This is a genomic window from Labrenzia sp. VG12, assembly GCF_002237595.1.
Taxonomy (GTDB): domain Bacteria; phylum Pseudomonadota; class Alphaproteobacteria; order Rhizobiales; family Stappiaceae; genus Roseibium.
This window is the reverse complement of sequence record NZ_CP022529.1, coordinates 344,063-574,748: the sequence shown is the minus strand read 5'-3', so window position 1 is coordinate 574,748 and position 230,686 is coordinate 344,063. Positions and strand designations below refer to the sequence as shown.

The 230,686-nt window shown below is 59.3% G+C and carries 216 protein-coding genes and 1 tRNA gene (2 of these 217 cut by a window edge); 103 read left to right on the top strand and 114 right to left on the bottom strand.

Features of this window, described 5'->3' with window-relative positions; translation table 11 throughout:
* Together CHH27_RS02680 and CHH27_RS27915 are read right to left on the bottom strand one after the other, a co-directional pair.
* Positions 1-263, bottom strand: partial view of a hypothetical protein gene (locus tag CHH27_RS02680; RefSeq protein ID WP_157738653.1) — the 5' portion only. The gene continues 58 nt to the left of window position 1, outside the view; 263 of the gene's 321 nt are visible here — the first part of the coding sequence; it begins with the start codon at positions 261-263; its stop codon lies off the left edge, out of view.
* A 318-nt stretch (positions 264-581) separates the two neighbouring features.
* Complete coding sequence (locus CHH27_RS27915) at positions 582-860, bottom strand: hypothetical protein (protein WP_198338510.1); 279 nt, start codon at positions 858-860, stop codon at positions 582-584.
* Here CHH27_RS27915 and CHH27_RS02675 point away from each other — a divergent pair.
* The gene (locus CHH27_RS02675) at positions 808-1,842 is read left to right on the top strand and encodes a GlxA family transcriptional regulator (RefSeq protein ID WP_094070208.1); all 1,035 of its coding nucleotides are present in this window, start codon (positions 808-810) and stop codon (positions 1,840-1,842) included. The two genes, CHH27_RS27915 and CHH27_RS02675, sit on opposite strands and share 53 nt — an antisense overlap.
* A 95-nt stretch (positions 1,843-1,937) precedes the next feature.
* On the opposite strand, the gene CHH27_RS02670 is transcribed toward CHH27_RS02675, so the two are convergent.
* On the bottom strand, positions 1,938-2,708 hold the full coding sequence (locus CHH27_RS02670; RefSeq protein ID WP_094070207.1) for a sulfite exporter TauE/SafE family protein: 771 nt from the start codon (positions 2,706-2,708) through the stop codon (positions 1,938-1,940).
* 32 nt (positions 2,709-2,740) lie between these two features.
* The gene (locus CHH27_RS02665; protein WP_157738652.1) at positions 2,741-3,439 is read right to left on the bottom strand and encodes an ABC transporter substrate-binding protein; all 699 of its coding nucleotides are present in this window, start codon (positions 3,437-3,439) and stop codon (positions 2,741-2,743) included.
* A gap of 308 nt (positions 3,440-3,747) precedes the next feature.
* Here CHH27_RS02665 and CHH27_RS02660 point away from each other — a divergent pair, with 308 nt between their 5' ends.
* Positions 3,748-4,962 (top strand): winged helix-turn-helix domain-containing protein, encoded by a 1,215-nt coding sequence (locus CHH27_RS02660; protein WP_094070205.1) that lies wholly within the window; start codon positions 3,748-3,750, stop codon positions 4,960-4,962.
* 33 nt (positions 4,963-4,995) lie between these two features.
* Here CHH27_RS02660 and CHH27_RS02655 read toward each other — a convergent pair whose 3' ends face one another.
* The 9 genes from CHH27_RS02655 to CHH27_RS02615 form a co-directional block, all read right to left on the bottom strand.
* The gene (locus tag CHH27_RS02655) at positions 4,996-6,399 is read right to left on the bottom strand and encodes a nicotinate phosphoribosyltransferase (RefSeq protein WP_094070204.1); all 1,404 of its coding nucleotides are present in this window, start codon (positions 6,397-6,399) and stop codon (positions 4,996-4,998) included.
* Positions 6,400-6,456: 57 nt separating this feature from the next.
* Positions 6,457-7,521: an NUDIX domain-containing protein gene (locus tag CHH27_RS02650; protein ID WP_094070203.1), complete on the bottom strand. Its 1,065-nt coding sequence runs from the start codon at positions 7,519-7,521 to the stop codon at positions 6,457-6,459.
* A 175-nt stretch (positions 7,522-7,696) separates the two neighbouring features.
* Positions 7,697-8,449 carry a hypothetical protein gene (locus tag CHH27_RS02645; RefSeq protein ID WP_094070202.1) on the bottom strand — a complete coding sequence of 251 codons (753 nt, stop codon included), beginning with the start codon at positions 8,447-8,449 and terminating at the stop codon, positions 7,697-7,699.
* A gap of 108 nt (positions 8,450-8,557) precedes the next feature.
* A complete protein-coding gene (locus CHH27_RS02640) occupies positions 8,558-9,559 on the bottom strand; it encodes an AraC family transcriptional regulator (protein ID WP_094070201.1) in 1,002 nt (333 codons plus the stop codon).
* On the bottom strand, positions 9,556-10,419 hold the full coding sequence (locus tag CHH27_RS02635; RefSeq protein WP_094070200.1) for an oxidoreductase: 864 nt from the start codon (positions 10,417-10,419) through the stop codon (positions 9,556-9,558). The genes CHH27_RS02640 and CHH27_RS02635 overlap by 4 nt, the downstream gene beginning before the upstream one ends.
* A gap of 134 nt (positions 10,420-10,553) precedes the next feature.
* A complete protein-coding gene (tdh, locus tag CHH27_RS02630) occupies positions 10,554-11,594 on the bottom strand; it encodes an L-threonine 3-dehydrogenase (protein ID WP_094070199.1) in 1,041 nt (346 codons plus the stop codon).
* Positions 11,591-12,778, bottom strand: coding sequence for a glycine C-acetyltransferase (locus CHH27_RS02625; protein ID WP_094070198.1), 1,188 nt, complete (start codon positions 12,776-12,778; stop codon positions 11,591-11,593). The genes tdh and CHH27_RS02625 overlap by 4 nt, the downstream gene beginning before the upstream one ends.
* 124 nt (positions 12,779-12,902) lie before the next feature.
* Positions 12,903-13,529, bottom strand: coding sequence for a LysE family translocator (locus CHH27_RS02620; RefSeq protein WP_094070197.1), 627 nt, complete (start codon positions 13,527-13,529; stop codon positions 12,903-12,905).
* A 36-nt stretch (positions 13,530-13,565) separates the two neighbouring features.
* On the bottom strand, positions 13,566-13,952 hold the full coding sequence (locus CHH27_RS02615) for a RidA family protein (RefSeq protein ID WP_094074474.1): 387 nt from the start codon (positions 13,950-13,952) through the stop codon (positions 13,566-13,568).
* A gap of 80 nt (positions 13,953-14,032) precedes the next feature.
* Between CHH27_RS02615 and CHH27_RS02610 the strand changes: the two genes are divergently transcribed.
* Positions 14,033-14,563 (top strand): Lrp/AsnC family transcriptional regulator, encoded by a 531-nt coding sequence (locus tag CHH27_RS02610; protein WP_094070196.1) that lies wholly within the window; start codon positions 14,033-14,035, stop codon positions 14,561-14,563.
* 48 nt (positions 14,564-14,611) lie between these two features.
* Here CHH27_RS02610 and CHH27_RS02605 read toward each other — a convergent pair whose 3' ends face one another.
* Positions 14,612-15,172, bottom strand: a complete 561-nt coding sequence (locus CHH27_RS02605; RefSeq protein ID WP_094070195.1) for a helix-turn-helix domain-containing protein — start codon at positions 15,170-15,172, stop codon at positions 14,612-14,614.
* A 128-nt stretch (positions 15,173-15,300) separates the two neighbouring features.
* On the opposite strand from CHH27_RS02605, the gene CHH27_RS02600 reads away from it, so the two are divergent.
* The 8 genes from CHH27_RS02600 (at position 15,301) to CHH27_RS02565 (ending at position 23,650) form a co-directional block, all read left to right on the top strand.
* Positions 15,301-15,669, top strand: a complete 369-nt coding sequence (locus CHH27_RS02600) for a hypothetical protein (protein ID WP_094074473.1) — start codon at positions 15,301-15,303, stop codon at positions 15,667-15,669.
* Positions 15,670-15,815: 146 nt separating this feature from the next.
* Entirely contained in the window at positions 15,816-17,486 is a 1,671-nt protein-coding gene (locus tag CHH27_RS02595; RefSeq protein WP_094070194.1) for a formate--tetrahydrofolate ligase, read from the top strand.
* Between the two features lie 281 nt (positions 17,487-17,767).
* Positions 17,768-18,472, top strand: a complete 705-nt coding sequence (locus CHH27_RS02590) for a B12-binding domain-containing protein (RefSeq protein ID WP_094070193.1) — start codon at positions 17,768-17,770, stop codon at positions 18,470-18,472.
* A 27-nt stretch (positions 18,473-18,499) separates the two neighbouring features.
* Complete coding sequence (locus CHH27_RS02585) at positions 18,500-19,147, top strand: DUF1638 domain-containing protein (protein WP_198338334.1); 648 nt, start codon at positions 18,500-18,502, stop codon at positions 19,145-19,147.
* 113 nt (positions 19,148-19,260) lie between these two features.
* Positions 19,261-19,563 carry a virulence factor gene (locus tag CHH27_RS02580; protein ID WP_094074472.1) on the top strand — a complete coding sequence of 101 codons (303 nt, stop codon included), beginning with the start codon at positions 19,261-19,263 and terminating at the stop codon, positions 19,561-19,563.
* Positions 19,556-20,449 (top strand): 5,10-methylenetetrahydrofolate reductase, encoded by an 894-nt coding sequence (locus tag CHH27_RS02575; protein ID WP_094070191.1) that lies wholly within the window; start codon positions 19,556-19,558, stop codon positions 20,447-20,449. The genes CHH27_RS02580 and CHH27_RS02575 overlap by 8 nt, the downstream gene beginning before the upstream one ends.
* Positions 20,450-21,403, top strand: coding sequence for a methyltetrahydrofolate cobalamin methyltransferase (locus tag CHH27_RS02570; RefSeq protein WP_094070190.1), 954 nt, complete (start codon positions 20,450-20,452; stop codon positions 21,401-21,403).
* A gap of 213 nt (positions 21,404-21,616) precedes the next feature.
* A complete protein-coding gene (locus CHH27_RS02565; protein WP_094070189.1) occupies positions 21,617-23,650 on the top strand; it encodes an ASKHA domain-containing protein in 2,034 nt (677 codons plus the stop codon).
* Positions 23,651-23,747: 97 nt separating this feature from the next.
* On the opposite strand, the gene CHH27_RS02560 is transcribed toward CHH27_RS02565, so the two are convergent.
* Complete coding sequence (locus CHH27_RS02560) at positions 23,748-24,983, bottom strand: APC family permease (RefSeq protein WP_094070188.1); 1,236 nt, start codon at positions 24,981-24,983, stop codon at positions 23,748-23,750.
* 72 nt (positions 24,984-25,055) lie between these two features.
* Positions 25,056-25,883, bottom strand: coding sequence for a DUF1194 domain-containing protein (locus CHH27_RS02555; RefSeq protein ID WP_094070187.1), 828 nt, complete (start codon positions 25,881-25,883; stop codon positions 25,056-25,058).
* A 162-nt stretch (positions 25,884-26,045) separates the two neighbouring features.
* On the opposite strand from CHH27_RS02555, the gene CHH27_RS02550 reads away from it, so the two are divergent.
* Positions 26,046-26,867, top strand: a complete 822-nt coding sequence (locus CHH27_RS02550) for an enoyl-CoA hydratase (RefSeq protein ID WP_094074471.1) — start codon at positions 26,046-26,048, stop codon at positions 26,865-26,867.
* 54 nt (positions 26,868-26,921) lie between these two features.
* Positions 26,922-27,365: a DUF3052 family protein gene (locus tag CHH27_RS02545; protein ID WP_094070186.1), complete on the top strand. Its 444-nt coding sequence runs from the start codon at positions 26,922-26,924 to the stop codon at positions 27,363-27,365.
* Positions 27,366-27,581: 216 nt separating this feature from the next.
* On the opposite strand, the gene CHH27_RS02540 is transcribed toward CHH27_RS02545, so the two are convergent.
* On the bottom strand, positions 27,582-28,454 hold the full coding sequence (locus tag CHH27_RS02540; RefSeq protein ID WP_094070185.1) for a GyrI-like domain-containing protein: 873 nt from the start codon (positions 28,452-28,454) through the stop codon (positions 27,582-27,584).
* A gap of 170 nt (positions 28,455-28,624) precedes the next feature.
* On the opposite strand from CHH27_RS02540, the gene CHH27_RS02535 reads away from it, so the two are divergent.
* From CHH27_RS02535 to CHH27_RS02525, 4 genes are all read left to right on the top strand, one after another.
* On the top strand, positions 28,625-29,155 hold the full coding sequence (locus CHH27_RS02535) for a CoA-binding protein (RefSeq protein ID WP_094070184.1): 531 nt from the start codon (positions 28,625-28,627) through the stop codon (positions 29,153-29,155).
* Between the two features lie 102 nt (positions 29,156-29,257).
* Complete coding sequence (locus tag CHH27_RS02530; RefSeq protein WP_157738650.1) at positions 29,258-29,479, top strand: hypothetical protein; 222 nt, start codon at positions 29,258-29,260, stop codon at positions 29,477-29,479.
* A 131-nt stretch (positions 29,480-29,610) separates the two neighbouring features.
* Positions 29,611-29,736, top strand: coding sequence for a hypothetical protein (locus CHH27_RS28460; protein ID WP_256386420.1), 126 nt, complete (start codon positions 29,611-29,613; stop codon positions 29,734-29,736).
* A 128-nt stretch (positions 29,737-29,864) separates the two neighbouring features.
* Positions 29,865-31,145, top strand: a complete 1,281-nt coding sequence (locus CHH27_RS02525; RefSeq protein ID WP_094070182.1) for an O-acetylhomoserine aminocarboxypropyltransferase — start codon at positions 29,865-29,867, stop codon at positions 31,143-31,145.
* A gap of 61 nt (positions 31,146-31,206) precedes the next feature.
* On the opposite strand, the gene CHH27_RS02520 is transcribed toward CHH27_RS02525, so the two are convergent.
* A complete protein-coding gene (locus tag CHH27_RS02520; RefSeq protein WP_094070181.1) occupies positions 31,207-31,740 on the bottom strand; it encodes a dihydrofolate reductase family protein in 534 nt (177 codons plus the stop codon).
* A gap of 172 nt (positions 31,741-31,912) precedes the next feature.
* Entirely contained in the window at positions 31,913-33,013 is a 1,101-nt protein-coding gene (locus tag CHH27_RS02515; RefSeq protein ID WP_094074470.1) for a COX15/CtaA family protein, read from the bottom strand.
* A 61-nt stretch (positions 33,014-33,074) separates the two neighbouring features.
* On the opposite strand from CHH27_RS02515, the gene CHH27_RS28610 reads away from it, so the two are divergent.
* Positions 33,075-33,380: a DUF2842 domain-containing protein gene (locus CHH27_RS28610; protein WP_371681870.1), complete on the top strand. Its 306-nt coding sequence runs from the start codon at positions 33,075-33,077 to the stop codon at positions 33,378-33,380.
* Here CHH27_RS28610 and CHH27_RS02505 read toward each other — a convergent pair.
* Complete coding sequence (locus CHH27_RS02505; RefSeq protein ID WP_208988447.1) at positions 33,340-34,335, bottom strand: polysaccharide deacetylase family protein; 996 nt, start codon at positions 34,333-34,335, stop codon at positions 33,340-33,342. The two genes, CHH27_RS28610 and CHH27_RS02505, sit on opposite strands and share 41 nt — an antisense overlap.
* 298 nt (positions 34,336-34,633) lie before the next feature.
* Between CHH27_RS02505 and CHH27_RS02500 the strand changes: the two genes are divergently transcribed.
* Positions 34,634-35,806 (top strand): GNAT family N-acetyltransferase, encoded by a 1,173-nt coding sequence (locus CHH27_RS02500; protein WP_094070178.1) that lies wholly within the window; start codon positions 34,634-34,636, stop codon positions 35,804-35,806.
* Positions 35,807-35,809: 3 nt separating this feature from the next.
* Here the strand turns inward: CHH27_RS02500 and CHH27_RS02495 are convergent, their stop codons facing one another.
* Positions 35,810-38,200 (bottom strand): exopolysaccharide transport family protein, encoded by a 2,391-nt coding sequence (locus tag CHH27_RS02495; RefSeq protein ID WP_094070177.1) that lies wholly within the window; start codon positions 38,198-38,200, stop codon positions 35,810-35,812.
* A gap of 197 nt (positions 38,201-38,397) precedes the next feature.
* On the opposite strand from CHH27_RS02495, the gene CHH27_RS02490 reads away from it, so the two are divergent.
* The 12 genes from CHH27_RS02490 (at position 38,398) to CHH27_RS02435 (ending at position 49,479) form a co-directional block, all read left to right on the top strand.
* Positions 38,398-38,955, top strand: a complete 558-nt coding sequence (locus CHH27_RS02490) for a polysaccharide biosynthesis/export family protein (protein WP_094070176.1) — start codon at positions 38,398-38,400, stop codon at positions 38,953-38,955.
* A gap of 106 nt (positions 38,956-39,061) precedes the next feature.
* Complete coding sequence (locus CHH27_RS02485; protein ID WP_247646180.1) at positions 39,062-40,291, top strand: glycosyltransferase family 4 protein; 1,230 nt, start codon at positions 39,062-39,064, stop codon at positions 40,289-40,291.
* Positions 40,291-41,895, top strand: a complete 1,605-nt coding sequence (locus CHH27_RS02480; RefSeq protein WP_094070174.1) for an undecaprenyl-phosphate glucose phosphotransferase — start codon at positions 40,291-40,293, stop codon at positions 41,893-41,895. Before CHH27_RS02485 ends, CHH27_RS02480 begins: the two co-directional genes overlap by 1 nt.
* Positions 41,892-43,160, top strand: a complete 1,269-nt coding sequence (locus CHH27_RS02475; protein ID WP_094070173.1) for an O-antigen ligase — start codon at positions 41,892-41,894, stop codon at positions 43,158-43,160. The genes CHH27_RS02480 and CHH27_RS02475 overlap by 4 nt, the downstream gene beginning before the upstream one ends.
* A gap of 80 nt (positions 43,161-43,240) precedes the next feature.
* Positions 43,241-43,317, top strand: a tRNA-Pro gene (locus CHH27_RS02470).
* 101 nt (positions 43,318-43,418) lie between these two features.
* Positions 43,419-44,426 carry a site-specific integrase gene (locus tag CHH27_RS02465; RefSeq protein WP_094070172.1) on the top strand — a complete coding sequence of 336 codons (1,008 nt, stop codon included), beginning with the start codon at positions 43,419-43,421 and terminating at the stop codon, positions 44,424-44,426.
* Between the two features lie 26 nt (positions 44,427-44,452).
* Positions 44,453-44,725, top strand: a complete 273-nt coding sequence (locus tag CHH27_RS02460; RefSeq protein WP_094070171.1) for a hypothetical protein — start codon at positions 44,453-44,455, stop codon at positions 44,723-44,725.
* Between the two features lie 113 nt (positions 44,726-44,838).
* Positions 44,839-45,282, top strand: a complete 444-nt coding sequence (locus CHH27_RS02455; RefSeq protein WP_094070170.1) for a hypothetical protein — start codon at positions 44,839-44,841, stop codon at positions 45,280-45,282.
* 2 nt (positions 45,283-45,284) lie between these two features.
* Positions 45,285-45,791: a hypothetical protein gene (locus CHH27_RS02450; RefSeq protein ID WP_094070169.1), complete on the top strand. Its 507-nt coding sequence runs from the start codon at positions 45,285-45,287 to the stop codon at positions 45,789-45,791.
* Between the two features lie 160 nt (positions 45,792-45,951).
* A complete protein-coding gene (locus tag CHH27_RS02445; RefSeq protein ID WP_094070168.1) occupies positions 45,952-47,160 on the top strand; it encodes a helix-turn-helix domain-containing protein in 1,209 nt (402 codons plus the stop codon).
* 371 nt (positions 47,161-47,531) lie between these two features.
* Positions 47,532-48,557 (top strand): thymidylate synthase, encoded by a 1,026-nt coding sequence (locus tag CHH27_RS02440; protein ID WP_094070167.1) that lies wholly within the window; start codon positions 47,532-47,534, stop codon positions 48,555-48,557.
* On the top strand, positions 48,547-49,479 hold the full coding sequence (locus CHH27_RS02435; RefSeq protein WP_094070166.1) for a hypothetical protein: 933 nt from the start codon (positions 48,547-48,549) through the stop codon (positions 49,477-49,479). The genes CHH27_RS02440 and CHH27_RS02435 overlap by 11 nt, the downstream gene beginning before the upstream one ends.
* Here CHH27_RS02435 and CHH27_RS02430 read toward each other — a convergent pair.
* Entirely contained in the window at positions 49,476-50,567 is a 1,092-nt protein-coding gene (locus CHH27_RS02430) for an ImmA/IrrE family metallo-endopeptidase (protein WP_094070165.1), read from the bottom strand. The two genes, CHH27_RS02435 and CHH27_RS02430, sit on opposite strands and share 4 nt — an antisense overlap.
* A 1,115-nt stretch (positions 50,568-51,682) precedes the next feature.
* Here CHH27_RS02430 and CHH27_RS02420 point away from each other — a divergent pair.
* Positions 51,683-53,032 carry an N-acetylmuramoyl-L-alanine amidase gene (locus CHH27_RS02420; RefSeq protein WP_094070163.1) on the top strand — a complete coding sequence of 450 codons (1,350 nt, stop codon included), beginning with the start codon at positions 51,683-51,685 and terminating at the stop codon, positions 53,030-53,032.
* Positions 53,033-53,388: 356 nt separating this feature from the next.
* On the opposite strand, the gene CHH27_RS02415 is transcribed toward CHH27_RS02420, so the two are convergent.
* The 4 genes from CHH27_RS02415 to CHH27_RS02400 all read right to left on the bottom strand — a co-directional run bounded on the left by CHH27_RS02415 (position 53,389) and on the right by CHH27_RS02400 (position 57,564).
* On the bottom strand, positions 53,389-53,844 hold the full coding sequence (locus CHH27_RS02415) for a hypothetical protein (protein WP_094070162.1): 456 nt from the start codon (positions 53,842-53,844) through the stop codon (positions 53,389-53,391).
* Between the two features lie 120 nt (positions 53,845-53,964).
* Positions 53,965-55,059, bottom strand: a complete 1,095-nt coding sequence (locus tag CHH27_RS02410; protein WP_094070161.1) for a Xaa-Pro peptidase family protein — start codon at positions 55,057-55,059, stop codon at positions 53,965-53,967.
* Positions 55,060-55,297: 238 nt separating this feature from the next.
* Positions 55,298-56,884, bottom strand: a complete 1,587-nt coding sequence (locus CHH27_RS02405; RefSeq protein WP_094070160.1) for an ABC transporter substrate-binding protein — start codon at positions 56,882-56,884, stop codon at positions 55,298-55,300.
* Between the two features lie 17 nt (positions 56,885-56,901).
* Positions 56,902-57,564, bottom strand: a complete 663-nt coding sequence (locus CHH27_RS02400; RefSeq protein WP_094070159.1) for a helix-turn-helix domain-containing protein — start codon at positions 57,562-57,564, stop codon at positions 56,902-56,904.
* Positions 57,565-57,784: 220 nt separating this feature from the next.
* On the opposite strand from CHH27_RS02400, the gene CHH27_RS02395 reads away from it, so the two are divergent.
* The 6 genes from CHH27_RS02395 (at position 57,785) to CHH27_RS02370 (ending at position 63,832) form a co-directional block, all read left to right on the top strand.
* Entirely contained in the window at positions 57,785-58,861 is a 1,077-nt protein-coding gene (locus CHH27_RS02395) for an ABC transporter permease (RefSeq protein ID WP_094070158.1), read from the top strand.
* Positions 58,858-59,754: an ABC transporter permease gene (locus tag CHH27_RS02390; RefSeq protein WP_094070157.1), complete on the top strand. Its 897-nt coding sequence runs from the start codon at positions 58,858-58,860 to the stop codon at positions 59,752-59,754. Before CHH27_RS02395 ends, CHH27_RS02390 begins: the two co-directional genes overlap by 4 nt.
* The gene (locus CHH27_RS02385; protein ID WP_094070156.1) at positions 59,720-60,595 is read left to right on the top strand and encodes an ABC transporter ATP-binding protein; all 876 of its coding nucleotides are present in this window, start codon (positions 59,720-59,722) and stop codon (positions 60,593-60,595) included. The genes CHH27_RS02390 and CHH27_RS02385 overlap by 35 nt, the downstream gene beginning before the upstream one ends.
* On the top strand, positions 60,592-61,344 hold the full coding sequence (locus CHH27_RS02380; RefSeq protein ID WP_094070155.1) for an ABC transporter ATP-binding protein: 753 nt from the start codon (positions 60,592-60,594) through the stop codon (positions 61,342-61,344). Before CHH27_RS02385 ends, CHH27_RS02380 begins: the two co-directional genes overlap by 4 nt.
* A gap of 15 nt (positions 61,345-61,359) precedes the next feature.
* Complete coding sequence (locus tag CHH27_RS02375) at positions 61,360-61,875, top strand: GAF domain-containing protein (RefSeq protein WP_094070154.1); 516 nt, start codon at positions 61,360-61,362, stop codon at positions 61,873-61,875.
* 130 nt (positions 61,876-62,005) lie between these two features.
* The gene (locus tag CHH27_RS02370) at positions 62,006-63,832 is read left to right on the top strand and encodes an adenylate/guanylate cyclase domain-containing protein (RefSeq protein WP_094070153.1); all 1,827 of its coding nucleotides are present in this window, start codon (positions 62,006-62,008) and stop codon (positions 63,830-63,832) included.
* A 52-nt stretch (positions 63,833-63,884) separates the two neighbouring features.
* Here CHH27_RS02370 and CHH27_RS02365 read toward each other — a convergent pair whose 3' ends face one another.
* From CHH27_RS02365 to CHH27_RS02355, 3 genes are all read right to left on the bottom strand, one after another.
* On the bottom strand, positions 63,885-65,072 hold the full coding sequence (locus CHH27_RS02365) for a hypothetical protein (protein ID WP_094070152.1): 1,188 nt from the start codon (positions 65,070-65,072) through the stop codon (positions 63,885-63,887).
* Between the two features lie 136 nt (positions 65,073-65,208).
* On the bottom strand, positions 65,209-65,544 hold the full coding sequence (locus CHH27_RS02360; protein ID WP_094070151.1) for a hypothetical protein: 336 nt from the start codon (positions 65,542-65,544) through the stop codon (positions 65,209-65,211).
* A 185-nt stretch (positions 65,545-65,729) separates the two neighbouring features.
* Positions 65,730-65,933, bottom strand: coding sequence for a hypothetical protein (locus CHH27_RS02355; protein ID WP_208988445.1), 204 nt, complete (start codon positions 65,931-65,933; stop codon positions 65,730-65,732).
* A gap of 266 nt (positions 65,934-66,199) precedes the next feature.
* Here CHH27_RS02355 and CHH27_RS02350 point away from each other — a divergent pair, with 266 nt between their 5' ends.
* The 3 genes from CHH27_RS02350 to CHH27_RS02340 all read left to right on the top strand — a co-directional run bounded on the left by CHH27_RS02350 (position 66,200) and on the right by CHH27_RS02340 (position 70,126).
* On the top strand, positions 66,200-67,435 hold the full coding sequence (locus tag CHH27_RS02350) for a cytochrome P450 (protein WP_094070150.1): 1,236 nt from the start codon (positions 66,200-66,202) through the stop codon (positions 67,433-67,435).
* Positions 67,436-67,504: 69 nt separating this feature from the next.
* Complete coding sequence (locus CHH27_RS02345) at positions 67,505-68,704, top strand: glycerophosphodiester phosphodiesterase family protein (protein WP_094070149.1); 1,200 nt, start codon at positions 67,505-67,507, stop codon at positions 68,702-68,704.
* Between the two features lie 96 nt (positions 68,705-68,800).
* On the top strand, positions 68,801-70,126 hold the full coding sequence (locus tag CHH27_RS02340; RefSeq protein ID WP_094070148.1) for a hypothetical protein: 1,326 nt from the start codon (positions 68,801-68,803) through the stop codon (positions 70,124-70,126).
* A 22-nt stretch (positions 70,127-70,148) separates the two neighbouring features.
* On the opposite strand, the gene CHH27_RS02335 is transcribed toward CHH27_RS02340, so the two are convergent.
* From CHH27_RS02335 to CHH27_RS02310, 6 genes are all read right to left on the bottom strand, one after another.
* Positions 70,149-70,751, bottom strand: coding sequence for a MerR family transcriptional regulator (locus tag CHH27_RS02335; RefSeq protein WP_094070147.1), 603 nt, complete (start codon positions 70,749-70,751; stop codon positions 70,149-70,151).
* Between the two features lie 9 nt (positions 70,752-70,760).
* Positions 70,761-71,075 carry an integration host factor subunit alpha gene (locus CHH27_RS02330; protein WP_023003819.1) on the bottom strand — a complete coding sequence of 105 codons (315 nt, stop codon included), beginning with the start codon at positions 71,073-71,075 and terminating at the stop codon, positions 70,761-70,763.
* Between the two features lie 143 nt (positions 71,076-71,218).
* The gene (locus CHH27_RS02325; protein ID WP_094070146.1) at positions 71,219-72,196 is read right to left on the bottom strand and encodes a beta-ketoacyl-ACP synthase III; all 978 of its coding nucleotides are present in this window, start codon (positions 72,194-72,196) and stop codon (positions 71,219-71,221) included.
* The gene (gene plsX, locus CHH27_RS02320) at positions 72,193-73,257 is read right to left on the bottom strand and encodes a phosphate acyltransferase PlsX (RefSeq protein WP_094070145.1); all 1,065 of its coding nucleotides are present in this window, start codon (positions 73,255-73,257) and stop codon (positions 72,193-72,195) included. Before plsX ends, CHH27_RS02325 begins: the two co-directional genes overlap by 4 nt.
* 220 nt (positions 73,258-73,477) lie before the next feature.
* Positions 73,478-74,056: a DUF177 domain-containing protein gene (locus CHH27_RS02315; protein ID WP_094070144.1), complete on the bottom strand. Its 579-nt coding sequence runs from the start codon at positions 74,054-74,056 to the stop codon at positions 73,478-73,480.
* 46 nt (positions 74,057-74,102) lie between these two features.
* Complete coding sequence (locus CHH27_RS02310; RefSeq protein ID WP_094070143.1) at positions 74,103-74,651, bottom strand: ubiquinol-cytochrome C chaperone family protein; 549 nt, start codon at positions 74,649-74,651, stop codon at positions 74,103-74,105.
* A 129-nt stretch (positions 74,652-74,780) separates the two neighbouring features.
* Here CHH27_RS02310 and CHH27_RS02305 point away from each other — a divergent pair, with 129 nt between their 5' ends.
* Entirely contained in the window at positions 74,781-75,218 is a 438-nt protein-coding gene (locus tag CHH27_RS02305; protein ID WP_094070142.1) for an outer membrane protein assembly factor BamE, read from the top strand.
* 71 nt (positions 75,219-75,289) lie between these two features.
* Here the strand turns inward: CHH27_RS02305 and CHH27_RS02300 are convergent, their stop codons facing one another.
* The 10 genes from CHH27_RS02300 to glyA all read right to left on the bottom strand — a co-directional run bounded on the left by CHH27_RS02300 (position 75,290) and on the right by glyA (position 85,090).
* The gene (locus tag CHH27_RS02300) at positions 75,290-75,595 is read right to left on the bottom strand and encodes a hypothetical protein (protein ID WP_094070141.1); all 306 of its coding nucleotides are present in this window, start codon (positions 75,593-75,595) and stop codon (positions 75,290-75,292) included.
* 107 nt (positions 75,596-75,702) lie between these two features.
* Positions 75,703-77,838: a sodium-translocating pyrophosphatase gene (locus CHH27_RS02295; RefSeq protein ID WP_094074468.1), complete on the bottom strand. Its 2,136-nt coding sequence runs from the start codon at positions 77,836-77,838 to the stop codon at positions 75,703-75,705.
* 217 nt (positions 77,839-78,055) lie between these two features.
* Positions 78,056-79,279: an MFS transporter gene (locus CHH27_RS02290; RefSeq protein ID WP_094070140.1), complete on the bottom strand. Its 1,224-nt coding sequence runs from the start codon at positions 79,277-79,279 to the stop codon at positions 78,056-78,058.
* Positions 79,280-79,394: 115 nt separating this feature from the next.
* Positions 79,395-80,393, bottom strand: a complete 999-nt coding sequence (thiL, locus tag CHH27_RS02285) for a thiamine-phosphate kinase (protein ID WP_094070139.1) — start codon at positions 80,391-80,393, stop codon at positions 79,395-79,397.
* Between the two features lie 2 nt (positions 80,394-80,395).
* Entirely contained in the window at positions 80,396-80,917 is a 522-nt protein-coding gene (nusB, locus tag CHH27_RS02280) for a transcription antitermination factor NusB (protein WP_094070138.1), read from the bottom strand.
* 5 nt (positions 80,918-80,922) lie between these two features.
* Positions 80,923-81,372, bottom strand: coding sequence for a 6,7-dimethyl-8-ribityllumazine synthase (gene ribH, locus CHH27_RS02275; protein ID WP_094070137.1), 450 nt, complete (start codon positions 81,370-81,372; stop codon positions 80,923-80,925).
* Positions 81,373-81,525: 153 nt separating this feature from the next.
* Positions 81,526-82,137 carry a riboflavin synthase gene (locus CHH27_RS02270; RefSeq protein WP_094070136.1) on the bottom strand — a complete coding sequence of 204 codons (612 nt, stop codon included), beginning with the start codon at positions 82,135-82,137 and terminating at the stop codon, positions 81,526-81,528.
* A gap of 1 nt (position 82,138) precedes the next feature.
* The gene (gene ribD / locus CHH27_RS02265) at positions 82,139-83,263 is read right to left on the bottom strand and encodes a bifunctional diaminohydroxyphosphoribosylaminopyrimidine deaminase/5-amino-6-(5-phosphoribosylamino)uracil reductase RibD (RefSeq protein WP_094070135.1); all 1,125 of its coding nucleotides are present in this window, start codon (positions 83,261-83,263) and stop codon (positions 82,139-82,141) included.
* An 11-nt stretch (positions 83,264-83,274) separates the two neighbouring features.
* Positions 83,275-83,751: a transcriptional regulator NrdR gene (nrdR, locus tag CHH27_RS02260; protein WP_094070134.1), complete on the bottom strand. Its 477-nt coding sequence runs from the start codon at positions 83,749-83,751 to the stop codon at positions 83,275-83,277.
* Positions 83,752-83,779: 28 nt separating this feature from the next.
* Positions 83,780-85,090 carry a serine hydroxymethyltransferase gene (gene glyA, locus CHH27_RS02255; RefSeq protein ID WP_094070133.1) on the bottom strand — a complete coding sequence of 437 codons (1,311 nt, stop codon included), beginning with the start codon at positions 85,088-85,090 and terminating at the stop codon, positions 83,780-83,782.
* Positions 85,091-85,499: 409 nt separating this feature from the next.
* On the opposite strand from glyA, the gene CHH27_RS02250 reads away from it, so the two are divergent.
* From CHH27_RS02250 to CHH27_RS02235, 4 genes are read left to right on the top strand one after another with little or no spacing between them, the layout of a single operon-like run.
* On the top strand, positions 85,500-87,074 hold the full coding sequence (locus CHH27_RS02250) for a PP2C family protein-serine/threonine phosphatase (protein WP_157738649.1): 1,575 nt from the start codon (positions 85,500-85,502) through the stop codon (positions 87,072-87,074).
* Positions 87,075-87,083: 9 nt separating this feature from the next.
* Positions 87,084-87,635: a SiaB family protein kinase gene (locus CHH27_RS02245; protein WP_094070131.1), complete on the top strand. Its 552-nt coding sequence runs from the start codon at positions 87,084-87,086 to the stop codon at positions 87,633-87,635.
* Positions 87,636-87,652: 17 nt separating this feature from the next.
* Complete coding sequence (locus CHH27_RS02240) at positions 87,653-88,051, top strand: DUF1987 domain-containing protein (RefSeq protein ID WP_094074467.1); 399 nt, start codon at positions 87,653-87,655, stop codon at positions 88,049-88,051.
* The gene (locus CHH27_RS02235) at positions 88,048-88,884 is read left to right on the top strand and encodes a GGDEF domain-containing protein (RefSeq protein WP_094070130.1); all 837 of its coding nucleotides are present in this window, start codon (positions 88,048-88,050) and stop codon (positions 88,882-88,884) included. The genes CHH27_RS02240 and CHH27_RS02235 overlap by 4 nt, the downstream gene beginning before the upstream one ends.
* Before the next feature lie 38 nt (positions 88,885-88,922).
* On the opposite strand, the gene CHH27_RS02230 is transcribed toward CHH27_RS02235, so the two are convergent.
* The 7 genes from CHH27_RS02230 to CHH27_RS02200 form a co-directional block, all read right to left on the bottom strand.
* Positions 88,923-89,150, bottom strand: a complete 228-nt coding sequence (locus tag CHH27_RS02230) for a serine hydroxymethyltransferase (protein WP_094070129.1) — start codon at positions 89,148-89,150, stop codon at positions 88,923-88,925.
* A 106-nt stretch (positions 89,151-89,256) separates the two neighbouring features.
* Positions 89,257-90,537 (bottom strand): murein L,D-transpeptidase, encoded by a 1,281-nt coding sequence (locus CHH27_RS02225; RefSeq protein WP_208988443.1) that lies wholly within the window; start codon positions 90,535-90,537, stop codon positions 89,257-89,259.
* A gap of 345 nt (positions 90,538-90,882) precedes the next feature.
* Entirely contained in the window at positions 90,883-91,398 is a 516-nt protein-coding gene (gene ldtR / locus CHH27_RS02220; protein ID WP_094074466.1) for a transcriptional regulator LdtR, read from the bottom strand.
* Between the two features lie 153 nt (positions 91,399-91,551).
* On the bottom strand, positions 91,552-92,445 hold the full coding sequence (gene mmsB, locus CHH27_RS02215) for a 3-hydroxyisobutyrate dehydrogenase (protein WP_094070128.1): 894 nt from the start codon (positions 92,443-92,445) through the stop codon (positions 91,552-91,554).
* A 95-nt stretch (positions 92,446-92,540) separates the two neighbouring features.
* Positions 92,541-92,960 carry a DUF6163 family protein gene (locus CHH27_RS02210; protein ID WP_094070127.1) on the bottom strand — a complete coding sequence of 140 codons (420 nt, stop codon included), beginning with the start codon at positions 92,958-92,960 and terminating at the stop codon, positions 92,541-92,543.
* 24 nt (positions 92,961-92,984) lie between these two features.
* Entirely contained in the window at positions 92,985-94,022 is a 1,038-nt protein-coding gene (locus tag CHH27_RS02205; protein ID WP_094070126.1) for an enoyl-CoA hydratase/isomerase family protein, read from the bottom strand.
* 55 nt (positions 94,023-94,077) lie between these two features.
* On the bottom strand, positions 94,078-95,217 hold the full coding sequence (locus CHH27_RS02200; protein ID WP_094070125.1) for an isobutyryl-CoA dehydrogenase: 1,140 nt from the start codon (positions 95,215-95,217) through the stop codon (positions 94,078-94,080).
* Between the two features lie 273 nt (positions 95,218-95,490).
* Here CHH27_RS02200 and hemB point away from each other — a divergent pair, with 273 nt between their 5' ends.
* The 3 genes from hemB (at position 95,491) to CHH27_RS02185 (ending at position 98,436) form a co-directional block, all read left to right on the top strand.
* Positions 95,491-96,486: a porphobilinogen synthase gene (hemB, locus tag CHH27_RS02195; protein WP_198338433.1), complete on the top strand. Its 996-nt coding sequence runs from the start codon at positions 95,491-95,493 to the stop codon at positions 96,484-96,486.
* The gene (locus tag CHH27_RS02190; protein WP_094070123.1) at positions 96,483-97,733 is read left to right on the top strand and encodes a threonine ammonia-lyase; all 1,251 of its coding nucleotides are present in this window, start codon (positions 96,483-96,485) and stop codon (positions 97,731-97,733) included. Before hemB ends, CHH27_RS02190 begins: the two co-directional genes overlap by 4 nt.
* Before the next feature lie 196 nt (positions 97,734-97,929).
* Entirely contained in the window at positions 97,930-98,436 is a 507-nt protein-coding gene (locus CHH27_RS02185) for an RDD family protein (RefSeq protein ID WP_094074465.1), read from the top strand.
* Between the two features lie 26 nt (positions 98,437-98,462).
* Here CHH27_RS02185 and CHH27_RS02180 read toward each other — a convergent pair whose 3' ends face one another.
* Positions 98,463-98,948 (bottom strand): TspO/MBR family protein, encoded by a 486-nt coding sequence (locus CHH27_RS02180; protein WP_198338333.1) that lies wholly within the window; start codon positions 98,946-98,948, stop codon positions 98,463-98,465.
* A 72-nt stretch (positions 98,949-99,020) separates the two neighbouring features.
* The gene (locus CHH27_RS02175) at positions 99,021-99,482 is read right to left on the bottom strand and encodes an Lrp/AsnC family transcriptional regulator (RefSeq protein WP_198338332.1); all 462 of its coding nucleotides are present in this window, start codon (positions 99,480-99,482) and stop codon (positions 99,021-99,023) included.
* Between the two features lie 211 nt (positions 99,483-99,693).
* Between CHH27_RS02175 and CHH27_RS02170 the strand changes: the two genes are divergently transcribed.
* From CHH27_RS02170 to CHH27_RS02160, 3 genes are all read left to right on the top strand, one after another.
* Complete coding sequence (locus CHH27_RS02170; RefSeq protein ID WP_157738648.1) at positions 99,694-99,891, top strand: hypothetical protein; 198 nt, start codon at positions 99,694-99,696, stop codon at positions 99,889-99,891.
* A gap of 245 nt (positions 99,892-100,136) precedes the next feature.
* The gene (locus tag CHH27_RS02165) at positions 100,137-101,972 is read left to right on the top strand and encodes an SLC13 family permease (RefSeq protein WP_094070121.1); all 1,836 of its coding nucleotides are present in this window, start codon (positions 100,137-100,139) and stop codon (positions 101,970-101,972) included.
* A gap of 46 nt (positions 101,973-102,018) precedes the next feature.
* Entirely contained in the window at positions 102,019-102,801 is a 783-nt protein-coding gene (locus CHH27_RS02160; protein WP_094074462.1) for an arginyltransferase, read from the top strand.
* 16 nt (positions 102,802-102,817) lie between these two features.
* On the opposite strand, the gene CHH27_RS02155 is transcribed toward CHH27_RS02160, so the two are convergent.
* Complete coding sequence (locus tag CHH27_RS02155) at positions 102,818-103,477, bottom strand: uracil-DNA glycosylase (RefSeq protein WP_094070120.1); 660 nt, start codon at positions 103,475-103,477, stop codon at positions 102,818-102,820.
* 9 nt (positions 103,478-103,486) lie between these two features.
* Positions 103,487-104,080: an NYN domain-containing protein gene (locus CHH27_RS02150; RefSeq protein WP_094070119.1), complete on the bottom strand. Its 594-nt coding sequence runs from the start codon at positions 104,078-104,080 to the stop codon at positions 103,487-103,489.
* Between the two features lie 396 nt (positions 104,081-104,476).
* Here CHH27_RS02150 and rpoZ point away from each other — a divergent pair, with 396 nt between their 5' ends.
* The 16 genes from rpoZ (at position 104,477) to CHH27_RS02070 (ending at position 122,967) form a co-directional block, all read left to right on the top strand.
* Positions 104,477-104,878 (top strand): DNA-directed RNA polymerase subunit omega, encoded by a 402-nt coding sequence (gene rpoZ, locus CHH27_RS02145; protein WP_094070118.1) that lies wholly within the window; start codon positions 104,477-104,479, stop codon positions 104,876-104,878.
* Positions 104,879-104,986: 108 nt separating this feature from the next.
* Positions 104,987-107,230: a bifunctional (p)ppGpp synthetase/guanosine-3',5'-bis(diphosphate) 3'-pyrophosphohydrolase gene (locus tag CHH27_RS02140; RefSeq protein ID WP_094070117.1), complete on the top strand. Its 2,244-nt coding sequence runs from the start codon at positions 104,987-104,989 to the stop codon at positions 107,228-107,230.
* A 29-nt stretch (positions 107,231-107,259) separates the two neighbouring features.
* Positions 107,260-107,841: an orotate phosphoribosyltransferase gene (gene pyrE / locus CHH27_RS02135; protein WP_094070116.1), complete on the top strand. Its 582-nt coding sequence runs from the start codon at positions 107,260-107,262 to the stop codon at positions 107,839-107,841.
* 29 nt (positions 107,842-107,870) lie between these two features.
* A complete protein-coding gene (locus CHH27_RS02130) occupies positions 107,871-108,473 on the top strand; it encodes a DUF2062 domain-containing protein (protein ID WP_094070115.1) in 603 nt (200 codons plus the stop codon).
* 53 nt (positions 108,474-108,526) lie between these two features.
* Positions 108,527-108,967: a holo-ACP synthase gene (gene acpS, locus CHH27_RS02125; protein ID WP_094070114.1), complete on the top strand. Its 441-nt coding sequence runs from the start codon at positions 108,527-108,529 to the stop codon at positions 108,965-108,967.
* A 104-nt stretch (positions 108,968-109,071) separates the two neighbouring features.
* On the top strand, positions 109,072-109,821 hold the full coding sequence (lepB, locus tag CHH27_RS02120; protein ID WP_094070113.1) for a signal peptidase I: 750 nt from the start codon (positions 109,072-109,074) through the stop codon (positions 109,819-109,821).
* Between the two features lie 42 nt (positions 109,822-109,863).
* Positions 109,864-110,571: a ribonuclease III gene (gene rnc / locus CHH27_RS02115; protein WP_094070112.1), complete on the top strand. Its 708-nt coding sequence runs from the start codon at positions 109,864-109,866 to the stop codon at positions 110,569-110,571.
* 82 nt (positions 110,572-110,653) lie between these two features.
* Entirely contained in the window at positions 110,654-111,580 is a 927-nt protein-coding gene (era, locus tag CHH27_RS02110) for a GTPase Era (protein ID WP_094074461.1), read from the top strand.
* A gap of 57 nt (positions 111,581-111,637) precedes the next feature.
* Positions 111,638-112,393 carry a DNA repair protein RecO gene (recO, locus tag CHH27_RS02105; RefSeq protein WP_094070111.1) on the top strand — a complete coding sequence of 252 codons (756 nt, stop codon included), beginning with the start codon at positions 111,638-111,640 and terminating at the stop codon, positions 112,391-112,393.
* Positions 112,394-112,848: 455 nt separating this feature from the next.
* Positions 112,849-116,103, top strand: a complete 3,255-nt coding sequence (locus CHH27_RS02100; protein WP_094070110.1) for a DUF2169 domain-containing protein — start codon at positions 112,849-112,851, stop codon at positions 116,101-116,103.
* Between the two features lie 40 nt (positions 116,104-116,143).
* Entirely contained in the window at positions 116,144-117,286 is a 1,143-nt protein-coding gene (locus tag CHH27_RS02095; RefSeq protein ID WP_198338331.1) for a pentapeptide repeat-containing protein, read from the top strand.
* Positions 117,287-117,308: 22 nt separating this feature from the next.
* Positions 117,309-117,788, top strand: a complete 480-nt coding sequence (locus CHH27_RS02090) for a DUF4150 domain-containing protein (RefSeq protein ID WP_094070108.1) — start codon at positions 117,309-117,311, stop codon at positions 117,786-117,788.
* A gap of 112 nt (positions 117,789-117,900) precedes the next feature.
* Positions 117,901-118,965, top strand: a complete 1,065-nt coding sequence (locus CHH27_RS02085; protein ID WP_157738647.1) for a hypothetical protein — start codon at positions 117,901-117,903, stop codon at positions 118,963-118,965.
* Between the two features lie 102 nt (positions 118,966-119,067).
* Positions 119,068-119,637 (top strand): DUF3540 domain-containing protein, encoded by a 570-nt coding sequence (locus tag CHH27_RS02080; protein WP_157738646.1) that lies wholly within the window; start codon positions 119,068-119,070, stop codon positions 119,635-119,637.
* A 56-nt stretch (positions 119,638-119,693) separates the two neighbouring features.
* Positions 119,694-121,586: a tetratricopeptide repeat protein gene (locus CHH27_RS02075; RefSeq protein WP_094070105.1), complete on the top strand. Its 1,893-nt coding sequence runs from the start codon at positions 119,694-119,696 to the stop codon at positions 121,584-121,586.
* A gap of 55 nt (positions 121,587-121,641) precedes the next feature.
* Positions 121,642-122,967 (top strand): glycosyltransferase family 9 protein, encoded by a 1,326-nt coding sequence (locus tag CHH27_RS02070; protein WP_094070104.1) that lies wholly within the window; start codon positions 121,642-121,644, stop codon positions 122,965-122,967.
* Positions 122,968-122,984: 17 nt separating this feature from the next.
* On the opposite strand, the gene lepB (CHH27_RS02065) is transcribed toward CHH27_RS02070, so the two are convergent.
* Positions 122,985-123,674 carry a signal peptidase I gene (lepB, locus tag CHH27_RS02065; protein WP_157738645.1) on the bottom strand — a complete coding sequence of 230 codons (690 nt, stop codon included), beginning with the start codon at positions 123,672-123,674 and terminating at the stop codon, positions 122,985-122,987.
* Positions 123,675-123,794: 120 nt separating this feature from the next.
* Positions 123,795-125,816 (bottom strand): bifunctional diguanylate cyclase/phosphodiesterase, encoded by a 2,022-nt coding sequence (locus CHH27_RS02060; protein ID WP_094070102.1) that lies wholly within the window; start codon positions 125,814-125,816, stop codon positions 123,795-123,797.
* A gap of 279 nt (positions 125,817-126,095) precedes the next feature.
* Here CHH27_RS02060 and parC point away from each other — a divergent pair, with 279 nt between their 5' ends.
* Positions 126,096-128,348, top strand: coding sequence for a DNA topoisomerase IV subunit A (gene parC, locus CHH27_RS02055; RefSeq protein WP_094070101.1), 2,253 nt, complete (start codon positions 126,096-126,098; stop codon positions 128,346-128,348).
* A 102-nt stretch (positions 128,349-128,450) separates the two neighbouring features.
* On the opposite strand, the gene CHH27_RS02050 is transcribed toward parC, so the two are convergent.
* Positions 128,451-129,365 carry an AraC family transcriptional regulator gene (locus CHH27_RS02050; protein WP_094070100.1) on the bottom strand — a complete coding sequence of 305 codons (915 nt, stop codon included), beginning with the start codon at positions 129,363-129,365 and terminating at the stop codon, positions 128,451-128,453.
* Here CHH27_RS02050 and CHH27_RS02045 point away from each other — a divergent pair.
* From CHH27_RS02045 to CHH27_RS02035, 3 genes are all read left to right on the top strand, one after another.
* Positions 129,364-129,771, top strand: a complete 408-nt coding sequence (locus CHH27_RS02045) for a DUF2000 family protein (protein WP_094070099.1) — start codon at positions 129,364-129,366, stop codon at positions 129,769-129,771. The two genes, CHH27_RS02050 and CHH27_RS02045, sit on opposite strands and share 2 nt — an antisense overlap.
* 85 nt (positions 129,772-129,856) lie before the next feature.
* The gene (locus CHH27_RS02040; RefSeq protein WP_094070098.1) at positions 129,857-131,020 is read left to right on the top strand and encodes an iron-containing alcohol dehydrogenase; all 1,164 of its coding nucleotides are present in this window, start codon (positions 129,857-129,859) and stop codon (positions 131,018-131,020) included.
* Positions 131,017-131,478 carry a thioesterase family protein gene (locus CHH27_RS02035; protein WP_094070097.1) on the top strand — a complete coding sequence of 154 codons (462 nt, stop codon included), beginning with the start codon at positions 131,017-131,019 and terminating at the stop codon, positions 131,476-131,478. Before CHH27_RS02040 ends, CHH27_RS02035 begins: the two co-directional genes overlap by 4 nt.
* Before the next feature lie 184 nt (positions 131,479-131,662).
* On the opposite strand, the gene smpB is transcribed toward CHH27_RS02035, so the two are convergent.
* A complete protein-coding gene (gene smpB, locus CHH27_RS02030) occupies positions 131,663-132,142 on the bottom strand; it encodes an SsrA-binding protein SmpB (protein WP_094070096.1) in 480 nt (159 codons plus the stop codon).
* Positions 132,143-132,197: 55 nt separating this feature from the next.
* The gene (gene dapA / locus CHH27_RS02025; protein ID WP_094070095.1) at positions 132,198-133,076 is read right to left on the bottom strand and encodes a 4-hydroxy-tetrahydrodipicolinate synthase; all 879 of its coding nucleotides are present in this window, start codon (positions 133,074-133,076) and stop codon (positions 132,198-132,200) included.
* 275 nt (positions 133,077-133,351) lie between these two features.
* Here dapA (CHH27_RS02025) and CHH27_RS02020 point away from each other — a divergent pair, with 275 nt between their 5' ends.
* Complete coding sequence (locus CHH27_RS02020) at positions 133,352-134,272, top strand: alpha/beta fold hydrolase (protein ID WP_094070094.1); 921 nt, start codon at positions 133,352-133,354, stop codon at positions 134,270-134,272.
* Positions 134,273-134,426: 154 nt separating this feature from the next.
* Here CHH27_RS02020 and CHH27_RS02015 read toward each other — a convergent pair whose 3' ends face one another.
* The 5 genes from CHH27_RS02015 to parA all read right to left on the bottom strand — a co-directional run bounded on the left by CHH27_RS02015 (position 134,427) and on the right by parA (position 146,437).
* The gene (locus CHH27_RS02015; protein WP_094070093.1) at positions 134,427-135,578 is read right to left on the bottom strand and encodes a porin; all 1,152 of its coding nucleotides are present in this window, start codon (positions 135,576-135,578) and stop codon (positions 134,427-134,429) included.
* Between the two features lie 442 nt (positions 135,579-136,020).
* Entirely contained in the window at positions 136,021-137,145 is a 1,125-nt protein-coding gene (locus tag CHH27_RS02010) for a porin (RefSeq protein WP_094070092.1), read from the bottom strand.
* Positions 137,146-138,000: 855 nt separating this feature from the next.
* Complete coding sequence (gene pbpC, locus CHH27_RS02005; RefSeq protein WP_094070091.1) at positions 138,001-140,067, bottom strand: penicillin-binding protein 1C; 2,067 nt, start codon at positions 140,065-140,067, stop codon at positions 138,001-138,003.
* Between the two features lie 74 nt (positions 140,068-140,141).
* Entirely contained in the window at positions 140,142-145,571 is a 5,430-nt protein-coding gene (locus CHH27_RS02000; protein WP_208988439.1) for an alpha-2-macroglobulin family protein, read from the bottom strand.
* Positions 145,572-145,795: 224 nt separating this feature from the next.
* The gene (gene parA / locus CHH27_RS01995; RefSeq protein ID WP_094070089.1) at positions 145,796-146,437 is read right to left on the bottom strand and encodes a ParA family partition ATPase; all 642 of its coding nucleotides are present in this window, start codon (positions 146,435-146,437) and stop codon (positions 145,796-145,798) included.
* A 273-nt stretch (positions 146,438-146,710) separates the two neighbouring features.
* Here parA and CHH27_RS01985 point away from each other — a divergent pair, with 273 nt between their 5' ends.
* Positions 146,711-148,228 carry a diguanylate cyclase gene (locus CHH27_RS01985; protein WP_094070087.1) on the top strand — a complete coding sequence of 506 codons (1,518 nt, stop codon included), beginning with the start codon at positions 146,711-146,713 and terminating at the stop codon, positions 148,226-148,228.
* A gap of 6 nt (positions 148,229-148,234) precedes the next feature.
* Here the strand turns inward: CHH27_RS01985 and CHH27_RS01980 are convergent, their stop codons facing one another.
* The 5 genes from CHH27_RS01980 to phnC form a co-directional block, all read right to left on the bottom strand.
* A complete protein-coding gene (locus CHH27_RS01980) occupies positions 148,235-149,395 on the bottom strand; it encodes a lytic murein transglycosylase (protein WP_247646179.1) in 1,161 nt (386 codons plus the stop codon).
* A 197-nt stretch (positions 149,396-149,592) separates the two neighbouring features.
* Positions 149,593-150,930: a phosphonate ABC transporter, permease protein PhnE gene (phnE, locus tag CHH27_RS01975; protein ID WP_094070085.1), complete on the bottom strand. Its 1,338-nt coding sequence runs from the start codon at positions 150,928-150,930 to the stop codon at positions 149,593-149,595.
* Positions 150,931-150,941: 11 nt separating this feature from the next.
* Positions 150,942-151,790, bottom strand: a complete 849-nt coding sequence (gene phnE, locus CHH27_RS01970; protein ID WP_094070084.1) for a phosphonate ABC transporter, permease protein PhnE — start codon at positions 151,788-151,790, stop codon at positions 150,942-150,944.
* 73 nt (positions 151,791-151,863) lie between these two features.
* On the bottom strand, positions 151,864-152,781 hold the full coding sequence (gene phnD / locus CHH27_RS01965; RefSeq protein ID WP_094070083.1) for a phosphonate ABC transporter substrate-binding protein: 918 nt from the start codon (positions 152,779-152,781) through the stop codon (positions 151,864-151,866).
* Positions 152,782-152,838: 57 nt separating this feature from the next.
* Positions 152,839-153,672, bottom strand: coding sequence for a phosphonate ABC transporter ATP-binding protein (gene phnC, locus CHH27_RS01960; protein WP_094074460.1), 834 nt, complete (start codon positions 153,670-153,672; stop codon positions 152,839-152,841).
* A gap of 396 nt (positions 153,673-154,068) precedes the next feature.
* Between phnC and CHH27_RS01955 the strand changes: the two genes are divergently transcribed.
* The 4 genes from CHH27_RS01955 (at position 154,069) to CHH27_RS01940 (ending at position 156,511) form a co-directional block, all read left to right on the top strand.
* Positions 154,069-154,695 carry a DapH/DapD/GlmU-related protein gene (locus CHH27_RS01955; RefSeq protein ID WP_094070082.1) on the top strand — a complete coding sequence of 209 codons (627 nt, stop codon included), beginning with the start codon at positions 154,069-154,071 and terminating at the stop codon, positions 154,693-154,695.
* Positions 154,696-154,759: 64 nt separating this feature from the next.
* On the top strand, positions 154,760-155,335 hold the full coding sequence (locus tag CHH27_RS01950) for a helix-turn-helix domain-containing protein (RefSeq protein ID WP_094070081.1): 576 nt from the start codon (positions 154,760-154,762) through the stop codon (positions 155,333-155,335).
* Positions 155,336-155,406: 71 nt separating this feature from the next.
* Positions 155,407-156,027: an HD family hydrolase gene (locus CHH27_RS01945; protein WP_094070080.1), complete on the top strand. Its 621-nt coding sequence runs from the start codon at positions 155,407-155,409 to the stop codon at positions 156,025-156,027.
* 118 nt (positions 156,028-156,145) lie between these two features.
* Positions 156,146-156,511 carry an STAS/SEC14 domain-containing protein gene (locus CHH27_RS01940; protein ID WP_094070079.1) on the top strand — a complete coding sequence of 122 codons (366 nt, stop codon included), beginning with the start codon at positions 156,146-156,148 and terminating at the stop codon, positions 156,509-156,511.
* Between the two features lie 106 nt (positions 156,512-156,617).
* Here CHH27_RS01940 and CHH27_RS01935 read toward each other — a convergent pair whose 3' ends face one another.
* Entirely contained in the window at positions 156,618-157,406 is a 789-nt protein-coding gene (locus tag CHH27_RS01935) for a class II glutamine amidotransferase (RefSeq protein WP_094070078.1), read from the bottom strand.
* Between the two features lie 12 nt (positions 157,407-157,418).
* Positions 157,419-158,885, bottom strand: coding sequence for an aminotransferase class V-fold PLP-dependent enzyme (locus CHH27_RS01930; protein WP_094070077.1), 1,467 nt, complete (start codon positions 158,883-158,885; stop codon positions 157,419-157,421).
* 105 nt (positions 158,886-158,990) lie between these two features.
* On the opposite strand from CHH27_RS01930, the gene CHH27_RS01925 reads away from it, so the two are divergent.
* Positions 158,991-159,452 carry an Lrp/AsnC family transcriptional regulator gene (locus CHH27_RS01925; RefSeq protein WP_094070076.1) on the top strand — a complete coding sequence of 154 codons (462 nt, stop codon included), beginning with the start codon at positions 158,991-158,993 and terminating at the stop codon, positions 159,450-159,452.
* A 185-nt stretch (positions 159,453-159,637) separates the two neighbouring features.
* Here the strand turns inward: CHH27_RS01925 and CHH27_RS01920 are convergent, their stop codons facing one another.
* Positions 159,638-162,307, bottom strand: a complete 2,670-nt coding sequence (locus tag CHH27_RS01920; RefSeq protein WP_094070075.1) for an SH3 domain-containing protein — start codon at positions 162,305-162,307, stop codon at positions 159,638-159,640.
* Between the two features lie 217 nt (positions 162,308-162,524).
* Here CHH27_RS01920 and CHH27_RS01915 point away from each other — a divergent pair, with 217 nt between their 5' ends.
* Positions 162,525-162,956: a hypothetical protein gene (locus CHH27_RS01915; RefSeq protein ID WP_094070074.1), complete on the top strand. Its 432-nt coding sequence runs from the start codon at positions 162,525-162,527 to the stop codon at positions 162,954-162,956.
* Between the two features lie 76 nt (positions 162,957-163,032).
* Here CHH27_RS01915 and CHH27_RS01910 read toward each other — a convergent pair whose 3' ends face one another.
* Positions 163,033-164,157: a Gfo/Idh/MocA family protein gene (locus CHH27_RS01910; RefSeq protein WP_094070073.1), complete on the bottom strand. Its 1,125-nt coding sequence runs from the start codon at positions 164,155-164,157 to the stop codon at positions 163,033-163,035.
* A gap of 34 nt (positions 164,158-164,191) precedes the next feature.
* Entirely contained in the window at positions 164,192-164,902 is a 711-nt protein-coding gene (locus CHH27_RS01905) for a GntR family transcriptional regulator (protein ID WP_094070072.1), read from the bottom strand.
* 194 nt (positions 164,903-165,096) lie between these two features.
* Here CHH27_RS01905 and CHH27_RS01900 point away from each other — a divergent pair, with 194 nt between their 5' ends.
* The 6 genes from CHH27_RS01900 (at position 165,097) to dctP (ending at position 170,958) form a co-directional block, all read left to right on the top strand.
* A complete protein-coding gene (locus CHH27_RS01900) occupies positions 165,097-166,251 on the top strand; it encodes an LLM class flavin-dependent oxidoreductase (protein WP_094070071.1) in 1,155 nt (384 codons plus the stop codon).
* On the top strand, positions 166,251-167,141 hold the full coding sequence (locus CHH27_RS01895) for an aldo/keto reductase family oxidoreductase (protein WP_094070070.1): 891 nt from the start codon (positions 166,251-166,253) through the stop codon (positions 167,139-167,141). The genes CHH27_RS01900 and CHH27_RS01895 overlap by 1 nt, the downstream gene beginning before the upstream one ends.
* Complete coding sequence (locus CHH27_RS01890) at positions 167,141-167,656, top strand: flavin reductase family protein (protein ID WP_094070069.1); 516 nt, start codon at positions 167,141-167,143, stop codon at positions 167,654-167,656. The genes CHH27_RS01895 and CHH27_RS01890 overlap by 1 nt, the downstream gene beginning before the upstream one ends.
* 150 nt (positions 167,657-167,806) lie before the next feature.
* Positions 167,807-168,397, top strand: a complete 591-nt coding sequence (locus CHH27_RS01885; RefSeq protein WP_094070068.1) for a TRAP transporter small permease — start codon at positions 167,807-167,809, stop codon at positions 168,395-168,397.
* Positions 168,397-169,872 carry a TRAP transporter large permease gene (locus tag CHH27_RS01880; protein ID WP_094070067.1) on the top strand — a complete coding sequence of 492 codons (1,476 nt, stop codon included), beginning with the start codon at positions 168,397-168,399 and terminating at the stop codon, positions 169,870-169,872. The genes CHH27_RS01885 and CHH27_RS01880 overlap by 1 nt, the downstream gene beginning before the upstream one ends.
* Positions 169,873-169,899: 27 nt before the next feature.
* On the top strand, positions 169,900-170,958 hold the full coding sequence (gene dctP, locus CHH27_RS01875; RefSeq protein WP_094070066.1) for a TRAP transporter substrate-binding protein DctP: 1,059 nt from the start codon (positions 169,900-169,902) through the stop codon (positions 170,956-170,958).
* Positions 170,959-171,217: 259 nt separating this feature from the next.
* On the opposite strand, the gene CHH27_RS01870 is transcribed toward dctP, so the two are convergent.
* Positions 171,218-171,700 (bottom strand): tetratricopeptide repeat protein, encoded by a 483-nt coding sequence (locus CHH27_RS01870; RefSeq protein WP_094074458.1) that lies wholly within the window; start codon positions 171,698-171,700, stop codon positions 171,218-171,220.
* A gap of 69 nt (positions 171,701-171,769) precedes the next feature.
* Here CHH27_RS01870 and CHH27_RS01865 point away from each other — a divergent pair, with 69 nt between their 5' ends.
* The 4 genes from CHH27_RS01865 (at position 171,770) to metG (ending at position 176,027) form a co-directional block, all read left to right on the top strand.
* Positions 171,770-173,020 (top strand): cytochrome-c peroxidase, encoded by a 1,251-nt coding sequence (locus CHH27_RS01865; RefSeq protein ID WP_208988435.1) that lies wholly within the window; start codon positions 171,770-171,772, stop codon positions 173,018-173,020.
* Between the two features lie 18 nt (positions 173,021-173,038).
* Positions 173,039-174,034: a YeiH family protein gene (locus CHH27_RS01860; RefSeq protein WP_094070065.1), complete on the top strand. Its 996-nt coding sequence runs from the start codon at positions 173,039-173,041 to the stop codon at positions 174,032-174,034.
* A gap of 42 nt (positions 174,035-174,076) precedes the next feature.
* The gene (locus CHH27_RS28605) at positions 174,077-174,334 is read left to right on the top strand and encodes a barstar family protein (protein ID WP_094070064.1); all 258 of its coding nucleotides are present in this window, start codon (positions 174,077-174,079) and stop codon (positions 174,332-174,334) included.
* Positions 174,335-174,506: 172 nt separating this feature from the next.
* Positions 174,507-176,027 (top strand): methionine--tRNA ligase, encoded by a 1,521-nt coding sequence (gene metG, locus CHH27_RS01850; RefSeq protein ID WP_094070063.1) that lies wholly within the window; start codon positions 174,507-174,509, stop codon positions 176,025-176,027.
* A gap of 957 nt (positions 176,028-176,984) precedes the next feature.
* Here the strand turns inward: metG and CHH27_RS01845 are convergent.
* The 4 genes from CHH27_RS01845 to CHH27_RS01825 form a co-directional block, all read right to left on the bottom strand.
* On the bottom strand, positions 176,985-177,497 hold the full coding sequence (locus CHH27_RS01845; RefSeq protein ID WP_094070062.1) for an Hcp family type VI secretion system effector: 513 nt from the start codon (positions 177,495-177,497) through the stop codon (positions 176,985-176,987).
* Positions 177,498-178,137: 640 nt separating this feature from the next.
* A complete protein-coding gene (dapA, locus tag CHH27_RS01835; protein ID WP_094070060.1) occupies positions 178,138-179,016 on the bottom strand; it encodes a 4-hydroxy-tetrahydrodipicolinate synthase in 879 nt (292 codons plus the stop codon).
* Between the two features lie 143 nt (positions 179,017-179,159).
* A complete protein-coding gene (locus CHH27_RS01830) occupies positions 179,160-179,447 on the bottom strand; it encodes a YciI family protein (protein ID WP_094070059.1) in 288 nt (95 codons plus the stop codon).
* Positions 179,448-179,486: 39 nt separating this feature from the next.
* A complete protein-coding gene (locus CHH27_RS01825; protein ID WP_094070058.1) occupies positions 179,487-180,068 on the bottom strand; it encodes a TetR/AcrR family transcriptional regulator in 582 nt (193 codons plus the stop codon).
* 540 nt (positions 180,069-180,608) lie between these two features.
* On the opposite strand from CHH27_RS01825, the gene egtB reads away from it, so the two are divergent.
* Positions 180,609-181,874, top strand: a complete 1,266-nt coding sequence (gene egtB / locus CHH27_RS01820; RefSeq protein WP_094070057.1) for an ergothioneine biosynthesis protein EgtB — start codon at positions 180,609-180,611, stop codon at positions 181,872-181,874.
* On the top strand, positions 181,871-182,821 hold the full coding sequence (gene egtD, locus CHH27_RS01815) for an L-histidine N(alpha)-methyltransferase (protein ID WP_094070056.1): 951 nt from the start codon (positions 181,871-181,873) through the stop codon (positions 182,819-182,821). Before egtB ends, egtD begins: the two co-directional genes overlap by 4 nt.
* A gap of 126 nt (positions 182,822-182,947) precedes the next feature.
* Here the strand turns inward: egtD and CHH27_RS01810 are convergent, their stop codons facing one another.
* Positions 182,948-183,826, bottom strand: a complete 879-nt coding sequence (locus CHH27_RS01810; RefSeq protein WP_094070055.1) for an alpha/beta fold hydrolase — start codon at positions 183,824-183,826, stop codon at positions 182,948-182,950.
* A 299-nt stretch (positions 183,827-184,125) separates the two neighbouring features.
* On the opposite strand from CHH27_RS01810, the gene CHH27_RS01805 reads away from it, so the two are divergent.
* The 4 genes from CHH27_RS01805 to CHH27_RS01790 all read left to right on the top strand — a co-directional run bounded on the left by CHH27_RS01805 (position 184,126) and on the right by CHH27_RS01790 (position 189,253).
* Entirely contained in the window at positions 184,126-184,986 is an 861-nt protein-coding gene (locus CHH27_RS01805; RefSeq protein ID WP_208988433.1) for a MurR/RpiR family transcriptional regulator, read from the top strand.
* Positions 184,987-185,042: 56 nt separating this feature from the next.
* Entirely contained in the window at positions 185,043-186,011 is a 969-nt protein-coding gene (locus CHH27_RS01800) for a TAXI family TRAP transporter solute-binding subunit (protein WP_198338329.1), read from the top strand.
* Between the two features lie 177 nt (positions 186,012-186,188).
* Positions 186,189-188,825 (top strand): TRAP transporter permease, encoded by a 2,637-nt coding sequence (locus CHH27_RS01795; protein ID WP_094070053.1) that lies wholly within the window; start codon positions 186,189-186,191, stop codon positions 188,823-188,825.
* Complete coding sequence (locus CHH27_RS01790) at positions 188,822-189,253, top strand: universal stress protein (protein WP_094070052.1); 432 nt, start codon at positions 188,822-188,824, stop codon at positions 189,251-189,253. Before CHH27_RS01795 ends, CHH27_RS01790 begins: the two co-directional genes overlap by 4 nt.
* 3 nt (positions 189,254-189,256) lie before the next feature.
* Here the strand turns inward: CHH27_RS01790 and CHH27_RS01785 are convergent, their stop codons facing one another.
* A complete protein-coding gene (locus tag CHH27_RS01785) occupies positions 189,257-190,144 on the bottom strand; it encodes a LysR family transcriptional regulator (protein ID WP_094070051.1) in 888 nt (295 codons plus the stop codon).
* A gap of 93 nt (positions 190,145-190,237) precedes the next feature.
* Between CHH27_RS01785 and CHH27_RS01780 the strand changes: the two genes are divergently transcribed.
* From CHH27_RS01780 to CHH27_RS01765, 4 genes are all read left to right on the top strand, one after another.
* Entirely contained in the window at positions 190,238-191,497 is a 1,260-nt protein-coding gene (locus CHH27_RS01780) for a Xaa-Pro peptidase family protein (protein WP_094070050.1), read from the top strand.
* Positions 191,498-191,641: 144 nt separating this feature from the next.
* Complete coding sequence (yghU, locus tag CHH27_RS01775; RefSeq protein ID WP_094070049.1) at positions 191,642-192,511, top strand: glutathione-dependent disulfide-bond oxidoreductase; 870 nt, start codon at positions 191,642-191,644, stop codon at positions 192,509-192,511.
* 410 nt (positions 192,512-192,921) lie between these two features.
* The gene (locus tag CHH27_RS01770) at positions 192,922-194,493 is read left to right on the top strand and encodes a Re/Si-specific NAD(P)(+) transhydrogenase subunit alpha (protein WP_094074456.1); all 1,572 of its coding nucleotides are present in this window, start codon (positions 192,922-192,924) and stop codon (positions 194,491-194,493) included.
* A 13-nt stretch (positions 194,494-194,506) separates the two neighbouring features.
* Positions 194,507-195,940 carry an NAD(P)(+) transhydrogenase (Re/Si-specific) subunit beta gene (locus tag CHH27_RS01765; protein ID WP_094070048.1) on the top strand — a complete coding sequence of 478 codons (1,434 nt, stop codon included), beginning with the start codon at positions 194,507-194,509 and terminating at the stop codon, positions 195,938-195,940.
* Between the two features lie 276 nt (positions 195,941-196,216).
* Here CHH27_RS01765 and CHH27_RS01760 read toward each other — a convergent pair whose 3' ends face one another.
* From CHH27_RS01760 to CHH27_RS01725, 7 genes are all read right to left on the bottom strand, one after another.
* Positions 196,217-197,215, bottom strand: a complete 999-nt coding sequence (locus CHH27_RS01760; protein ID WP_094070047.1) for an ABC transporter ATP-binding protein — start codon at positions 197,213-197,215, stop codon at positions 196,217-196,219.
* Complete coding sequence (locus tag CHH27_RS01755; RefSeq protein WP_094070046.1) at positions 197,212-198,246, bottom strand: Gfo/Idh/MocA family protein; 1,035 nt, start codon at positions 198,244-198,246, stop codon at positions 197,212-197,214. The genes CHH27_RS01760 and CHH27_RS01755 overlap by 4 nt, the downstream gene beginning before the upstream one ends.
* A complete protein-coding gene (locus tag CHH27_RS01750) occupies positions 198,243-199,082 on the bottom strand; it encodes a carbohydrate ABC transporter permease (protein ID WP_094070045.1) in 840 nt (279 codons plus the stop codon). The genes CHH27_RS01755 and CHH27_RS01750 overlap by 4 nt, the downstream gene beginning before the upstream one ends.
* 15 nt (positions 199,083-199,097) lie before the next feature.
* Positions 199,098-200,012 (bottom strand): carbohydrate ABC transporter permease, encoded by a 915-nt coding sequence (locus tag CHH27_RS01745; RefSeq protein WP_094070044.1) that lies wholly within the window; start codon positions 200,010-200,012, stop codon positions 199,098-199,100.
* A 75-nt stretch (positions 200,013-200,087) separates the two neighbouring features.
* Complete coding sequence (locus CHH27_RS01740; RefSeq protein WP_094070043.1) at positions 200,088-201,341, bottom strand: ABC transporter substrate-binding protein; 1,254 nt, start codon at positions 201,339-201,341, stop codon at positions 200,088-200,090.
* 570 nt (positions 201,342-201,911) lie between these two features.
* Positions 201,912-203,453 carry a sodium:alanine symporter family protein gene (locus CHH27_RS01730; protein ID WP_094070041.1) on the bottom strand — a complete coding sequence of 514 codons (1,542 nt, stop codon included), beginning with the start codon at positions 203,451-203,453 and terminating at the stop codon, positions 201,912-201,914.
* Between the two features lie 21 nt (positions 203,454-203,474).
* Positions 203,475-203,909, bottom strand: a complete 435-nt coding sequence (locus CHH27_RS01725) for a universal stress protein (protein ID WP_094070040.1) — start codon at positions 203,907-203,909, stop codon at positions 203,475-203,477.
* A gap of 142 nt (positions 203,910-204,051) precedes the next feature.
* On the opposite strand from CHH27_RS01725, the gene CHH27_RS01720 reads away from it, so the two are divergent.
* The 3 genes from CHH27_RS01720 (at position 204,052) to CHH27_RS01710 (ending at position 206,835) form a co-directional block, all read left to right on the top strand.
* Positions 204,052-204,510, top strand: coding sequence for an Lrp/AsnC family transcriptional regulator (locus CHH27_RS01720; RefSeq protein WP_094074455.1), 459 nt, complete (start codon positions 204,052-204,054; stop codon positions 204,508-204,510).
* Positions 204,511-204,615: 105 nt separating this feature from the next.
* Positions 204,616-205,266, top strand: coding sequence for an NADPH-dependent FMN reductase (locus CHH27_RS01715; protein WP_094070039.1), 651 nt, complete (start codon positions 204,616-204,618; stop codon positions 205,264-205,266).
* 171 nt (positions 205,267-205,437) lie between these two features.
* The gene (locus CHH27_RS01710) at positions 205,438-206,835 is read left to right on the top strand and encodes a metallophosphoesterase (protein WP_094070038.1); all 1,398 of its coding nucleotides are present in this window, start codon (positions 205,438-205,440) and stop codon (positions 206,833-206,835) included.
* A 15-nt stretch (positions 206,836-206,850) separates the two neighbouring features.
* On the opposite strand, the gene CHH27_RS01705 is transcribed toward CHH27_RS01710, so the two are convergent.
* From CHH27_RS01705 to CHH27_RS01590, 24 genes are all read right to left on the bottom strand, one after another.
* Positions 206,851-207,912: an ABC transporter ATP-binding protein gene (locus CHH27_RS01705; protein WP_094070037.1), complete on the bottom strand. Its 1,062-nt coding sequence runs from the start codon at positions 207,910-207,912 to the stop codon at positions 206,851-206,853.
* Between the two features lie 9 nt (positions 207,913-207,921).
* Positions 207,922-208,764, bottom strand: coding sequence for a carbohydrate ABC transporter permease (locus CHH27_RS01700; protein WP_094070036.1), 843 nt, complete (start codon positions 208,762-208,764; stop codon positions 207,922-207,924).
* Positions 208,765-208,772: 8 nt separating this feature from the next.
* Positions 208,773-209,702, bottom strand: coding sequence for a carbohydrate ABC transporter permease (locus CHH27_RS01695; RefSeq protein WP_094070035.1), 930 nt, complete (start codon positions 209,700-209,702; stop codon positions 208,773-208,775).
* Positions 209,699-210,955, bottom strand: coding sequence for a sugar ABC transporter substrate-binding protein (locus CHH27_RS01690; RefSeq protein ID WP_094074454.1), 1,257 nt, complete (start codon positions 210,953-210,955; stop codon positions 209,699-209,701). Before CHH27_RS01690 ends, CHH27_RS01695 begins: the two co-directional genes overlap by 4 nt.
* 40 nt (positions 210,956-210,995) lie before the next feature.
* A complete protein-coding gene (locus tag CHH27_RS01685) occupies positions 210,996-212,159 on the bottom strand; it encodes an aminotransferase class I/II-fold pyridoxal phosphate-dependent enzyme (protein ID WP_094070034.1) in 1,164 nt (387 codons plus the stop codon).
* Positions 212,152-212,880 (bottom strand): FadR/GntR family transcriptional regulator, encoded by a 729-nt coding sequence (locus CHH27_RS01680; RefSeq protein WP_094070033.1) that lies wholly within the window; start codon positions 212,878-212,880, stop codon positions 212,152-212,154. Before CHH27_RS01680 ends, CHH27_RS01685 begins: the two co-directional genes overlap by 8 nt.
* 329 nt (positions 212,881-213,209) lie before the next feature.
* Complete coding sequence (locus CHH27_RS01675; protein WP_094070032.1) at positions 213,210-213,605, bottom strand: RidA family protein; 396 nt, start codon at positions 213,603-213,605, stop codon at positions 213,210-213,212.
* A 64-nt stretch (positions 213,606-213,669) separates the two neighbouring features.
* Positions 213,670-214,359 (bottom strand): ABC transporter ATP-binding protein, encoded by a 690-nt coding sequence (locus tag CHH27_RS01670; protein WP_094070031.1) that lies wholly within the window; start codon positions 214,357-214,359, stop codon positions 213,670-213,672.
* The gene (locus CHH27_RS01665) at positions 214,356-215,105 is read right to left on the bottom strand and encodes an ABC transporter ATP-binding protein (RefSeq protein WP_094070030.1); all 750 of its coding nucleotides are present in this window, start codon (positions 215,103-215,105) and stop codon (positions 214,356-214,358) included. Before CHH27_RS01665 ends, CHH27_RS01670 begins: the two co-directional genes overlap by 4 nt.
* A complete protein-coding gene (locus CHH27_RS01660; RefSeq protein WP_094070029.1) occupies positions 215,098-216,081 on the bottom strand; it encodes a branched-chain amino acid ABC transporter permease in 984 nt (327 codons plus the stop codon). Before CHH27_RS01660 ends, CHH27_RS01665 begins: the two co-directional genes overlap by 8 nt.
* Entirely contained in the window at positions 216,078-216,998 is a 921-nt protein-coding gene (locus tag CHH27_RS01655; protein WP_094070028.1) for a branched-chain amino acid ABC transporter permease, read from the bottom strand. Before CHH27_RS01655 ends, CHH27_RS01660 begins: the two co-directional genes overlap by 4 nt.
* Positions 216,999-217,354: 356 nt before the next feature.
* Positions 217,355-218,491, bottom strand: coding sequence for an ABC transporter substrate-binding protein (locus CHH27_RS01650; protein ID WP_094070027.1), 1,137 nt, complete (start codon positions 218,489-218,491; stop codon positions 217,355-217,357).
* A 131-nt stretch (positions 218,492-218,622) separates the two neighbouring features.
* On the bottom strand, positions 218,623-220,242 hold the full coding sequence (locus CHH27_RS01645; protein WP_094070026.1) for an AMP-binding protein: 1,620 nt from the start codon (positions 220,240-220,242) through the stop codon (positions 218,623-218,625).
* A gap of 3 nt (positions 220,243-220,245) precedes the next feature.
* Positions 220,246-221,400, bottom strand: coding sequence for an acyl-CoA dehydrogenase family protein (locus CHH27_RS01640; protein ID WP_094070025.1), 1,155 nt, complete (start codon positions 221,398-221,400; stop codon positions 220,246-220,248).
* The gene (locus CHH27_RS01635; protein WP_094070024.1) at positions 221,400-222,200 is read right to left on the bottom strand and encodes an enoyl-CoA hydratase family protein; all 801 of its coding nucleotides are present in this window, start codon (positions 222,198-222,200) and stop codon (positions 221,400-221,402) included. The genes CHH27_RS01640 and CHH27_RS01635 overlap by 1 nt, the downstream gene beginning before the upstream one ends.
* Positions 222,193-222,666 (bottom strand): MarR family winged helix-turn-helix transcriptional regulator, encoded by a 474-nt coding sequence (locus tag CHH27_RS01630; RefSeq protein WP_094070023.1) that lies wholly within the window; start codon positions 222,664-222,666, stop codon positions 222,193-222,195. The genes CHH27_RS01635 and CHH27_RS01630 overlap by 8 nt, the downstream gene beginning before the upstream one ends.
* Positions 222,554-223,408 (bottom strand): SDR family NAD(P)-dependent oxidoreductase, encoded by an 855-nt coding sequence (locus CHH27_RS01625; protein WP_094070022.1) that lies wholly within the window; start codon positions 223,406-223,408, stop codon positions 222,554-222,556. The genes CHH27_RS01630 and CHH27_RS01625 overlap by 113 nt, the downstream gene beginning before the upstream one ends.
* Positions 223,405-225,699 carry a bifunctional salicylyl-CoA 5-hydroxylase/oxidoreductase gene (locus CHH27_RS01620; RefSeq protein WP_094074453.1) on the bottom strand — a complete coding sequence of 765 codons (2,295 nt, stop codon included), beginning with the start codon at positions 225,697-225,699 and terminating at the stop codon, positions 223,405-223,407. The genes CHH27_RS01625 and CHH27_RS01620 overlap by 4 nt, the downstream gene beginning before the upstream one ends.
* Before the next feature lie 99 nt (positions 225,700-225,798).
* Positions 225,799-226,485: a hypothetical protein gene (locus CHH27_RS01615; protein ID WP_094070021.1), complete on the bottom strand. Its 687-nt coding sequence runs from the start codon at positions 226,483-226,485 to the stop codon at positions 225,799-225,801.
* Between the two features lie 253 nt (positions 226,486-226,738).
* Positions 226,739-227,347 (bottom strand): imm11 family protein, encoded by a 609-nt coding sequence (locus CHH27_RS01610; protein ID WP_094070020.1) that lies wholly within the window; start codon positions 227,345-227,347, stop codon positions 226,739-226,741.
* Between the two features lie 73 nt (positions 227,348-227,420).
* Positions 227,421-228,404, bottom strand: a complete 984-nt coding sequence (locus CHH27_RS01605; RefSeq protein ID WP_094070019.1) for a LacI family DNA-binding transcriptional regulator — start codon at positions 228,402-228,404, stop codon at positions 227,421-227,423.
* A gap of 74 nt (positions 228,405-228,478) precedes the next feature.
* Positions 228,479-229,405, bottom strand: coding sequence for a ribokinase (locus CHH27_RS01600; RefSeq protein WP_094070018.1), 927 nt, complete (start codon positions 229,403-229,405; stop codon positions 228,479-228,481).
* Complete coding sequence (gene rbsD, locus CHH27_RS01595) at positions 229,402-229,812, bottom strand: D-ribose pyranase (RefSeq protein WP_094070017.1); 411 nt, start codon at positions 229,810-229,812, stop codon at positions 229,402-229,404. Before rbsD ends, CHH27_RS01600 begins: the two co-directional genes overlap by 4 nt.
* Positions 229,809-230,686, bottom strand: partial view of an ABC transporter permease gene (locus tag CHH27_RS01590; RefSeq protein ID WP_094070016.1) — the 3' portion only. The gene runs 121 nt beyond the window's last position; only the last 878 of its 999 coding nucleotides appear in the window; its start codon lies off the right edge, out of view — the gene reads right to left on this strand; its stop codon occupies positions 229,809-229,811. Before CHH27_RS01590 ends, rbsD begins: the two co-directional genes overlap by 4 nt.

Below are 230,686 nucleotides of genomic sequence, written 5' to 3'. Positions count from 1 at the left end.
TTCCGGTCGATTTCTCCGCGGTCAATTCTATCGTCCGAAACGCCCTCCGGTCCGTCGGCTGCAAGGTCGCCCGCAATCGGGCGTTCCAGATCACGACTGAGAGAGTTGGCCTCCAACTCTCCCCTCAAGTCCGAGGATTCGATTGGCCTGTCTTCGATCCTTCCAAGCCGGCCTTCGGCATTGGCGATCGGTGCAAGAATACGGAAAGCACCAAGTGACAACGCCACTGAAAGCAGCCCGAAAGGCTTCCGGGAACGGCTCATTTTCCGAGCTCCTTTTTGAACTTTGGGAACGCATATCCGAGTGCCCGTCTCAAGGTCAGGCGAGCGAGGTCCCTCATGCGCCTCCAGCTCCCGTTTCATGCTCCGGTTTGGTACGAGACATGATTCAGACTGCACCCAGGTCGCTAACGCAAGGGTTGAAAGAGCAACTCTAACACAATCCTCACCGTGTTCATACGTCCGCCGCGCCCTTGACGCGACAGCCTGCAAGCCGCTGCCAGGTCTTCAAGGGTTCCCATGATCGTGTCTCTGCACACGGCGCCTTGGGGGAACGGTATCAAAGGTGATCTTCAATCGCACTCACTTTACGGAATGCAGGATTTGGCGGGCCGCCTGGAAGACGCCCACAGCCAACGAAATGTTTCGTAATTGGATGATCGGGTTTAACGCGCCTTCACCATGAATGTGACACTCCCAAGAAAGATTACCTCTTCTGATTTTTTTATTTGACAGACAAATAAAAAATGCAAAACTTACTGCAAAGCAAAGACAAGCTTCAATAATACCTTCCAATGAGGCAAAGTAAATGTCCGGACGCGCACACGATGAATCAGGCCAGTCCATAGCATTCGTGCTCATGGACCGCTTCTCCATGAACGCATTTGCAAGCGTGATCGAACCGCTGCGTATAGCAAACCGATTGCTTGGCCGCGAATATTACGCTTGGACGACTTATTCCCTTGACGGGAATTCAGTCGTCGCAAGCAACGGCTGCGAAGTTGCAGTAAAAAAGTCTATTCGTGAGCTTCACGACGCAGATATTACACTTCTGTGTACTGGTATTGATGTCGAACGGCTGCCTCTCGACCCGGATTTGGGCAACAAGTTGCGCCGTCTGAATGCCATGGGCCGCACCTTCGGCGCCATCTGCACGGGCGCTTATCTGCTGGCCCGCTACAATCTGCTTGATGGTCGCCGCTGCACTATTCACTGGGAGAACCTGCGTTCCTTGCGTGAAGAGTTTCCGGATGTGGAAGTTACCTCCGACATCTTTGCAATCGACCGGAATTGCATCACCTGTGCCGGTGGCATGGCCTCCCTCGACATGATGTTGCGCCTGATCGCGATCCAGCACGGCGCATATCTGGCTCATGAAGTCGCCGAAGTGGCCCTTTACCAGAACATGCGTTCCGGTGAATCCGCACAGCGCCATGACATCGAGGCACGCACGGGCATTTCCAACGCCAAGATCCTGGATGCCATCCGGATCATGGACCTGCATATCGAGGATCCGCTGAGCTGCCAGCAGCTCGCCATGACGGTCAGCCTCTCGCCGCGCCAGCTCGAACGGCTGTTCCGCCGCCATTTCAATTGCACGCCGGGCCAGTATTACCTGCGCCTGCGTCTGGAAACCGCCCGCGATCTCCTGCGCCGGACCAGCCGGCCTGTGCTCGATGTGGCCCTTGCCTGCGGCTTCGCCTCCACCTCGCACTTCACCAAGTGCTACCGCGAGCGTTTCCTGTGCACGCCGACCGAGGAGCGCCAGTCCTACCAGTGGGCCAACACCAAGTCGACGTCCGGTGTCGGTACCGCAACGCCGATGCGACTGGTCGCAAAGTAGGCCTGAAGACATCAAAATCTGCTTCAAACGCCGCGGCCTGCCGCGGCGTTTTCCGTTGCTGCTATGGCGCCGAAGAAAGCCCGCTCACCCTCGTCTCATGCCATCAGTCGCCAGGCGCCAAGCGGAAGCAGGTAAAGACCGAGCGCCAGGATGGCCGCCAGGACGAGGCGGCGAAAGGCAGCTTCCGACACTTTTCGGCGTATGGTCTGCCCCAGCCACACGCCGCTGAGCGCCGGAATGCAAAGCGCCAGCGATGCAATGGCCTCCCGGCCTCCGACAAGGCCGAAGCTGCCGAGCGAAGCCCCCAGGGCCAGCGTGGACAGCAGGAACAGGAGCCCCATGGCCTGAATCAGCTGGTCTCTCGGCAAACCGATGGCCTGCAAATACATGACGCCTGGCACGGTGTAGGATCCTGTGAGCCCGGCCAGAACACCGTTGACGAGCCCGGTCACAATGCCGACGGGTGTGGTGAGCCTGGCTGGCAGTACAAGAAGCGCGCCGGCGAGCAAGGGCACCGCATAGGCAATCATCAGGAGGCCCAGCAGGACGTCAGCAGCCCCTTCCGGCAGTTTGGTCAGGATCAATGTGCCCGCCCCGAGCATGAGAACCGAGCTGATCAGAAATGGCCACAGGCGAGAGAGCAGGCTACGCAGATGGCCGCCAAACAGGCCTTGCCAGAAGTTGGTGAGAAAAGCCGGCCAGAGAATCAGGACCATGGCCGCTTCAACCCCGACAAAAACCGTCATCAGGCCGAGTCCAATGGTCGGCAAGCCGAAGCCAACAAGCCCCTTGATGACACCGGCGGTCAGAAAAACAAGGGTTGCAACCAGGACAAGAGCCGGGTCGGTGAAGAGTATTTCCGACACATCTCCCCCTGATCGCGTAGACAGTATCTCAGCTAGCCGTCACCTTCCGACACTTGGTGGAGCTTGATCAAGGCCTCAAGTGCACCGCTGGCCTTCCTTGCTTCCAACACGGCGTTGAACCGCTCCAGCAATGCAATGCACGGCGTTGCCTTTGAAAACAGGAAATGCAGTGTGTTGACCGCCGCCGGCCAGGGTAGCTCCACCACATGATCACCAGCGTCAGCCTCCGAGATCATCATGGCACCGTCCTGGCGGGCGATGACCAGATAATCTGCCTTGTCTTCCATCAGCAGACGCATGTAGGTGATCGGCTCATCCACCGGCTGGCGATCGATGGTCAGCCTGTCGGCGGCAAAACTGTCAAAGTCCTCGCCAAAGCTTGCGCCAAAAGGCGCGACGCCACGCAGGCCAACTAGGTCCTCAAGCATCCTCGGCCGATCAGAAAGATCCTTGCGAATGAAAACGCCGACTTCTTCGGTCATCACCGCCTGGCTCACACCGAATTTTTCCTGCCTCGGCTTGGTGAAATAGGCGCCGGCCAGCACGTCGTAGCGGCCGCTTTCCAGGAGCGTCAACAGCCGGTTCCAGGGCATGTCCGGCCCGATTTCCACCGGCGTGTCCAGGCTTTGGAAGATGTCACCGGCAAGCTCCGGAAAGACGCCTCCCAGGACGTCCTGCGACTTCTGGCGCATGGAGACCGGATACCAGACGCCCGACCCGTTCAGTTTCACCTGCGTGCAGGTTTCCGCCTCAGCCCAGGCAGCCCCAGGAAAGGGGGCGCAGTAAAAAAGAAAGGCAAGCAGACTCGCTCGCAGCTGAAAAGCCTTGAAATATTTCATGGAAATTTTGACTAGCCCGAATTCGACACGACCCCATAGTGAAACTGAACAGGCGATCAGGTCAACGAAAAAAGAACACGCAATACGAGTACCCTGGTTGAATTTGTCCTACATTGCAGCCGGAAATGATTGTTCTGGCAAAAATGACAATAAGTCCGCCCGCATCTTTACCCTCACATCGAAAGTGCTAACGTCCCGGCATGACACCTTCTGCCCTGCCCCGATTGCCGAACGATACCGCGCGGCGCCTTTTCCTGGATAAACACGGTCTCGCCAGCGCCCCCAGGGGTAGCGGCAAGGGAGACGATCTTTTTGCCGTGATCGATCAGATCGGCTTTGTTCAGCTGGACAGCATCAACACCGTTGCCCGCGCCCATCACATGATTCTGGCCGCGCGCCGGCCAGCGTATAAGGAAAAGAACCTCAGGCTGCTGATGGAACGCGACAGGCACCTGTTCGAACACTGGACCCACGACGCCTCGGTCATACCGACCGAGTTTTTTCGTCATTGGCGGCTGCGCTTTGCGCGTGACAAGGAAAATCTGATCACGCGCTGGCGGAACTGGCACAACAACGGCTTTGAAGGCAAGATCGACGCTATTCTGAAGCAGATCAGCGACCATGGCCCCGTGACATCGGCAACAGTCGGCGAGGACGAGAAGCGCAACAGTGGCGGCTGGTGGAACTGGCACCCATCCAAGGCAGCGCTTGAATTCCTGTGGCGGAGCGGCGAGGTGTCCGTTGCCGGGCGCAGGAATTTCCAGAAGATCTATGACCTGACCGAAAGGGTCATCCCTTCCCACCATCTCGGTCATGACCATGACACGGACGAGACGGTCGACTGGGCCGCCCGATCGGCCCTGGAGCGCCTCGGGTTCGCGACATCGGGCGAAATCGCAGCTTTCTGGGACCTGATTACGCCGGATGAGGCCAAGACCTGGTGCCGGGCCGCGCTTGCCGCGGGCTCCATCATGGAAGCCGAAATCGCTTGCGTCGACGGCGCCATCCGGAAAGTGTTCATGTTCCCCGAGACACTGGACTCGCTGGACGACCTGCCGGCCCCGCCGACCCGCGTGAGGATCCTTTCCCCGTTCGACCCGGCCCTGCGGGACCGCAAGCGCGCGGAACGCCTGTTCGGGTTTTCCTACCGGATCGAGATCTTCGTGCCTGAAGCCAAACGCCAATACGGCTATTACGTCTTCCCGGTGCTGGAGGGCGACAGGCTGATCGGCCGGATCGACATGAAATCCCTGCGCGGCGAAGACCGGCTGCATGTGCGCGCCTATTGGCCGGAACAGGGCGTCAGGACGTCAAAGGGCCGCCTTGCAAAACTGCAGGCTGAACTGGAACGCATGGCGAGGTTTTCCGGCTGTGCCGAGGTCACATTCGAGACCGACTGGTTGCGGACGGCCTGAAACAGCCGCCCGCCTTGCCCCTCAAGAAAATGCTCAAGAGCTTGCGGAAAGCAGAGCATTCTGCGCCCGCTGTCTGACCTCCTCGAAGGACCAGTCCTTCACCAGCTCCCCATTCCTGTAAACGACTTGAAGCAGATCGTCGTCCGCCGGGACCTGATCACTCCTTGCAGCCGTAAGCCGGCCGCTGCGTTCAATGACGGCCTGCCGTCCGGCCTTGGACGCCTTGCCGGGGTCCGAGGCCGGGTTCTTGGCAACATCGATCCAGGTCCCGTCTGCCGTGCGCATGGCATTGGCTTTCATGGCAAAGCGCATGGTGTCGCGGTTGAGCTGCTGCAACAGGCCGCCGCCCATGCCCATGGCGATGTTGTCGACGGACCAGTTCCTGTCGACCAGCGCCTCAATCAGGTGCCGGATGCTTTCCAGCGTCATGCCGTCCCCCTGGATGACACGAATTGCGGGATTGAGAACCCGCGCGCCCTTGCCGTTCGTCGTGCCGCCATAGTGGGTCCAGAGCGTTTCCAGAACCCGGAGCGGCGTCGCAACCGGATCGCCTGAGTCCGGCCGAATCACGACGGTTGCACCAGAGCTGAGCACCTTCTCCTTCAGGCTGCCGCACCAAAGGGTCTCAACGGCATTGTCGATGTCGTAACTGTCCGAAACGACGGCCACCAGCTTGCCGGGTTCCGCGAACTGGTCCAGCATGTTGGCATAGGCCTGTTCCTCACGGTCTCGGCCCCAACTGGTCATGGTCGAGTGCTCTGCAGCCGGAATGGAGAAGCCGGCCATGTCGGCGCCGTAGAACGTCGAAGCCGCTTCAAGCGCCTCCATCGTGTCCGTACCGGCGAAATTGACCAGATGCGCCATGCCGCCGAGCGCAGCGCTTTCCGCCGAAGACACGCCGCGCGCACCGAAATCATGCAGTTTGAACGGAACCTGGGCGTCCGGATCATCCGATGTTGCCAGAAGCCCGCGATAGATGATCTCCTTGCATTTGAAGGACAGGGTTGCGACCGTCGACGGGTACCAGACGGACCGCAACAGGGCCGTCTCGATCCAGGTGGTCAGCCAGGGCATGCGTGTATCGGTATTCGTTACCTGAACCAGCGGCACACCGCTTGGAACCAGCGTGCCTTCCGGCAAGGCCCTGATCTCGAGCGGAAACAGGCCGCCATGATCCTTCAGGATCTGGTCCCAGCCCTTGAGATTGAACGGCACGCCGTGAGCCGCGCAAACCTGTTCGGCCTGTTTGATATCTGCCGCCGTGATCGGCTTCAGCAAGACCTTCTTCAGATAGGCCTGAAGTCCGAAGAACAGGACGTTCTCGGAGAACGGATTGGCCCGCGCCTCGACATAGGCGGAGATCTGCTGCGCTTCGGGCGGGTATTGTCTGTAGTGGGACTGCTTGTAGCTGTCCGTTGCCAGAAGTGGATTTGTCATTGTGAACTCCTCACCTGACTTGTTGTGCAGGCTGCAAGGCTCCCTTGCAGCGTCTGTCTAGAGCTCGGCCATCAGGCAGATGATGGACCAGTGGTCTTCGAAGAACCGTTCCGGTTCAAGGTCACCCAGCCGGTACCAGTTTGCCGATTGTGCATCGTCGCCGCCGGTCACCGAGAAGAGCTCGCGACGTTCGGGCAGGCGGAACAGGAACGCATGGGTGATGATGCGCCCCCTGAGCGAGCGATCCGGATGATCGAAGACCCGGCTCCTGGTGCCGTCGATAAAGGACGCCAGCATGGCGGGCGGGATTTCGCCCTTGTGATCGCTGATGGATGTTTCTTCCTTCAGCTCCCGGATGACGGCGTCGCGAATGCTTTCGCGCGGATCGAGAAAGCCTCCCGGCAGGGCCAGCAGGCCCTTGCCGGGCGCCTGTCCGCGTTCGACCAGCAGGATGTTGCCGGACTGAATGACAACCGCATCGACCGTCACAAACGGTCCCCGTCCCCACTCTTTCGGATAGGCTTCCAGAAACTCCGCCTCTTCCAGGAGCCCGCGAAAGGTTTCACTGAGCGCGAAGGTCTCGAGCCAGTCTGCGACCTCGTCGGAGAGCACGGACCTTGAAATCACCGGAATGCGCTGGAACAGCTGCTTGCGCACATCAGCGGAAGAGAAAGTTCCATACTGGCTGGTGAGCTGGACGTTTCCCCATTCCGGAAACAGTTTGAGGTAATAGCTGGTTCGATCCTTGCCATAACCGGCCAGGGCTATCCTGATGTCATCCAGCCCATGCAGGACCACACCGCCTCGATTGTAGTGGGCAAGCACCGTGTCGTTGACGGCCCTTTGCACCTCTGCACACCAGGCTGCGTCGGAATAGGGATGATCCGGGATTGGCTTCATAACCAGACGATCGGTTGCCAGTTCGTGTTTGAACACCTTGGCAAACATCTCGGCGCGTTCTTCGAATGTGAAAGGATTGCGCGGCGTCCGGGCCTGGGCCGAGGATCCGATCAGGACGATCAGGGTGTCGACCTCTTCCAGTGCTGCGCGCACAACGGCTTCATGGCCGATATGCAGCGGTTGAAAGCGTCCGACAAAGACGCCGTAGTGATAACGGGACATTCAGGTCTCCCCCGAATTGATGGTGTTATGAACCGAACTCCTCGGCTCGATCAGACAGTAATACTCACTCTGAGCATTTACAAGTTACATTTGCTCATGCCGAGCATTAATGAAAAACTTGGTTACCGGGGGACGGTGGATTCGCGTGGGGCGTCAAGGAAGGAGGCGGCGTGTTTCAGAGGCCGGCGACGGGCCGACGGACCTTGCCAAGCACCATCTTGCGGAAGTAGTTGGCCTTGGTCTTGTCTCGCATTGCCTCGAAGAACTGCTCGATCACCGGTTCGGACACCTTGATCGGCGACGGACCGTAATTCTCGTACTTGTCCGACAGCGCCTTGTTCACGGCGTTGGAGAAATTCACGTAGTCGAGATGTTCTTTCGGGAACTTTCTGGCTGCGCGACGCACGATTTCCTGGATGGTCTCATCATTGGCGATCGTGACCGCCGTGATGCCGTTGCCATGGGCCTTGGCCAGCTTGCGATAGGCATCGGACAGGCTGTCGACAAATTTCTCGTCGGCCGTCCGGGTGATATAGTCGCTGAAGGCGTGGAGAAACTCCATTTCCCAGGCGCTGTCACTGCGTTTGATCTGCGGCTCGAACACCTTGCGCACGATGTCAAAACACAGAAACCGCAGGACGGAAATGGCAAAAAAGCCCTTGTTGGCCCCCACGAACGGCTGACGTTTGTGGATCCTGCCACAGGCCTCGTAATTTGACCGGTAGATGTCGAAAAGGCCGGGGGATGCCGCGATAAACTCGAAAACGGCTGCGATATCTGCCTTGCTGAGCTTGCCGCCACGCAGCTCGGCGGCGCTTTGCAGGCTCTTTTGCGCAAGGTCAAGCGCTTGCTGCCCTGCGCCAACGCAAATATGCGGTCCGCTGAGTTTTGGATAGGTTACTGCGTTCTTTTTGTCTGCGGGACGCATGGTTCACCCGGGTTACAGGGAAACCACAGTGCTCTCAATTGATTAGGAAAGATTTAACCGCCAGGATTGCAATCGCCTCGGCAACGCGCTGAAACGCAACGTGCCGGCTCACGAAATCCGGGCCGCCTGACGACTCGCATCGGGTGTCGCTCCCGTCCAGCCGTGAAATGCGCGGACAAAGGAATTCGGGTCGTCATAGCCGAGCAGAAACGCGATTTCCGCGTTCGAATAGCGGGTTTTGGTCAGATAGATCCTGGCCACATCTGTCCGGACCTCGTTCAGGATCTCCTGAAAACTGGTGCCCTCCTGAGAGAGCTTGCGCTGCAAGGTGCGTGCGCTCATGGCAAGCCGGTCGGCAACATCGGCGATGCCCGACTGCCCGCCGGCGAGCATCTCCGTCAGGGCTGCCCGCACACGATCACGAAGGGCTGCGTCCTGCTCAAGTTCGGACAGCCGCTTTTTCAAGACCGGTTCAAAGACTTCGAACATCGCATTGTTGACGCTGAGAAACGGAATTTCCGTGTCTTCCTTGCGAAACACGATCCTGTTCACGTCGCCCTGGCTCACGGAGACGCCAAAGAAGGAGCGGTAGGCCGATAGGGCGTTGGGCGGCGACCGCAGGACCACCCTGGCCGGCTGGATTTCTCGACGGGTTGCCAGGCGCGCCAGATGAACCAGAAACACGTTTTCCATCAGTACGAAGGAAGTCGGCAGCTCCCAGTGGTCGGCCATGTTCAGTGTCAGGGAAACATGACCGTCTTCTTCTGCAAGCGTCATGGTCATCGGGCAGATCAGAGGCTTGTAGGTGCTCAGGCGCTCCAACGCGACCTTGAGATTGGGACTGCAAAATGCGGCAAACAGCGGCGGGCTGAATCCCTCCGGTGTCAACGCCTGTCCGATGGTCAGCGCCATCTCGGGCACATCCATCAAGTCTTCCAGGCTCGACCAGAGCCGGAAATAGGCTTCGGAATCCAGTTGCGGACTTGCCTGTGACAACAGGCCTTGCGGCAGACCGGCATGCCGAAGGAGATCCTCGGTCTTGACACCGAGTGTTTGCAGCAAACCGGCCCAACCGATATCGATGGTGAATTTCGCAGCGGGTTGTTTCATCCGGACGAGACCTGCACCTCTTTCAACATGCGCCTGATCTGGCTGGTGATCAGGCGGTCGAAGCCGCGATCCGGCAGCCAGTGACGAAAGAACAGCATCATAGAGGCCATCTTGCCGCCATGATAGCGCGTCCTTGGGCGCGCCGTCTGAATGGCCTTCATCAGCAAGGTCGAAATCACAACAGGGCGCGAGCCGACGCCATCCTTGTAGGCGGCGTCAAAAGCCTTTGCATTGGCCAGCGCCAGACTTGCATAAGCGCCCTCGCCGGACCTTTGCAGCATGGGTTGGCTCATCACCTCGCCGAACTCGGTTTCAATCAGCCCCGGCTCTATGATCACAACGTCGATGCCGAATTGTTCGACCTCGAGACGAAGGCAGTCCGACCAGCCTTCCAGTGCATGTTTGGTTGCGTGATACCAAGCCCCCAGCGGGGAGTAGATCTTGCCGCCAACCGAGCTGACATTGACTATCTTGCCGTATTTGTGGGCGCGCATGTCAGGCAGGAGCAATTGCGTCAGGCGGGCGAGACCGAAGAGGTTGACCTCGAACTGATAGCGCGCCTCTTCGATGGCGGTGTCTTCGATCGCGCCATAAACCGCAAAACCGGCATTGTTGACCAGGACTCCCACGCCACCTGCTTCGCGCCGGATCCTGTCCACTGCAGCAACAATGTCGGTATCCTTGGAGATGTCCATCTGGATGATATGCGCGCCTGCCGCTTCCAGGTCGCGCATTTTTTCCAGGCGGCGCGCGGCGGCATAAACGGCATAGCCTTCGTTGAGCAGCCGAAACGCCATGTCCTTGCCCATTCCGGAAGAGGCACCGGTCACCAGGGCTGTTTTTTGAAATTTCGCGGTCATCAGACGTTCTCCAGATCCGTGATGTCGGATCTGAAGTTATGCGCCACCGCCAACCAACTCACTCGCGGATCACGCCATTCATCAGCAAATGGCGCCAATCGTCTGCGGAAGGCGCCAGTCTGGACCTGTCTGGTCTAGCGCCAGCTCAGCACAACCTTGCCGGCTTCGCCCGATTTCATAGCAGCGAATCCCTCTTCGAAGTCATCGACGCCGAAGCGGTGCGTGATGACGTTGCGGACATCGAGACCGTTTTGCAGCATGGCAATCATCTTGTACCAGGTCTCGAAAATCTCCCGGCCGTAGACGCCCTTGATGGTGATGGCCTTGAAGACGATCCGCGACCAGTCGACCGGGGACTTGCCCGGAGGAATGCCAAGCAGCGCGATGCGGCCTCCCATCACCAGGTTCTCCACCATCTGATCGAGGGCCACCTGGTTGCCGGACATTTCCAGGCCGACATCGAAGCCCTCCTTCATGCCCAGCCGCTGCTCGATGCCCTTCAGGTCTTCTTCGGCAACATTCACCGGCACGACATCGGCGACCTTTGTAGCCAGGTCGAGGCGGGCCTGGTTGATATCGGTGATGACCACATTGCGCGCGCCAACATGCCGGGCGACGGCAGCCGCCATGATGCCGATCGGTCCGGCCCCGGTGATCAGGACGTCTTCGCCGACCAGGTCAAAACTGAGCGCGGTATGAACCGCGTTGCCGAGCGGGTCGAGAATGGCACCGATCTCGTCATCGATCTCATCGGGCAGCGGCACGACATTGAAGGCCGGCAGGCGCAGATATTCGGCAAAGGCTCCTTGTTCGTTGACGCCGATGCCACGGGTCTCGGGATCAAGATGGAATTTGCCGGCGCGGGACTGTCGGGAATGTTTGCCAATCAGGTGCCCCTCGCCCGAGCAGCGCTGACCGATTTCCAGATCGGTGACGTTCCTGCCGAGTTCAACGATCTCACCGGCAAACTCGTGGCCCGTGATCAGCGGCACCGGAACGGTCTTCGCCGCCCAGTCGTCCCAGTTCCAGATATGAATGTCGGTGCCGCAGATACCGGTCTTGTTGATGCGGATCAGGACGTCGTCCGGGCCGATTTCAGGGACCGGAGCCCGGGTCATCCAGAGGCCTTCCCGTGGCTCGGACTTGGCCAGCGCCTTCATCTGGTTGCTGCTCATGACAGAACCCCTGTCGCCTTGCCGGCTTTCTCAAAGGCATCCAGGGCCCGATCGAGATCTGCTCGGGTGAGCGCCGCATTCATCTGTGTTCGGATGCGGGCCTGTCCGCGCGGCACCACCGGGAAAAAGAAACCGGAGACGTAGACCCCTTCCTCGAACAGTTTCGCCGCCATGGCCTGGGCCAGCTTGGCTTCGCCCAGCATCACCGGAATGATCGGATGTTCGCCCGGAAGCAGCGTAAAGCCCAGACTTTCCAGTCCGGCGCGCCAGTAACCGGCATTTTCGAACAGGGTCTTGCGAAGGTTATCGCCTTCTTCCACCAGACGGATAGCTTCCAGGCCACTCATCACAACGGCCGGCGGCAGGGAGTTGGAGAAGAGATAAGGGCGTGCCCGCTGGCGCAGGAGATCGATCACGGGCTGCGGTCCGGCAATGTAGCCGCCAATGCCGCCGCCCAGCGCCTTGCCGAGGGTTCCAGTGAGGATGTCGACGTCAACTCCAAAATGCGCCGGCGTGCCCTCACCCTTCGGCCCCATGAAGCCGGTCGCATGGCAATCGTCGACCATGACAACCGCATCGTATTTCCTGGCCAGAGCCGTGACCTCGGGCAGCTTCGCCAGATAGCCGTCCATGGAGAAGACACCGTCCGTGGCAATCATGATATGGCGGGCACCGGCCTCGCGCGCTTCCTTCAACTTTGCCTCAAGATCCGTCATATCGGAATTGGCATAGCGATAGCGCTTGGCCTTGCACAGGCGAATGCCGTCAATGATGGAGGCATGATTGAGCGCGTCCGATATGATCGCGTCTTCCGGTCCGAGAAGCGGCTCGAACAGGCCGCCATTGGCGTCGAAACAGGCTGCGAACAGAATGGAGTCGTCCTTGCCGAGGAATTTGGCCAGGCGCTGTTCCAGCTCCCGGTGAATGTCCTGCGTGCCACAGATGAAGCGGACCGAAGCCATGCCGTACCCCTTGGGTTCCAGGGCCTTTCGGGCGGCTTCTTCCAGGGCCGGGTGGTCGGCGAGTCCCAGATAGTTGTTGGCGCACAGGTTGATCACCTCGCGCCCACCGACCGTGATGGTTCCGCCTTGCGGCGAGGTGATCAGCCGTTCGCGTTTATAAAGCCCTTCGGCTTCGATTTCCTTGAGGGTCTCGGAAATATGCGACAGGAAAGCATCGGACACGGGGCATTCTCCGGCAAAATGGATCTTTCATCCACTATGCCGGATTTTTATTCGCAATAAAAGATGCGAATTCCGATATGACGGAAATTTAAGACCTGAGCTCCCTGTCGGCAGGATTGGCGCCCTACCGCGTGACCGTGACACTTGCCATGCGGAACCCGGCATAAAGCAATGCGGCACCGGCGCATTTGTTGATCAGGTTCACCACCCAGTCCTTCAATCCGCCTCGTGTGAGACGGTCACCCAGAAAGGCGTAGGCACTGTAGGATGTCAGGTCGATCAGGAAGGTGGTCCCGCCCATGATCAGGATTTGCGGCAGAATGGCAGCCTCCGGGTCCAAGAACTGCGGCAGAATGGCTGCGAAATAGAGCAGCGCCTTTGGATTGGCAAATTCAACCACAAAGCCTTGTACAAACAGTACGGAAAGGCTGGAACGCCCCTTGCCTTCCCGAATGCGGATTGCTCCGCCCCGCGACAGGAGCGCCGTCAGGCCAAGCCAGACCAGATAGGCCACCCCAACCCACTTGATAACCGAAAACGCCATGTGCGAGGCCAGGATCAGCGACGCAATACCCGTTGCCGACAACGCGAAGAACACGGCATTGGCAGAAGCGATCCCGACAACACCGCAAAGGGCACGCCGGCCTCCATTCGTGGCCCCTTGCGTGGCAACGGTGACGGAGGCGGCTCCAGGTGAAAAAACGACGACAGCGGTGGTCATCAGGAAAATCAGGTAAGTGTCGAGTGGCATGAGGGGATCCTTCCGTGCCAAGGGGGGCTATCGGCCTCAGGCCGCTGCGATGATCTCGATCTCGACCAGCCAGTCTGACTGGAGCGTCTCCACCACGATCGCGGTGGTCGGCACCCGGCGCTTGCCCAGCGCTGTCAGCCGGGCCGTCTGGTTCGCTTCGGCAAACTCTCGATCGCCGAGATAACTCGTCACCCGGATGATGTTGTCTGTGCTCATGTCGGCCGCACCCAGGATCCGGCGGAGATTGTTCCAGATCAGGTCCAGTTGCCCGGACAGCGTAGCGGGTGCCCTGCCGCAGGGTTCAAGGCCCATCGTGCCGCTGACAAACAGGAACCTGTCCGGATTTCTGACTTCCAGGGCGTGCACATAGTCCGGTGTGGCCGCATAGATCCCGTCCACCGGATCGATGATCCGCTGCTGCATGGCAAATTTTCCTTGCTGAATGATGTTCTGCAGAAGACCATGAAGCTGAACAAAATTTTCAGCAACACGGAAAATGCCGAATGCCATCAAATAGAGAAATCGTTCAGCAGAACAGGGCAGCAACGCGTGCTCTTGACGCGTTTGACCGAAGAATATTAGGCGAGCTGGTGGCCAATGCACGCCAGACCTATGCGGATATCGGTAGCAAGGTCGGCCTCTCGGCCCCCGCCGTTCATGACCGTGTCAAGCGCATGACCGCAGCCGGAACCATTTCCGGTACCGCGGCAGAGATTGACCCGATGGCCGTCGGCAAGCCTTTTCTGGCTTTTGTCCATGTCGATGCCAGTGGCTGGGGCAAGAGCGAGCGCATGATGAGACTGCGCGATTTCCCCGAAGTGGAAGAACTGCATTCGGTCACCGGTGACTGCTGCGTCATTCTGAAGGTCCGCACCGCCAATGCCGACGCCATGGAAAAGTTCCTGGCTCAGGTCTATGCCCTGCCCGGCGTCCGGGCGACCCGCAGCTATGTTGTCCTGACCACCTACCTGGACCGGCCGGTCCAGGCGGAGGTGACGGAAGACTGGCCGGAGGCGCCTTTGCCGGCGGGCTAACAACGAAGTGCTGGGAAACTGTTGTCGAAGGCGGCCACATTGCCGCTGTCAGAACTTCACCACCATCAGGATGGCGCGCGCTGGGCCGTCAACGGCGGTGATGCAATGAGGGACGTCCGCGGCGTAGCGGGCGGTGTCGCCCTTGCCGATCAGGCCCTTGGCGACACCGGAGGTAACCTCCAGCCGGCCTTCCTCCGCAACCAGTTGTTCGCGGGTGCCACGCTCATGCGGCTTGCTCTCCAGCTTGCCGCCCGCAGCAAAGATCAGTTCGTAGACTTCAAAGCGCCCCGTGTCCTGAGGCGACGACAGGATGCGGATCTTGCAGCCATCGCCCGCCCGATCCAGCGCCGGGGTCTGGTGCTCATGCAGGATTTCGACACGATCTTCCGCAGCCTCCTCGCCCAGGAGGCCGGCAAAATCGACATTCAGTGCGCGGGTCAGGTTCAGAAGCGTCGCAACGGTCGGATTGGATTCGCCGCGCTCGATCTGGCTGACCATGGAACGGGAGACACCGGATAGCTTTTCCACCGCCTCCAGGGAAAGCCCCTGGGTACGGCGTGCCTTTTTCAGGCGTTCGGGCAAACGGGCGAGAATATCTGAATCTGTCATTGCGGAACTAAAATCCGTTCAGCCGGATTTTGCAATTTTTCTTTTCACCGCCCCCGCTTCGCGGCAACCGTGTTACGGTCGCGTCGGCCGACAAGAACAACAAGCGGCTAAGTTTCGGGGGAGATCGCATGCCTGCATTGCCACGACTGTTTTTCGCAACTGCTGCCATCTTTGCACTGGCCGGCATGGTCTGGGGCATTCACATGTCCGCCACGACCGACCACACGCTGGCGCCCGCACATGGACATCTCAATCTTCTGGGCTTCGTCATGCTCTCAGTCTTCGGCGCATACTATGCCCTTGTGCCCCAGGCCGCGACCACCGGCCTTGCCAGGATCCACTATGGCATGAGTGTCCTGACGGTGGTCACAATGGCGCCCGGTATTGTGCTCGCCATCAACGGTACCGACGAGATTCTGGCCAAGGCCAGTTCGGTTCTGGCCGTGTTGACCATGCTGGTTTTCCTCGTCACCATCTTAAGAAATCGCACCGGCTGATCCGCCGGTCGTTTCCGGGGCGCATCCTGTCGCATTCGGAACATCCCGACCACCGTGCCTTCCCATAGCGTTCTGACCAATGTCGGGTCGCCGGAAAGGCGTATTCCCGACACCTGAATTTTGGCAACGCTCCGGAGAGAGAACCCATGGCCAGCGATATCGAAATTGCCCGTGCAGCCAGCATGAAACCGATCCAGGAGATCGGTGAGCGGCTCAACATTCCCGAGGAATCCCTGCTGCCCTATGGCCGCACGAAGGCAAAGATCTCCGGGGACTACATCGAAAGCCTCAACGGGCGCGACAGCGGCAAGCTCATCCTGGTCACCGCGATCAACCCGACGCCGGCCGGTGAAGGCAAGACGACCACGACGGTCGGCCTCGGCGACGGTCTCAACAAGATCGGCAAGAACGCCATGATCTGCCTGCGCGAACCGTCTCTCGGCCCCTGCTTCGGCATGAAGGGTGGCGCGGCCGGTGGCGGCTATGCCCAGGTCGTTCCGATGGAAGACATCAACCTGCATTTCACCGGTGACTTCCACGCCATTACCTCCGCACATAACCTGCTGGCCGCTCTGATCGAGAACCACATCTACTGGGGCAATGAGCTGGGCATCGACCAGCGCCGCGTGACCTGGCGCCGAGTGCTCGACATGAACGACCGCGCCCTGCGCGAAATCGTCTGCTCCCTCGGCGGTGTTGCCAACGGTTTCCCGCGTGAAGGCGGCTTCGACATCACGGTGGCTTCCGAAATCATGGCGATCCTGTGCCTCGCAACAGATCTGGACGACCTGCAGAAGCGTCTTGGCGACATCATCGTTGCCTATCGCCGCGACCGCACCGCGATCACCGCGCGCGAGCTGGAAGCCGATGGCGCGATGACCGTTCTTTTGAAGGAAGCCATGCAGCCGAACCTGGTGCAGACGCTGGAAAACAACCCGGCCTTCATCCACGGCGGCCCCTTCGCCAACATCGCCCATGGCTGCAACTCCGTCGTTGCCACACAGACGGCCCTGAAACTGGCGGACTACGTGGTGACCGAAGCCGGCTTTGGTGCTGACCTGGGCGCCGAAAAGTTCTTCGACATCAAGTGCCGCAAGGCCGGCCTGTCGCCGGACGCCGTGGTGATCGTCGCCACGATCAAGGCCCTGAAGATGAATGGCGGTGTCGCCAAGGAAGACCTCGGCGCAGAAAATGTCGACGCGGTCGTGAATGGCTGCGCCAACCTCGGCCGCCATATCGAGAACGTCAAGCAGTTCGGCGTCCCGGCCGTTGTCGCCATCAACCACTTCACCGCCGACACCGAAGCCGAAGTGCAGGCCGTGAGGGACTATTGCGCCGAGCTCGGCGTCGACGCGATCCTGGCAACCCACTGGGCCAACGGCTCCGCCGGCACGGAAGAGCTTGCCAAGCGCGTGTCCGAACTTGCTGAAAGCGGCGCGGCACAGTTCGCCCCGCTTTATGACGACAGCCTGTCGCTGTTCGAAAAGATCGAGACCATCGCCAAGCGCATCTACCGCGCCGACGAGGTGCTCGCCGACAAGTCCGTGCGCGACCAGCTCAAGCGCTGGGAAGCCGACGGTTTCGGCGACCTGCCGGTCTGCATGGCCAAGACCCAGTATTCCTTCTCCACCGATCCGCAGCTGCGCGGAGCGCCCACCGGCCACAGCCTGCCGGTGCGCGAAGTGCGCCTGTCGGCCGGCGCCGGCTTCATCGTGGTGATCTGCGGGGAAATCATGACCATGCCCGGCCTGCCGCGCGTGCCCTCGGCCAACCACATCAAGCTGGACGAGCAAGGTCAGATTGAAGGGCTGTTCTGATCTCGTCCGGACCAGAACAGCTAACTCGGGCGGATCGCAAGATCCGCCCTTTTTCTTTTCGGCGATCGGGCTGCCGCTCTGCCCCCCGTAAGTTTAGACAGCTACAAATCTTTCCCGACTCGGCTCACACTTTTTCACAAAGTTGCCGGTATCGCTCCCCTGTCGCGTAAGCGACTTGCCGTGTCGCTTTGGAGATATCGGCAAAACCGGCTTGAGGCATAAGGTTTTTCCTTAATTGATGGCCCTTACGCGCTTGTGGCGCGCCCTGGTGGAGCTACCCCATGTCTGACGAAGAAGATATCGATCTCGCCTCCCTGTCCGACGACGAACTTGTCGAACAGATGCATGACGACCTCTATGACGGTCTTCAGGAAGAAATCACGGACGCGGTCAACATCCTTCTTGAGCGTGGCTGGGCTCCCTACGACATCCTGACCAAGGCGCTGGTCGAAGGCATGCGCATCGTTGGCATCGACTTCCGCGATGGCATCCTGTTCGTGCCGGAAGTGCTCCTGTCCGCCAACGCCATGAAGGCCGGCATGGGCATCCTGCGGCCGCTGCTGGCCGAAACCGGTGCCCCGAAAGTCGGCAAGATGGTCATCGGCACCGTCAAGGGCGACATTCACGACATCGGCAAGAACCTTGTGTCCATGATGATGGAAGGCGCCGGCTTCGAAGTGATCGACATCGGCATCAACAACCCGGTCGAAAACTACCTCGCCGCGCTGGAAGAGCACCAGCCGGACATTCTCGGCATGTCCGCGCTTCTGACCACGACCATGCCCTACATGAAAGTCGTCATCGACGAGATGAAGGCCAAGGGCCTGCGCGACGATTATATCGTGCTCGTTGGCGGTGCTCCTCTCAACGAGGAATTCGGCGAAGCGGTTGGTGCCGACGGATATTGCCGTGACGCCGCCGTCGCCGTGGAAATGGCGAAGGACCTCATCGCCCGCCGCCACAACCAGCTTGCAAACAGAGGCTGACGAACGGTGTTTCGGGAGGCTGCCGACATGCGGGCGGGCGAGCCTCTCTTTCCGATCGAGACCGAAGGGGACGCGAACGACAAGATCGGCCGCGTCCTCGTTATTGCCTGCGGCGCACTGGCCCGCGAAATCATCGCGATCCGCAAGGCCAATCAGCTCGACCATGTCGACCTGACCTGCCTGCCGGCCCAGCTGCACAACACCCCTGACAAGATCCCCGACGAAGTCCGCCGCGTCATCTCAATGAACCGCGATGTCTATTCCGACATTCTGGTCGCCTATGGCGATTGCGGCACAGGCGGATTGCTGGACGTTGTACTGGAAGAAACCGGCGCTCGCCGCATCGAGGGCGCCCATTGTTATGCCTTCTTCACCGGGATCGAAGCCTTCGACCAGTTGGAAGAAGACCAGCTTGGGACCTTCTACCTGACCGATTTTCTGGCGCGCCATTTCCAGACCATGGTGATCGAGCCTCTCGGACTCGACTGGCACCCGCATCTCAGAGACATGTATTTCGGCCATTACACCCGCGTTCTCTATATGGCCCAGACAGACGATCCGGAGCTGGAGGCCGCCGCCCGCCGGGCCGCAGAGCGCCTCGGCCTGGCCTTTGAAATGACGCGAACCGGTTATGGTCTGCTGGCTCCGTTTGTCGGCGGCAGGGCCAACGACTGACTGTCGCAAAATCGACTGATGCGAGGTCGGTTTTTCACGCGCTGATGCCGCTATCAGGCGAAACGGAAATCGTGGCTTCCGGCAAACATGGGTCTTCGGAGGAAGAAGAGACTATGGCGCAGAAAATCATCGTTTACTGGCGGGACATCCCGGCTCAGATCCTGGTGAAAAAGGGACGCAAGTCGGCCCGTCGGGAGCTGCCGGCCATGTTCATGGAAGCGATCGATGCCTGTGCGATGCGGATCGGGGCCAAGGACAGCGACGCCTATATGGCGGAGTGGCGCCGCACCGATCCTGTCGATGTCTCTGACGATCTGGAAACGGAAGCGGATACGGCGCTCGACGACCTTGTCGCCGCTTATCCAAAAGAGCGACTGAAGACCTTGCTTGCAAGTGGAGGAACGGAACATGACTGAGCAGCGCCTGCTGGAAAACGGGCGGCTACCCGCCTCCACCGAAATGTCGCCGAAGCAGGTGGTCGAAAAGACCGAGCTACTGCAGACTATCCCGGCCGGCACACAGGTCTATGTCACCGATCTCGGCAACTGCCCCGAAGACATGATTGTCGACGCCGCCCGCGTCCTGCGCGACAACAAGCTGGTTGCCGTGCCGCACATGGCCGCCCGCCGTTATCCGTCTCTGGAGGCTTTCGAGCGCCGGATCAAGCGCCTGACCCAGGAAGCCGGTGCCACCGAGGTGCTGACCATTGCAGGGGAAGCCGACAAGGCCGGTCCTCTCACCTCCTCTGTCGCCCTCCTGGAAACCGGTCTTTTTGACAAGCTCGGCATCAAGAAGATTGCCGTGGCCGGTCACCCGGAAGGCGCGCCGGACATCAAGCCGGACGTGATCAAGTCGTTCCTGATGCGCAAGCACGAACTCGCCGCTGAAAGCGATGCCGAATTCCGCATTGTCACCCAGTTCGGCTTCGACCCGCACCGGGTCAGCCTGTGGCTCGACGAGCTGCGTGAATGGGGCAACCAGTTCCCGGTCCATGTCGGCGTTGCCGGCCCGGCCAAGATGACGACGCTTCTGAAATATGCCGCCTTTGCCGGTGTCGAGAACTCTCTGAACTTCCTGAAGAAGCGCGGCGGTGCCGTGGTCTCCATGCTGGCAGGTTATGATCCGGCCACCATGGTCGAGCCGCTGGAAACCCGTGTCACCAGCCAGCCTACGACCCAGCTGGCCCAGATCCATGTTTACCCGTTCGGCGGGATCCAGAAGACCGCGGACTGGCTGCATGGCCGCGGGAGCTGGTCCTTTCAAACCCCGTCCTCAACCCTGACAGCCAACGAGAGCGCATAAATGACCCGCACCGTTGTCGCATCCGCGACCAAGGAAATCATCATCGGCTTCGACCAGCCTTTCTGTGTCATCGGCGAGCGGATCAACCCGACCGGCCGCAAGAAACTGGCAGCCGAGATGGCTGACGGCAATTTCGAGACCGTAAAGGCAGACGCCCTGGCACAGGTCGCCGCCGGCGCCACCATGCTTGACGTCAATGCCGGCGTGACCGCGGTCAACCCGAACGAGACTGAACCACCGCTACTGGTCAAGACTCTCGAGATTGTTCAGGACCTTACGGACGTTCCCTTGTCCATCGATTCATCCGTGACCGCCGCCATCCAGGCGGGTCTGGAAGTTGCCAAAGGGCGCCCGCTGGTCAATTCCGTGACCGGCGAGGAAGAGAAGCTGGAAGCCATCCTGCCGCTGATCAAGAAATACGACGTTCCGGTTGTTGCGATTTCGAATGACGAAACAGGCATTTCGGAAGACCCGGATGTGCGCTTCGATGTTGCGAAAAAGATCGTCGAGCGCGCCGCCGACTACGGCATTCCGGCCCATGACATCGTGGTCGATCCGCTGGTGATGCCGATCGGCGCCATGGGCACGGCTGGCCAGCAGGTGTTCCGTCTGCTCCGCCGTCTGCGCGAGGAACTGAAGGTCAACACGACCTGCGGTCTGTCCAACATCTCCTTCGGCCTGCCGCATCGCCACGGCATCAATGCAGGCTTCATCCCGATGGTGATCGGTGCCGGCATGACCTCGGCGATCATGAACCCGTGCCGCCCGCAGGAAATGGAAGCCGTCCGCGCCGCCAACGTCCTGAACGGCACCGATCCGAACTGCCAGGAATGGATCATGACCTATCGCGACCATCAGCCGGCTGCCGCCGGCGCGACAGCTGCCCCCGCTGAAGGCGGAGCTGCTGCTGGCGGTCGCCGCCGTGGTGGCCGTGCGGCACGGCGCGCCGGCTGACGCAACAGCAAACACAGTTTGCGGTTCTCTCCCCTCCGCAAACCGGGTGGTTTTTCTCCAGCTTTCCGGTTGAGACACCCACCCCACTTCCCCTCCCCGCAAGCGGGAGGGGTTTTGCGTGTCGGGAGGCACGTTTTCCGCACCCCCTTTCGAGGGGAGTTCCGGCGGGCCTGGTCCCGCAACGTTTGAAACCGGTAGTGACAGATCGCAGCCATGACCGAGACAGACAGACACGCCAAAGTCGTTTTCCAGCCGAGCGGACGCAGGGGCACATTCCCGGTGGGAACGCCGCTTCTTGATGCGGCCCGCTCTCTTGGGGTTTATGTCGAGTCGGTTTGTGGTGGCCGCGGGATATGCGGGCGCTGCCAGATCTCGGTCTCCGAAGGCACCTTCGCCAAGGAGAACCTAACCAGCGCTGCGAAAAACCTGGAAGCGGCCACGGAAGCTGAAAACCGCTATGCCAGCCTGCGCAACCTGCCGGCGCACCGGCGCCTCTCCTGTCAGGCGAAGATCCTCGGTGACCTCGTTGTCGATGTCCCGACCGATGCCCAGACCAACCGACAGGTCGTGCGCAAGCGTGCCGAGGCCCGACAGATCGATGCGGACAGCGCAATTTCCCTGATCACCGTCTCCATTGACGAGCCGGACATGGAAACGCCGCGCGGAGATATTGACCGCCTGCGCGAAGCCCTGACAAGTGCGACCGGGCTGGCCGACCTGTGCATCGACCCGATCCTGTTGCCGGCCGTTCAAACAACCCTGCGCAAGGGACAGTGGACCGTCACGGCGGCCATTCATCAGGACCGGGGTGTATTGCCGACACTTGTCGCGCTCTGGCCGGGTGAAAAGAACGCCGTCTACGGCCTTGCGGTCGATATCGGATCGACCACCATCGCCGCCCATCTCTGCAATCTTCAAAATGGCCGGACGGTCTCGTCGGCAGGCACGTCGAACCCGCAGATCCGCTTTGGCGAAGACCTGATGTCGCGCGTCTCCTACGTGCAGATGAACCCGGCCAAGCTGCCGGACCTGACAAGGGCTGTTCGTGAGGCGATCAATTCCCTGATCGGCAAGCTGGTTGGCGATGTCGGCGCCGAACGCAGCGATGTGCTCGACGCCACCTTTGTCGGCAACCCCGTGATGCATCACCTTTTCCTCGGCATCGATCCGGTGGAACTGGGCGGCGCTCCGTTTGCGCTGGCAGCCTCTGATGCGATGGTGCTGAGCGCCCGCGATCTCGACCTGGAGCTCAATCCGGGCGCGCGGGTCTACATGCTGCCCTGCATCGCAGGCCATGTCGGCGCCGATGCAGCTGCAGCCACCCTTGCCGAGAGCCCTTACAAACACGACGAGATCACGCTGCTCGTCGATGTCGGCACCAACGCAGAGATCGTCCTCGGCAGCAAGAAACGCCTTCTGGCGGCCTCCTCGCCCACTGGTCCCGCTTTTGAAGGCGCGGAGATTTCCTCCGGTCAGCGCGCTGCTCCCGGTGCCATAGAGCGCATCCGCATCGACAAGGAGACGCTGGAACCCCGGTTCAAGGTGATTGGCGTCGACGAATGGTCTGATGAAGAAGGTTTTGCCGAAAAGGTCGACAGCGTCGGTGTCACCGGCATTTGCGGCTCCGGCATCATCGAGGCGGTGGCGGAGATGTATCTCGCCGGCCTCATCACCGAGGACGGCGTCATCGACGGCGCCATGGCGGCACGGACCAGCCGGGTCCAGTCCAGGGGCCGGACCTTTTCCTACCTGATTGCCGACCAGGACGTCGAGATCTCGATCCTGCAGACCGATATCCGGGCCATTCAGCTCGCCAAGGGCGCGCTCTATGCCGGGGTCAAACTGCTGCAGGACAAGCTCGGCACCTACCGGCTTGACCGGATCCGGCTGGCCGGCGCCTTCGGCAGCTATATCGACCCCAAATATGCCATGGTGCTTGGCCTGATTCCTGACTGTCCGCTTGCAGGCGTCTCAGGTGTCGGCAACGCGGCTGGCACCGGTGCGCGCATGGCGCTGCTCAATCGCGGTTACCGCCGGGAAATCGAACAGACCGTGCGGGATATCGAAAAGATCGAGACGGCTCTGGAACCGAAGTTCCAGGAGCATTTCGTCAACGCGATGGCGCTGCCGAACAAGGTCGACCCCTTCCCCAACCTGCGCGGTGCGATCGAACTGCCGGAGAAAAAAACACTCGTGGAAAGCGAAGCTGGCGGTGGTGAGCGCCGGCGCCGGCGCAGACGTGGCTAAAGCGTTTCACCAGGCAAATTCTCCAGGAAGAAGGCGGTCAGGTCGCTTCGCTCTCTGACCGCTGCCCTGGCCTGGTGCCGCCTTCTTCGCCGTCCTGTCAATGCGATCCTGCCAGGCCCGTTAGCAGCTGAAATCCGACAAGCGTCAGGCACAGCAGCGCACCGAACAGCCCCCACCAACGCATTCGCGACAGTTTTCTTTCCGGGCTCCGCCTGGCAAGGGCAAAAAGGGCGGTGTTGACCAGCGCAAACACGCTGAGTGTAATAAGACTGGTCGCTTCGGCCAGTCGGACCAGCGGAAACAGCAGTGCCAGGCCAAGGATCACCGAACCGACAAAAACCGTCGCTCTTGCCGGGGTCTGCCTCACCGGATCGACACCTGCAAACCAGATGGGGGCGATCCCCTCATTCGCCATGCCGTAGAGAACGCGACTGGCCATCACGATCTGCACCAGAATGCCATTGACCATCGCAATGGCGGCAGTTGCGGCAAGCGGTTTTCCGGAGTGACCTGAAACGGCCTCGAACAGTCGGGCCATCGGTGCACCCGACGTCACGATGGCTTCCCTGTCTGCCGCAAGCGCGGCAATGACTGCAAGCAGGACATAGACCACAAGCGTGATGCCAAGGGTCCAGTAAACAGCGCGTGGAACCGTCCTTTCGGCGGCAACCGTCTCTTCGCACATGTTCACGATGTCCTCAAAGCCGATAAAGGCAAAAAACGCCAGAATGCCGCTGGACAAGATCCCCATATAGACCACCGTCTCCTGTTCGGGAACGAAGGTCATGGCAACGGCCCTGGCATCTCCGAGCAAGGGCGCACCGAATGCAATCACAACGATCAGCGCCCCGAGTTCCAGAAGCGTAATGGCCGCGGCAAACAACACGCTTTCGCGCACGCCGAACCAGGCGACCGCAGACAATAAAACGATCACGGCCATAACGAGCAGCGTTTCGGGAACAGGAAACAGCGCCCCCAGATAGCCGGCAAATGCCAGGGCGATCACCGCGCTTGAAATGATACCGGTCATCACAACGCCGTATCCTGCAACCCGCGCAAAGACCGGACCTAGACCACGATTGACGAACACCGCCTCGCCGCCTGCCTTGGGGTAGCGTCTGATCAGGACCGCATAGGAAACGCCGGTGACCCCGGCAATGAGGCCCGCCAGCAGGAACGCCAGCGGGGCGTTGTCACCTGCGCGTGCCAGAACCTGTCCGATCAGCGCAAAGATGCCGGCACCAATCGTGACACCGACTCCGTAGAAGACAAGCCAGGGCAAGGTCAGTGCCCGCCTGAGCTTTCCCTTTCCAGTGTCTTGCTCTCCCGACATGGAGCCAGTCTGGACGAGAGCGCCAGACAATCCAATTGGGCGAAAAACGTATTCGGTCGCAGGAACGACGGATCAGGGATCCCAGAAATACTGCTCTCGTAGCCGCCGCCAGATCTTTTCGCCGACAAGGCAGTCATAAGGCTCCTCGAACGTGATCTGCGCTTTCATGACCCTGGGCGGCTGGTAAGGCATGCGTCCCCCGATCTCCAGGATCAGCTTGCGGCGCACGGCGTCGGGAAATTGTGCCCATTCGATCACCGGGATCACGAAACTGGTCGGGCCACCGATGACGCAGCGCCGGTAATACACGTCGAGATCCGGGATATTGAACTGAAAACCGATGCCGCCCTTGGTCATCAGCGGCAGTCCATTGATGACGTAGCCACGGTCAACCGCCGCATCGCGCGCCAGAGTGACGGGGGATCCCTGGTTGTTGGGGCCGTCTCCGGAAATGTCGATCACCCGGCGCGTTGCTACATAGGGGGCTTCATCCAGTAGTTTGGAGGCATACCGGATCGCGCCGGAAATCGATGTCCGCCGTTGACCATAGGTGGTGTCCTCCAGCACCTTGTCGGCAAATGCCTGTGCGTCCGCCTGCGTCTCGATCACCGACCAGGGCACGATCTCGCGGGCGTGGCTTTCATTGGCCCATTCGAACATCATCAGCGCAATCCGGCGATGTTCGCCCAGGTTGATGGCCCGCACGACCTCGGGACTGGCAATCGCGGCAGCATATCCCTGGCGCTGAATCTGGAGTTCTTCCGGTGACATCGATCTGGAAACGTCGACCGCCAGCACCAGGGCAACATCTACCCTCTCCTGTGCAGAGGCAGGCAGAAGAGGCGCCAGCAGGAGAAGCGCTGCGCCGACGAGAAATCGGAACCGGTGTGGCCTCCACATGACCTTAGGATACCTCAATTCCGCTGAACCGCCAGCGGCACGATCCGGCACGTCCGTAAACGAACTGTGATCGAAGCCACCGCAACGCAACTGTTTGCCGTTCACCCCGCGCCTGCCTTCCGCTATAAGGATCGCCAAGACAAAGACTTCAGGGAGCATTCCATGTCCGACACCGCCGCCAATGACGAAATCGAAAAACCGATGCTGGCGACCATGCTGCATGAAGGTGTCTACCGGATCGTCATGCAGCGTCCGGAACGGATGAATTCCCTGTCGACTGCCATGATGTCGGCGCTGTCCGGAGAGCTGCAAAAGGCAGCGGACGATCCGGCTGTCCGGGTGATCCTTCTGGGTGCCGAAGGCAAGGTCTTCTGCGCCGGTCACGACCTCAAGGAACTGACTGCAGCCCGCGCCGAAGCCGACGGTGGCAAGGCCACCTACGAGCGCATCATGCGGCAGTGTTCCGACCTGATGCAGCAGATCGTGCGGCTGCCCAAGCCGGTGATCGCCGTGGTGACGGGCGTTGCCACCGCTGCCGGCTGCCAGCTGGTCGCCTCCTGCGACCTGGCGATTGCGACAGACACCGCGACCTTCTGCACACCGGGCGTCAATATCGGCCTGTTCTGCTCCACGCCGATGGTGGCCCTTTCCAGAAACGTTGCCCCGAAACAGGCGATGGAGATGCTGCTCACCGGCGAAAGCATCGACGCTTCGACCGCCAAGGACTTCGGCCTGATCAACCGCATCGTTCCGGGCGACTACCTGGAACAGGTCGTGCAGAAATATGCCGAAGCGATCGCCTCGAAATCCGCCAAGACGCTCAAGATCGGCAAGGAAGCCTTCTACCGCCAGCTGGAAATGCCGCTGACGGACGCCTATGACTTTGCCGCCGCAACCATGGTGGAAAACATGATGGCCCGCGACGCGGAAGAAGGCATTTCCGCCTTCCTGCAAAAGCGCAAACCGGAATGGACGGACAGCTGAGGTCAAGGCACCTGCCGTAAGGTTTCGTTTCTGAAAGCAACTCCGGAGGGCTTGATGTCCCAGGCTGGCTATTCCGGTCGCCCCCTGTCGGCCAAACTGGGCTTGAAGCCTGGTATGACCTGCTGGCGGCACAACATGCCCGAAGCGATCGCAAACCTTCTGGGTGACCAGGCGCCGGAAACCAAACCTGTTGCCGGCCCCCTCCCCGGTCTCGAGTGTGCGCATCTGTTCGTTACGGAGCGCAGCGAACTGACAGACCTACTTCGAAAACTGCGAGGCCTCCTGGCACCTGATGGAATGATCTGGGTGTCCTGGCCCAAGAAGGCCAGCAAGGTACCGACCACGGTGACCGAGGACGTCGTGCGGGAGATCTGCCTGCCGATGGGCCTGGTCGACGTCAAGGTCTGTGCCGTCGACACGGTCTGGTCGGGCCTGAAGCTGGTTATCCGCAAGGAGCTCAGGAAAGAGCAGGCTGAGCGTCTGTCAGCAAAGGGCTAGGCGTGTATTGCATGGCTCTGTTTGTCCTCCCGGATGAAGCTTAGCCAAGCCCCAGGCCCCAGGACGTCCGGGAAGTCGATATTTCGTCGAACCGACAAGATGAAGTATCCTGGTACCCCGCTTTCGCGGGGATGACAGCAACGGTGATCGGTCAACTCTGGTTCCAGTGCAGCTGATCCGACTTTGCATGAGGGGCAGACAAACCCGGTGTCTGCCTCACTTCAACGGCAGAAAAATATCCGTCTCGGCTTCATGTTCGGGCACGTCCGGATAGAAACTCAAACGCTGGACAAAGAGCGGAAAGTCACGCAATTCCTCTCCGCTTTCCGGGAGCCAGTCACGATAAAGCGAGCGGATTGCAGCTTCCGCGAAGTCGAGAGAGCCGGAATGGCGGATCACCGCGCAACGCCCGCCGGGGATGGTTTTTGTGACCATGCCATAACCGTTGTCGGGCACTGGTGCTGAGACCGAACAGCAGAAATCAAACCGAAAATCTTCCGGCGGCGTCGCTTTCGGGTCGTCATAGAGAATATTGAACGTGGCGTGTCTGGACGGCGGCAGTCCGTAAGCCCGCCGCCAGGCGATGAATTGCTGGGCCGAAGCCGTCAGGCCGGTCTGCGGTCCACGATGTTCCAGGGCTGCGACCAGTGTCTCGGGAAACAGGCTGATACGTATTGTTTCCGGGTCGAGAGTTTTTCCGGGCATGAACTGTCCTTTCAGATCCAAGAGAGGGTCATAAGTCAGATGCCAGGTGGTCCAGTCGGGCCTCTTACGGAACGCTGTTGGGCTCTGGCCAAAGGCGCGTTTGAACGCACGGGAAAAGCTCTCCAGGTTCTGATAAGCGGCTTCATAGGCAATGTCGGTGACAGACTGCTCCGGGCGAAAGGCAAGTTGGTGCCCTGCCCTGTTGAGTCGCATCAGTCGCTGATAGTCGGCGACACCAATGCCCAGAAGCGCGGAAAACTGCCGCTGGAAGTGAAACCTCGAATAGGCGGCCTTGTCCGCCAGCAGGTCCATGTCAAGCGGATGGTCGAGCGTCCGGTCGATCTCCCTGATCACTCTTTCAAACCTTGCGCCGATGGCCGTCATAAGTTTCCTGTCCTCCGGGACTTCCTGACCTTCCCGTCTTAGCGTGCCTGGTCCGGCGCTGCCTGACCGCACATGCGCTCTTTGACATGTGACCTGTTGCCCCGGACGAAAGCCTTGCGGTTGCCAGCGATTTCGCCTTGGATAGCGCCCGAGTCTGCAAGGGATCTTTCATGAATCACGACGCCTATTCCGACGCCTATGTCAGCGCCATTCTGGACGAGGTCAAAACGGTGGCCATGATCGGCGCCAGCGCCAACAACGTGCGGCCGTCCTATTTCGTTCTGAAATACCTGCTCTCCAAGGGCTACGAGGTCTGGCCGATCAATCCGGGCCAGGCCGGCAAGGAAATTCTGGGCCAGACCGTCTATGCCTCGCTGGACGACCTGCCTGCCACGCCTGACATGATCGACATCTTTCGCAATTCCGAAGCCGCCGGGCAAATCGTGGACGATGTGATCGCCAGCGGACGTCTGCCCAAAGTGATCTGGATGCAGCTGACCGTACGCCATGACGAAGCCGCCAAACGGGCTGAAGCGGCTGGAATCAGGATGGTCATGGACCGCTGCCCGAAGATCGAATATGGCCGCCTGTCCGGAGAAATCGGTTGGGCCGGCGTCAACTCCAGGACGCTCTCCTCCAAGCGACCGGCGCTCAAGTCGGGCTTTCAGCATCGCGGCCTTTCCCGGGACAAATCTGGCTGAACACTGAAGCAAGACCAGCCTCGCGCAACGCTCCTGCTTCAACCTTTCAGGCGTGTTTCATTGGCCGGCGCCCCGGCGCCGGCCCTTGTCTGGCCCTGGAAGATGACATCCGATCCGACGCTCTTTACCTCGTTTGAATGGGTGCTGCTGGCCATGGCGGCGCTGGTATCGCTGACGATGTTCGCTCTCTTTTACAGGTCCGATCCAGATTTTCCTTTTGCCGAACAGGAGGAAAACTGGGCCAGGGACAGGGCAACGCCAGGAAAGAAAGCTTCCGTTGCCCCGGTATCTACCAAGAGAATGAACCCCGGAAAAGGACGCTGAAAAGTTTAGGGATCTTTTAGGCAAACTCTTGGCGAATTCGCGCCAAATCCGGTCGATTCCCTTTCCGTATTTTCAACAGGCACTCCTTAACCTTTCCTAACGTCATCTTTCTCGAACGGTTGGAGGCCGTCATGTTGACCGCGCTTGGCGACACCGCCCTGTTGGCCTGGAGCTTGCCGCTCATTGCAGTGGTTTTGCTATTTGGCGTCTATTTTCTGCTGAAAATCGAGTGTCGCAGAGACATGTCCGACCGGTAAGGGGTCCAAGTCGCACGACGGCGAAACCTACGTATTTTCAACGAAGCCCATCAATACAGAAAAACGTTCTTTGACCTGCCTTGTCCGTTCGGTCAAACTGGCCGCCAATCCAACAGGGAGGTCTGTTCATGAGCGAAAATATTCCAGGGTTTTCAACTCTTGCCATCCATGCCGGAGCGGCGCCGGATCCGTCCACCGGGGCCCGTGCGACGCCGATCTATCAGACAACATCCTTCGTCTTTGACGATGTCGATCACGCCGCCTCCCTGTTCGGCCTGCAGGCCTTCGGGAACATCTATACCCGCATCACCAACCCGACGACCGCCGTCCTGGAAGAGCGCGTCGCGGCGCTGGAAGGCGGCACTGCCGCACTTGCCACGGCCTCCGGCCACTCCGCGCAGCTGCTGTGTTTCCATACGCTCATGCAGCCCGGTGACAATATCGTCGCAGCCAACAAGCTCTACGGCGGCTCCATCAATCAGCTCAACCACTCATTCAAGAGTTTCGGCTGGGGTGTGAAATGGGCCGATCCCGCCGATCTCAACAGCTTCGAAGCGGCAATTGACGACAAGACCCGCGCCATCTTCATCGAGAGCCTCGCCAACCCGGGCGGTATCATTGTCGACATCGAGGCCATTGCGACACTCGCCAAGGCCAAGGGCATTCCGCTGGTGGTCGACAACACCATGGCAACGCCCTACCTCTGCCGCCCGATCGAACACGGTGCCGACGTCGTTCTGCATTCGCTGACGAAGTTCATGGGCGGTCACGGCAATTCCATGGGCGGCATCATTGTCGACGGCGGCAGCTTCGACTGGTCCGCCAGCGGCAACTATCCGCTGCTGTCCGAACCGCGCCCGGAGTATCAGGGCGTTGTCCTGCACGAGACCTTCGGCAATTTCGCCTTTGCGATTGCCTGCCGCGTGCTCGGCCTGCGCGATCTTGGCCCCGCCATCTCGCCCTTCAACGCCTTCATGATCCTGACCGGCATCGAAACCCTGCCGCTGCGCATGCAGCGTCATTCTGACAATGCCAAGAAGGTGGCGCTGCATCTGGGTGGTCATGACAAGGTGAAGTGGGTGTCCTACGCCGCCCTGCCCGACGACCCGCATCACAGCCTGCAGCAGAAATACATGCCCAAGGGCGCCGGGGCCGTTTTCACCTTCGGTGTGGAAGGCGGTTATGACGCCGGCGTCTCGCTGGTCAGCAAGGTGGAACTGTTCTCGCATCTCGCCAATATCGGCGACACGCGCAGCCTGATCATCCACCCGGCTTCCACGACGCACCGCCAGCTGACAGACGAACAGAAAACGGCGGCAGGTGCAGGCCCGGATGTTGTTCGGATCTCTGTCGGTCTTGAAGATGTCGACGACATCATTGCCGACCTGGAACAGGCCCTGTCCGGCTAAAGAAATCAAAGACCAGAGGCTCGCGTCTGAACGCGAGCCTCAAGCCATCCTTCGCAATCTGCTAGCGTTTCACTGCAAATTCCTGAAACAGGTAGCCGTTGTCATAGGTCCGCGTTTCCAGTTCGGCAAACGCTGGACACTGCACAGCCCCGTCAAACAACCGGGTGCCGGCCCCCAGCAGGACGGGAGCACGTTTCAGACGAATGATGTCGATCAGCCCTGCCGCCAGCAGCGCCCCTGCGACCACGCCGCCACCACAGAGGTAGACAGGTCCGGCTGAGGTCCGTTTCAGCTTTTCCAGTTGCGCAATGTCCAGGGCCGGCGCGACGGAAACCTCGGCCGATTCCGGTAACACCAGTGACCTTGAAAAGACGATGGTCTGCATGTGTTTGTAAGGATTTTCGCCCGGTTTCAGACCAAACCGGTACCCGAACTCGTAGGTGTGGCGTCCCATGATGGCAACGGCGTACTGAGCCAAGCGCGCAAAATAGTCGTCCACGACAGGTCCCTCATGGGCGAAACCTGAAATGTCGCCGCCAGGACCAGCAATAAAGCCGTCAATAGAGACAGCCACGTCATAAATGATGGGTTGCATGATGTGCTCCGCAAGTAAAACCAATGTGGCCGAAGGCCATGTTCAATGGGGTTTTACTTGTTCATCGTCGGAGCACTCCTCTTTGGGCAATTCCTAGCAACAGACCCGGCACAGGGTCAAGATCCGCTCGAAACGAGCTCTCCCCCGCGCCTTGTACCGTTGGCTAAGCGTGTCAGCTTCTGATCGGGTAACTCCCGCGAAGCACGGCCAGATATTCCACGCAGGCTGCCAGGACGACCACCGCGAACCCCTGATGGATCAGCGCGATCGATAAAGGCACATGCCAGATCAGGGTCAGAATGCCGAAGACGGCCTGCAGCAGGATGAACGCACCGATATGCGCCCCCGCACGCCGCAGTTCCTTGCGCTGGCTGAGCCGCAACGTCCCGACCGTCAGGACAAGGCCGGCAACGATCAGGAGATAGGCAGTCACGCGGTGCTGGAACTGCACCGTCATCACGTTTTCAAAGAAGTTCAGCCAGGCCGGCTGCATGGCGAGCAGGCCCTTGGGGATGATCTGCCCATCCATCAGCGGCCAGGTGTTGAACGTAAGACCCGCATTGAGGCCGGCGACCAGACCGCCAAGGAAGATCTGCACAAACACAAGCGCCAGAACCAGCTTGCCGATCATGTCGAGCCGGTCCCGTTCAAACGGATCCGGCTCCGCGAGCGGTGCGAGCCTGCGGGCGATCCAGTAGAGATAGGCAAAGATGATCAAGGCCAGGGTCAGATGGGTGGCCAGCCTGTACTGGCTGACATCCACGCGATCGACAAGGCCGGAGGCCACCATCCACCAGCCGACAAACCCCTGCAGACCGCCAAGAGCAAGACCGGCCACCAGTCTTGGCTTCAGCCAGGGCTCGATCCGCCCCATTGCCCAGAAGGCCACCATTGGCACAAAAAACGCCACGCCGATGAAACGTCCGAGCAGGCGATGTCCCCATTCCCACCAGAAGATGAACTTGAACTCCTCAAGGCTCATGCCCTTGTTGATGAGCTGGTATTCGGGAATCTGGCGATACTTTTCGAGTTCTTCTTCCCATTCGGCTTCCGTCAGCGGCGGGATCACGCCGTGAATCGGCTTCCATTCCGTGATCGAGAGGCCGGACTCGGTCAGTCGCGTGGCGCCGCCAACGACGACCATCGCCAGAATCAGGGCACAGACAAAATAGAGCCACCAGCGGATCAGAGCCCGGTCACGCCGGATCTTTTGCTGTCTGGCAGGAGAGACAAAGCCCTGCCCGGAAAGTGCGCTGTCGGCATTTGCAGTCATGAACCGGTCCCGGATTGCTGTCGATGGATTTGACCTTTTGCGAGCGGAGATATAGGTGCATATGCAGGACGGCAAGCGGTCCGGGACACTTTGCGGCAAAAGGTCCCTCATTCCGCGCCATTTTTCTCAAATTCAACGGACAGGCCCTGACATGGTCCCATCGTTTCGCAGATTTGTCGGCATGGTCGTGCTGGTAGTGTTTGTAATTGTCTATGCGTTCACGGCGATGGTGATCGGCGATTTGAAACTCCAGCAAGCCTCGTTCGTGGTGCAGCTGATCTATTTCGCCGTTGCAGGTCTTGCCTGGGTGATCCCGGCTGGCGCCATTATCTGGTGGATGCAAAAAGACGGGAGAAACCGGACTTGACGCCGAAGCCTGTCGCGGCCCACCGGGCCATGCGATAGAGCGCGAATGGCGCGCCGGTCAGGTATTGATCGACCACGGACGGGTCCTGGAAACGCCCGTTGAGCGAGACGCGCGGCAGCATCATCGGATCGCGCGCGTTTACCGATTGCAGCACCCCCGGAAGCGTCGTGACCGACGACGAAAACCCGATATCCCTGGCGATGTCCGCATCCCGCTGACCGACCGCATAGACCTTGCCATAGGGATAGGCGAAATGTTTCGGTCGGCGCCCGAGTTCCTGCTCCAGCCGTACCACACCCTTTTGAACGTCTGCCCTCGCCTCCTGCGTCTCCATGCGCGCCATTGCAAAATGGTCGTGCGTATGAGCGCCGATGGTCACAAGGTCGTCGTCGGCCAGGGACCGAAGTTCGTCCCAGGTCATCACCAGTTCGTCGGCAAGTGCCTTCAGGTCGAGGTTGTACCTGTCTGCGAGCGCGCGGATGATCATGCGCTGCTCCCGCTCACCGACTTCCAGCGTCAGGTAGTCCATGATTCTTTCAAAGCAGGAATTCTTTTCCGCAGCAGATCGGCAGGACAGCCCGCCAGCTGCGCCCGCCTGCGTGAAGACGACTTCTTCGTTGGCCGCAATGATCCGTTCCAGCGCCACCCACCACAATTCGCTTGTGCGGTCGACAAGACCCGTGGTCACAAAAATCGTGAACGGCGCCTCCAGTTCCTTCAGAACAGGATAGGCCACGTCCAGGTTGTCCCTGTAGCCATCATCAAAGGTCAGGACCGCGTAGCGCCGATGGCCATAGCCTGACTTGAGCAGGTCAACGGCCTCGTCCATCGAGATGATTTCGTAGCCATTCGCGCGGATCCGCTCGACTGCGGCGCGCAGAAACTCAGGGGAAATCTCGAGATGACGGTTGGGCTGAAAGGCATCGCTGCGTTCGGGCCGAACGTGATGCATCATGAACACGGCGCCACAACCTTGCGTGATAGGTGCCAGCAGACGCCCCAGCCCTGTTCCTTTCAGAACGCTGAACGCACGTGTGACTGCCTTTTGCCGCATTCCCATTTGGCTGTAATGCCCACCTTGAAAGAAGGTGCCAGTAAGGCACGGTTTCTTTAATAATTATTGCTAAATCTATCGAGACTTAATCCGTTCTGCCAGCACGTCTTAAAGCCTGTCCTTGTTGTTCGCAAAAAATGGTTTACCCATCTCCAAGAAGACGTTTCACGCCCTGTCAACGCCGCTAGGAGAGCCATTCATGACACGTGCCGCGTCCGATATTGAATTGGCGATTTTCACGAGGCTTAGCGAAGCTGACGCCGACTGGCAACAACTAAAAGATGCAGGATTGGGAAATCCTTACCAGTCCCTTGACTGGCTCCGGGCCTGGACCGAAACGCTCGGCCGGCAGTTGAAGGTCGAACCGATCCTTGTCGCCGGGCGACGTCAGGACCAGACCCAGTTGATCCTTCCCCTCGGGCTGGAGCACACCGCCGGTATCAAGACCCTCACTTTTCTGGGGCACCAGCATGGCAACCAGAACACCGGAATCTGGGACAGGGCGTTTTACGACAGCGTCGACGCGTCAGGGATGCACTCGCTGCTGCGAAAGGTCTGCGCCAAGGTCGGCGCTGACTTGTTGAAGCTGGAAAACGTGCCAATGACCTGGCACGGGCGGACGCATCCCCTGGTGTTCGACGGAGCGGCGCCCAGCCCCAGCCCGATCTTCACACGCCGCCTCGGGGATGATTTCGATGCCCTGTTTCGCGACACCCACAGCAAGTCGTCGCGCAAGAACCTGCTGCGCAAGGAACGGCACCTGCAGGCTGCAGGAGACTTTCGGATCGAAAAAGCTGCGGAGCGTCAGGAAATCGAACGCTGTCTCGCGATCTTCCTGGAACAACGGGAGCTGCGCGCGCGAGAAAGCGGCGTCCCGAACGCATTTGCAACGCCAGCTGCCCGTTCGTTCCTGGCACGGCAACTCGGACTTGACGACGCTATGCCGGCCTCCCTGGATCTCTGGTATCTGGAGACGGGCGGTGCCATTCGTGCCACCTATCTTTGCGCGGAACAAGACGACACGATCTATGCGTACAGCAACAGCATCGCCCATGATGACATGTTGCCCAACAGCCCGGGCCTGGTTCTGATCAAGGAGATCATTGCCCGCGCCTGTGCCGATGACCAGCTTCAGGTCCTTGACCTAGGACTGGGTGAAGAGCGCTACAAGACCAGCTGGGCAGAACCTGTCCCCCTGGCAGACAGTTTGCTGGCCGTCACCGCAAAGGGGGCCTTGAAACAGAAGATCGTCGCAACGGCCCTGAAAGCCAAGACAATGATCCGGAATTCCGACATCCTCTGGCCCGCTGTGAAGCGCCTGCGCAAATGGAAAGCCGGTTTTTCAAAGACCGACGATCAGAAATCCAATTGACATTCAGGCGGCGTGGCCATCGTCGTTGCGCCGCGGGCCCGGGCCGTCATCGCCGGGAATGACAACCTCGACCTTGGCGCCCGTGTTATGCGCCAGAAGGTTTGCCGCGCTTTGCAATTCGTGACCGTGATCAGGCGCGCTCGCTGCGATCAGAACCCGATCCGCAAAGCTCAACATCCGTGCGCTGGCCAGGGACCCGTCAATGGCACCGAGATCAACGACCACCGTTTCGTAGGTTGACTTGATTGCCTCGAGCGCCAGCTTGAAACGGTCGGTGTCGACCATGTCGTCGGTAACCGCGACACGCCCGGCCTCGATGATATGAGCCTTCGACGCCGCATCACGATAAACAGCTTTCGCGAACGGCACATTTCCGGAAACGATATCGGAAAAGCCTTCAGCCGCCTTTGCGTTGGCCTGCTCTGGAAAGACTTCCATGATCAGCGCCGACCGGCCACCGATCGCGGCCCTGCGGACAAGGTCAAATGCCAGATCGTGCGACAGCGCGTCGTCGTCAACGCTCAGAACCACGACGCGGCCGCTGGCATCGATGTCGGCCGCATGCGTTGCCTGCAATTGGGTTTCGGAAGGCTGCGGCGCCGGACGCCGGACATCTTCAGCCGGCGCGTCATCCCCAGCGTGCGCGCTTCTCAGGTCGCCAACCCAGTCGGGAGACACGTCATGATCGTAACGGGACGTTCTTGGAGGCCTGCGCGTTGACCGCCGGCCTGTATTCGCCTCCTGCTCGAATTCTTCGTCATCGGCTTCGCGCTGCGCAGGTCTAGACCTGATCGGTTCAACAGGCTCATTGTCGGAGGAGGATTTCGGCGCCCCAGACCAGCCACCTGGTTCCATGCGGTAACTTGCAACGGTCTGCCCGTAGCCGCGCTGCCAGCCAAACCCGTCCTCCGGTTCCCGCTCGGCCCGCCGCGTGTCCGGCGCAGCGCCCTCCGGGACCACCGGCTCAGGCCGTGCCGCCGGAGCCTCGTTCATTCTATAGAGCGCGTTGCCGTTCAGAAACTCGCGCATCAGAACAAAGGCCATGCCGAGGATCAGCGTCACGAGCGCTGCAATGATGGTGCTTGCAATGATCTTCGGCGAATCCGGTTCAACCGGCACACTGGCCCGGGAGATGATCCGGGCATCGGCGGGCAGCACCTGCGCCCGCAATCTCGAATCGGCTTCCTGGAAACTGAGCAGCAGCTGATCGAGCTGGGCCGCCTTGGCGTTGGCTTCGCGTTCCAGTTCGGTCAGCCTCGCCTGATCGGCATTGGATTTGGCTGCCGCTGTCTTGAGCTCGTCCAGCTGAGCACCAAGAGCGCGCGCCCGCTGGTCGGCGACCTTGGCGTCGTTCTCCAGCCCCTGCAGGATTTTGCGTGCCTCTGCGCGGATCTGGCGATCATAGTCTCCCAGTTGCGACTGGAGCGCCTTCAGCTGCGGATGGCTCGGCAGCAGGGTGATCGACAGCTCGGCGATGTTGGACTGGATCTCGACCTGGCGCTCTCGCAGGCGCTGGATCAGGGTGGAATTCAACACGTCACTGGCCGTCTCGAGGGATCCGCCGGAGTTCAGCAATTCACGGATCAGGTCCGCCTTGGCCTGCGATTCGGCCTTGGCCGCCTGCGCCTCGGAGTAAGCCGAACTGGTTTCGGCAAGCTGCTGCTGATTGAGCGGAATATTGTCGGCCCCGATCAGGAGATCGGCCCGGGCACGGAAATCCGACACGGCCTTGCGCGCGGCCTGAACCTCCTTGCGCAATTCCGCGATCTGCGGCTGCAGCGCGGCAGAGGCCAGTTCGGTCGTTTCCCGTTTCGCGCTCGATTGCACGGCGAGATATTCGTCCACGATCGTGTTTGCGACCCTGGCCGCGAGAGCCGGGCTTTCAGCGGTGTAATCCACCGCGATCACGCGGGACCCTTCCAGACGGTATATGTCCAGGTTTTCGTAAAAGTGCTTGAGCACCCGCTCTTCTTCGCTGTTGCCCGCTGTCTGGCCGCGAAGACCAATGAGCGAGAACAGCGCATCGAGCGGATTGCCGCCGCCCCGGGCGTCAAATTCCGGTATTGCGGCCAGGTTGAGCTTGTTGGCAACACGGCGGGCGAGGTCCGCAGACATCAGAAGCTGCACCTGGCTGGCGACACCTTCGCTGTCGAGAAGGGCCCTCTCCTCTTCCTGCCCGCGTGACGCTCCCGGCAGATTGTCAGTGCTCTCGATGATCAGCCGCGCTTCGCCCTTGTATTTGGGAGCCACGAGTTGCAGGCCCATGAAGACCGCCACGGCGACAAACAGTGTCAGCGGCAACAGCCAGCCGAGAGAGCGCGCGATGGTGCGCAGAAGACCGGCCAGGTCCAGCGCCATATCGTCCTCAGAATGTGTCTGCCGCTCAGCGTTCATGCTCTTGAAACTCCAATCTCCCGGCAAACTTAGTCGAATTATGGTAAGCGATCAGTTAAGCTGGATTCAGACCCGTCCGGCGACTTGTTAATTAATGCATACGCAATTTTGACAGGTCCTCTTCGACACCTCAGAGCTCTTCACCCTCAATTAACCATAACACGCGATGCTGTCTCCGGATTGTAGGAGAGTCGTTGATGCGAATGAGAGCGCTTGTTGTTCTGGCGCTGTGCCTGGGCCTTGTTGCTTGCAGCGGGTACAGACAACCGCCGACAGCATTTCATGAAACGCTGACACAGCCCTATCGCTTGGATTCAAGCGACAGGCTGCGCATCATCGTGTTTGGTCAGGACGACCTGTCCAACACCTATGTTGTTGATCAGGCTGGCTATATTTCATTCCCACTGGTGGGGAGCGTTGCCGCGCGCGGCAAAACCCAGCAGGGTCTGGCAGCAGAAATTGCCACCAAGCTGCGCCAGGGCTACATCCGCGATCCGGACGTCTCCGTCGAAGTCGACACCTATCGCCCGATCTTTGTCATGGGCGAAGTGCAAAATGCAGGCCAGTACAACTATGTGGCCGGCATGACCGTCCAGAACGCCATTGCCACCGCCGGCGGTTTCAGCGCGCGGGCCCAGCAGGCGGATGTGGATATCACCCGTCAGATCAATGGCGAAATTCTAAACGGACGTGTGCCCATTTCGGACCCTGTCCGCCCCGGAGACACGATTTACGTCCGCGAGCGCTATTTTTAGGGCTCCGCGAAGTTAACCGTGGACTCACCTCCCTTTGTTAGGGTGCAGTTACAGGGCCCCACAGGTTCATCAAGAAGCCTGGGGGTGGTAACAGGGATACTGCACCATGACGACGACCCCCATGCGGATCGTTCATTGTGTTCGCTCGCCGATTGGCGGAATTTTCCGTCATATCCGCGACCTGGCAACTTGCCAGGCAGAAGCGGGACATGATGTCGGATTGATCTGCGACAGCAGCACGGGCAGCGCTTTTGACAACCAGCAGCTGGAAGAGCTCAAGCCGAAACTTGCGCTCGGCCTCGCGCGCTTCCCGATGCAGCGTCAGCTGACCATTCAGGATCTGTCCGCAACGCTGGCGCTATACAGGCACATCCGGGACTTGAAGGCGGACATTCTGCATGGGCACGGCGCCAAGGGTGGCGCCTATGTCCGGCTGATCGGCAGCTTCCTGAAGCTCCGCGGCCAGAAGGTCAAACGCGTCTACTGCCCGCATGGCGGCAGTCTCCACTATGATCCCAACCGGTTTGAAGGCCGCGTCTACCATACGCTCGAGCGTATTCTGGGCCGCCTGACCGATGGGCTGATTTTTGTCTCCGATTACGAAGCCGCCGCTTACGAGAGCAAGGTCGGACATCCGCGTGCTCAATCCCGGATTGTCTACAATGGCCTGAAGCAGGAGGAATTCGCCCCTGTCGACGTCGCCGACAACGCTGGAGACTTTCTCTATATCGGCATGCTGCGCGATCTGAAGGGACCAGATCTCTTCATCGAGGCGCTCTACAATATCCGTCTCAAGACCGGCGAAGCGCCCAGAGCACACATTGTGGGTGAAGGACCGGATGAAGACCGCTACAGGAACATGGTCAACAAGCTCGGCCTCGAGCGGACGGTCACCTTTCATGGCGCCCTGCCCGCCCGCGAGGCCTTCAAGCTGGCCCGAAACGTCGTCATTCCCTCGCGTGCGGAGGCGATGCCCTACATCATTCTGGAAGCAGTGGCAGCAGAGCGGCCGCTCGTCGCCACCCGCGTCGGCGGCATTCCGGAGATTTTCGGCAAGTTTGCTCACAGGCTGATCGAGCCCGGCCATATCGGCAAACTGACCACCGCGATGGAAACCGCACTGGCCGACCCGGACAGGATGACCAACCAGGCGAAAGAGCTGCGCGGCTGCCTTGCCGAGACCTTTTCCGTCGACCTCATGAACGACCGCGTCACCACGCTCTATCAGGAACTCCAGGGCCTCGTTCCGGCCGACAGTTCCACACCGGTGAGCGCTGACAGCGCGTCAACCGTATCGCGTGCCCAGACAGCCTACGCAAGGTCGAGCAACCGTTAATGAACACACCCGCATTCAAACCCTCGGACCCGGTTGATCCGAAGCCTTTTTCGGAAGGTTCTCCCCTGGGGCACAGGTTGGAAAAACATTTCCGGCACACCGTTCACGGTGCAGCCGGCCAAACCAATATTGAAATGCTGTCGGCGGCGAATTCCAGCCTGTCGACGGATGCCATCGAAATTGCACAGGGTCTTGGCGGCAAGGGTGTTTCGGTTCCCGTTGTTACGGGCATCCTGCGTCTGACAGACGTCTGTTTGATCGTCGGAATGGCGTTCGCCGCCACCTTGACCGCGCCCGAAGCGGCCTGGTTCGGCCTGCCGAACCTCTATGCCACCGCGGTCGCCGTCCTGTTCGCACTTGCCTTCTTTCAGGCCGCGGATGTCTATCAGGTCCCGGTCATGCGCCAGGGCCTGTCTCAGCTTGGCCGGGTCGCCGCCGGCTGGACGCTGGTCTTTGCCATGTTCGCGCTGTTGCGCTCGACCACCGGTATTGGAGCCGGTCTTTCCGACACCTGGATTGGCGCCTGGTACGCGCTCAGCCTCACGGGGCTGTGCCTGTCGCGTCTCGTTGTCTTCCGGCTGGTCCGCCACTGGATGAATTCGGGCCGATTGGAACGGCGCGCCATCATTGTTGGCGGCGGCACCGCGGCCCAGGAGCTGATCCACGACCTGGAAGCCCAGGCTGACAACGACATCCGGATCTGCGGCATCTTCGACGACCGCTCCAATGACCGGTCGCCGCCAGTTGTCGCCGGATATCCGAAACTTGGCAACATCAGCGCCCTTGTCGAATTTGCCCGCCTCGCCCGCATCGACATGCTGATCGTCTGCATTCCGCTGCGCGCCGAGCAGCGCGTGCTGGAGCTTTTGAAGAAACTCTGGGTGCTGCCGGTCGACATCCGCCTGTCGGCGCATACCGACAAGGTGCGCTTCCGCAACCGCGGTGCCAGCTTCATCGGCACTGTGCCCTTTGTCGACGTCGTCGAAAAGCCGATTGCCGACTGGGACATGGTCGCCAAGCGGATCTTCGATCTTGTGTTCGCAACAGCTGCAATCATCACGCTCTTCCCGGTCATGATCGCAGCAGCGATTGCCGTCAAAATCGACAGCAAGGGGCCGATCCTGTTCAAACAGAAGCGCTACGGCTTCAATAACGAGATCATTGAGATCCTGAAGTTCCGGTCCATGTATACGGAGATGGCCGATCCCGACGCGAAAAAGGTAGTGACCAAGGGCGATCCGCGTGTCACGCGTGTCGGCCGGTTCATCCGCAAGACCTCGATCGACGAATTGCCCCAGCTGTTCAACGTGCTTGGCGGCAGCCTGTCCCTGGTTGGACCTCGGCCGCATGCGGTCAACGCTCACACCGACAACAAGACCTGGGACGACGTGGTCGACGGCTATTTCGCCCGCCACAAGGTCAAGCCGGGCGTGACCGGCTGGGCCCAGATCAATGGCTGGCGCGGTGAAGTCGACACGCCGGACAAGATCCAGAAACGCGTCGAATGCGATGTCTACTACATCGAGAACTGGTCGATCCTGTTTGATCTGCAGATCCTGTTCCTGACGCCCTTCCGGCTGCTCAACACGGAGAATGCCTATTGAGCATCGCGGCCGACCCATATGGCGGCGCGCCGATCGCGCGTTCGCCTGTCGGTCTTCCGGCCAAAAGCCTGGGCAATGGCGCGCTCTGGGTTGCCGCCTTTCTGTCCGGTTTCGTCATTGAGGAACCGGCGCCCTACGAACTCTACATGGTGCTGCTGACGGTTGTCTGGCTGGCCTGCGGCCTCAAGCTGCGCCGCGAATTCGGGCCGCTGATCATCTGCATGATGCTCTATGCGGCCGGCGGTGTTGCCTCCATTCCGCTCGCCGAGAAGATGGGCGACGCGATGATGTATATCGCCGTCACCGGGTTTCTGGCGATCACGGCGATCTTCTATGCCGCCATTATTGCAGAGAAACCCGAGCGCTGCCGCGTCATCCAGAACGGCTATACGATCAGTGCAGTCCTGGTCGCGTCCATCGGCATTGCCGGCTATTTCAATCTCTTTCCGGGCGCCGAGTATTTCACGCTCTATGACCGGGCGCGCGGCACGTTCCAGGATCCCAACGTGTTCGGTCCATTCCTGGTGTTACCAACCGCGCTGATCATCCAGAAGCTCCTGCGCGAGTCGGTGCTGCGCAATCTGCTTTTGCTTCTGCCGCTCGCAATCCTGCTGCTCGGCGTGTTCCTGAGCTTTTCGCGCGGTGCCTGGGGCGTGCTGGCCGCCGCCGTGCTGATGGTCTATCTGCTCGCGCTGATCACCGAACAGAACGGGCTGCGCCGGGCGCGGCTCGTGTTTCTCGGAGTGATGGGCCTGTTCGCCTTTTTCGGCCTGATCGCCGCGGCCCTGTCCATCGACACCGTGGCCGAGATGTTCCAGCAGCGCGCACGCCTCGTTCAGGAATATGATGGCGCCCGTCTCGGCCGGTTTGCCCGATACGCCCTCGGTTTCCAGCTGGTGATGGAACATCCGCTCGGCATTGGTCCGCTTGAGTTCAACAAGTATTTCCCGGAAGACGAACACAATGTCTACCTGAAGGGCTTCACCACTTACGGCTGGCTCGGCGGTATCGTCTACATCATCCTGGCGATCTGGACGGTTTGCGCCATGGTGCCGCTCCTGTTCAAGTCCCGCCCCTGGACAGCCTTCACGCAATGTGTCTTTGCCGTTTTTGTCTCCCACCTGCTCTTGTCGGTGATCATCGACACGGATCACTGGCGCAGCATGTACATGCTTTACGGCCTTGCCTGGGGGCTGATTGCAGCAGAGAAACTGGGCAAGGGCCGCTCTCGCCCTACTCTTCAACGCGCCTCGACCCAAAGCTGACAGAAGACTGGGAAAACCCGCCCCCGACCCGCAACAAGCCGCTTGCGCTCGATCAGCGAACAAGCTAGGTAGGGTCCGTTCGGGCAGTAGCGCAGCCTGGTAGCGCACTTCACTGGGGGTGAAGGGGTCGTCGGTTCAAATCCGGCCTGCCCGACCATTCTAGACAGTTGATTTAATTGTCTATTTTACTCTTCCTGCATCATAGAATTCCGATTGGACAAAGCTGCTTGGCACACTCTTGGCACAGCAGGTTCAATCATGGCTTCGATCAGAAAGCGCTCTGGCAAATATCACGTTCAGGTCAGGCGACAGGGTTTCCCAACGCAGACAAAGAGTTTTTCCCACCTGAAGGACGCAAAAGAATGGGCTCGGCAGAAGGAGCTTGAAGCGGACAGAGGCGAGTTGGAAAGCAGCAAAGCAGATCTCAAAAAGTACACTTTGGGTGACATCGTTACCCGCTATCTGGATGAGGTAGTCCCCCTCAAAAAGCAGTCAGTTGAGACCACTACGCTCAAAGCCTTCCTGAGGCACCCCATCTGCTCCAAACGTCTTGATTTGCTGACAACTGCTGATTTTGCGGCCTATCGCGACGAGCGACTGCAATCCATTGCTCCTATCAGTCTGAAACGACAACTGGCTCCCATCAGCCACGCCTTTGAAATCTCCAAAACAGAATGGGACATTCCGATCAGGGATAACCCGGTCGAAAAGCTGACATTGAAGGCACGGGACAATCGGCGGGAACGAAGGCTCAAGGAGGGGGAGCAGGAAAAGCTCATTGAAGCAGCCAGAACACGACAAAATCCGTTGATTGAAAAAGTCATCAAATTCGCAATTGAAACAGGTATGAGACGTGGTGAAATCCTTGGGTTGCGCTGGGATCAAGTGGACTTGAAACGACGCTCTGTGACTATCCTCGAGGCAAAGAACGGTTATTCACGGACCACTCCGCTGACACCGGGGGCTTTTGCACTTTTGCAAGCTATGAGGAGTGAGGCAGAAGACGAAAACCTGATGTCTAAACGCGTGTTTCCCCTGTCTCCCGTCGCCTTACGGATGGCTTGGCAGAGGATGCTGGCAAAGACAGATATCGAGGATCTTCACTTCCATGACCTCAGGCACGAAGCGATCAGCAGGTTCTTTGAGATGGGGTTGACCGTTCCTGAGGTGGCTTCGATTTCAGGGCATCGGGACATGAAGATGTTGATGCGCTACGCTCATGCGGACACGACTCGATTGGCGAAGAAGTTGGAAGCAGCAGAATGATGGACACTTAGAGGAGCAAGGGACGCATGACCGAACGAGAAACCGTACTAATCCACGGCGAAGAGATGGAAGTGGATAAAGAAGATGCGGCTGTATTGCATAAAATCCAGGCTTATAGCGCATATGGGGCTTGGCTTGGCATTGCAGTTTCGATTGCTGGTGGTTGGTATTTAGGTAGTATATTGACTGGGGTCGCCGGGGTCATAGGGTCCTTTATCTTGGCTGCATTAGTGCAATTAGCGGCAAAACAGTCATTCATGGCAAAAGAACTGCGCAGGCAGCAAGCAAGAGGCGATTAATCGGGTTTTATCTTAGAGCCTTAGTGTAACAGAGAGGGTAACTTCAATCAGATAAGTTTTACAATATACTATAAAGTAATTTTATCAATTCTAGCGCTTTTGGTGATTGTTTAATGATTGAATTATTTAAAGATATTTTTGAAAAAGAAGAATTCAGAGACATTATAATCTCTGGATCCTTTTTTATTAAATTCGTAACATTTTGGGATGTGGTTATTTGGTCTGCGGTTGTCGCAGTAACTCTTTATCTGACTATGGTGGTATGTATCTTTGCTTTGACGGTATTGGCAAATGATCTCAACCCGCATGTCACTCTTCAGTCTACCTTTCCAATTATGATAAAAGGGGGGCTCCTTTCCATCCTTTTCATGTTGGGAATCGTGTTTGGGCCGGTGTTGAGTGGATTCACCGCTTGGTACTCAATCGCATTTCACAAACGTTTTGAACAATGGCCGCCGTTCCTCGAGCATAGCTGGTTAACTGGCGGATTGGTGTCACTCTTTTTTACGGTCCTTTCGTTGATTATCATTGGTCTTCTAGACCGGGGGGGACGCTAGACATGGATCCTGTTTCGCTTAAAACGACCCAGTGGCTAACCGTTCAGGAGATCGCTGACCTCTGGTCCCCTCAACTTAGCATCCCGGCTTCGACTATCCTTCGTGAGCTTCGTTTTGCGCTCTACAAATTGGAGAAGGATTATCCGTACAATGAGCCGCTGAAGGAGCTGCCACCGGAAGAAGAGCTACCTTCCGTCCAAACGCTGATTGACCGGGATTTCATAGAACGGTTCAACGATAAGCAGATCTGGAAGTTGCCGGAATTCTGGTTTGCCAACCTGCCCACGGGGCCATCGTTTCCAGGCCGCCCCTCCATAATGAATGCAATAGTGCAAGAGTTGGAGCGAAGATACGAAAACGAAGAGATGCTCGATACGTTGGCTGCAGAATCGAGAGTATTGGAAGCCTGGGCTTCGGAAAACCACTCCGGCCAACAGACACCCAAAACTTCCTCAATCGAAAACGGTATTCGCACCGTCTATAGGCAGCTGAAACGCGGTCCAAAGTGACCCCATTATTTTTCCTGCGCTGCTGAATTTAATGCCTCTATTTCATGGTGTTCCAGATTCATACTTTCACTATATCCGGTGCCTTTGAGGGTTCTGGTGAAGCAGAGACCTAATTGGAACTGGAGATTTGATGGAACATACATAGAAAAGGGAACGTGGATTGAGTAAAATTTTTGAAAACTATACAGGAGATGTAACACTAGAGCTAAAGAAGCTTGCGGAGCGACCTAGGATTCTGGATCAACTGGAAGAAGTTGTTCAGGGGCAGGGGTTTGCTGGATCGGCGGACATACCAAAACTGGTCTACTTGGTGCTCCTGACAGGAGTGTTCGACAGGCCAAGTTCGCTGCTGATCAAGGGGCCTTCTGGGGCTGGAAAGTCATATAGTCTGAACATGGGACGGCAATTTGTTCCTGAGACCGCTTACGAGCAATTCGAAGGAATGACCGAAAAATCCCTGATCTACCACACTGACTTGGACCTCAGAAATAAGCACGTGATCATCGGCGAGGCTGCGGGATCGGCAGATGGAAATGGGAACGCATTTCTCAGACAGCTGCTATCGGAAGGCCAAATCCGGTATTCCACCACCCAGAGCACCAATGAAGGTCTGAAGGGTGTAACAATCGAAGTCGAAGGTCCAACTGGTCTGATCATGACCACCACTGCGGGCAGGATACACGCTGAAGATGAAAGCCGGATGATCTCGGTGAGCGTCACAGAGTCCCCTGACCAAATAAGGGCGGCACTATTGGCCCAGGCAGTTGGTTCCCAGGCACCGGTGGAGGAGATCAATCTCCAACCTTGGCACGATCTGTACGAAGTGTACCGGTCGGCTCCAAAGGAGGTGATAATCCCCTACGCTGGCAAGATTGCAGAGGCGTTACCCACGTCACATGACAGGATCAAGCGGGATTTCCCACAGGTTCTGAATTTGATAACGGCACACGCACTATTGCACTCTTGCAGCCGAGAGCGAACGGGGAACGGAGTATTGATCGCCACCCGGGATGACTACGATGTGGTCTATGGTCTGGTGAACGATGCTCTCTCAGAGGGTCTTGAGGTCACGGTCTCGGAACCGGTTCGGCAGGTGGTTGAGGCGGTCAAGGATTTGGCCCAAAAGCCAAGTACATCAATCACCGTCAGTCAGGCGGAGATAGTCCAGCATCTGGGGAGAGACCGGGCCGTAATTTCCCGGAATGTCGGTAGGGCAATCGAGCTCGGATACCTAACGGATGAGACCCCCGGTCAAGGTCGGACATCATCCTTGAGGCTTGGGGAGGTGGAACTTCCCAGCAACAAAGTGTTGCCATTGCCAGAAGAGCTCTTCGCAGAAGAGGCAACATCAGTCCCAGAAATGGTCTGATAACAGGAAACGGTTTCTCCCGGGGGATGTGCCTCGGGGGGAGCTAATTCAACATTGCTACACTGTTCCTTTTCCGATCAATGCCACAAGGCTCACATTTGAAATTGGTTGAATGGATAAGAACAGGTTCTCGCCAAATTGCACGCGACACACGCTTTTGGGTCCCTAGCTAACGCTCCAAAGTTATCTTCGTCGTTGAACTACCAGCAAGGCAGTAAGGTTGTAAAAGCGAAGCGCACTATTGCTACCTATGGTATATTGGTCACATAAACTGATTCACTGTTGTGCATAGAATTGGAACGGCCTCCGACAGCCTCCAAGGAAAGCAGTCATCAATAGAGCAGACCACACCTTCAATAAAAGTAAATATCATGATTTTTGAAGGAAGATACTTTGATGAAATACTCAGGAATTTATACCACGAACTAATTCAAAGCACAGATACGTTTAAAGCAAGTAAGGGTAGAGGCCAAGACTTACTAGCGCCCAAGGTGGTATTAAAAAATCCTAGATCTCGAATCAGCGCTACAGCGAACCGAGGGCGCTTGATCTCAGCGCTTGGGGAGTTTTGTTGGTACATGCGTGGCGCAGCCGACCTGGAATCCATTAGATTTTATCTCAGGGATTATCCACCCAAACATAAGACGGGATCTCTAGAGGAAGCCTATGGACCACGTTTGATTGGCACAGGCGAGTTTGCACATTCTGTAAATCAGATTTCCAGGGTTACAGAGCGTCTCAAACGGAAGCCAGACACCCGCCGTGCCGTAATTTCCATTATTGAAACCTCAGACTTGTCGGATGATCGGTCCGAAGCGCCTTGCACCGTTGCACTTCAATTCATTAGAAGACGTGGGCGTCTGCACGCCGTTTCGATGATGCGATCAAATGATGCGTTCTTAGGTTTCCCTCACGACGTGTTTAGCTTCACTTTTATTCAAGAATTAATCGCACGTTCCCTTGGCATTCAACTTGGTGAATACCACCATTTCGCCACCAGCTTACACCTCTACGAGAAAGATAGATCCAGTATTGATAGGTATTTGGCTGAGGGATATCAAAATCCTACATTTGAAATGCCCAAAATGCCGAGTGGCTGTCAAAATGAAAACTTGAAACGGTTTCTTGATGTGGAAGAAAAAATTCGAAATAAAGAAATTTCTCATCACAATCAAATAAAGCTTCCTGAATACTGGAAAGATTTATCACTGATAATACTTCGACATGCTGACTCTAAATTCAAAAGAGGTCTAACTCATTTAGATGAAAACTTTTCCCATATATCACAAAACTTCTACAGAGGCTTCTTTGTGAGGAAACCTGTGATGCTTCATCGAGAAACAAATGAAGATCTAAAACAAGACCGGTTAGATTTGGGCGATTTAGATGATGAATAGAATAAAAGACAAATCACTACATGAAAGACTATCCCTAGATATCGATAGCTTCGATAGAAATGTTACCAAACTACGCGCGGTAAATGACAAGAAGATAAAAGATGTCCTTGTTTTACAGCTTATTGACAGCATTAGACGACTCGAATACTTGCGCCTTATTTCTATAAGAGGCCGGTCTAGCGAGCTTTATACCCCGGGCTCCGGCAGTTTTGAACCATTTAGTGGCGCCGCAGCTTTTCAAAAAGCTGGTCGCATAGACGATGCCTATTGGCTCGTGTACCTCGCAACACACTTTGGCAAACACAAAGATGATGGGTGGAATTTAACTGAAGACTTCTATGGGCAGTTAGGACTGGGTGGTGTCTGGGATTGGGCGACGGCAAGCGAAGATCCTCAAGCTATTGGGAACTGGCTTGAACAAGTATATCCAGCAATTGTTCGAGAGGGACGCTCTAGACGCTTTGGCAATCATAGAAAATTTGAAACGCTCAAACCGGGACCGAAGGGGACAGGTCACGCGGTAGCAACATATATCAGATGGATTATGCAATATGGATCGCATGCCGCGCTGATTAGTCATGCACAAAGAACGGCCGGTCAAAACCCCGAAGAGGTGTTCGCCTTTCTGTACAAAGAGCTTGATAACGTCGCTAAACTCGGACGCCTCGGCAAGTTTGATTTGCTCTGCAACCTCAGCAATCTTCAAATTGCCCCAATATTCCCTGATCGCGGCTACATAGGCGAATCAACAGGACCGAAACTAGGCGCTAAACTGTTATTCGGCGAAAGAATAGATAACAAACGGCTCGAGTCCGAATGCAGCAAACTGGCCAAACACCTACGTGTAAGCCCTCAAGTTATTGAAGACGCTTTATGCAACTGGCAAAAGAGCAAGTCCCGCTACGAACTTTTTCGAGGTTAAGATTCCCAACGATAACGCCGTTTGAGATGCTGCATTTGACTGTACTTGATCCGCCCTTGATGCTGCAATTGACCAACAATCAACCCAGGAGCTATGCCTATTTTCTTTGAGAAATTCAAGATTGCCTTCTTCTCAGGCCTCAAAGACATCATTTCTTCTTGAAATTCTATCGGTACTATAGTGTTTGCAGCGAAAAGGTTAGCCTCTTTCTCTGATTCCTCTTCAGCACCATTTTCCCCCTCAAGGATTGGCATGCTCTCATAGTGCAGCAGCAAGTGTCCGACTTCATGGAAAAGGCTAAACCAAAACTGATCATCTGACAGATACCTGAAGCTGAGCTGAATGTGTGGTGAGCCGTTGGGTAAAACTCGAACTGCGCCGCTAGCTGAACACCCCTTGGGGGACCTAACGACTGCAAACTTAACTCCTGCGTCAGCGAGCAGTTCCTTTAGTCGCGGCAGGAACAGACCGGGACTTTTGAAACAGGTTAACCGGCGAAAGTGCGGAATTTGCGCACGGAGGGTTTTGGGCGACCAATCATTCACATGATCGTGCTGAGTCTCTATCTCTCCTCGCCTCAGCCAAGCAGTCGTCGCGATCCTACAAGACTTAAACGCATTGGACTTGCGAAATGAGGCATTTTGAAACGCATCATCATATCGCCCCTGCCATTGAGCTAACGTAGATACTCCAAAAAATGCCATGCAGTCCGATATCTGCTCTTCCTTTGAACGGCTATTCTGTATCCATCCAAATTTTTGCATGTCATCGACAGGGAGCTTATGGAGCAGCTCAGAAAGACTCGCAACGCTTACCTCTTCGGGTCTTGCGACACTTGCTCTATAATCATATTCCCGTGCCATCCAGAAATTCTCTGTTGCACCAAGGGTCCACGCTAAGTTGCGTGCGAGGTCCACATCAATTGTGCACGATCCATCAATAATCCCCTGCGCAACTTTGGCTGTTCGGCCAATATTCTTCGCGAACTGCTCGACGCTCATCTCACGTTCTTCGAGGATGCTAACGATAGTGTCGCCCGGCGGGGATACCCAATCTGGCTTCTCCAGCATTTCGTTATGCAACATCATTGATCCTCACCACCTTTATCCGCTCGACCGTGGCCCAATCAAAAACGCTCCCTGCCTCGACGTGTCCATAATTTGGAATCATCGAGATTGTAAGGATGTCCGGGACCAACAGCTGGCAGAAATTCCCGTCTACAGACACCTTGCCCAATGGCAACTCAAAGACATTTCCTGCTGCCAAAAGGTCAGAATGTCGCGCCTGTAAGCAACGAGCCCCCACATCGCCAAGATACCTTACAGCAGAAGTAGAGTTATAGCAAATTTCTTGAATTACTTCTGTATTGTATGAGATTATCAAATAAACCCCACCATTTATTTCACACCAAGCCACCGTTTGCGTATTTATTATTTACTTTTTGTTAATTTAAACTAGACCCTCAGTAATTGTAGGAACTGCATACTTTAAGTCTCGCGCTTGACCTTGAAAACAGGCAACACTATGTCGATTGCCCTTCTTAACTGTTCGCGTATAAGTTTATTGCGGCACATCACGCTCTACAAGCTGCATTTTCAGGAAGTCTGGGCTGGTTTGGACAAACTTCAACAACAAAAAAATATCTATGGGTCATATTCAATGTCCCCATACCCCGGGGTGGCAGCATCCCCCGCCCTTCCAAACATCAGACAATTCCCCGTCTGTACAAAACTCCTGATTTCAAGTGTGTGGCTACCCTGTACACACCAGAGCCTTTGGCACACTCCTGGCACACTGTGGGCACAGCTAGCACGATAAATTCGGGTCTTGCAGTAGCGAATGGAAGATCGTAGACTGCCATAAGCAGCTGAATTCATTCAGTCTTCTATGATAGCCGTAGGCGGTACAGCCTGGTAGCGCACTTCACTGGGGGTGAAGGGGTCGTCGGTTCAAATCCGGCCTGCCCGACCATTTTTCCGGACAAATCGCTCTTTCGAAAAGTCTTGCCGGCGATGCCTTGCAGGTCTCACACCGGACCTCAAGCTGCTCATGCTTCCCTATTCCGCTCCCCGTTCACGAAAGGCCGGAACCGGTTCCGACAGAACAGGCAGCAAGCCCTTCTTGACAATAATGCGGATTAGCGAATTTACCCCGCGCGCCTATAGTGACCCAGGGTCAACTTAACCAGCGTGACGAGGCTTTCATGCGGGCCACGATCAGGATCGACAATCGCTACCGTATCAACCGGAAGCGACTGAACAGAAAGCAGCATCACTTCGACGACCCTGTCTCCAGTGCGGAAGTGTTCCTTCTCGACATCGGTTCGGCCGAAGCGCGCCTCCCCTTTGCCGCGCTACGATCTTCTGACGCAATCGGCACGACCAATCGACAGGGACGCCTCAGGTTCACCCTGCCGAGTGTCAATGGCCTTTACCTGCTGCGCATCCGGCCCGAGCACTGGACAACCGATCCCGTCGGACCTGCGCTGACCCGCCCCTTCGCGCCGGGTGCCGGGCGGGTGTTCCGGCCGCTCGACATCAAGGTCAAGATCGATGGGAACCCGAAGAAACCGCACATCACGAGCGCAACAACGGCGTCAAACTCAAACGCAGACGGTCTGGCGTGGAAAGTTGCGCACAATGAAATCGATGTGGTGTTACAGCCCGTCTGGGTGACGGATTACAAGAAACGGCGTACCCGCAAGAACAACACGGACCTGATCGTCGTTCATCTCACCTCCGGATCCGATCCTTATGGGGCCGTACGGAAGATTTCGAAGAAGGCCGGTGCGCACTATCTGATCCTCAAGGACGACGGCCAAATCATCAAGTTCCTGAGCGACGATATCAAGGGCAATCACGCCGGTGGCGCGAGCCATTCAGGCGATCCCTACTGGGCAGGTGCAAGCAATATCAACAACCGCTCGATCGGCATCGAACTTGAAAATGTAAAGCCAAACGAGGCTGATGCCGATTTCACGGAGGAGCAATACAAGTCGCTCCTCTGGTTACTGGACAAGCTGGTCAAGAAATTCGGCATCGACCCAAGACGCGTCATCGGGCATTCGGACCTGGCCGTGGAAATGAAGATCAGGGACTTCGATCCCGGATTTCGTTTCGATTGGCCGCGCCTCGGACGAGCCGGGTTTGGACCACCAGGCCCAGGGCGTGGCTATCCGACTCTTGCCAGTTTCGCCTCTTCCGGTCCGAGGGCTCTTGCCGGGATCTATGGTGGCCTTTTCAAGGGGAACGGGTCAGACCCGGAACTGCGCATTGGTGACAATGATGCGCGCTCGATCTATGGCGGGCAGAAGCTGGAAAACATCACTGGCACTCCTATCCTGCAGATCCTGTCAGACCTGAACAAGATCGGCTACTGGGTCGGCCGAAATGGGCCACAGGGTGTTCTGACAGCGGACTCCATGCGGGCCATCGAGTATTTCAAGATCCACTTCTACGCCACCGAAATCACGCAGGCCCCCGCCGGTGGCCGTCACGGCAGGATCGACAGGGAAACCGCTCTGCGGATCCATGATGCCGCAGCCATGAGCTAACCACCCTTTCCCGGCCAATTTCCGGGAGGGGCGCCGAAGGACCGCCTGCGGAGGACAGTCGACACAATTTGGTCCTGCGTTTTCATTCGAACCAGGTCAGTGCGAAAGCCCATTCGCCTCACGGGTTTCCAGCTGCTCACGATCTTCAACCGGCCACAAGGCGCAGGCGGCACGGTCAGACACAGCTGGTTTGCAGTGAAGCGGGTCTCGTTTCAAGACACCCAACCTGTGCTACCGCCCGGCCAGACCTGGACGACAGCACTGCACCACCCCAACTTGCCCCCGGGCATCACGGTTCAGCAAGTCGGTCACCAAACGCAACGAAATGACCCCACTCCTCCGCTTTCTAGCCAGCCTTATGTCCGTCGCCGCAGGCGCGCCAGGTTTTTCTGCCATTCCAGTTCGTTGAGGTAAGGCGTCGGGATCATGCATCCATGCCAGACCTGCATGCGCTTGTAGTAGGCCACATCAATCGACGGGACAGTCTTGAACTGCGCAACCTCATCGGCACGGTAAGTATGGCTTGTACCGAATTCGGTGAAAATCTGCAGGCTCCGGCGGCTCAGTCCTTCGACCTTCTTGTTCCAGACCTTGAATTCCATCTCCGGGAATTCTTCGTCGGTGTAGCGGCAAGCGATTTTCACGGGCACGAGCTCGTTGCGCACCAGTTCGCGGATGTAATACGGACGCTGTGCCTGGCTGATCCAACCGGATTCGCCGGGTTTGGCGGCAGGGGGTGGCGTCGACGAGCTTGTTTGACACCCGGCCAGCAGCGCAAGCAGCAAGACCGTCAACACGGCGCGAATTGTCATCGTCCCAGACCCCGGCAACTCTTCACAAATGAAATCATGATTGGCACTTTAGTCAGTGTCATTATTGCCTAAAGTGCCGTCTGGCAATGACTTTCTCGATAGCCAAAACTTGGAACTGACTTAACGCAGCACCGCTGCCCGCGGCATGTCCGAGAGAATTTCCGGCCCGTCTTCGTGCAGGATCACAATGTCTTCCAGGCGCAGGCCAAACTTGCCGGGAAGATAGATGCCTGGCTCGATGGAATAGACCATGCCTTCGTCCAGCACCGTTTCGGAGGTCGCCGTCAGATAAGGCGGTTCGTGAATGTCGATGCCCATGCCATGGCCGGTCCGGTGGGAAAAGCGGTCGCCGTACCCGGCTTCCGCGATCACATCGCGCGCGGCCTTGTCGATCTCCTTGGCAGCGACACCCGGTCTGGATGCCGCAAGCGCCGCCTGGACGGCACGTTCGACAATGCCATGGATTTCCAGGAACTCCTCTGTCGGTTCGCCAAAGAAGCCAACCCGCGTCATGTCGGACGGGTAGCCGTCCAGTCGGCCGCCCGCGTCGATCAGAACCGCGTCCCCCACCTTCAGCCGGGTGTCACCGGTGTGGTGATGGGGAAAGGCGCCATTGCCACCGAAACAGACGCTGGTGAAGACCGGAACAGCGCCAGCCTTTTTGTAAACGTCGCGGATCACGGTTGCGACCTCCAGCTCGGTGATGCCGTCTTTCAAGGCATCGAAACCGGCTTGAATGGCCCGGTCGTTGAGAACGGCACTTGCCTTTAAGAGCCGGTATTCCGCGTCATCCTTGCGGGCTCGCAGGAAGCCGACCGTATCCTCGGTAAACCGCCGGGAAGCTCCCGGCAACGCGTCGAGCAACAGAAGCGCAAAATCGGTGCGCATCGTCTCGTCGAGCACAACGTTCGGTGCCTGTGGCAGCCCTGATGCCTGAAGAAGGCTCTGAAGTGCCGCCGCCGGACCATCATCGTCGGCCCAGGGGAAGAACGGCAGGGCGGTGTTCTGGCGACTGCTGTCGACATTGAGCGCCGGCATCAGGAAACCGGCATGGGACTTCGACACGAGCAGCATCACTGGACGCTCGTCGCCATGCGGATCCACCCCGCTCATATAATACATGTGGCTGGAGGGGCCGAGCGCGACGAGATCCGTTCCGGTCTCGGTCATGCGCTGGCGAAGCGCGGCCAGGCGCTGGTCATGAAGGGCAGACATCAATGGGCTCCATGGGAGATGCGCCTCAGCGCAAGGACAGTTCGATTGGTCGCATCGCGCTCAAGACGCACCGTGCGATGATCCGGAACCGGGAAGCTCTCTCAGACTGCGGTGATGGGTCACCTTCAGAACATCCCGGTCCCGGTGCGCGCTTCGATTGGCCTGGAGGAAGGACACGAAGAAGCTGCGCCGTGAAGAGGCCGCCCCGCGGGCGGGACGGCCTGCGGCCTATAGACCCTCAGTTCTTGCTGACAAGGCGGTAGTAGACAAAGTCGGAGGTGGCGCCGTTGACGTAACCCTCGACCTTCTTGTCCATCGCCACCTGATAGGCCGCCTGGAACATGATCACGATCGGCGACTTGGCCTGCACGCGCTTCTGCAGTTCGACATACATGGCATTGCGCTTGTCCGGATCGCTTTCGGCAAGCGCTGCCTTGGTCATGTCATTCATTTCCTCCGGCACGGCCCAGGCGTTCCGCCAGGTGGTGGTGGCCTGGTAGTTGTCGTCGGAATTGTCGCTGTTATAGGCGAAGGCCTTGGCGTTGGAGTGCGGGTCCATGAAGTCGGGGCCCCAGTAGAGCAGCATGGCTTCGTGGCTGCGTTCCCGATACTTCGTGATCACCTGCGAGCCGGTGCCGGGGATGATGTCGAAGTTGATCCCGGCCTCGGCAAAACTCGCCTGCAGCGACTGTGCCATGTCGGTGAACGGCGCGGCGTTGATGACATCCAGCGTCACGGTGACCGGTGTTTCCACGCCCGCATCCGCCAGGATCTGCTTGGCCTTTTCCGGGTCGTAGCTATAGGGCGTTTCGTCATAGGAGCCCGGGAAACCCTTGGGCCAGAACGCCTGGTGCACATCCATCTGGCCTTTCAGGAAACTGTCGGTCATGCCCTCGTAATTGACAAGATAACGCGCTGCATCCCAGACAGCCTCCGGCTGGAGGGGCGCCTGCTTCTGGTTGAAGGACAGGAAGTGCACGGCGGCCTGGGGGAAGGTTTCCACCTTGATCGCGTCACCGTCCATGCCGGCAATCTGGTCAGGTGTCAGGTTGCGCGCCAGGTCGATGTCACCGGACTGGAGCAGAAGCTGCTGGGTTGCCGCTTCGGCCACATGACGGATGATGACACCGTCTACCTTCGGAGCGCCCTTGAAATAGTCGCCAAAGGACTTGAACCGGACCAGTTCGCCCGGGCGGTAGGACTGCAGCTCGAACGGACCGGAGCCCGCCGAATTGGCGTTCAGCCAGGCATTGCCCATGTCACCATCGGTCTCGTTGACCATCACGGTCTTTTCGTCGACGATGGACGCCGGGCGGGAGGCCAGGACATTGAGCGCGAAGGCCGGCGAGAAATCGCCTTCATATTTGACGGTCACCGTGTTGCCGTCGGCGGTCACCATGTCTTCGACATTGTCCGGCGTCCAGCCGAGCTGCGCCAGAATGAAGGCCGGGGTCAGGTTGAGCTTGATCACCCGGGCAAAGGAAAAAACAACATCTTCGGCACGCACCGGATTGCCGGAATGGAAGGTCGCCCCGTCGCGCAGCGTGAAAGTGATTGTCTTGGCATCCGCATCGGCCTGCCACGCGCTGGCAAGGCCCGGCGCCAGGACGGTCGGGTCCTCGGCGTCATATTGCACCAACCGGTCATAGACGTTGGTCACCAGTTCACCGGACGAAAATTCATAGGCCTGGGCCGGGTCAATGGCGACGATGTCGTCAATGTTCTGCGCCACCACGAGCAGGTTGTCCGGGGTCGCGGCGATCGCCTGCGGCGCCAACGGCAGCGCCAGAGCGGCTGCCAGAAGCGCGGTCCTCAAGAGCTTCATGTCTTCGTCTCCATCTGTCAGAGGTTGGTTTTTTTGGTGTTGTTCTGATCGTCGTACTTGTCCGGTGACACCAGCTCGATGCGGCTGGTCTTGTCGTCGCCGGCATTCAGGATGGTCAGGGTTCCGGTCCACAGGATCTTTGCCGGGGTCTCGTTCGGGTTGGACCAGGCATGGGGGGTGTTGCCGCGGTAATGCAGGCTGTCGCCCGCCTTCATCACCATCGCTTCGCCGTCCAGGAACTGGGTGATGGAGCCCTCCAGGATGTAGATCAGCTCCTCGCCTTCATGGCTCACGGTTTCCGAGGCGTAGCCGGGTGGCACGGTCAACAGAAAGGACGAGAGCTCGCTGCCCGGAAACTCGGTGGCCAGGCGCTCATAACTGACCGTGGAGCCTGAAATGGAAAAACGCGGCCGGGTCTCGGACCTTGTCAGGGCATCCTGCGCACGCGGCTGAGCCACGAAATAGTCCAGTCCGACACCCAGTGCCCTGGCAATGCCGGCGAGAGACCCGAGGGTCGGCGTCGCATGGTCGCGCTCGACCTGGCTGAGATAACCAACAGACAGAGCCGAAGCGTCGCCGAGCTGCTGCAAGGTCAGACCGAGCTGCTTGCGGCGGGCACGGATCAGAGAACCGACCCGGGTTTCCGCTTGACTGACCGGGCGTGCCGTCGAGCTATTCAAAGATTTTTACTCCCATCAAAATTTTTTTGATGAAAGCAGATTTTTTTGTATGCTCCAAGAACTTTTTAGATGGCTTTTGCAATTCGAGCCTGACTCGCTTGATGAAAAAGCGTCTAAGTTCAATGGACTAGACTCTTCTTCTTCAAAGTTGAGTCATGTGGGCGGGGACACGCAGTGACACGTTCAGTCAGACAGGAAGTTGATTTCGTACGGGGGCGCCATGTCCTTTGAACCCGTCGAAAGCGCCGCGGAAGCCAGAGGCGATCAACTGAGCGACCGGGTATTCGGCAACCTTGCCGCCCTCGCCCGTTTTCTGCTTGTCACGCTCGGGACATTTCTTGGGCTTCTGGCCATCACCTTCTTCATTGGCCGGGTGGTACCCATTGACCCGGTCCTGGCCGTTGTCGGTGACCGCGCCTCCAACGAGGTCTATGAAGCCGCCCGCCAGGCCATGGGGCTTGACCGGCCGCTGGCCCTGCAATTCATCGGTTATGTCGGCGATATTTTTACCGGCAATCTCGGCATGTCGATCTCCACCGGCCGCCCGGTTGCCGAGGACCTTGCCCGCGTTTTCCCCGCGACCCTTGAAATGGCAACCATTGGCATCCTGATCGGGGTCTGTCTCGGTGTGCCGATGGGGGTCTTTGCCGCCACGCATCAAGGCACCTGGATCGACCAGCTGATCCGGGTTCTCGGGCTGTTGGGGTATTCCGTTCCCGCCTTCTGGCTTGGCCTGGTTGGCCTCGCTATCTTTTACGCGGGCCTTGGCTGGGTCGCCGGTCCGGGCCGTGTCGATATCTTCTATGAAGGCATCGTTGATCCGGTGACCGGGCTCTACCTGGTGGACAGCCTGCTTGCCCGGGCGCCGGAGATCTTCTGGAACGCGCTGGACCACCTTCTCCTGCCGGCCTCGATCCTCGGTTTTTTCAGCCTTGCCTATATTGCCCGCATGACCCGGTCCTTCATGCTCGACCAGCTGGCCCAGGAATATGTGACCACGGCGCGGGTGAAGGGGGTTCCAGAACGAAAGGTCATCTGGCGCCACGCCTTTTATCCGATCCGCATCCAGCTGATCACCGTGATCGGCCTGTCCTATGCGGCGCTGCTGGAGGGCTCGGTGATGATCGAAACGGTGTTTTCCTGGCCCGGCATCGGCAATTACCTGACCAATGCGCTTCTGACGGCGGACATGAACGCCGTGCTCGGGGCGACGCTGGTGATCGGTTCCGTCTTCATCCTGATCAACAAGATTTCCGACGTGCTTTACCGCATTCTCGATCCGAGGGCCCGCACATGATCGCCTGGCTTCTCGACGACAGCCCGACCTCCCGTCTTCAGGCAACGCTCGGCCGGACCTGGCGTGCCTTCACCGCACTGATGCGCAACCCGCTGGCCGTGGTCGGCGCGCTTATCCTGCTTGTGCTGGTCATCATGGCGGTGTTTGCACCGTGGATCGCGCCCTATTCGCCGGTTGGACAGGATCTTGCCAACCGGCTCATGCCTCCCTCTTCCACCCATCTGATGGGCACCGACGAGCTCGGACGGGACATTTTCTCCCGTGTCGTTTACGGCGCGCGGATCACGCTTTTGATCGTCACCCTGGTGGCCGTCATTGCCGCCCCACTCGGCCTGATCGTCGGCGCCGTCTCGGGTTACTTTGGCGGCTGGACCGACCGGATCCTGATGGGCATCACCGACATTTTCCTCTCCATGCCCAAGCTGATCCTGGCGCTCGCCTTTGTCGCCGCGCTCGGCCCCGGCATCGAAAACGCGATCATCGCCATCGCGATCACGGCCTGGCCGGTCTATGCGCGCATCGCCCGCGCCGAGACCCTCACCTTCCGGGATGCGGAGTTCATAGCCGCGGTCAGGCTTCAGGGCGCATCGTCGATGCGCGTGATCCTGCGCCACGTGCTGCCGCTCTGTGCCTCGTCTACCATTGTCCGGGTGACGCTCGACATGGCCGGTATCATCCTGACCGCCGCCGGTCTCGGCTTTCTCGGCCTCGGTGCTCAGCCGCCCCTGCCGGAATGGGGGGCGATGATCTCGCGCGGGCGAACCTTCATTCTCGATCAGTGGTGGGTTGCGACCATGCCGGGCTTTGCCATCATATTGGTTTCCCTCGGTTTCTGCTTCCTGGGTGACGGCTTGCGCGATGTGCTGGATCCGAAACAGGGAGACAAGTCATGAGCGCCCCCTTCTTGAGGTAGACGGCCTCACCGTCACCTTCCCGACCGCGCGGGGACCTGTCGACGTGGTCAAGGGTATTTCCTTCTCGCTTGGGCGCGAACGGCTCGGCATCGTCGGCGAATCCGGCTCCGGCAAGTCCATGACCGGCCGGTCGATCCTGCGGCTTATCCGCAAGCCCGGCAAGGTCCGGGCCAGACGGCTGCAATTTGACGGTCTCGACCTGCTGCACCAAAGCGAGAAGCAGATGCGTCACCTGCGTGGTGCCCGGATCTCCATGGTCATGCAGGACCCGAAATTCTCGTTGAACCCGGTCATGACCATCGGCGACCAGATCGCCGAAGCGCTGGTCACGCACAAGTACCTTCTGCGCCGCGATCTGAAATCCCGTGTTCTGGCGATGCTGGAGGCCGTGCGCATTCACGATCCGGAGCGGGTCGCCCAGCTCTATCCGCATGAAGTGTCGGGTGGCATGGGCCAGCGGGTGATGATTGCCATGATGCTGATCCCGGAACCGGACCTGCTGATCGCCGACGAACCGACCTCCGCGCTCGACGTCTCTGTTCAGGCGCAGGTGCTGGACATCATCGATGATCTCGTCACCGGCAAGGGCATGGGGCTGATCCTGATCAGCCATGACCTCAATCTGGTTGCGCGCTATTGCGACCGTATCCTGGTGATGAACAGCGGCGAAATCGTCGAGGAATGCGAAGCTGGTGCCCTGCACGAGGCCAGTCATCCCTATACACGCGGTCTTTTGGCCGCCATGCCGCGGATGAACGAAACGCGGACGGAGCTGCCCGTGCTTGACCGCAGCAGCTGGACCACAGGGGCCGGAACATGAACAACAGCGCCCTTTCCCTAAACAACCTTTCGGTCAGCTACGGCAGCACCCGCGTCGTGCATGAAGTGTCCTTTGACGTCGCCCAGGGCGAAAGCTTCGCGCTGGTCGGCGAGTCCGGTTCCGGCAAATCCACGATCCTGAAAGCGATTTCGGGGCTGGCGCCGGACTGGACGGGCAACTTGTCCGTCTTTGGTGCAGCACGCGGCCACGCGCCGGACATCGCCTTTGCCGAAACCTGCCAGATGGTGTTCCAGGACCCTTACGGCTCATTGCATCCCCGAAAAACGGTCGATAGCTGCCTCGCCGAGCCCCTCGCCATTCACGGCATCGGCGGGCGTGACAAGCGCGTCAAGGAAATGCTCGACGCCGTCGGCCTCGACCAGCGTTTCCGGTTTCGTTTTCCCCACCAGCTCTCCGGCGGTCAGCGGCAGCGCGTTGCCATTGCCAGAGCCCTGATGCTGGAACCGCGCCTTCTGCTGCTCGACGAACCGACGTCGGCGCTGGACGTTTCGGTTCAGGCCGAAATTCTCAATCTTCTGAAAAAGCTGCGCCGAGATCAGGGCCTCACCTATCTGCTGGTGACCCACAACCTGCCCGTCGTCTCTTTCCTCTGCGACCGCCTGGCAGTGATGCGCCACGGGCGGATCGTGGAGATTGCGGATGTCGAGAGCCTGAAAACCGGCAGGCTTGCCGATGCGTATTCTCAAGAACTTTTTGCCGCCAGCGGCGGTGCCCTTCAACCTGCCTGATCATCTGAGACTTTTATGACCGATTTCAGCGGCCCACTAGCCGAATTCGACCGCGCTCTTTCGAAAGCCGAAACCGCTGGTGCGGCGTTCGACGCTCTTTTGGCTCTCACCCGTGCAACGGTTGGCGTCAAGCTTTTCACCTTCATGCGTGTTGACATGGCAAACGAACTCGCCTGCCGTTCCTACACCTCCCACCCGGAAGCCTATCCGGTCTCCGGCACCAAACCGATTACCTATGACGCCTGGTTCAACCAGGTGCATGGCGAGAAAAAAATGTTCGTCGCCAACACCCTGACGGATATTTCTCAGGTGTTTCCCGATTACGAACTGATCGGCCAACTGGGCTGCGGCTCGGTCATCAACCTGCCGGTGGTGCTCGACGATACGCTGGTCGGCACGGTCAATCTGCTGCATGAAGAGCACTATTACACGCCCGAGCGGATCGCCCTTGCCGAGGCGCTGTTGCCCGTTCCGGCGAAAGCCACTTATCTGGTGAGCCACTCTCAGGAAAGACCCGCGCTCTCCGCCTGATCCGAAAACCTGTCTCGCAGTTGCCAAGCGCCTGCTTGTTCAATAGCTTTCCCGTCACCACAAACACCAAAATCTGTCTCGGGGGAGCTGACTGGAGGTGAATTTACGCCGATCCAGATTTCCGATCACGTTGAGCCTTTTTGCAGTGACGCTCGGCGTTGCGTTGGCACTGGCTGCCACGATCATTTCCTATACCCACTATTCCAACCGCGCCGCGGCCCTGACGGCGGGGCGGGAGCTGATGGCACGCTCGGCCGAAGTGATCCGGCTGCAGACCGCCTCGCTGATTGCGCCGATCAACTCCATCGCCGACTATTCCGGCGACTGGCTGGATGTGGACGCCGTTCCAAAGGCAAGCGGCCACCCGGCGCGCAAACGCATGATCTCCTTTGTCTCGGTCATGCCGCAGATCGCCAATATCTATATCGGTTACCAGGACGGCAGCAGCTACCTGATCGGCGCTGCCCGCACCCGCTCAAAAGAAGACCTTGAAGCCCTGGGAGCGCCGGAAGGCACGTTTCTGCTGGAACAGATCATCCTGCGCGGCGACCGGGACAGACCGATCCGCTATGATCGGTTTCTGGATGAAAACGGCGACACGCTGGCAACAACCAGCACTTACGAAATCGACTATGACCCGCGCGAACGCCCCTGGTTCAAGGCAGCTTCAAAGGTCAATCACGTCACCCGCACCGACGTCTACCTGTTTGCGGGCACCGGCAAGCCGGGCCTGACGGTCAGCAAGCGCTATGCAAAAGGTGTTGTCGGAGTCGACCTGACGCTCGACGATCTCGACCTTTTCCTGAATTCCGAACCGCAGGCCAAGGACGGTGTCCTGGCGATTATCAGTCAGGAGGGCCTGCTGCTGGCCAACTCCTCGGAAAACGAAAATGTCGACCGGAGTGAATGGCGGGCGGCGATCGAAGCCTTGCAGAAGCAGGTACTGAGTACGGATCAGGACACCGTCGATACCATCGACGTCAATGGCCAGATGTGGATCACCCACCTGTCCAAGATCGAGCTGGGGGCGAACAAGCTGGAGAACCTGGCCATCGCTCTGCCGCTTTCCGCCGTCGTGGGCGAGCTGACGCGGGCCTCTCAGCGCACGATAGCTGTTTCGATTCTGATCGCCCTGTGCAGCATCCCGCTGATCTGGCTGGTTTCGCGCTCGCTGTCGCGTCCGCTTCAGGTGCTTGCGGACGGCACCCGGCGCATCCGGGAATTTGATCTGGAAAACCCCTTCCCGCATGAATCCGTTGTCGATGAGATCTACAAGCTTGAAGGCGCGCTCGACCAGATGCGCACCTCGCTGCAAACCTTCGGTCGATATGTACCCAAGGCGTTGGTGCGCCGGATGATCGAACGCCAGGAAGTGCCTGAACCCGGCGGGGAAAAACGCGACATCACTGTCCTCTTCATGGACCTGGAAAACTTCACCGCCATGTCCTCTCATCTGGAACCGGAAGAGGTCATGCGGCGCATGTCGCGTTATTTCGAGATCGTGACCCAAACCCTGCTGGATCACGACGCCACGATCGACAAATACATCGGCGATGCGGTTATGGCCTTCTGGAACGCACCGAACCAGGTGGAGGACCATGCCGCCAAGGCCTGTGAGGCGGCGCTTGCTGTGATTGCGGCCAGCAAGGCGGAGACCGATTCCTGGAACGATGGCGACATCCCCCCGGTCAGAACCCGCATCGGACTGCATTGCGGCCTCGCCATCGTCGGCAATGTCGGCAGTTCGGACCGGCTGAACTACACCGCGCTCGGCGACACGGTCAATCTCGCCTCCCGGCTGGAGGGGCTCAACCGTGATCTGAAATCCAGCATCCTGATCAGCGAGGATCTGGCGAAACGGGTCGAGGGCCGGGTCGAGGCAAGGTCGGTTGGGGAAACGGCGGTGAAGGGCTACGACACGCCGGTCAAAGTGTTTGAACTGGTAGGAAACGGATAGGACGATACCTTCGCTATTCGCTGACCGGTCACCTCAATGAATTTTGCCGGCCTCATGCAAACCGGATGAGGCGGCAGCGATAGGCTGCAAGAATGCCGCCAAGAAAATTCATATGTGTTGCACAGGCATTCGGTGAATGATTGCCGTTTACGGCGCCGTCGTTTGCCCAGGACCAATGTCTGGCAGCGGCCAGCAACTCTCGGTTCATCTCCACGACGGATGCAGGGTTCAAATTCCTGGAAATCCAGTCGGATGGATCAAAACCGGAGATCGTTTCCGCCATCAAGATGGGATGCACATAGGCCAGATAGAGATGCGCGATGTTTCTTTTCTTCAGTGTTTGATGCCTGCAACTTGAATAAGTATTTGCAAGTCTTGCAAAAACCTGTTCACCACTCTTCAAAATGTGAAACCCGTCATAAATGGACTGACGTGAAACATGGCTTGCCGTTCGATCATAATGTCCAAGTTTTAGCACACCGCCAACGCTTGAGACCGCAATTTGGCTGGCGTTTCGTTCATCGGCCTTGCTCCAGGCAACGGCCTCCTGCGACACCTCCGGCCGCAACACCCTTGGAAAGACAAACGCTTCTGTTCCAGCCGTCTGCAGCCTCGACAGCTGCTCTGTATTTCCTTTGTAAGCGAATGGAATAATCTCACTGATGACCGGTGCAGCCTCAAAATCAGCATACAAATACTCGTAGATATAAAGACAGTCTGAATCGTCCGGGCCGCCACCGCACGAGAGCGACTCCCAAGCAACCAGATCTCGCTGCCATGACGGCCCGAAATATCCACCAACCAGTTCAATGGCGTCAAACCAGTCTTTTTCAACTGCTTGCTGTTTCGTGAGCGGAAGATAGCCTTCCAGCAGACCCGGCCAGCACCAGAAAGCGTCGGACACCATTTCGTCTACGCGCGCCCAGCCTCCATAAGGCGGATGTTCAGTCTCCGCACCTGTTTCCTGGCGCCAAACCTCTGCTGAAAGATTGTAGTCAAGCAGGGCTCTCCCCGTTTCCGGGCGCCAATTGACGACCAATGGAAACCGGAAGTCGGCATGTCGGTATTCAAACCGTTTCCAGCACTCCTTCGGCAGCAAAGTGTGGGTTGAAATCGCCTTGCCGCACCAAGGCTCCTCGAGTGGTCCCAAAAGGGCAACACGCTCTTGTGACTGCCGGCAGATCATTTGCGGCTCGGCGCCGTCGCTGCTGTAATCCCACCAGCCGAAGGAATATCCCATATCAATGCCTTCTTCGCAGCTGCTCGCGAAACTTCGTTTCCAAACTCTTTTCGTATTTGTCCGGTTTTTCCAGACCTTCTCTGGTTTCAACCGATGCCAGGACGCCGCACAACTTCATCGGCAAATGGTCAGCTTTTCATTGAGACCTCAATTTCAGACGGACGAAGTCACCCAGTTTGATCAGAAGTGCCTTGTTCAATCTTGAGACGATCCAGCCTGCATGGACCACCAGCGGCAATGAAAACGGATACGAAGCCAGAACCATCAGCAATACAAAGCCGTTCATCGGGCCTCCGTCATTCGACTTCACCATTCCGATGACAAAACTCATTAGGAAGCAGGTCACATAGAGACCGAAGATCAGGACCGGATAATGCCATGCTGAAATGCGCTGCGAACGCATAACCGTTCCCCAAATCAAACCGGCAGCGAAGGCAAGGAACGGCGCATAGCCGAGCAGAAAATCAATCACCGAACAGATTTCCGCGTTTTGTTGAAGTGCAGTCACGCAAGGCGTTTTGTGCTCCGTCCTTGCTCCGGACGACACTCGCAACGCTATTGCCGACGATATTTACAATCGGTGAATGTTCCTGAAATTCGGGAAGACTGATACCCCGGCAAGCTCCGAGGCTTTCCTTGCAGGAATACGATGATCCCTCAGGCCGCCTGCTGCTTGGCCCGCTGCACGCGGCCAATGAACTCCGACAGCCAGGCGATGTCCTTCAGATAGACTTCCATGCTGAGCGAGGCCAGGTCCATGAGCAGGGCCTGCGGGTCCGGATTGTCGAAACCGGTGTCCCGCAAAAACGTCTGGTACTCGTCATGGAACGCCTCGGGCACCCGCATTTCGGCCTCACGCACTCTTCGCTCTGTTCAGTCTGTGCAAGCAAGGCCCCCACGCCCCGCATTCAGGAAGTGTTAAGAATTTCAGCCCTCGCGCGGTATCGTCAGAACTGTCATTTCCTCACTATCCCCAGAACCCGGCTCCTCCGGCTTTGGATAACTGGCCCGGGAGGCCACAAATCCGCCGACAAATGCCGCTTTCCCCTTGCACTTGGCAGGCGAAATCCACGACCCTGCCAAGAATCACAATTCTAACCCATCGCCCGCCACGCCAAGAGCCCTGCATGAGCCCGTCCACAGACCTTTCCTTTCAGCCCCTTACCGACGCCTTTGCACAGGACCCGCATCCTTTTTACGAGGCTCTCAGAGCGAAAGAGGGGCTGACCTGGTTCAAGGAGTTCGACGTCTGGCTGGCGGCGCGTTTCGACGATGTCTCGGAAATCGTGCAGCACGACAAGATGGTCCGCTCGCTGGATCACATTGCAACGGCTGACGAAATCGCCGAACAGAAACGGACGCAGAACTGGCACGACATGCCGCATCATTCCCGCTTCGTGCAGTTTTCCCTGCTCGACAGCGACGGCGCCGTGCATGACCGGCTGCGCAAGCAGGTGTTCAAGCTGTTCACGCCCGTCATGGTCGGGAAATTGCGCGATGGCATTCAGGCCTATGTCGACCGGCTGTTCGACGAACTGTCCGACCGGGATGAGATCGACTTTGTCGAGGACCTTGCCGCCCATGTGCCCGGCCATATCATCGGCCGGGTCCTCGGCGTTCCGGACGAAGACTGCCCACAGCTGCGGGTCTGGTCGGAGAACATTGTCCAGTTTTTCGACATCGACCGCTCCGACGAGCGCAAGGAACTTGCCGAAACCAACACGACCGAGTTCTACCACTACCTGCTGGAGCTGAAGGCCGCGCGCGCTGCCGATCCCAAGGACGATCTTCTTTCCGTGATGATCGAAGCAGAGCGTGTCGGCCAGATGAGCCATGACGAGTTCATTTCCACTGCCATGCTGATCCTGATGGCCGGGCATGGCTCGACCATCGACGTGCTTGGCAGCGGCATGCACGCGCTGTTGAAATTCCCGGATGAAATGCAGCGTCTGCGGGATGACCCTGCCCTTATGAAAACCGCCGTCCAGGAAATGTTCCGCTACGAGTCTCCCCTGCCCTTCTTTCATCGATACTGCACGGAAGACGTCGAGATCTGCGGCCAGACCTATCCAAGCGGCACCAAGTTCGGCGTGCTTTACGGCGCGGCCAACCGCGACCCGAAACAGTTTCCGGATGCCGACCGGTTCGATGTCGGCCGCACTCCCAACTGGCACATCGCCTTTGGCCGCGGCGCCCATTTCTGCCTCGGCAACCACCTCGCCCGGCTCGACATGGACATCATCTTTTCAACGCTCTTGAAGCGCTACAAGTCCGTTGAGCTGTCAAATCCCGACGTGCGTTACAAGCGCGGGCTTTCGGTCAGAGGTCCGGAGGCACTGAAGATCAGATGGTCAGCCGCTTGACGCCCCCTTGCGGCGCAGCACTCGGCGTCTAGTTACTCCCTTGTCCCTTCCCAATTCGATGGTAGCCCCATGAAACTCTCCCTCGCTCTTACCCTCTTTGCCAGCATCAGCCTTGCCGCGCCGACAGCCGTAACCGCAGCCGATATCGGCCCCCGACCTGCCTGGCTTGTGAGTCAGATGGAAGACGGCCCTTTGAAGGATAAGCTCCAGGCCTGTCTCGGAAATCCGGTCCAACCGACGCTGTTTTCCATCGCCCACCGGGGCGCACCGCTTCAGTTTCCCGAACACACGGAAGAAGGCTATCGCGCGGCCGCAATAATGGGTGCTGGCATCCAGGAATGCGATGTGACCTTCACCGCCGACAAGGAACTGGTCTGCCGCCACTCCCAGAACGACCTGCATACGACCACCAACATCCTGGCGACGGATCTTGCCGGCAAATGCACCAGGGGCTTCACCCCCGCGAGCGGCGATCAGCCGGCGTCCGCGGAATGCCGGACGTCAGACCTCACTCTTGCCGAGTTCAAAAAGTTGCGCGGCAAGATGGACAGCGCAAACAAGAAGGCCGAAACGGTGGAGGCCTATCTGAACGGCACGGCTCCCTGGCGAACCGAACTTTACGGTGCTGCCGGCACGCTTTTGACCCACAAGGAGAGCATCGCTCTTTTCAAGGATCTTGGTGCAAAGTTCACACCGGAACTGAAAGCGCCGAAAGTGGCGATGCCCCATGACGGTTTGTCCCAGCAGGACTATGCCCAGAAGCTGATTGACGAGTACAAGGAAGCTGGCATTCCGCCGGAAGATGTGTTTGCCCAGTCCTTCAATCTTCAGGACGTACTCTACTGGATCGAGAACGAACCGGAGTTCGGGAAGCAGGCGGTTTATCTCGACGCCCGCCGGGACCTGAACCCGCTCGATCCGTCGACCTTCTCCCCGTCCATGGAGGAGCTGAAGAAGATGGGTGTGAATTACATCGCACCGCCGCTCTTTGTCCTGGTGACGCTGGAAGACGGCAAATTCGTCCCCTCCCCCTATGCCGTTGAGGCCAGAAAAGCCGGTCTCGATCTGATCACCTGGACCCTGGAACGCTCCGGGCCGCTCAATTCCGGTGGTGGCTGGTACTATCAGTCTATCGGCGATGCGATCGACAGCGACGGCAAGATGCTTGAAGTCATCGATGTGCTGGCGCAGGAGGTGGGCGTCAGGGGCATCTTCTCAGACTGGCCGGCAACAACCAGTTTCTATGCGTCCTGCATGGGACTGAACTAGGGAGCCCGGACGCGAAAACTCACCTGATCCGCTATTCTTTTCTTCACGCACCAGCGCTACCATTGGCGCGGGTCAACAATAGCAGTGGTCAGCGCAGTGCAGATACATCCGCTTCCCAGTGTCGACGTCCAGGTTCTGCACCGCACCTTGCAGCCGGTGCGGGGCCAGGACATCTTCGACTTCATCGTCAGTGCCGCCGCCGGCCTTGGACTTCCGGCCAACGACTGCAAACTCCTGAACACATCAACGGATCTCGACATACGTGTGCTGTGCGGTGACTTTCATTGCCTGGTCACGCAAAGCGACCCGCTGGAACACAAAGATCACCTGGAAACGGCGCTCGAGGCCTATACGGTCAAGAAATCATTTCCCGGGGCAGCGGAGGTTGTCGCCTCGGCGTCGGCCTATACGCAGATTACGGTGTGCAAGGGCCTGATCCCTCACGACGCCATGCCGGAAGAACTCCGGGATGTCGTGGGCTCCGACAAGACCGCGTTCTGTACTTCCGAAGAAGCTCAGGTCGCCATGGCGCTGACGCGGGAAGTGACGCGTTTCATCGTCGAACAGGGCACGGCCGAGGCAGTGTTCTGGGGCACAAGCCTGTTCCTGATGAAGCCCGAACTCTTTGTCAAACTGGCAACCGGCGACGGTAAGAACCTGCTTTACCTGCATGCCCATCCCTATGGTGAAACAGATCCGGACACCGGCAAACTGCTGGTCGGTGTCATTGGAGCCGGCGCACCGGCGATGATCGGCTACACGCTCGAATTCCGCCCTTGTGGCCTTCCACCTGACTATCTCACCCGGAAACTGTACGAATTCGTTGCCTTCACGCAGGCAACCGGTCAGATCATCCGCGATGGAGATGTCTTCGGCGAGGACGAGGATGAAAAGATCCAGGTGCTGCACCATCTGGCGAAAAACGGCGGGGCACCGGAGATCGAACTTAAGGTGGTGCACAATCCGAAATACGGCATTGTCCAGGAAGCCGCGCCGACGATCTACAAACACTATGACGGCCATGGCAAGAAAATAGCAGAAGACATTGACGGTGTTTCAGAATCCGACCTTGACCCGAACGATCCGGTCGACGCAGCCATACTGGAACAGCTGCGCGCCCTCAAACCCGGCAGTGAAGCGCCGACCGAACAATCCAGCGATATTTCGGTGTCGGCGACCAGCCCTGTGGCCAATGGACCTGCGTCGGGCCAAGCAGAGACTGAGGCGCCCGAGGAGCCCGCACCGGACATTCCGGAATTCTCACGGCGGACCACACCACCGCCACCACCAGCCGCCAAGCGTGTTTCAATGGAAGAACTAAGAAGCATTGCCCAACGGGCACAGGTCCAGCAGGCTGAAGAAGCCGAAAAGCCGGCAAAACCCGGCTTTCTGAGCAGACTTCTGGGCAAAAGGTCCGGGTAACAGGCGACGTCAGTGACGTGGCCTAACGCGCCTGATCAAGTGTGCGCTTGCATTCCAGCAATTCGAACAATGTGGCCTGCAGGCGCCGGATGTCCTCTTTGGACACTGCGGCGTTTGACGGGGCTGAACCAGGAACCGGCTTTTCACCTCGCAGCCGTCCCAGGATATTGAAACCGCCGGAACTGGACTGATCGTGCGGGTCTGGCGCATCTTCGGCCAGTACACCATGGGGAAGCGGTTCCCCCGGATCGTTCGGGACAGGCCCTTCGGCAGGTGCCGCTTGCAGCGAGGGACCATTTGGGGATTGCGGTGTCGCCGAAGACGGGGCCGGTGAAGGGCTGCCGGCTTCATGCCGGACCTGCATCACGAAACGAGGTCCCTGCTCCTTCAAGATGCGCTGGACGCCCTTGATGGTGTAGCCTTCGCCATACAGCAGGTGGCGAATGCCTTTCAGAAGCTCGACATCGTCCGGCCGGTAATAACGCCGCCCACCGCCACGCTTCAACGGCTTGATCTGCGAGAAACGCGTTTCCCAGAAGCGCAGCACATGCTGCGGCAGGTCCAGGTCGTCAGCGACCTCACTGATGGTGCGAAAGGCGTCTGGGCTTTTGTCCTGCGAGCTCATCCGGTCTTGTTATTTGCTGGCCTGTCCCGTCAGCGCATCATTGATACGCTGCTTCAATACATTTGATGGCTTGAACACCATCACGCGGCGCGGCGAAATCGGCACTTCCTCGCCGGTCTTCGGATTGCGGCCGATGCGCTCCCCCTTGGAGCGAACCACAAACGACCCGAAGCTTGACAATTTTACCGATTCTCCGGTCACAAGACAGTCGGAAATTTCAGAAAGAACGCGCTCGACCAGTTCAGACGATTCAGTCCGGGACAGACCCACCTTCTGATAAACGGCCTCGCATAGATCTGCGCGGGTAATAGTCCGATTGCCCATAACCCCTCCTCAACGGCGCCAGCGATCTGGCTGATTTTGCAAGAGAACTCCGATGCAAGACCATACGGTACGGCCTTGAGGCAGGTCGGTCAACCGGAACTAGGCGTCCGATTAATATTTGTGACGAGGCGGAGGAGAGACCGTTACCAGCGCAACAGCACGGAGCCCCAGGTGAAACCGCCGCCCATCGCCTCCAGCATCAAAAGATCGTTCTTTTTGACACGTCCGTCTTTTACCGCAGTATCCAGCGCCAGCGGAATGGAAGCAGCCGACGTGTTGCCGTGGAGTTGCACGGTGGTCACCACTTTTTCAGGCGCAATGCCGAGCTTCTTCGCGCTGGCATCGATGATGCGCTTGTTGGCCTGGTGCGGGATGAACCAGTCGAGATCCTCTGACGTGTAACCGGTGGCATTGTAGGCGTCTTCGATCACGTCGGTGATCATGCCGACGGCATGTTTGAACACTTCCCGGCCTTCCATGCGCAGATGACCGACGGTCTGCGTGGCGGACGGGCCGCCATCGACGAAAAGCTTTTCCTTGTGACGGCCGTCCGAACGCAGATGAGACGTCAGAATGCCGCGGTCGGCATTGCTGCCGTCGGCCTCGGCGGCTTCGACGACAACCGCGCCTGCGCCATCCCCGAACAGGACGCAGGTTGTTCTGTCGGTCCAGTCGAGGATCCGGCTGAAGGTTTCCGCCCCGATCACAAGGCAGCGCCTGGAGAGCCCCGCACGGATATAGGCGTCGGCCGTGGTCAGGGCATAGACGAAGCCGGAGCACACGGCATGCACATCGAACGCTGCGCCGTGATGGATACCAAGACGGGCCTGCACAGTGACAGCGGTGGCTGGAAAAGTGTTGTCCGGCGTTGCCGTTGCCAGGATGATCGTGTCGATGTCCTGGGCGTCCCGGCCCGCTGCGGACAACGCGCGTTTTGCAGCTTCCAGGGCCAGATCCGAGGTCACCTCGCCTTCCGCGGCCACATGACGCTGCTGGATACCGGTGCGCTGAACGATCCATTCGTCAGACGTGTCGACCATCTTGGCGAGGTCGTTGTTGGTCAGGACTTTTTCCGGCAGATAGCTTCCGCAGCCGGTTACTGTCGAACGGATTACGCTCACAAATCACCTTCCGATGTCGGCGCGGCTTCAGCGAAGCGGCCACGATGGTAATGCACAAGATCCTGGGCGATCTTGTGGGTCAGTTCGTTCTTGACCATGTCATAGGCCAGATCGATTGCAGAGGCATAACCTTCCGCATCCGTCCCGCCGTGGCTCTTGATCACGATGCCGTTCAGTCCCAGGAACACGCCGCCATTGACCTTGCGCGGATCCATTTTCTCGCGCAGCAGATCAAACGCGCCCTTGGCAAAGAGATAACCGATACGGGACATAAAGGTGCGATTCATGGCCGAACGCAAGTAACTGCCAATCTGTTTGGCAGTCCCTTCGGCGGTCTTGAGCGCGATATTGCCGGCAAAGCCTTCAGTCACGACAACATCGACCGTGCCTTTGCCCAGATCGTTGCCTTCCACGAAACCGGCATAGTCAAGAGAGCGCAGCGGTGTTTCACGCAACAGGCGCCCCGCCGTGCGGACCTCTTCCAGGCCCTTGACTTCTTCCACGCCGATATTCAGCAGGCCGACGCTCGGCCGCTGCACGCCAAACACGGCCCGCGCCATGGCGCCGCCCAGAATGGCAAAATCGATCAATTGCTGCGCGTCCGCACCGATGGTGGCACCGACATCGAGAACCACGGATTCACCGCGCATGGTCGGCCAGAGAGCGGCAATTGCCGGCCGCTCGATATTGGCCATGGTGCGCAGGCAGAATTTCGACATGGCCATCAGCGCGCCGGTATTGCCGGCCGAAACGGCGACGGATGCTTCCCCGGTCTTGACCGCTTCGATGGAGCGCCACATGGAGGACCGCCAGCGGCCCTGCCGAAGAGCCTGGCTTGGCTTGGTGTCCATGGCGATCGACACATCGCAATGGTGAAACGTGGAAGCGTCGCGAACGCGCGGATATTTCTCCAGCAGCGGAGCGATCACTTTCTCGTTGCCGTAGATCAGAAAGTGGATGTCCGGGTGCCGGACAAGCGCGATTTCAGCGCCGGGTATGACGACTTCGGCTCCATTGTCGCCGCCCATGGCATCCAGGGAAATCGGAATTGTTTTCGCCATTTAGAAAGTCTTTTGACGTGTGATTACCAGGAACAGCACCGGACGGCGCCCCAAAGGAACTTGCCGGTTCGGCAAGTGCAATCTTCAGAGAGCCAAGAACGGCGCGAACATAACGTTTTTGGCAGGGCTGACAACCGTTTTCCTGATCCATCCCGGTTCAAACGTTGAAAACCCTTTTTGAATGGGCCTGCTGCCGTTGCGATACATTAAGGCAAGGACATCAGGTCCCCTCTTCGGGTTTGTCCTTCAGCGCCTGCAGTGCAGCAAAGGGAGACGGCTTTTCCGGCTCTTCCTCCACGACCTCGTCTTCGTCAGCGTCGCCGCCCTCAAAAGCGACCCCTTCGCGGCGCGGGAACGGATCAAGCGACAGCGCGAGTTCCTCGCAAATCACGGCTCCCAGATCGAGCACGCCATCGAGGATGACGTCAGGCGGGTCCAGTGATTCCAAATCGATCTCGATCTCGCCCTCATCGTTGAGATCGCGAATTTTCCGAGGCCGGCTGGAATGAGGTTCGAAGGTCCGGTCAACTTCCAGTTCCAACTCGCTGTCAAAGGGCTCCAGCGACACGACACAGGTCTGGCTGATCGTTGCCTTGATCGGCCCGACGACGCGCAGGCCTGCCTTTCGATAGGGTTTCAGCGTGAAATCCGCGGTCAGGGCATGGATGGCATTGAGATCGAATGTGGAAGCGATTGCCGCTCTCGATGCCTCGTCCGGCGCTATCGAGATCTTCTCGTCCTTGTCGACAACCTTGCTGGCATTCACCTTGAAGGAATAGGGAAACGTATCTGCTGTCATTGTTGTTCTTTCTTTTTGACCTTTCGGCAACCGGCCTTGAGACCGGTCAGAAGGGCATTTCCTTGAATCGCTCCGGATCCGGCCAGCTTATGTCTCCCTTCCGCAGCACGTCCGCTGTCTGGGCATCCAGGTCCTTTGCCGCCTGCAGCATATAGTGGGCCAGACGCATCTGTGCGAGCGGCTCTGGGGCATCGGTGAAGATATTTCGTCCAAGCGCTTCGCTGAGCGTCTCCGCATCCCCCTCGTCGATTGCCGGGATATAGGCGTCCGCCCGGCCGTAAAACGCTTCGCCCATCACCTTGACCTTCTTCGGGACACGCGTGTCGCTGACCCCCATTTCCCGCAGCGAGGCATCCATGTCTTCGAAAAACAGGTCGAACACGGCCTGCGAGAATTCAGCGACGTCCTTGCCTTCACCGCGCAGACGCCTGAAGAACAACACGGCGTGAACAATGATCAGGTCAAACCGGCCATCGATGGTATCCGGCACGAGAAAGTCGGTATAAAAGACCGGTTGCCGTGCTTGGGCCACGATTTCACAATAGACCCTGTGTTCGGCATCGCGGGACCGGCGGCGGAACAGGCCGAATATCATGGTGTCTCCTTTAGAGCCAACTCGAAGCAAAGTCAGGTGTTGCCTTGTGCCCTATCCCACGATAGTGACTTTGCCAAGCAACGAAATTCAAATAGAGCCAGACGGGTCTGGCGCAACGGGACTTCTTAGATGAACTTCAAGGCGAGCGCCGTGATCCTACCGCTTCTGGCCACATTGCCGCTCGGTGGCTGTTTCACATCTACCTATACGCATGGCCATGTCATCTCTGCCGACATGCTCAATCAGGTACAGGTCGGTTCCAGTCGCGAACAGGTCGAGCTGGTGCTCGGGTCGCCGTCGACGACGTCCAGCCTGGCCGGCGACGCCTACTACTACATCTCCCAGAAAACCGCGACCACGGCTTTCTTCAATCCGGACATTGTCGAACAACGGGTCGTGGCGGTCTATTTCGACGAAGATGGTTTCGTCAAGGATCTCGGCAACTATTCGCTCGAGGACGGCAAGATCGTCGATATCGTTACCCGCAAAACCCGGACAGGCGGCGCCGACTACGGCTTCCTGACCCAGATCCTGCGTGGCGCAACCAATCCGAGCCTGGGTCTGTAACGCCAAAATCCAAGCTAACCCTGCAAAGACCGTGGCCTGACCGCCGCGGTCTTTTTGCCTGGTGCCCACATTCAGTTGTTCAGGGATCGGTTGATAGGGCCGAGGATTTGAGTGAGGCCTGTTACATCAAGGCCCGCGACCGGCGTTTTCCCCGCAAGCTCTGCCAGCAAATGCGCAAACCCTTCCTTGAAGGTCGATAGTTCCCCCTCATCCAGCGCGGCCAGGTCCAGCATGCATCCGCTCCCGCGGTAAATGCCGGCCAGATGTTGCCAGGCCTCCCGATTTCCACCGCGTTCGACCGCAAGGCGCTCCATCTCGGCAAAGAGCCTTCTTGGAAAGGGCACATCCGTATCGTCGGCCAGCACAAGAATTCCCATGCGGAAGAGACCTTTCCATCTTCGAGTTTCAGCGTGCCCGCTCGCACGGCACCAAGTAAAAAGCCCCGGCCGTTGGCCGGGGCTTTTCCAGTTTCAGGTCTCCGGGATCAATGCGCCATGATCGCCAGCAGCAGCAGCGCCACGATGTTGGTGATCTTGATCATCGGGTTGACCGCAGGACCGGCCGTATCCTTGTAGGGATCGCCGACCGTGTCGCCGGTCACCGATGCCTTGTGCGCCTCGCTGCCCTTCTGGTGGGTGACGCCGTCCTTGTCGGTGAAGCCGTCTTCAAAGGACTTCTTGGCGTTGTCCCAGGCACCGCCCCCCGCCGTCATGGAGATGGCGACAAAGAGACCTGTGACGATCACACCCAGCAGCATGGCTCCGAGCGCGGCAAAGGCATCGGCCGGTGTAGCGACCGCCCGTACCACGAAGAACACCACGACCGGAGACAGCACCGGCAGGAGCGACGGCACGATCATTTCGCGGATTGCCGCCTTGGTGAGCATGTCGACAGCCCGGCCATAGTCCGGCCGCTCGGTGCCCTGCATGATACCCGGCTTTTCCTTGAACTGGCGGCGGACTTCCTCCACCACGGCACCGGCCGCCCGGCCAACAGCGGTCATGGAAATACCGCCGAAGAGATAGGGCAAAAGGCCGCCGAACAGCAGACCCGCCACCACGTAGGGGTTGGAGAGCGAGAACAGCGTGCCCACGTCGATGCCATGGAAGATCGAGCCTTCCGCCGCATTGGCGGAGAAGAACCGCAGGTCTTCCGTATAGGCCGCGAACAGGACCAGGGCGCCGAGACCGGCAGACCCGATCGCGTAGCCCTTGGTGACAGCCTTGGTGGTGTTGCCGACAGCGTCGAGCGCGTCCGTCGTGGTGCGCACTTCATCGGGCAGCTCCGCCATTTCCGCAATGCCGCCGGCATTGTCCGTGACCGGTCCGAAAGCGTCGAGGGCCACGACCATCCCGGCGAGCGCCAGCATGGTTGTCACGGCGATGGCAATGCCGAAGAGACCGGCAAAGGCATAGGTGACCAGGATACCCGCGATGATGATGATTGCCGGAAGGGCCGTTGCCTCAAGGGAAACCGCCAGGCCCTGGATCACGTTGGTGCCGTGACCGGTGACCGACGCCTGAGCGATGGAGCGCACCGGGCGGTATTCCGTACCGGTGTAATACTCCGTCACCCAGATGATCAGCCCGGTGACAACAAGACCGACAACACCGCAGACAAACAGATCAAAGCCGGTGAAGCTCGCCCCGCCTGAAGTTGTGTACTCGGTGCCCGCTCCGATCCAGCCGAACACGATGATGGCAAGCGCAACGGCCGACAGCACTGCCGTGGCGATGAAGCCCTTGTAGAGCGCACCCATGATCGAGTTGTTGCTGCCAAGCTTGACGAAGAACGTGCCGATGATCGACGTCACAACGCAGCTGGCGCCGATGACAAGCGGCAACAGCATCAGGTTGGTCGCATCGGTTCCGGTGAAGAAGATCGACGCCAGAACCATGGTGGCGACCACGGTCACGGCATAGGTCTCAAACAGGTCGGCCGCCATGCCGGCGCAGTCGCCGACATTGTCGCCCACATTGTCGGCGATGGTTGCCGGGTTGCGCGGATCATCTTCCGGGATGCCGGCCTCGACCTTGCCGACAAGGTCGCCGCCAACGTCTGCCCCTTTGGTGAAGATGCCGCCGCCGAGGCGGGCGAAGATGGAAATCAAGGAGGCACCGAAGCCGAGCGCGACCAGCGCATCGATCACGGTGCGGTCAGTCGGGGCATACCCCATCATGCCGGTCAGAAGCGTGTAATAGACGGCAACGCCGAGCAATGCGAGACCGGCAACAAGAAGGCCGGTGACAGCCCCGGACTTGAAGGCAATCTCCAGCCCGGCTCCAAGGCTCTGGCTGGCGGCCTGGGCGGTGCGCACGTTGGCACGCACGGACACCATCATGCCGATATAGCCTGCCGCGCCGGAGAGCACGGCGCCAATGGCGAAACCGATCGCAGCCGTGCCGGACAAAAGCAGCCAGGCCAGGACAAAAACCACGGCACCGACAATCGCGATGGTCGTGTATTGACGGTTGAGATAGGCACTGGCGCCTTCCTGGATCGCCCCGGCGATCTCCTGCATGCGCTCATTTCCGGCGTCCGCCGCCATGACGGACTGAATGGCCCAGGCCCCATAGGCAATGGACAAGAGACCACAAATAATGACGACAAGCTCGATCATGCTTCCTCCCATAGATGCGGCGGACTGATTTTCTTGTCGTTTTCCCGCCAGGCTGGCCTTCACACCCACTTCCCTGCGTGAAGGAAGCACACGATAGCAGCAAAGCGGAGCGCTTCGTCAAGCTCTCACATTGTTTAATTTGTCACTTCCGTTGCGGCAGTATTTGGTGCAACGCAGTAAATTTGCTGCGCTGACGAAATGGAATTCGCAAGACACTTTAACCGGTTGTAACTGCTTTCTTTTCTCCCCAGACAAGCCAGCCGAGAAGTACCAGACACAGCACCACAAACGGAAAGACCAGGATGTTGACGGTCGCCCAGCCAAACGCGTTGAGCAGTGCGCCGGAGGAAAAAGACGCCGTTGCAACGAATCCGAACACCAGGAAATCGTTGACTGCCTGCACCATGTTGCGTTCTTCCGGCCGATAGGTGTCGGTCAACATCGCGGTCGCGCCGATGAAACCGAAATTCCAGCCAAGGCCGAGCAGGATCAGGGCCGTCCAGAAATGCGCCAGTTCCAGCCCCATCAGGGCAACGATCGAACAACCAGCCAGCAGTGCCAGCCCGATGGCGACGATCCGTTCCTTGCCGAAACGCGCGATCAGACTGCCCGTAAAGAAGCTCGGACCGAACATGGCAATGACATGCCACTGGATACCGAGGGCGGCGTCGGTCTCAGAGAGGCCACAGCCGATCATGGCGAGCGGCGTCGCGGTCATCACCAGGCTCATCAGGGCATAGGAACAGATGCCGCAAGCTGCCGCGACAACGAAGCGGCGCTGCCGCATGATCTCGCCAAGCGGCCGCCCGCCTGCCTGTTTGTGACTGATGCGCGGCGGCTTGGGGATCTTGATGAACATCAGAAGGACAAAGGCGATCAGTGCAAGCCCGGCCTGCGCCAGATAAGTCCCGGCAAACAGGATCGGCATGAACAGGTCCTTGGTCCAGATCACCGTCTGCGGTCCGACAACCCCGGCCAGGACCCCACCGGCCAGCACCCAGGAAATCGCCTTGGGCTTGAAGGCGTCGCTCGCCGTATCGGCCGCGGCAAAGCGGTATTGCTGGACAAAGGCTCCCGCAAACCCACCCAGGCTGCAAGCCAGGGCAAAGAGCAAAAACTGATTCTGAAAAACGGCAAAAGAGGCCAGCACACCGGAAGCCGCACCAAGCAGGGAGGCACCGGTAAACCCGGCCCTGCGGCCATAGCGGCGCATGATCATTCCGGCCGGAATGGTTCCGAAGGCCGTGCCCAGAACCATTGCGGAGACCGGCAGTGTCGCCAGGGCCTTGTCCTCGTCCAGCATCATGTAGCCGACCAGCGGCCCGGTCGCGATGACGATGGAGGCCGACGCCCCGCCCAGTGCCTGCGCAAGGGCCAGCAGCAGCGCATTGCGTTTGGCAAGATGGTCGTCGACAAAGGGGGCCGTTGCGTGGGCGGTCATATTATTTCTCGATTTGCTTGATGCTGGCGTGGTCGGAAGGTGTCCGACAAACAGGCGGGGCACCCTCCTATAAACCCGACCGTCACTGTAAGCTCAAGTCCGGCTGGGAACGAAATCAGAAATGCCGGAAGCCGCCAGCTGCCTGGAGAGCCGGAGCCTTGCCTGCCTCGACAAGATGGACCCGCCCGCTGCCTTCACGCAGAACGCCGATCTCCGTGACAGGACAGCCGCAATCCACAGCTGCCTTTGCAAAGGCTTCAGCGGATGTTTCCGGCACAGCGGCGAGGATTTCGTAGTCATCACCGCCGTTCAGACAGCGTCCATAGACCTCCGGTGCCTTGACCTTCAGATGCTGAAGGGCGCCGGACAACGGGATTTCCGTCATTTCCAGGGTGATGTCGACCCCGGATGCCGTGGCCAGATGTGCACAATCGGCAAACAATCCGTCAGAGACATCCATCGCCGCGCTGGCATATTCGACAAGGCAGGGCGCAAGTCCGGTCCGCGGGCGCGGCAGCAGATAGCGGTCCAGGATCCGCGTTTCTTCTTCCTCGGTAAGGTCATGGGATCGGCAAAACTCCGGCTCAAGGCGGGCCAGAAGCCCCGCAGCCGCATCGCCGATGGTTCCCGTCACGAAGAGCCTGTCTCCTGGCCGGGCGCCCACACGGCGAACAGCCTTACCCTGCGCCACTTCACCGATGGCGGTGATCGAGACCTGAAGTCCGTTGCCCGATTTTATGGTGTCGCCACCCAGAAGCTGGATGTCATAGACACACTGGTCCGCACCCAGTCCGCGGCAAAACCGCTCCAGCCACCCTGTCGACCAGTCGGACGGCAGGGCAAGACCCAGCAGGTAACCGCGTGGCCTGGCACCTTTTGCGGCGAGATCGGAGAGGTTGACGCGCAGCGCCTTGGCGGCGATCGCTTCCGGCGCATCGTCCGCGAAAAAATGTATGTCGGCTGCCAGCACGTCCTTGGTCAGAACGAGATCACAGCCCTCCGCCGCCCTCAGAACAGCGGCATCATCGGTGAGACCCAGGCTGCCGGGATCCTTTGCAAGGGGGGAAAAAAACCGCCGGATCAGCTCAAATTCGCCTGGCCTCTCGTCCGCCATGATCAGGAGGCGCCGTCAGCTTTCTTGGCGTCCAGTTCCGCGTCGCGCAACTCATGTGCCAGCCGGTCCAGCACACCGTTGACGAGACCGGGCTCGTCATCTTCGAAAAACGCCTTGGCGACATCGATATATTCGGAAATGATCACTTTCGGCGGCACGTCCTTGCGGCGCAGCAGCTCATAGGAGCCGCTGCGCAGGATGGCGCGCAGCAGGCTGTCGATCCGCTTCAACGGCCAGTCTTCGGTCAGCGCCGTATGGATATAGGGATCGAGAAATTTCTGATCCTCGACCACGCCGGCAACGATCTGCTTGAACCATTGCTCATCGGCATCGCGGTACTGCTCGCCGTCGATTTCCTTGCCAAGTCGGAACGCGGTGAATTCGCTGACCACACTGGTCAGCGGCGCACCGCCGACATCCATCTGGTAGAGAGCCTGCACAGCTGCGAGGCGGGCAACGCCGCGCTTGTTCGCGGGTCGCACGGTTTTTCCAGCCGGTTTTTCCGGGTCGGCCTTTCCGGTCATTCTCTTTATACTCCAAGCCGCTCGCGCAGAGCGATCATGTCAAGGGCCGCACGTGCTGCCGCCCCGCCTTTGTCCTTGTCGTCCACCTTCGCGCGGGCCCAAGCCTGTTCGCTGTTTTCAACGGTCAGGATGCCGTTTCCGACGGCCAGATCCGCATCGACGATCAGGTCCATGATCACCCGGTTCGATTCATTGGCGACAATGTCGTAATGGGTGGTCTCGCCGCGGATCACCACACCGAGCAGCACAAACCCGTCGTAAAACGTTCCCTCGCCTTCCATGGCCGTCAGCGCCATGGAGAGAGCGGCCGGGATTTCCAGAACGCCGGGAACAGCGATGCGGTCGTAGCTGGCACCGGCGGCCTCAATCGTCTTGACCGCGCCTTCGGCGAGCGAGTCCGCAAGATCGTCATAAAAACGAGCTTCGATGATCAGAAGTTTCGGTGCAGCGCTCATCGGTGTCAAATCCCTTGTAAGGCCGCGACAGGAACCATGTCTGCCCCGGTTTGTCCAGTGTCATTCGTGCAGAACCGCGAATCCGGGCAACTAATTTGTTGCCTGGTAAACACGGTCGGGAATAGCTCGTTTGCGAAGGTGTTGGGCGGGTCCCTACCCGGTCTTGGAGAATTCCGCAAGACGCGCGGCGTAGCGGGCCATCATATCCACCTCAAGATTGATCGCATCCCCGACCTTCTTGTCGGACCAGGTTGTCACCTCGAGCGTGTGAGGAATGAGGAACACGGAAAACAGCAGACCATCCACTTCGTTCACCGTCAGGGAGGTTCCATCCAGGGCAACGGACCCTTTCTTGGCGATGAACGGCGCCGCCTCTTCCGGCGCCTCGAACTGGAAATAGACCGAATCCGGGTGGTCTTCGCGCTTGGTGATCCGGGCCAGACCATCCACATGGCCCAGCACAAGGTGCCCACCGAGTTCCGCGCCCATGGTCAGGGACCGCTCCAGATTGAGTTTCTGGCCAACCTTCCAGTCCGACACATTGGTCAGGGCCAGGGTTTCGGCTGCCGATTCCACTTCGAACCAATTGCCATTGGAGCCATTGTCCTTGGCCGTCACTGTGTGACAGACGCCGGCACAGGAGATGGAAGCCCCGATGTCGAAACTGTCCGTGTCGTAGGCCGTCCGGATCCGGGTGCGCTTTCCCGCCGGAATGTCGTCAATTGAGTGAATTTCGCCGAGGTCGGTCACAATACCGGTGAACATGTCAGGCTTCCCGCCGTCTGAGGTAGATATATCTGTCCTGATCGAATCTGCCGGATCCGATCCGTTCGAATTTGGGGTCTTTCAGCACATCCGCAAGGTCGAGACCGTTCAGGGCAGGTATGCCCCCCTCGCCGATCTCCAGATTGCCGGTGACCACACAGAGGTCGTCGACCAGGTCCGCGTTCAAGAACGAGGTGGCCAGCCGGGCGCCTCCTTCCACCATCACACGCGTGATGCCGCGCGTTGCCAGCGCGCTCAGGATCACGGATGGCTTGATACCGGTTGTCTCGGCCGGCACCCTGATGATGTTCACGCCGGCCGCAGCCAACAGGTCGATCTTGTCCTGATCGGCATCGTTTCCGCATACCAGCCAGACCGGCACGTCGACACAGGTGCGCACCAGCTGAGATTCCAGCGGCAGGCGCGCACGGCGATCGATGATGACCCGCACCGGAGACCGCTCGGCAAGGCCCGGCAGACGGCAGGTCAACAGGGGATCATCGGCAAGCGCCGTTCCGGACCCGACCAGAATGGCGTCGCACATGGCTCGAAACCCGTGGACCTTGCGCATCGACAGGGGGCCGGAAATCTTGACCTGGCCTTCGCCGGACCGGCCGATAAATCCATCCCTTGAAACGGCAAGCTTGAAGAAGACCTGTGGCCGGTTCTTCATCTGGCGCAGCGTGAAGCCCTTGTAGAGCGCTTTCATGGCCTTTTCTCGGAGCCCGACCGCGACTTCAACACCCGCCTCGCGCAACATGTTGATCCCGCGACCCGAGACCCGGGGATTTGGGTCGGCCATGCCAACAACGACCCTCTTCACCCCCGCTTCAATCAGGGCGCTGGAACAGGGTGGCGTACGTCCATAGTGGGAACAAGGTTCGAGCGTGACGTAGCAGGTGGCTCCCCGCGCCCTATCGCCGGCCTGAGCAAGAGCGTTGACCTCCGCATGGGCCATCCCCGGACGCGACGTGACGCCACGTCCCACCACCGTTGGGCCGCTATTCTCGAAGCGGACAATCAGCGCCGCAACGGACGGGTTGGGCCAGACACGCCCAAGCCCGCGACGCGCCAGGCGTTCGGCGGCCGCCATAAACCGCATATCGATTTCAGAAAATGAACTCATGAAGCGCGAAATCAGCTGTCCTTGAGCGTCTCGACATCCGAGTCGCTGAGCTCGTCCAGAAGGGCTTCGAAATCCTTGGCCTCGCGGAAGTTCCGATAGACGGACGCAAAGCGCACATAGGCGACGTCATCGATGCCCTTCAGGCCTTCCATGACGTGGTTGCCGATCGTTTCTGCCGTGATTTCGCTTTCGCCGGAACTCTCCAGCTGCCGCACGATGCCGCTGATCATGCGTTCGATGCGATCCGGGTCGACCGGGCGTTTGCGCACGGCAATCTGCACGGACCGGGCCAGCTTCTCGCGATCGAAGGGCACCCTGCGGCCGGAGCGTTTCAGCACCATCAGCTCGCGCAGCTGAACCCGTTCGAAAGTGGTGAAGCGGCCGCCGCAGGTGTTGCATATCCTGCGGCGGCGAATGGCGGTGTTGTCCTCGGTCGGGCGGGAATCCTTGACCTGGGTCTCCTCACCCCCGCAAAACGGACATCTCATGTTTCAAAGCTCCTGACAGAGCCCGCTGTCAGCCCCCGTAGATCGGGAAGCGGGCCGTCAGTGCTTCTACCTTGGCTTTGACCGCGGCTTCAACCGCTGCGTTGCCCTCTTCACTGTTTGCGGCCTTCAAACCATCCAACACTTCCGTGATCAGGAGACCGACTTCGCGGAATTCCGCGACACCAAAGCCGCGGGTGGTGGCGGCCGGCGTGCCCAGACGAATGCCGGAGGTCACGAAGGGCTTTTCCGGATCGAACGGGATGCCGTTCTTGTTGCAGGTGATGTTGGCGCGGCCGAGCGCCTTCTCGGCAACCTTGCCGGTGGCGTTTTTCGGACGCAGGTCAACCAGCATCAGATGGTTGTCGGTGCCGCCGGAGACGATGTCGAGCCCCTGTTCCTTCAGGGATTCGGCCAGCGCCTTGGCGTTGTCGGTGACCGCACGTGCATAGGCCTTGAATTCCGGCTGAAGGGCTTCCTTGAAGGCGACGGCCTTGGCAGCGATCACATGCATCAGCGGACCGCCCTGGAGACCCGGGAAAACGGCCGAATTGATCTTCTTGGCGATCGCTTCGTCGTTGGTCAGGATCATGCCGCCGCGCGGGCCACGCAGGGATTTGTGTGTGGTGGTGGTGCAGACATGGGCATGCGGCACCGGGGACGGGTGTACGCCACCGGCGACAAGGCCGGCGATGTGAGCCATATCGACCATCAGATAGGCGCCGATGCTGTCGGCGATCTCACGGAAACGCTTCCAGTCCCAGACGCGGGAATAGGCCGTGCCGCCGGCCAGGATCAGCTTCGGCTTGTGCTCATTGGCGAGGCGCTCGACTTCGTCCATGTCGAGCAGGTGATCGTCCTGGCGCACACCGTAGGAGACAACGTTGAACCACTTGCCGGACATGTTGACCGGAGATCCGTGGGTCAGGTGGCCACCGGAATTCAGATCCAGACCCATGAAGGTGTCGCCCGGCTGCAGCAGGGCCAGGAACACGGCCTGGTTCATCTGGCTGCCGGAATTCGGCTGCACGTTGGCAAAGCCGGCGCCGAACAGTTCCTTGGCGCGTTCGATGGCAAGGGTTTCGGCGACATCTGCGAATTCACAGCCGCCATAGTAACGCTTGCCCGGATAACCTTCGGCGTATTTGTTCGTGAAGATCGAGCCCTGCGCTTCGAGAACGGCGCGAGAAACGATGTTTTCCGACGCGATCAGTTCGATCTCGTGCTGCTGGCGACCGAGCTCCTTCTCAATGGTGCCGAAAATGTCCGGATCCGCGTCGGCAAGACCGCGGGTGAAGAAACCGGATTGCAGGGACTGACCGGAGCTTTCCATCAAAGACATCGCACCATCCTTATCATGTGTTCCAGGATTTGGTCGGCAGCGGCGGCTTCGTCCAGGGACTTTGTTTGCCGTCGAGCCAATGTGAGGCGAGCAATTAACACGTCCCTTGGGTCAAACCAAGGGCCATACCGACGCGGTCAGATTGGAAAACGACACCAATGTTCCGCAAAATCAAATCAGTTTCTTTTGCGGAGCAAAAACAGCGCCGCGTGTGCTCCCAGGTTACTTTCCAACCGAAAACTCAAAGTATTTAACCAAATTATTTACAGTGTAATTTTTGCGAATTATTCAACATGCGTAAATCGACAATTGTATTTATTCTTTATTTTCATTTGACGGACTATCATTTGCCATTCAAACAAGTACCAAGAAGCACGCTTGTATGTTCAGGGGCCTCACGAAAAGGTTGATGACCAGTTTGCGGATCCATCTCAATCTGCAAACAATCTCCTATTGTGTCGGATTTTCTCTGGTTGCCCTGGTTTTTACTTCTCTACTATTTGGCGGTCGCTATCTGCTGGATCAACACCGGATCCAGGTGGATGAAGCGAAGATTGCCAACCTCCTGCAACTCCTGTCACAGCGCATTGCGCTTGCGGCGCTGGACAATGAGGAATTCGCAAGGGCCAGCACCTACGGGTCTCGTATTCTTGTCATCAGTTGCGCCGATCACATGGAACGCGCTCAGGCCGCCCTCCTGTCGGGAGACCGCAAGAGGATGCAGCAGATCGTATCCGATGGCCTGTCCTGTCGCCTGGGAAAGGCCGATTACCCGCCCGTCGACCAGATCAGTTCTGATATTGCAGCTGTGCTGTTTGAGGGCGAAACCTCCCATCAACTGGTGCTCAGCGAATTCCTGCATCTGGCCCGGCGGGTCGGGTCGGCGCAGAAACTTACCGAGCAGGAACGTTTCCGGTTCGCACAATTGGCCTTTCGGGATTTGCCTGCGAAATTTGATGCAGCAGCGCGGACTTTTCAGCAGAATTCGGCGAAATCGTTGCTGTGGATGGAACGGTTTGGCATAGCCGCCTGGGCGGTGATGATCGTCTTGATCATCATTGTGGCTGTTCTTGTGTTCGCGCGTCTGTCGAGTTCCATGAAGGCCAGGGCCAACGAATATGATCATTCCATTGCCCGCTATCACGCCCAGAAGCAGGCCATGCAGGAGGTCAACGAGCAGCTCTTCCAGAGCATGTATTACGCAAGAAACATCCAGAAAGGCATTCTTCCCGACCTGGCAGACCTGCGCGACAACATGGCGGATATCGCACTTATCTGGCAGCCGATGCAGGTGGTCAGCGGCGACTATGTCTGGGCCTGCCGAAAAGGCAACACGTCCGTCTTCTTCGTGGCCGACTGCACCGGACACGGCGTCCCGGGCGCCCTCCTCACCATGGTTGTCGCGTCGGTTTTTGAAAAGCTGTTGGAGGACAATTCCTTCAAGGACCCGGAATACACCCTCTTGACGCTCGACCGGACCGTGCGGCGCAGGCTCGGTCAGGACAAACCCTCCGACGGCTACGAGGATACGTCATCCGATGACGGATTTGTCGCCGCTCTTGCGCTCTACAATCACGAGAACCGGGTCCTGCGCTACGCGGGTGCCGGCATCCCCCTGATCATCAGCTCCGCAGACGGGTTCAACAAGATTGCCGGCGACAAGGCCGCCCTGGCCTATCGCAGCCTGCCCGGCCCGACCCGCATTGAGGTCCATTCGCTGAACGTGGAACCTGGCGACAGTTTCTATCTGGCCACCGACGGCATCACCGATCATGTCGGAGGCAGTCCGAAACGCACCTTCGGCCGCAAGCGGCTCTATGAAGTTCTGGCGACGGTTGGCGATGAGAATCTCGAAGCACAGTTGAACCACCTGCAGGACAGGCTGACGGATTTCCGCGGACTTGAACCGGTTCGGGACGATTACACGATTCTCGCTTTCACCCCCGTCGCCGGCGAAATGGCCGTGCGCAACGCGGCCGAATAGGAGGACGGAATGCTGGGAGAAGACATCTACGCCTTTCGATCCGAGCTGCAGAAGCGCGATGCGCTGTTTGCCTATACCGGCTTCGTTTCGGAAGACCTCCTTTATGCGCTCGGAACGGCGGTCAAGCAGCAGCTTGAACTGAAGAAGACCGAGGGCAAGGTGGTCCGCCGGGTCTTCTCTGTCTTCGTCGAGCAGGTTCAGAACGTCATTCGGTATTCGGGCGAACAGGAATGGTTGACCGAACCCAAGACCGCCCGGCTTTCCGCCGGTGTCATCGTCCTGGGGCAGGACGACAACCGCTTCTTCGTCATCTGCGGCAACGCGGTCACGAATGAAGAGGCCGACGGGCTCAAGACACGGCTGGAATCGATTTCAGGAATGGATGGAGAGGCCTTGCGCAAACACTATCGCACCAAACTCCGGGAAGATCCCGATCCTCACAGTGAAGGCGCCACAATCGGCCTTCTGGAAATTGCCCGGCGCGTTACACAGCCCCTTGAATATGATTTCCTGGAGCTGGACGAGAACCGCAGTTTCTTTGTCCTCAAAGCCTATATTTGAAAGCGGAGACAACGGCCATGACACCCAACCCGCTTTACATCGACGAAACGCCCCGCTCACCACGGGTCGAACTGGATCCGGACACGGGACATCTTGCGCTGACCGGCGAGAGCTACCCGGAAGACGCCAGCGCCTTCTACGGCCCGATCCTGCAGAATGTCGCAAGCTACCTTGCAACCACAATCGACGCCCCCCTGACCGTGGACATGCGCTTTATCTATTTCAATTCCTCGAGCGCCAAGGCAATCATGAACCTGTTTCAGATGCTTGAGGAAAATGCTGAAGGCGGCCGGTCCGTCACCGTGAACTGGTTCTATGACCCCGATGACGACCTGATGGCCGAAATGGGCGAGGATTTTGCGGAAGACTTTCGGCACGCCTCGTTTTATCTGAAACCGGACACCGAAGTGGCATGACCCAGTCGAACAAAAAAGACGGTGAGTTCACACTGTTTGAGGACGAAGACCGCGTCCTCCAATATGCCGAAACAATTCTTGGCGGACTGGATGAGACCACCCGGCTGATCCGTTCCCTGACCATGGCCTACAAGAGGGCCGTGCGCGAACAGAAGCGCATGGTGCGCCTCAGCGACCGAAATCAGGAGGAACTGATGGCGGTCAAGGAACGTCTTGAGGGGGAAGTCAAGGCGCGCGCCGAACTGGTCGAGCAGTTTCGCATTCTTGCGATCACCGACACGCTGACGGAAACCTATCTGCGCGGACATTTCCTGGAGCTTTGCAATCACGAACTCAAATCGCGCAGCCGGACCGAAGATCCGCTCACCATGGCCTTGCTGGATGTCGACAAGTTCAAGAATGTCAACGATACCTACGGACACGCAGCAGGTGACCAGGCACTGACAACCCTGTGCAACATCCTGAAGGACAACTTGCGCCAGAGCGATGTCATTGCCCGGTGGGGTGGCGAGGAATTTGCCATCATGATGCCGCGAACGACCAGCGAGCAAGCGGTCAATCTGTCTGAAAGACTGCGGCAGGAGATTGCAAAGTGCACCATCTCGGACGGGCGCTGTTCCTTCTCGATCACGGCCAGCTTCGGCCTGTGTACGCTGGAAGGACCGAACCCTGCGGACAACAGTCGCCGCGACCCGATCGACACGCTGTTTCATCACGCGGACCGGGCGCTCTATCAGGCCAAATCAGATGGCCGCAATCGTGTTGTTTCGACGACGTTCCGGCGCAGCAGCACAAAGGAAAGACCCGCGGCTGCAGCACGTGCCCAGGGCTAGTATCGCTCTCGGAATACTGGTCCCTGCCAAAGCCTGACCTAATAGAGCGTTGGATCCTTCGAGCCGCCCTGCATAGCTTTCATTTGCTCGATCCGGCGTTTCAGCTTGCGTACAGCCAGATTTTGCAAGTCCTGCTGTCTTGTCGATACTGGACCAAAAGCCGAAACCTCGACACCTGTTGCGGCGTCGATGGCTATGACCTGTACCTGCTGCCCGACCTGACGAAACTCGATATAGATTTCCCCGGGTCGCGGATCGCGACTCATGCACTGCTCCCGAGTGTGGACGTTGTTCTAAAACGCATGAAACGCCAGTCTGATCAAGACTGGCGTCTCCCAAACGCTGGATGCCGTTAATCAACCGTGCAAACGATCAGAGCCGTGCCTGTTCGCCCGTGCCGTAAAGATCGTCACGGTTGTAGATATCATCGCGGAAATGCACCACGCCATCGGCATTTGCCCAGGCCGTCACATAAGTCAGATAGAGCGGGATCGACCTTTTCAGCTTGACGTCTTCCCGGTCGCCTGTCCGGATTACGCCGTCCACGCGGCTCCGGTTCCAGTCGGGGGTCGTGGACTGCAGCAACCAGGTCACCAGTTCGCGCACATTCTGCACGCGCACACACCCCGAAGAATGGAACCGGTTGGCTTCGCCGAACAGGGTCTTGGACGGCGTGTCGTGCAGATAGACCTGGTGCTTGTTGTGAAAGTTGATGCGCACCGATCCGAGGGAGTTTTCCGCGCCCGGATCCTGGGTGAAACGATACTGTGTCGCCTCGTCCGTGTTCCAGTCGATCTGCTGCCAGTTGAGCTCGTTGTTGCTCCAGTCGAAGATACGGATGTTGTTCTTCGCCAGGTATTCCGGATCTTCCTTCATCTTCGGGATCAGATCCTTGCGGATGATGGATTTCGGAACCGTCCAGTAGGGGTTGAAATTCAGTTCGTAGATCTTGCTGTTCAGGATCGGTGTCTGACGGTCGATCTTGCCGACAACGGCCGTGTGGCGGGAGCGGACGTAACCGTTCTCGACCGCTTCGATCTCGGCAGCCGGAATGTTGACCATCACGTAGCGATCGCCCTTGAAACCGGACATGGACCTGAGGCGGATCATGTTGGTTTCCAGCTGGCGCAGGCGGACATGTGCCGGAATGTTGAGCGCAGCAACGGTGCCTTCGCCCATCACCCCGTCCGGGATCAGACCGTGACGCAACTGGAAGCGGCGCAGCGCAGCATCAACATAGGAATCGAACGTGTCGGACAGGCCGGCCTGCTGCTCCAGATCTCCGGACATGATCAGGCGGTGGCGCAATTCGACAACCCGCGGATCCTTCATGCCGATCCGCAGGGCCTTGCCGCCTTGTGACACGGTGCCCCAGCCACCCTGCTGAACGATCAGCTGATACCGGTTCATCGCCGCTGCGATGTAATCGGCGGTCTCGGGCGACAGTGTCGGAGCCGACGACTTCACTTCCGTGATGTTGTCCGTGGCAATGTCGAAATTGTCGACCCACTCGACCTGCTGGTTCTGGGCCTGGGCTGCAGTACCTGCCAGGAGCGGCAATCCGCATCCGATAGCGCAAAGACGCAGAAAGTCGCGCCTTGTCTTCGATTTCCGTTGAAGCTTTAACCCGTCCGGTCCGGATAAAAGGTTCATTGCAGACCTCATGTTGCAGCGTCGATAACGCAAGTTCTGTTCAGATACGCGCGGCATGGCCGATGTCGATAATATCGGCCTCGCCTGTTCCAGCACCCAGTCCTAACGAACGGGTCTTAACAAATCGCTCGATTCCTTAACCATCCTGTCATCAGGGACTTCCGCTAAGAGGCATTCCTTTGTGACCACAAGATGTCAGTTTCCGCCGGAAACGCGAAACTTCTTCCTTATAGGCATGTTTGGACTGCGAATGAAATTCACATCATGCAAATTTGCGTGAAGTGCAAAAAAGAAAGGCACCGCCCCTGGGGCGGTGCCTTGTCATCTGAATGTGCCGCGAATTTCTTAGAGGCGGTAGAGGATCTGGTCGGTCCAGAACCGTTCCAGACGGCGCAGGGACTTGTTGAGAGCAACAAAGTCCTTCGGGCCGATTTCCCCGACCTGCTCAACCGACAGAATGTGGCGCTCATAGAGGTCGTTGACGATTTTCGCCACTTCCTGGCCCTTGTCGGTCAGGCTCACGCGGACGGACCGGCGGTCCATGCGCGAACGCTGGTGGTGAATATAGCCGGTCTCGACCAGCTTCTTCAGATTGTAGGAGACATTCGACCCGAGATAGTAGCCGCGTGTCCGAAGCTCGCCGGCCGTCAGTTCAGCATCGCCGATGTTGAACAGCAACAGCGCCTGCACGCTGTTGACATCGGACCGGCCCATACGGTCGAATTCGTCCTTGATGACGTCGAGAAGACGCCGATGCAGCCGCTCAACGAGCGTCAGAGCCTCAAGATAGAGCGGCTTGATTTCCAGCTCTTCCCCTTCACTCTGTGCAACAGCGTCGACTGCCCTACTTGCGGTGATCATGTGATTGCGCCTCTTATAGTACCTGTCGTTCGACGGATATTTTCCCGCCTTGTTACGCAATCTAACCGAGCGATTCTAAAATCCGCTTAAGAGACACGCTGAATCATCCGTTAACTTTTGGCCTGTGTTTTAACGGTGCGATTCACTTTTCATTCATGATGATCCGCGCAGGAATTTCACGATGCCGGAAAAGTCCTGTCCTTCGCCACCTGAGTTGCAGAAGAGCGTATAGAGTGCTGCCGCTTCAGCGCCCATCGGCGTTGCAGCCCCGGAAGACTGGGCTGCTTCCTGGGCGAGCTTCAGATCCTTGAGCATCATTTCCGCGGCAAACCCCGGCTGGTAATCGCGATTGGCCGGGGAAGACGGCAATGGACCCGGCACCGGGCAATAGGAGGTCAGCGACCAGCACTGGCCGGACGCCGTGGAGGAAATGTCGAACAACTTCTGCTTGTCCAGTCCGAGCCGCTCGGCAAGAACGAACGCCTCCGATACTCCAATCATGGAAATGCCAAGCAGCATGTTGTTACAGATCTTGGCCGCCTGGCCGGTCCCTGCTCCCCCCGCATGCACAATCGTCTTGCCCATGATGTCGAGATAGGGCTTAGCCGCTTCGAAGGCCTCATCGGCGCCGCCGACCATGAAGGTCAGGGTGCCGCCGGCCGCGCCGGCCACGCCGCCGGATACCGGCGCATCGACCATCGGCATGCCTTTTTCTGTTGCTGCCTCGATCACGGCCCGGGCGCTGTCGACATCGATCGTGGAGGAATCGATGAGGAGCGTACCCGGCTTGGCATGCTCGAGAATGCCACCCTCGCCCATGTAGATCTGACGGACATGTTTGCCGGCCGGCAGCATGGTCACGATGACGTCGGCAGCCGCTGCCAGCTCTGCGACACCGGCCGCTTTCTCGCCGCCGGCGTCGGCATGCATTGCAAGCGCTGTCTCGGAAAGATCAAAGCCCAGCACCTTGTGGCCCGCCTTGACGAGGTTGATCGCCATCGGACCGCCCATATTACCAAGACCGATGAATCCGATTGTGTTCGACATGATTTTCTCCCGGTAAATTTCGTTGTTTTTTGAATCTGTTATGCGGATGCCCTGAACCGTGACCCCAGCAATCTCAGAAAGTGATTCAAGTCCGCTCAGCCGGCTTCGGCCTTGTTTTCCCTGTCCATCAGATAGACAAGAAGTCCGTAGATCGCGATCGTCAGAAGATAGAAGCTGATTTCATAGGGGCGCCGGCCGTACAGATCGGAAAAAGCCGTGTGCATGACGATCTGGCAGAAGCAGCGAAAAATCCACATAACCGTGCCCCAGGACACGGTCAGCCAGAGACCGGTGGCCGCCACCAGGTCGAGCACGGCAAAAAAGACGATCGCGCCCTGCATGGAAATCGGCATGTCCCAGAACCAGAGACCACGCCACTCGACAATGCCGACGATGCGCGCCCAATAGATGACACCACCGCCGATCAGGATGATCGCGATCAGGCGCAGATACCAGATCAGGACGGTGCTCCACGGCGGGCGGGATTCGATAAGGTCCTGAAAGCTGGTGATCATGTGTGGTCCGGGTCCGGATGAAGTTTAGGCGAGCGGCAGGTCTCCGCCCTGAGGTTCCTCGAAATACGACGCCAGATCGGCGCTGTCCACTTGGCCAAACTGAGAAGGTGTCCAATTCGGGTTCTGGTCCTTGTCGACCAGCACCGCGCGAATGCCTTCATAAAACTCCGTGCCTTGCAGAATACGCGAGACGATCCGGTATTCCAGCTTCATGCATTCGTTGAAGGAAAGATCGCCACCACGCTTCATCTGCTCAAACGCGATCAGCACGCTGGTGGGAGATTTTCCCCGGATGGCGGCAGCCGCCTTTTGGGCAAATTCGGTGTCTGAGGCATCCAGGCGGTTCAGGACCTCTTCGACGCTTTCGGCGGAGAACGCCTTCCCGATCTCCTCCAGATGCTCCGAGACCGGTCCTCTTTCCGGTGTCACCAGGAAAGGTGCAAGCGCCGCGCCGATGTCTGTGGCGGTCTCCAGGCTCGCTTCAAGATCGGCCAGGCTGTCTGCGGAGACCGCATGGGTTAGCACACCCGTGGCGAGCGCATCCCCCTGTTTGAGACGGCCCGCGCTGAGCGCGCAATAAACGCCGCTCTTTTTCGGCATGCGCGGCAGAAAATAGGTCCCGCCGACATCCGGGAAAAAGCCGATACCGGTCTCCGGCATGGCGAACATGGTCTTTTCCGTTCCAATCCTGTGCGTTCCATGAACGGAAACACCCACGCCGCCGCCCATGACGATCCCGTTGATCAGGGCGATATAGGGTTTGGGATAGGCCTTGATCTGGGCATTCAGCAGATACTCGTCCCGGAAGAAGGCGCTGAGCCCTTCGGTCTCGCCGGCCTGCCGCGCGTCATAGATGCTGCGAATGTCGCCGCCGGCGCAAAAGGCCTTGTCACCGGCGCCGGTGACGACGATGTGGGCAATCTGAGGATCGCTTTCCCATTCGGTGAGTTGCCGGGCCAAGGCCCGGACCATGTCGAAACTCAACGCGTTGAGAGCCTTCGGCCGGTTCAGGGTGACAAAACCGGCATGGCCGCGTTTTTCAAAAAGAATGTCGTCGCTCACGGAGGCGCCTCATAAAAGAGTGAGTCGTTTCAAGGAGTAATCTGACCGACTTCTATCAGTCTTTCAAAATCTGACGCGCGATGATCAGGCGCATGATCTCGTTGGTGCCTTCCAGGATCTGGTGCACACGCACATCCCGGAAATAACGCTCGATCGGATAATCGCGCAGATAGCCGTAGCCACCATGAAGCTGCAGCGCTTCGTTGACGACCTTGAAGCCTGTATCTGTTGCAAGACGTTTGGCCATGGCTGCCAGCTTGGTGGCGTCATGGGCCTTGGCATCAACGGCTGCGGCGGCCTTGTGCAGGAGCAGCCGCGCAGCTTCGAGTTCGGTCGCCATATCTGCAAGACGGAACTGCAGCGCCTGGAAATCGGCGATCGGCCGGCCGAACTGCTTGCGCTCCTTCACATAGGCGAGCGCATGATCGAGACAGGCCTGCGCCGCCCCCATGGAACAGGCGCCAATATTGAGCCGACCGCCGTCAAGCGCGGCCATGGCGATCTTGAACCCCTGGCCTTCCGTTCCGACCAGATTGGACTTCGGCACGCGGCAGTCCTGGAAATTGACCTGTGCGGTCGGCTGGCTCTTCCAGCCCAGCTTGACCTCGTTGGCACCGAAACTCAGGCCGGGTGTCCCCTTTTCCACCAGAAGGCAGGAAACACCGGACGGTCCCTCGCCGCCTGTGCGCACCATGACCGCATAAAGATCGCTGACGCCGCCACCGGATATGAAGGCCTTCGACCCGTTCAGAACATAATGGTCGCCATCGTCCTTTGCCGAAGTTCTCAAGCTGGCTGCATCCGATCCGGAGCCCGGCTCGGTCAGGCAATAGCTCGTCAGAAGCTCCATCGTGCAGAGCTTTGGCAAGAACTTCTGGCGAAGGTCCTCAGACCCGTAAGTATCGATGATCCAGGCCACCATGTTGTGGATCGAGAGATAGGCGGCCGTCGAGGTGCAGCCCTGGGAGAGTTCCTCGAAAATCAAGGCCGCATCCAGCCGGCTCAGGGCGGAACCGCCGACATCTTCCTTCACATAGATGCCTCCGAACCCCAGTTCGGCCGCCTTGCGCAGGGTCGGGATCGGAAAATGGCTGTCTTCGTCCCAGTCCTTGGCATGGGGCGCCAGTTCGTCACGCGAAAAGCTGGCAGCCATGTCCTGAAAGGCGCGCTGATCTTCGTTGAGTGAAAAGTCCACGGTTTGTCCTCCCACAAGCGGCGCTGAAGCCTATGACTCGCTGCCGTGCTGGTTCCTCGGTCTGTCGGCGCGCACTAAAGCACATTTGACGCAAACGTCAAACAATCTCTTTTTTGTTTTTAATTTCAGTTATTTTACAGAATGTTGGACTGCGTCAATCTGCGTGATAGATTGGCGTCTCTTCTCCGCGAGAATGCATTTTTTCTTCTGCTCAGCGAATAGTCGGGGCCCATGACGTCCAAATCCTCTCTTCCGCCGATCACATCCGACCATATGGACACGCTCCTGGCCGGCACGCGCATGCGCCGCAACCGTCAGACCGACTGGTCGCGCCGCCTTGTGCGCGAGAACACGCTGACCGTCGACGACCTGATCTGGCCGGTCTTCATCGTGGATGGCGAGAAGGTCCGCCAACCGGTTCCGTCCATGCCGGACGTCGTCCGGCTTTCGGTCGACGAGGCAGTACGCGACGCCGAAAAGGCGGCAAGACTCGGCATCCCCGCTCTGGCCCTGTTTCCCTATACGGATCCGGACCTCAGAGACGAGACCGGTTCTGAGGCGCTCAACGCGGACAACCTGACCTGCCGGGCGCTAAGGGCAATCAAGGCGGAAGGCTTCAACCTCGGCCTGATGACGGACGTCGCGCTCGATCCCTATACAAGCCACGGCCATGACGGGCTCATGGCAGGTGATACGATCCTGAACGACGAGACCGTCGACCAGCTCTGCCGCCAGGCTCTGGTCCAGGCCGAAGCGGGATCGGATGTGATCGCCCCGTCCGACATGATGGACGGCCGCATCGGCGCGATCCGCCAGGCACTGGACAGCCAGGGACATCGCGGCACACAGATCATGGCCTATTCAGCGAAATATGCCTCCGCCTTCTACGGTCCGTTTCGCGATGCAGTCGGGTCGTCCGGCACGTTGAAGGGCGACAAGCGCACCTATCAGATGGACCCGGCCAACACCGACGAGGCCCTGCGTGAGGCCGAGCTCGACATAACCGAGGGCGCCGACATGATCATGGTCAAGCCGGGCATGCCCTATCTCGATATCGTCCGCCGGCTCAAGGACGAGTTCCAGGTACCGACCTACGCCTATCAGGTGTCCGGAGAATACGCCATGATCAAGGCGGCAGCCGCCAATGGCTGGCTCGACGGCGACAAGGCTATGCTGGAAAGCCTGCTTGCCTTCAAGCGCGCGGGGACCGACGGCATCCTGACCTATTTCGCCCCCAAGGTGGCTGAAATGCTGGCGGACGGAAAATGACCACCGACGCCCTTAGCGACCCGGCCCAGGTCACCTTCGAGAAGATTGAAGCGACCGCTGCGCTGATCAAGGGCGCCGTGCTGGAAACGCCCTGCCTGCCCGCCCCGCGCCTGTCGCAGCTGACCGGTGCGGATGTCTTCGTCAAATACGAGAACATGCAGGTCACCGGCGCCTTCAAGGAGCGTGGTGCCCTGGTCAAGCTCAGCAGCCTGACGGACGACGAAAAAGCGCGCGGCGTGATCGCCGTTTCGGCCGGCAACCACGCGCAGGGTGTCGCCTATCACGCGGGCCGCCTTGGCATTCCGGCCACGATCGTGATGCCGGTGCTCACGCCTTTTGTGAAAATTTCCGCCACGCGTGGCTATGGCGCCGAGGTTGTCCTGGCCGGCAACACGCTGGCCGAGGCCAAGGCCGAGGCAGACCGTTTGGCCGCGCAACATGACTATGTCTGGGTCCATCCTTATGACGATGCCCATGTCATCCATGGCCAGGGCACCATCGCCATCGAGATGCTCGCCCAGCAGCCGGATCTCGATGTCCTGGTGGTGCCGGTCGGCGGCGGCGGGCTGATCGCGGGTATCGCGACGGCCGCCAAGGTCCTCAAGCCGTCGATCGAAGTGGTCGGCGTCGAGACCACGCTCTATCCGGGCATGTGGGGTGCCTTTTACGGCAAGGAGGTCATCTGCGAAGGCGCAACCATCGCGGAAGGCATTGCGGTGCGCGACATCGGCCTTCTGACCACCGAGGTCATCAAGGAACGGGTCGACGATCTGTTGCTGGTGTCCGAAAGCAGCATTGAACGGGCGATCAATGCCTATCTCACCTTGCAGCGAACCATCGCGGAAGGGGCCGGAGCTGCTGGTCTTGCGGCCTTGCTGACCGAACCGGACCGGTTTGCTGACAAGAAAGTCGGCCTGGTCCTGTGCGGCGGCAATATCGACCCGCGCCTTCTCTCCAAGATCGTGGTGCGTGAGCTGGCCCGCGATGGCCGTCTTGTCTCCATCCGCATCGACACGCCAGACCGGCCGGGCACGCTTGGCGAAATCGCGACGGTGATTGGTGACATGCAGGGCAACGTGGTCGATGTCGAACATCACCGGCTGTTCCTCAACGTTCCGGCCAAGGGCGCGACGCTGGACGTGACCTTCGAGGCGTTCGACCGGCCCCATGGCGAACGCATCGTCGCGGCCCTGCGCGAACGCGGCTTCGTGGTGCGCTATCTGGAAATCGGCGAACGCATGGATTGATGCTGCCCGGTAGCGCGTGCACCCTTTCCAGGCTGAACGCCCAGTGCGCTGCATTGTTCGGTGAGTTTGGGCAGCTTCCGTTTCGCGTTCCAGGACGGCCAGAGTGACGTTACGGCCGTCAGAAATCCTGAGACTGTTTGCGAATCCGCCCAACACTCCCCACATGAAGACCATCATGCACAAAGGGAGCCCGACAATGACCGCTGAAACCACCTCCGACCATGCCCGTCAGGATGTCTTTGATCCTGTGCGCAATCCGGAGCTGTTTTCGGGCGTGCGCAGCCGGCGGATCTTTGCGTTTTTCATCGACGTGGTGGTGATCGCGCTCCTGACTTTCGGCGCCGGTGTTCTGGTTTTCATCCTTGGGCTCTTCACCCTTGGCCTCGGCTTTTTGCTCTATGGCATCCTGCCGACAGCAGTCGCCCTGCTTTACGTTGCCTTCACCCTTGGCGGTCCTCAGGCCTCAACGCTCGGCATGCGCGCCATGGGGCTTGAAATGCGGCTCTGGTACGGGGCAAAGCCCTATCCACTGCTGGCCGCCGTTCATGCGTTGCTGTTCTGGTTCTCGATCTCGCTGCTGACACCGTTCATTCTGCTCGTGTCGCTGTTTTCCGACCGCAAACGCCTGCTGCATGACCTCATCCTGGGCACGGTCGTGATCAACTCAGCCTATCACCGGTCGTATCTGAACGAGCATGGCTAAAGGCAGCCCGTCTTCAAGTCAGGATCCTAGTTCAGGATTGCTATTGTCAGGTTGAGCAGCCCGGCAAAGCCGACCCAGACCGCATAAGGCATGAAGAGCCATGCCGCGGTTCGATCCCTTTGCCAGGCGCTGACAATGAAAACCGAGACAAGACACAACAAAATCGCCAGTACCAGAAAGGCCGGCCAGATCAGGTGCAGCCGGAAGAAGATCGGTGTCCAGGCAAAGTTCAGAACCATCTGCACACACCAGACCTGCCACAAGCGGCCTCGCGGGCAATGCTGATATGTTCTCCAACCGGCAACTGCGATCAGCACGTATAGACATGACCAGACCGGTCCAAAGATCCAGTTCGGCGGATTGAACACCGGCTTTTGAAGGTTCTCGTACCAGCCGCCTGTCTCCGTCGTCGAACCGATCAGAACCCCCACACCCAGAACGGTCATGACAAAAAGAGCCAGGATCTTGCGTGCGTGCCGGCTTTGCAGGTCAACAGGGTTGGATGATGTCATGCCCCCTCCCAGATGGTATAACCCCAGCCAGCAGCAAAGCCCGGCGCCGGGATCCCTCGCTTCATCTCTGCATCAAACCGGTAGCTTCACGTCCGACTTCACCGTCTTGACGATGAGATGCATCGACACCTGCCCGACACAGGACCGCTCGAACAAAAACTCGTCGTAGAAGCGATTATAGTCGTCCAGGTCCCGGCACATGACCAGCATATGGTAATCGGGCGATCCGGAGGTCGCATAACATTGCAGCACCTCCGGGCGCCGACCGACCTCCTCCAGAAAACTGTGCACCGTGGCGGCATCCGTTCGGGCCAGACTGACATGTACCATGGCTCGGAATTTCAGACCGGCCGCGTCCGGGTCCACGATCGCGGCATATCTTGAGATCACACCGGTCTCTTCCAGTGCCCGCACCCGCCGCCAACAGACTGAGGCGGACATGCCGGTGCGATCCGCCAGTTCCTGATTGGTCAACCGGCAGTCTTCCTGAAGAAGACGCACCAGCGCGCGGTCCTGATTTGTCAATTCAGCCACTGTTTTGGAATTCCAATTCATTTTTTTGCTCAAGTCCGGTCAAGCCTACCAAAACCTCGCTAGAAATCCAAAACATCGGCACCACTCACCAGCGGCCGGATTGTAGTTTTCCCGAACCGCATTGATCGAAGGCAAGCCGACCCCGTCGGGGTATGGCAGCAGGAAGGGATTGGCGCTGTTGTCGGATTTGCAGGAAAGAACAATTGGCTCCGTGGGCGCCGTATGTGTTCTGGGATTGGCCCTGGTCTGGGCGGTCGGCGCACCGCTGTTCGTCAAGATTGCCGCCACTTCCAGCGTCGGTGCGCTTGTGTCTGCCGTTGCCGCCCTTGCTTACATCAAGCGACGAAACCTGTCGAAACGCCGCCGCGAACAACTTCGTCAGCATCGCAACGAAGCCGCGCTGCGCTGATCCGAGCGCATGCTTTTGGGCCGCTCTGTTGTCGATGCCCGTTGCAGAGCAACGATTTCGAACGGTGTGCCTCCTATGCTGCGACCAGACGTCCTGCAACCGGGATATAGGCGCAGTTGCAACAGTTTAGAGAGAGCTGGCCAGCTGATATCAACGGCAATCTGTGCTGTTTCCTCTTCCAATCCGGGGATCGCCTGATCTAAAGTGCCCCCTGGTGAATGGCCATGGTGGCCTTGGGCAGGTGAATGCACTCAGTTGATATTGCCATGGCGCTGACCTTCTTGGTGATCGCGTCAACTGTCGTCTTGTACGCCCTGGAGCGCTACCCGATCGAGACAGTCGCTCTTGGCTCCGTTTCCGCATTCATCCTCATATTCTCGATTTTTCCGGTCACGGCTCCGAGTGGGTCAGTCATTACCACCGGCGATTTTCTGATGGGATTTGCCAACCCGGCGCTCATCACGGTGATCTGTCTCTTGATCATTGGCCAGGGCCTGTTTCAGACCGACGCGCTGGAAGGCCCGGCCAAGGCCATCGTGCGGCTCACGCGCGGCCGGTCGCTTTATGCCGCCATTCCGGTCCTGCTCACCGTAACCGTCCTCAGCGCGTTCCTGAACAACACGCCTGTCGTGGTCATGTTCCTGCCAATCCTGACCGCGGTTGCGGCGACCGCCGGCCAGTCCGCGGCCCGGGTTCTGATGCCGCTGTCCTTCGTGGCCATCCTGGGCGGCATGACCACCCTGATCGGTTCCTCCACCAACCTGCTGGTCGCAAATTACGCGGCACAGACCTCGGACCTCAAACTGACGTTCTTCAGCTTCACGCCGATCGGCCTGATCATTGCCGGCGTGGGCCTTCTTTATGTGCTCTTCCTCATGCCCCGGCTGCTGCAGGAGCGCAAAACCATGGCCGAAGAGTTTCAGGCAACGTCGGGCAAACAGTTCATCGCGCAAATCGAGATCACCTATGGCCACCCGCTGGTCGGCGTGGAATCGGTTTCCGGCATGTTTCCGAAACTGAAGGACATGACGGTGCGCCTGGTGCAACGGGGCCAGAAGCCGATCCTGCCGCCCTTTGAAAATGTCGTTCTGACACCGGGTGACACCGTGATCGTCGCAGCGACACGGACCGCGCTTGCAAACGCACTGGCCCGCCGCCAACCTTTGATGGAAGCGGAGGCGGAAAGCGGCACATCGAACCGCGAAACACAGACTGTCCAGGATGGATCGATCAGTCTTGCCGAAGCCGTGGTCGCCCCTGCTTCGCGCCTGATGGGACGCACCTTGCCGCAGTCCGGTTTCTACACGGACACCGGCTGTCTGGTCATGGGGATCCAGCGGCGCAGCCGCATGCCGCGGATGGCCATGAATGACATTCGCCTGGAAGCCGGTGACGTGTTGCTGGTCGCCGGCAACGAAGACGAAATTGCGCGGCTGCGCGGCAATCGCGATGTCCTTCTTCTCGACTGGTCGACAACGGAAGTGCCGCGCAAACGCTACGCGCCGCGGGCCCTGGCGATCTTTGCCTGTGTGGTTGCCCTTGCCGCCAGCGGTTTGCTGCCGATCGTTTCCGCTGCCGTCGCCGGCACCTTTGCCATGATTGCGTCCGGGTGCCTCAACATCCGGCAGGCGATGCGGGCCATCGACAGCCGGATCTTCATGCTGGTTGGTGCCTCGCTGGCTGGAGCCGTTGCGCTTGAAGGCACCGGTGGCGCCACAGCCATTGCGACGGGGCTCGCGGACATCCTGCATGGCGCATCGGCCGCCGTCATGCTGTCGGCACTGTTCTTCATCGTGATGATCCTGACCAACTTCCTGTCGAACAATGCCGCCGCCGTCTTGTTCACACCCATTGCGATCAATCTTGCCGAACAGATCGGTGAAAAACCGGAAGCCTTTGTGGTCTGCCTGATCATTGCGGCAAACACCTCGTTCGCCACGCCGATCGGCTATCAGACGAACCTGATCGTCATGGGGCCGGGGCACTACAAGTTCAATGACTTTGTACGGGCTGGCACGCCCCTGGCCATTATTCTATGGTTGACCTTCTCTTTGGTCGCGCCATGGTATTATGGATTATGAGATCAGGAACGGAACACAGACGCTAAGGGATTCGCGGGACAAAACGGTGACACGGCACGCCACAGATCATCCCCAGTTCTATCTTACGGCCCCCGCACCCTGTCCGTATCTGGACGGCAAACAGGAGCGCAAGGTTTTCACGCATCTTGTCGGCCATGGCGCCCCCGCATTGAACGAAGTCCTGACACAAGGCGGTTTCCGCCGCAGCCAGAACATTGCCTATCGGCCGGCCTGCGAACGGTGCCAGGCCTGCATTTCCGTGCGTGTGCGTGTGGATGACTTCAAGTGGACCAAGTCCTTCAAGCGGGTCTGGAAGTCCGGCGCCGACATCGTGGGCGCGCGTCTCCCGCCCAGCCCCTCTTCAGAACAATATGATCTCTTCCGCGATTATCTCGAAGCCCGTCATGAAAACGGCGGCATGACCGAAATGAGCGTTCTGGATTACGCCATGATGGTCGAAGACACGCACGTGGAGACGATGGTGCTGGAGTACCGCCAGAGAGGTCCGAACAGCTTCATCACCGGCACCGGCGACGGCCCGCTCCTTGGCGTGGCGCTCAGCGATCAGCTCTCTGACGGCCTGTCGATGGTCTATTCCTTTTACGATCCCGCTTACGACGCCACCGCGCTCGGCACCTACATGATCCTGGATCACATCGACCGGGCCCGCAAAATGAACCTGCCTTACGTCTATCTGGGCTACTGGGTCGAAGGCTCACAGAAGATGGCCTACAAGGCCCGGTTCCGGCCGCAGGAGCATCTTGGTCCAAACGGTTGGATGGTTGTTGACGCCGAGGCCTATCAGAAAGAGCCGCATTCGGAAGAGTAGGACCTCAACCGTTTCCTTAGGGGATGTGAGCCCGAATTTTCTCAAACACGTCGCGGAACATCTCTTCCGTCAGCCGTCCCGTGTTGGTGTTGTATCTTGAGCAGTGATAGCTGTCGAACAGCGTGAGCCCGGTGCCGGGGAGCGCGTGTTCCGCGCAATGCGCGAAAGGAAACGCGGCGCGGCGCTGGCCGAGCGCGGTCAGGAAGGTCTCATGCGCGATCCGCCCGAGCGCCAGCACAGCCTTGATCGACGGATTGGCCGACAGCGTGGACAGGAGATAGGGCCGGCAGGTCTTGATTTCAGCGCCTGTCGGTTTGTTTTGCGGCGGCAGGCAGCGTACGGCATTGGTGATCATGGCATCGACCAGCTGCAAACCATCATCCGGCCGCGCCAGATAGGTTCCCCTGGCAAAGCCGAAATCGATCATCGTCTTGTAGAGCAGATCGCCGGCGTAATCCCCGGTAAAGGGCCGGCCGGTGCAATTCGCCCCCTTCATGCCCGGCGCCAGGCCAATGACCAGAAGCCTGGGCGTGCTGGCACCAAAGGAAGGTACCGGCGCGTTGTGCCAGTCCGGATGAACAGACTTCAGTTCATCGCGCAAAGCCACGAGCCTCGGGCAATCCGGACAATCCAGAGGAGGATCAACCGGACCGAGGCTATCTTGCACAGCGGCCATCAGGACACCTTAGTAATCGTCGTCCTCGTCGTCATCATCATGATGCGCGGGCGTTTGCGGGCGCTGGGGACGTTCGGAAGGGTCGCGGCCGATCTTGTTGGCAAGGCTTGCCAGATCGATGAAGTGGTCCGCCTGCCGGCGCAGGTCGTCAGCAATCATCGGCGGCTGGGTTTTCAGGGTCGAGACAACGCTCACCTTGCGGCCCTTGCGCTGCAGCGCTTCCACCAGGGAGCGGAAGTCGCCATCGCCGGAAAACAGAACGATGTGATCAACGGACTCAACCAGCTCCATGGCATCCACGGCAAGTTCGATGTCCATGTTGCCCTTCACCTTGCGGCGCCCGGCACTGTCCACAAACTCCTTCACCGGTTTCGTGATCACCTTGTAGCCGTTGTAATCCAGCCAGTCGATCAGCGGACGGATCGAGGAATACTCCTGATCTTCTATCAACGCGGTGTAGTAGTACGCGCGTAGGAGGTAGGCCTGTCCCTGGAACTCTTTCAGCAATCTCTTGTAGTCAATGTCAAAACCGATGGCTTTGGCCGTTGAATACAAGTTGGCTCCATCAATGAACAAAGCAACCTTTTCTCGAGCGTCAAACATCTTATTTGAAACCTTTCCGAGTTATATGCGTCGCACAAAAACCGCTTTAAAAAACTCGACTTCCCGCTGCCAAGTCAGATACCGCGTTCGTTCAGACAACGCATATAGTGCTGTGAAGATACCGTGCGTGCCACAGTTTCAGTCAGCTTATTGTTTTGTTTCGCAACAGCCTTCTGATTCTGGCAGAGGCTGTCGTTAGTGGCGTACACCATAATATTGGACGCTCGCAATGCAAAAGCGAGACACGAAATGAAAATCGGGCAAAAAAACCTGCATTTTTGCCTTCCTGCGTTCGGTTGTCACGGTTTGCCTCGCAAAAGCGACAAGGGGTTGCTTTTTTGAAACGTCAACACTATACGCTGGTTCTTCAAGTTCCAAAACCTATGGAGACGTCGAATGGCGCGCGTGACCGTCGAGGACTGCATCGACAAGGTCGAAAACCGGTTTGAGCTGGTGCTGCTTGCTGCGCATCGCGCTCGTATGATCTCGAGCGGTTCGCCGCTGACGATTGACCGTGACAACGACAAGAACCCTGTTGTTGCACTGCGGGAGATCGCCGAGCAGACCGTCAGCCCGGAAGACATGAAAGAAGACCTGATCCATTCCCTGCAGAAGTTTGTGGAAGTGGATGAGCCGGAAGCCGAAGCCGTGCCGCTGGTGCCCGCCCCGGGTCAGCAGCAGATGACGCAGGTGAAACAGGTTGACGACAGCGCGGTCGAGTTTGATCGCATGTCTGAAGAAGACCTCCTGCGCGGCTTGGAAGGTCTGGTGCCGCCGGAGCGGACCGACGACGTCTGATTCTACGTCACAAGCGCGCCTGAAACGCGGCCGATCCGGTCCGGCGCTTCAGGCGTTTTTTGTATTCACCGCTGATGTCTCAGCCGGTTGCCAGGGTCGGTTGCGGCCATGATGCGTCAATACGAACTCGTCGAACGGGTTACGCGATACAATCCGGACGCCGACGAAGCCTTGCTCAACAAGGCTTACGTCTATGCCATGCAGAAGCATGGTTCCCAGATGCGTGCATCTGGCGACCCCTATTTTTCTCATCCGCTTGAAGTTGCCGCGATCCTGACCGATCTGCGTCTGGACGATGCCACCATTGCCGTGGCTCTTCTCCACGACACGATCGAGGATACCGACGCCACCAGGGCGGAGATCGATTCCCTTTTCGGCGAAGAGATCGGCAAGCTAGTCGATGGCCTGACCAAGATCTCGCGGCTTGACCTGGTGTCCCGCAAGGCGAAGCAGGCGGAGAATTTCCGAAAGCTGCTGCTGGCAATCGCCGATGATGTGCGCGTGCTTCTGGTCAAGCTGGCAGACCGCTTGCACAACATGCGCACGCTCCATCACATGCCGGAGCACAAGCGCGGCCGGATTGCTGAAGAAACGATGGAAATCTATGCGCCGCTGGCCGGGCGCATGGGCATGCACGACCTGCGCGAGGAACTGGAGGACATTTCCTTCCAGACGCTCAACCCGGAAGCCTACGAGACCATCACAGACCGGCTGGCGGACTTGCGCGAGCGCAACCGCGACCTCATCCTGGACATTGAAACGACCCTGACCGAACGGCTGAGCGAACGCGGTATGGCCGCGGTCGTGAAGGGCCGCGAAAAGCGTCCGTATTCGATCTTCCGCAAGATGCAGCGCAAGGCGATTGGCTTCGAGCAGCTCTCGGACATCTACGGCTTCCGCGTGACGGTCGCCACCGTCGAGGCCTGTTACCGTGTCCTTGGCGTCATTCACACCACCTGGCCGACCGTGCCCGGCCGGTTCAAGGACTATATCTCCACACCGAAGCAGAACGACTACAAGTCGATCCACACCACCATTGTCGGCCCCTCCCGCCAGCGCGTGGAACTGCAGATCCGCACCGTGTCCATGAACAGGGTCGCGGAATACGGCATTGCCGCGCATGCGCTCTACAAGGACGGCGAACTGGGTGGACGCAACATTGCCCGGCATACCGAAGATTGCAGGGCCTTTGAGTGGCTGCGCCGGACCACTGAACTCCTCGCCCAGGGCGACACGCCGGAGGAGTTCCTGGAGAACACAAAGCTGGAACTGTTCCACGACCAGGTGTTCTGCTTCTCGCCCAAGGGACGGCTGATTGCACTGCCGCGCGGTGCGACGCCGATCGACTTCGCCTATGCCGTTCATACGGGCATCGGCAACACCTGCGTTGGCTGCAAGATCAACGGCAAGATCATGCCGCTGGTGACCGAACTGCATAACGGAGACGAAGTGGAGATTATCCGCTCGCCGGCGCAGACCCCTCCCCCGGCCTGGGAAGCCATTGCGGTGACCGGGAAGGCCCGGGCCGCCATCCGGCGGGCTACACGCGAATCCGTGCGCCAGCAGTATGGTGCGCTCGGCGAGCACATCCTGAAACGCGCTTTCGCCCGCGCAGACAAGGCCTATTCGGAAGATCTTCTGGAAGCCGTTCTCGACACGCACCACCAGTCGAGCGTTGCCGACCTTCTGGCCGCCGTCGGTCGGGGAGACCTGGGCGCCCAGATCGTGTTGAAATCCGCTCATCCCGATTACCAGGACGAACGCGTCGCCTTGTCCGGTCCTCCGATGGAGGAAGGCTGGTTCGGCCTGAAACAGGGGCATGGCCTGAAGTTCCGCATTCCGCCGGGCGAGCTCGAAGACAGCAAATCGCCGCTCGACAGCGAGGACGGCGGCGAAGGGCCGGCCCTGCCGATCCGCGGGTTGTCCGGAGACATCCCGGTCACCTTTGCCCCTGACGGTGGCGCAGTGCCCGGAGATCGGATCGTAGGCATCTTGACCCCTTCCGAGGGATTGACCATCTATCCGATACAATCGCCGGCGCTGAAGGAATTCGACGACCAGACCGAGCGTTGGGTGGACGTGCGCTGGGACATCGACGTCAACAATCCGGAGCGGTTTCCGGCCCGGCTTGACATATCCGCCGCCAATGAACCGGGATCCCTCGCAACGATCGCCCAGGTGATCGGTGAAAACAGCGGCAATATCGACAACGTGAAAATGGTGCAGCGGGCACCTGATTTTCACCAGATGATGATCGATCTGGAAGTGTGGGACCTGAAGCACCTGAACCGGATCATCAACCAATTGCGGACGAAGTCGAATGTATCGAGCGTCAACCGGGTGAATGGCTGACCGCTCCAATTGATTAGAGGATTTTGGAAATGAACCGAGACGAAGTGTTGTCCTTGTTCCGCGAGGCGGGCGCCATTCTGGAAGGCCATTTCATCCTCACATCCGGCCTGCGCAGCCCGGTGTTCCTTCAAAAGGCACGGGTCTTCATGTACCCGGACAAGACAGAGAAGCTCTGCAAGGCGCTTGCGGAAAAAATTGCTTCCGCCGGCCTCGGAGACATCGACTACATCGTTTCCCCTGCGCTCGGCGGACTTATCCCCGGCTACGAGACCGCCCGCCATCTCGGCATTCCGGCCATGTGGGTGGAGCGTGAAGACGGCGAATTCCGCCTGCGCCGCTTCGACCTGCCGAAGGGAGCCAGGGTCATCATTGTTGAAGATATTGTCACAACCGGCCTGTCGAGCCGGGAAACGGTAACCTCGTTGAAAGCTCTTGGTGCTGAAGTTCTGGCTGTTGCCTGTCTGATCGACCGGTCCGGTGGCGAGGCCGATGTCTCGGTGCCGCTGGTCGCTTTGGCAGACTACAAGGTCCCGGCCTACGAAGCCGACAAGCTTCCGCCCGAATTGGCTGCCATTCCAGCCGTCAAGCCGGGCAGCCGCGGACTGAGCTGAGACACCAACGACGGGATCGACTTGAAAACATGCTGTTTCGCCGAAGAAATAGGCCAACGAGGATCGAGCGACTGCGCGTCGCCGTCTGGCCGCGAAACAGCTGGTCCCGGTCGACACGCTATTTCAGCAAACGGGTGCTGCGGCTGACCGCAACGCCCAATGCGATTGCACTTGGATTTGCCGCCGGCGCCTTTGCCTCCTTTACACCGCTGGTCGGGTTTCACTTCCTTACCGCCTTTGCGCTTGCCTACGTGATCCGGGGCAACCTGATCGCTTCCGCACTTGGCACTTCCGTCGGCAATCCGCTGACCTTTCCGTTCATCTGGGCGTCCACCTTCAAGGTCGGGCAATGGATCCTTCATGGCCGGGCGCCAAAAGCCGATCCGCACAAGGTCCATCAGCAATTCCAGGAAGGTCTTCTGGAAAAGTCCTATGACAGCCTGTGGCCGATGCTCAAACCGATGTTTGTCGGCGCCGTGCCGCTTGGCCTGACCGTCGCCATCATCTCCTACGTGATCGTCTACAAGAGCGTTGAGGTCTATCAGCGCCGCCGCCGCATGAAGCTGGCCGAAAAGGGCGATCAGCTCTTCCCCTCTCCCCGCTCGCCGATGGAAGAAGACGGCAGCGCTTGAATTTGCAGCCGCCGGAGCCCACCTAGAGCTTCGAAAAACATGAGAGCAATATCATGATTTTAGGGATCGGCAGCGACCTGATCGACATCCGGAGAATCGAGAAAACCCTCGACAGATTTGGTGATCGGTTCACCAACCGTGTGTTCACGGAGATTGAGCGGGCGAAATCTGACCGTAGGGCCGAACGTGCCGCCTCCTACGCCAAACGCTTCGCCGCCAAGGAGGCCTGCTCCAAGGCGCTCGGCAGCGGCATCCGCATGGGAGTTGCCTGGCGGGAAATGGGCGTTGTCAACCTGCCATCCGGCAAACCCACCATCGCTCTGGCAGGCGGCGCTGCTGACCGGTTGGCCGCCATGACCCCGGCAGGGTTCAAGACGACGATCGACCTGACAATCACCGACGACTTTCCGTTGGCGCAGGCCTTTGTCGTGATCTCCGCCTGGCCTTTGGACTGGCCGGACCCGGTTTCGCCGGTTTCCCCCGGAAAGCCTTGATTGAGAGCGAACCGCTGCATTGCTTCCGGTCACGCGACCGGCTAAAAGTCCCGCTGGATGACAGCGGCTGAACTGAAACCGCGAACAGGTGTTTAAGGGATAAGATGAGCGTGACGGAAAACAAGAAGGAGAAGGACGGCGGACTTGGCGAGACGGTCAAGATCATTGTCCAGGCGTTGCTGCTTGCGCTGGTTGTCCGGACTTTCCTGTTCCAGCCCTTCAATATCCCGTCCGGCTCGATGAAGGACACGCTGCTGATCGGCGACTATCTTTTCGTCTCCAAATACAGCTACGGCTATTCACGCTACTCCTTCCCCTTCGGTCTGGCTCCGTTTTCGGGCCGAGTCTGGTCGGCAGAACCAGAACGCGGTGACATTGCCGTGTTCAAGCTGCCGACGGATACGTCGACCGATTACATCAAGCGGGTGATTGGCCTGCCGGGTGACACAATCCAGGTGATTGACGGCGTCGTTCACATCAACGACGAACCGGTCAAGCGCGAACGTATCGACGACTTTATCGAACAGAGCCCGTCCGGCGTTGTCGACCGGGTTCCGCGCTATCGGGAAACCCTGCCGAATGGCGTCAGCTACGAGACGCTCGACATCACGCAACGCGGCAACCGGGACAACACCCGGAAGTACAAGGTCCCCGAAGGCCACTACTTCATGATGGGTGACAACCGGGACAATTCGGTCGACAGCCGTTATCCGCAGGTCGGTTTCGTGCCATTTGAAAACTTCATGGGCCGCGCTGAAATCCTGTTCTTCTCCATCAAGGACAAGACACCTGCCTGGCAGGTCTGGACCTGGCCGTGGAGCGTGCGCTGGGACCGGATCGGCCGAACGCTGTAACAGCGCGGTTTCAGGGCTCCGCCAAAACTGCAAAGCAATTGCATGAGCAAACAACCACAAAGAAGTCCGGTTTCGGCCCTCAAGGACGCCTTGCAGCACGATTTCAGGGATCTGGAGCTGTTGCGGGTCGCGCTTACCCATGCGAGCGCCCTGGCGCCGAGTGAAACCGTCACCGGCAGCTACCAGCGCCTGGAGTTTCTGGGGGACCGCGTGCTGGGCCTGGTGATCGCCTCCATGCTGCACAAGCATTTTCCCAAGGCCGATGAAGGCGAGCTCGCCCGTCGCTTCAATCACATGGTCAAACGGGAAACCTGCGCGGAAATCGCCCAGGAACTGGGCGTTGGCGATGCCATGCGCATTGGGCTCGCCGAAGCGCAGACAGGCGGACGCAAGAAAACCGCCCTGCTCGCCGATATCTGTGAGAGCATCATCGCGGCGATCTACCTGGATGGCGGCTTTGAGGCGGCCGAGTCCTTTGTCAGGCGCCTGTGGGAACCGCGTATGTTATCCTGGTCAGGTCCGCTGCGGGACGCCAAGACCACGTTGCAGGAATGGGCCCAGTCCAAAAGCCTGCCGACGCCACGCTATGACGTCACCGGCCGAGAAGGGCCCGATCACGCCCCGAGTTTCACCGTGTCGGTGACAGTCCAGGGCCTGCCCGCCGGCCAGGGCAAAGGTGGCTCGAAGCGGATTGCCGAACAAAGCGCGGCGGAAGCCGTCTTGCGCCGGGAAGGCGTGTGGAAGGAATAGAACCACCTTGAGCGACGACAACGACAACAACAACGACCGCGAAGACGACACAGGTTTTCAGCCACCTGCGGCCCGCTTCGACATGCCGCTTCCAGAGCCGCTGCCGGAGATGCCGGAGGGCACGCGCGCGGGCTTCGTGGCCCTGATCGGTGCTCCCAACGCCGGCAAATCGACGCTGATCAACCAGCTCGTCGGCACCAAGGTATCGATTGTCACCCACAAGGTGCAGACCACCCGCACCATCGTGCGTGGTGTTGCCATGCACGGCGCTGCCCAGCTCGTGTTCATCGACACGCCGGGCATATTCAAGCCGAAACGCCGGCTGGACCGGGCCATGGTCGACACAGCCTGGGGCGGTGCTCGCGACGCCGACGTGATCGCGCTTCTGATCGACTCCAGAAAGGGCATCGACGAAGAGGTCGAGAACATTCTCAAGAGGCTGCAGAACCAGTCTGCCCCCAAGGTTCTGATCCTGAACAAGACCGATGTCGCCAAGCGCGAAAAGCTGCTGCAGCTGGCGCAAAAGGCCAATGAATACATCGAGTTCGAGGAAACTTTCATGATCTCTGCGCTGACCGGCGACGGCACGCAGGCAATCCTTGAACACTTTGCCTCAAAGGTGCCCGAGGGGCCGTGGCTCTTTCCTGAAGACCAGCCCTCCGACCTGCCGCTGCGCATTCTGGCCGCCGAGATCACCCGTGAAAAACTGTTTGAGCGGCTGCACCAGGAACTGCCCTATATCTCGACGGTGGAAACCGAACAGTGGCAGAGCCGCAAGGACGGGTCTGCGCGCATCGAGCAGACCATCTATGTGGAGCGGGACAGCCAGAAGAGCATTGTGCTCGGCAAACGCGGTCAGACCATCAAGCAGATCTCGCAGGCGGCCCGGGAAGAATTGTCCGAGATCATCGAAGCGCCGGTGCATCTGTTCCTGTTCGTGAAGGTCCGGGAAAACTGGGCCGATGATCCGGAACGCTACCGCGAAATGGGTCTGGAATTCCCGAAATAACAGGTACACTGCCGCGAATCCGCCGCCTGTTGCCGCGGACCTGACGTGGAACCGCCCATGGAGTGGATTGGACGCGGCGTGGTGCTGACCACCCGCAAACATGGTGAAAATGACGTCATCCTGGAGGCCATGACCGAAGATCATGGCCGCCATCTCGGGCTCGTCCGCGGTGGCCGGTCGCGGCGCCATCGACCGGTGCTCCAGCCAGGCAACGCGCTCGCGCTTACCTGGAAGGCACGTCTTTCAGACCATCTGGGGCAGTTTCAGGTCGAACCGGAGACCTTGAGAGCCGGCGACCTGATGACCAGCGGGCTTGGACTTGCCGGTATCCAGCACCTTGCCGTTCTGCTTCGCCTCTTGCCAGAACGTCATCCCTATCCCGGCCTGTTCGACGCGCTTGGCGTGGTTCTAGACCATCTGGAAACGGCAGATGCGGCCGGAGCACTGCTCATCCGCTTTGAACTGGAGTTGCTGAAAGTGCTCGGTCTGGGGCTCGACCTCACTCGCTGTGCAGCGACAGGCGAGCAGGAAGACCTGATTTACGTTTCGCCCAAATCGGCGCGAGCCGTCAGCCGAGACGCCGGCCGGCCCTATCATGACAAATTGCTGCCGCTTCCCTCCTTTCTTCTGGACGGTCAACGCCAGGCAGGCAGTGAACTGACGTGGAGAGATGTCACGGAAGGGTTTGGTCTCACCGGGTTTTTCCTCGACCGGCATCTGGCTGAAAACGGTCTGGTGCAAGGTGGCAGCCGCGAATTGCTGCTTGGAGCCCTTGAAAAAAGATATCGCGCCGAATTTCCATGGAATTTCTGAACTGGTTACCGCTGACAACAGCTGGTGATTGGCATGTTTCACAACGCCAACCTGGTATTCAATTTAAAATTGCATAGCCGTTTTTTAAGGCTGACCTCCCCTTCCCCTCCGGTCTCAAACTCGCACAACCAAAGCCTTGAGATCGGTTCATACATGGAAACAAAACAGGTCAAAATCGTACAATTAGACCAAATTTGACCTACAAATTGTTCATTTCGGTCCTTATTCGGCCCCAATGTCGGTTTCGGCACATATTCTGTCGCAGTCAGCAATTTCTGACTTGCATTGGAAAGTATACAACCTTAAATACAAGATTAAGAAATCGTTAAGTTTCTCGATGAGCCAGCTAACCGGGCAGGAACGAGAAACCCTCCCACTGGTGGGACACGCTTGGCTTTGCAGGGCCAGAACATCAACCGAAGGATATCAGGGGCGATATGAAACGGGGTGCTTAAATGCCCGCGATTGTGAAGCCGTCGAAAATTTCCGCGACCTTTCAACCTCATGCCATTGAGGGCGGGAATATCCTGACGGTTTCGTCATATCTGCTTTTTGATATTTCCACCCCTTACAATCTTCTGACGGAACAGGCGCTGTGGCCGATGGTGGCCGAGCAGATGCCGGACGGCGGCATCTTCGACAAGGGCCAGCTCAAGCCCCGGGCTGAAATGATCATTGCCGGACACGCGCTCGCACCGAACCATCAACCGGTCACAGGCCTGAAGGTGACGGCCCGCTTCGGAGACAGGGTGAAACGCCTGGCCGTTTTCGGAAACCGCTTCTGGCAATCGACCGACAGGGGTGTGGAAATCAGCGCTCCGGAACCGTTTGACAAGATGCCGATCAGCGAGTTGCGCGCCTTCGGCGGCCAGGGCCACGGCCTCAATCCCAAGGGCAAAGGTCACAAGACCCGACATCTGATCGAGGCCGGTCTGGATGCGCCGCTGCCGAACATAGAAGACGCAAACCGCCTGATCCTTACCCCGGAGGATATCCCGCCTCCCACCCATTTCGGTCCATTGGGCCAGGACAATCCTCAACGCCTTAAGCTTGCCGGAACCTATGACATGCATTGGCGGGACCATGTGTCGCCGCGCAGGCCCGACGACTACAATCCGCTCTTTCATTTTGACGCGCCCGAAGACCAGCGGTTTGCATCGTATCTTTCCGGTGGCGAGCCTTTTTCAGTAACCGGAATGTCCCGCACGGGACGGCCCGTGGAAGGAACACTCCCCTCCTTCAGAATGCGTGGCTTCATTCATCGGCCTGACGAGGATGGTCTCACGGAAATGGCAATGGTCTGCGACACCGTCACCTTGTTTCCGAATGTCGAGAAGGCCGTTCTTACCTTCCGCGGCATCACCAAGTGCAAGGATCGGTTCGGCGACGACATCGGGTCGATCCTTCTGGCGGTGGAGCACGGTTCCGTTGAAGCACGCCCACCCGAATACTACCATCGGGTCTTTCAACTGCGCTCCGATCCGGAAGACGGCTACAAACACGCCCTTTCAGACTTTCAGCTCATGCCGGACACCGATCCGGAACAGAGACAAGCAAGGCGCCAGGCGCGTCTGGCACAGGCGCGTGCCGAGCGCGAGACGTTTATCGAAAACGCGAACTGGCTGACGGCGAAGACGCTTCAGGACCAGGGACTGCCTGCGGAATTGCTACCGCCGACGGCGGCCGGTGCTGCTGACGACATTCCACTTGTCGGATTGCCAACGGCCGAGGAACTGGCAAGTGGAGATTTCGACCTCGCCGAACTGATCGATGACATCGAGCGGGTTGAAAGCAGTTTGACCCAAAGGGCTGAAGACGAGTTCACCCGGGCCGAGCTGACTATGCAGGCGCTGGAGGACAAGTTGCCAGACGAGGTCCGAGGTTTGCTGCCGGAACAACGGCTGACAAACAACAAGAGCCTGGCCGACTATCCTGACTTCGAGTTGGATCCCGATATACAGGCCGCTCTGGAGGGAGATATCCCTGTGCCCGGCGACTTGAAGCACGCCGTCAACGAAGCGCTCGCTGAACTGGAGACCCTCGGGGATACATCGGACATCGACACCAGGGTAAGCGAAGCACTGGACGCCGCGTTCAATCCGGAAACCAAACCCGACGAGACCCTAGCGAAACAATGTGCACTTGGCCGGGCGCGGGCATTGCGTTTGCCTGAAGGCTCGCTCCTTTATCCGATCCGACTGGAGTTGGAACAAAACAACCTCGCGGACTTGAGCCTGCCGGACTTTGCCGAAGATGTCGGCTCCGCGCTGCCTGACGATCTGCGTCAAATAACTGATATCGATGTCAGCGACTTGCCCGTGAATGCTAACGATGCGGATCTGGATTTGGACCTTCCAGCGCAAATGCCCGACAGTTTCGGCCCGCAGAAAGTGGACAAGACACTGCTCGCGTCCCAAACCGCGCATGCCATGAAGTCGGCTTCCGGCCTTATCGCAAAGCTCAATCCAAGCCTTGTCGATGCAGATCCGGGCGACCCTCTCCTGAACCTCATAAGTTCTCTTGAAAACGTGCCATCCGTTGGGCCGGACGAAACCGATCTTTCCATGGAGGAAACCGTCAGGCGAGGATGCCAGGACCTGATGTCGTCCCTGGAGGAGAGCGAGGAAGATCTTGAGACAATCCTCTCAGCTGGCCGTCAGAAGTCACCCGAAGCGATGTTCCCGCTGGAACCCTATCTGCCAGAAGCTGCCCGGCAAATCGGCACCATGGTCGGCGAAAAGCTGGCTGGCGGACATGACTTCAAGGGAGCGGATCTGGCCGGCCTTGATCTGCGCGGCCTGGATTTTTCCGGCAAGGACCTTTCCGGCACCTTTTTCGAACAGGCTGACTTGAGGGGCGCATTGTTCACCGACTGCCGGCTGGACGGTGCCGTTTTCACATCCGCCAGGCTGGAAGAAGCCGATTTTTCCGGCTGTGCGCTCACGGGAACGAATTTCAGCGGCGCATATCTGCGCTCCGCGCGCTTTTCCGCGGCGCGGCTGGCAGATTGCATGATCACACAGGCGGACCTTTCGGGCGTCACCGCTCATGGAGCAATCCTCAGTCAACTGACGCTCCTCGACTGCAAACTGGATTTCGCTGATTTCAGTGGCGCCCATATAAACGGCCTCACCGTGATCAAAGGGGCCGGTCTTTGCCTGCGGTTCTGTAATGCGCAGCTCGATCAGGTTGTCTTCCTTGACCTCAATTTGAGTGAAGCCGATTTTTCCTGCGCCAGACTGAACCGGGCTGCCTTTACCAAGGTCCAGGCAATCGATGCGGACTTCTCCCGGGCCTATCTCACGGAGGCCGGTTTTCACGGTCAATGCAATCTGACGGGCGCACGCTTTGAGGCCGTCAAGGCGGCCGACGCGAGCTGGAACGACGTCCTGCTGGAAGAGGCCCTGTTCCTAAGAGCTGATTGCAACAACTGCCTCTTCAACAAATGCAACATGCAGTCCGTAGACGGCAGAGCGGCGTCTTTCAAACAGGCTCGCTTTCTGCTGTCCGATCTCAAATACAGCGACTTTTGTGCGGCCGATTTCTTTGCGGCCTCTCTCACCCAATGCGACGTCAGGCTCGCCTCTTTGAGGCACTCCAACCTGTATGCCGCGGATTTCATGGACGCAAAGCTGACCAGTTGCGACCTGACCAACGCCAACATGGCCAACAGCAATATCGCGCGCCCACATGGCCAGCTGGTCCAGTAGAGCAGGATCTGGCCAAGGAAACCAAGAGGAGGTGCCCGCATTGACAGAACGCAAACCGGATCTTCTGCCGATTTCCGTGAGAGACGCGCTGGAATATGTTGCTCATGACCAGGCCATCACCTTCAAGCAGTTGCCGAATACGTCCCTGAGCGGGCTCGACCTCAAAAACTCGGTCTGGCTCGAGTGCGACCTGGCCTCTTGCGACTTTTCAGGTGCCGACCTGACAGATGCGCAATTCGTCTCGTGCAATCTGGCCGGCGCGGCGTTTTCCGAAGCGAAGCTGCGCCAAACGGCCTTTGTTTCCTGTGACTTGACCTCAGCGGACCTTGCTGGCTGCAACCTTTCGCAGACGCAGCTGATTTCCTGCGCAGCTGACCGCCTGCAGTTGCGGGAGGCGCAACTCGACAAGGCCGTCATGGCGCAGACCGGACTTTCCGGGGCAGACTTCGAGGCGTCCCGCCTTGACCAGAGCCAGATCCTGGACTGCGTGATCGAGAACGTGTCGCTGACGAGTGCGGCCCTCACCAATTTCGTCCTGACAAAGGCCGATCTCAGGAGTGTTGAACTCAAGGGCGTGCAGATCGACACCGCCGTGTTCTCGGAGGCTAACCTGTCGGGCAAGGACCTCTCCGGTCAAACTCTGGAGCGCTGCAGGTTCTCCGACGGACACTTCATCGGAACCAGTTTCGCAAATGCAACTCTCAAGCAATCGATGTTTGTCTCGTGCGATCTGAGCAGAGCCGTGCTGTCCGGCAGCAGGGCAAAACTCTCGTCTTTCATGACCTGCACGCTTGATGGCGCGGATCTCAGCGACAGCAATCTGCTGATGGCAGGATTTTCAGGGTCCAGCCTGCGCGCCGTCAACTTCACCGCATCCGTCATGTGGTCCGCCGTGCTGCAAGGCACGAATTGCCAGGCCGCCCGGTTCGAACGCGCCGATCTGCGCCAGGCGGATCTGACCCATGCCGATGTCAGCGCCGCCAACTTTTCGGTGGCGGAATTCTTCAACACCAAGTTCCACGGCGCAGAGATCGACGGCACGCTCTTTGACGGTGCGCGGGGCAAGGTGCTGGGCACCGATCAGGAACGCAGGATCGCCGAGGTCTATACCCCCAAGATCGTCGTTCTCGATCACGAGGCAGCTTACGGCTCGCACCAGACGCCGATGCAGTCGACGGGATAGACGCATCTGACGGCAAGGCCAGATGTTGCAGGAAAGCAGTGAGGAAAAGGAAGGAATTCAGGGGCAACAGGTAAACGAAGAAAAAGGATCAAGGACAATGCCATTCATCAACTCTCAAGGTCCCCTGCCCGGCATCGATCTGGCACCCGTGGACCCCTACATGCAAGTCACACCCGCCGGAGAAATCCCGCTGGTCTTTCCAAGCACGGGAATGCGGGCAACCGAGGTCCCCAAATGCACCCGTGTCATCGTGCAGGGCACCACGGCACACACGATCATGGACGAAGCTCCGGTCACGATCAGCGGTCCTGGTCGCGGAATGATCTCAAGCGAAGTTTGCTCGTCATCGAAAAACGTCAAATGTTCGACCAAGCTGGTCCTTCAAAATGCGCCGTCTACGCGCGCCCTGATGGACCCAACCGTGCAAAACGGAAAGCTCCCCAATTCGGTCGGCAACACGATCAGTCCGTCGCAAATCAAGGTGATGAACCCAAGCGCCTGAAGTTTCGGCTCTCAGCGGTCAGCCGGCGCCTGCAGCGGGAAAAGCAGGCCAAGCCGGTCGGAACAAGGTCAATGCCGGGACGTAGGCATTCAAGAACAAGAGGGACCTGGAAATGGCAACAATTACATGTACGGTCTGCAGCGGCACCGGCCTTTTGAACGCCGTTACCTGCACGACATGCGGCGGCACGGGCACGGTCTCTGTCGACATAACGGGTATCGACCCCGACTCAGTCACTGGCGACAGCAATGTCGACATCGACCCGTCGGACTACAGCGCCTTTCTGTTTGTTCCGGAAAACGGCAACAGCGCCAGCAAAACACCCGGGGTTCTGCTCCGCCTTGGCAGCTATTGCGAAATCGAAGCCGAAGCAGACAGCGAAGACAAGGCCAAGGTGCTGTATCCGGAAGAGTTCGTTTCGGCGGCAAGTGACAAGTCAAAAGCCTATACGGAAGCCTCGGGAAGCACCGACAAGGGCGGCATCCTTCTGTCCTGTGATGGCCATCTGCTGATCAAGGCCTGCGAAAAGACCTTCATACGCTCCGAGAACGACATCAACATCGAAGGCGGCGAAGCGATTACCATCCGCTCCAACCAAAACAGCGGCGAAGTAAACGAAATCGTCATGGACGATGATGATGGAGGCCTGACGATCAAGACACCAAAAACAGAAACGAAATACAAGGCAGGCACCAAACTTGAATATACTGAAAAAGACTCCCTGACTTACAACAAGGGAAACACCGTCGGCTTTACCGAGGGATCGAAAACCTTTGTCACCTTCGGCAGCAGCAACAGCATGTATTTCGGCGCCGGATTCGACGTTAACGCAGCAGCAACGGTAACCCTCTCGCTTGGGCTCAACTTCAAGTGCTCCGCAGCCCTTACTCTCAGCCTGGCGGCAGTCAGTTGCGATTTCACCTTGTTCAAGTTCTCAAAGGATGAAGTCAAGGTGGACAAGACGGCTGTGGAAGTCGATCAGAACATCCTGGATCTGACCAATGCGCTGACGAAGCTGGAAAACAACAGCGTAAAACTGGCGAACGAAAACCTGAACCTTGCCAGAAGAAACTTCGATCTCCTTCAAACCCAGATTGACGTGAACAGGAGAAACATCGGCTTAAACTCCGAACAGATCAGCGTGAACAAGACAGATCTTATGCATCTGATTTTCTAGGCGAAACGAATTGCAGGCTAGGAACTCGAAATGCACCAGAAAAATCAGTCCCAGGCAAAAAGCGATAAAGACTTCGCCGCCGCTCCCACGATGACAGATAGCTTGAAAACAGCCTTGGTCACGCTCACCCTGTCCGACACGGACCTCGCCCTGAAGACAGCGGACGGCGAAGAGATCTTTGCCCGTCAGGCGGGGAGCTGCCTGCTTTCGCCTGCTGTCGGAGACAAGGTTCTTGTCTATGCGGCCGGCGAAGATGCCTTTGTCCTGGCCGTTCTGGTCCGTGCCGAGGAAAGCCGGACACCAGAGGTCGCTGTACCGGGTGCGTCCTCGCTCAAGATCTCCGCGCGGGACGAACTGGAGCTCTCCGGAAAGACCATGCGGTTCAGGGCCGGCAAACTGGCCATGCTCACGGATGTGCTGGCCCAAAGTGCGAGTGCCGTGACGTTGCACGCCAAAAGCGTCGTCGAAACGATCGCCGAGAAAATCAGCTCGACACGCACGCTCACGGTGAAGGCAGAACACCGGTCGGCCACGATCGAAAAAACCGATACGGTCTCCGCCGGAACCCTTGTCCAGAAAGTGGAAGGCGTTGCCCTGCAAAACAGCGAGATCACGCTGATCAATGCCAAACAGGATGTACGTGTCGATGGAGAACGGATCAGCCTCGGCTGATATCCGGGTCAACCGGTCCTGGCAGGTTGGATGAATAACTGAAGGAATGCTGACCGATGATGTCAGTCGAAGACCGCCTCAAGGCGGCGGCGCAGCACAAGGCGGCGGGCGACAGGGTGAGCGCGGCAGCGCTTTATGAAGCGGTTTTGTTCATGACCCCAAGCCATGGAACAGCCCTCAAGGCGCTCGCGGAAATCCAGATCGAAGACGGCAATTTTGCCGCGGCCGGCGAACTGCTTCAACAAGCACTGGCAAGAGATCCAGCGGATTGCGATGCACGCGTGTCCATGGCCTCGCTGTTGCTGGCAAAGGGCGACCGGCAACAAGCCGACACACTGATTGAAGAAACCCTTGTTCTGGACCCGCTTCATTCCGCCGCCAGTGTGCTCCACGCGGACATGCTCGCAAATAAAGGTCTGCTCGAAGAGGCAGAACGGCTTCTTCGCGAAGCCGTCGACCAGAAGCCGGAGGATGCCGTGCTGCTGTCGTCTCTGGCTGCTCTTTATGCCGGGGTGAAACACAATGCGGCCGCGCTGGACCTTGCCCAAAAAGCGGTCGACAACGCCCCCGATGACCCGAGACACCTGGCAAGGCTCGGCTGCATCCTGGCCGAAACCGGCAATCACGCGAAGGCTCTGCCCGTGCTGGAGGAAGCGCATCTCAAGCTGCCAACGGACCCTCTCGTGATGTTGCACCTTGCCGATTGCCAAACCGCGATCGGGCATGTCGGCGAGGCCAGAATGCTGGCCAAACGCCTCACGCTCCAGTTTCCAGATCTGCTTCCTGCCTGGCTTCTGCTGCTGCGGATCGAGGCTCTCCTGGGAAAGGCCGACAAGACGTTTGCGGATTTTCTGAAGCAGGTAAAACAGCACAAGGACAAATCCGCCGCCCTGATTGCGCTTGCAACCGCCTACCGGCAACGCGGCGACGTCGAAAAGCCGATGCAATTGCTGAAACCCCTGGTGGAGGCCGCAGGCAAGATCGAACGGCACCGCTGCAATGAAGCCCTTGGTCTCTTCCGCGAATGTGCCCTTGCGTCGGACGCCTTGGAAGCCCTTCCCGCAGCAGGACAGGATGGTCTGGCTCACCAGGAGACTTCGACCGGATATGGCAGCGCCCCCTCCCCGAAGGCCACGGACGCTCCCGGATTGTTGGATCGAGACACAGAGAATCTGCTCGTCGAACCAGGTCTTACCAGCCTGGAAACACTTGTCCTTCTGCGTTTTGGTGTGACGTTGCCACCCGGTCGCCAGCGCAAGCAGGTGTTTGGCCCAACCTATCTTGCACCGCTGTCCGACCTCTTCGCCGACTGCACCTTCCTCGGCACCGACACGCAGGAATGGATGCGCGCAGTCGAAAGACCGAACAAGGTGGCATCGCTGTGCGGCGCCTTTTCCCTCCCCCCGGACGACCTGCGCGACCGACGTGCAACGGGTCCCTATCTCGTGGCACGTGACGACCGGCGCCAGATCTGGCAGGCCTCTCTGTCAGCCCTGCCACGCCCGATTGTGGCCCTTGCCTGGAACACCAGCCGGCCCGGCCTTCTCCTCAACGACTACGGCCCCTTGCTGGACGGTTCTCCTGAGTTTCCCGGAACCTTTGTCAGCGTCATGTGGGACGACGCACGCCACCAGCTCGCCAACCGGCCCGATATCATCGATGCCGGCGTGCATTTCCAATCCCTGGCCGACCTTGCCGCGCTCCTTGCCGAAGTCGACCTGCTGCTCGGCCCGGACGGACTGCCGACCCACGTCGCCGGTGCCATGGGCCGCCCTGCTGCTGTCCTGACCCAGCCAGCCTTTCCCTGGTACTGGCATGCAAGGAAAAGCCAGTCGACCTGGTATCCTTCCGTCCGTGTTTTCAAAGGGGACAAGCCTGGTCAATGGACCAGGCTGATTGAGGACCTGATGCCTCCGCTGCAGGACCTGATCGGTCACCACACGCCCTGACCCCAGATCTCGGTCAGAGTGACCGCCAGATTCCCAAATGCGAGACACACACAAGATGTCATTCGAATGCCGTCTGAAGTCAGCAGCCCGTCCCCAGTCTCCGGTCGCACCCGACGTCATGCTGCAAACAGCTGAAAGGCAGGCCACAAAAGGGCTGACAGAGGATGCCCGCAACCTGGCCGTCTGGCTGACACAGCATTTCCCGGACCTGCTTGACGGCTGGCTGTTGCTGATCCGGCTCGAGGCGGTGCGCGGCGATACCAGAAAGACCTTCGCCGCGTTTCTCAGGCAGCTCAAACGCCATCCTGACCAAAAAGCCGCCCTGGTTGCCCTGGCCAGGGCCTACCGGGTTCTTGGGTATCTCTCCAAACCAATCCGATTGCTGCAGCCGTTTCTGGAGGTGTCCTCCGAAAGCTGCTTGAAACACCGAAGTCAGGCAATCACCGTTTTGAGGGATTGCATGCTGGCATCCGACAGCCTCGAAGATCTTCAAAAAACCGTACAGTCCTGGTCTGCCGAGACCAGAACTGAACTGTCTTGCGACCGGTCGATCACTGGCTGTCCCATGGATCATCTTCGGGCCCTGACCACGAAGGATGTTGTCGTGGACCCCTCGCTTTCCAGCCTTGAAGCGTTGGTACTTCTTCGATTTTCGGCAAGCCCCCCGTGCCCAGCCGTGCAGCGAACCCTTTTGGGACCGGTTCACATGAAGCCGCTGGCAGACCTCCTGCAAGGCTTCACGTTCAAGGAGCTTGCAAGCCAGACAGGCCCCGGGGACCAGGCCTCGCTCTCCAGTGCGCTTGCCATGCCGGCACCTGTCCTGAAACAGGTCCGTCAGACCGGTGCCTATTTTCACGCAGACACGAGACACGTGACCAGGTGGCAAGCCGCCCTGCGCGACCTTCCCCGTCCTCTGGTCGCACTCGCCTGGAATGAGACACGGGCGGGCCTGATGCCGGATGACTATCGCCACCTGCTGGAGAGGTTGCACGGGTTCGGCGGCACATTCTTGAGCGTGGTCCGGGACAATTCACGCCATCAACTGACGGACTTGCCCCGGGTCGTCGACTGCGGCCGGCAATTCGACAGCCTGACCGACCTCAGTGCCGTCTTGTCACAAGTGGATCTTCTGGTCGGCCCGGACGGGCTGCCAACGCATGTTGCAGGCGCCATGGGACGGCCGACAGTGCTTCTGACGCAGCCTGCCCATCCCTGGTACTGGCATGCAAACAATGGCCGGTCGACCTGGTATCCCAGCGTTCAGGTCGTCAGAACCAAGAGGTTTGGCCACTGGTCGAACTTGATGACGGACGTGACGGAAACGCTTGCTCTGACGATCGAGGCCTTGCCGGCCTCGAAGGCGTTCCAGGCGTCATACTGACGGCCTCAAACGCAGGCTCACTCGACAGGTGCAGATGTTGCTTCAGGCGCAGTCAAGGGGCGCCAGACGAAGCCGCCCTCGGGCCCGGAAAAATAGACGCCCTCGGCAACGCCCGTGATGTTCTGAAGAGGTACAAATCCTACCCGGGGAAACCGGCTGTCGATCGAATTGTCACGATTGTCACCGAGCACAAACACGTGCCCTTCCGGCACTTCGTAGACGGGCGTGTTGTCCCTCACGCCTTGGGGTGTGACATCAAGCGTCTCATAGCTTCGCCCGCCCGGCAGCGTTTCGCGAAAGCGCGGAATGCTATGTCTTTTGCCGGATTCATTTACCTCGACATAGTCGCTGTCCTTGTCCCGGGCTAGCGGTCGACCATTTAGGTAAACAGTCCCCTCCCGAACCTGCAGCGTCTCGCCCGGCAAACCAACGACTCGCTTCAAGTAAGCCGTTTGTGGTTCGCCCGGGAGATTAAAAATGACGATGTCACCGCGTCTAGGCTGGGTACCTTCTTCCGAACTTGCAGAAATCTGACGTGCGACGACGTGATCTCCTCTCTGGAGGGTGGGCAACATGCTGCCGGAAGGAGTGCTGTAGGTCCTGGCCTGCAACAGCAGGAAATCATTCCAGGACAAAAGGAAGCCGAGCACGAGCATGGCCGCGCCTATCAATCCGGCAACCAGAAACGGTTTCAGCTTGCGTGCCACGACTATTCTCCTGCGATCCGGCTTTCGCTCGACGAGCGCCAGCAGCAGGCGCTTTCTGGATCGCAGACAACCACCGCCATCGGTAAAATAGTCGATTAGATCGACGGTTGCGACTGGTTGTCAGGCCGATGCTGCAGAGGGGCTCCGACCGGTCTGACCGCCAAGCGTCGCACCTCCCTGAAGGAGCGCTTCAAGATCCCCCGCACTGATCGGCCTGGAAAACAGGTATCCCTGAACCTCGCTGGTGCCGAGTGTTCTGAGCACAGACAATTCCTCTTCGGTCTCGACCCCTTCCACGACGCAGGAAATTCCCATGTCCCGGCTCAGAGCCAACAGAGATTTGACGATGCCATAGCCTGCCGTATCGGGGCTGATCCCGCGTACGAAGCTGCGGTCCACCTTGATGCAGTCAAGCGGCAGGCGGTGCACATGGCTCAGGCTGGAATAGCCGGTTCCAAAATCATCAAGGGACAACCGGATCCCTGCTTCTTTCAGCACGTTTATTGCCCGACAGGCTTCGGCGAAATCCCACATGACCGTGGTTTCCGTAACTTCGCAATTCAACCGCTTCGGATCGAAGGAATGAACCTCAAGGAGTTTCAGGAAGTCCTGAACAAATCCGCGGGACGACAGATTGCTGGCAGACAGGTTGAAGGACAGCTTCAGGTCTTCCGGCCAGCTGTGGGCTGCCAGAAGTGCCTTTTCCATCAGGGACAGTGTCAGCGTGTTGATGAAGCCTGCGCGTTCGGCGATGGGAATGAAGTCGCCCGGTGACACCTGCCCCAAAACTGGACTGTTCCAACGTGCCAGACACTCAACCGCCGTGATCCGGTTGCTTGAGACATCGACAATGGGCTGAAAGGCAACGGAAAATTCCGCATCGATATCCGCTGACGCAAGCGCCTGGGTAATGCGTGCATTGAGGCTCATCTTTTCAAGATGCCTGGGCCCGAAAGCGACCAGCGGGTTGTTGCCGTTCTGCTTGGCGTCCTGCATCGCGTAAACCGCCCGTTCAAGCAATTCCGTTGCGGAGCCCACGGTGTGATAGGCCTGAACGAGACCTGCGCGATAGACGAGCTGTATCTGGCTTTCCGGCAACAAGCAGGCGTCGCTGAAGAGATCTCTGAGAAGATCCGCCGCCCGGTTGATCTCCAAATCGTCACCCATCGACAGAACGGCAAACTCATCGCCTGCAATTCGTGCAGCAAACATGGCCGGGCTCATCCCTGCGCGGAGCCGCCTTGCCACCTCCAGCAAGATGTCATCACCCGTCTTGACGCCATAGATGTTGTTGATCGAGCGCAGCCCGCCCAGGTCGAACACACACAGGGACAACTTTTCCTCGCTGCTCTGAACCCTTGCAAAGCAGGTTTCCAGTTCGGCGAGAAAGCATCGCCGGTTGGGCAGTCCGGTCAGGTGATCGTAATTGGCAATATGATAATTCAGATCGCTCAGCTTTTGGGTTTCATCCTGCTTCTGCTCCAGTTCAGCTGCATGACGCTTCAGGTCACGGCCAACCCGAATGAGCCTCAGAAAGTCACGATAGTGATTGTTGAGAACAAGGAACGCGCCAATGCTTGCTGCAATTCCGTAGAGCGCAAAGAAGGTAAAGACCTGATGTCCCTTGATCGCAAAATACAGGAAATACAACGAGTTGGCGCAGATGGCGTTGATGATAGCGACCGCGCGGAAATGGATCAGGCAGAACAGAACGACAAAATTGACGACTGCGATTGTGAAGACCACCTGGAGCTGCAGGTAAGGTCCACCATAGGGAAACAACGCCAGCCCCCAGACCGAAAACACAGCTGGAGAGACGATGGACAGGACCATGGCCTGTTTCTGCCAGGACCTTATTTCGTCAGGCGTCGGCACCTTGTCTCGACTTCTCCGAAGCGCGGAAACGCGGAACAGGGCAAATGCCGTGACTGCCAACGGCAGACCGAGCGTCAACACGAGCGGCGCAACGGACCAGTGTGTCACCACCAGCCCCCAGCCACCGGCAAGACTCATGAGATAAAGAAACGGCGTCTGGCGCTGGATAAAGCGATACTGCGCGCGCGCGACATCCAGGTCGCGGCCTTCACCGACGATCCAGTTCAGCAGAGCCGAAGCTACAGATGTCTTTCGTGTCTTACCCATTCATGCGTGATCCGGACCGTGATCTTTTGCCGACAAATGCGACGGGATGTCTTCCTAGTTACCTGCCTCTTCTTGATATGACCTTAAGGAACCATGCGAAAATCCGACAGGTCATGATGTCGATGCGGACGTTTTTTGCCCAGCTTGAAAACCGACGGTTGCGACCCGTGGAAGTGCTTGCCCACAAGCGTTGTGAAATCGGTTGAAAATCGGCTGGTTTCGGCCACAAAACGGCCATTGCGAATTGCGCCCGCAAGCCGAACCCGTTAGCAAGCAACTATGGGAAAAGAGACAACACCGCCGCCAAGCGGCATTGAGGGCATCAACCTCAAGGAAGCGCTTGAAGAGCGCTATCTGGCCTACGCATTGTCGACCATCATGCACCGGGCGCTGCCCGACGTACGCGATGGTTTGAAACCGGTTCATCGGCGCCTGCTTTACGCGATGCGTCTTTTGAAACTCGATCCGGGCGCAGGTTTCAAGAAATGTGCCCGCGTGGTCGGTGACGTCATCGGTAAATACCACCCTCACGGCGATCAGGCGGTCTATGACGCCCTCGTGCGTCTTGCCCAGGATTTTGCACAACGCTATCCGCTGATCGACGGTCAGGGCAATTTCGGCAATGTCGACGGCGATAACGCTGCCGCGATGCGCTACACCGAAGCGCGCATGACCGACACGGCCAAGCGCCTGCTGGATGGTCTCGACGAAAACGCCGTCGATTTTCGCGAAACGTATGACGGCGAGGACAAGGAACCGATTGTCCTGCCGGGCGGCTTTCCCAACCTGCTCGGCAACGGCTCCTCCGGAATCGCTGTCGGCATGGCCACTTCGATCCCGCCGCACAATGCCTACGAGCTTTGCCAGGCCTGCCAGCACCTGATCAAGAACCCGAAGGCGGAAGTCGACGAGTTGCTGGAGCATATCAAGGGCCCGGATTTTCCCACCGGCGGCCTGCTGGTCTCCGACCAGGGTTCGATCCGCGAAGCTTATGCCACCGGACGCGGCAGCTTCCGCGTTCGTGCGCGTTGGGAAGTGGAAGACCTTGGCCGGGGTCAATGGGCAATCGTCGTCACGGAGATCCCCTACCAGGTTCAGAAATCCCGCCTGATCGAGAAGATTGCCGAACTTCTGACGGCGCGCAAACTGCCGCTACTCGATGACATTCGCGACGAGTCGGCAGAGGACATCCGTATCGTCCTCGTTCCACGGTCGCGCAATGTCGATGCCAACCTGCTGATGGAATCCCTGTTCAAGCTGACGGATCTGGAGAACCGGTTCTCGCTCAACATGAACGTGCTGTCCATGGGCAAGGTGCCGATGGTGATGGGCCTGAAACAGGTCCTGCGCGAGTGGCTTGATCACCGCAAGGAAGTGTTGATCCGTCGGTCCGAATATCGTCTCGGCCAGATCAACCACCGGCTGGAGGTTCTGGAAGGCTATCTGATTGCCTATCTGAACCTCGACGAGGTAATCCGCATCATCCGCGAGGAAGACGATGCCAAGGCCGAGCTGATCAGGACCTTCGAGCTGACCGATGTCCAGGCGGAAGCCATCTTGAACATGCGCCTGCGCTCCCTGCGCAAGCTGGAAGAGATGGAAATCCGCAAGGAACACGAGAAGCTGACGGCTGAAAAGGATGACCTGACCAAGCTGCTTGGCTCCGATGCGCGCCAATGGACCAAGATTTCCAAGGAGATCACCGAGATTTCCAAGGTCTACGGTCCCGAAACCGACATCGGCCGGCGCCGCACGGACAAATCCGAAGCGCCGGAGGCTGATCTGGTCGACATCCAGCAGGCGATGATCGAAAAAGAGCCGATCACCGTCATCATCTCCGAAAAAGGCTGGATCCGGGCGCTCAAGGGCCATCAGGCTGACCTGTCGAGCCTGTCCTTCAAGCAGGGCGACAAGCTGAAACTTTCGTTCCACGCAGAAACGACGGACAAGATCCTGCTATTCTCCTCCGGCGGCAAGTTCTTCACCTTTGGTGCGGACAGGCTGCCAGGCGGCCGCGGTCATGGCGAGCCTATCCGCCTGATGGTGGAAATGGACGAGGCCCAGGATGTGGTCAACGCCTTTGTCTACAAACCCGGCCGTGTCCTGCTGCTCGCCAGCACCGAAGCGCGCGGATTTGTCGTCAATGAGGACGATGTCATCGCCAATACGCGCAAGGGCAAGCAGGTGCTGAACCTGACGATGCCCGCCGAGGCCTCGATCTGCGTCGAAGCACTGGGGGATCAGGTGGCCATCATCGGCGAGAACCGGAAGCTGCTGGTCTTCCCGCTGACGCAGATCCCGCAGATGGGCCGCGGCCGCGGCGTGCGCCTGCAGCGCTATCGGGATGGCCTGATTTCGGACATTCGCGTCTTCAAGGGCGAGGAAGGGCTGACCTGGACCGACAGTTCCGGCCGCAGTTTCACCCGTACGCTCGAAGACCTCGCCGACTGGCGCGGCGAGCGCGGCCAGGCAGGGCGGTTGCCACCGACAGGTTTCCCACGCTCCAACAAGTTCGGGCCGAATACTCTCTGACCGACCTGGCTGGGTGGCTTGTGAATTCGCTTCACACAGCTCTTCCCTGAGGCAGCGCGACGGCGGCGCCTCAGGATAGAGGCGGAGGGCTTGGCGTAGGCCTCAAACTTGGCCGGCAGGTTGACCTGCCAGCTGCCGCCACTGGCCCGGTGTCATGCCGTAAGCCTTCCTGAAGTGCCTGGTCATGTGGCCCTGATCGGCAAAACCGCTGTCGATCGCGACCTCTGCAAGCTGGGCACCCTCGGCAAGTTTCGCTTTCGCGCCGTCCAGCCGGCGCATGATTAGAAAGCGGTGCGGGCTGGTTCCGTAGATCTTCCGGAACTGGCGAGACAAGGTGAACCTGTCCATGTCCGTCAGACTTTCCAGAGCTTCGATGCGGATCTGTTCGGAACAGTTTTCCCGGAGAAATTCGGCGCAGCGTTTCAGGCTTGGCCAATCCAGCATTCTGGACGGGCGTTTGCCGCGATCCGAGTGCCGGGTCAGGCAGTCCGCCAGATCCGCGATCAGGCATTCCCGTTTCAGATTGCCTAGCTGCTGATCAATATCTGACAACGCATCCGCAAGATCCCTGCGGAACCGGAGATCGGAAACAACCGGAGCCGGCACATAGGGCAATTCTGCGTGACCAGCGGCAGACAGGATCTCCGAAATCCGTTCAGGGGTAACATACAGCATACGATAGCGCAGCCCTTCCCTGGTACCGGCGCCGCCGTCATGTTCTTCGTCCGGGTGGATGACGATCACCTGCCCCGGCATCGATGCCCGCTTTTCGCCTCGATACGTGAAGGTCTGAACGCCGGCCATGGTGAGGCCAATGGCGTAGGTGTCGTGTCTGTGGGGACTGAAGCCGTTGCCCTGAAACCGGGCCTCGATCCGCTCGATGCCCTTCTCCGCCGGCGCAACCAGAATGCCGTCGCCCGACGATTTGCACAAACGTTCAAGACGCTCGGTTTCCGTCGAGGCTAGTTCGTCGCCACCCTGATTTCTTTCAAACCCCAGTGTGGAGTTGCCGCTCATGTTCGATACCAAGTTTGTCATCGTGGTTCGCGACGATCTCGCCGCCTGGCAGAAACTCAATGTAACAGCTTTTCTGTCCACCGGCGTCGCAGCCGCCAAGCCTGATCTCATCGGCGAGCCTTATCGCGATGCCGCCGGGCATGTCTATCATGCGATGAGCGTGCAGCCGATCATCGTCTTGAGCGCAGATCAGGATACGATTGCCAGGATCCACCAGCGCGCACTCCAACGCGGCGTCGCGGCCAGCCTTTACATCGAAGAAATGTTCGCCACGGGACACGATGCTGCCAATCGCGAAGTCTTCGGCAAATTCACTCCGGACGACGCAAAGGTGGTGGGCCTGGCTTTTCACACGGACAGGAAGGTCGCCGACAAGATTTCCAAGGGCGCAAAAATGCACACCTGACAGGCACCACCAAAGTCTGAAAGTTTTTCCCTCGACGGGCCATGCTTTTTGCAGGCAATCTGCAAAAAGCAAATCGGGGGGATCAATGTTCGGCGCCTTTACCTTCAACACCAGTCAGCGGATCGTGTTCGAAAACGGATCTGCGGCCAAACTCGCCGACCATGCCGCCCCCTTTCTCGGGCCCCGTCCCTTTCTTGTGACCGACCCGGGCATTCTCTCGCTGGACCTGCAAGGTCCTTGCGAAACGGCCTTGCGGCAGGCCGGGTACCAACTGGCGCGATACGCCGATGTGGTTGCGGATCCGCCAAGAGCCCTGGTTGAGGCAGCGGTCGAGGCTGCAAAAGCTCACGGGGCAACCTCGGTCATCGGTTTCGGCGGCGGGTCTTCGCTCGACGTCGCGAAACTTGTTGCCTTGCTCCTGGGAAGCCAGGAAGACCTCGATGAGGCCTGGGGAGTCGGTCAGGCCAAGGGACCGCGCCTTCCTCTCATTCTCGTGCCAACCACGGCCGGCACGGGGTCTGAAGTCACGCCGATCTCGATCATCACGGTTGGCGAGGAGGAAAAGCGAGGTGTCGTTTCTCCGTTCCTGTTGCCCGATCTGGCTGTGCTCGACCCGCTTCTGACCCTAGGACTGCCCGGCCCGGTTACCGCAGCCACCGGCATTGACGCCATGGTGCATGCGATTGAAGGCTATGCCTCGACTTCCACCAACAACAACCCGGTTTCAAGGGCGCTGGCGGTCGAAGCCCTCCGGCTACTCGGGGCCAATATCGAAAAGGCAGTCTTCACACCAAAGGACCAGGACGCACGCGGCGCCATGCTGCTGGGCTCCATGTTGGCTGGCATGGCATTTGCCAATTCGCCGGTGGCTGCCGTGCATGCCCTCGCCTACCCGCTTGGCGGCACCTTCCATGTGCCGCACGGCCTGTCCAACGCCCTTGTGCTGCCACACGTCCTGAGGTTCAACAACTGCGTGGCAGCGGAAACCTATGCCGAGATCGCGGTCGCCCCCTTTCCCGAACTGGGCAACATCACGGACCTGATTGAAAGAGCGGACAGTTTCGCCGGCAAGCTGGCAGATCTTGCGGCAACCCTGGGACTGCAGACGCGGCTTCGGGATGTCGGCATCAATGAAGAACATCTGCCGAAGCTCGCCAGGGACGCCATGAAACAGACCCGCCTTCTGGTGAACAATCCGCGCGATATGCAGGAGGTTCATGCCCTTGAGATCTATCGGGCGGCCCTATGAATTCAACAGCTCTTCCACAGCCTGCCCGACCGCAGCCGATAAAACGCTCCGAATTCAAGACCTTTCAACATATCCCCACCAGGTGGATGGATGTGGACATCTATGGCCATGTCAACAACGTTCAGTATCTGAGCTTCTTCGATACTGCCGTAAACGGCTGGTATGTCGAGAACAACTTGCTCGATCCGGTGCATAGCCGCGAAATATTCCTGGTCGTCGAGACGGGCTGCCACTACTTCGCCGAACTGGTTTTTCCGTCAATCATTACGGCAGGTCTCAGGGTCGAGAAACTCGGCTCAACCTCAGTGGTTTTCCGGGTTGGATTGTTCGCCGGTGAAGACAGTATGACGGCGGCACACGGACGTTTCGTTCATGTACATGTCGACCGTGACAGCCGCCGGCCAACGCCGATTTCGAACGAAAAGCGGCTTCTCCTGGAAAGTTTGACGGATCAATAACCGGCCGTTTTGCGATCCGGCAGGATGTCCGGGTCGGGCACAGAGTGTGCACAGGTTTGGATGTGAAAAACGCGAAGCTGTGTCCACAGCATGCGCACAGGCAATCCACAACTTATGCGCTTCTTGCGCACAAATTACCCACAGTCATCAAACTGTTACAAAGACACCCGGTGGATAACCGGACTTACGAGAAGTTCTTCATGATGCGCGACTTTTCGCGCTGCCAGTCCCGTTTCTTCTCGGTCTCGCGCTTGTCATGCAGCTTCTTGCCGCGTGCCAGCGCCAGTTCCAGCTTTGCCCGCCCCTGCTCGTTGAAATAGAGCTTGAGGGGAACAATCGTCTTGCCTTCCTTTTGAACCGCGCCGGCCAGTTTGCCGATTTCCCGCTTGTGCAGCAGAAGTTTGCGCGGTCTGCGCGGCTCATGGTTGAACCGGTTGGCCTGCAGGTATTCCGGGATATAGACGTTGTAGATCCAGATCTCGCCGCCATATTCGGCCGCATAGGATTCGGCAATGTTTGCCTTGCCGTTGCGCAGGGATTTGACTTCCGTGCCCTTCAGCTCGATTCCCGCTTCCAGCGTATCTTCGATTTCAAAATTGAACCGGGCCTTCCGGTTGTCGGAAATGATGGTCCGTCCCGGAACGCCCCCTTTTTTCGGAGCCATTTTTGTCCTTTCCGGAAGCGCCCTTCACCGGTCGCTCACCAGACTTCTTTCTCACTCAGTTGATCAGGCCCGCATGGGCCATTGCCGCGCGCACTTCCTCTTGCGCGCTTTCGGAAATCGGCACCAGTGGCAAACGCAGTTCCCCGTCGATCTTGCCGAGCAGGGACAGTGCATATTTGGAACCGCCCGGGCTCGGTTCAAGGAACAGTGCCCGATGAAGCGGTGCCAGCCGATCCTGATAGTCCAACGCCTTCTTGAAGTCCCCGGCCAGCGTCGCCGCCTGGAACTCCGCGCACAGGCGCGGTGCGACATTCGCAGTCACTGAAATGCAGCCGGTTCCGCCATGGGCATTGAAGGCAAGCGCGGAAATGTCTTCACCAGACAGCTGAACGAATTCGGGTCCACACAAATGGCGCTGACGGCTCGCCTTGGCCATGTCGGCGGTCGCATCCTTGACACCCACAATGTTCTCGCAGGTTTCGAAGAGCTCGGCCATGGTTTCCGGCGTCATGTCGATAATCGACCGGCCTGGAATGTTATAGATGAGGATCGGAATGCCGACCGCGTCATTGACCGCCTTGAAATGCGCCTTGAGGCCTGCCTGATTGGGCTTGTTGTAATAGGGCGTCACGACAAGAAGCGCATCGGCACCGGCTTTTTCGGCATGCTGAGCAAAATCAATGGCTTCAATCGTGTTGTTGGACCCGGCACCGGCAATCACAGGAACGCGTCCGGCTGACGCCTCCACACAGAGTTCGACCACCCGCTTGTGCTCGCCATGGGTCAGGGTCGGGCTCTCTCCCGTTGTGCCAACCGGAACCAGACCGGAAGAGCCTTCCGCGATCTGCCAGTCCACAAATTCCTGAAACCGTTTCTCATCAAGCGCTCCGTCCTTGAACGGGGTAATCAGCGCTGGAATTGAACCCTTGAACATCTCGGTTTCCTCATGGTGGACGTATTGCTTTGACAGCGAAACGGATCGTGGTGATTTACGGAGGCGCAACATACTCATCTGCAAGTCCCTGGGCAATGCTTGCAAGGGCATTCAGCGACCGCTTTTGGACTTTTCTTTTAGGCGTTGCATAAAACCAGTGTCCGCAGGCAGGAACGCCAACTTTCCGTAGGGACTCTTCCTATTGGCAGAGCGCCTCAAAGGCCACTACATTCAGAAAAAACAACCACTGGATGGAAACGCTCAGGGAGACACGAATGACAACTGCGCCACTAGAAGCGCCCACCCCCCCTTCAAAAGGCCCAATCGAAACAAGAAACGACTTCACATGGCAAAGCCCTGATGGGCTGACACTTGCCGGAAAGGAGTGGCCTGCGCGCGAAGGCAGCGATAATTCCAGAATACCGGTGCTGTGTCTTCCCGGACTGTCGCGCAACACACGTGATTTCGAGGATGTTGCCCGCTACCTGCAGTCCCGCGGGCATCGTGTTATCGCCCTGGACTATCGCGGACGGGGCGCCAGCGATTGGGACGAAGACTGGCGGAACTACGCCCTTCCGGTTGAGGAAAAGGATATTGACGCCGCGATCGAGATGCTCGGGCTGGAAAGGTTCGCGCTGCTTGGCACCTCACGGGGTGGACTGCATGCCCTTGTGATGGGGGCCCGCTACCCTGCAACTCGCATGGCCGCGGTGATCTTCAATGATGTCGGGCCTCATATCGAGATGAGAGCGATCCACCGGATCGCTGCAACGCTTGGCCACCACATGGAGACCCGCTCGCTTCAGGATGTCGCGGATAATCTGCACCGCACGCTCGGCAGGCAGTTTCCGGCGTTTGATACGGCAGATTGGCTGAAACTCGCCGGTCAGCTGGCCTCAGAACGCGAAAGCGGGTTCGGAATGGACTATGATCCGGCGCTGGCTCATCAATTGGCAAGCCTGGACGATGCAGCGCCGGCGCCAGACCTCTGGCCTCTCTACGAAACCCTGCTCGACCGCCCCGTTCTGATCCTGCATGGTGAACATTCCGACCTGCTGAGCACGGAGACCTGCCAGCGCATGACAGATTTACATCCAGACGCTTCGGTCAGGACGATTCCAGGACAGGGACATGCTCCTGTTTTGTGGGACGAGGCCACACACAAAACGATCGCCGAGTTCCTGCAGAAGGCCTGACACACGGTTCAACCGAAAAAGGCCCCATGACGCCTGCACCAAAGCATTGGTCAATTTCAGCGCCAGGACCTTGCCCGTTCATTTGCCGACGTCAGACAAAAAGAAAACCCGGCGTTTCCGCCGGGTTTTCCATCAAACCTCGATTGAGGATTGATTAGAAAGTGCGCTGCAGACGAACACCGAAGAGCAGTTCTTCTGTATCGGTGGTGTTGTCCCAGTCGGTGTCAGCGTAACCAACGTCAGCACCCATGACGAAACCGGAGACCGGCTCCCACTGTACGGAACCGTCGATGGCCCAGCGGGTCACGTCACCAGCAGTACCGGCATTGTCGTAAGCGGCGTAGGAGCCGTCGAGTGCCAGACCGATGGTCGAGGTAGCCTGGATGTAGGCACCAGCGGACAGGGAGTAACCAGAGTTGGTGGTGGCGTTACCGGAATTCGCGCTGATCACGAAGTCGGTCACACCAGCAGCGTTACCGGTGTAGGACAGAGCGCCGTCAGCATAGAAACCCTGGAAGAAGATGTTCGAACCGGAGTTGGCGAACGGCAGGTTGATGCTGGCACCAGCGCCGATTGCCCAGCCGAGTTCGTCTTCGCCGTTACCCGGGTTGATGCCGTTGAAGGCAGCGCTCGGGTAAACCTGGTGAAGAGCACCGGAGATCTGAGCAGAACCCCAACCCTGGGAGATGCCGAGAGCGGCAACAACATCAGGCATGCGGGTGCCGCCGTAGGTGCCGGACTCACGACCAGAGCGGTCTTCGAGAGCGATGGTTGCGGACAGGCCGTTGCCGAAAGCAGCGGTGTAAGCCAGCTGGTTCAGAGTGCTATCGGACCAGTCACGAGTGACAACACCCATGAACACCTGACCGGTGAAGATGTCGAAGTTAGAACCCAGACGACCAGCCGTCAGACCGCCCCACTGGATGTAGGCGTTGTCGAGCGTCGTGCTGTTCACGCCGTTCTGGTTGGAAGCGTAGATCGACACATAAGCGCGCAGTGTGCCGAATTCGGTCGCCGTGCGAGCGTCGAGGTACAGGTAACCACGAGCCAGCCAGGAGTAACCGTCGCTGTCACGAGCAGACCAGTTGCCGTCTTCCAGAACGTTGTTCACGACAAACTGGGTACGAACACGGCCGCCAACGCGGAGGCAGGTTTCGGTGCCCGGGATGTAGTAGAAGCGTGCGCCGTAAGCGTCACAGACGCGAACGTAGTCAACCGGCTCCGGAGCAACCGGAAGATCGGCTGCCTGGGCGGTGGTGGCGGTAGCAACTGCTGCCGCGCCGAGCATCAAGCTCTTGAGTTTCATATCTGACCTCCAATCAGTCATATCAATTGGCACCAAAATCTGTGCCATTGTCCCCGCGAATTGTTTCTGAGTTTGCCACCGACCGGAGGTTGGACGTCCGAGGCAGACAAATCAGTGCGGCGCGAAGCCGCTCGCAAGAGTGACCATACGCATCCGGTTGCCCGGTTCAATACAGAATACAGCCTCCACCTTCCGCTGGGGCTGTTTTCAAAAACCGGTGTTGCGCGAATGTCACAAAAACGGATTGGAAATTTAGACTTCGTTAGGAAACTTGCAGCGCCACGCCCATTCCAGGGCCCATCAGAACTGTTTTTCCCAGTCCCCGATCCCTCGAAGGCAGGGAATCATCCCCCTAAAAGGGGACGGCCCGGCAGATTGGAGCCTGCCGGGCCGAATGACTGACTGGAGTTCAGAACATCACAGTCAGTTTCTAATCAGATGATTAGAAAGTGCGCTGCATACGAACACCGAAGAGCAGTTCGTCGGTGTCGGTGCCGCCGGTGTCGGTGTTGGAGTAACCAACGTCTGCACCCATTGCGAAGCCGGAGACCGGCTCCCACTGTACGGAACCGTCGATGGCCCAGCGGGAAACGTCCGAACCGTTGGTGACGTCGTAGTCGGCATAAGAGCCGTCGAGCGCCAGACCGATGGTGGAGGTTGCCTGGATGTAGGCACCAGCGGACAGGGAGTAACCGGAGTTGGTTCCGCCAGTTCCGTCGTAGTCGTTCACGCCAGCAGCGTTACCGGTGTAGGACAGAGCGCCGTCAGCATAGAAACCCTGGAAGAAGATGTTCGAACCGGAGTTAGCGAACGGCAGGTTGATGCTGGCACCAGCGCCGATTGCCCAGCCGAGCTTGTCTTCACCACCGGTTGCACGGTTGTTGGCAACGTTCGGGTAAACCTGGTGCAGAGCACCGGACAGCTGTGCAGAACCCCAACCCTGGGAGATGCCGAGAGCGGCGACCAGGTCCGGAGCACGCGTGCCGCCGTAGGAACCGGACTCACGACCAGAGCGGTCTTCGAGAGCGATGGTTGCGGACAGGCCGTTGCCGAAAGCAGCGGTGTAAGCCAGCTGGTTCAGAGTGCTATCGGACCAGTCACGGGTGACAACACCCATGAAAGTCTGACCGGTGAAGATGTCGAAGTTAGAACCCAGACGACCAGCCGTCAGACCGCCCCACTGGATGTAGGCGTTGTCGAGGTTGACGCTGTTGGTGCCGTTGCTGTTGGAAGCATAGATGGACACGTAGGAGCGCAGGGTGCCGAATTCGGTAGCCGTGCGAGCGTCGAGGTAGACGTAACCACGAGCCAGCCAGGAGTAACCGTCGCTGTCACGGGAAGACCAGTTGCCGTCTTCCAGAACGTTGTTGGCGATAATCTGGGTACGAACGCGGCCGCCAACGCGGAGGCAGGTTTCGGTGCCCGGGATGTAGTAGAAGCGTGCGCCGTAAGCGTCACAGACGCGAACGTAGTCAACCGGCTCCGGAGCAACCGGAAGATCGGCTGCCTGGGCGGTGGTGGCGGTAGCAACTGCTGCCGCGCCGAGCATCAAGCTCTTGAGTTTCATATCTGACCTCCAAAAGTCAATTTTCATTGGAACCAGCGCCAAAACGTTCTTCAACGCGATTCCATCCCCGCGATTTCGTCGAAAAACAATTCCGAAGAACCGTCTTTACTGGCGATTACTCGCCGTCGCAGAGCCTAAGAACCAAACTCGGCGCCGTGCAGCAAGCCCAAAGTGACACCCCCAAACACGCACACAATACGGTGTGCTTTTTCTGCAACATACTGTTCCCACTTCATTTTTTCCTTACCCTACGGAATCAAACCTCCGACCATCGGCTGAATTTCGCCAATTTCCTCCGCATCAACACTTAGCCCGCTTCTGAGAAAAACAACAAAATCTTGCAAGCATTCCCATTTATTAAAAGGGAAGAAATTCCTATGCGTAAATTAGAATGTTAATCGCGACGTATTTCAAATTAAAATTTGTAGATTATTTATTTATGAGCACTTAATACGCACATATCTAGTTAATTTACTCAGGGTCATTTTTTACTTACTCTCGGGAATTTCACTACATACCTCGAACCGCTTGCGAGGGTGCGTCCCGGTTGCCTCGGCGAGTCGAATCGAGCAATTCAGCCGCCTTTGACACATGGAAATGCAGATTCGACGACTGCCACCACTTCGCCGGGCTGATTGTCCACGCACGTGATCAGCGCTTGGAAATCAGCTCTTCAAACTGAATCGGAAGCGATGCGCGCCCATTCAACACGGGCGGTGACCGTTGGTCTGGAATTGATCGAGGTTTCCTGACTGCCATTTCAGGTGTGTCACACGCCTCGCAAAGGCGTCCAATCCGACCCAACGCTGAAATGTTCGAGAAGAAAAGATCGGACGAAAGCACTGAATGCAAACGTCACTGAAGGAAAACCGTAATGCCGGCACTCCGCCCGCGTGAATCCAATATCGTGACATCAGTGAAGCCGGAGGTTTCCGGATGCCAGATGAGCTGGCGGTCCTGATGCTGCCCCTTGAGCGGGCTGCCGTTGACAAGAAAGGAAAAGGGTCCTGTTCCGCCCTTGAACTTCACAACAAGCGGTTGCCCCTGCCCTTGCCGGCCTGGAACGATCCCCAGGTCGAGCTCTGCACCATTTGGAGGATAAGCTATCGTCAGGCCCTCCGCAGAGGCTACATTGCCCTGGCGCCGCGGCAACCTGGCATAGCGCAGGGGGGCAGGGATTTCCTGATTGAGCACGTCAAGCGCTTCTTCCGGACCCTTGGGCAGTGGAACGCGCGCGGGACCAAGCGCCTGGAACACTTCGAAGAGAATCGGAACAGCCACCGTTGCCCCGGTCTTTCCCGGCACCGGCGTGCCATCTGCCCTGCCCGACCAGATGGCAACGACGTGTTTGCCGTCAAATCCGACTGCCCAGGCGTCCCGATAGCCGTATGCGGTGCCGGTCTTGTAGGCGATCTGGCGGGTTTCGGCGCTATGCGCCTGCGGCAGTCCTGAGAGAATGTCGCCAACAAGCCAGGCCGCCTTTTCGCTTAACATCCTGTTTTGCGATGGATCGGCCAGGGCTACTGCACAATCCCTTCGGCAGATTCGCAGAGAGACCGGCTCGCCCCCTCTTGCCAGAGCGGCATAGGACTGTGTCAGGTCTCTCAACGAAAGCCCCAGCCCGCCGAGACTGATGGCAAGACCGGGAGCGATTCCCTTTTCCAGGACCGGCTCTGCCCCTGCCCGCTTCAGCCGTGCGATCAGCCTGGACGGCCCGACCGCTTCCAGCAGTTTCACCGCCGGCGTGTTCAGGGAAAGTTGCAAGGCCTCGCGCAAGGTGACTGTCCCCTGGTAGGCCTGATCGAAATTTGTTGGCTGATAACCGGCGATGTCCGTAGCTCTGTCGACGATGAAGCTTTCCGGCAGTCCGACCCCCTCCTCGAAAGCCAGCCCATAGATAAAGGGTTTCAGTGTCGACCCGGGCGAACGCACCGCGCGTGTCATGTCGACATGCCCTTCTCGCGCCGTATCAAGCAGGTCCGGCGCACCAATGCTGGCCAGAATTTCACCGGCCTGATGGTCGGCGACAAGGATGGCTAGCGATACGGGCCGTGGCATCACGCTCGCCTTCCTCTTCGCCAGGGCCTCAAGCGAGGATTGCAGGTCCCGATCCAGCGTCAGACGATGGACAGGTCTGGTTGGCGCTTCCAGGCGCGCATGCCGGCTTTCGTGGGCCGCAAGCAACGGCATGGCAAAACGCTTGGCCCGCAACGGTTCAGCTGAAGCCGATGAAGCAGCCTCCGGGCTGAGCACGCCCTCCCTTGCGGCAACCTGCAGCACGCGGTTGCGCGCCGTCCTGGCTCGATCCGGAGACCGGTCCGGACGCCGCGCTTCAGGACTTTGCGGCAGTGCCACCAGGAGCGCTGCTTCAGCGGGCGTGAGCCGGGACGGCTCCTTGCCGAACCATGTGAGACTTGCCGCCCGGACACCTTCCAGATTGCCACCAAAAGGCGCGCGCAGCATATAGAAGCGCAGAATGTCCTTCTTGGAATAGGTCTGTTCCAGCTGAACGGCTCTGAGCAATTGCTCGTATTTGCGTGTAACCGACTTTGTCGGCCGCTCATCCAGAAGCCGGGCCACCTGCATGGTCAAGGTGGAGCCGCCGGAAATGATCCGGCCATGGCGCAGGCTGTAATACACCGACCGGACCATGGCGCGAATGTCGATACCGCCATGCTGGTAGAACCGCTTGTCCTCAAAGGCGAGCAGCATCCGGAAATAGAGCGGATCAACGGCCTCCAGTTCCGCCGGCAGGCGCCACTTGTCGTCATGACTGGTAAAGGCCCGCAACAGACGGTCCTCCCGGTCAAGCACCACCGAAGAGAGAGACAGGTCCGAGACACGCGGCAGGGCCGGAAGCGAGTGATAGTCGTGACTGACCTTGAGCAGCCCGCAAGCGCTCAAGGCTGCCGCGGCCAACATGGCCGCGGCCGACCACCGTCTCAATCTCTGCCAGACTGTTTGTCGGGCGACCGTCACAAGACCAACCTGCGCCCTTACCGCGTCGGGCCAAGGACGGTAAAGCGTCCTGTCGCGGTGATTGCTCGACGGTCCGGGCGATACATGTCTTCAACAGAGGCCGGTGGATGCGCATATTCCCCTGGTGTGGCCGCCCGGGCGAGATACGCAAAGGACAGTTCCTTGCCGCTCCACCGCGTCTGATCGACCGCAACTTCGAACCGGTCCCTGTAAAAGGCCGAATGCTCGGGTTGATCCACGGTATTCAGGAAGGACAGCCCTCCCAGATCTCCGGACCGAACCAGCCGGGGATTGTCGATGACAAGTCCGGCAGGCAGCCGGTCGACCACCATCAGGCGGCCCGGCTGATCGCTCAGAGCCCGCACCGTGACAACGACCGCGAGCCGTGTGTTGACGGGAACAGCCGTCGGATCGACCGGATTGCCGTCCAGGTCGTAAACGCTCCGCTCAACTGCATAGTCCTTGCCGCCTGCCGGTTCCGGCACGAGAGGCTGGCCGGCTACCGACACCAGCAGTTCGGTCGACACCTTGCCATTGTTGGTGATGTCGGCCGGGAACTGGCTGACTTCGCTGCCCTCCATTGACCACGCCAGACGGCCTGGTGTTTCTTCACCACGTACTGACAGCTTGGCTTCAGCCGCAGATTCGTTGAGCGCGTTGGCCGCCAGAAGCAGCCAGGCCATGTCCTGGGTCGAGCGGCCGGAGGCGTTTGCCTGCGCCACCTTGAGAAGGTCGATAGCCTCGTCCTTGAGGTCACCTGCCAGAGAAGCCGAAGCGACATAGTCCGTCACAGCCGCAGTGTCGCGCAGCCTGGACCCGTAGTCGCTGCGATAGCCCCACACCGTTTTGCGCGGGAGCGCTGCGATTGCCGCCTTGAAACCGGTCTCTGCCCGGGTCGTTTCTCCATAAAGACCGAGTGCGGCCGCAACCTGCGCCTTTGCCATCGGAGTGGCAAAATTCTGCAGCTTGGCGTCGAGATAGTATCTGAGGTCGCCCATGGAGGCACGACCATTGCGGGCCAGAACATAAAGCGCATAGGCCACGCCCTCACCGCCGTCCTGGAAGTCGGACGCATAGGCCACCCGGCCTTCCAGATTGTCCAGGGCAGACGTGAAAGCGATATCCGGAACCTTGTAGCCCTTTTCACGGGCACGTGTCAGGAAGTCCGTCACGTAGGCGTCGAGCCAGGTGTCGCCGTCGCCGTAACTCGACCAAAGACCAAAATCACCGGAAGACGACTGGTTCGACAACACGCGCCCGATCGCCTTGACGACCCGTTCGCGAATGGCGCTATCACCGCCGAGACCTGCAGCCTCGGCAACTTCGCTCAAGTAGAGCAAGGGCAGCGCGCGGCTGGTGGTCTGTTCGGTACAGCCATAGGGGTAGCGGTCAAGCGCTGCCAACAATCCGGCCACATCGATGCTGGCCGCACCACCAGCCGTGAGCGTGATGTCAACCGTGTCCGCCCGCAGTCCGTCAAAACTGTCGGCGGTCAGGCTGAGACTGTCGCCGGCCGCCAGGGCAAACACCGACCGGCGCACGACTTCCGGCTGGGTGTCCATGATGTCCAGTCCGAAGCGCTTGACGTAGATCTTTCCGTCCGGCCCTGTCAGGGACGCCACGATTTCGGCGGTGGTGAGGACATTTCCGGCACCAATCCGCGTGAGAACGAGTTCCTTCTTTCCAGCCCCCAACTCGATTGAGCGGGACAGGCTGGCGGAGCCTTCCTCCAGGGTCACGCCGTCCGAGACGGTCAACTCCAACTCATAGGCTCCGGCAGCACCGTCGACATTGTCTATCTCCAGTGCCAATCGTGAACTGTCCCCGGGCGCAAGGAATGCAGGCGCACTGGCCGTCATCACAACGGGCGAGCGCACTTCGACTTCCTTGTCCGCGTGGCCGACCCCGTCCCTCGTCCAGGCGACCGCCATCAGTTTCAGGGCTCCGTTGAAGGCGGGAACGTCGAACGAGACCGTTGCTTCTCCGTTGGGGCCGACTTCGACAAGTCCGGAGAACAGAGCAACGGGCTCTTCATCCGGTGGCGGCGCTTCAAGTCGCATCCCGGCCGCATCGCCGCCAGAACGGACCCTGCCAAGCGCGCCGGCTGTCCGGTCGATCAACTGGCCGTAAAGATCCCGAACATCCGTACCCAACCGGCGCTGGCCGAAATACCAGCCCTCCGGGTCCGGCGTCTTGAACCCGGTCAGGTTCAGGATACCGACGTCGACGGCAGCCACGGTGAGATAGGCCTTGGTGCCCGCCTCGAGATTCGCCAGCTTGACGGGAACATCCAGCGTTGTTTCCGGCAGGATCCTGTCCGGCGGGGAAAGCTCCACGCTCAATGCGCGTTCACCGGGATCCACCTGCAGCCAGGACAGCCCCATGGACCGCGACGGCATGCGTTTCTCGTCCAGATCCATCGGCCGGTAGAGGCTCGCGGTGATATAGGCCCCGGCTCCCCAGTCGTCGCTGACCGGGATCTCGACCTCGGTCTCTTCACCGCTGACTTCCACAGTCTGGCTGGCCAGAAGGCCACCGGACACGACATTGACGACGGCAATGCCAGCCATTTGCGGCTTCAGGCGCAGTTTGGCAATGTCGCCCGGCCGGTAGCTGGTCTTGTCGAGACCGACATCCAGGTAGTCCGGGGTTTCCGACGACGCGTCCGCCGTGTACCAGCCGGCATTGAAGGTGACCCGAGTCGTCGTCAGAACGGCGCCATTTCCAGCCACATCCAGCCGGTATTCACCCCAGTCCACCGGCAGGGACAATTGCGCAGGCTGGCCGGCCTTGACGTCGAATTCACCGGTGTCGAGACGGCGGGTTGTCGTGATCGGTTCATAGGACCAGCGGCCGTCATAGCGGTACCACTGGTACCGGCGGTCGACCTTCGACAGGGTCCAGACCAGACCCTTAGCGTCGGCTTCCTTGCCGTCCGGTCCGACGACAATGACAGAAAAATCAGCCGGGCCACCCTCATCGACGCCGTCTTCAAAGGCCGGCTTGATGCCAATGCGCGACCCATCCAGGGCAACGGGAAGATCAAGATCGCGCTCAACATACCGGCCGCCTGCTTCCACAAGGCGGGAAATGACGGACGCGTCATAGACCATGGACGTTTCCGGCAGGTCCGGCATAAAGACTTCGAAGGTCAGCTTGCCATCCTCGTCCGTCTTCAGACCGGACGTGATGGAGCCACGCTGAGAATAGGCGTCAGCATCCGGCACCCCGAACCTGTAGCCCGGATAGGCTTTCAAGGAGCGTACGGGACGCACGATCACGTCGCCTTCCAGCGTCTGACCGCTGGCAGGCGAACCATAGAGGAACCGGGCTTCCAACGACACTTCGGTCGGTGCCGTCCGGTTGAAGGTGCGGGCCGCCGTTTCAAGGTCGAAGTCGACCCGCTCGGGCTGATAGTCCTCGACCAGGAAGGTTTCTTCCGACAAGGCCCGGCTTTTTGGGTCGGCAAAGACCCGCCAGGACCAGATGCCCTGCTGCGCGGAGCTAGCCAGTGTCAGGTCCTGCAAGTGGCCGCCCAGACCGCCATCAGCCACCGTGAAGCGGGCGTGTTCAACGCCGTCGGGCCTTGTGAAGATGAAGGTCAGCGGGAAATCTTCCTGGGCCACTGCGGCCGCATTGCGCAGAAGCGCCTGCGCATGCACCGTTTCCCCGGCCTTGTAGATGCCACGATCAGTCCAGGCGAAGACGTCGAGCGGGCCGGGCGCCGGGCGTCCCTCGACCCCACGATCTGAGAGATCAAAGGCAGGTTTGCGCAAGTCGAGGAAGGAATAGTCGCCTTCCGCGGTTTCAGCGACCAGGACGCCAGGGGCCCGGCCACCTCTTCCGCGCGTCAGACCAGCAGCAAATTCGGCAAACCCGTCTGCGTTGGTTACCGTTTCACCGAGGATCTCGTTGTTAATAGCCAGCAGGCGAACATTCACGCCTTCCAGCGCTGCCGCGCTCGAGAGCGATCGAATATTCGCGGCAATGCCGGTATCGCCCTCCAATGCGGTCAGTCCCAGATCGGACACCAGGAACCATTGTGTTGCCAGGGCTCCGTAACGGTTCTCCTGGTCCAGCCTGGATCGCGCCGTCAGGGCATAGACACCGGGTTTCAGGTCGACACCGGTCTCAGACACGGGGATCGCCGTTGTCATGTCGCGGTTCAGCTCGTTGCCGGTCTCCACGATGCCGGACCAGACCTTTTCGCCAAGTTCGTCCTCGATCTGCTCCGCCTGCCAGTTGTCGAGCTGACGCAGGAAGCGGTTGTCACGCAGAATGTCGGCAATTGACCGGTTACCGACCCGGTAGATTGCCGCCTCCACTTCGCTCGTATTCACCGAAACGATCGGGATGGTCGGGTTGCCGCCAGAGGGCAGCACATAGGACCGGCTCAGGAAATTGACGGAAGGTGACCGGTCCTTGACATAGAAGGAGACGTCGGCGGACTTGTTCAGCGTTTCACCGTCGGCAGACGGCAGGCCGCTGCGTGCCGTGATCTTGTAGCGTGCGCCGTGCTTCAGACCATCCGCACAGATCTGGTTTTCCTCCGCCTCGACGGCAAAGGTGCCTTCTCCACTGACGGTCACATAGGGTGTCATGTCCTCGCCGACCGGCAGTTTCTGGGAAAAGACCAGGCAAACGCGCGGCGATGCGCTGTCGGAATCCACTTCATGATCGACGATGCGGAAACCGTGTTCAGCCACGAGTTCGTCGTAGCGATACCGGATGCTGCTGTTTTCTTCCAAAGCCAGCGAGGCCCGGTAGGCCTTGATCGCGGTCCTGTATTCGCTTCGATTGACCAGCGCGCGTGCAAGCAGTTCCAGCGACAGCGCGCGCTCTTCCGTACCGACGGCTCTCAGATAGGCGTTGATCGATGCAGAAATGGCATTTTTCCGCTTGCTCTCCTTCTCCTGCCAGTCATCCGGATCCTGCAGAAGAAGCGCGGTTGCCAGATGTGTCCAGGCCTTGAAGTCACCCGGCTCCAGTTTCAGAACCTGCAGGAAGTCGGCTTCCGCAAGTGCGCCCTGACGTTGGCTCAGCGCGACAAGACCGCTCTGACGGAGTTGCGACGCTGTCTGACCTTCCGCACGTATGGAATTGGCGACGCTCTGGGAATAGGTCTCGGCGCTTTCCTGTTGCGATTTCGGCACAAAAACCAGTTCCGCCTTCCGGTCCGCACTCTGATCGGCCCGCGGCTTCTGCACTTCGACAACCCTGCCGGCGACGGCTCCGACAAAGCTCTGCAATTCTCCAAAGTCGGATTTCAGGAAACACCAGCCGGCGGACGTATTGAATGTGAAAGCCTGACACTGATCATCGCCCAGACACACAGCCTTGCAGCCTTCAAGGTCGACATCCTTGACGGTGCGATAGTCGCTTCCGAAATAGTCGGCATCATCAATGGTGACGATGCGCTTGTCCTGTGCGGCTGCCGACAGTGTCATCAACCCGGCTGCACCTATCGCCAGTGCAGAGACCTTCGCGGTTCTCAAAAGAGGCCTGAGTCGAAAACGGTTTTTGTGATCAAAGTTGTTTGAAACAATAGCAAAAATGGACATGGCCAGTCCTCCTGGGCCCAGACGTTCCCCTATCAAGGCACCGGAACGTGACAAGGACAAGGCAAATCTGCCGCGATCCGCACTTCTCCTGACGTAGAGAGAATAGAGACTTAATCGATGCGTCCGATCAATTCGTCGACCAGCGCCGCAACTTCCTGAGCCGCCTTGCTGGTCGGCGCGGCTTCGGTGACAGCAGCCCCCTGCCCCATGGCAGCTGCAAAAACGGTGCGGTTGCCAAGCCGGGCCGCAAGCGCGTCATAGCCGGATTCAACGATCGCCTCTGCCATTTCCCCCGTCAGGGAAGCTCTGGGTGGCACGCGGTTGAGAATCAGAAGCGCCGGCGTGTCTTCGCGCGCCGCCATTTCGAATGTCTGCGCCGTTGCCCAGAGATCGACCGGCGTCGGTTGCACCGGCACCACGACATAGTCGGCCGCGTCGATGGCCGGTTTGGCATCAACGTCGGTCTTGGGCGGTGTGTCGACCACCACATATCCGTGGGATCTGGCCAGGGACCGGGCTTCACGGCGCGCGCCCCAGCCCGAGGCCGTCCGAAACTCAAGGCCGGTCTCGTCTTCGCCGAGCCTGTCTTCCCTGGCTTCGTACCATGTGCCGAGCGAGCCTTGCGGATCCACGTCGAGTATCGCGACCGGCTCCCCTGATCGTGCCGCGAGTGCAACAGCCAGATGAACCGCAAGCGTGGTTTTCCCCGATCCGCCTTTTTGCTGTGCAACAGTCAAGATCCGCCCGGACATGCAATTTCCTCCTGAAAATCGCCAATATATTGCGCTGCACCTTTTCGCAACGCAACAAATCTATGGCTTATCCCAATGAAATTCCCTTGCGGAATTGGAAAACTCGCTATGATCACCAATGATATTTTTTAGGCCGACGATCTGAAGGAGGCGAAACTGAAGCAATTGCAGGAGCGGAGTTGGGCCCTTCGATGGCGTCATCCGGCCTTTTGCAAGCGCCTGCTTTATCGCGCTCTTGATCTGTCCGATTCCCAATCACCAGGTGATCGCCCGTTGCAGTTCAATCTGGCCTGGCTTGAACGCTGGTCCGGGCAATTCGATGCTGCATCGAGACTGGCGGATGACGCCCTGAAAAAGATGGACCTCGACCGGGACCCGGAAGGCTGGTCGGAACTGCTGGTCATCAAATCCGTGTGTGCCTACAGCCTGGGCGAACTCAGCCTTGCGGACGAAATCCTCGGAGAAAGCCTTGATGTGCTGGGGCCCGCCGCTCATTCAAGGGCCGGCATCGAACCTCTGACCGTGCTTGCCAACATGTGCGCCTATTACAATGACTACGACAAGGCGCAGGACAAGCTGAACGATGCCATGGCGATCGCCGATGAGCTTGGGCTGGTGTTTGAGCGGGGCCACATTCTGCAGACCCTGTCGCGGGCCGAACTGCGCAACGACAAGATCGAAAAAGCGGTGGCGGCCGGTCGGACCTGCCTTCAACAGTCTCTGGCAAGCCGCAATGCCGTGAACCTTCCCTATGCCTACGAAGTGCTTGGCGCCGCGCTTGTGGAGGCCGGTCACCTGCAGGAGGCCCGGGAATGTGCACAAAAAGGGCTCGTGGCTGCGCAATTCAGCCAGGATCACCGGGTGGCCTGCCACCTCTATTACGTGCTCGGACTGAGTTATTTCGAGGAACAGCGTTTTGACGAAGCACGCGCAGATCTCGAAAACGGCCTTCTGAACGCCGCCGGCGCCGACTACCATCACTGGACGCGAAACTTCTATCTGAAACTGTCGCATACGCACGAGGCCCTTGAAGAGCACAGAACCGCGCTCGGCTATCTGAATGCCTATGTTGAACTGCAGAAGAAGCTGGTCGCCGAAGAGACCGAGCGGGCGAGCAACGATTTCCGGAACCGGCTGGAATTCCGTCTGGCGCATAGCAAGGCCGACTATGAGCGCGAATTGCGCACCAAGACGGAAGCGCTCAACAAGGAACTGCGTGAAGTCAACGAGACCTTGCGTGCGCTCAACGCCCAGATCGAACATAATGCGCTTCACGATGCGCTGACGGGTATCGGGAACCGCCGCATGATGGACCGGTATTTCGAGATGGTGCAGGAAACATTTCCGCCCGGAACCCGGATTTCGGCAATCCTGATCGATCTCGACCGGTTCAAAAGCATCAACGACCAGGACGGGCACTCGATCGGCGATCTCGTGATCAGAACCGTCGCCTTGCGCCTGTCGGCACTGATGGATGAAAGCGAAGCCCTGATCCGCATGGGCGGCGACGAATTCCTGATCCTGTCAGCGGACCGAACCGGCCTGGACGACCTGACATGCCTGCTGGAAGAGGTCATCCGGGACGTCAACGAGCCCATGAGCTTCAAGGGCGCTCAGCAGAAATCCGTGGGGGCGAGTGCAGGCGCGGCCGTCTGGGAAATCGGGCCGCTCCTGGAATACGAGCTCCTGAGGGCCGCGGACGAGGCGATGTACGAGGCCAAGAAGTCGGGCCGAAACAGATACTGCCTGCATTCCAGCGTCTACAGGTCCATCACCCAGGACGCCTCCTGACGCGCGTTATCGGCCACCGAGCGCATAGTAGATGTTCCACGACGGCCTGCCGGTAACCGGCATGCCGTATTTGGCTTCCGCCTTGCGAATGCCGGCGCGTGTGGCCGGTCCGACCTTGCCGTCGGGTGTGCCGACGTTGAAGCCGTTCTTGTTCAGGAGTTTCTGCAGCTCCCAGCGCTGCGCCCGTGACAGGCCGGGATTGTTGGTCGGCCAGGGTGTCTTGAAAGGCTCGCGCCCTGCGACCAGTTCCGACAACAGGGCAATCGCAAGGCCATAAGAGGTCGACGCGTTGTAGGATCTGAGCGCGCGAAAGTTCCGGGTCACGAGGAAGGCTGGTCCCTTGACACCGGCCGGGCGGATCAGCGCCGCCTCGAGCTTGCCGGAGAGGGCTCCTCCGTCAACCTTCTTCAGCCCGCGCTTGGACCAGGTGGACAGAGAAGCGTATTTCTTGCGGCCGGACGGCCCGGAATAGCCGCCGGGAACCTTGACCTCTACACCCCAGGGACGGCTGTCACGCCAGCCGGCGTTTTTCAGGAAGTTCGCCGTCGAGGCCAGGGCATCCGGCACGGAATTGACCAGATCCTTGCGCCCGTCTCCGTCAAAATCGACCGCCAGACTGTTATAGGTGCTCGGCATGAACTGGGTCTGTCCGAAAGCCCCTGCCCAGGAGCCGACAAAGTCCTTTTCCGGCACATCACCACGCGAGGCGATCTGCATGGTCTTGATCAGCTCTCCGCGGAAGTATTTCTGGCGCCTCTTGCCGGCACAGGCCAGGTTGGCAAGCGCATGCGGCGTGTAGAAATCGCCCCGGAAGTTGCCGTAATCGCTTTCGATGCCCCAGACCGCCAGCACCACATGCCGGTTGACACCATAGCGCTGTTCAACCGCCGACAGGGTGCGATTGTGCTTTTTCAGCAGTTTCTTACCGTCCTGAATGCGCTGCGCATCGACAAGAAAGGCCATGTAATCCCAGATTTCCGTCTTGTGTTCCGGCTGGGAAGTGGAGAACCGGATGACCTTTTCATCATAGGAGGCCCCCTTGAGCATGCGTTCGGCGACCTCTGGCCGCACCCCGGCGGCAATCGCCTGCTTCTTGAGCGAAGCAACACAGCTTTCAATCGCCTGGGCAGAACCCGTCGAGACCAGCCCGACCAAGCCCGTTGCCAACAAGCTTCCCAGAAGACGTTTCAAGATCCGCTGAGGCAAAGCCCCCTCCTCCAGCAAGGAATCACTCTTCAGACGCTGCCACGCTAGCGCGACGGAATTGCGGCAAGAAGCAGCATGACGCAGTTATCAAAGGCTAAACAAGAAAAACCCGGACCGATTACCGGCCCGGGTTCTTCAATCCGACGCTGTTCAGAGGCCTATTTCCCTTCGATCAGCTTGCGCCGCAGCCAGCCTGAGGTCTGGTCCATCGCGATGACGACGGTGATCGTCAGAATGATGATGTAACTGGTGTTTTCCCAGTCGCGCGAGGTCTTCATGGTCTCCACCAGCATCAGGCCGATGCCGCCGGCGCCCAGCGCACCGATGACCGTTGCGGAGCGTGTGTTCGATTCCAGGTAGTAAAGAACCTGAGAGACAAACACCGGCAGGATCTGCGGGATGACGCCGAACCGGTAGCGCTGGATCTGGCTGGCGCCCGTCGCCCGCACACCTTCCACCTGCTTGTTGTCGATATTCTCCAGCGCTTCTGAGAACAGTTTGCCGAGCGAACCGGTGTCCGTGAATGCGATCGCCAGGGCGCCTGTCAGCGGACCGAGACCGAAGGCCCGGATGAAGATCAGCGACCAGATCAGCATGTCGATGCCGCGCAGGAAGTCGAACAGGCGGCGGGTTCCGAAACGCAGGATCCTGGAGGGCGTGAAGTTACGTGCTGCCAGGAATGCGAGCGGCAAACCAAAGATCGCAGCCGTAATCGTTCCAAGCACAGCCATCATGATGGTTTCAAGCAGGGCGACAAACACTTCACCGTGCTGCCAGTCCGGATTGTCCAGGAACTCGTGCAGGATGAAGGACATGTTCGACTGGCTGGGGTCAATGCGCTCATTCGAGAGCGCAATCGCCCACAGCTGGCTGAAGGACATGCCGTGCAATTGAGAGCCGAACGGGAACCAGAAATTCTCCCATCCGCCGAAGTAATTGTGCACTTCGATCTTGGTCTTTGTCACCTGAACGCGCCGGTCAAGCGTCGGCCGGGCATTGAACTTCCTGGGATCATCCTTGATCCATTCGGGCACCGGACCGGGCGGCAGTTCCGTGTTGACGCCGCTGTTGGTGGCCGTGACCTTGATAAGTCCGTAGTCCGGGACGTCGAACTCCATCACCTTGCCGGTGATCGTGATCGTGTAGCCCTCGCCCAGGTCAACAAAGGCATCTGTGCCGTTGACCTCAACCCAATCAGGCAGCTGGTCAGGCTCATAGGTTGCCCGGCGCTCGCCTTCGATCGCGACTTCCATGATGTCGCGGCGCAGCAACTTGGTAACGTGAACCTTGTAGGCGACAGAGTCGGTTGCCAGAATGGCCGCCCGCTCGGGCTGAGCCTTGGCCAGAAGGTCCGGCACACCAAAAGCGAACCAAGTGTAGATCAGGTAGGTCAGGATCGCGATCGGCACCCCGACGGTGATCCAAGCCCTGCGGCGAACGTTCTTGAAAACGGAATTGCGGTCGAAAACCGGATCATTGAGTGTGTCGATAGCCATCTCGAAATTCCTCAATGAGCCCGGCCGGCGCCGACGAGTTTGCCGCGCAGGTAGGACGATGCCTGGTCAATAAGCATGATGGTCAGGAACAGAAGAACGAAGATTGCAGCGGTCTCATCCCCTGCGCCCTGCCCCCAGCCAATGGTACGGCGCAGCTCCTGCCCGATGCCACCGGCCCCGACAAAGCCGAGAATGGCCGAGGCGCGCACGTTGATTTCAAGTCGCAGCAGGAAATAGCTCAGATAGTTGGGCGCGACCTGCGGCATCACCGCGTAGCGGATGCGCTGCAGCCAGCTGGCGCCGCAGGCCGACAGGCCCTCGATCGGTTTGCGGTCAATGTTCTCGTTGACCTCGGAAAAAAGCTTGCCCAATGCGCCGGCCGTATGAAAGGCGACGGCGATCATTGCGGGCACCGGGCTGGAGCCGAGAACAAAGATCAGGAATAGCGCGATGATAAGTTCGGGAAAGGCGCGCATGATGTCCATCATGCGGCGCACCACCGGAATGAGCGGGCCCCAGCTGTCCACATTGCGGGTTGAGGCCATCGCCAGGACAACGGCCATGGCGCCGCCGATCAGTGTGGCAACGGCAGCAATGTTGAGCGTTTCCAGCATTGCGGGAACAAAATGCAGGATCAGGCCGAAAAAGGCCGGTCCGGCTTCCCAGGCTTCAACAACGATCTCGCCCGGATAATCAAAGAATTTTGTCAGGCCCTGCAAGAAGCCGCCGGAATTCATCTCGTTCGATTTAGAGTACCCGGACATAAGTACGGCGACGACCAGCAGCAGCCCGATCAGGGAGTAAAGCTGGCGTCGTTTGCGCAGTGTCAGGATTTCCTGTTCGAGTGCGGCAACGGCCATTTCAGAATCCTTCGAGGAAGTCATAGAAAACGCGGGCCGGAAACCGGCCCGCGTTCGGGTTCAGACGAACCGCTTAGTTCTTGTTCTTGGCCTTACGGGCTTCGACGATGTTCACGTAAGCTTCGTGGGTGATCGGCATGAAACCCTTGGTCTCACCGGCTGCGATGTTGTAGGCGCAATCCGGATCGATGGAGTTCAGGGAAGCGATCAGGCCGGTCATCTTGATCTTGACGTCTTCCGGCAGCTTCTTGGACAGAACGATCGGGCCTTCCGGGATCACCGGGGACTGCCAGATCTGGCGCAGTTCGGTCATGTCGACCAGACCGGCATCAGAAGCCTTGCGCAGGGCACCGGAGTTGTAGCCGTCTTCCCACTCACCAAGGCCGTCGGCCCAGGTGACGCCGGCATCGATGTCGCCGTTGGAAACAGCAACGATGGTCTGCTCGTGACCACCGGTGAAGACCACGTCACCGAAATATTCGCCGGCGGTCATGGAGTAGCCTTCCTGCGGGATGGCGATGGACGGGATCAGGTAACCGGACGTGGAGTTCGGGTCACCAAAGCCGAAGACCTTGCCCTTCATGTCTTCCAGGGAGTTGATCTCGCTGTCGTTGCGGGCAAAACCGATGGAGTAATAGCCGTAGCCACCGTCAACGTTGACCTTGACCAGAACCGGGTCAACAGCTTCCGGATCGGTCAGGTAGACTTTCGCGTAGCTGGAAGCGCCGAGCCAGGCCAGGTCGAGGTTGCCGCCGAGCAGGCCTTCGATCACGCCGTTGTAGTCGGCCGGTGCGAACAACTTGACCGGAACGCCGAGAAGATCAGCGGTTTTCTGCTCGAGGCACTCATAGGCACGCAGACGGTCGGAAGCGTTTTCGCCGCCCAGGATGCCGATGCGGAATTCGGTGATTTCAGAAGCACCTGCAACAGAGGCGTTCAGAGCGATCATGCTGACTGCGGCCAGCGCAGCAACTTTAGCAACGATTTTCATGTGGGACACTCCCCGAGAGTTCTCAAACTTGATGACGTCATAAGGTATGCAGCCGGATCAGACCGCTGCTGCCGCCGGGGTCATCGCACCAGCGGATTCTTGTGCGCCGGACTTGCCGGCATCGATGGCAGTTGAGGTTGCTGCCTCGTTGAAGCTTTCATCGGCGCCGTAGATCTCACGTGCCACATTCGTGGTAAGTTCTTCGGGCTTGCCGTCAAAAACGATGAAACCGTCCCGCATGCCGATCACGCGGTCGCAATAGCTGCGGGCGGTGTCGAGTGTGTGCAGGTTGCAAAGCACGATCTTGTTGTCGCGCTCATGAATTTCGCGCAGCGCATCCATGACGATCTTAGCGTTCATCGGATCGAGCGAGGCGATCGGCTCATCGGCCAGGAACATATGCGGGTCCTGCATCAGGGCCCGTGCAATGGCGACGCGCTGTTGCTGACCGCCGGACAGTTCTTCTGCCCTCTTGGTCGCTTCCTGCGCAATGCCGAGGCGGTCAAGCGCGGCAAGCGCCGTGTTCACATCATCTGCACTGAAAACGTTGAAGAGGCTTTTCAAGGTGCCGTGGCCATTCAGCCGTCCGAGCATCACATTGGTGCAGACATCGAGGCGCGGGACCAGATTAAATTGCTGGAACACCATGGCGCAGTCGCGCTGCCAGCGGCGCATCATGCCACCGCGCAGGCCGAGAATGTCGCGGCCCTCAAACAGGATCTGACCGGAGGTCGCCGGCGTCAGCCGGTTGATCATGCGCAGCAAGGTGGATTTGCCGGCGCCGGAGCGGCCAATAATGCCGACCATCTGTGGCTGGTCGATATTAAAACTTACTTTGTTGACCGCGGTCCGAGACCCGAAGGTCTTGGTGACTTCCTGAAACTGAATCACGCGCCAGCCCTGTCCGTGTTTGTTCGTATTGCTGGGCGACAAGAGCCATTGAACCGTTACATTTGGATGACAGTCCCTTGACTGAAACGTCAAAAATTTATGACAGATCAATGACATGCCGCTGCGTTAAACGGATTCCGGACCGTGACACGGCTGGATTTCCGCAACGCGCTCAGGGCTTTCGGACCATCGTGACCATCTCTTCGGCCATCAAAGTTTTTCAAGAATGATTTGCCGCCAATCTAAATATTCACATGTCCGGGCCGTCCAATGGCGGCTGTTCACAAGTTGAAAAAACTGAAAACAGTCACAGGACCGTCATTAAACTGTCATTGATCTTGCCTGCCGACCGTCTACAAACCGGTCCCGCCTCTCACATCAAACATCGGAAACACCATGTCAGCGCCGCACCAGAAGCCCAGCCTCACCGAAGCCCCGAATGTTCATCCCGATGCCAGTGTGATGAATTGCGAGCTTGGGATCTGGACGGAAGTCGGCGCCCACACGCATATGCGGGAAAGCCAGATGGGCGACTATTCCTACATCGTCCAGGACGGCGATGTTGTCTGGTCGACCATCGGCAAATTCTGTTCGATTGCGCGCCGTGTGCGGCTCAATCCGGGCAATCACGCCACCTGGCGCGCCTCCCAGCACCATTTTACCTATCGCGCTGCCGCCTATGGACTCGGTGAGGATGACGGTGACTTCTTCCAATGGCGCAAGGACGACTGGGTCACCCTCGGCCACGATGTCTGGATTGGCCACAATGTGACGGTGCTGGCCGGTGTCACGATCGGCACGGGCGCCATTGTTGCGGCCGGTGCGGTCGTTTCCAAGGATGTTGCTCCCTATACGGTGGTCGGCGGTGTCGCCGCGAAGGAAATCAAGCGACGCTTCACGGCCGAGCAGGAACAGGGCCTGATGGATGTTGCCTGGTGGGACTGGAACCACGACCAGCTGAAGGAACGGCTTCCGGATTTCCGTAGTTTGTCCATCGATGCCTTTATCGAGAAGTATCGCTGACCCGGATCGGGCATGCGCCTCGGAGTGAGCTGATTTCGCCGCCGATTCGCGTTAGACTTGGCGTATGCCCACTGTAACTGCCGTTCTCCAGACCAGTCTCGGCCCATCTCTTCGGCGATGGCGGGCGCTGAACCGCGTCAAGCAAGAGGTGCTGGCGCATGAGCTCGGCGTCTCCCAGGCGCGGATCTCCAGATGGGAAAGTGGCCATGCCCAGCCTGACGGCCGGCACCTTCTGAAAATCACCCAGCTGCTGCGCGCACGCCCCTCAACTGCGGCGGACCGGGCGTTGCTTGACCTTGTGAGCCGCTCGTCCGATTCCGTCCACCTCGTCTGTGACCTGACCCACAGGCTGCTGGCAATGTCAGCTGGCCGCGAGAAGGAACGGCGCGCTCCGGTGTCGGAATACTTGAATCGGCCTTTGTGGCGCTTTGCCTCCGACGGCATCCGGGCGGCCGAGCAATCGCTGGCAGAAAATGGCTGGTACGAGCCGGACGGTCCGGACATCCTGTACAAAACCGAGCGGGTCGAGTTTCCCGAGATGACCATTCCGGAATGCTCTGTCCGTATCTCCCGTCTTCCCCTCGCCGACGGCAGCTTTGCACGACTGGTGCGTGCGGATCGTACATCTGCGATGTCATAGGTGCGTGGGAGGGCGGTGCATAATTTATTCACACGCTCGCTGCCGATCCGCCAGGTCGCTATTTTTGGCGTATGGACAAAACACTTCACCAAAATGAACCCGCAGCTATCTCCTGCGAAAGACTGACCGGCCTTCTTGCCTTCCTCCAGGCTGCAGAGCAGTTGAAAGACACGCTGCGCTCCGGGACGACACGCAGCGGCCGGCCCGAAAGCACGGCCGAGCACAGTTGGCGCCTCGCACTGATGGTGCTTGTTTTTGAGAAGGACCTGCCAGGTCTCGACATACCCAGACTGTTGAAACTGTGCCTTGTCCATGACCTTGGCGAGGCTATCTCCGGTGACGTCCCCGCCCCTTCGCAAACGGCTGAAGATGATCGTGAGGAACGGGAACGTCGGGACTTTCGCTCCCTGTGTGCAACTCTCCCGCAGGACACCGCGTCCGAATTGCTGGCGCTTTGGAATGAGTATGCAGCGGCGGAGACAGCTGAAGCCTGCCTTGCCAAGGCCTTCGACAAGCTGGAAACGATGTTACAGCACCTTCTGATGCCGGAGGGTGACGTGATCTTTTACGAATTCAACCTGCATTATGGCCGCGACAGGACCGATTGGTCTCCCCTCACGCGCCAGATCCGCGAGATCATCGACGGCAGGACATCCGAACGCCTCGGCACAATGGACCGAAAGCTGGGGTAATGCCGACAGGCATTCTAAGCAGTAACCCTGAGAGGGCTCTCGGACCTTGATTGCCCTTCTGGCATGCCCCTATCCTTCTTCAAGTTGCATAGCTTACCGACCTGACGGAGGACCTGCCATGTACACAATCCTGCCCCGCAGCCGGGACGCCGTTCTGGGCGTCGAGATATCCGGGAAGATCACGCTGGACCAGGAAAAGGAGCTGATCGCCAAGGCCGAGGAACTGATTGAGGATCATGGCAAGATCAGCGTGCTGGTGGTGATTGGCGAACATGCAGGTGTGTCCTTCGAGGCCGCTGCCGCGGACATCAAATGGGTGCTGGCAAACATGCAGTACTTGAACAGGGTCGCGATTGTCACCGACAGCAAACTGCTCGCTGCCCTTGTGGCTGTGGACGCGACCTTTGCCAAAATGGTCGGCATCCAGGAACAGCATTTCGACCAGACCGAGATCGAGACAGCCTGGCACTGGATCGAGAGTTAATGTCTACAAACCAGGTCTTTTTCGGCCTCGTGCCCTGCTGAGCAATCCACGTTACCCTTGCAGGACAGGGTTTTGGGACAAGGGCTGGGTTCCCTTCCAAAAGGGCTCACGCTTCAACCAGTTCCTCGTCGCTGAGAAAAGCTGTCTGGGTCACTTTTCCGTGCCGAACCTCGATCATCTGGCCCTGGGGCACTTCCATCCAGCAGCCGCGCGCTTCATCGAGTGGCTCGGACACCACCATCACTCCGTCTTCATAGACACGGTAATAGAGCGACGGGGCAAAACTGTCGGAAGCGTAGCGAGCCGCATAGAGCGTCGCACCGTCCGACCAGCCGGCGGCAAACCGCATGTGAGGCGTGCTGCCTGCATATCGTGACAGGGCTTCTGCCTCGAAAACCGCCCGCGCCATCGCGGCTCTTGGGTGTTGTTTCAGGCCGTAGGCAAGGGCAACCAGAAAAAGGCTTTCGCTGTCGGTTGCGCCGATTCGGTGCCTGTAGAGGTCATCCGGGATCATGTTATCGAGCCGCCTGCGCACCTTGTCGTAGCCGCCGACCTGGCCATTGTGCATGAAGGTCCAGTTGTCATGGGTGAACGGGTGGCAATTGTCCCGGGTGGTCGCCGTCCCGGTGGAGGCCCGGACATGGGCCAGGAAATGCCCGGAGCGAATATGCGTTGCGATCTGCAGAAGATTGGGGTCGGACCAGGCGGGTCTGACGTCCTTGTAGACGCAAGGTGTCTTCCGGTCGCCATACCAGGCAACGCCGAACCCGTCGGCATTGACCGAGGTCTTGCAGGAAAGCGCATTGCGGCTTTGGTCGATCAGCGAATGTTCCGGGTCGCAGATGATTTCTTCGAGATATTTCGGAGCCCCGCTCCAGGCAGCCCAACGGCACATTTTGACTTTTCCCTAAGCTGCGTCCCGGACGGCCTTGAAACGAGCGGTCGTGGCATCGCAATCATAATAATCCGCAACCGGATAAGGATTGCTTGCCAGATCCTCGACAGCGGCGATGATCCTGTCCACCTTTTCGGTCGACATCAGCACGGAAAAATTGAGCCGGGTCCACCCCGGTTTTTTCAGCTCTTCACCAGAGAGAATGCCCTGGCGCAGCATTTCGGACTGGGTCTCGTCGATCTCCAGAAGCCGGTGTGCATAAGGGCCTGCACAGGCGCAGCCACCGCGCGCCTGAACGCCGTAAAGATCCGACAGCATGCGCGTGACCAGTTGCTGATGGATGTAGCCGCCCCGCTCCAGATCGCGCACCCTGAAGGAAAAGACGGGCAGGACGTGCCGGGCATTCGGATTGCCGAGTATTTCAATGGCCGAACTGGCCTGCCACACGGCAAGAGCCTTTGCGCGCCAGGCGGCATTGCGCTCATCCATCAGGCGCTGACCGATACCTTCCTTGACCAGAAACGCAAGCGCGGCCCGGATGTCGCCGATGACATTGGGAGTACCGGCCTCTTCGCGGACGGCGATATTGTCGGTGTAGTCATGTGCCCAGGGTGAGACAAAGCGAACGGTGCCACCACCCGGGAAAACCGGTGTTGTTTTCTGCACGGCGGCCTTGCGCAGGATCATCACGCCGGACGCTGCCGGCCCGCCGATGAACTTGTGCGGCGACACAACGATCGCATCCTTTTCCGCATCCGTTCCGGCCTTCATGTCGATCGGCAGGTAAGGTCCGGACCCGGCGCAATCCCAGACACTGAGCGCGCCATAGCGCTTGAGCAGACGGGTGACCGCATCCTCGTCGGTGACAATGCCGGTGACATTCGACATCAGCGAGAAGGCGCCGACGATCAACCGGTTTTCACCCGCGGCTTTCAGGACATCTTCGAGCGCTGCCAGATCCGGCCCGCCATCGGCTGCTTCGACAATTTCGATGACCTCCGCCCCGCTTTCGCGCCAGGGCAGGATATCCGAGTGGTGTTCATAGGGCCCGATGACTACCAGCGGGTTTTCACCCCGTTCCGCAGCACCCGAAACGCCGAGCAAATGCACAAGCCGGTTCAGACCCGCCGTTGCGCCGGCGCCGCAGAAAATGGTGGCAAATGCCTCGTCCGCACCACAGATGCGGGCGATCTCCGACCTTGCAGCTTCCCGCATGCGGGTCATGACCCCACCGCAATAGGACGCTTCCGTGTGGCTGTTGGCGTAAACCGGCAACACCTCTTCCAGCACAAACTCTTCCACCTGGCGCAAGGCCCGACCGGAGGCAACATAGTCGGCATAGATCAGCTCCCGCTCTCCGAAAGGACCGGTGATGGTTTTTCCTTCGCCGATCAGCCCCGCACGCAGGCGGGCCGTCAGGTCCGGGCCGGAAAGACTCTTGCGGAAATGATCGAGGGCTGTACCGGTGCTTTTGGTCATCTGATGCTCCGAATCTTGATTTCGCAGATCATACGACCCAGAAGGATCAGGAATCCTCACCTATCTCGATTGCCCAATTCGAATTTTTGTGTCATTTGATCTGACATGGAGAAAAAATTCGATCAAATTGATCGCGCCCTTCTGCGCGCACTGCAACGCGATGCCAGGTTGTCGCAACGTGAGCTCGCCGAAGAGGTCGGTCTTTCGCAAAATGCCTGTTGGCGGCGCCTCAAGTCACTCTATGAAAGCGGCCTGATCGAAAGTCACACGGTGCGGCTCGATCCGGAACAACTTGGATTGAACCTGACCGTGTTCGTCATGATCCGCACACGGCACCATTCCAAGGACTGGCTGGAGACCTTTCGAAGTGAAGTCACCTCGATCCCGAACGTGATCGATTTCTACCGGATCGCCGGCGATTACGACTACATGCTGAAAGTGGTGGTCGAGGACATGAACGCCTTCGACCGGGTCTATCAGCGCCTGATCGAGAAGGTCGACCTGGACACGGTCACCTCCTACATGACCATGGAAGCCATCGCGGACGCGCGAAACCTGCCGATTTGAAGGCCTTCACACGGCCCGCGCGATCAGTAACGCAAGCAAGCAAACCTCGTCATCCTGACAAGGGCCGTCTGGCCCGTCTCGAAGGATGGGCCAAACAGTCCAAAACAAGTGTCCGGTTCGTCAAGACAGCGCTGACGCGCTTCCGCAGGATGAAGCGGAGTGTATGATGCACTCCTTCTTCTGCGTCACCGCCGACGGCCGCCGCCCCCCCGGCGATGACCGCCACCGCCGCGATTCGGCCGCGCCTGTTGCGGACGGGCCTGTTGCGGGCGGGAACGGTTGACGTTGCGCTGGCGGTTGACCTGGCGGTTGCCGGCGTCACGGGCCCTGCGGTCCCGGTTCAGGTGTGCCGGCGCCTGTTGTGGACGCTGCGCAGGCCGCGTTGCGGGCCGCTGAGCCGGTTGCTGGGCCGGTCTTTGAACATTCGGTCGTTGGGCCGGACGCTGCACATTCGGCTGCTGTGCGGGCCGTTGCACGTTGGGACGCTGACCGGCCGGCAGGTTGGTCGGCCGATTGCCCGCATTCGGACGGTTGCCTGCATTGGGCCGGTTCTGCACACGGTCTCCTGCCGGACGGTTGGCAATGGCCGCCCCTGCCCCGGCACCGATTGCCCCACCAGCAAGCCCGGCGCCAATGTCTCCCATGCGATCCGAGATCTGATCACGGGACGGCGCATCGACACCGCTCCAGCGTCCACCTTCGAAACGCTGCCAGTTGTCGCCGTCGCGGCGATAGACCGACCCGTCCCGCCCGGCGAAAACGTCGCCGCGCCGGTCGAGATTGGCCACCCGGCCCAGATCACCGTCCTGTTTCCAGCGATTGACCGCCCCGGACTGCAGGTCTCTTGTGCGGGCCCATTGCGGGCCGGACACGACTGCCCCGCCCCAGGAGCCATAAATACCTCGGGCACCGCCGGCGACGATCCGGTTCCCCGTGCGCGGATTATAGGCGGTGATGAACCCTGCGCTGCCGCGCGGGCCGCTGATGGCAGCCCCGCGGATATAGCCGCCTGTCCGCGGATTGTAGATGCCGCCGGCGGCAATACCGCGCCGCGGGCCATAGGCGTAACCGTAGCGACCGTAGGTGCCGCGGATGGGATTGTAGTAGGCACCGATGCCGTAGGTCACGGGACGCGGATAGTAGATCGGCCGGAAACCCGGACGGTACCAGGGCCGGTAATAGTAGCCGGTGCCATAAACAAAGACGCCCCAGGCAAGGAAGCCGGTCAGATAACCCATCGTGTAGCCGTACCAGACGGCTTCCGGTTCGCTTTGATAGATCCGCACATAGGTGGTGTTGTAGACAGGCGACGATGGCGGGATCGTGTAGATCTCGTCCGGAACGGCAGTCGCGACCTCAAACGGTCCTTCCGGGCTGTCGCCGACAAACCAGACACCGTCCTGCAGAACGTAGTATTTGGCTCCGACCTGGATCACCTGGTCGCTTGTGTTGACCGCATAGGACATGGACGTGCCCTCGATGGGCTCAAATTCCGGATCGCCCGCATAGGCGACATCAGCACTGACCGAACCGATTTCGACACGCGCGGTGGTCGGAATGCTGGCCTTCAGACGCGCCTGCGAGGCTTCTGATGTGCCCGGAATGGACGAGCGCACCGAATAATACGGCGCATCTTCCGGAATGTTCAGGAAGTCGGAGGGCATGTCCGGCGTGGTGAATTCCCAGGGACCGTCCAGCGAGGCGGACTTGAACCAGCGGCCGGAGACAAGAATGTACCAGGTCGAGGTCGACTTCAGGAAGAAGACATCGCTGTCCGTGTTGGAGGCCCATTCCAGATCGGTGCCCGCGACCGGCTCCAGCTTGGGCTCCCCCTCAAACACGATCATTTCTGCCGGCTTGTCGGAATAGATCACCTTCGGCGGCTTGTTATCCGGGAACGGTTCCCCCGGAATGGCTTCCTTGGTTTCCTTCCAGTTGTCGTCATCCGGCAGGGACTTGATCAGGTCAGGCAGTTCGGAGACGGGCTGCCATCCTGTGGAGACATCCTTTGTGCTCATCCAGGACTTTTCATCCCGCAGATATAGCTCTTCCGTGTCGTCCACCTTGAGAATGTCCCAGTTGGTGTTGACGACAAAACTCAGTCCCTGATCGCCCTTGACGGGGGCGAAAATCGGCGCGCCTTCGGTCTGGACAAGAATGGACGGCTCGGTGGAGATGAAGATCGGCGGAGCCTCGGCATTGAGGCCCTGGACATCATCCATGCGCTGATATTCGGCAAGGCCTGCCGTGATGCGATCTTCCTTCACCGTGACCGTGCCGGTGGGCATGATCTTGCCGACCTGCAGCGACAGATCCGTCAGCGACTGACGGTCAAGGGCGGAAAAATCAAGCTGTGTCACCTGGATCTTGCTGACATCCACCTCACCGCTTTGCGGGTCGGCGATGGTCTCACCGCTGACACCGATCACACCGAACACCGGCTTGGCGTCCTTGTCCTTGATGTATTCGGCGGCCACCAGCGCCTTCAGGGTCTTGAAATTGTCCCATTCGGTGAATTGCGGCTGGTAGAGCACCAGTGTTGCGCCGGCGTCTGTCTGGAAGGACCGCGGCCAGCCGGTGGTTTTCTCCGCTTCGCTCAGTTGCAGATACTGCCCGCTGATGAAACCGTTCTGGCCGTTGAAACTGACGGAACACCACGCACCGTTGTCGTCGCAGTTTTCAAGCTCCACCGGCGTTCCGGACGGAACGGTTCCGAGCGAACCGTAGCCGGTGCCTGGTCCTTGGCGGAAATTGACATTCGCTGTTGTCACGGCAGGCGCCGCGAACACGCCATTTACAAAAACCGTCTGCAATATCAGGGCTGAGGACAGAACAACGGAAACCGTCTTGCGCATGGTGGCTCTCCAGTGGCAATCGACTTGGGGTCCGGGCCACACTGATCTTGCACCATGGCAATTTGCGGGCTGGCAGAGCGGTTTTCCGAACCGATGAAAATAACACGCGGCGCGTCTGTTCCCTGTGCGGCGCGTCACATGCAGATCTTACGTATAGTGACAAACTGAATGCAACCTGACACGACAGGATTGCGCTTCACGCCCGGAGATCGACGACATGACGGAACTACGCCGCTTTGTGGCTACCAGCCTCATCTTCTCGGGGCTGGCTGCGATTTTCGCAATCGCCCCTCCCACGTCTGCAGACGCGGAAATCTTTTTTTGTGAGAGCACACGCGGTCCGAACGGCAGCGCCAAATATTGTAATTTCTTGCTATTTGACAATGGCTTCACCCGCCATCGGCAGGTTATTGTCGCCCAGGGCGCACGCCGGGACGTGCCGATCAATGGCCGCTATGATGTTTTCTGCGTGCTGGTGCAGAACACGAGAGGTGTTCCGGACAACATTGCCTATCGCACCCAACAATGCCGAAAATCCGACACGGGCCGGGAATACAAGGTGCCGATCCGCGCGCTCAACATGCGCCGCGGACGCGATGGGTTCAGCACGGACGCGGTCAACAGCGCTCCCAGAACAACACGCTGGTAGCGAACGCGAAGGAAAATGAAAAATGCCGGCGTGATCCTGTCACGCCGGCAAGTCACCTCGGAGGAAACACCGCTTTTCAGCAAGCAACCGAGGAAAGCTTCAGACTGGCAAGCGAAACGGCCTGACCGGTCCGCGCGGATTGCTGGGCGGCAAGCCCCATTTCCACCGCCCGGCGGCCGTCAGTGAGGGTCACTTCGGGATGCGCTTTCTCGCCGCGCACAACGGCAACGAACCCTTCGTGCTGATAGAAGGTGGAACCATTGTGATCGCCGGCATCCAGAATGGTCGGATCGACAGGAATATCGATCTGGCGCGGTCCCTTGGGGTGGCGCGGCGAGACCACCAGCTGCGGTACCGGCGGTTCGCCAAGATCTTCCGGCCAGAACCGTCCAGGGCCCGGCACAAAGGCTTCGATCTTGCCGTCAGGTCCGAGGGCAACGACCTCTTCCTGGTAGCGGGAGCCTTCGGCGAACATGCACAGTTCCAGCATCGCGCGGGCGCCGTTCTCGAAATCGACAATCACGTAGCCATTGTCGAGCACGTCCGGCTGTTCGCCGTCATACATTTCGTCCTTGTGATTGGCGTCCTGTCCGGCTGACGCCATCACGCGCACCGGTTCCGACTTCATGATCAGGCGCATCAGATCGAAGAAATGGCAGCATTTCTCGACGAATGTGCCGCCGGAATACTTGTTGAACCGGTTCCAGGCGCCGACCTTGTCCAAAAACGGAAAACGGTGTTCGCGGATCGTCAGCATCTTGATGCCGCCGGTTGCCGCCTCCGCCTGCTCGATCAGGGCGGCGATTGGCGGCATATAACGGTATTCCATGGCCACCCAGACAGGTGCCGGATAGTTCGCCTTGAACGTTTCGAGTTCGGCAATGTCCTTGGGATCCGTGAAGAGCGGCTTTTCGACCAGCAGCGGCAACGGCCGTTTCTGGCGGATTTCTTCCATCTGCGGCACATGGCAATGGTTCGGGCTGGCGATCAGAATGCAGTCGAGCGCCTCGACGTCCAGCAGCTCCGCGACCGAGGCCACAAACCGGGCGCCTGGCGCGAATTGCGCGGCAGCTGCCGCCATCTCGGCATCCGGTTCGAAAATCACCGTCACCTCGGTGTCCGGCAGGAGCGCGATGTTGCGCAGGTGTTCCTGCCCCATCATCCCGCAGCCAATGACACCGTATCTTACCTTCGCAGGCATTTTCTTCTCCTTGTGAGGCGGCTTGTCGGCCTGCCTATTTCAGTCGCTGAACGTAATGCGCCCGGTCCGTGTCAAACCAGGTTCGCGAATATTCGACGGCTTCCGGCCGGTCGGCCCAGCTGTACCGTTCGATGTATCCCGTGAGGGTGCCTGCCGGTTTCTGAAACGCTTCAGGTGTCCAGTCGGGCAAGGCACCGATGGTGACCCTGTCCTCCGCATGGGAAATCCAGAAACCGAGCTGCTTCTGGTAGTAGCGGTAAAGCGAATCGGACAGGAGGTCGCGTTTGACGACGCCTGCATTGCCGTCGAGCCAGATCTCCTCGACCGCAATCATCACGTCATTGAGGTATCTGAGACGCCGGATGCGCGTTCCCTCGTTGCTCGTGCCAAAGGTCGGCAGTTCACCCGGTTTTGCCATCCGGTCGACCGTCAGGATGTCCGCCCGCGGCAATCCGCCTCCGGACAGAAGCTCGAGGCGAAACATGGCGTAGACACTCGCCTGGGTCCCACCCTGACGTATGTAATTTCCCGAACCCTGAATCCGCTCCAGTAAGCCTTTTTCCGTAAGATCGGCCAGGGCCTTGCGCAGGGTACCGATGGAAATGCCAAGCTCCTCCGCCATGTCCCGTTCAGGCGGCAGACGTTCGCCGTCAATCAGGCGGCCGGCGGCGATATCCCTAATCAAGAGTTCACTTATTTGCACATAGAGCGGCAGCGCATTTGGCGACTGCGAGGCGGTTGGCATGGCGATTTCGGTTGCCTGTTTTTCAAAATTGATACACTATTGATTTACATCAAATCGGGTGATATGCAAGTGGAAATCGACGGCGAAATGAAGCCATTCGAAAACAAACGAAAGCACATGCGTCCCACCCTGCATTCCCAGGGCTGCAATGGGGCGCCGCTGCGCCGCAAGGGCAGCGCCAAGGGAGGTCCTTCATGTCAGTAGTCCCAGTCACGTCACCGGATCTTGATGCAGCGGAGGTGTCCTGGTTCGCCGCGCTGTGTTCCGACGACTATCAGTTTCTGGGGGTTCCCGAAGGCGACCTGCGCTCCTCCTGGGAGCATTGCTCTTCGATCGTGAAGACCGCTGAAGCCCAGGGCTTTCGCAACATCCTGTGCCCGTCTTCCTACCAGGTGGGCCAGGACACGCTCAGCTTTGTTGCCGGCTGCGCGCCGATCACCGAAAAAATCAACCTGCTCGCCGCTGTGCGCTGCGGAGAAATGCAGCCGATCATGCTGGCGCGAACCATCGCGACGCTCGATCACATGCTGAAGGGGCGCCTGACCGTCAACATCATCTCCTCCGACTTCCCGGGCGAGCAGGCAGACAGCGGCTACCGCTACCAGCGCTCGCGCGAAGTGGTCGAGATCCTCAAACAGGCCTGGACCCGGGACGAGATCAACTACGAAGGCGAGATCTACAATTTCAAGGGTCTCACCACCGACCCGGTGCGGCCTTACCAGACTGGCGGCCCCCTGCTCTATTTCGGCGGATACTCCCCTGCGGCGCTCGACCTGTGCGGCCAGCATTGCGATGTCTACCTGATGTGGCCGGAAAAGATGGAAGAGCTGGAAGGCCGCATGAAAGCGGTCAACGCGGTCGCCGAAAACTACAACCGCACGCTCGACTATGGTCTGCGCGTTCACATGATCGTCCGCGACACGGAAAAGGAAGCTCAGGAATATGCCGACTATATCGTCTCCAAGCTGGATGACGATCAGGGCACGGCCATCCGCGAACGGGCGCTTGACGCCAAGTCGCTCGGCGTCAGCCACCAGGCCAAGAACCGCGAGGTCGCGGACGAGTTCGGATATATCGAGCAGAACCTTTGGACAGGTGTCGGCCGGGCGCGCTCCGGCTGCGGGGCCGCGCTTGTCGGCTCGACCGACCAGGTGATGTCGAAAATCGAGGGCTACCAGAAGATGGGCATCCGCGCCTTCATTTTCTCCGGGTATCCGCACCTTGAGGAAGCCAAGCATTTCGGCGCGCGTGTCCTGCCGAATCTGAAGACCTGCTCGCTTCCGCACGCCTATGGCCGCGTTCCGGCCGAAACCCCAGCAACCCCGCTTGGCAATGGAGTCCGTCGTTAATGGAACGCGTCCGTCTCTCCGACACTCTCGAATTCTCCCGCCTGATCTACGGCATGTGGCGTCTTGGTGACGACACGGATACCTCGCCCGCGTATGTGGAGAAAAAGATCCAGTCCTGCCTCGACCAGGGCATTACCACTTTCGACCAGGCCGACATTTATGGTGGCTACGCGGCGGAAGCCGTGCTGGGTGGTGCACTGAAGGCCAACCCGGCGCTTCGTGACCGCATGGAAATCGTCACCAAATGCGACATCGTCGCGCCGATGGGGCGCTATGCCGATGCCAAGGTGAAACATTACGACACTTCCCGGGCCCATATCGAGCGGGCTGTCGACTTCTCGCTCAGCGACATGGGGATCGAAACCGTCGATCTTCTCCTGATCCATCGCCCGGACCCGTTCATGGACCACCATGAGACCGGCGCCGCGCTCGATGACCTGATCAAGAGCGGCAAGGTCAGGAATGTCGGCGTTTCCAATTTCCGTCCCTGGGACTGGGAGCTGCTGCAGTCGGCGATGTCGGCAAAACTTGTGACCAACCAGATCGAGATTTCGCTGAAGGAGATTTCACCCTTCACCAATGGCGATCTCGCCTTCCACCAGCGTCTCGGCACGAAACTGATGGCCTGGTCCCCGCTTGGCGGCGGCGACCTGATCACCGAGGGTGGAGCGCTTGGCAAGGTCATGGATGAACTCGCACTGGAAAACGGCGTTGACCGTTCCGCGGTGGCGGTCGCCTTCCTGCTTGCACACCCGGCAAAGCTGATGCCGGTCATGGGCACCAACAATCTGGACCGGATTTCCCGGATCTCCGATGCCCTGAAAGTCAACCTGGACCGCGAAACCTGGTACCGTCTTTACGAGGCGGCCCTTGGACAAGAGGTGCCCTGATGACCATGCAGAATGCCAATCATCCCGTCACATTCGAGCCTGACACGGACAATACGCGTCTCCTGCGCGACGCCTTCGGGCGGTTCGCCACCGGGGTCACCGTGGTGACGACCCACTCGGAGGACGGTCCGGTCGGGATCACGGCCAACAGCTTCTCTTCCGTGTCCCTGGATCCGCCGCTGGTGCTGTGGATGCCGGACAAGGGTTCGCGCCGGTTCCGCTACTTCGAAACGGCTGAACATTACGCGATCCACGTGCTCAGCCATCATCAGGCGGAGGTCTGCAACGGGTTCGTGCGCAACGCGCATGCGTTCGACCAGCTGCCGCACCGGATTGACGACAGGGGCGTGCCGCTGATCGAGAACTGCCTGGCGCGCTTCGAGTGCCAGCGTTTTGCGGCCTATGAGGGCGGCGATCATCTGATCGTTCTGGGCCAGGTGATGCAGGCGGAAATGCGCCATGGCGATGCCCTTACGTTTTTTGCGGGCAAATTGGGTCAAATCGCGCCAGAGTGAGGGGGAAAGCGGGCCGGTGAACGGCCCGCTCGGAACGAAGGTGTTGGGGCACAACAAGTCCGGACGAACTGGACGAAGCTCCAGCACCTTCAAAAGACCGGCATGACTGCGATTGCGGGACCAGGCCGGTCGATCTAGGGAGGAGCCCTGATGGGCATATTGCTGGCGGCCCTTGCGCCGCTCGACTGGCTGAATTCGCATCTCTTGCGCATCGGCCGCTGGATCGGCATCGTTGCCGTGGCCCTGATGGTGGTTGCGATCCTGATTCAGGTCGTTTTCCGCTATGTGTTCAACAACGCCCTGCCCTGGCCGGACGAAGCCGCCCGGTTCTGCATGCTCTGGATGACCGGTCTGATGGCCCCGACTGCCTTTCGGCGCGGCGGGTTTGTTGCCATTGACATGCTGCCCATGGCGCTGCCGCGCATGCTGGGAAACCTGCTTTCCCTTCTGCTCCTCCTGATCTCCCTTGCCGTTCTCGTGATCGCCGTTCAGATCGGCTATGCCGAAGTGACCGGCTTCGGCGGCAAGTTTGCCACCGCCTCGCTTTATGTTCCCGGAAACCTGACCCTGTCGGAATGGATCCGCGTCCCGCGCAGCTGGATGATGATGTCGCTCTTTGTCGGTGTCGTGCTGCTGGTGCTCGTCAATATCGAGCTGATCCTGCGCAATCTTATTTCGGCACTCGGTGGCGGCGAGCGGCTGCCTGTCATTCCGGATGCTGACATGGCGGGAGCTGACTGATGCTGATCTGGTTTCTTCCCGTCTTTCTCGTTTTCCTGATGATCGGCCTGCCGGTGTTTTTCGGCCTTCTGGCCGCACCCGGCATGCTCTTGTGGCTGAACGGCCAGGAACGCGACATCACGCTGCTCTACCGTAACGTCTACAACGGCATGGACAGCTTTCCTCTGATGGCGATTCCGTTCTTCATGCTCGCCGGCGAGATGATGAACAAGGGTGGCATCACCACCCGCCTGGTCGAATTCTCGCAAGCATTGATGGGGCATCTGCGCGGTGGTCTCGCCCATGTGAACATCCTGTCCTCCATGCTATTTGCCGGCCTGTCCGGTTCCGCGGTCGCCGATACCTCCGCGCTCGGATCCATGCTGATCCCGGCCATGGAAAAACAGGGTTACACCCGCAAGTTTGCTGCGGCCGTGACCGCGGCCTCCTCCGTCATCGGCCCGATCATTCCGCCCTCCGGCATCATGATCATTTACGCCTATGTCATGGGGGAAAGTGTTGCAGCACTGTTCCTGGCGGGGATTGTACCGGGCGTCATGGTCGGGGTCGGCCTGATGCTGGTGGTCCGCCTGATGGCCGACAAGTACGACCTGCCCAAGGCCCAGCGAATCGTCAATCCCGGACAGAAGATGGCCCCGGTTGAATACTGGGTTTCCCTGCTGCTGCTGCGGCTCAATCTGGCGACCCTTCTGATGATGGTGGCGACACTCTTCGTCGACTTGTCCGGACTGACGGGCATGATCCTCTTCCTGGTGCTCCTGGCAGTTTCACACGGCATCCTGATCAGCTTGCGCGGTGCGGTTTCGGCGGATTTCCGCACGGTCTGCAAAAAGGCGGTTGCTCCTTTGCAGACGCCGATCATCATCCTGGGCGGTATCCTGATCGGTGTGTTCACACCGACCGAGGCGGCTGCGGTTGCCGTTGCCTATGCACTCCTGATCGGCTTCTTCGTCTTGCATTCCATCAAGATGAAGGACCTGCCGGGCATCCTGAACCGCGCCGGCATCACCTCCGCCGTGGTGCTTCTGCTGGTCGGCGCAGCCATGGCCTTCAAGACGGTGGTCAGCCTCAGTCACGCCCCGGAGATCATGGCCGATTTCGTGCTGAGTCTGTCGGAGAACCCGCTGATCCTGCTGTTCCTGATCAACCTGCTCCTGTTCATCGTCGGCATGTTCCTGGACGCGGGCCCGGCGATCATCATTCTCGGCCCGATCCTCGGCCCTATCTTCATCGAAATGGGCGTCGATCCGATCCACTTCGCCATCATCATGAGCGTCAACCTGACCATCGGTCTGGCGACGCCACCCATGGGACTGGTCCTGTTCGTTGCGGCCTCGGTGTCAAAGGAACGGGTCGAGACCATTGCGAAAGCCATTCTGCCGTTTCTCGCGGTGGAGATCGCCGTGATCTTCCTGATCACCTACATCCCGGCACTGTCCATGACGATCCCGCGTCTGACCGGATTTGCCAACTGATTTGAGCTTACCCAAGGGAGGAACCACATGCTCAAAACTGCCCTGAAATCACTCACCGTCGCGGCGATGCTCGCCGGCTCGGCACTGAGCGCTGCCGCCGCGGACTACACGCTGCGCGCAACGGCCAACTCCAACGAGAACGACGAAGACTATGACGGTCTCGTCGTCTTCAAGAACTTCGTCGAAGCCGCCTCCAACGGTGCCATCGAAGTCGAACTCTTCATCGGCACGCAGCTTTGCTCCAACGGCGCGGAGTGCCTTCAGGGCGTTGCCGGCGGTGCGATCGACATCTACATCTCCACCTCGGGCGGCGCATCGGGCATCTTCCCGTATGTGCAGGTTCTCGACCTGCCCTACATGATGAGCGATGACCGGATCGCCGAACATGTTCTGTCCGGTCAGTTCACCCGCACCATGCGTGACATGGCGCTTGAGGACAGCGACAACGCGATCCGTCTGATGACCATCGGCAATACCGGCGGCTGGCGGAACTTCGCCAACACCAAGCGCCGCATCGCCAACCCGTCCGACATGGAAGGCCTGAAGATCCGGACCGTCGTCGCCGACCTGCCGCAGGAACTGGTGAAGGCCCTTGGGGCCTCCCCGACCCCGATTCCGTGGCCGGAGTTGTTCACCTCCTTCCAGACCGGCGTTGTCGAAGGGTCTAAGAACGGTATCACCGACATCATGGGCATGAAGTTCCCGGATGCCGGCCTGCAATACGTCACGCTGGACGGCCATGCCTACATGGGCGCCCTGTGGTGGATGAACAACGAGAAGTTCCTGTCCATGCCGGAAGACATGCGCCGCGTTGTTGTTGACGGGTTCTATGCCCTGCAGCAGGCCACCTTCGCCTCGCCGAAGCGCAAGTCGATCCAGGCTTATGAAGACTTTGTTGCCGGTGGCGGCGATCTCTATGTTCCGACCCCGGAACAGAAGGCCGCCTTCAAGGAAGCAGCGACCCCGGTCTATGCCTGGTTCAAGGACAACGTGACCCGTGGCGGCGAAATCTTCGGCGCCCTGGAAGAAGCCGTGGCCGCGGCTGAAGCCGACGTCAACGGTGCGCGTGACGCGGACCTGAACTGATAAACAAAGCATGCCGCGCCCCTTCGTCATGGGGCGCGGTTTTGCAATCCCTTTTTGCTTCGTCATTGCAGGGCTTGACCCAGCAATCCATGCCGTGACCTTGCCTTGAATTCGGCTTTTGTCTTGGGAAAGGCAACGGCATGGACCCCATGGTCAAGCCATGGGATGACGAAAGAGCAGTTTGTTTCAGCCAGTCCCTTCCGCCTGGCGCTCTTTCAAGAGAGCGCTGCGCCGAGCGGACTTCAGACAACTGAAACCATCACCGGAACGGATACATCCAGACCTTGTAGTCATCGACCAGGATATGCGCCTTTTCAATCTCTTCCTTGGTCATCTTCTTGACCACCTCTTCCAGCGAGATCGCAGCATCGGGATCGCCACCGACGGCCGAGAGCGTGTACCACATGTAGGCCCGCACGAGATCCGGCGCCGGCATGCCGCGGCCGATTTCGTAGTACCAGCCGACACCGGACTGGGCGCCGGGATGTCCCTTCATCGCGCTTCTCAGGTACCATTCGAACGCCCGCTGGTCATCGCGCTCAACCCCGAGCCCCATCGCGTACATGATGCCGATCAGCTCTTCCGCGTCGGCATTGCCGGACCGGGCCGCCGGCCACAGTTCCTTCATCGCCTCCTCGAAGCGATTGGCTTCCATCAGGTCGCGGGCTTCCTCGATTTCCGCCGCGGCCGGGGTGGCAAGGAGCATCAGCGCAAGAAAACTGGCCTTCAGTTTTGTCTTCATGGTCTCCGGTCGGTCCCTCTGATTTTTTGTCTTTCAGCGTCGGCTCTTGCTGCGGATCTGCCTGCGCCCTTGACGCAGGAAGATTTTATCGTCTTTGACCGCAAACAGGCCGCGCTCGGTCAGCTCCTCTTTTACGACAAGATCCTGTCCGGCAACAGGAATATTGCCTGCGCAACCTGCCATCACCCGCAGATGGGAACCGGTGACAACCTGTCGCTCGGCATTGGCGAAGGCGGGGAAGGTCTCGGCACAAAACGAATGGCCGGAACGGGTGACGACCGCATTCGCAAACGGATTCCGCGAAACGCGCCAGGTCTTTGGAATCTCGGCGCAAAAGAGCTCCACACGCTCTTCCACGACGGTCGTCTCTCGATTGCGGACACTTATGAAAACGGCTTCAATTCCCCGGCCGAGGAATGGCTGCCAAGCGGCTTCAATTCGCTGCTGGCGGCACAGGCGGTGTTCCCGCTCGTTGCCCAGTTTGAAATGTCCGGCAACCTCAAGGAAAACGAGATTGCCGGTGCCATTCACGACCGGATCGATGCGGCCTGGCCGATCCTTGCCAAACGGGTCCGCGTGATCCCCGAATACGGCCGGATGTTCGTTGAGGCGTTCGATCATATCGATGCGCCGGACCAGGTCACCATCGTCGAGATCGCGAATGCGCTGGCGGCCTTCCAGGCCGTCGAATGGCAAAGCCTCGACAGTCCGTTCGATCAGTATCTTGAAGGCAACGCGTCTGCTCTTGATGACAGCCAGAAGCGCGGCCTCGACCTCTTTTACGGCAAGGCAGGCTGCGCCTCCTGCCATTCCGGCAAACTGCTCAGCGACCAGCAGTTTCATGCGATCGGTCTGCCGCCCTTCGGGCCTGGCCGGACCCGCCGGTTTGACCCGATGGTCCGCGATGTCGGCCGTATGGGGGAAAGCGACCGCCTGGAAGATGCCTACCGCTTCCGCACGCCGATGCTTCGAAATATCGAGCTGACCGGCCCTTACGGCCACAACGGCGCCTATCCGACGCTCGAAGGCATTGTGCGCCATCATCTGGATCCGGACGGCATGCTTGCCACATGGGCGCCGGAGATCGCGGCCCTGCCGGACGCTCCCTGGCTGGCTCCGATCGATTTTGTCGTCTGGAACGACAAACGCGAGATGGCCCGCCATGCGCGTTTTCGCGATATTGCCCCCCTTGCCTTGACGGACGGCGAGATTGCCGATCTTGTCGCCTTCCTGAAAAGCCTGACGGGCACCACGTCCGTCAGCGCTCCTCCCTTTGGTGTTCCCGACACCGTCCCAAGCGGCCTTCCGGTCGACAGGTAAAAGACATAAGGAAAAACAATGGTTCAACCATTGAAAGACCGGGTACATGAATTGTTCCCGGGCCTGGTGATCGCCGGGCTGGTCGCCATCGCGGCGCAGTTCCTGAACGAGCATTACGGGGCGCCGGCCATGTTGATGGCCATCCTGCTCGGCATGCCGCTCAACTTCCTGTCGGAAGAACAACGCACTTCTGCCGGCATTGCCTTTTCCGCCCGGACCCTGCTTCGGATCGGCGTCGCGCTGCTCGGGGTCCGCATCAGCGTGGAAATGGTGCAGGCGCTCGGACTGCCTTTCCTGCTACTGGTGATCCTGGGAGTGCTGGCAACCATCGGCTTTTCGCTGATGATCGGCAGCCTGTTCGGCCGCGATCGCCTGTTTTCGTTTCTCTCTGGCGGCGCTGTCGCCATCTGCGGTGCATCGGCGGCCATGGCCATCGGCTCGATCCTGCCGAAACGCGAACATGCGGAACGCGACCTCGCCTTCACCGTCATCACGGTGACGGTGCTGTCGACCCTGGCGATGATCGTCTACCCGATCCTGACCAGCAACCTGGGGCTCACTGTGGACGAAACCGGGGTCTTTCTCGGCGGGACAATCCATGATGTCGCTCAGGTGGTTGGTGCCGGATTTTCCATCAACGAGGAAACCGGCGATCTTTCCACGCTTGTCAAGCTGATCCGCGTGACACTGCTGGCGCCAATCGTGCTGATTGCAGCGCTTATCCTGCGCAGCAGTACCGGACCGGACAACGCCCGCCCGCCCCTGATGCCGGCCTTCGTTCTGGCGTTTCTGGTCCTGGCGGCGCTGAATTCCTTCGGCCTGATCCCGGAAACCGTCAAGGACATGGCCGGTCAGGTCTCCCGCTGGGCGCTTCTGGCGGCGATTGCAGCCGTCGGCATGAAGACCTCGATCCCCAAGCTTCTGGAAGTCGGCGGCCCGGCCATCTGGATGGTGGTCACCCAGACCGTGTTCCTGGCATTGTTTGTCCTGGGTGGTATCTGGGTCATCGGCTGATGGACGGCCAATGCAAGTCTCGACACCGCTGGATGGTAAGCGATGACATTGATACAGGTGGATCTCTCGAGCGTCTGCTCGATGAAGGACTTTCACGACAAGGTTCATATAGCCCTTGATTTTCCTTACTATTATGGCCGCAACCTCGACGCTTTCTGGGACTGTCTAACCGACCTGCCAACGACAACATGTGTCGAGTTTCTTGGGGTAGACAGCCTCCCGCTGTCACTTCAACAGGAAGTCAATCGATACCGAGAACTCCTGCAGGAGTTTCAAGGCACGGGGCGGAAGGGCATCTGATCAATGCGTGTTTGAACGCCCGTTATCCGGATGCCTGAACACTGACAGTCGCATCTAGGGGTTTTCATCCCATATTGTGTGTGAAATATAGCTGCAACATCTTCTCAAAGTTGGCACCCGCACCCAATCGGGACGGCTAGCCAACGCCAGCCGGAAATTCGAAAGCACCTGGATGAAAAGCTACATCACAACCCCGATCTACTACGTCAACGGTTCTCCGCATATCGGTCATGCCTTCACCTCGATCATGGCCGATATCCTGAAACGCAACCGCCAGGCGCTGGGTTATGAGCTAATGCTGTCGACCGGCGTGGACGAACATGGCCAGAAGAACCAGGAAGCAGCCCAGGAACTTGGCATGCCCATCGAGGACTATCTCGACATGCGCTGCGCCGAATTCCGGGATGTGTTCGACAAGCTCGATGTCACCTACGACTATTTCGTGCGCACCAGCCGCGACGGCCACAAGGAGGCCGTCGCCGGCATGGAGCAGTCGATCTTCGACAAGGATCTGATCGTCAAGAAGAACTACACCGGCACCTACTGCAAGGGCTGTGAAGAGTTCAAGAAGGAAAGCGATCTGACCGAGGACGGCCAGTGCCCGCTGCACCCGACCATGCAGGTCGAGCAGACCGAAGAGACGAATTACTTCCTGAAAATGGAGCCGTTCCGCGAGCGCCTCTTGAAGCATATTGCCGACAATCCGGATTTCGTGCAGCCGGTAGCCTTCAGAAACGAACTGAAGCAGATGCTGGCCGAACCGCTGGAGGATCTGTGCATCTCCCGGCCGAAGGCCCGTGTGACATTGGGCGTCGAACTGCCCTTCGACACCGAGTTCGTCACCTATGTCTGGTTCGACGCGCTTGCCAACTACCTGACCAATATCGACTGGCCGGACGAAAGCTATGCGCCCTGGTGGGAGGAATGCGAGCATCTGATCGGCAAGGATATTCTGAAGCCGCACGGGGTCTACTGGCCGATCATGCTGATGGCGGCCGGCCTGCCGCTGCCGAAGAAACTCTCCGTGCACAGCCACTGGGTCGGCGCCGGCGGTGTCAAGATGTCGAAGTCCATCGGCAATGTGGTCGACCCGATCGAGGTGATGGACAAGCTCGGCGTCGATGCCCTGCGCTGGTACCTCGCCCGGCACATGCGCGCCGACAGCGACAGCCAGATCTCGGTGGAACTGATTGCCCAGACCTATGAGGCCGAACTCAACAACAAGCTCGGCAACATGCTGTCCCGCGCCGCCAAGTTCGCCAGGTCCAAGTTCGACGGCAAGCTGCCGGTCAAGGGCGAGTTGACCGCCGAGGACGAGGCGCTGCGCCAGACCGTTCTGAAAGCCACCGCCGGCATGGGCGAATGGATCGATCTGGCCGATATTCCGGCACGGACGCAGGCGATCATCACCGCGGCGGCCGAGCTGAACGAATATATCGACAAGCAGGCGCCCTGGTCGCTCTTCAAGAACGAGGACACCAGGGAGCGCAGCAAGACGGTCGTCTATGTCGCGCTCGACTGCCTGCGCATCGTGATGGAAGCCCTTCAGCAAGTGATCCCTGCCTCCGCGGGCAAGGCACTCGCCACGCTGAATGTCACCGAGGTTGCCAGACCATGGAAGCCGGAACTCGACCGTCTGCCTGGCGGCACTGAACTCGGCGACATCCAGCCGCTGTTCCCGCGCGTTCAGTAGCCACAAGACAAAACCGCCCGGTCGCAGAACCGGGCGATTCCTTGGGGCCCCAGCGTCAAAGTGCGGTGGGTTGGCGAATTCATGTCTGCTGTCCAGGCCTCTCAGAATCGCATCTGCCCAGTGATCCAGCTCGGTCTCACCCCGACCGCAGCGAAGCGAAGGGCCTGGGCCTATTCGTAGCTCCGCTCGCGGAAGCGAATGCAATTAGGCAGAAACTGCGCTGCAAATGTCTGGAGGCACCCCCATCGCTCCGGGAGCGAGTAGGCCCCGGGTCTCGCGAAGCTCGCCCGGGGTGACATTGATGGCAGATAACCTCGCCAAGGGGGCGCCAACAGAGTGGCCTGATACAACTGCAAGCTTCTACGGCTACGCGCGGTCGCCGCAAGAACCGTGTCACCCCGGCCGCAGCGAAGCGGAGAGCCGGGGCCAACTCGCTGCTCGGCTTGCTGAAGAGAATGCATTTAGGCAGAAGCTGGGCTGCAAATGTCTGAAGGCACCCCCATCGCTCCGGGAGCGAGTTGGCCCCGGGTCTCGCGAAGCTCGCCCGGGGTGACATTGATGGCAGATAACCTCGCCAAGGGGGCGCCAACAGAGAAGCCCGATACAACCGCACGCTCCTATGGCTACGCTCGGTCGCCACAAGAACCGTGTCACCCCGGCCACAGCGAAGCGGAGAGCCGGGGCCTACTCGCTGCTCGGCTTGCTGAAGGTGCAGAAAAACCCAGTCAAGCCTTCTGAAGATCCCAATGCTCTGGCAACGAGTGGGCCCCGGGTCTCGCAAAGCTCGCCCGGGGTGACACCGTGAAGCATGGACTTGGTTGAGGGCTGTCACAGCAGCTGCGCAGAACAACAAAAAACCGCCCGGTCGCAGATACCGGGCGGTTTGAGCCGGCGGGAGGGGCATCCCGCCAGGCCGGTTGGGCTGCGTTGCAGGTCGCAGCCCGGAGGCTTTTTGTCTTAGGTGACCGGTGCGCGGTAGTCGTCGGAGGCGCTGGTGCCGGCCTTTTCGTGGGTCCAGTCTGCCTTGCGGTAGGTGAAGGACCACTTGTCGGTGTCGCCGCGGGACGCATTGGCTTCGTCATTGACGTCCGGCAGGATCGTCTTGCCTTCCACCAGAACCGCGTCTTCGAACTTGATCGTGAAGTAGTGTTCCTGAACGCCGGACGTTGACGTGCGCCAGAACTGGACTTCGATTTCCAGGCTCTCGCCCGTGGCCAAAGCCTGCCACAGCAACGGCGTGGCCTTGTCGACCGGCTTCATGAAGGTGGTCGGCATGTGGCGGCGGGTGGCAATGATCGAACCGGACTGCGGGTCGCGGGGCACGATGGCGTTCTGCTCGAAGGCGTAGACGAGGGATTCGCCTTCATGGCCTTCCTGCCACAGGTTGCCGATGCTGTCGGCGGTGGTTGCGTCGGACGTCATGTCGCCCTGGGTTGCGCCCTTGATGGTGATGTAAGCGATGTTGGACATTTTCAGATCTCCAGTTTGCTTGTGTGTGTCAGTGATCGTCGTTTTCTTGGTTTTGAATTCCGGGGCGCCGTGTATTGGTCAGCGCCGATGCTGAGAATATTGCAACGGGTGTGCCAACTCCGTGACATTTCCCTAGGCAATTGACTTTACGTAAGAAATTCCGCCCAGGGAAAAAGTGTTAAAATATGGAACTGTGCAGATTTCTGCACAATCACCGCAGGACTGAGCACAAACATGCGCAGTCAAGGCGTGACGATCGTCACAAAATATACTTCCGTTAGGGCAACAAAGGGTAACAACCGCGACCTTTCGATGGACCGAGCGTGCGGCCCAACCTGCTTTCAGCTCTTTTTTGCCAGGCGTGTGCGCAGAATCTCCCCTGCGCACTCGGTCGGCTTTTCCTTCGAGGCAATCCACAACCACAAGGCCCCCCGGCCGAAGCGGAGCGAGGAGCCGGGCCTTCTCACCGCTCCGCTTGCAGAAGCGGAGGACTTCCAGTTTCCCGCGGGTGCACTCCCGAAATGACCGGGCTTTCTTCAGACAAGGTGGTCGCACCTGGCGAGAAGCGTGCCTCTAGCCAGCGTTCCGTCTTGCAATGTTGGTAGCGTAAAGGTGGCCGGAGCACCCAGCCGAGGACAGCTTAGATCAGGCCGGCATGTGCCATTGCCTTGTCGAGCGCCTGTCTCGTTTCTTGCGTGACCGGTGTGAGCGGAAGCCGGACGTCTTCACGGCATAGGCCGAGACGGGACAGGGCGTATTTGGCGCAGGCGGCCGGCGGTTCCAGGAAGAGCGCCGAATGCAGCGGCAGCAGGCGGTCCTGGTAGTCCCGCGCCCGATCCAGATCTTCTGAAAGCGAAGCAGCCTGAAATTCTGCACACAGGCGCGGTGCGACATTGGCCGTCACCGAGATGCAGCCTCGCCCGCCATGGGCGTTGAAGCCGAGGGCCGCAGCATCTTCTGCGCTCAGCTGCAGAAAATCGCGGCCGCACAGCGCACGCTGCTTGCTGACCCGTTCCATGCTTCCGGTCGCGTCCTTGACACCGATGATGCGCGGCCAGCGCGCCATCTCCGCCATGGTTTCCGGCAGAATATCGATCACGCAGCGGCCCGGAATATTGTAGAGAATGATCGGCAGGTTGCTGCTGTCATGCAACACCTTGTAGTGACTGAGCAGACCGGCCTGGTTCGGCTTGTTGTAATAAGGGGTCACCACAAGAGCGGCATCGGCCCCGACCGCCTCGGCATGCTGGAGCATGTCCAGCGACTGGGCCGTTGCGTTGGAACCGGTTCCGGCAATCACGGGCACACGTCCGGCGACCTGATCCACCACCCTTCTTATGACATCCTTGTGCTCGCTTTTGGAAACCGTCGGGCTTTCACCGGTCGTGCCAACGGCCACAAGCCCGTCGCTGCCCTGGGCGATGTGCCATTCGATCAGACGTTCCAGGGCGTTGTAATCAACCTCACCGTCCTTGAAAGGGGTCACGAGGGCGGGCAGAGATCCCTTGATGTCGAGCATTGGCGTCCTCCCAGAGCTGGTTCCGGCTTGATGGCGCCGCTCTGTGTCGATTGTTTGTCGCCCGCCCAAGCCCAGGACATTGCTCTGCCATCAAACACCGGGTCTGGCAACCGGGTGCCGGTCCTCGTGAACAGCTTCAATTGTCAGGCCGCCAGAAATGCCATCCTCTCGTCCAGGCGCGCCGGTGTGATTTCAAGTATGTCCGCCGACACGACACGCTCCACAACAAAAGGGTCTTCACCGACAAATGCCTCAAGAGCGTCCCGGTCGGTGCCGTGCGCGATGACGGCACCGCCCCGGTTTGGCTGAAGGCTGCCCACCATCAGAAACAGTCCCTGGTCGAAGCCACGCTGGATCCAGTCCTTGTGCCCTGCCATCAGTTCGGCGGCACGGTCCCTGTTGTCCGAAAACGTCAAAGTCACGACAAACATTGGTCTCACCTTGTCATTTGATAATTACGCAGGGCGTGTTCATTGCACCGCACTTGGCGACCCGGCGACATCATCGAGCCAGGCGAGAATCCGGCGCACTTCGCGCTCGACATGAGCTTCGTCCTTGAAGGCCTGAGACAGGGTGGCGACACCCTGGCTCCAGCCGAGAACATGCAGCGCATGGTCGGCGGATCTGTCGCCGCAGCCCAGCGCCTCGAACTGCCGGACAAGCCAGTCGCGGAACAGCGCCATGATCCGGTTTGCCTTGTCTGCAGACGGGTGCCCAAGCTTGAACAGCTCCGTCGTCAGGGTGCCGACCGGACAGCCGAAGGCCATGATCCTGCTCTGGTTGACGATGACGATCTTCACGAAACAGGCGATGCGATCCACGGGATCCGCAGCCATTTCGTCCCATTTGGCAAGCAGGGCTTCCCGGTCTGCCAGCCTCTTGTCGATGACGGCGTCCAGGATCTCGTCCTTGGTCTTGAAGTGGTAGTAGAAATTGCCGCGCGAGATCTTCACCGCCGCCGCAATGTCCGCAAAGGAGGTTTGCGCGAAGCCCTGCCCATAGAACAGGTCATCCGCCGCGTCGACGATCTGCTGGCGTGTGCTTCCAGCCATTCCACTCTCCCTGACTGCGGCTTGACACAGGATCAAACCTCATTAGGACAATTGACCTATCGCTGAATTAGGACAAGTGTCCCAGAATGTCAATCCGGGTCCCTGTCCTGTTCTGCCAAGTGCCCGGAGGGCCTGACTTCTCTGTTTCAAAAGACGTGCCTTCACAAACGCACGGCACTGCTTTCCGACTTCACGCCAATGTGAAGAGGATGCGGCGGAGCTCCTGACAGGCCCTTGTCAGGAGGCGGAAGCTAAGGTCCGAACCGTCTTTGCCGGTCGTTGCTGCAGGCAAATTCCCAATCGCTCGCAAAATCAACAACTTGAGGAATTTCTACCCTGATGGACCAAAATCCTAAAAAACAAACCTTTGTTATTTTTATCAACAAACCGAAATTCCTGGCGTGTGCGGCGCATTTCTGCACCGCACCGGTGCAATTCCCTTCATTGGAAACCTTGCCGGCATGCCTACCTTGAGAGCGCTTGGCGGCACTGCAGAAACCGGCTTTGGGCGAACGGCCGGCTCCTTGTGGAGGACTTGATATGACGTTGGTGGACGGGCGGTCTGAACCGTCAACGGGCCTGTCTGTAGCGGACCTGTTCGATCAGACCCGAAAACAGACGATGAAACTCGTCGCGCCCCTGTCGGGTGAGGACATGGGACTGCAATCCATGGAAGATGCCAGCCCACCCAAGTGGCATCTGGCGCACACAACCTGGTTCTTTGAAGAATTCATCCTGAAACCGTCCCTGCCCGGCTATGTGCCGACCGACGAGCGTTTCGCGGTGCTCTTCAACTCCTATTACGTCCAGGCCGGCCCGCGTCACACACGCTCAAAACGCGGTCTTCTGTCACGACCGGCCGTTGCCGATGTGATGGCCTATCGCAGGCGCGTTGAAGATGCACTGCTGGACGGGCTGGCGCGCGGGGCTTTCACCCTGGGCCATGAGCCGCTGGAAGCGCTTGTCACGCTTGGCTGCCATCACGAAATGCAGCACCAGGAGCTGCTGGTGACCGACCTCCTGCATGCCTTCTCCTACAATCCGTTGCTGCCCGCCTATTTCGACAGCCGGCCGGTGCCCGTTCATCCCGTTGGGGAGACCGGCTGGAGCGATCATGACGGCGGCCTTCTGACCATCGGCCATGATGGCGATGGATTTGCCTATGACTGTGAAGGCCCACGTCACAAGGTCTGGCTGGAGCCCTATCGCCTTGCAGACCGGCCGGTCACGAATGGCGAGTGGATCGCCTTCATGGAGGACGGTGGCTACGAAACCCAGCCGCTCTGGCTCATGGAAGGATGGGCTGCCAGGGAGAAGAACGGCTGGACCGCCCCCTTGTACTGGTGGCGACAGGACGGCGTCTGGTGGAGTTACACGCTTCAAGGGCCACGGCCGGTGGATCTGGCCGCCCCCGTGGTGCATGTCAGCTATTATGAGGCGGACGCCTTTGCCCGTTGGGCCGGATACCGGCTGCCGACCGAAGCCGAATGGGAGGCAGCTGCAGCCCCGACCCGGATTGCCGGCAATTTCCTGGAGAATGGCGCCCTGATGCCTCTTGCCGGCGCCCCCGGCCTATGGGGTGATGTCTGGCAGTGGACCTCAAGTGCGTTCTCTCCCTATCCCGGCTTCACCCCGCCGGACGGCGCGATCGGCGAATATAACGGCAAGTTCATGGTCAACCAGATGGTGCTGCGCGGCGGCTCCTGCGCGACCCCGACCCGCCAGATGCGCGCCTCCTACCGCACCTTCTTTTATCCGCACCAGCGTTGGCAGATGCTGGGCCTGAGATTGGCAGCAGACAAATGACCAAACATGTTTCTCTCGATGACGACCATTTGAAAATTTTTCGCGATGACATCCTCTCCGGGCTGACGGCCGAGCGGAAGACGATCAGCAGCAAGTGGCTTTACGACGACGTCGGCTCGCACCTCTTCGAGGCCATTACCGAACTCGACGCCTATTACCCGACCCGAACGGAAGTCTCGATCCTTGAGGACAATGCCGCCAGCTACCTCCGACTGCCCGGTGCACGGGGCGCACTGGTAGAACTCGGCAGCGGCTCGAGCCGCAAAACCGACATTCTGCTGAAGGCTTTTCAGGACCTGTCTGTCTATATGCCGATCGACATTTCCGCGAACCATCTGAAAGCCGCAGCTGAACGGGTCCGGCGTGCCCACCCTTCGGTTGCCGTCATTCCGGTGGCAGCCGACTTCACCCAGCCCTTCGGCAAGCTGCCCCTATTGCCCGAGCTGCCAGTTCTGGTGTTTTTCCCCGGATCCACGATCGGCAACTTTGAAAAGGCGGGCGCGGTTCGGCTCCTGCGTCAGATCCGGGAGGCCATGCCCGCGGCGGACCTGTTGATCGGGGTCGACCGGCCGAAAGCGGAAACGGTGCTTCTGAAAGCCTATGACGATCCGGCGGGTGTCACCGCTGCCTTCAACCAGAACCTGCTTCAGCGGATCAATCGTGAACTCGAGGGGAGCTTCGACCTCGGGTCTTTTGCCCATAGGGCAATCTGGAACGACCTGGAAAGCCGCATTGAAATGCATCTGGAAAGCCGATCCGATCAAACCGTCCTTGTTGCAGGCAACGAGATTGCCTTTCGCAGGGGCGAAACGATCCATACGGAAAACTCGCATAAATACAGCGAGGACGCCTTTCAGGAAATCGCCCAGCTCGGCGGCTGGAAGGTGTCGGCGATGGATGCGGACAAGGATGACCTGTTCTCGATCTTCACGCTGGCGGCAACCTGACAGGCGAATCCGACTGATTGGATGCCGTGGCTCGTCGCAACCGTTGTGCGGATTGACGGCCATGGCACTCAAGTCATGATCCGGCACTGGCGGCCTTGCAGGTGCCAGTGCCAGCACTCAAGAGAGCTACTCGATCTGAGAGACAAACCCGGCCAGGATCCGGTTGAACTTGTCCGGATATTCCCAGAACATCATGTGCCCGCCAAAGACATGCACATCGCTGTTGGGCGTATGTTTGGCCAGATACGGCCTGGCCGTATCGGCCCAATGTTCGGCAACCACAAAGGACGACGGCAATTTGGCATCGATCTCCTTGGCGGTGACCAGATAATTGCTGAAATTTCCAGCCGCCCAGTAGGCCGCCGCCACCCAGGGCGGTGACTGGGTCGACTGGTCCTCGATCCAGCGGGCCAGTTCCGGCGTGTAGTCCTGCTCGATCATGACCTCGTCGGCATACCAGTGAATGGCGTCCCGGTGGCCTTTTGCAGACTGCACACCATCGTAGAGACCCGAAATGTCGGCAATGCTGCCCTCGGTCCAGTCGCCCTCCTTGCCGGTCATGGGTGTCGGTGACAGATCTATGCACATGTGCGCCGAAGCCGCATCGGTCGACCTGATCTTCACGAACTCCCAGGTCGCCAGGCAGCCGAAGGACCATCCGACGAGGACGGGTTTTTCGACACCCAGATGATCGACCAACTTTGCGAGATCCGCGCCTTGCGTGACGTAGTTGTTGCCTTCCATCGTGACCGTCGACCGGCCATGACTGCGTGGATCGAAGGTGATGACCCGATGCGTCTTCGCGAAGGTCGCGATCTGGTGTTCGAAGACCTCTGTCGTGAAGGTCCAGCCCGGCACCAGAACGATTGGCAGACCGGTTCCGTGGTCTTCGTAATAAAGATCCACGCCCGGCTCGACCTGCAGATAGTCCCCAGCCAAAGCAGGCCCGACACCCCAAGCCGCAATCAGAGTGGTTGCCAGACAGGTGAGAGTACTCTTAGACATGTGTCCCTCCTTCCCTATTCCCCATAGGAAAAAGCGTAATGCCCCCAGTGCATTGTACCGCAAATAAAACTTAAGCGCGAATCTCAATATTTGATTCTATTAATAATTGCAATTTTATCAGGGGAAGTTTTTCCTCGATGGGACGCTGCAAATCTGTCCGCTGATCTGCGCCAGTCTGATTGAGCGCTCGTATCCCGGGTTTCTGTCCATCCGCGGCAAACAAACTCTTTGGCGGCGAAACATTTGTTTCAGAAATTGACAATGTAAAAAACAAATGAAACAGTAACCGGATGGAAACCATGTCGTCGCCACCGCTCCGGACCGCGATCTCGGCCAACTATGCCGAGCTCAGCGACGCTTTGCGTATTGCCGCCGACTATATCGCTGAAAATCAAGTCGAAATCGCAACGCGCAGTCTGCGTGCCGTCGCCTCGGCAAGTGGTGTTTCGCCGGCAAGCTATACCAGACTGGCGCGCGCGCTTGGTTATTCCGACTACGAAACTCTCCGGGAACAGGCCCGCGCCGAACTGAGCCGGCGCGACACGGACACGTTTCAGGACCGCGCCCGGCGTCTCCAGTCCGATGCGGATCAGCCGTTGCTGCCGCGCCAGGTGGAGGCCTGCCTGAACAACATCAAGGCTCTGGTTGACGACATCGACCCACATGAACTGGAAGCCGCGGTCGAGTGCCTGGAAAAATCGCGCAAGATCATCCTGATCGGCGCGCTCGCCTCTGCCGGCTTTACCGACTATTTCGCCTATCTGGCGAAATGGTTCGACGACCGCTGGGTGACAGCGGGGCGCAACGGGGCAACCCTGGGCAGCACGCTTGCGGGCGTTTCGTCAGCTGACACGGTGATCATCGTGTCCAAGCACCCTTATGCGCATCGCTCCGTCCGGGCCGCCGAAGTCGCGGCAGCAAGTGGTGCAAAAGTCATCGTGCTTACTGACAGCCACGCTTTCCCGGGATTGCAATTCGCCGACTTTCACTTCATACAACGCACTGAAAGTCCACACTTTTTCTCGTCTTACGCAGCCACGCTGGTGCTCATAGAAACAATTACGGGCATGCTGGTTGCGCGAGCCGGATCCGAGGCGGAAGCCCGGATCCAGAATGTCGACAAGCATAACCGCTTGCTTGACGAGTTTGAAAATGTCTAGGGTGGCAGAGACCGCTCCAGACCTTGAGAATTTTAACAAGAGGGAAGCCTAGTCAAATGATGATGAAACTGAACCTTGCAGGCGCCGTCCTGGCGACCAGCATCGCATTCACCGGCGCAGCCTCCGCGGAGGAGTTCATCACCATCGGTACCGGTGGTGTGACGGGCGTCTACTATCCGACGGGTGGTGCGATCTGCCGTCTGGTGAACAAGGGCCGTAAAGACCACGGCATCCGCTGCTCGGTCGAATCCACCGGTGGCTCGGTCTACAACATCAACACTGTTCGTGAAGGCGAGCTGGAATTCGGTGTGGCCCAGTCCGACTGGCAGTACCATGCCTATAACGGCACGTCCAAGTTCGAGGACAAGGGCAAGTTCGAAGACCTGCGCGCCGTGTTCTCCGTACATCCGGAGCCGTTCACCGTGGTTGCCCGTGCCGACAGCGGCATCAAGAACTTTGAAGACCTGAAGGGCAAGCGCGTCAACATCGGCAACCCGGGTTCCGGTCAGCGCGGCACCATGGAAGTCCTGATGGAATCCATGGGCTGGACCACCGACGACTTCACCCAGGCAACCGAGCTGAAGGCCGCCGAGCAGTCCGCTGCACTCTGCGACAACCAGATCGACGCCATGGTCTACACCGTCGGCCACCCGTCCGGTTCCATCCAGGAAGCCACCACGGCCTGTGACAGCGTGCTGGTGAATGTTGGCGGCGACGCTGTCGACAAGCTGGTCAACGACAACAGCTACTACCGCACAGCCACCATTCCGGGCGGCATGTATCGCGGCAATGACGGCGACACCAACACCTTCGGCGTCGGTGCAACCTTCATCACTTCTGCGAAAGTTGCCGACGACACCGTCTACACGCTGGTCAAGTCCGTCTTCGAAAACTTCGATGCCTTCAAGAAGCTGCATCCGGCATTTGCCAACCTGAAGCCGGAAGAGATGGTCGCTGACGGCCTGTCCGCTCCGCTGCATCCGGGCGCGGCGAAGTACTACAAAGAACAGGGCTGGATCAACTAAGCTCTTTCAACTGGCGGGCCCGGATGATTTCCGGGCCCGTTCTATTGCGGCAGCCCTGCCACCTTCCTTGGGTTCGATCGCTTCTTTTCATTGACAATCTGTTCTGACGGAACCTGCCGTCCGGGCAAAACCGCACAGTACCGGCGCTGTTTCTCTGCCGGAAACCGGGGGAAATTCATGTCTGACCAAAACCAGCCTGTCGCGCAGGATCAGCGCAAGGGCCTGTCTGAAGAAGAACTTCAGGAACTCGTAGCCGCCTCAGATTCCGGATCCAGAAATCCGGCCGGCAGTGTCGGCCTTTTGATCGCGACCGTCGCTCTGGTCTGGTCCTGTTTTCAGGTCCTGCTCGCCTCCCCCATCGTCTACTACGTGCTGCCATCGGATCTGATCAACAACAGCCGGCAATTCCACCTCGCTTTCGCGATGTTCCTGGCCTTCATGGCCTACCCGGCGCTGAAAAGCAGCCCTCGCCATCACATTCCGATCCAGGACTGGGTCCTTGCCCTGTTTGGCGCCTTCATCGCGCTTTACGGGTTCTTCTTCTACCAAAAGATCGTCGACAATGGCGGTCTGGCCGATCACACCGACAAGTGGTTTGCGCTCGCGGGCATCATTGTCCTGTTTGAAGCTGCGCGCCGTGCACTCGGTCCGGCCATGGCCATCGTCGCCTCCGTCTTCCTGCTCTACGTCTTCTTCGGCTCCTCCCCCTGGGTGCCGGAAGTCATCCGCTGGAAAGGCGCGTCCCTTCAAAAAGCCATGAGCCACATGTGGATCACGTCGGAAGGCGTCTTCGGCATTGCGCTTGGCGTCTCGACCAAATTCGTCTTCCTGTTCGTTCTGTTCGGTGCCCTGCTCGACAAGGCCGGCGCCGGCAACTACTTCATCAAGATGGCGTTCGGCGCGCTCGGTCACCTGAAAGGCGGCCCGGCCAAGGCCGCCGTCGTCGGTTCCGCGGCGACCGGCCTGATTTCCGGGTCGTCCATCGCCAACGTGGTCACCACCGGCACCTTCACCATCCCGCTGATGAAGCGGGTCGGTTTCTCCTCCGAACAGGCCGGTTCCGTCGAGGTGGCGTCGTCGGTCAATGGCCAGATCATGCCGCCGGTCATGGGAGCTGCGGCCTTCCTGATGGTGGAATATGTCGGCATTTCCTATGTCGACGTCATCACCCATGCCTTCCTGCCGGCCGTGATCTCCTACATCGCGCTGGTCTATATCGTGCACCTTGAAGCGGTGAAACGGAACATGCCGACCATCGGCCACAAGACCGTTTCCACGCTGCGCACGGTTCTCGGCATGTTCTTCTTCTTCGCCGGTTTCGCGGTGCTCTGCTACGGCATCCAGTACCCGATCGGCTGGATCGTTGCCCTGGTGCCGGACGGTGCTTCCTGGGTTCTGGCAGCTCTGGTTTTCCTCGCCTACCTGGCGCTCCTGAAGCTCGCTTCCACGGCAGATGACCTGCATCCGGATGATCCGAATGCCAAGGACATCACGCTTCCGGAAATTTCGGAGATCTACAAGACCGGCCTCTACTATCTGTTGCCGATCGTCGTGCTCGTCTACTTCCTGATGATCGAGCAGAAATCTCCGGGGCTTTCGGCCTTCTGGGCAACTGCCCTGCTCTTCGTGATCCTTCTGACCCAGCGGCCGATCAAGGCGGTCTTCCGCGGGGAAAGCGAAACCTTCGAAGCCTTCAAGGCCGGGGTCAACGATCTCGTTCACGGCATGATCGACGGTGCCCGCAACATGATCGGCATCGGTCTTGCCACCGCGACCGCCGGCGTGATCGTCGGCACCGTGACCCTGACCGGCATCGGTCAGGTGATGGCCGACCTGGTCGAGTTCGTTTCAGGCGGCAACCTGATCCTGATGCTGATCTTTGTCGGCATCCTGTCGCTCGTGCTCGGCATGGGTCTGCCAACAACGGCCAACTACATTGTTGTCTCGTCGCTGATGGCCGGTGTCGTGGTTGAACTTGGTGCCCAGTCCGGCCTGATTGTGCCGCTGATCGCCGTGCACCTGTTCGTCTTCTATTTCGGGATCATGGCGGATGTGACACCACCCGTGGGGCTAGCGTCATTCGCGGCGGCGGCGGTGTCGGGCGGTGACGCGATCAAGACGGGCTTTACCGCCTTTTTCTATTCGCTGCGCACAGTTGCCCTGCCCTTCGTGTTCATCTTCAACACGGACCTGCTCCTGATCGACGTCACGCTCACGCAGGGCATATTGGTCTTCATTGTCTCGACGATCGCCATATTGGTGTTCACTGCCGGCACCATGGGCTATTTCGTGACCAAGAGCCGGATCTACGAAAGCATTGCCCTGGTGCTGATCTCCTTCGTGCTGTTCCGTCCGGATTTCTTCATGAACCAGATCCAGCCGCCGTTTGAAACGGTGGGGCCTGCCCAATTCGTGCAGACCGTCGGCGAGGCTCCCGCCGGCACCGAGATCCGGCTGGTCATCAGCGGTCCGGACTTCGACACGGGCAGCAACGCGGAGACCCGCATCCTGATCAATCCGGGGTCTGAATCGGGAGGTGAAGCACGCCTGACGGCGCTCGGTCTGACCACGCTGGATGAAGACGGTGTCCTGAAACTGGAAGAGCCCTTCCCCGGAACACCCTACTTCGAACAGCTGGGCAACTTCGACTTCTATGGCGATGAGCCGGTGATCATCACCCAGGCTCAGGTGAAGGCAGACCAGTTGCCCAAGGAGCTGATCTTCATTCCAGGCCTTCTTCTCTTGGCACTGGTCTACATGCTGCAGCGCGCCCGTGCAGGTCGTGCCACCCGCGAAGAAGGAGCAATGGCATGATCAAGTCCGTATTGTGCGCCGTCGACGTTCAGCAGGACCATGACACCAAGGTCCTGAAAATGGCGGACAAACTGGCCCAGCTGGACAATGCCCAGCTGGATGTCATCACCGTTGTGCCGAGCGCCGGCATCAATCTGGTCGCCTCCTATTTCGAGGAAAATTTCCAGGGCCAGATGGTTGAGCAGACGCGGGAGAAACTGATCGCCAAGGTCTCCAGCGTTCTGGGAGACGAGCGCAACAAGGATGTCCGCCATCTTGTGACAACAGGTTCGATCTACGAAGAGATCCTGGAGGTTGCCAAAAAGACCGGAGCCGATCTGATCGTGATCGGCGCGCATCAGCCGCACCTCAGTGAATACCTGCTCGGGCCCAACGCGGCACGGGTCGTGCGACACTCCAAGGCGTCGGTTTACGTGGTGCGGGACTGACCCTCAGCTGCTTCCCAGCAAGACCTTTTTCATCCGCTCAGCCTCCGCGCTGAGCGGACGGCTTTCCGGCCAGGCGATGAAATAGCCTTTGCCGGTGGCAAGCTCACCCTGGCTGAGCGGGACAAGATCGCCCGCGGCGATCTCTTCGTGAAGCAATGGCAGCCCCCCTAGCGCGAGCCCCTGCCCTTTCAGCGCCCGTCCGATGGACTGGTTGTAGCTGGTGCAATCCTGCCTCGGCCAGGACAGGAACTCACTGCGCCCGCTGCGCTGGATCCATCCCGGCCAGTCAATCCAGTTCGGTGCCAGGCGCGGGTAATGAAGCAACGGCGTCGGCGCGTCGTCATCCCCTGTCTGAATGGCCGAAATGACGTCGGGCGCGCCGACCGGGACGACAACTTCCTCAAACAGCAACTCGGATGTCCATCCCGGAAACCGGCCATCGCCATGGAGAACGACAAGATCGTGCTCGGATCGCAGCAGGTCGCCTAAATCATCCACGGTCGACAGGTTGAACAGACAGGCCTCATCCGACAGCGCAAATTCCTTCAGCTTCGGCTGCAGCCAGAAGGCTGCCAATGCCGTGACGGAGGCGATCCGGACAACGGGCTGGCTGGGCACCTTGAGTGCGCGCAGCGCCTGATCGAGATAGTCGAGCGTCATGCCGGCCTTGTCGGCGAGATAAAGGCCCGCTTCCGTCGGCACCAGGCGGCGCCCGGCCCTTTCGAACAGCTCCACGCCGAGCCAATCCTCCAGCCGCCGAATACGTTTGCTGACCGCTGCCTGGGTCACAAACAACTCATCGGCCGCATCAGTGAAACTCTGATGCCGCATGGCGGCTTCAAAAAAGACCAGCGTGTCGAGTGGCGGCAAGGATTTCCGAAAACCATACATTCCAGAAAGTTATCTCAATTCCGGACTTTTTCAATTGTTCCAAGATCTACAGGACCTGTCATCATTCCTGAAAGGACAATGGAGCACTTTCAGATGGCTGAACTGGACTGGCATGCAGAGCGCAGTGATCTTGATGGACTGGCGCAACTGGACCGGGCTCCGGCCAATGACGATATCGATCTCGTCGCCGTGCGTGGCTACAGGCAGACGCGGGTGCGTCAGCAAATGGCAGAATACGAGGTCGATGCCGTCATCCTGTCGGATCCCGTCAACATCCGCTACGCGACCGGGACACGCAACATGCAGGTCTTCTCCATGCGCAACGCGCCGTCGCGCTACCTGCTGATGACACAGACCCGAGCGATCCTGTTCGAGTTTACCGGTTGCCTGCATCTCGGTGAAGGTTTTGAAACGGTCGATGAAGTCCGCCCCTCCAGAACTGCCAGTTTCGTAGCTGCCGGTCCGCACATAGCGGACCGGGAACGCGCATGGGCCGCAGAGATGGCCGATACGATCCGGGAGCTGACCGGCGAAACCCGGGCCGTGGTCGGCGTGGAACGTCTCAACGCTGGCGCAGCGATCGCGTTGAAAGAGGCAGGCCTTCACGTTGTCGATGCCCAGCAGCCGGTCGAAAGGGCTCGGGCAATCAAGTCTCCCGAAGAGATGAAATGCGTGATCGCCTCGCTGCGCGCCACGGAAATCGGGGTTGGCAAGCTGCGCGCCGCAATCCGCCCCGGACTGACCGAAGCCGAACTCTGGTCGGTTCTGCACAAGTCCATCATCGAGCAGAACGGGGATTACGTCGAAACCCGGCTGCTGAATGCCGGCGCACGCACCAATCCCTGGTTCCAGGAGACCTCTGACAATGTCATCGGAGCCAATGAACTGATCGCGCTCGACACGGATGTCGTTGGCTGCCACGGCTACTATGCCGATTTCTCGCGCACGTTCCATTCCGGTCCCGATCAGCCTACGGATCTTCAGAAGGAACTCTACAAGGTTGCCCATGAGCAGGTGCACCACAATATGGGCATCCTGAAACCCGGCATGAGTTTCCGCGATTATGCCGACCGGGCCTGGGACATTCCGGACAAATACTATGCCCACCGCTACTATCTTTCAGCCCATGGCTGCGGCATGACAGGCGAATACCCCTACCTCTATCACCACGGAGATTTTCCGGATGCAGGATATGACGGCACCATCGAGCCGGGCATGACACTTTGTGTGGAAAGCTTCATCGGCGAAGACGGCGGCAGGGAAGGCGTCAAGCTGGAACAGCAGGTTCTCATCACGGAGACGGGGGTTGATCTCTTGTCCGAGTTCCCCTTCGAAGAAGCCTTGTTGGTATAATCCGCGGCAATCTGAAGAAATTGCAGGATTGCCCTTAACAAATGCTCCCGGCCAACCTATTTGATCGTAAGATTGCGATGGATCAGGTCAGTCTGCACTCCATCCATGCATCTGATCCATGAATAGTCTTGCGGAGACCCGCCCATGAGCGATCCAACCTACACACCGCCGAAAGTCTGGACCTGGGAAGAACCCAGCGGAGGCCAGTGGGCCAGCATCAACCGTCCGGTTTCCGGGGCGACACACGAGAAGGATCTCCCGGTCGGCAAACATCCGCTGCAACTCTATTCCCTGGCTACGCCCAACGGCGTCAAGGTCACGATCATGCTGGAAGAACTGCTGGCGCTCGGGCACAAGGACGCCGAGTATGATGCCTGGCTGATCAAGATCGGTGAAGGCGATCAGTTCTCCAGCGGCTTTGTCGGTGCCAATCCGAATTCCAAGATCCCGGCGCTTGTTGACCGGTCCACAGAAACACCGACCCGCGTCTTTGAATCCGGTTCCATCCTTCTTTACCTCGCCGAAAAATTCGGAGAGTTCCTGCCAAAAGATCCAGCCAAGCGGACGGAAACGCTCAACTGGCTGTTCTGGCAGATGGGCTCGGCTCCTTATCTCGGCGGTGGCTTCGGCCATTTCTATGCTTACGCGCCGGAGAAGTTCGAATATCCGATCGACCGCTTCGCCATGGAAACGAAACGCCAGCTGCATGTGCTCGACACTGCTCTGGCGGACCGCCCCTATATTGCCGGTGATGACTATTCCATCGCCGACATGGCGATCTTCCCCTGGTATGGCGGCATGGTGCTTGGCCGCGCTTATGACGCAGCCGAGTTCCTGTCGGTCCACGAATACAAGAACCTGCTTGCGTGGGCCGAAAAGATCGATGCCCGCCCGGCCGTTATCCGCGGGCGCAAGGTCAACAAGACCTGGGGCGAGGATCACGAACAGGTTCCGGAGCGTCATGACGCCGCAGATCTGGATGCCAAGGCAGCCGTGGAAAACGCGGCAGAATAATTTCAGTTGGAGATGGGCGGTCGCTTTGCCGCCCGTCTCCCAAAATGTTCACACGATTAAAAATTAGGCATTTGATCCAACTATTTACCCCCAGGGGGTAAAAATTACTAATTCCGGAGCGTTTGCGAGTATTCCGGCTCAGCAACTCCAATCCCTTCAGAATCCGACGCGCGAATTGCGCCCCGCCATTGATATTTATTTCGGGCTGCTCTCAGGGTGCAGTGCGGTAATACCGTGCAAATTAAGAGCAAACACACCTTGTCATAAGTATTTTTTTCGTCTCTAAATTCGCTACACGTTTGCGGGGGAGCGGGCGCTGCGGGGGAAATTCGTTTCACCGGACCTGTCGCTTGCCTTCCGTTTGAGGCCAATTCCTCATCACCTTGTGGGAGCGACGAATGCCAGAAGCCCTGATAATCGGCACGCCGAAGGAAACATTCCCCGGCGAGAATCGCGTGGCGATGACCCCGGAGTCCGCCAAGCAACTCCAGAAACTCGGATATGCCTGCATCGTGCAGAGCGGAGCCGGCAAGGCAGCCGGATTTTCCGACGAAGCCTATCAGGAAGCCGGTGTCGAGATCGTCAAGACGGCTCCGAGCCTCTGGAAAAAAGCCGATATTGTCACCAAGGTGCGCCAGCCGGACGACAAGGAACTGGGCTATCTGACCGAAGGCAAGACGCTGATCTCCTTCTTCAATCCGGGTGGCAACGAAACCGGAATGGAGACCGCGAAATCGGCCGGCGCCAACGTGATCGCCATGGAAATGGTGCCGCGCATCTCCCGCGCCCAGAAAATGGACGCCCTGTCGTCCATGGCCAACATTGCCGGCTATCGCGCAGTCATTGAGGCCGGCAACAATTTCGGCCGCTTCTTCACCGGCCAGATCACGGCAGCCGGCAAGGTGCCCCCGGCCAAGGTGCTCGTCGTCGGTGCCGGTGTTGCCGGCCTTGCCGCCATCGGCACATCAACCTCCCTCGGTGCCATCACCTATGCCTTCGACGTCCGGCCGGAAGTGGCCGAACAGGTCGAATCCATGGGCGCTGAATTCGTCTACCTGGATTTCGAGGAAGAACAGCAGGACGGCGCCGCATCCGGCGGCTATGCCAGCGTCTCCTCGCCCGAGTTCCGGGAAGCACAGCTTGCCAAGTTCCGCGAGCTGGCGCCGGAGATGGACATCGTCATCACGACCGCGCTGATCCCGAACCGGGAAGCGCCGAAGCTCTGGCTGGAAGACATGGTGAAGGCCATGAAGCCGGGTTCGGTGATCGTTGACCTTGCCGCTGAAAAGGGTGGCAATGTCGATGGCACGGAAATGGACAAGAAAGTGGTGACCGACAATGGCGTCACCATCATCGGCTACACCGACTTCCCCTCGCGCATGGCAAGCCAGTCGTCGACGCTCTATGCCACCAACATCCGTCACATGATGACCGATCTGACGCCTGACAAGGACGGTCAGCTCAATCACAACATGGAAGACGACGTCATCCGCGGTGCCACGGTCACCTACAAGGGCGAGATCACCTTCCCGCCCCCACCGCCCAAGGTGCAGGCCATCGCGGCAAAGTCGAAGGAAAAGCCGAAGGAACTGACGCCAGAGGAAAAGCGCGCCGCGGAAGTCGCCGCGTTCAAGGCACAGACCAAGCAGCAAGTCACCCTGCTGGCCATCGGCGGCCTCCTGATGTTCCTGGTCGGCCTCGTCGCGCCGGCAAGCTTCATGCAGCACTTTATCGTCTTTGTGCTGGCCGTGTTCGTTGGCTTCCAGGTGATCTGGAATGTCAGCCACTCGCTGCACACCCCTCTCATGGCGATCACCAACGCGATTTCCTCGATCATCATCCTCGGCGCCCTGATGCAGATCGGCTCCGGCTCCTTCCTGGTGATCCTGCTCGCGGCGCTCAGCATCTTCATGGCCGGAATCAACATCTTCGGCGGTTTCCTAGTCACCCGGCGCATGCTCGCCATGTTCCAGAAATCCTAAGGGGGGCCGAGAGATGGAATTCGGTTTCACGACTGCCGTCTACGTTGTTGCGGCTGTTCTCTTCATTCTCTCGCTGGGTGGTCTCTCCGGTGAGGAAAGTGCAAAACGCGCCGTCTGGTATGGCATTGTCGGCATGGCCCTGGCCGTTGCCGCAACCCTGATCGGACCCGGCTCCGGCCTCTGGTACCTGTCGATCATTCTGATCGCAGCCGGCGGCATCATCGGCTATTACGTCGCCCAGAAAGTCCAGATGACCGAGATGCCGCAGCTGGTTGCCGCCATGCACTCGCTCGTCGGTCTGGCCGCCGTCTTTGTCGGCTTCAACGCCTATATCGAACTCATCCGCGTCAACGGCATGAGCGAAGAGGAGCGGCATGCGCTGGAAGGCTTTGCCGCCATCCTGGCGCACAAGACCCCGATCGAGCAGTCAATCCTGCGGGTGGAAGTGTTCCTCGGCGTCTTCATCGGTGCGGTGACCTTCACCGGGTCCGTGATCGCCTTTGGCAAGCTGGCCGGCAAGGTGACGTCAAAGGCTGAAAAGCTGCCAGGCGGACACATGCTGAATGCCGGCGCAGCCGTGCTCAGCGTCATCCTGCTGCTCTTGTTCCTGAACGGGGCCGGCATCTGGACGCTGATCCTGATGACCCTCCTGGCCTTCTTCATCGGTTACCACCTGATCATGGGCATCGGCGGTGCCGACATGCCGGTGGTGGTGTCGATGCTGAACTCCTATTCGGGCTGGGCCGCGGCCGCCATCGGCTTCTCGCTCGGCAACGATCTCCTGATCGTCGTCGGTGCGCTGGTCGGCTCCTCCGGTGCGATCCTGTCCTACATCATGTGCAAGGCGATGAACCGCTCGTTCATTTCCGTCATTCTCGGCGGTTTCGGCAACACGGCCGGGCCGGCCATGGAAGTGGAAGGCGAACAGATCGCCATCGACAGCGACGGCGTCGTGGCCGCTCTGGAAGATGCCGACAGCGTCATCATCGTTCCGGGCTACGGCATGGCGGTCGCCCAGGCGCAGCAGAATGTCGCCGAACTGACCCGGCGCCTGCGCGCCAAGGGCAAGGAAGTGCGCTTTGCGATCCACCCTGTCGCCGGCCGGCTTCCGGGCCACATGAACGTGCTTCTGGCCGAAGCCAAGGTGCCGTATGACATCGTTCTGGAGATGGACGAGATCAACGAGGACTTCCCGGAAACGGATGTCGCCATCGTCATCGGCTCCAACGACATCGTCAATCCGGCGGCCCAGGAAGATCCGAACTCCCCGATTGCCGGCATGCCGGTCCTGGAAGTCTGGAAATCCAAGCAGGTGTTCGTCTCCAAGCGCGGTCAGGGTACCGGTTATTCCGGCATCGAGAACCCGCTGTTCTACAAGGAGAACACGCGCATGTACTACGGCGATGCCAAGGCAAGCCTCGACAAGCTGCTGACCCAGATCAGCTAGGCCCTCTCAGGCCTGAACAAACAAAAGCCCTCCCGGGAGACCGGGAGGGCTTTTTTGTCGCGAAGCTCAATCTCTCCATCGTCATTCCGGACAAGTGCAACTTTGGTTGCGCGCAGATCCGGAACCCAGACATCAGCGTGAGCACAGCGAACTTACTTTTCAGGCGAAATCAATTCGGTGTGCCTTCAGCACAAACATCTCTGGGTTCCGGATAAGCGTTCGGCTGCGCCTCACTTGTCCGGAATGATAATCGAGAGAGTGGGAGCAGACTGAAACTCAAGCGCTCAGCCGCGCCCCGTCCTGGTCGAAATAGTAGGACTTGCCCTCCGAGATACCGAAGCTCAGTTCGCTGCCCGGTTCAACGGCATGCTGACCGAAGAGGCGCGCGGTGATCTGGTGATCCTTGACCCGGGCGATCACATTGGTGTCGCCGCCCAGTTGCTCCACGTGCTGGACAGAGGCCTTGAGAACGCCCTGATCGGTCAGGAAAAGATCTTCGGGGCGCACGCCAAGGGTCCGATCGTCGCCTTCACTGACCAGGCCTGCCGGCAGGAAATTCATGGCCGGGGAGCCGAGGAAACCGGCGACGAACTTGTTGGCCGGGTTGTTGTAAAGCTCCATCGGGCTGCCGACCTGCTCGATCCGCCCAGCCCGCAGGACCACGATCTTGTCGGCCAGCGTCATGGCTTCCGACTGGTCATGGGTGACATAGATCATCGAGGTCTTCAGCTGCTGATGCAGGTTGGCAATTTCCAGGCGCGTGTTCATGCGCAGCGCCGCGTCGAGGTTGGAAAGTGGTTCATCGAACAGAAACAGTTTCGGGTGCCGCACGATGGCCCGGCCGATGGCGACACGCTGACGCTGGCCGCCGGAGAGCTCGGACGGATAACGGTCCAGATACTCTTCCAGGTTCAGCATGCGGGTCGCTTCGGCAACCCGCTGCTCGATGATTTCCTTGCTCTGGCGCTCCTGTTTCAGGGCCAGCGTCATGTTGTTGCGCACGTTGAGATGGGGATAAAGCGCGTAGCTCTGGAACACCATGGCGATGCCACGTTTCGACGGCGGCGTGGTGTTGACCACTTCACCGCCAATCTGCACCTCGCCGGAGGAGACATCCTCCAGGCCGGCAATCACCCGCAGCAAAGTGGACTTGCCGCAGCCAGACGGGCCGACAAACACGACAAACTCGCCGTCTTCGACATCCAGATTTATGTCCTTCAGAACATGAACAGCGCCAAAGGACTTATTGACATTGGTCAGGGTCAGCGCCGTCATGGCGTTTGCTCCTTTAAGGTAACGGATTGTCCGGTGCGGATGCTCTCGTCGGCCGCCAGGCAGATCGCCAGCGACTTGACGGCATCCTGCATGTGCCGGGTGAGATCGATGTCTTCGGAGATAGCGCGCAGCATGAAGGCCTGCTCCGCGTCGCAAAGGTCCTGGTGGCCAGGTTCCCCCGGCAGATCGATGCGATTGTCGCCATCCGGCCGGTGAACCAGAAGACCGCCGACCCGGGTATGACCGTCGACATCCGACGAGGCGCCCTTGTCGTCCTCGACAATCGAGACGGATCCCGCCGGAGAGACCACGTCTTTCACGAAGAAGGCCGTCTCGGACATCATCGGGCCCCAGCCGGCTTCATACCAGCCGACGGAGCCGTCATCGAAGCTCACCTGAAACTGGCCGTAATTGTACATGTCGGTGGCGATTTCGTCGGACAGGCGCAGCCCCATGCCATGCACCTTGACGGGGTCCGCATCGGTGATCTGACACCAGACATCGACATAATGCACGCCGCAATCGACGATCGGGGCCGTTGTCTCCATCAATGCCTTGTGGGTCTCCCACTCGGCGCCTGAACTCTGCTGGTTGAGGTTCATGCGGAAGACATAAGGCCCGCCGAGCTTGCGCGCTTCCTCGATCAGGCGCACCCAGGAGGGGTGATGGCGCAGGATATAGCCAACCACCAGCTTGCGTCCGGTTTGCCTGGCGCAGGCGACCACCCTTTGCGCATCGGCAACAGTGGTTGCCAATGGCTTTTCGACAAAGACATGCGCCCCCGCCTCCATCGCTGCAACAGCGTAGTCAGCATGCGTGTCGGAATAGGTCGCAATCACCACCAGGTCCGGCTGCGCCGTTGCCAGGGCTTCCCGGAAATCGGTGAAGACCGGGTACCCTGCCAGCTCCGGGTGTTTGACCACGCCGGAGCGGTTGACGAGGCCGACAATGTCGGCCGCGTCCTGCCTGTGATGGGCAAGCGCGTGGGACAGCCCCATATTGCCGAGGCCTGCGACCAGGACCCTCGTCATTTGACCGCCCCGGACGTAATGCCGCGGATCAGCTGCCTGGAGAAGATCACATAAAGGATTAGCACTGGCAGGATGGCCATGGACAGGGCCGACAGGACCGCGTTCCAGTCCGTCACGAACTGGCCGATAAAGACCTGGCTGCCAAGCGTCAGCGTCTTGGTCTCTTCGGACGGTGCCAGGATCAGCGGGAACCAGAGATCGTTCCAGATCGGGATCATGTTGAAGACGGCGACCGTCGCCATGGCCGGCCGCACCAGCGGCAGAACGAGACGGAAGAAGATCGTGTATTCGGACAGTCCGTCGATGCGCCCGGCATTCTTCAGGTCTTCCGACACCTGCCTCATGAACTCGCTCAGGATGAACACCGCCAGCGGCAAGCCTTGCGCCGTGTAGACCAGGATCAGTGCCGTCAGCGTGTTGACCAGGCCCGTTGCCACCATCATTTCCAGGATGGCGACCGTGCCGATGCGGATCGGGATCATGATGCCGAGCGCCAGGTAAAGGCCCATCAGCATGTTGCCCTTGAAGCGGTATTCGCTGATGGCAAAGGCGGCCATCGCCCCGAACAGCAGGATGAAGAACAGCGACGCCACAGTGACGATCATGGAGTTCTGGAAATAGAGGAAGAAATCCCCCTGTTTCATCACCGTCTGATAGCCGATCATCGAAAAACTGTCGGCATTCGGCAGCGCCAGCGGCTCGCGGAAGATCGCCTTGCGTGTCTTGAAGCTGTTGATCAGGATCACGAAGACCGGGAACAGAGCGATCAGCGTGTAGAGGATCAGCGCGCCGTGCATGGCGGCCGTGTTGAACGGATTGGTCCGTGCCTTATGCATGTCCTGCCCTCCCCGTCACAACTGGTATCTGCGCATCCGGGTCTGGATGCCGAAGAGATAGATGCAGACCCCCACCAGGATGATCGCGAACATGGCACTGGCAATGGCCGACCCCATGTAGGGATCCCCCAGCTGCAGCTGGAAGCCGAAGAAGGTTCGGTACATGAAGGTGCCAAGAATATCGGTCGAGAAATCCGGTCCCGCCAATGCCCCTTGCGAGGTGTAGATCAGGTCGAAGGCATTGAAGTTGCCGACAAAAGTCAGGATCGAGATGATGCCGATCGACGGCAGGATCAGCGGCAGCTTGATCTTCCAGAAGGCCGACATGCCGGTGATGCCGTCGATTTCCCCCGCTTCCAGAACCTCTTCGGGAATGGACAGAAGTGCGGCATAGATCAGCATCATCGGGATACCCACAAACTGCCAGACGGAGATGAGCGACAGCGTGGTCAGGGCGTATTCTTCCTTGCCGAGCCAAGGGGCGAACAGCGACTTGAGTCCGACCGCGTCCAGCATGGACGGGGCAATGCCCCAGATCGGTGACAGGATCAGCTTCCAGGCAAAACCGACAATCACAAAGGAGAGGATGGTCGGAATGAAGATCGCCGAGCGATAGAAAGCCGCAAAACGCAGGCGCGGATGGCTCAGGATCGCGGCAAGCGCGATGCCGATCGGGTTCTGCACCAGCATGTGGATCAGGAAGAACCAGAAATTGTTGCCAAGGGCATTCCAGAACTGGTCCGCCCAGATGGGGTCCCCGAGCAGGGTGTAGAAATTCTGCAGGCCGACAAACACGCGCTCCTGGTCGATCTTGCTGTAAAGCGCAAGCCGAAGGGTGTTGAACAGCGGAAAGATCATCACGGCCGTGTAGACCAGGACTGCTGGTGCCAGAAACACGACAATGTGCCAGCGGAAGCGGGGCTTGCTCATCTTAAGCTCCGAGGTCTCCGGTAAAACGAACCCGGACAGACACTGTCTGTCCGGGCGATAGGTTTGACAAGCCGATTATTGATGCGGCTCGTACCAGCTGGCCAGGCCTTCCTGCAGCTTCTGACCGAGGGCTTCCGGTGTATCGGTTCCCTTGATGGCCGCTGCAGATGCACCCCAGGTCTCGTTTTCGAGGTTCGGAGTGCCGCGCGAAAGGATCTGGTACGTGGAGCGGATGGTGCTTTCGCACTCGCCGCGCCAGCTGACGAATTCCTTGGCAAGCGGATCGTCCAGCTCAACCGGAGCCTTGGACAGCGGGAAGAAGCCCGGCAGCGCGTTGCCGAAGATGCTGGCAAATTCCGGCGAAGCCACCCAGGCAAGGAACGTCTTGGCGGCTTCCGGATGCGCGGTCTTGGCATTCATGCCGATACCGATATCCGTGTGGTCGGAGATGTAGCAGGTGTCGCCTTCGTATTGAACCGGCGGCTTGAAAGCCCCCATTTCGAAGTCGGCCTGCGCATTAAAGCCAGAGATTTCCCAGCTACCAGCCGGATAAACGGCGGCACGACCAAGCGTGAAGATGTTCTGGCTGTCCGGATAGGTCTGGGCTTCGTAACCGTCGCCGAGATATTCGGCCCACCGTGCCAGGGTCCGGTAAGGTGCAACCCACGGCTCGTCGGTCAGCTTCTGCACGCCGAGGAGCAGAGCCTGACGGCCGGTTTCGCCCTTCCAGTAGTTCGGACCAATGTTCTGGTAGCCCATCGTGGCCGCTTCCCACTGGTCATTGGTGCCCATGGCCATCGGGATATAGGTGCCGTCTTCCTTGAACCGGTCGAGGGCTGCGAAGAACTCGGCTTCGGTGGTCGGGACTTCAACGCCGACTTCCTCGAACGCATCCTTGTTGTAGATGAAACCGTGAATGACGGATGCCATCGGAACACAGAAGCTGGCCGTGCCATCGTCGCTCTGCCAGGCGGCCTTGGCGACGTCAGAGAAGTTGCCCATGGCTTCCATGTCGGACAGGTCGGCAAGGTGACCTGCATCATAAAGAGCCAGGGAAGCATCGAACGGGCGACAGGTGATCAGGTCGCCAGCAGACCCGGCGTCCAGCTTGGAGTTCAGAGCGGCGTTGTATTCCGTCGGTGCGGACGGGGTGAATTTCAGCTTGATGCCCGGGTGGCTGGCTTCAAAGGCCGGAATGATCTTGTCCTGCCACAGGGCCAGGTCGTCATTGCGCCAGCTTTCGATGGTCAGGGTGACATCTTCCGCATAGGCGGCCGACGTGAAAAGAGCGGTGCTGGCCAGGGCCAGTGCTAGGAATTTCCGTTTCATGTGACTCCTCCGAAAAGCTCATCCGTTATGGACGCCTCCAAAAGTTGCTGCCCGGCGATCGAATTGGCACCTGCGAACCCGCCTCCTCAGAAGCTGCCACGCTCTTGCCAACTCTTGTTATACGCCGGATGCAAGACAACCGCGCCGAAGGACGCTGCGCCCTCCTGCTGACCATATATAATACCTATTTGATACCACTTGTCGACCTATTAGTTTGTTTTTATGAAAATCATTTCTCTCTCGTGATTTTCGTCAAAATACGCCATTATTGGTAGTATATTGGCATTGTTTTTGCCGCTATTTTCGTCAAAAGGTATGATTTTTCAAATGATTCAGAGGTCCTGCGCCCGCCGAAATACGGGCGGTTGGCATAGTCTTGAAAAAAAATCGGCGAGCCCGCTTCAAATCCTCGAAACCGGTCATTTTCTGTATGGCTCGCGCTTGGCGCCTCGTCTTGAAATCCAGGAATTCCAAGGCCCTTCGCCCCTTGGCCTGTCTCAACGGCGACGAATAGGTAAAATGAAACAGGCCGCCCGGAGGCGGCCTGCCAGTCATGTCTGTGCTGGGAAATCAGGCAAACTTCTTGATTTCACCGGATTTCAATCGGCTCAGATAGCTGTTGAGCTCTTTCTTGACGATCGGCATCAGGGCGTACAGCGCGATGATGTTGACCACCGCCATGGCAAAGATCGCAGCGTCCGAGAAATCGATCACCGGGCCAAGGCTGGCGGCAGCGCCGATCACCACGAAGATGCAGAACAGGATCTTGAACACCAGTTCCTTGGCCTTGCCTTCACCAAAGAGGAAGGTCCAGGCCTTCAGGCCGTAATAGGACCAGCTGATCATGGTGGAGAAGGCGAACAGAACAACGGCGATCGCCAGCACGTACTGGAACCAGCCGAAGGCGGAGGAGAACGCCGCAGATGTCAGCGCGACACCCGAGTTGCCGTCAACCGTCTGAATGGCCGAACCGCCCTCGTTGAGAAGGTAAAGCCCCGTGTTCGGGTCGGACACCAACTGACCGGTGATAATGATCACCAGCGCGGTCATGGTACAGATGACGACCGTGTCGATGAAAGGCTCCAGAAGGGAGACAAACCCTTCCGTGATCGGCTCCTTGGTACGCACTGCGGAGTGCGCGATGGCGGCGGAACCGACGCCGGCTTCGTTGGAGAAAGCCGCCCGCTTGAAGCCCTGGATCAGAGCACCGACCATGCCACCGGCGACGCCGAGACCTGTGAAAGCACCATCAATGATCTGGCCGAAGGCCCAACCGATCTTGTCGGCGTTCATCCCGATGATCACCAGAGCAGTGAGCACGTAAAGGATGCCCATGAACGGCACAACCTTTTCGGTCACCGACGCGATTGACTTCAAACCTCCGACAATCACGGCAAAAACGATCCCGGCAAAGACGAGCCCCGTGATCCAGCCCGGATAGTCACCAACGACATTGGCGATTTGGGCGTGCGCCTGGTTGGCCTGGAACATGTTGCCGCCACCCAGCGCCCCAAGGATACAGAAGATCGCGAACAGAACCGCCAGGAACTTGCCGGCCGGCAGGCCGCGTTCCTCAAAGCCCTTGGTCATGTAATACATGGGACCACCGGACACGGTGCCGTCTGCGTATTCGTTGCGGTACTTTACCCCGAGCGTACACTCCGTGAACTTGGACGCCATGCCCATGAGGCCGGCAAGGATCATCCAGAAGGTCGCACCTGGCCCGCCAATACCGACAGCGACGGCAACACCCGCGATATTCCCCAGACCGACGGTGCCGGACAAGGCAGTGGCCAAAGCCTGAAAGTGACTGACCTCCCCGGCATCATTCGGGTCGGAGTATTCCCCCTTCACCAGAGCGATGGAATGCGGAAAGGCCCGGAACTGGATGAAACCGAAATAGAGCGTGAACACCGTGGCTGCCACCACGAGCCAGGCCACGATCCACGGGAAGGATGTTCCGGGAAACGGGCTGAAGATAAAGCTGACGAACCAGCCGGTGGAGCTGGCGAAAAGGGCGTTGACCTGTTCGTCGATCGACTGGGCCATCGCAGGCGCACTTGCGCATAGCATGGCCGTTGCGGCGAAAGCCGCAGTGCTGATTTTCTTCATTTGGAAATCGCCTCTGGAAGCTTACGGAACAATGGTGACGGGCACGGGCGCTGCCTGGGCCAGGCTGCCGGCGACCGAACCGAAGATGCGGGTGGACAGGCTGGAATGGCCGGTCCGGCCGATCACCAGGTGCTCCACGCCTTCATCCTCGGCAATCTTGATCAAGGTTTCCGCGATGTGGCCGTAGCGCAGCTCCGTTGTGACCTCCAGGCCGCTGCCGGCCAGTTTCTCGACGACCGGGGCCAGCACCGCGGTTTCCGCGCGCTGCAGTTCTTCGGTACGCCGCTTGTGGCGTTCCTCAATTTCCGTAGGTGTCAGGAAGGTATAGGGCGACCATTCCAGTACATGGGCAATCACGAGCCCCGCTCCACTGGCCTTTGCAAGACCAACTGCGAATTCCAGCGCGTTTGCGCCGCTTTTGCTGCCGTCATATCCGACGACGATCCTCTTCGACATGATTATGTTCCCCTGTCATACGGCTTTTTGCCGTAAGGGAAATTTACCTTGCTAAGATTCACAAAAGTTCTCGAATTTCGACGAGATTGAGATATTTTATGAATAATTATCGAATTTGATCTCCTTTTTCGGAAATTTTCTCATGGATGCGCTCGATCAGAAAATTCTTACAGCTTTGCAGAAAGACAGCCGGATCTCGATGGCCAAGTTGTCGGAACTCGTCGGCTTGTCCCTTTCAGCATGCCACCGCAGGGTCAAGTTGCTGGAGACCAACGGCATCATCTCCGGATACACGGTCCGTGTGGACCGTTCTGCTCTTAACCTGGAAATCCAGGTGTTTATCGAGGTGAAACTGACCAGCCAGCGCAAGGGCGACATCACCGCATTCGAAAAAGCGATCGAACGCATGCCTGAGGTACTCGAATGTCACTTGATCTCGGGCGAATTCGACTATCTGATCCGCCTCATCACCAAAAACACTGCCGCTTATGAAAATCTCTACCGCAACCGCCTGTCCCAGATCCCGAGCGTTTCTCAGATGAAAACCCTTCTCAGCCTATCAACGGTCAAGGAATTCCGCGGACTGCACCTGGAGCAGTGAAAGACAACGCCGCCCTTCGACCAGCCTCTCCTGAAGCAGTGCGGACTACCGTTTCAATCGCTGAGCCGTTATCAATTTGCGACGGGTCAACACACAGGGTCTCAAATGAAGTTTCTGGTTTTTCTCGGTTCGGAACGCGACAGCACTCCGCCGCGCCCTGCCCGGCTTGGGCTACGCGTCGCGAAAGCCTGCGAACGCCGGCTGTCCGCGACCGGAACGGACACGCATTTGGTTGACCCGCTGGAAATCGACCTGCCTCAACCTTTCAAGCCGCAATTTGCCTACGCAAAGGGCAAGGCACCGGACCAGCTCGACGACCTGGCCAGACAGATCATGGAAGCAGACGGCTATGTGATGGTGAGCCCGGAATACAATCATTCCATGTCGCCAGCGCTAGCCCATCTGCTCAACCACTTCGGCAGTTCGCTGTTTTCCTATAAACCGAGCGCGATCGTGACTTATTCCGCCGGCCAGTGGGGCGGTGCCAGGGCCGCCGTCAACATGCGCACCTATCTTTCCGAGCTCGGCTGCCTGCCGGTCTCCGCCATGGTGCATGTGCCGAAAGCCCAGGAGGTGTTCGACGACGCGGGTAACTACGCCGCTTCTGTCGACGCTGACCAGTGGGACAGTTACCTCGATCGGACTTTCCAGCAGCTCTTCTGGTGGAGCAGCGCTGCCAGGGAGCAGCGGCAATCCGGCTCGCAGGAGAGACCGGAGGCGTTCACAAGAACCCCATCGCAGAGAAATGCCCCCTGACGGGAACGGTTTGAAGCGGCTGGCGGTCTCCTGCCCGGTCTTCAGCAAAGGTGAACGCTGAAACTTCCGAACAGGCAGTGCTTCTGGTCTGCGGCAAAAGGTTTTCTTCGGCAGTTGCGACCTGCAGGTGTACACTTGCCCTGAGTGTCTCCGAGGTTTTGAGGTGGTGCCGTGGTCCGACGTTCCGCATTAGCAATACCGATCCTGGCTCTGCTTCAGACCGGCGCCCTTGCCCAGCAGGCCTCACCGCCATTTCAGCCAAGCACCGATCAGGGACTTTTCCTGATCGTCACCGATATCCATTTCGATCCGTTCACGGACGCCAGTCTTGTTCCGCAACTGGACCAGAGCCCGGTGTCGGACTGGTCCTCGATCTTCACGAGGGGAACTGGCGGCATTCAGGGCTACGGCAAGGATGCCGGCCATGATCTGATGGTTTCAGCGTTCAACGCCGCAGCGGCACTGGGTCTGACCTATGATTATGTGCTCTATACCGGCGATTACCTGAGCCACGGGTTCAACGAAAAGTATCAGGCCACCGCGGGACCATCGCCACAGGGTGTCGAACCATTCGCCGTCAAGACGGCGCAATATGTCTCACGGCTGATCGGTGAAACCTTCGACGATATTCCCGTTTTCGGCGTTCTGGGCAACACCGATTCCGCCTGTGGCGATTATGAGATTGCCCCTGGCGGCGCCTTTCTTGCCGGCCTTCAGGAGCAATGGGCGGCGCTCAGCCACCAGCCGACGCGCTTTCATGATTTCCCGCAAGGCGGCGCCTACAAGACTGCCCACCCGACGCTCGCCGACACGGACCTCATCGCGCTCAACAACATCTTCTGGACGCCGCGCTATTCGGACAGGTGCAATCCAGACGGAGGCGATCCGGGCGCTCAGATGATGTCCTGGCTGGAGCAGCAGATTGCAGACACCCACAAGGCCGGCCGTAAGGCTCAGCTCTTGTTGCATGTGCCGCCCGGGATCAACGCCTATTCGACCACACATGGGAAAGGCACATGCGACGCGACGATCAGCCCGTTCTGGCGCGCCCCCTTCCCGTCCGACTTTCAGCAGCTGATGCAACGCTATGCCGGTGTCGTGACCTACAGCTTCTCCGGCCACACCCACATGGACAGTTTCGCGGTCATCGCGGACGGTGACGGGGCGCCGCTGATCGCCAGCCAGATCACGCCGGCGGTCAGTCCGATCTTTGGCAACAACCCGGCCTTTGCCGTTTTCCTCTATGACCGGACGAGCGGTGATATTGATGATTCAGCGACATACTATCTGAGCAATCTGGCAGGGGCCGCAACCGGTGAGGACCCGATCTGGCAGCTCGAATACCGCTATCGCGACACCTTCTCGCTTGCCGATTTGTCTCCTGCGAGCCGCGCGTCCCTGGCGGCAAGAATCAAGACCGACGAAGCGGTGCGTACACGCTTCAGCACCCTCTATACCGTATCGGCCACGGACGGACCGGTCACCGCTTCAAACTGGAAGGCTTATGCCTGCGCACAAAGTGCGATCGGTAGGGACGCCTACAAAACCTGCTATTGCGATAGCGACTAGACTGACAGCCCGTATTCACGCCGCCAGTCGACGTCCATCGGGGCCAAACAGATGGGTCTTTGCGAGATCAACCGCAATGCCGACGGGTTCACCCGATTTCAGGGGAAAGTGTCCGTGTTCGCGCACCAGCACCTGGCCGATACCGGGAACATGCGCATGGATGTTGGTGTCCGACCCCAGATGTTCGACCAGCTCGGCCCGCCCTGACAGATGCGCCGCGTCAGGAGCAACGATGTTGAGGTGTTCCGGGCGAACTCCTAGCTCGCTGGCGCGCTTCTGGCCTTCGGGCAGGCCGACTGTCAAAGACGTGCCATCCTTCAACTGGATGCCCTCGGCGGCCGGTTCGATCTCCAGAATGTTCATGGTTGGCGATCCTATGAACTGGGCGACGAACTTGTTGGCCGGCCGGTCATAAAGCTCCAGCGGTGTCCCGACTTGCTGGATGTCTCCGGCATTGAGCACGACTATCCGGTCAGCCAGGGTCAAGGCCTCCACCTGGTCGTGGGTGACATAGACCATCGTGGCCTTGAGACGCTGATGCAGCCTTGCGATTTCCAGGCGCATTTCCACCCGCAGCGCCGCATCCAGGTTGGAGAGCGGCTCATCAAACAGGAAAGCACTCGGATCGCGCACGATGGCACGTCCCATCGCGACACGCTGGCGCTGGCCCCCGGAGAGCTGCTTCGGCAGCCGTTCGGTCAGCTTTGTCAGGCCAAGCGTCTGCGCCGCCTGCCTGACCTTGCTGCCCCGTTCCTCGTTTGGCGCCTTCCGGATTTCCAGCGAAAACCCCATGTTCCGGGCGACATCCATATGCGGATAAAGCGCATAGGACTGGAATACCATGGCCATGTCCCGGTCGCGTGGCGGCACCTCGTTCATGCGCCGGCCATCGACCGTGAACTCGCCGCCGGTGATGGGCTCCAGCCCCGCGATCATGCGCAGCAATGTGGACTTGCCACAGCCCGAAGGCCCGACCAGGACAATGAACTCGCCATCCTCGATGGACAGGTTGATGTCGCGCATGACTTCAACGGAGCCATAGGATTTGGAAATGTTGGTGAGATCGATACGTGCCATCGAAAGTCCCTACCCTTTGACCGCGCCAGAGGTCAGCCCCTGGACCAGATAGCGCTGGATGAAGATGAAGAAGAGGCAGGACGGCACCAGCGCCAGCACGCCGGCGGCCATCATCTGGCCCCAGTCGACCGAGAATTTCGAAACGAAGGTCAGCAGTCCGACCGGGAAGGTCATTGTGTCGTTGGAATTGATCAGCATCAGCGCGAACAGCAGCTCGCTCCAGGCCGCCGTGAACACAAATCCGAGCGTCGCGCCGAGACCCGGCAGCGTCAGCGGCAGAATGATCTTGCGCAGCGCCTGAAAGCGGGTGCACCCGTCCATCATCCCGGCTTCTTCCAGGTCCTTCGGGATACCGTCGAAGAAGGACTGCATCAGGAACGTGGCGAAGGGAATGTTGAACGCCGTGTAGACGATGATCAGGCTGGTCAGCGAGTTGAGCAACCCGATTGCAGCCACGATCTTGTAGATCGGCGCGATGATCATCAGGAGGGGAAACATCTGGGTGATCAGCATCAACGCGATCACCAGCCGCTTGCCCCTGAAATCGAAGCGCGAGAAGGCGTACCCGGCTGCTGCTGCGATACAAGTGGTGATCGCGGCCGTGCCGAGCGAGACCACCAGGCTGTTTCGGAAATACGCAAGGAAATCCGTTGCGATCAGCACCGTGCTGAAATTCTCGAAGGTGAAGCGGCTCGGGAAGAGTGCCGTTCCCTCGGTGTAGATCAGCTTGTCCGGCGTGACCGCAATCTTGGCCAGCCAGTAGAGCGGGAACAGGGCAAAGGTGACGTAAAACGCCAGAGCCAGATATTTCCCGGTGACCGCCAGCGGCGAGCTTTTGCGAAGGGCGCTCATGGAGTGTCTCAGATCTTGACCAGCTTCCTGCGCAGAACCAGCAGGATGACGGCATAGAGCAGCAGCAGGGCCAGCAGCGCGACGGCGATGGCCGAGGCATAGCCGAAATCCAGTTTGCGGAAGGCGGTGGTGAAAATGTAGGTCGACAGGATCTGCGTGGAATTGGCAGGTCCGCCGCCGGTCATGACAAAGATGAGATCGGCAAAGTTTGCGATCCAGATCGTCCTCAGCATGACCGTGATGGCAATCATCGGTGCCAGGAAGGGCAGCGTGATCTTGGTGAAGGTCTGCCAGGTGGTGGCGCCGTCGATCTCCGCGGCCTCATAGAGTTCATGCGGGATGGACTGGAGCGCGGCCAGGAGCGTGATGGCAAAGAACGGAATGCCGAACCAGACATTGGCGGTGATCGGACCCCACATGGCCAGGTTCGGGTCCCCCAGGATGTTGAAGGGCTCGGACAGGATGCCGAGATCTGTCAGCCAGTGCGGAAGCGGACCGATGGTCGGATTGAAAAGCCAGGCCCAGGTCAGGGCGGAGAGAAAGGTCGGCACTGCCCATGGCAGAAACACCAGCGCCTGCACAAGCCGCTTGCCGTAGAAATGCGTGTTGAGCAGAAGCGCAAGACCAAGGCCCAGAAAGAACTGGAAGACAATGGAGCCGACGGTCCACCAGAAGGTGTTGGTCAGCGCCAACCAGAACTTGCGGTCGCTCCAGAGTGCCTGAAAGTTCTCGAACCCCACAAAGCCGGTCTGAAACGGACGCAGCAGATTGACCGCCTGGAAGGCATAGGAAATGCCGATCACCAGGGGAACCAGCATCACCAGTGCAATCAGGATGATTGCAGGCGAAATGTAGAGATAGGGCTCCACCAGATAGCTGAGATAGATGGAGCGCCGCGCCCGGGGTTTCCCGGGCGCGGCAGTGTCAATTGCGGTCATTGCGCGGCTTTCCAGCGGGCATATTCATCCGTCAGGAAGTCCGCCCATTGGTCAGCCACTTCCTGGGCGCTGATCTGGCCGAGCAACGCTTCCTGGCTGGTTTCCAGAGCGATGCTGTCGGCGAAGTAACCGAACTGTTCCAGATAGGTCGGCATGACGGTCGGGACATACTCGTCGCCGTTCAGGGTCTCGAACCAGCCCGCGAACTGTTCGGTCCTGAAGTGCGGGTCCTGCTCGGCGCCTTCGTGGATCGGAATGACACCGACGCGCTTGGCCCATTCCTTGTTGCTGTCCGGGCTGGACAGATGCGCGATCAGTTTCCAGGAGAGATCCTTGTCGGAGGTCGTATCGAACATGGACCAGCCGGCAAAGCCGATGGTCGGGAAGGCCTTGCCCGCCGGACCGACCGGCATCGGGATGACGGCAAAGTCCTCGGCGTCCATCCGCTCGGAGACCGCGATCAACGCATCCGGATCCTGATCAAGGAAGGCACAGGTGCCGGAATAGAAACCGGCAACGATCTCGTTGAAGCCCCAGCTGACCGCATCCTTCGGCGCATAACCGTTCTGATACATGTCGATCAGGAACTGGATGCCTTCCACGGATCCCGGCTGGTTGAGCGTGCTCTTGCCGTCTTCGTCAAAGAACGTGTTGCTGCCATTCATGGTGGCGGCCATCATGATCCAGCCATTGAGACCACCCGGCCCGCCGCGCAGGCAATAACCGTATTTGCCGTCCAGCTCGGAGACAGCCTTGGACGCTGCCATGAAGTCTTCCATGGTGCGCGGCGGCTCCTTGACCCCCGCTTCTTCCAGAAGCTTCTTGTTGTAGAAAAGCGCACGCAGGTAGAACCCGTAGGGGATCATGCGGGCGCTCTTGCCGTCCGTTTGACGGCCCATGTCGATCGTCTTCTGGGTCAGCGTCGCGCCGTGTTCCCACTCGGCGATGCGGTCGTTCAGGTCGACCAGCTTGTCCTTGTAGATACCGGCCCAGCGGTCCGGCATTTCAACGACATCGGGAATGTCGCCCCCGGCCACCATCGTGGCAAACTTTTCAAAAGCCTGGCCCCAGGGAAGCGAGACGATTTCAACTTCCGTGCCCGGATTGGCGGCTTCGAAGGCGTCGACCTGGGCCTGCAGCACCTTGGTGCGTTCCGGGCTGGTGATTACCTCCACAAGTTTCAACGTTTCGGCACTGGCGGTTGAGCCCGCCATGATCGCCAATACACTGATTGCTCCTATCAATCCCCTCATGATCTTCTCCACTTGTTCGAAAGGTCTGTTTTTGCGCCGCTTATGTCCGGGCGCTTGTGCTCAGGGCCGCCTCAAAGTCGGCCCAAAGGTCGCCAGGGTCCTCCAACCCCAAACTGAGACGCAGGATCCGGTCGGAAACACCGAAACGCTGCATGGAATTCTGTTCACCCGACTGAGCCAGCCCGACCCGTGTTGGCAGAACCAGGCTCTCGAAGCCGCCCCAGCTGACGCCAAGGCGGAAGAGTTTCAGGGCGTCGGCCAGGCGCGGAATGTCGACGCTCTCGTCCAGCTCGACGGAGAGCAGTCCGGACCGTCCCGTCAGGCCGGGCACTCCATTCGGACCGGGTGACAGCACCGCCGTGACTTTCGGGTGAGCAGACAGCTTGTCGACAAAGAGATTGGCGGCTTCCTGATGCTGGCGCATGCGCGCGCCAAGCGTGCGCAGCCCCCTGGTCAGCAGGAACGCCTCGAAAGGCGCGAGCTTGCCGCCGAGAAGTGTCAGGGTGAGGTCCCTGATCCGAGTGATCAGCTCCTGTCGCCCGACGACGACGCCGGCGACCGTATCCGAATGACCGGAGAGGTATTTCGAGGCGGAATGCAGCGAGATATCGATGCCCAGGTCCAGAGGACGCTGGAACAGCGGTGTCGCCCAGGAATTGTCGACCACTGTCAGGGTGCCGTGACGCCTGGCATTGGCGGCAACGGCGGCAAGATCCATCGTCTGGAACACGACCGAGTTGGGGCTTTCCAGATAAGCGAGCGTCGCTCCCTTGAGCAGATCCGGGTCGTTCTGGAATGCGTCGACGGAATGATAGGTGACTTCAATTCCGAAGGGGCTCAGCAAACGCTCGAACAGGCGATAGGCATCCGGATAGACATGTTCGACACAGGCGATCCGGTCACCCGGCCGGACAAAGGCCAGGACGGTGGATGAGATAGCCGCCATGCCGGAGGCAAAACCGACCGCTGCCTCACCGTTTTCGGCCTCTGCCATCAGTTTCTCGAACGCGGCAACCGTCGGGTTTTGCACACGGGTATAAAGCGGATCCTCGGACCGCCCGGCCATGCGATCTTCGAAGGCCTGGTAGGTGTCGAAGGTGAACAGGGACGTTTGCACGATCGGCGGGGTGACCGCTCCGCCCGCGTCTGCAGCCGCCGCCAAAAGCGTCTCGATCGAATAACCGCCCGGCACAGCGTCAGCCATCGTGTTCCTCTTTGATCTTCTGGGTCTCGACACAGACCATGTCGATGATTTGTGCTGTCAGCTCCGCGGCCCTGTCTTCGTCGCCCGCGACAATGGCGTCGGCCAGCGGCCGGTGCAGCGGGATGGTTTCCTGACCGAGATGGGCCTTACCGAACGGCGTTTCGTAAATGTCGTGAAACGCCTTCTGGATCTGCTCGATGAATTGTTTGAAGAGCGGATTGCCGGTGGCCTCATGAACGGCGTTGTGGAAACGATGGTCCGCCGGACGCCAGTCCTCACCGAGCTCATAGACGGCCATGAGCTCGGCAGCCCGGGCGCTGATGATGCGCCGTTGTTCGGGCGTCGCCAGGCGGGTTGCGATCCGGACCGCCTCGATTTCCAGCGGTCCGCGGACCTGCTGCATACGCAGCAGACTTTCCGCTTCATGTTTGATGGTCAGGGCCACGCGCAGAGTATTTTGTGAGATTTCCGCGATCAGGCGGGTGCCGGCGCCTTTGTTCCGGCTGACCACGCCCATGCTTTCCCAGGTTTTCAGGGTCTCGCGGATGGTCGACCTGCCAAAGCCGAGACGGCGCACCAGTTCCAGTTCAGGCGGCAGGCGATCACCGACCTTGAGCCCCTCTTCCTCGATCAAGGCAATCAGGGCCCTGGGAACGTCCCGGGGCGCGTCTTCGCCGCTTCCTTCGAAGTCGTAGGGCTTCTGGTTTGTTTGGTCCGGCATGGAGAGAAGTCGACCCCTTGTTGATTATGACAGGAGCTTATCACTTTGTCTGACAATGTAAACACTTTGTCTGACATTGTTGAAATTATGTCAGACATAAACTCTAACCTATTGACTTGCTTTGCCTTTCTCAAAACCCTCACCAAAGCTGCTTCTGATTAGAAGTCCAGGAAACGCAAAGACCGGTATGAGGCTCGCAAACCGGATCGCCTTTACAAACAAAAACCGGCGCGCACTCCTCGTGCACGCCGGTGGCGAAAAGTTGCTTGCAATGTGTCGTTGTCCGCGCGCCAACTGCTGTGGTCAGGCACCTTCAGACAGCCCTGTCCTCACCCGATCTGGGCGGTCGCTTCGATTTCGATCAGGGCTTCGTCTTCAATGAGATCGGCGACAACGACCACGGACATGGCCGGGAAATGCCGCCCCATGACACGCCGGTAGGCTTCGCCAACCTCTTTCTGCCTGGCCAGGTATTCCCGCTTGTCCTTGATGAACCAGGTCAGCCGGGCAATATCGGTTACCGCACCGCCGGCCTCCTCGACGATTGCGGCAATGTTCCGCAATGTCTGTTCCATCTGGCCGGCAAAGTCATGGACCTCAAATACCTGATCCTTGTTCCAGCCAATCTGACCGCCGACGTGAAGCGTCTGCCCTGAGGTCAGCATGCCGTTTGCGTAGCCCTTGGCCGGTGCCCAGCCGTCCGGTTGAATGGTTTTGAGGGTCATTGGTCCTGACTTTCCTTGAATAAACGATCTAAATCTGATCCGGCCTGAGCAAAACGAAACATGCCTAGACCCCGATATAGCTGGCGGTGACGTCGTCGGTGAGCGCCTCGATCGTTCCTGCCCACACCGTCTTGCCACGTTCCAGGATCGTCGCCCGGTCGCAGACTTGCCGGAGTTCCTTGATCGACTTGTCGATGACCAGAATGGCAAGGCCCGTGTCGGCCTTCAGCTGCCGGATGACGGCCCAGATTTCCTGACGGATGACCGGGGCCAGACCTTCGGTCGCCTCGTCCAGGATCAGGAGGGTCGGGTTGGTCATCAGTGCCCGGCCGATCGCCAGCATCTGCTGCTCGCCGCCGGAGAGCGATCCGGCGCGCTGGTTGCGCCGTTCGCCCAGCCGCGGAAACAGCTGGATCACCTTGTCGAAACTCCAGTCCCCCGAACGGGCCGCCGCCATCAGGTTCTCCTGAACGCTCAAGTCGGCGAAACACCGTCTTCCTTCCGGTACAAGGCCCAGCCCCAGACGCGCAGCCTTGTGGCTGGGCAGACGGGACAGATCCTGCCCCCCGAAGGTCAGCGTGCCCTGCGCCGGCAACATGCGGCAGATGCATTTCACGGTGGTGGACTTGCCCATGCCGTTTCGGCCGAGCAGCGCCATCACCTCCCCTTCCCGGATGTCCAGATCGACCCCGAACAGTGCCTGGCTCGCCCCGTAGGACGCGGTGACATTTGAAAGGCTCAAGAGCGCGCTCATGCCTCGTCTCCCAGATAGGCTTCCTTGACGGCGGCATTGGCGCGGATTTCATCGACCGTGCCCGTGGCGATGACTTCGCCATAGACCAGAACGCTGATCCGGTCGGCCAGTGTGAAGACGGCATCCATATCGTGTTCCACAAGCAGGATCGGCGCTTCCTGGCGCAACTTGTCCAGAAAGCCGGTCAGCAATTTGGAACCTTCAGAACCCATGCCGGCCATCGGTTCGTCCATGACGAGCGCCCTGGGTTTCAGCGTCAGGGCCACGGCAACCTCCAGCTGGCGCCGCTGGCCGTGACTGAGTTCGGCTGTACGCATGCGGGCGTGGTCCTGAAGACCGACCCTTTCCAACGCCTCTTCGGCGGTTGACCGCAAGTCCCCATCCTTGAGGGCATTGCCGAAGAAGCGCCAGGGTTTGCCACTTGCCCCGAGCGCGCCCAGAACAGCGTTCTGCAGAACGGTGTCTTCCATGGCCAGCGCGGAGATCTGGAAGGTCCGGCCAAGACCGGCTCTTGCCCGTGCCCGCGTCGGCTCCAGGGTCACGTCCTGACCGAGCAGGTGCACCGTGCCGGCATCGGGCTTGAGCGTACCGCAGATCTGGCCGATCAGCGTCGATTTGCCCGCCCCGTTGGGGCCGATGATCGCGTGGATCTCGCCCGGCTTCAGGTCGATGGAGATGTCGCGGCTGGCGCGCAGCGCTCCGAAGCTCTTCGTGATGCCACGTGTTTGAAGAACAGCCTCAGTCATGAACTGCCTCCCGTCCGCAAACCATTCCGATCAGGCCACCCCGTCCGAACAGGACGATGACGAGCAGCAACAGGCCGAGATAGATGTGCCAGAAATCGGATAGCCCGCCGAGCCAGTGCTCCAGCGCCACGAAGACGAGCGCGCCAACGACAGGTCCGAAGAGGCGCCCGACACCGCCGATGATGATGAAGATCATGATTTCACCACTGGTCTGCCAGGAGAACATGGTCGGGCTGACAAAGCGGTTCAGATCCGCAAAGAGCGCCCCGGCGAGCCCGGTGATGGCGCCAGAAACCACGAACGCGACCAGCTTCAGCCGGACTGGGTCGAGACCGACCGTTTCCACCCGCACCGGCACCTGCCGCGCAGCGTTCAGCGCGAGGCCGAAGGGCGAACCGCCGAGACGCCAGGCAAATGTGAGCACCAGACAGAGCAACACCAGACAGAGGCCGTAGAACTGGATAGGGTCGAGCGTGTTCAGGCCCGGGAAGCCATTGCGGACATAGATGGACAGCCCGTCCTCACCGCCATATTCCGCCCAGGAAATGGCAAAGAAGAAGAACATCTGGCCGAAGGCCAGCGTTATCATGATGAAATAGACGCCGGCGGTCCTAAGCGACAGGATGCCGATGACAAGTGCGGCCAGGGAAGACAGCACAATCGCCAGCAGCCAGATCACCGGCATCGACTTGGTGCCCTCGATCAGCAGCGGCCATTCGGCGAGAGGCGTATAGGTCTGGGCATGATGGGCGAGAATGCCCATGGCATAGCCGCCAATGCCGAAGAAGACGGCGTGGCCCAGACTGACCAGCCCGCCAAGTCCCAGGGCGATGTTAAGGCCGACAGCGGCAATGGCGAAGATCACGGCCCGTGTCATCAGCGTGATGGTGAAGGGCTCATCGGCGCTCAAGGCCCAGGCCGGGATGGCGATGAGCAACAAGAGTGTTGCCGTGTTGAGATAGCTTTCCCGGATCATGCGCGCGCTCCGAACAGTCCGGCAGGACGCAGGATCAGCACCGCAGCCATCAGGATATAGATCGCCATGGAGGCGAGCGACGAACCGACCGACGTTGCCGTCGACGGATCAAGAACAAGTTTCAAGAGCTCCGGCAGGAAGATGCCGCCGAGCGTATCTGTGAGCCCCACCAGGATCGCGCCGATCAGGGCGCCCTTGATCGAGCCGATGCCGCCGATGACGATGACAACGAAGGCCAGGATCAGGACAGGCTCGCCCATGCCGACCTGAACCGACTGGATCGCTCCAACCAGGGCTCCGGCCAGGCCGGCAAGCGCCGCGCCCAGTGCGAAGACGATCGTGTAGAGCTTGGCAATGTCGATGCCGAGTGCCGCGATCATCTCGCGATCGTTCTCCCCGGCCCGGATCTGAATGCCGAGCCGCGTTCTGGAGATCAGCAGCCACAGCCCGAGGGCAACGCCAAGACCGACCACGATCAGCGTCAGCCGGTAGAGCGGATATTCAATCCCGCCCGGCAGCGTCACAGGCCCGGACAGGAAGTCCGGTACATTCAGGTAGAGCGGGAAAGAGCCGAAGATCCAGCGCGTACCTTCCGAGAAGATCAGGATCAGCGCGAAGGTGGCCAGCACCTGATCGAGGTGATCCTTGTCGTAAAGACGCCGGATCACGACCAATTCCACCAGGGCGCCGGCGATCGCCGCCCCGGCCAGCGCGGCCACAAGACCGAGCAGGAAGGAGCCTGTGGCCGCGGCCACGGCAGCCGCACAGAAAGCGCCGATCATGTAGAGCGACCCGTGGGCCAGATTGATCAGCCCCATCACGCCGAAGATGAGCGTCAGCCCGGCGGCCATCAAGAACAGCATGATGCCGAATTGCAGGCCGTTCAGAACCTGCTCTATGAGCAATATCAGTGACATCTGAGCATCGTTTGTGAATGTTGACGCATTTGACAGGAGCGAATTTGTTCGCTGACGAGGCGGACTGCCCGTAGTGGTGGCACCACCACAAGGGCTGGCCAACGACGCCAGAGGGCAAATTCGCCCTGCCTATTTATTGGAGCCGGCAAGCCGAGTGTGCCTTGAGCGTGGTGAAGATATGCGGCCCATCGGCTGCGTTGCGCCACTTGCCCGATGAACCACATCGCGCTGCGCGACGCGCCTTGCCGAGTGCGCCGCATATCTTCATCAAATACGCCAACATTCACAAACAATGCTCTTGCCCCGCCCCATTGTTCGGCACGGCGGATTCGCCGCGCCGAACTGTGGTGCTTACCTTACATGTTGCACTCGGACCAGTAGGCATCGGCGTGGCTGGTCAGCGCCTTGCCGATGATCTTGTTGGTGTAGACGTCACCCTCCTTGATCACTTCACGGACATAGATGTCCTGGATCGGGTGGTGGTTCGGACCGAACTTGAAATTGCCGCGTGTGGAAGCGAAATCCGCTTCCAGAAGGGCGGCGCGGAAGGCATCGGCATCTTTCACATCGGCCTTGGCCATGGCGGACAGCAACAGGTTTGCGGTGTCAAAGCCCTGGGAGGCATAGAGCGACGGCAGGCGGCCATATTCGGCCTGGAAGGATTCAACGAAAGCTTTGTTTGCCGGGGCCTCGATGTCCTTGTTCCACTGGCTGGTGTTTTTCACGCCGAGCGCGGCATCACCGACGGCCTGGAGGATGCCCTGGTCAAAGGAGAAGGCCGGACCGACCACCGGCAGGTCGACACCTGAATCCTTGTATTGCTTCAGGAAGGAAATGCCCATGCCGCCCGGCAGGAAGAAATACACGCTGTCCGCGCCGGATGCCCGGATCTGCGCGATTTCGGCGGCATAGTCGGTCTGCCCCAGTTTGGTGTAGATCTCGCCAGCGACATCGCCCTGGTAGGTGCGCTTGTAGCCGGTGAGCGCATCCTTGCCGGCCGGATAGTTCGGCGCCAGGATGAAGCTGTTTTTCAGCCCTTCAAAGTTGGCGTAGGCACCGGCGGCCTCATGCAGATTGTCGTTCTGCCAGGCGACGTTGAAATAGTTCGGATGACAGCCCTTGCCAGCCAGGACGGACGGGCCGGCATTTGGCGACAGGTAGAATTTCCCCTGAGCGGTCGCGGCCGGGATCACGGCCATGGCGAGGTTCGACCAGATGATGCCGGTGAGCACATCGACCTTCTCCGACTGGATCATCTTGTCGGCGAGCTGGACGGCAATGTCCGGCTTGCGCTGATCGTCTTCGATGACGACCTCGAGGTCTTCGTTGCCGGCCTGTTTGACCGCCAGCATGAACCCGTCCCGCACGTCGATGCCGAGGCCCGCACCGCCGCCGGACAGCGTGGTGATCATGCCGACCTTGACCGGTTCGGCCTGGGCTGTCGAGAGACCGACCGCAAGTGCGGCGGCGGCTGCCATTGTGGTGAATTTCATCTGCTGTTCCTCTTGGTCTTAAGACTGCTGTTCCCGGTGGTATTAGGTTGCCGCCATGCTTCTTTTTGTGAGCCTGGTCGGCCAAGGGCTTGTTTTATTGTAATAATCCCGGCCCAAACAGGATTGTCCGCTCAAGCGTCCGGTCTGAGCCGGAACCGCTGGATCTTGCCGGTTTCAGTTTTCGGCAGGGTGTCTTCGAAGATGATCGACCGCGGATATTTGTAAGGCGCGATCGTCGCTTTGACGTGATCTTTCAACGCTTTGACGAGCTCTTCTGAGATTTCGATTCCCTCGGCGACGACCACGTGTGCCTGCACGATGGAGCCGCGATCCTCGTCCGGCACACCGATGACGGCGCATTCCTGGATTGCCGGATGCGCCAGCAGGGCCGCTTCCACTTCCGGACCGGCTATGTTGTAGCCGGCGGAAATGATCATGTCGTCGTTGCGGGCCGCGAAATGAAGGTGACCGTCCTCGCTCATGGAAAAGCTGTCACCGGTGATGTTCCAGCCGTCGATGACATATCCCTGCTGACGGTCGTCGGCGAGGTAGCGGCAACCGGTCGGGCCACGCACAGCCAGCCGGCCAACCTCACCCGGAGCCACCGGTGCGCCGGTCGGATCAATGATCTTGACCTCATAACCGCCGACCGGCTTGCCGGTGCAGGCCGGTTTGTGATCGCCAAACCGGTTGGAGATGAAGATGTGCAGCATCTCGGTGGCACCAATGCCGTCGAGCATCGGTTTGCCGGTCTTTTCCATCCAGGCCTCATAGACAGGTGCCGGCAGGGTCTCGCCCGCCGAGACGGCCGCCCGCAGCGAGGACAGGTCTGCGCCGTCTTCCATGGCCTGCAGCATGACCCGGTAAGCGGTCGGCGCGGTAAAGCAAACCGTTGCCTTGTACTTCTCGATGATCTCGATCATGTTCGGCGGCGTCGCGGCTTCCAGAAGCGTCGCGGCCGCACCGAAACGCAGCGGGAAAATCGCAAGACCGCCGAGACCGAAGGTGAAGGCGAGCGGCGGGGAGCCGACAAAAACATCTTCCGGCGTCACCCCCAGCACTTCCCTGGCATAGCCATCGGCGATGATCAGAAGATCCCGGTGGAAATGCATCGTTGCCTTGGGTGTCCCCGTCGAGCCGGAGGTAAAACCCAACAGCGCGACATCGTCGCGGCCTGTCGGCACGGCGTCATAAAGCACGGATTTTTCCAGTGCCAGCCGATCCAGTTCCGCATCGTGGTTGGAGGTGCCGTCAAAACCGACAACTTTCTTCAGGAAGGTCGACGTTTTCGCACAGGCGACCATTTCGTCCATCAGGCGGGTGTCGCAGAGCGCAAACTCAATCTCCGCCTTGTCGACGATCTTGGAAAGCTCACCGGCCCTCAGCATCGGCATGGTGTTGACGACAACCGCGCCGGCCTTAGTCGCCGCCAGCCAGCAAGCCACCATCGCCGGGTTGTTGGCCGAGCGGATCAGCACCCGGTTGCCGGGTTTGACACCAAGATCTTCGGAAAGCGCATGCGCCAGCCGGTTGGTCCAGTCGGCCAGTTCCTTGTAGGTGCGGCGGCGGCCATTGCCAATCAGGGCGGTGTGATCGCCGAAACCCTGTTCGACCATCTTGTCGGTGAGCTCGACCGCGGCGTTCAGCCGTTCCGGGTACTGGAAGTCCTTCAGCAGGAAATCCGGGCACTGGTCTTCGGGCGGAAGGTTATCCCGGGTGAAAGTGTCGACATGTGCGGAAGGACCAAGCATGGATCAGTCTCCCTGAAAGGCGCCGAGAGCCTGGCGCGCGATGATGATTTTCTGAACGTCCGAGGCACCCTCATAGATGCGCAGGGCCCGGATCTCGCGATAGAGTTTTTCGACTGCCGTGCCCGAGCGCACACCATCGCCGCCGTGCAGTTGCACGGCCTTGTCGATGATCTGTTGCGCCTGATCGGTGGCAAAAAGCTTGGCCATGGCCGCTTCGCGGGTCACCCGCGGGGCGCCGCTATCTTTGGTCCAGGCTGCGCGGTAGATCAGCAGGGCTGCGGCGTCGACATCGAGCGCCATATCCGCGATATGCCCCTGCACCAGCTGCAGGTCAAACAGCGGCGCACCCTGGATCTTGCGGGTCACCACGCGGGAAAGCGCCTCGTCCAGCGCCCGCCTTGCAAACCCGAGTGCTGCGGCTGCAACCGTCGAGCGGAAGATGTCGAGCACGGACATGGCAATCTTGAAACCGGCGCCGGGCTTCCCGATGAGGTTTGCCTTCGGCACGCGGCACCCCGAAAAGCGCAGCGTTGCCAGGGGATGCGGCGCAATCGTTTCCAGACGCTCGACAACCTCAAAGCCCTTCAGCTCCGGCGTCACGATAAAGGCGGAAAGCCCCCTGGCGCCGGGCGCTTCGCCGGTGCGGGCGAAGAGCGTATAGACATCGGCGATACCGCCGTTGGAAATCCAGGTCTTTTCGCCGTCCAGCACATAGGCATCGCCGTCGAGGGTCGCCGTCATGTTGGAATTGGCGACGTCCGAGCCGGATTGCGGTTCGGTCAAGGCAAAGGCGGAAATCGCCTCGCCCGACCGGGTCCTTGGCAACCAGTCCGCTTTCTGGGCGTCCGTGCCGAAGAGGGAAATCGCGCCGGTGCCGAGCCCCTGCATGGCAAAGGCAAAGTCGGCGAGACCGTCGTGGCGGGCCAGGGTCTCCCGGATCAGGCACAGGCTGCGCACATCCAGCTTGCCGTCCGGCGCCCCTGAATGCTGCAGAAATCCGCCCTTGCCAAGCGCCGTCACCAGCTCTCTGCAAGCGGCATCCGTATCGGCGTGATCCACATCGGCGAGATGGGCATCCGCCCAGTTTTCCAGTTCCTCGGACAGGATACGGTGCCTGTCTTCAAAAAACGGCCATTGCAGGAAGGTCTTGTCTGACATCAGTCGCCCTCGAAGACCGGTTTTTCTTTTTTGACAAAGGCCTCATAGGCCCGGCGGAAGTCATTGCCCTGCATGCAGATCGCCTGAGCCTGGGCTTCGGCCTCGATGGCCTGTTCCAGGCTCATCGACCATTCCTGGGCCAGCATGGTCTTGGTCATGGAATTGGCGAAGGTCGGACCGGCGACGATGCGTTCGGCCATCTGGAGCGCCGCTTTTTCCAGAGCGTCCGCGGGTGCCAGCGCATTGAAAAAGCCCCAGGCATGGCCTTCCTCGGCCTTCATCGACCGGCCGAGATAAAGCAGCTCTGCCGCCCGTCCCTGCCCGATGATGCGCGGCAAGATCGCGCAAGCGCCCATGTCGCATCCGGCGAGACCAACCCGGTTGAACAGGAAGGCCACCTTGACCTCAGGCGTTGCCACACGCAGGTCGGACGCCATGGCCATGATCGCCCCGGCACCGGCACAAATTCCGTCGACCGCGGAGATGATCGGCTTGCCGCAATTCAGCATCGCCTTGACGAGATCACCGGTCATGCGGGTAAAGGCGAGCAGCTCCTTCATATTCATCTTCGTCAGCGGCCCGATGATGTCATGAACGTCACCGCCGGAGGAGAAATTGCCGCCATTGGGCAGGATCACCACGGCATGAACGTCGTCGGCATAGACAAGGTCGCGGAACCAGTCGCGCAGCTCGGCATAGCTTTCGAACGTCAGCGGGTTCTTGCGCTCCGGCCGGTCCAGCGCGATGCGGGCGATGCCATCTTTGATGTCACATTTGAAATGCGATACGTCGTCACGCATGGCCGCTGTCCTCGTGGCTGTTTCGGTTGAGAACGGCATCAAGGCGCGCCGACACCGTGTCGATGTCGTCCGGCGACCAGCCGTCCAAAAGGTCGTTGATCCAGGTTTCGTGATGGTTGGCGAGTTCCTCGAAGGCCGCCCTGCCCTTGTCGGTCAGCCGGGCCTGTTGCGCCCGCCGATCGCCCGGTACGGCAACCCGTTCGGCCAGTCCCTCTTCCGTCAACTTGTCGACGATGCCGGTGACATTGCCGTTGGAAACCTTCAGGAACGTGGAGAGGTCCGACATTTTCAGGCCCTCCGGAAACCGGGCCAGCGCCGACATGACATCAAAGCGCGGCAGCGTAGTGCCGTGATCATCGCGCAGGTTGCGCCGGATCTCCGCCTCGATGCCGTTGACCGATTTCAGGAGCTTCAGCCAGAGACGAAGCCGCGCCTTGGAAAGCTGGTCCTGCGATTGATCCGACATCACAGCTCCCCCCGGCAAGTGTCAGTGCATGGCCGTTCACCGACACGGCACCGTCTGAACAGAGATAAAGCGCCGTTTCGGCAACTTCGGAAACCTGAATGAACCGCCCTTGCGGATTGTCCGCCTTCAGCGTGTCGGCGGCGGCTTCCGCGCTCATACCGGTCTTTTCGACGATCGTGTCGATCGAGCGCTGCAGCATCGGCGTCTCGACAAAGCCCGGACAGATGGCGTTCACCGTGATGCCCGTTTTGGCAAGTTCGCGCGCCAGTGACCGGGTCAGGCCGACCACCGCATGTTTGGCTGCGCAATAGCCACTGACATAAGGATACCCCCGCAGGCCCGCCGTGGAGGCGATGGCGATCATGCGGCCCCAGCCATTTGCCTTCATGTCCGGCAAGGCCGCCTGCCAGACATTCGACGTTCCGAGCAGATTGACCGCCAGCATGGACTGAAGATCGTCCGGAGTCGTTTTCAGGAACGGCTTGCTTTCAACGGCACCGGCATTTGCCACCACCACGTCGATGGCCCCGTTTTTTGCCTTGGCCGCTTCGAAAGCGGCCTTGACGGCACCGGCATCCGTGACGTCGCAGACCTGATAGGCCAGTTTCTGCTCTGCCAGTTTTGCTTCGGTGCGCCCCAGGATCGTCACCGTTGCACCGGCCTCTCGAAAGCGATGGGCACAGGCGGCGCCAACACCGCTGCCTCCGCCTGTCACCACGACATGTCGGCCCGAGACACTCATACTTTCAGCATCTCCGCTTCCCGGTCTGCCAGGCGCCAGAGCTGGTCGCGGCCGGCAAGATAGGGCTTCGGCCAATCGGCCGCGTTGCGGTCGCCGATCTTGGCGCCCTCATGGAAGGTCCAGTAGGGATCGGCCAGATGCGGACGGCCGACAGCGACCAGATCGGCGCGGCCCGCCATCAGGATCGAGTTGGCGTGATCGGCCTCGTAGATGTTGCCGACAGCCATGGTCGGCAAACCGCCCTCGTTGCGGATCCGGTCGGAGAACGGTGTCTGGAACATCCGTCCATAGACGGGCCTGGCCTTGGGCGTGGTCTGACCTGCGGAGACATCCACCAGATCGACACCCGCGGCGCGGAACATCCGGGCGATCTCGACCGCATCGTCCGGTGTCACGCCTTCCTCACCCACCCAGTCGCAGGCGGAGATACGCACGGACATGGGCTTGTCCTCCGGCCAGACAGCGCGCATGGCCCTGAAGACGTCCAACGGCCAGCGCATGCGGTTTTCCAGCGATCCGCCATAATCATCGGTCCGCACGTTGGAAACCGGTGAAATGAAGGAGGACAGCAGGTAGCCGTGGGCGGCATGGAGCTCGATCATGTCGAAGCCGGCCCGGCCTGCCATCTCGGCTGCGGAAACGAACTCGGCCTTGATCTCGTCCATCTCGGTGAGGGTGATCTCGCGCGGTGTCGCATTGCCGTCAGACCAGGGAATGGCGGAGGCGGAGACCAGCTCCCAGTTGCCGCTTTCCAGCGGCTGGTCCATGCCTTCCCAACCGATCCTCGTGGAGCCCTTGCGGCCGGAATGGCCGATCTGGCAGCAGATCTTCGCGTCGGTCTCGGCATGGACAAAATCGGTCAGCCGTTTCCAGGCCGTTTCATGCTCGGGCGCATAAAGGCCCGGACATCCCGGTGTGATCCGTCCTTCAGCGCTGACGCAGGTCATTTCCACGTAGACAAGCCCTGCCCCGCCCTTGGCGCGCTCGCCATAATGGATCAGGTGCCAGTCGGTCGGAGCCCCATCAACGGCCTTGTACTGGGCCATCGGCGAGACGACGATGCGGTTTTTGAGCTCCAGCCCGCGCAGCTTGAACGGGGTGAACATCGGCGAGCGCACAGGTGCATTCAGTGAGACGCCGGCCTGATCCATGAACCAGCGCTCGGCCGATTCCAGCCATTTCGGGTCGCGCAGGCGCAGGTTTTCATGGCTGATCCGCTGGGAGCGGGTCAGCATGGAATAGTTGAACTGCACCGGGTCGAGATGCAGATAGCGTTTGACGTGCTCGAACCATTCCAGCGAGTTGCGCGCGGCGGATTGCAGGCGCAGCACTTCCAGGCGCCGGTCTTCCTCGTAACGCTTGAAGGCCGCGGCCATATCCGGTTCGGTATGCAGATATTCGGCAAGCGCGATGGCCGATTCAAAGGCCAGCTTGGTGCCCGAGCCGATGGAAAAATGCGCTGTCGCGGCGGCGTCGCCAAGCAGGACCACGTTCTCGTGGCTCCATTTCTCGCAAAGGACCCGCGGAAAGCGGATCCAGGCGGAGCCGCGAATGTGTTTGGCGTTGGTCATCAGCGGATGTCCGCCAAGATGGTCCTTGAAAATCTCCTCGCAGGTGCGGATGCTGTCTTCCTGGCTCATCTCGCCAAAGCCGAAGGCGTCAAACGTTTCCTGATCGCATTCGACAATGAAGGTCGCCGTTTCGTCGTCGAACTGATAGGCGTGGGCCCAGACCCAGCCATGCTCGGTTTCCTCGAAGATGAAGGTGAAGGCGTCCGCGAATTTCTGGTGCGTGCCGAGCCAGACGAACTGGCAGAGCCGCTGGTCGATATCCGGCTTGAAGGTGTCCTGATAGAGCGTCCGGGTTCTGGAGTTCAGCCCGTCGCTGGCCACCACCAGATCGTAGTCCTTGCGATAGTCTTCGGCGCTCTCGACTTCGGTCTCGAACTTCAGATTGATGCCGAGTTCGCGGGCGCGGTCCTGCAGCAGCAGAAGCAGCTTCATGCGGCCAATGCCGCAGAACCCGTGGCCGGTGGAAACCAGCCGTTCGCCGCGCAGGTGAAGCGCAATGTCGTCCCAATAGGCAAAGTTCTCGCCGATCGCCTTGGCGCTGACCGGATCGTTTTCAGCCAGGTTCTGCAAGGTCTCGTCGGAGAGCACCACGCCCCAGCCGAACGTGTCGTCCGGCCGGTTGCGCTCGATCACGTCGATCTCGTGCCCAGGATCGCGCAGCTTCATCGAGATGGCGAAGTAGAGACCGGCTGGTCCTCCCCCGAGACAGGCAATCCGCATGTGTTCCTCCATGGCTGCGTTGTCTTCAGCGAACCACAGGGAGAATTTTATTTCAAGCTTAAAGTTTTAAGTTTGAAATATATGGTCAGAGAGGCTGACCTATTGTGGGTCCTCCTCCACGATCCGGCAGCGACGCAGTCGCAAATAGCCTTCCTTGATCTTTGCCTGCTGAATGGCTTTGACGAGGGAACCGCTCAGGAAAATTTCATATTTAAGCCTCGGATCGACCCAGATATCCGGTCCACTATCCAGCGCCGCCGCGGCCACGGCTATGTCTCCATCCGTTTCGGAGTAAGTTTTCCAAAGATCGCACCCGTCCTCTTTCATGGTCAGGATCGAATGGAGGGCCCGAGTTTCTGCAGGCAGGAACATGCCATCGCGAGCCACAAAATTGAGCACGTAGTAAGGCCCCGGCAGTTCCGTCACCTTATCTTCTTCAAAAACCGGTATCTGGACCATTTTTCCGGCGCCTAGATCCGCATCCAGAAGCACCTCCGCCAGACGTCCCTTGACGGCAGCAAATCCGCCCAGGAAGAAAAAATCCTTGCACTGTTTGAAGCGCTTCTCATCAAAGACATAGCAGGCTTCCGGCAAGTCTTCTCGCTGCAATACTTCGCCACGTACCTGGCGCCTCATGTTTTCGGAAATACTGCCGGGTTTTCGCGGAACGATATGGGTCGGGGGTTCCCAGTCCTGCCCGAAATACTTTGCACGAATGCCGAGCTTGTTGCTGAGCACCCCGTTCGTCTGGGCGCTGCTGACCCAAATCTCGCTGTTGTTTGTCATGTCATTTGCCAATTGAACGATTGCAAACTCAATTTCTCAAATTGTCGCTGTCGTTTCCCGTACGATCACTTCTCCCCCAATCGCCTCATCCTGCGCCACTGCGCCTCTGGCAAAGATCTGTGCCACGACAGCCGCCGCGAGCTGTTCGACGGGCTAGCGCAATGTGGTCAGGCGGAGGACGACGAGGTAGTTTCCACTGCTGAAATTTACCTAAAAATTCAATCAGATATGCAGGACAGCGCGTTTAAAATATCTACATCAATGAATACGCGTGCAACATAATCCCGGTCAATCCGGCAGATACGACATCTTCCTTCACGGCGTTTGATAGGAACCGACCGCTTGACGCATATTTATCCACCCATGCATGGCGCTCCCCGATGACGCTCTTTGAAAAGACCATCTTTCCGGACAGCGTATCCCAAAGTAACTTCCCTTTTTTTGCCGTAGAATTATTAGGGTCTACTGAATCAAGCCGGTTACAAATATTAAAGAAGTATACCTGCCCGATTTTTTGACCATCTTCAGACATCACCTCTATTGGGAAGAACTGATGGACACCCGGCTCGTGCCGCTCCACTGTTTCTTTAAAAGCATCACTGACCACAATAAGCCCCCTGCCCCTGAAAAAGTCATAGGGAGGAACTTCTTTGTTTTTCCAGACCATCCTCGTCGGAACGAAGTCAGGTTTTACGGGACGCCCTGCGTAGAGATCTCCGGGTTCAAACAATGGGTTGATGCCAGGATCCGGGGTCGTATCGACATATTCAATCTTGTCGACATCACCATCAAGATAGTCTCTTTCAATGTGGTAGCCAGCAACTTCATCAAAACCAATTGCCCAAACTGAACAGTGAGACACCAGTCCCTCCCAAAATCAAAACTAACTTTCTATCAATGAGCTAATGACCAACCCGGCATAAGCCGCTCTGAGTCTAAATTGCCGCCGTCGACTCCCGCTCGATGACCTCTCCACCAATCGCCTCATCCTGCGCCACCGCGCCCCTGGCAAAGATCCGTTCCACGGCAGCGCCCGCGAGCCGTTCAATCGGCTGGCGCAAGGTGGTCAGGCGGGGGACGACAAGGGAGGCGAGCGTGATGTCGTCGAAGCCGGTGACGGAGAGGTCTTTCGGAACCTCCAGCTTGAGGTCGCGGGCGCAGCGCAGGACACCGATCGCCTGCTGGTCACTAGCCGCGGCAATGGCGGTGGGGCGGCTGCCGGGCGGAACGTCTTTCAGGAGCGTTCGGCCGATCTCCTCGCCGCTGTCATAGTCGAACTGGCCTTCCCGCACCTCAAGCCGGATCGGGTCTTCAGCTGTTGAGAGCGCCTCGATCCGCGCGACAAACCCCTCCCGGCGCTGGCGGGCAACCTCCATCGATTGCGGGCCGGCAATATAGGCAATCCGTCTGTGCCCAAGCCCCACGAGATGATCGGCAATCTTCTGCGAGCCGTCAAAATGATCGGTCGCAACCAGCGGATAGGCGCCGAAGCGGCGGTCGAGGGAGACAATCGGCACATCGGCCTTGTGGCTCTGGCCGCCATCGGAAGTCGCCACGACGATGACGCCGCAGACCGAACGGTCGAGCAGCACGGAGACCTGGGTTCTTTCGTCTTCCAGGTCGTCGTGGGAATTCGCCAGCATCACCGAATGGCCGCGCTTGGCGGCTTCCATTTCGATGTTCTTGGCCAGCTGGGCGAAAAACGGGTTGGTGATGTCCGGCACCACCAGGCCGATCACCTCGATGGAGTTGGTGCGGAGCGCCCGTGCGGCCAGATTGGGCTTGTAGTTGAGCTCCTCCATCGCCGCGGTCACGCGCTTTTTCAGAGGCTCCTTGACGGTTTCGTTCTTGGAGAGAACGCGCGAGACAGTTCCAACAGACACACCGGCTTTGCGTGCGACGTCTTTGATTGTTGGCATCTGCAGGCGGTCTCCAAGTCAGGTCCTACTCCTTGAAGCATTCCTCGGAGCGGCAATCAAGATGCCGAATTCATTCAGGCGGACAGCGACTTAAGCGGCGCTTCCAGCTCGTCCAGTCTCGGCAGCGACGCTGCCGCCCCCTTGCGCGTCGTCGCGAGCGCAGCAGCGCGCATGGCAAAGGCAATGGCGTCCCTGTAACTCTCGCCAAGGCTCAGCCGTCTCGCGAGCGCCCCGTTGAAGCAATCGCCCGCGGCGACCGTGTCGATGGTCTTGACCTTGGGAGCCGGCAGCGCCTCCACCTCGCCATCGAGCGCCCAGGCGACCCCCGTCCCCCCCATGGTGATGATGGCACCGCGCGCACAACAGGGAGCCAGTTGCCTGGCGGCCTCGCGGCCTTCGTCCAGCGTTGCCGGTTCCCACCCCAATAGACCTGCAGCCTCATGGGCATTCGGTGTCAGGATGTCGAAGTCTGCCAGCAGGTCACGCGGCCAGGCCGGGCTTGGGGCTGGTGCGGGGTCCATGATGACCAGAGCCCCTCCGGAACGCGCCAGACGGGCCGCCTGCAAGGAGGCCTCCAGACCTATTTCGTTCTGGAGAAGAACCACCTGGGCGTCCAGCAGGACTTCCTTTTGCCTCTGGATATCGGAAGGTCCCAGCTTCAGATTGGCGCCTCCGGCAAGTCGGATCATGTTGCCGCCGTCAGGTCCAACATCGATGAAGGCAAGGCCGGTTGCCGCGTCCGGCACTTCCTGAAGCAACGCGCCGACGCCTTCCCTGCGCAGCTCCATCGCGGCCTGCTGGGCAAACCCGTCCGTGCCGATGGCCCCGACAAAGGCCGTCCTGGCGCCGAGACGCGCGGCGGCGACAGCCTGATTGGCGCCCTTGCCACCCAGAGAGGACACGGTTTCCCGGACGGCGATGGTCTCGCCAACCTTGGGCCAGCGGTCCAGATAGCTGGTGAGGTCGATATTGATGCTGCCGACAACTGTGACGAACTTCAAAACGTGACCCCGCTGACAAGAAGAAGATTGGCATAAGGCGTGACCTCACCCGTGCGGATGACGGCCCTGGCCCCGGCGCTGCGCTGCTTGAAGTCCTCGTGCGAGATCTGCAAGGTCGTCACCCTGGCGGAGCCTTGCGCCCGCCAGAGTTCCACTTCCGCTTCCATCACGCCCGAGACGGTGTCGGACGCCTCTGCGGCCCAGATCGCCTGTTCGATGGTGAGTTCCGAGCGCAGAGCATTCAGCACATCGCGCAGGCGCGGCACGCCGGGCGAGACGGCAAGATCGATCACGGTGACGCCGTCCGGCACGGGCAGGCCAGCATCGGCGACAATGATCTCGTCGAGGTGCCCGAGCGACGCGACCAGTGCGCTCAGGTGACGGTTGAGAAGTGCGGTCCGTTTCATTTTGCTGCGTATTTTGCGCGGTAATAGTCAAGCACGACGGCGATGATGATGACGACGCCGGTGATCATCTGGCGCATGAAATCGCTCAGCCCGATCAGGATCAGCCCGTTGGCAAGCACGCCGATGATGAAGGCGCCAAGCAGCGTGCCGATCACCGAGCCCCGGCCGCCGCTGAGACTGGTGCCGCCGATGATCACCGCGGCAATGGCATTGAGTTCAAAGCCGATGCCGGCAATCGGGCTGGAGATGTTGAGCCGGGCCATATAGACGATCGCCGCGATCCCAGCGGTCAGGCCGCAAATGGTGAAGGCCGCGATCTTGTAACGAAACACCGAATGCCCGGCGAGCCGCACGGCTTCCTCATTGTTGCCGATGCCGTAGATCAGTCGGCCGAAGACAGTGAAGTTCAGAACGAACCAGGCGATGAACACCAGGACCAGCGCGACCAGGAAAACCACCGGCACGCCGTAGATCATGGCCGAACCGAATTCCTCGAACGCGTAAGGGAAGGAATAGATGGTCTGGGCATCGGACACCTGTAGCGCGGCGCCCCGGGCAATGTTGAGCATGCCGAGCGTGATGATGAAGGACGGCAGCGCCCAATAGGCGCTGATCGCCCCGTTGACGACCCCGCAAAGAACACCGGTAAGTGTCGCCGCGACAATCGCCAGCGCAATCGCTTCCGCCGGGCCGAAACCGGGCAGCGTGATCGCCTTGCCGGCGACAACGGCGGCAAAGGCCATGACCGAGCCAACCGACAGATCGATGCCGCCGATCAGGATGACGAAAGTCATGCCGACCGCCAGGATCAGGTTGATGGTGATCTGGGTCAGGATGTTGGTGATGTTGTTCGGCGTCAGGAAATGCTCGGTGA

Coding starts and splice junctions, on each gene's coding strand:
- CHH27_RS02675 (WP_094070208.1), top strand. CDS start 808: ATGTCCGGACGCGCACACGATGAATCAGGCCAGTCCATAGCATTCGTG.
- CHH27_RS27915 (WP_198338510.1), bottom strand. CDS start 860: ATGAGCACGAATGCTATGGACTGGCCTGATTCATCGTGTGCGCGTCCG.
- CHH27_RS02660 (WP_094070205.1), top strand. CDS start 3,748: ATGACACCTTCTGCCCTGCCCCGATTGCCGAACGATACCGCGCGGCGC.
- CHH27_RS02655 (WP_094070204.1), bottom strand. CDS start 6,399: ATGACAAATCCACTTCTGGCAACGGACAGCTACAAGCAGTCCCACTAC.
- CHH27_RS02650 (WP_094070203.1), bottom strand. CDS start 7,521: ATGTCCCGTTATCACTACGGCGTCTTTGTCGGACGCTTTCAACCGCTG.
- CHH27_RS02645 (WP_094070202.1), bottom strand. CDS start 8,449: ATGCGTCCCGCAGACAAAAAGAACGCAGTAACCTATCCAAAACTCAGC.
- CHH27_RS02640 (WP_094070201.1), bottom strand. CDS start 9,559: ATGAAACAACCCGCTGCGAAATTCACCATCGATATCGGTTGGGCCGGT.
- CHH27_RS02635 (WP_094070200.1), bottom strand. CDS start 10,419: ATGACCGCGAAATTTCAAAAAACAGCCCTGGTGACCGGTGCCTCTTCC.
- tdh (WP_094070199.1), bottom strand. CDS start 11,594: ATGAGCAGCAACCAGATGAAGGCGCTGGCCAAGTCCGAGCCACGGGAA.
- CHH27_RS02620 (WP_094070197.1), bottom strand. CDS start 13,529: ATGCCACTCGACACTTACCTGATTTTCCTGATGACCACCGCTGTCGTC.
- CHH27_RS02615 (WP_094074474.1), bottom strand. CDS start 13,952: ATGCAGCAGCGGATCATCGATCCGGTGGACGGGATCTATGCGGCCACA.
- CHH27_RS02610 (WP_094070196.1), top strand. CDS start 14,033: ATGCCATCAAATAGAGAAATCGTTCAGCAGAACAGGGCAGCAACGCGT.
- CHH27_RS02605 (WP_094070195.1), bottom strand. CDS start 15,172: ATGACAGATTCAGATATTCTCGCCCGTTTGCCCGAACGCCTGAAAAAG.
- CHH27_RS02600 (WP_094074473.1), top strand. CDS start 15,301: ATGCCTGCATTGCCACGACTGTTTTTCGCAACTGCTGCCATCTTTGCA.
- CHH27_RS02595 (WP_094070194.1), top strand. CDS start 15,816: ATGGCCAGCGATATCGAAATTGCCCGTGCAGCCAGCATGAAACCGATC.
- CHH27_RS02590 (WP_094070193.1), top strand. CDS start 17,768: ATGTCTGACGAAGAAGATATCGATCTCGCCTCCCTGTCCGACGACGAA.
- CHH27_RS02585 (WP_198338334.1), top strand. CDS start 18,500: ATGCGGGCGGGCGAGCCTCTCTTTCCGATCGAGACCGAAGGGGACGCG.
- CHH27_RS02580 (WP_094074472.1), top strand. CDS start 19,261: ATGGCGCAGAAAATCATCGTTTACTGGCGGGACATCCCGGCTCAGATC.
- CHH27_RS02575 (WP_094070191.1), top strand. CDS start 19,556: ATGACTGAGCAGCGCCTGCTGGAAAACGGGCGGCTACCCGCCTCCACC.
- CHH27_RS02570 (WP_094070190.1), top strand. CDS start 20,450: ATGACCCGCACCGTTGTCGCATCCGCGACCAAGGAAATCATCATCGGC.
- CHH27_RS02565 (WP_094070189.1), top strand. CDS start 21,617: ATGACCGAGACAGACAGACACGCCAAAGTCGTTTTCCAGCCGAGCGGA.
- CHH27_RS02560 (WP_094070188.1), bottom strand. CDS start 24,983: ATGTCGGGAGAGCAAGACACTGGAAAGGGAAAGCTCAGGCGGGCACTG.
- CHH27_RS02555 (WP_094070187.1), bottom strand. CDS start 25,883: ATGTGGAGGCCACACCGGTTCCGATTTCTCGTCGGCGCAGCGCTTCTC.
- CHH27_RS02550 (WP_094074471.1), top strand. CDS start 26,046: ATGTCCGACACCGCCGCCAATGACGAAATCGAAAAACCGATGCTGGCG.
- CHH27_RS02545 (WP_094070186.1), top strand. CDS start 26,922: ATGTCCCAGGCTGGCTATTCCGGTCGCCCCCTGTCGGCCAAACTGGGC.
- CHH27_RS02540 (WP_094070185.1), bottom strand. CDS start 28,454: ATGACGGCCATCGGCGCAAGGTTTGAAAGAGTGATCAGGGAGATCGAC.
- CHH27_RS02535 (WP_094070184.1), top strand. CDS start 28,625: ATGAATCACGACGCCTATTCCGACGCCTATGTCAGCGCCATTCTGGAC.
- CHH27_RS02530 (WP_157738650.1), top strand. CDS start 29,258: ATGACATCCGATCCGACGCTCTTTACCTCGTTTGAATGGGTGCTGCTG.
- CHH27_RS28460 (WP_256386420.1), top strand. CDS start 29,611: ATGTTGACCGCGCTTGGCGACACCGCCCTGTTGGCCTGGAGCTTGCCG.
- CHH27_RS02525 (WP_094070182.1), top strand. CDS start 29,865: ATGAGCGAAAATATTCCAGGGTTTTCAACTCTTGCCATCCATGCCGGA.
- CHH27_RS02520 (WP_094070181.1), bottom strand. CDS start 31,740: ATGCAACCCATCATTTATGACGTGGCTGTCTCTATTGACGGCTTTATT.
- CHH27_RS02515 (WP_094074470.1), bottom strand. CDS start 33,013: ATGACTGCAAATGCCGACAGCGCACTTTCCGGGCAGGGCTTTGTCTCT.
- CHH27_RS28610 (WP_371681870.1), top strand. CDS start 33,075: ATGCAGGACGGCAAGCGGTCCGGGACACTTTGCGGCAAAAGGTCCCTC.
- CHH27_RS02505 (WP_208988447.1), bottom strand. CDS start 34,335: ATGATGCATCACGTTCGGCCCGAACGCAGCGATGCCTTTCAGCCCAAC.
- CHH27_RS02500 (WP_094070178.1), top strand. CDS start 34,634: ATGACACGTGCCGCGTCCGATATTGAATTGGCGATTTTCACGAGGCTT.
- CHH27_RS02495 (WP_094070177.1), bottom strand. CDS start 38,200: ATGAACGCTGAGCGGCAGACACATTCTGAGGACGATATGGCGCTGGAC.
- CHH27_RS02490 (WP_094070176.1), top strand. CDS start 38,398: ATGCGAATGAGAGCGCTTGTTGTTCTGGCGCTGTGCCTGGGCCTTGTT.
- CHH27_RS02485 (WP_247646180.1), top strand. CDS start 39,062: ATGACGACGACCCCCATGCGGATCGTTCATTGTGTTCGCTCGCCGATT.
- CHH27_RS02480 (WP_094070174.1), top strand. CDS start 40,291: ATGAACACACCCGCATTCAAACCCTCGGACCCGGTTGATCCGAAGCCT.
- CHH27_RS02465 (WP_094070172.1), top strand. CDS start 43,419: ATGGCTTCGATCAGAAAGCGCTCTGGCAAATATCACGTTCAGGTCAGG.
- CHH27_RS02460 (WP_094070171.1), top strand. CDS start 44,453: ATGACCGAACGAGAAACCGTACTAATCCACGGCGAAGAGATGGAAGTG.
- CHH27_RS02455 (WP_094070170.1), top strand. CDS start 44,839: ATGATTGAATTATTTAAAGATATTTTTGAAAAAGAAGAATTCAGAGAC.
- CHH27_RS02450 (WP_094070169.1), top strand. CDS start 45,285: ATGGATCCTGTTTCGCTTAAAACGACCCAGTGGCTAACCGTTCAGGAG.
- CHH27_RS02440 (WP_094070167.1), top strand. CDS start 47,532: ATGATTTTTGAAGGAAGATACTTTGATGAAATACTCAGGAATTTATAC.
- CHH27_RS02435 (WP_094070166.1), top strand. CDS start 48,547: ATGATGAATAGAATAAAAGACAAATCACTACATGAAAGACTATCCCTA.
- CHH27_RS02430 (WP_094070165.1), bottom strand. CDS start 50,567: ATGATGTTGCATAACGAAATGCTGGAGAAGCCAGATTGGGTATCCCCG.
- CHH27_RS02420 (WP_094070163.1), top strand. CDS start 51,683: ATGCGGGCCACGATCAGGATCGACAATCGCTACCGTATCAACCGGAAG.
- CHH27_RS02415 (WP_094070162.1), bottom strand. CDS start 53,844: ATGACAATTCGCGCCGTGTTGACGGTCTTGCTGCTTGCGCTGCTGGCC.
- CHH27_RS02410 (WP_094070161.1), bottom strand. CDS start 55,059: ATGTCTGCCCTTCATGACCAGCGCCTGGCCGCGCTTCGCCAGCGCATG.
- CHH27_RS02405 (WP_094070160.1), bottom strand. CDS start 56,884: ATGAAGCTCTTGAGGACCGCGCTTCTGGCAGCCGCTCTGGCGCTGCCG.
- CHH27_RS02395 (WP_094070158.1), top strand. CDS start 57,785: ATGTCCTTTGAACCCGTCGAAAGCGCCGCGGAAGCCAGAGGCGATCAA.
- CHH27_RS02390 (WP_094070157.1), top strand. CDS start 58,858: ATGATCGCCTGGCTTCTCGACGACAGCCCGACCTCCCGTCTTCAGGCA.
- CHH27_RS02385 (WP_094070156.1), top strand. CDS start 59,720: ATGTGCTGGATCCGAAACAGGGAGACAAGTCATGAGCGCCCCCTTCTT.
- CHH27_RS02380 (WP_094070155.1), top strand. CDS start 60,592: ATGAACAACAGCGCCCTTTCCCTAAACAACCTTTCGGTCAGCTACGGC.
- CHH27_RS02375 (WP_094070154.1), top strand. CDS start 61,360: ATGACCGATTTCAGCGGCCCACTAGCCGAATTCGACCGCGCTCTTTCG.
- CHH27_RS02365 (WP_094070152.1), bottom strand. CDS start 65,072: ATGGGATATTCCTTCGGCTGGTGGGATTACAGCAGCGACGGCGCCGAG.
- CHH27_RS02350 (WP_094070150.1), top strand. CDS start 66,200: ATGAGCCCGTCCACAGACCTTTCCTTTCAGCCCCTTACCGACGCCTTT.
- CHH27_RS02345 (WP_094070149.1), top strand. CDS start 67,505: ATGAAACTCTCCCTCGCTCTTACCCTCTTTGCCAGCATCAGCCTTGCC.
- CHH27_RS02335 (WP_094070147.1), bottom strand. CDS start 70,751: ATGAGCTCGCAGGACAAAAGCCCAGACGCCTTTCGCACCATCAGTGAG.
- CHH27_RS02330 (WP_023003819.1), bottom strand. CDS start 71,075: ATGGGCAATCGGACTATTACCCGCGCAGATCTATGCGAGGCCGTTTAT.
- plsX (WP_094070145.1), bottom strand. CDS start 73,257: ATGGCGAAAACAATTCCGATTTCCCTGGATGCCATGGGCGGCGACAAT.
- CHH27_RS02315 (WP_094070144.1), bottom strand. CDS start 74,056: ATGACAGCAGATACGTTTCCCTATTCCTTCAAGGTGAATGCCAGCAAG.
- CHH27_RS02310 (WP_094070143.1), bottom strand. CDS start 74,651: ATGATATTCGGCCTGTTCCGCCGCCGGTCCCGCGATGCCGAACACAGG.
- CHH27_RS02305 (WP_094070142.1), top strand. CDS start 74,781: ATGAACTTCAAGGCGAGCGCCGTGATCCTACCGCTTCTGGCCACATTG.
- CHH27_RS02300 (WP_094070141.1), bottom strand. CDS start 75,595: ATGGGAATTCTTGTGCTGGCCGACGATACGGATGTGCCCTTTCCAAGA.
- CHH27_RS02295 (WP_094074468.1), bottom strand. CDS start 77,838: ATGATCGAGCTTGTCGTCATTATTTGTGGTCTCTTGTCCATTGCCTAT.
- CHH27_RS02290 (WP_094070140.1), bottom strand. CDS start 79,279: ATGACCGCCCACGCAACGGCCCCCTTTGTCGACGACCATCTTGCCAAA.
- thiL (WP_094070139.1), bottom strand. CDS start 80,393: ATGGCGGACGAGAGGCCAGGCGAATTTGAGCTGATCCGGCGGTTTTTT.
- nusB (WP_094070138.1), bottom strand. CDS start 80,917: ATGACCGGAAAGGCCGACCCGGAAAAACCGGCTGGAAAAACCGTGCGA.
- ribH (WP_094070137.1), bottom strand. CDS start 81,372: ATGAGCGCTGCACCGAAACTTCTGATCATCGAAGCTCGTTTTTATGAC.
- CHH27_RS02270 (WP_094070136.1), bottom strand. CDS start 82,137: ATGTTCACCGGTATTGTGACCGACCTCGGCGAAATTCACTCAATTGAC.
- ribD (WP_094070135.1), bottom strand. CDS start 83,263: ATGAGTTCATTTTCTGAAATCGATATGCGGTTTATGGCGGCCGCCGAA.
- nrdR (WP_094070134.1), bottom strand. CDS start 83,751: ATGAGATGTCCGTTTTGCGGGGGTGAGGAGACCCAGGTCAAGGATTCC.
- glyA (WP_094070133.1), bottom strand. CDS start 85,090: ATGTCTTTGATGGAAAGCTCCGGTCAGTCCCTGCAATCCGGTTTCTTC.
- CHH27_RS02250 (WP_157738649.1), top strand. CDS start 85,500: ATGACCAGTTTGCGGATCCATCTCAATCTGCAAACAATCTCCTATTGT.
- CHH27_RS02245 (WP_094070131.1), top strand. CDS start 87,084: ATGCTGGGAGAAGACATCTACGCCTTTCGATCCGAGCTGCAGAAGCGC.
- CHH27_RS02240 (WP_094074467.1), top strand. CDS start 87,653: ATGACACCCAACCCGCTTTACATCGACGAAACGCCCCGCTCACCACGG.
- CHH27_RS02235 (WP_094070130.1), top strand. CDS start 88,048: ATGACCCAGTCGAACAAAAAAGACGGTGAGTTCACACTGTTTGAGGAC.
- CHH27_RS02230 (WP_094070129.1), bottom strand. CDS start 89,150: ATGAGTCGCGATCCGCGACCCGGGGAAATCTATATCGAGTTTCGTCAG.
- CHH27_RS02225 (WP_208988443.1), bottom strand. CDS start 90,537: ATGAACCTTTTATCCGGACCGGACGGGTTAAAGCTTCAACGGAAATCG.
- ldtR (WP_094074466.1), bottom strand. CDS start 91,398: ATGATCACCGCAAGTAGGGCAGTCGACGCTGTTGCACAGAGTGAAGGG.
- mmsB (WP_094070128.1), bottom strand. CDS start 92,445: ATGTCGAACACAATCGGATTCATCGGTCTTGGTAATATGGGCGGTCCG.
- CHH27_RS02210 (WP_094070127.1), bottom strand. CDS start 92,960: ATGATCACCAGCTTTCAGGACCTTATCGAATCCCGCCCGCCGTGGAGC.
- hemB (WP_198338433.1), top strand. CDS start 95,491: ATGGACACGCTCCTGGCCGGCACGCGCATGCGCCGCAACCGTCAGACC.
- CHH27_RS02190 (WP_094070123.1), top strand. CDS start 96,483: ATGACCACCGACGCCCTTAGCGACCCGGCCCAGGTCACCTTCGAGAAG.
- CHH27_RS02185 (WP_094074465.1), top strand. CDS start 97,930: ATGACCGCTGAAACCACCTCCGACCATGCCCGTCAGGATGTCTTTGAT.
- CHH27_RS02180 (WP_198338333.1), bottom strand. CDS start 98,948: ATGACATCATCCAACCCTGTTGACCTGCAAAGCCGGCACGCACGCAAG.
- CHH27_RS02165 (WP_094070121.1), top strand. CDS start 100,137: ATGCACTCAGTTGATATTGCCATGGCGCTGACCTTCTTGGTGATCGCG.
- CHH27_RS02155 (WP_094070120.1), bottom strand. CDS start 103,477: ATGGCCGCTGTGCAAGATAGCCTCGGTCCGGTTGATCCTCCTCTGGAT.
- CHH27_RS02150 (WP_094070119.1), bottom strand. CDS start 104,080: ATGTTTGACGCTCGAGAAAAGGTTGCTTTGTTCATTGATGGAGCCAAC.
- rpoZ (WP_094070118.1), top strand. CDS start 104,477: ATGGCGCGCGTGACCGTCGAGGACTGCATCGACAAGGTCGAAAACCGG.
- CHH27_RS02140 (WP_094070117.1), top strand. CDS start 104,987: ATGATGCGTCAATACGAACTCGTCGAACGGGTTACGCGATACAATCCG.
- pyrE (WP_094070116.1), top strand. CDS start 107,260: ATGAACCGAGACGAAGTGTTGTCCTTGTTCCGCGAGGCGGGCGCCATT.
- CHH27_RS02130 (WP_094070115.1), top strand. CDS start 107,871: ATGCTGTTTCGCCGAAGAAATAGGCCAACGAGGATCGAGCGACTGCGC.
- acpS (WP_094070114.1), top strand. CDS start 108,527: ATGATTTTAGGGATCGGCAGCGACCTGATCGACATCCGGAGAATCGAG.
- lepB (WP_094070113.1), top strand. CDS start 109,072: ATGAGCGTGACGGAAAACAAGAAGGAGAAGGACGGCGGACTTGGCGAG.
- rnc (WP_094070112.1), top strand. CDS start 109,864: ATGAGCAAACAACCACAAAGAAGTCCGGTTTCGGCCCTCAAGGACGCC.
- era (WP_094074461.1), top strand. CDS start 110,654: ATGCCGCTTCCAGAGCCGCTGCCGGAGATGCCGGAGGGCACGCGCGCG.
- recO (WP_094070111.1), top strand. CDS start 111,638: ATGGAGTGGATTGGACGCGGCGTGGTGCTGACCACCCGCAAACATGGT.
- CHH27_RS02100 (WP_094070110.1), top strand. CDS start 112,849: ATGCCCGCGATTGTGAAGCCGTCGAAAATTTCCGCGACCTTTCAACCT.
- CHH27_RS02090 (WP_094070108.1), top strand. CDS start 117,309: ATGTTGCAGGAAAGCAGTGAGGAAAAGGAAGGAATTCAGGGGCAACAG.
- CHH27_RS02085 (WP_157738647.1), top strand. CDS start 117,901: ATGGCAACAATTACATGTACGGTCTGCAGCGGCACCGGCCTTTTGAAC.
- CHH27_RS02075 (WP_094070105.1), top strand. CDS start 119,694: ATGATGTCAGTCGAAGACCGCCTCAAGGCGGCGGCGCAGCACAAGGCG.
- CHH27_RS02070 (WP_094070104.1), top strand. CDS start 121,642: ATGTCATTCGAATGCCGTCTGAAGTCAGCAGCCCGTCCCCAGTCTCCG.
- CHH27_RS02060 (WP_094070102.1), bottom strand. CDS start 125,816: ATGGGTAAGACACGAAAGACATCTGTAGCTTCGGCTCTGCTGAACTGG.
- parC (WP_094070101.1), top strand. CDS start 126,096: ATGGGAAAAGAGACAACACCGCCGCCAAGCGGCATTGAGGGCATCAAC.
- CHH27_RS02045 (WP_094070099.1), top strand. CDS start 129,364: ATGTTCGATACCAAGTTTGTCATCGTGGTTCGCGACGATCTCGCCGCC.
- CHH27_RS02050 (WP_094070100.1), bottom strand. CDS start 129,365: ATGAGCGGCAACTCCACACTGGGGTTTGAAAGAAATCAGGGTGGCGAC.
- CHH27_RS02040 (WP_094070098.1), top strand. CDS start 129,857: ATGTTCGGCGCCTTTACCTTCAACACCAGTCAGCGGATCGTGTTCGAA.
- CHH27_RS02035 (WP_094070097.1), top strand. CDS start 131,017: ATGAATTCAACAGCTCTTCCACAGCCTGCCCGACCGCAGCCGATAAAA.
- smpB (WP_094070096.1), bottom strand. CDS start 132,142: ATGGCTCCGAAAAAAGGGGGCGTTCCGGGACGGACCATCATTTCCGAC.
- dapA (WP_094070095.1), bottom strand. CDS start 133,076: ATGTTCAAGGGTTCAATTCCAGCGCTGATTACCCCGTTCAAGGACGGA.
- CHH27_RS02020 (WP_094070094.1), top strand. CDS start 133,352: ATGACAACTGCGCCACTAGAAGCGCCCACCCCCCCTTCAAAAGGCCCA.
- CHH27_RS02015 (WP_094070093.1), bottom strand. CDS start 135,578: ATGAAACTCAAGAGCTTGATGCTCGGCGCGGCAGCAGTTGCTACCGCC.
- CHH27_RS02010 (WP_094070092.1), bottom strand. CDS start 137,145: ATGAAACTCAAGAGCTTGATGCTCGGCGCGGCAGCAGTTGCTACCGCC.
- pbpC (WP_094070091.1), bottom strand. CDS start 140,067: ATGTTGGCCGCGGCAGCCTTGAGCGCTTGCGGGCTGCTCAAGGTCAGT.
- CHH27_RS02000 (WP_208988439.1), bottom strand. CDS start 145,571: ATGACACTGTCGGCAGCCGCACAGGACAAGCGCATCGTCACCATTGAT.
- parA (WP_094070089.1), bottom strand. CDS start 146,437: ATGTCCGGGCGGATCTTGACTGTTGCACAGCAAAAAGGCGGATCGGGG.
- phnE (WP_094070085.1), bottom strand. CDS start 150,930: ATGGCTATCGACACACTCAATGATCCGGTTTTCGACCGCAATTCCGTT.
- phnE (WP_094070084.1), bottom strand. CDS start 151,790: ATGGCCGTTGCCGCACTCGAACAGGAAATCCTGACACTGCGCAAACGA.
- phnD (WP_094070083.1), bottom strand. CDS start 152,781: ATGAAAATCGTTGCTAAAGTTGCTGCGCTGGCCGCAGTCAGCATGATC.
- CHH27_RS01955 (WP_094070082.1), top strand. CDS start 154,069: ATGTCAGCGCCGCACCAGAAGCCCAGCCTCACCGAAGCCCCGAATGTT.
- CHH27_RS01950 (WP_094070081.1), top strand. CDS start 154,760: ATGCCCACTGTAACTGCCGTTCTCCAGACCAGTCTCGGCCCATCTCTT.
- CHH27_RS01945 (WP_094070080.1), top strand. CDS start 155,407: ATGGACAAAACACTTCACCAAAATGAACCCGCAGCTATCTCCTGCGAA.
- CHH27_RS01940 (WP_094070079.1), top strand. CDS start 156,146: ATGTACACAATCCTGCCCCGCAGCCGGGACGCCGTTCTGGGCGTCGAG.
- CHH27_RS01935 (WP_094070078.1), bottom strand. CDS start 157,406: ATGTGCCGTTGGGCTGCCTGGAGCGGGGCTCCGAAATATCTCGAAGAA.
- CHH27_RS01930 (WP_094070077.1), bottom strand. CDS start 158,885: ATGACCAAAAGCACCGGTACAGCCCTCGATCATTTCCGCAAGAGTCTT.
- CHH27_RS01925 (WP_094070076.1), top strand. CDS start 158,991: ATGGAGAAAAAATTCGATCAAATTGATCGCGCCCTTCTGCGCGCACTG.
- CHH27_RS01920 (WP_094070075.1), bottom strand. CDS start 162,307: ATGCGCAAGACGGTTTCCGTTGTTCTGTCCTCAGCCCTGATATTGCAG.
- CHH27_RS01915 (WP_094070074.1), top strand. CDS start 162,525: ATGACGGAACTACGCCGCTTTGTGGCTACCAGCCTCATCTTCTCGGGG.
- CHH27_RS01910 (WP_094070073.1), bottom strand. CDS start 164,157: ATGCCTGCGAAGGTAAGATACGGTGTCATTGGCTGCGGGATGATGGGG.
- CHH27_RS01905 (WP_094070072.1), bottom strand. CDS start 164,902: ATGCCAACCGCCTCGCAGTCGCCAAATGCGCTGCCGCTCTATGTGCAA.
- CHH27_RS01900 (WP_094070071.1), top strand. CDS start 165,097: ATGTCAGTAGTCCCAGTCACGTCACCGGATCTTGATGCAGCGGAGGTG.
- CHH27_RS01895 (WP_094070070.1), top strand. CDS start 166,251: ATGGAACGCGTCCGTCTCTCCGACACTCTCGAATTCTCCCGCCTGATC.
- CHH27_RS01890 (WP_094070069.1), top strand. CDS start 167,141: ATGACCATGCAGAATGCCAATCATCCCGTCACATTCGAGCCTGACACG.
- CHH27_RS01885 (WP_094070068.1), top strand. CDS start 167,807: ATGGGCATATTGCTGGCGGCCCTTGCGCCGCTCGACTGGCTGAATTCG.
- CHH27_RS01880 (WP_094070067.1), top strand. CDS start 168,397: ATGCTGATCTGGTTTCTTCCCGTCTTTCTCGTTTTCCTGATGATCGGC.
- dctP (WP_094070066.1), top strand. CDS start 169,900: ATGCTCAAAACTGCCCTGAAATCACTCACCGTCGCGGCGATGCTCGCC.
- CHH27_RS01870 (WP_094074458.1), bottom strand. CDS start 171,700: ATGAAGACAAAACTGAAGGCCAGTTTTCTTGCGCTGATGCTCCTTGCC.
- CHH27_RS01860 (WP_094070065.1), top strand. CDS start 173,039: ATGGTTCAACCATTGAAAGACCGGGTACATGAATTGTTCCCGGGCCTG.
- CHH27_RS28605 (WP_094070064.1), top strand. CDS start 174,077: ATGACATTGATACAGGTGGATCTCTCGAGCGTCTGCTCGATGAAGGAC.
- metG (WP_094070063.1), top strand. CDS start 174,507: ATGAAAAGCTACATCACAACCCCGATCTACTACGTCAACGGTTCTCCG.
- CHH27_RS01845 (WP_094070062.1), bottom strand. CDS start 177,497: ATGTCCAACATCGCTTACATCACCATCAAGGGCGCAACCCAGGGCGAC.
- dapA (WP_094070060.1), bottom strand. CDS start 179,016: ATGCTCGACATCAAGGGATCTCTGCCCGCCCTCGTGACCCCTTTCAAG.
- CHH27_RS01830 (WP_094070059.1), bottom strand. CDS start 179,447: ATGTTTGTCGTGACTTTGACGTTTTCGGACAACAGGGACCGTGCCGCC.
- CHH27_RS01825 (WP_094070058.1), bottom strand. CDS start 180,068: ATGGCTGGAAGCACACGCCAGCAGATCGTCGACGCGGCGGATGACCTG.
- egtB (WP_094070057.1), top strand. CDS start 180,609: ATGACGTTGGTGGACGGGCGGTCTGAACCGTCAACGGGCCTGTCTGTA.
- egtD (WP_094070056.1), top strand. CDS start 181,871: ATGACCAAACATGTTTCTCTCGATGACGACCATTTGAAAATTTTTCGC.
- CHH27_RS01810 (WP_094070055.1), bottom strand. CDS start 183,826: ATGTCTAAGAGTACTCTCACCTGTCTGGCAACCACTCTGATTGCGGCT.
- CHH27_RS01805 (WP_208988433.1), top strand. CDS start 184,126: ATGTCGTCGCCACCGCTCCGGACCGCGATCTCGGCCAACTATGCCGAG.
- CHH27_RS01800 (WP_198338329.1), top strand. CDS start 185,043: ATGATGATGAAACTGAACCTTGCAGGCGCCGTCCTGGCGACCAGCATC.
- CHH27_RS01795 (WP_094070053.1), top strand. CDS start 186,189: ATGTCTGACCAAAACCAGCCTGTCGCGCAGGATCAGCGCAAGGGCCTG.
- CHH27_RS01790 (WP_094070052.1), top strand. CDS start 188,822: ATGATCAAGTCCGTATTGTGCGCCGTCGACGTTCAGCAGGACCATGAC.
- CHH27_RS01785 (WP_094070051.1), bottom strand. CDS start 190,144: ATGTATGGTTTTCGGAAATCCTTGCCGCCACTCGACACGCTGGTCTTT.
- CHH27_RS01780 (WP_094070050.1), top strand. CDS start 190,238: ATGGCTGAACTGGACTGGCATGCAGAGCGCAGTGATCTTGATGGACTG.
- yghU (WP_094070049.1), top strand. CDS start 191,642: ATGAGCGATCCAACCTACACACCGCCGAAAGTCTGGACCTGGGAAGAA.
- CHH27_RS01765 (WP_094070048.1), top strand. CDS start 194,507: ATGGAATTCGGTTTCACGACTGCCGTCTACGTTGTTGCGGCTGTTCTC.
- CHH27_RS01760 (WP_094070047.1), bottom strand. CDS start 197,215: ATGACGGCGCTGACCCTGACCAATGTCAATAAGTCCTTTGGCGCTGTT.
- CHH27_RS01755 (WP_094070046.1), bottom strand. CDS start 198,246: ATGACGAGGGTCCTGGTCGCAGGCCTCGGCAATATGGGGCTGTCCCAC.
- CHH27_RS01750 (WP_094070045.1), bottom strand. CDS start 199,082: ATGCATAAGGCACGGACCAATCCGTTCAACACGGCCGCCATGCACGGC.
- CHH27_RS01745 (WP_094070044.1), bottom strand. CDS start 200,012: ATGAGCAAGCCCCGCTTCCGCTGGCACATTGTCGTGTTTCTGGCACCA.
- CHH27_RS01740 (WP_094070043.1), bottom strand. CDS start 201,341: ATGAAACGGAAATTCCTAGCACTGGCCCTGGCCAGCACCGCTCTTTTC.
- CHH27_RS01730 (WP_094070041.1), bottom strand. CDS start 203,453: ATGAAGAAAATCAGCACTGCGGCTTTCGCCGCAACGGCCATGCTATGC.
- CHH27_RS01725 (WP_094070040.1), bottom strand. CDS start 203,909: ATGTCGAAGAGGATCGTCGTCGGATATGACGGCAGCAAAAGCGGCGCA.
- CHH27_RS01720 (WP_094074455.1), top strand. CDS start 204,052: ATGGATGCGCTCGATCAGAAAATTCTTACAGCTTTGCAGAAAGACAGC.
- CHH27_RS01715 (WP_094070039.1), top strand. CDS start 204,616: ATGAAGTTTCTGGTTTTTCTCGGTTCGGAACGCGACAGCACTCCGCCG.
- CHH27_RS01705 (WP_094070037.1), bottom strand. CDS start 207,912: ATGGCACGTATCGATCTCACCAACATTTCCAAATCCTATGGCTCCGTT.
- CHH27_RS01700 (WP_094070036.1), bottom strand. CDS start 208,764: ATGAGCGCCCTTCGCAAAAGCTCGCCGCTGGCGGTCACCGGGAAATAT.
- CHH27_RS01695 (WP_094070035.1), bottom strand. CDS start 209,702: ATGACCGCAATTGACACTGCCGCGCCCGGGAAACCCCGGGCGCGGCGC.
- CHH27_RS01690 (WP_094074454.1), bottom strand. CDS start 210,955: ATGAGGGGATTGATAGGAGCAATCAGTGTATTGGCGATCATGGCGGGC.
- CHH27_RS01685 (WP_094070034.1), bottom strand. CDS start 212,159: ATGGCTGACGCTGTGCCGGGCGGTTATTCGATCGAGACGCTTTTGGCG.
- CHH27_RS01680 (WP_094070033.1), bottom strand. CDS start 212,880: ATGCCGGACCAAACAAACCAGAAGCCCTACGACTTCGAAGGAAGCGGC.
- CHH27_RS01675 (WP_094070032.1), bottom strand. CDS start 213,605: ATGACCCTCAAAACCATTCAACCGGACGGCTGGGCACCGGCCAAGGGC.
- CHH27_RS01670 (WP_094070031.1), bottom strand. CDS start 214,359: ATGAGCGCGCTCTTGAGCCTTTCAAATGTCACCGCGTCCTACGGGGCG.
- CHH27_RS01665 (WP_094070030.1), bottom strand. CDS start 215,105: ATGACTGAGGCTGTTCTTCAAACACGTGGCATCACGAAGAGCTTCGGA.
- CHH27_RS01660 (WP_094070029.1), bottom strand. CDS start 216,081: ATGATCCGGGAAAGCTATCTCAACACGGCAACACTCTTGTTGCTCATC.
- CHH27_RS01655 (WP_094070028.1), bottom strand. CDS start 216,998: ATGTCACTGATATTGCTCATAGAGCAGGTTCTGAACGGCCTGCAATTC.
- CHH27_RS01650 (WP_094070027.1), bottom strand. CDS start 218,491: ATGAAATTCACCACAATGGCAGCCGCCGCCGCACTTGCGGTCGGTCTC.
- CHH27_RS01645 (WP_094070026.1), bottom strand. CDS start 220,242: ATGCTTGGTCCTTCCGCACATGTCGACACTTTCACCCGGGATAACCTT.
- CHH27_RS01640 (WP_094070025.1), bottom strand. CDS start 221,400: ATGTCAGACAAGACCTTCCTGCAATGGCCGTTTTTTGAAGACAGGCAC.
- CHH27_RS01635 (WP_094070024.1), bottom strand. CDS start 222,200: ATGCGTGACGACGTATCGCATTTCAAATGTGACATCAAAGATGGCATC.
- CHH27_RS01630 (WP_094070023.1), bottom strand. CDS start 222,666: ATGTCGGATCAATCGCAGGACCAGCTTTCCAAGGCGCGGCTTCGTCTC.
- CHH27_RS01625 (WP_094070022.1), bottom strand. CDS start 223,408: ATGAGTGTCTCGGGCCGACATGTCGTGGTGACAGGCGGAGGCAGCGGT.
- CHH27_RS01620 (WP_094074453.1), bottom strand. CDS start 225,699: ATGCGGATTGCCTGTCTCGGGGGAGGACCAGCCGGTCTCTACTTCGCC.
- CHH27_RS01615 (WP_094070021.1), bottom strand. CDS start 226,485: ATGACAAACAACAGCGAGATTTGGGTCAGCAGCGCCCAGACGAACGGG.
- CHH27_RS01605 (WP_094070019.1), bottom strand. CDS start 228,404: ATGCCAACAATCAAAGACGTCGCACGCAAAGCCGGTGTGTCTGTTGGA.
- rbsD (WP_094070017.1), bottom strand. CDS start 229,812: ATGAAACGGACCGCACTTCTCAACCGTCACCTGAGCGCACTGGTCGCG.